This window comes from Paraburkholderia sp. HP33-1 (assembly GCF_021390595.1).
Taxonomy (GTDB): Bacteria; Pseudomonadota; Gammaproteobacteria; order Burkholderiales; family Burkholderiaceae; genus Paraburkholderia.
The window spans coordinates 2908164-3135596 of sequence record NZ_JAJEJR010000001.1 but is presented as its reverse complement, the minus strand read 5'-3'; the positions used below and the strand labels follow the sequence as shown (position 1 = coordinate 3135596).

Below are 227433 nucleotides of genomic sequence, written 5' to 3'. Positions count from 1 at the left end.
GCAAGACCGCGAGCCACCGCATCCAGGCGCTCAAGCTCAAGCACGGCAAGGAATACTTCGTGCCGTCGATGTCGGCGCGCACCGTCGTCTACAAGGGGCTGCTGCTCGCGGGCCAGGTCGGCGTGTATTACCGCGACCTGCAGGACGAGCGCACCATCTCGGCGCTCGCGCTCGTGCACCAGCGCTTCTCGACCAACACGTTCCCGGCATGGGAGCTGGCTCACCCGTACCGCATGATCGCCCACAACGGCGAAATCAACACGGTGAAGGGCAACGTCAACTGGCTGAACGCGCGTACCGGCGCGATCGCCTCGCACGTGCTCGGCGACGATCTGCCGAAGCTGTGGCCGCTGATCTATCCGGGCCAATCGGACACCGCATCGTTCGACAACTGTCTTGAACTGCTGGTGATGGCAGGCTACCCGCTCGTCCACGCAATGATGATGATGATCCCGGAAGCCTGGGAACAGCACACGCTGATGGACGAGAACCGCCGCGCGTTCTACGAATACCACGCCGCCATGATGGAGCCGTGGGACGGCCCCGCCGCGATCGCGTTCACCGACGGTCGCCAGATCGGCGCGACCCTCGACCGTAACGGTCTGCGTCCGGCGCGCTACGTCGTCACCGACGACGACCTCGTCATCATGGCGTCGGAAGCCGGCACGCTGCCGATTCCCGAGTCGAAGATCGTCAAGAAGTGGCGTCTGCAGCCGGGCAAGATGTTCCTGATCGACATGGAGCACGGCCGCATCATCGACGACAAGGAACTGAAGGACAACCTCGCGAACGCCAAGCCGTACAAGAGCTGGATCGACGCTGTGCGCATCAAACTCGACGAGATCGAGGCGAAGGCCGAGGACGTCGTGACGGAGCGCCGCGAAGCCGCCGCCCTGCTGGATCGCCAGCAGGCGTTCGGCTATACGCAGGAAGACCTGAAGTTCCTGATGGCGCCGATGGCGCAAGCGGGCGAGGAAGCCGTCGGCTCGATGGGCAACGACTCGCCGCTCGCGGTCATGTCCAACAAGAACAAGACGCTCTACCACTACTTCAAGCAGCTGTTCGCGCAGGTCACGAACCCGCCGATCGACCCGATCCGTGAAAACATGGTGATGTCGCTCGTGTCGTTCATCGGCCCGAAGCCGAACCTGCTCGACACGAACAACATCAACCCGCCGATGCGTCTCGAAGTGTCGCAGCCGGTGCTCGACTTCAAGGACATCGCGAAGATCCGCGCGATCGATCAGTACACCGGCGGCAAGTTCAGCTCGTACGAACTGAACATCTGCTATCCGGTCGCCTGGGGCAAGGAAGGCATCGAAGCGCGCCTCGCGTCGCTGTGCGCGGAAGCCGTCGATGCGGTCAAGTCCGGCTACAACATGCTGATCGTGTCGGACCGCAAGACCGACCGCGACAACGTCGCGATTCCGGCGCTGCTCGCTACGGCGGCAATCCATACGCACCTCGTGCAGCAGGGTCTGCGCACGAGCACGGGTCTCGTCGTCGAAACTGGTTCGGCGCGTGAAACGCACCACTTCGCGCTGCTCGCGGGCTATGGCGCGGAAGCCGTGCACCCGTACCTCGCGATGGAAACGCTCAGCCAGCTCGCAGCCGGCCTGAAGGGCGACCTGTCGGCGGAGAAGGCGGTCTATAACTTCACGAAGGCAGTCGGCAAGGGCCTGCAGAAGGTCATGTCGAAGATGGGCATTTCGACGTACATGTCGTACACCGGCGCGCAGATTTTCGAAGCGGTCGGTCTTGCCGAGGACCTCGTGTCGAAGTACTTCCACGGCACGTCGTCGAAGGTGGGCGGCATCGGTCTGTTCGACGTCGCGGAAGAAGCGATCCGTCTGCACCGCGACGCGTTCGGCGACAACCCGGTCCTCGCGAACATGCTCGACGCGGGCGGCGAGTACGCGTACCGCGTGCGCGGCGAAGAGCATATGTGGACGCCGGATGCGATCGCCAAGCTGCAGCACTCGGCGCGCAGCAACTCGTACCAGACGTACAAGGAATACGCGCATCTGATCAACGATCAGACCAAGCGCCACATGACCTTCCGCGGCCTGTTCGAGTTCAAGTTCGATCCGACCAAGGCGATCCCGCTCGACGAAGTCGAACCGGCGAAGGAAATCGTCAAGCGTTTCGCGACCGGCGCAATGTCGATGGGCTCGATCAGCACCGAAGCACACGCCACACTCGCCGTCGCGATGAACCGCATCGGCGGCAAGTCGAACACCGGCGAAGGTGGTGAAGACGCGAACCGTTATCGCAACGAGCTGCGCGGCATTCCGATCAGGAACGGCGACTCGATGAAGTCCGTGATCGGCGACGAAGTGGTCGTCGACATTCCGCTCAAGGAAGGCGATTCGCTGCGCTCGCGCATCAAGCAGGTCGCGTCGGGCCGCTTCGGCGTGACGGCGGAGTACCTCGCGTCGGCCGACCAGATCCAGATCAAGATGGCGCAGGGCGCGAAGCCGGGTGAAGGCGGTCAGCTGCCGGGCCACAAGGTGTCGGACTACATCGGCAAGCTGCGTTACTCGGTGCCGGGCGTCGGCCTGATTTCGCCGCCGCCGCACCACGACATCTACTCGATCGAAGACCTGGCGCAGCTGATTCACGATCTGAAGAACGTGAACGCGTCGTCGAGCATCTCGGTGAAGCTCGTGTCGGAGTCGGGCGTCGGTACGGTTGCCGCGGGTGTCGCGAAGGCGAAGGCCGATCACGTCGTGATCGCCGGTCATGACGGCGGCACGGGCGCGTCGCCGCTGTCGTCGATCAAGCACGCGGGCACGCCGTGGGAACTCGGTCTCGCCGAAACGCAGCAGACGCTCGTGCTGAACCGGCTGCGCGGCCGTATCCGCGTGCAGGCCGACGGTCAGATGAAGACCGGCCGCGACGTCGTGATCGGCGCGCTGCTCGGTGCGGACGAGTTCGGCTTCGCGACGGCGCCGCTCGTCGTCGAAGGCTGCATCATGATGCGCAAGTGCCATCTGAACACGTGCCCGGTCGGCGTCGCGACGCAAGACCCGGTCCTGCGTGCGAAGTTCAGCGGCCAGCCGGAACACGTCGTGAACTTCTTCTTCTTCGTCGCGGAAGAAGCGCGCGAAATCATGGCGCAACTCGGTATCCGCAAGTTCGACGACCTGATCGGCCGCGCGGAGTTGCTCGACACGAAGAAGGGCATCGAGCACTGGAAGGCGAAGGGTCTCGACTTCTCGCGCGTGTTCTATCAGCCGCAAGTGCCGGCTGAAGTCGCGCGCAAGCACGTCGACGTGCAGGATCACGGCCTCGACCGCGCGCTCGACCACACGCTGATCGAGAAGGCGAAGGCCGCGATCGATAAGGGCGAGCACGTGTCGTTCATCCAGCCGGTGCGCAACGTGAACCGCACGGTCGGCGCGATGCTGTCGGGCACGATCGCGAAGAAGTACGGCCACGAAGGTCTCGCTGACGACGCGATCCACATCCAGCTGAAGGGCACGGCGGGTCAGAGCTTCGGCGCGTTCCTCGCGAAGGGCATCACGCTGGATCTGGTCGGCGACGGTAACGACTACGTCGGCAAGGGCCTGTCGGGCGGCCGCATCATCATCCGTCCGACCAACGATTTCCGCGGCAAGTCGGAAGAGAACATCATCTGCGGCAACACGGTGATGTACGGCGCGATCGACGGTGAAGCGTTCTTCCGCGGCGTTGCGGGCGAGCGTTTCTGCGTGCGTAACTCGGGCGCGACGGCGGTTGTCGAAGGCACGGGCGATCACGGTTGCGAATACATGACGGGCGGCACGGTGGTCGTGCTCGGCGAGACGGGCCGTAACTTCGCGGCTGGTATGTCGGGCGGCGTCGCGTACGTGTTCGACCCGGACGGTACGTTCGGGAGCAAGTGCAACAAGTCGATGGTCGCGCTCGACCCGGTGCTGCAACAGGCCGAACAGGAGCGCACGGTCGACAAGGGCGTGTGGCATCACGGCACGACCGACGAAGCGCTGCTCAAGGGGCTCATCGAGCGTCACTTCCAGTTCACGGGCTCGCCGCGTGCGAAGGCTCTGCTCGAAAACTGGGACGCGGCCCGCCGTCAGTTCGTGAAGGTGTTCCCGACCGAATACAAGCGCGCGCTCGGCGAACTCGCCGCGAAGAAGGCGAATAGCGAAGTGCTCGCCGCCTGAGCCGCCTTCACGGAAGTCACATTCAGACGTACCCGCCGCGTTCCGATCAATCGAAGCGCGGCGGGTCCAGATTACCCCTAGATACAGATAGAGAAGAGAACCACATGGGCAAGGCAACCGGTTTTCTCGAGTTCGAACGTCGCCACGAGACGTACGAGGCTCCGCTCACGCGTGTGAAGCACTACAAGGAATTCGTCGCGGCACTGAGCGACGACGAAGCGAAGATTCAAGGCGCACGTTGCATGGACTGCGGCATCCCGTTCTGCAACAACGGCTGCCCGGTCAACAACATCATCCCGGACTTCAACGACCTGGTGTTCCGTCAGGACTGGAAGAACGCGATCGAAGTGCTGCATTCGACCAACAACTTCCCCGAGTTCACGGGCCGCATCTGCCCGGCGCCGTGCGAAGCGGCCTGCACGCTCGGCATCAACGACGACCCGGTCGGCATCAAGTCGATCGAGCACGCGATCATCGACAAAGCCTGGACCGAAGGCTGGGTCGCGCCGCAAACGCCGAAGCACAAGACCGGCAAGAAGGTCGCCGTGGTCGGCTCGGGCCCTGCGGGTCTCGCGGCTGCGCAGCAACTCGCGCGCGCCGGTCATGACGTGACCGTGTTCGAGAAGAACGACCGCATCGGCGGCCTGTTGCGTTACGGCATCCCCGACTTCAAGCTGGAGAAGTGGCAGATCGACCGCCGCATGCGCCAGATGGAAGCAGAAGGCGTGACGTTCCGCACCAACGTGTTCATCGGCAAGCCGGACTCGTTGCCCGCGCACATCGGCAACACGGCGAGGGAAACCATCACGCCGGCCGAGCTGAACGAACAGTTCGACGCGGTCGTGATCGCCGGTGGTTCGGAAACGCCGCGCGATCTGCCGGTACCGGGCCGCGAGCTCGAAGGCGTGTACTACGCGATGGAATTCCTGCCGCAGCAGAACAAGGTCAACGCCGGCGACAAGGTGCCGAACCAGCTCGTCGCGAAGGGCAAGCACGTCGTCGTGATCGGCGGTGGCGATACCGGTTCGGACTGCGTGGGCACGTCGAACCGCCATGGCGCGAAAAGCGTCACGCAGTTCGAACTGCTGCCGCAGCCGCCGGAAGAAGAGAACAAGCCGCTCGTGTGGCCGTACTGGCCGATCAAGCTGCGCACGTCGTCGTCGCATGAGGAAGGCTGCGAGCGCGATTGGGCGGTCGCGACCAAGCGCCTCGAAGGCAAGAACGGCAAGGTCGAGAAGCTGATCGCCGCGCGCGTCGAATGGAAGGACGGCAGGATGGTCGAAGTGCCGAACTCCGAATTCGAAATGAAGGCCGACCTCGTGCTGCTCGCGATGGGCTTTACGCAGCCGGTGTCGCCGGTGCTCGAAGCGTTCGGCGTCGACAAGGATGCGCGCGGCAACGTGCGCGCCGCGACCGAGGGTGACAAGGCGTACTACACGTCGGTGGACAAGGTGTTCACGGCGGGCGACATGCGTCGTGGCCAGTCGCTCGTGGTGTGGGCGATCCGCGAAGGACGTCAGTGCGCGCGTTCGGTCGATGCGTTCCTGATGGGGCAATCGGAACTACCGCGTTAAACGTCTTCAGCCGGTGTGCGCGGGTTGTTCCGGACCGTGCGCCGGCCTCGATTTGCAGGAAGACGTGGAGACGACAAGGCGCCCCATGAAGGGCGTCGATAGCGGTAAAGCGATGCAGTGAAAAAAGAAACCGGGCTCGCCTGAAAGGGGGAGCCCGGTTTTCTTTTGCGTGGTCGCGGGACGTTATGTCCGGCTCATTTGCGATAGCGCGCGAGCGTCAACCCATCGAGATCAATCTCCGGCTTGCGTTGCGTGATCAGATCCGCAACCACCCGCCCCGAGCCCATCGACATCGCCCAACCCGTCGAGCCGTGCCCGAGGTTCAGCCATAAGTTGTCGATGTTGCATGGACCGAGCAGCGGCGCGCCATCGGGCGTCATCGGCCGGCGGCCGACCCAGAAGTGCGCGGAAGTCGCATTGGCGGCGTGCGGAAACCAGTCGCGCAGCACCGTCAGCAGCGTTTGCAACGCTTGCTCGCGCAGCGTCGTCTGGCGATTACCGAGCTCCGCCGTCCCCGCGATGCGCAGGTTGTTGCCGAAGCGCGTGATCGCAGTCTTCAGCGACTCGTCCATCAGCGCCGCGCGCGGCGCTTTTTCTTCGTCGATCACGGGCAGCGTCGCGGAATAGCCCTTCACCGGATAGAGCGGCACCTTGACGCCGAGCGGCGCGAGCAGCGCGGCGCTATCGACCCCGAGCGCGACGACCACCGCGTCGGCCGGCAGCGTCTGTGCACCGTGCTCGCTTTGAATACGCACGCCGCGCACGGTCGCATCCTCGACATCGAGCGATTTGACGCGTGTGTCGAAGCGAAAGCTCACACCATTGCGCTCGCAGATCGCGCGCAGCTCGCGAGTGAAGCGCGCACAGTCACCGGCTTCGTCGTCGGGCAGATAGAGGCCGGAAAACGGCGCCTGACGTGCCCAGCGCAGGCCCGGTTCGATCTCCACGCATTGCGCGGCGCTGACTTCGCGATGCGTGATGCCCGCGTCACGCAGCACCGCGAGCGCCGGCTGCGCGAGCTCGACGTCGTACTCGCTGCGAAACAGCTGCAGATAGCCTTGGCTGCGGCCGTAGTCGAACGGATGACGGCCGCGGAATTCATGCAGGCACGCGCGACTGTAGTACGCGATGCGCTGCATCCGCTGCTTGTTCACGCTAAAGCGTTCGAGGTTGCACTCGCGCAGCCAGCGCGCAATCCAGCGCCATTGGGCCGGATCGAGCGTGGGTCGGAAGATCAACGGCGAGGTAGGCTTGAACAGGTACCTGAGGATTTTCGTCGGCATGCCGGGGGCGGCCCACGGCGTCACGTAGCCCGGCGCGATCACGCCGGCGTTCCCGAAACTCGTGGACAAGGCGACGTCGGGTTCGCGCTCGATCACCGTCACGTCGCAGCCTTGCTGTGACAGATAAAAAGCAGTGGCGACGCCGATCACGCCGCCGCCGAGAACGATCGTTTTCATGATTGTGGAACTGCGGTTTCAGACGATCTCACACGGCGCGGCGGCTCGCCGCGAGCGCTTTGCCCTTCGGGTCTCCAGGTTTCTTTTGCCTGCGGGGGCTCGATGGTGGGGTGTCCGTATTCTACGAGGATGCGGCATCATGCGGCGGGTTGGGGGAAAAAATGGCATCGGTACGGTAACAGCCGCTAAGGTAACGCAAACGAATGGAAATCAGTGGCACATGCGCGCGGAGCCAGGAATCACGTGCCTCGCGTGCTCGCGCGCCGTCGCGGCCCCATTAGAGCGGCATGGATGAGGCTGAACCGTACCTCTTTTTTTCTTACTAAGCCCTACGATGTAACGCAAAAGTTATTGGCGACCGTTAAACTGCGCCTGCGGCCCCGGCTGCCCCATCCTCTTACTCCTAGACACCTGGCGCCCCCGATGCACGTTACCGCGAAAAACCGTTCGCCTTTCCGCGCCCTTGCGAGCACGACCGTGCCCGCGGCGCGCGGCATGCTGGGCGAACCGTCGGCGCAGCGGCGGCGCTTTCTGAGGGGCTCGGCGGGTGCGGTGCTGGCAGCAGGTTTCGGCAGCACGCTGCTGTCCGCGTGCGGCGGCAGTCTCGAAGCGGATCAGCCGGAGACGCCGCGCCTCATGTCGGTCAGCAATTTCCGCGATGTCGGCGGCGCGGGCGCCGGCTATCTGACCGTCGACGGCAAGCAGATGCGGCGCGGCGTGTTCTATCGCGCGAACGCGCTGACGCTGAGTGGCAAGGACGCCGCGACCCTCGACAAGCTCGGCATCGTGTCGGTCTACGACCTGCGCACGCCCGCAGAAATCTCGCGCAGCGCCGACGTACTGCCGGCCGGCGCGACATCCTCCACGCTGAACGTGCTCGGCACCAACGACTTCGTCGCACCCCCGTTCGATACACCGGCAGACGCCGTCGCGTTCATGCAGGCGCAGGCGCGCGCGTATGTGACGGGCGCCGCGCAGCGAGCCGCGTATGGCGCGTTGCTCGGCGCGCTCGCCAACGGCACGGGTGCGCAGCTGTTCCATTCGACCGCGGGCAAGGATCGCGCGGGCTGGGTCGCGGCCCTCCTGCTCAGCATCGCCAACGTGCCACTCGACGTGATCATGCAGGACTATCTGCTGAGCAACGTCTATCTCGCGCCATCGATCGCCGCTCAAACCACCGCGCTGCGCGCGCAGGAAGGCGAGGCCATCGCGACGGCCAGGGCGCCGTTGCTCAACGTCGACGAGAATTATCTGCAGGCGGGCTTCAACCAGGTGCAGGCGAGCTACGGCACGATGGCAAGCTACCTGACGCGAGGCCTCGGTCTTGCTACGGCGACGGTCGACGCGCTGCGCGATCGGCTCGTGCATTGATGCGCTTCGCTGTCGCGCTTTGCGGACGTTGCGACAGCGCAAAAAAAAAGTCCGCCACAGGGGGTGGACGGACCGAGAAGGGCGGCATCGAGGTTGCCAAGGGTGACTATAAGGTCGCGGCCCGCGAAGTAGTCGGTGCGGTAAGGGCCGGAAAGTGCCCCGGTCCGCGGACCATCGGCTGCGCGCATCCTCACGACAGCGCCGGGTCCGCCGGCAATTCGATCCGTACTTCGAGCCCGCCCCCCGTGTGATTGCGCACGAGGCAGCGTCCGCCGCGATGTTGCGCGAGCCGCGCGACGATCGCGAGACCGAGCCCGCAATGGCCTTCGCCACCGCGCGCGGCGTCGAGCCGCACGAACGGCTTCATCGCCGCGGCGATGCGGTCGTCGGGAATGCCGGGGCCGTGGTCGCGCACGCTGATCGTCCAGTGACCGTCGTTGCGCGCGGTTGAAATTTCCACTGGCGGCATGCCGTGTTCGAGCGCGTTGTCGACCAGGTTCGTCACGAGCCGGTCGAGCAGCGTGCGCGGCAGTGTGAACGAGGGGCCGGCGCTCAGATCGAGCGCGAAGAGCGGGGTTTCAGCGGCTTCGGCGGCTTCGGGGAATTCCGCAACTTCAGCGGCTTGCGCGTCATCGCCCGAGAAAAATTGCTCGCGCAAAAACTCATCGACTTCGACGGGCGGTCCGGCGTCCGCCGATTGGCCCGCGAATTCGAGGAACTGCTGGACGATGTTGGTCAGGGAGTCGACGTCGCGGATCAGGCCTGCGCGCTCGTTTTCGTCGACCAGCACGCTTGCACGCAGTTTCAGGCGCGTGAGCGGTGCCTTCAGATCGTGCGCGACACCGGCAAGCATCACCGCCTGGTCGTCGCCGGCTTCGTTCAGGCGCCGCATCATGTCGTTGAACGAGCCGATCAGATCGCGCAGCTCGCGCGGGCCCTGCACCGGCACGGGCTCGGGCCGGCCGCCCGCGCCGAACGCGCGCGAGGCGTCGGCGACACGCGACAGCGGTCGTTGCATCTGCCACACCGCGAACAACGACAGGATCAGCCCGGCGACCAGCATCGAGACCGATTCGGTCAGGAAGCGCGGCGTCGGCGGTACGTCGACCGGCACGACGACCCAGTTCGATCTGCCCGGAAACAGCACCCACAGCTGCGGCGGATGCAGATCGTCGACGGCGATCTGCGTGCCGGCCGGCAGGTTCTCGCGCAGATGCCGGCTCAGCTCGACCACCATCCGCTCCTGCGGCTCGCGCAGATGCACGCTGGTCGGCATGTTCCAGGTGGGCACCAGATGCACGCGCATCGCGGGCGGGATCGCGGCGCCCTTGAACGGCTCACCGTTGATCGCTTGCAGCACGAGCAGAATGCCGCGCGCGAAGCCGTCGGCTTCATGGCGCGGCGGCTGCATCGTCACCAGCACGAACCAGCTCGCCTGAATCGCGAACAGCACCGCCGCCGACAGCAACGCCATTCTGCCGAATAGCGTGTTCAGCGGATTTTTCATGCGCTCGGGGCGGCCTCTTCCTCGAAGGCCGTGCCGCTGGCGTCGGGTACGAACACGTAGCCTTTGCCGCGCACCGTTTGCACGTAGCACGGATTGGACGGGTCGTCCTCGATCACGCGGCGCAGGCGCCAGATTGGCACGTCGAGGCTACGGTCGCGGAATGCGAGGTTGTCGCGATGCACGAGATCGTGAATCAGCACGCGCGACAGCACCTTGTACGGGTTGTTGACGAAGATCTTCAGCAGCGCGAATTCGCTGTCGCGTAGCGGCAGCTTGGCGTCGTCGCGGGTCAGCGAGCGCGTGGCGAAGTCGAGTTCGAACGGACCGAAGCGATAGCGCTTGCGTGCTTCGGGCGCGCTTGTGGTGGACGGCCCGCGCCGGCGCAGCACGGTCTGGATGCGCACGAGCAGCTCGCGTGGATCGAACGGCTTGGTCAGGTAGTCGTCCGCGCCGAGCGACAGACCGACGATGCGGTCAGCCACCGTGCCGCGCGCGGTCACGAAGATCACCGGGATGTCGTCGCCGGCGGCGCGCAACGCAGTGAGCGCGCGCAGGCCGTCGGTGTTCGGCATCATGATGTCGAGCACGACGACCGACGGCCGTTCGCGCTCGAGGCGACGCTGCAAATGGGTGCCGTCGTGCAGCACGGACGCATCGAAGCCGTTCGACTGCAGAAACTTGCAAAGCAGATCGCGTACGACCGGATCGTCGTCGACGATGAGGACCTGTGGATTCATGGCGAAATTCTAGACTGGCGCGCCCGACGCGCGACCGGGCATTTCCTTACCAACGCTTACTGTGTGCCGTGCGCCGCTGGCGGGCTCGCGTCGGGGGGCAGATCGACGAAAGTTTAGCGCTTACTTTAGCACTGCCTGGCCTCGCTATCTGCAACAACCGGCACGCGATGGCAATAGTTGGCAAGCGCAGGAAAGCACTTGCAAGCGCGCGGAACGATTCGTAACAACTGCGCGAAAGCGTGCTTTGCTTCGCCCATCGTCGGCAATTGCGCGGCGCGATGATTCAACCCGCAGCACGTCGCGCCGCACGCCGAATGAGGCCCGCAGCCTCGGGCGACGGCGCGTAGCGTTCAACCGATTCCGGTGCGCAAAGCGCGCCTTCGCGAGGCCCATCATGACGATCCGCAATACGCTCAGTTCCACGCCTGTCTCCACGCTGGCGAATACGCCGGCCACGGAGAAGGCCTCCAGTTCAGGCTCCTTCGGCGCCGCGGTGAAATCGCTGCAGAGCGCCGCGCTCGCGCAACCGACGCAGCCAGCGGCGGGGACGGGACTCGTCGGCCATCTGGTCAACACCACGGCGTGAGCCGACGAGGTCCGCGTGCCGTTATCAAGAACTCCTGAGCATGCGCGGCGCGCCGTGGCGTGGCTCGTTTTCGGCGCGCTGCTGTTGTCGCTCGGTGGCTGCGGCGCCGCGGCGCTGCCGTGCCGGGTCACAGCGGCGACCCTGAAAGTTTTGCCGGTCGTCGGCCATGCGGCGGCGACGCCTTTCGACATGTGCGCTTCCGCGATCGATTGAATCATGACGCTCACCCGGACGGTATGTGCATTGATGCTGCTCGGCAGTGTGCTGTCGGGCGCCGCGCACGCCCAGCCCATCGCGCGCAATGCGACGGCGGCCGGCGTGGCATCGAATAGCGTTGTCACCGACACGCGCCGGCACGCGCCGGACGCGCCGTTTTCCTTTCGCGGCATCGCGCTCGGCATCACGATCGATGAATTCCGCGCGGGCGCGACGGTGCGCGCGACGCCGGTCGGCAGCGTGCCGATCTGTGAGACGGACGTGCAGGCCGGTACGCTCGGCATGCGGCTGAAGTCGCACGATAGCCTGAGCGTCGCGTGCCGCTGGGCGCATCGCGATGACGAGCGCTGGGCAGTGTCGCAGGCGGTGGTCGATGGCACTCCGGCGCTCGATCATGTGTTGCGCTTCACGCGCATCGACGGGCAGGGCGCGTTGCGTCTCTATGAGATGTCGTTCGTGATCGACGAGCTGACCGCCGAGGATCTGCGCGACATGCTCGAGGACCGTTACGGGCCGCCGCGTCTCGCGACACGCAACGCCGCCGCGCCGGGCGCGATGCCGATGTACGTCTGGGAGAACGCGGTGAGTTCGATCACGCTGTGCTTTTTGCCGGGTACCCGCAACGGCACGCTCACGTATCTGCTGAAGGGCTCGGATGCCTGGATGAAAGCGGTCGTGCGGCAATGGCAGGCGAGCGGCGCCGACGCGGGTTGACGATTGATTGGCATGTCTCGCTATCTGTGCAATCCCAACGGCGAAACCAGGTGGTGTCTGGCAAGCGCCGCCGCGCTTCAACTCCATTTCAACTTTCTCGCCACGGAGCCCGCATGACTGCGCTACGTTTCACCCTCGCGCTCGGCGCCGCGAGTTGTCTCGCGGCCTGTTCGAGCACGCAGACCAAGTCGATCGTCGAAACGCCGATGGCGCCGCCGCTCGTGTCCGCGCCGTTGAACGTCAACACGCAAGGCGCGATCTATCAGGCCGGCGCGCCGCTGTTGCTGTATGAGACGCCGCGCGCACAGCATATCGGCGACGTGCTGACGATCCGGTTGTCGGAATCGTACAGCGGCAACAACAGCGCGAATGCATCGGCGAGCCGCGCGAGCAGCATCACCGCGACCGCCGCGGACCAGTCGACCAGTGCCGCCGCGCGGCTCGCGAAACTGTTCAACATCGGCACGGCCAGCACCGACTACAAGGGGCAGGGCAATCTGAGCGACAACAGCGACATGACCGGCACGCTCGCCGTGACCGTGATCGGCACGGTGTCGGGCGGCAATCTCGTGGTGTCGGGCGAGAAGGTGATCTCGATGAGCGGTAACCGCGACCGTCTGCGGCTGTCGGGTATCGTCAATCCTAAGGATATCGAAGCAGGCAACTACGTCTCATCGAGCAAGGTCGCGAACGCGCGCATCGAACAGGCGGGCATCGGCATGGTGAACGATGCGACGACGATGGGCTGGCTGCAGAGGATGTTTCTGAGCGTGCTGACGTTTTGACCGTCGGTTGCGCCAGCGCGGTGCGCACAACGGCGCGCTGCGCGTCATGTGCGACGCGTAGGTTGCGTCGACTGGCCTCGGTCGATCCGCGCCGCTAGCCGAGCGACGGCGCAAGCCCGCGCTCGGCCGCGCCGATCTCGCCGTCCGGCACGAACACATAACCGCGTCCCCACACCGTCTGCACGTAACGCGGTTCCGACGGGTCCACTTCGATCAGCCGGCGCAAACGCCAGATCGACACGTCGAGGCTGCGATTGCGGTGCGCTTCGCTATTGCCGTGCAGCTTTTCGAGCAGCTGCGCGCGTGTGAGCACGGTCATCGCGTGCGTGACGAATATCTTCAGCATCGCGAATTCGCTTGAACGCAACGTGATGCGCTCGCCGTCGCGGCGCAGCTCGCGCGCGGGGAAGTTCACTTCGAAGCGGCCGAAATGATAGGGCGCGCGCTGCTCGGGCGCGCCCGGCGCAATCGAGCCGCGACGGCGCAGCACGGTGCGAATCCGCGCGACGAGTTCGCTCGGTTCGAACGGCTTGCCGAGATAATCATCGGCGCCGAGTTCGAGGCCGATCACGCGATCGATCGTATCGGCGCGCGCGGTCAGCAGGATGACAGGAATGTCGTCGCCGGCAACACGCAAGGCGCGCAGCGCGCTGATGCCGTCAAGCTCCGGCATCATGATGTCGAGCACGACGAGCGCAGGACGCTCCTGCTGCAATCTGCGCTGCAACGCCAAGCCATTGTCGAGCGTGGCGACCTTGAAGCCGCGCCCGTGCAGATATCCGCTGACGAGGTCGCGTACGACGGGATCGTCATCGACGATGAGGATGGTCTGGTTCATTCAGGTCATCTTAATGATGCGCGCGGGCCGCGCAAAGCGCATGCCGCTTTCCAATCCTTTCCCGTGTAAGGCAGCGCAAGCAAAACCCAGGCTGCGGGTACTCAGTTGGTCGGCGGGAAGGCCTGTGAGGTTTGCAGCGTCTGCGGCGGATGCCGCGCAAAATCGGTCCGATCGACGACCATCCGCTCGATCAGGCCGCCGAGCTTTACCGCGGCCGATGAGAAGCGGTCGGTGTTCAGGCCGCCGGTCTGATAGCGCGCGGTAACGAGAATGCGGCCGCTCTGGATCAGCGTCAGATCGATGATCGACAGGTACTGGATCGTTTCGTCGCTGAACGAGCGGCGACCGTAGTCGATCGCGGCGTTGTAGACGAGCCGTGCCTCGCAGCCGGCGGGCGAGGTGCCCGGATTGTAGACGTCCGAACGAATGCCGCGCCGGTCGAGCGCCAGCTGCAACGCCGGCACGAAATCGCCGACCGACACCGTCGGGTTCACCTCGATGCATACCTGCTGCACATTCGCGGGCCGGCCGTTCACGAAGGTCGGCGACGAGTAGTTCGACGCGATCGCGTAGCCCGCCTGGATCACCGAGCCGGTGGCGTCGGCGGCCTGGATCAGCGTCCATGCGCAGCCGTCGAGCGCGAGCGTCAGCGTTGCGGCGAGCGTGACGAGGGCGGCGCGCGCGCAACGACGCCGCGATATCAGTGCGGCGATCGGGCCGAGGCGCGATCGCCTGGTTGCCGCCGGCGCGCTGCCCGCGACGCTCGTGGACTGTGAGGTATGGGCAACGCACGAAGCATCCGAGGCCCGAAAAGCCCGCGAATCAGCGGACACACGAACGGTCGGCGACGAGGTCATGAGGCAGGGCCCGATGGCGGTCACAAAGAACGATGGGTCATCAACAGCAACGACGGCCGCGCGCTCAGCGCGTGACGCGCAGTCGCAATTCGTTCTGACCTTGCACGCTTGCGGTGACGTTCACGCGCCGCGCGTCGGTGGTCACGATGAAATGCTGGCGCACCGGTGTGTTGACGTCGTGCACGACGCGCGGAAAGCAGGCGGCGATGTCGGCGCCGAGTTCTTCGAGCGGATCGTTGACGACGCCGTCGGCTTGCCAGTGCGCGCGCCAGTGGCAGTCGTACGCGTGCGGGCTGACGCGGCAATCGTCGGCCTGGGAGACGCCCGGCAGTTGCGCGGCAGTCTCACCCGGCAGTTGCCGGAAATCGCTTGCATCGACGATGTGGGTGAGCGCGGCGCAGATGTCGGCGGGCTGGTTGGTCTCGGCCGTTTGCGCGGCATCGACGGCGTTCGTGAGCAGCAGCGCCGCGCCGCAGGCGAGCGCGATGCGCGGGAGCGAAGACGGGAGCGAAGGTAAAAAACGGCGAGCGAATGACATGGGCGAGGAGTCCGAAGAGCGGTTGCGATGAAAGACGTGACTGACATCAACGAAGGCCGGCGCATGGCGCGGCCCGTACGACTATCGTCGCTGCCCGCAGGCTTTTTCAAAGCGCGGAACAGCTTGCCCGCTTCGCAAATGCTTTCAAACTCTTCTCGTGTCTTTCCGGATGTTGCGCCGAGTGGTTGTCGGCGCACTGCAGATGCTCAACCGAGCGGCGTCGCGTCGGCGCCGCTCGCGTCGCTTATGCCGCTACCGCTTCGGCCGAGCGCTCGACGTCCAGCGTTTCGTCATGGAACGCCGCGAGAGATTCGCGATGCGCTACGCTGACGATCGCCGCCTTGGGCAGCCGCTCCGTGAACAGGCGATAGAGCCGCGCCTCGTTTTCCGCATCGAGCGCGCTGGTCGCTTCGTCGAGGAACAGGTAGTCGGGCTTGTGCAGCAGCACGCGTGCGGCGGCGAAACGCTGCTGCTCGCCCGGCGACAGCACGCGGGTCCAGTGCGCCGATTCCCGCAGACGATCCGCGTATTCCGACAGATGGCAGATGACGAGCGCGTCGCGGCATTCGTCGTCGCTATAGGTGTCTGCCGCCGACGGGTACGCGAGCGCCGCCTTCAGTGTGCCGATCGGCATGTAGCTGACCTGCGGGATGAACATCATGCGCGCGTTGACCGGCGCGTCGATCGAGCCATCGCCAAACGGCCACAGGCCCGCGAGCGCGCGCATCAGCGTGCTCTTGCCGGCGCCCGACGGACCGCGCACGAGCCAGCGCGAGCCCGGCCGGATCGCGATATCGCGGATGCGCGACAGCGGATTGCCGTTCGGCAGCGCGAGCTTGAGGCTATCGGTCGTGAGCGTGTTCGAGTCGACGAAGTGCAGGTTGATGCCACCATGTTCGGTGGCCGGCGACACCGATTCCTTCAGACGCGGCGAATGCACGACGCGCTTGAATTCACGCAACCGGTTCACGGTCGCGCGCCATTCGACGAGGCTCGTATAACTATTGATGAACCATGAGAACGAATCGCTGACGGTGCCGAATGCGCTCGAAATCTGCATCAGCACACCGAACGTGAACGCGCCCGCGAAGTAGCGCGGTGCGGCGACGACGATCGGGAAAATGATCGCGATCTGGCCGTAGAAGCTCAGCACGAAGGTCAGGCGCTTCGTGTACTTCATCACTTGCCACCAGTTGTCGCGGATGCGGCCGAACAGCGTGCGCGCGTTCGTCTTCTCGGTGTCCATGCCGTTGTAGAACGCGATCTGCTCGGCGTTCTCACGCAGCCGGATCAGGCCGAAACGGAAATCCGCCTCGACCTTCTGCGCCTGATAGTTGATCGACACGAGCGGATGACCGACCTTCTGCGTGACGAGCGAGCCAACCACCGCATACAGCGCTGCAGCCCACACCATGTAGCCGGGGATGTGCAGCGGCATGCCGCCGAGCGAAATGCTCAGCGCGCCCGCGAGCGACCACAGGATCGTGATGAACGACACGAGCGTGACCACGGTGGACAGCAGATCGAGCGTCAGCGACAGCGTGGTGGTCGCGAACGACTGCAGGTCGTCGCTGATCCGCTGGTCGGGGTTGTCGGCGAGGCGGTCTCGCTCGATGCGGTAAAACGCGCTGTCGTTGAGCCAGTCGTTCAGGTAGCGCGTGGTCAACCACTGACGCCAGCGGAAGCCGAGCATCTGACGGAGATATCGCCCATACACCGCGAGGATGATGAAACCGAACGCGAGCCCGGTGAAAATCATCAGCAGGTGCGGGAAGTCGTGGACGTTCTTCGCCTGCAGCGCGTTGTAGAAATCCGCGCTCCAGCGATTCAGGCGTACGTTGATCCAGACGACGAGCAGGTTCATCACGATGATCGCGACGAGCAGCGTCCACGCGATGCCTCGTTCCTCGGATACCCAGTAAGGCTTGATCAGGCTCCAGGCGGAGACCTTTTCGTCGGGCGGCAGCGCGGGGCTGGCAGAAGTATGTGGTGTCATGAGCGTCTGGATGAAGTGCTGGCCCGAACTGCCGCGGCGGCGTGCGGGTCCGATCTGGTTGACCCATGTCGGGCGATCCCGCGAACAGCCGCCCCCTTTGCGGGGCCGCCGCTGGGGCGGGTCTGCGATACCTGGCCGGACATCGCGCCATCGCGCTCGATGAACGCGAGTCCGGACGGGCGCCCGATTCTGGCGTGACGCCCTTAAGCGAAAATTAATTTTCGCGGTCGAGGTCCGCTCAGGTGCCGCCGCCACGCATGCGGCCAGGAGCGCCGCGCGCGCCGCGTTTTTGCGGCACCGGTCACGGCATTGTGCCAGAGCGCCGGCCCGCATCGCACAGGCTTCACGATGGACCGTGCCAGATCAAAATCGCGGCAGCGACGCCGGAGCGCTGGTTTGCGGGTGCCGCGCCTTTTATGGTCTAATGACCTGCGACGAAACAGGGGTGCTTCGCCCACAGCCGGCATGACTTTCACGCCGGGGCGGCGAGGCTGAGAGAGACCCTTTGCACCCGATCCGGGTAATACCGGCGCGGGAAGTTTCCGGAAGCAGCCGTCTTCCATTCCCCGCCGGGCGGCAAGCGCATCTGACATGCGCGCGCAGTGCCCGGCCGGCTTCACCCGCCGGTTTCGTCCTGGGTACGTGCGTTTTTGGCCGTACGGAAAGGACTCGATGACCGCCTATTCTTCAGATATGTATTTTCCCCGTCGTCACGCCGTCCCGGACGTGCCGTGCCGTTTTGGCATGGCCTACCGCAGTCGAACGGAGCGCGCGCGATGAACCGTCCGGCCCGACCCGATTTCGCCGTGCTCGGCGGCGGCCTGTGCGGCCGGCTGGTCGCGTGGCGCCTGGCTGGCGACGGGCATCGCGTGGCGCTCTACGAGCGCGGCGATGCCGCTGGTTCGCAGGCCGCCGCGTGGGTTGCCGCGGCGATGCTCGCGCCGCTCGCCGAAGCCGCGAGCGCCGAGCTGCTGATCACGCGGCTCGGCGCGAGTTCGCTCGAAAGCTGGCCGCGCGTGCTCGCCGAACTGCCGGAGCCGGTGTTTTTCCAGCGCAACGGCACGCTCGTCGTTTGGCATCACGCGGATCGCACTGAGGCTCCGCTGTTCGAGCGCCGCGTGCGCGCGAACGCACCGGCCGAACTGCTCGACGGCGGCTTCGTCGCGCTTTCGGGCGCGCAGCTAGGCGCCACCGAGCCCGCGTTGGCCGGCCGCTTCAACCAGGGCTGGCTGCTGCCGCGCGAAGGCCAGCTCGACAACCGCCAGGTGCTGTCCGCGCTGGCGGCGGGGCTGGCCGAGCGCGGCGTCGACACGCACTGGAACACGCCGATCGACGACGCGTCGCTGCCCGACGCCGGCATCACGATCGATTGCCGCGGGCTCGGCGCGAAGCCCGTGCTGCCGACCCTGCGCGGCATCCGCGGCGAAGTCGCGCGCGTGCATGCGCCTCATCTGCAGTTGATGCGTCCGGTGCGGCTGCTGCATCCGCGCTACCCGCTGTATATCGCGCCGAAGCAGAACGGCCTCTATGTGATCGGCGCGACCGAGGTCGAGGGCGAGGACATGTCACCAGTCAGCGTGCGCTCGGCGCTCGAGCTGCTAAGTGCCGCGTTTTCGGTGCATCCGGGCTTCGGCGAGGCGCGCATCCTCGAGCTCAATTCGCAGTGCCGGCCGACCTTGCCTGACCACCGCCCCGCGCTATTGTGGGACGGCGCGCGCACGCTGCGCGTGAACGGCCTGTACCGGCACGGCTATATGATCGCGCCCGAAGTGGCCGACGAAGCCGTGCGCTTCGCGAGCGCGCTGCTCGACGGCCGCGTCGGCGACGCCGACGCGTTCGCCGGCTGGCGGCGCGAGGCGCGCTGGAGCGAGCTGTTCCAGCAGGATTTCGCGCGGGAGCCGGCCTGAGCGTAGCGGCCTTCGTGCCGCGCACGCTGCCGCTTCCGCCATCGATTGAACCGTATTCGAACACCATGGACATTCATATCAATCAGAAGCCGCTGTCGCTACCCGAGGGTGCGACTGTCGCCGATGCACTCGCCGCCTTTGGCGCGCGTCCGCCGTTCGCGGTCGCGCTCAACGGCGATTTCGTCGCGCGTGCGCAGCATGCGGCGCGCGCGTTGCAAACGGGCGACCGGCTAGACGTGGTGCAGCCGGTTGCGGGCGGCTGAGCGCGCTCGCGCCAGCCTGTGGCCCACCGAACACCAACCACCGTCGCCGAAAACCCATTGCCGCAACACCGTCGGTGCCCTGCCGCGGCGGCAAACCAGGATGATGCAAATGACTTCTCACGAGACCGCCGACGCGCTGACGCTATACGGTCAAACCTTCGCGAGCCGCGTGCTGCTCGGCACGTCGCGCTACCCGTCGCTGCAGTCGCTGTCCGATTCGATCGACGCCGCGCGCCCCGGCATGGTGACCGTCGCGCTGCGCCGTCAGATGAACGAGGGCAACGCCGAAGCCGGCTTCTTCGATCTGCTCAAGCGCCACGGCGTGCCGCTCCTGCCGAACACGGCGGGCTGTCTCACCGTCGGTGAAGCGGTGACGACGGCGCACATGGCGCGCGAAATCTTCGAGACCGACTGGATCAAGCTCGAACTGATCGGCGACGACTACACGCTGCAGCCCGACCCGGTCGGTCTGATCGAGGCCGCCGCGCGGCTCGTCAAGGACGGCTTCAAGGTGCTGCCGTACTGCACTGAAGATCTGGTGATCGGCCGCCGTCTGCTCGATGCAGGCTGCGAGGCGCTGATGCCGTGGGGTGCGCCGATCGGCACCGGCAAGGGCGTGATCAATCCGTACGGGCTGCGCGTGCTGCGCGAACGGCTTCCGGACGTGCCGCTGATCGTCGACGCCGGGCTCGGCGTGCCGTCGCATGCGGCGCAGGTGATGGAGTGGGGCTTCGACGGCGTGCTGCTGAACACGGCGGTGTCGCAGGCGACGCATCCCGACGCGATGGCCCGTGCGTTCGCGCTGGGCGTGGAAGCGGGCCGGCAAGCGTATCTCGCGGGTCCGATGGCCGAGCGCGAGAGTGCGCACGCGAGCACGCCGGTGGTCGGCATGCCGTTCTGGCATCAGGATGGAGGCGCCGCATGACGCAGTTGTTGACCCTGAAGGACCGCGATCTGTTCTGGCCGACGGCCGACGAACTCATCGAAGCCGCGGAGCGTATTCGCGCCCGTCTCGGCGACTGGCCATCGACGCACGCGCCGTGGCGCATCTGCCTGACCGTGCCCGATGAGCCGAACGGTGGCGATCTGATCGTGATCGCCGACGCGCAGCCGCACGGCGAGCAGGTGGCGCGCTGGCTGACGCGAGGCGCGGGCGTGATCGTCGCCACGGAAAACCGCGCGACGCTGCATCTGGGCGGCGAGAAGTACGGCCTCGAAGGCCATCTGGCGGAAGACTGGATCCCCGCGCTCGCCGCGTTTCTCGACTGCGGCTTCGATCCGCACGACGCGCTGGTGCTCGCGCTCGCGTGGCGCGACGGCGACGAAACCCGCGCTGGCGACGCGTTCCCGTCCGACCTCGCCCGCTTTCCGCGCCTTACCGGCCTGCCGGCCGCGCCCGCCCTGGCATTTCCGCGCTGCCCGGAAAGGCTCGGTCTGTACCCGGTACTGCCGACTGCGGACTGGGTCGAACGGGTGGTCGGATTCGGCGTAAAAACGGTGCAGTTGCGCCGCAAGTCGGCCGAACCCGCTGACGAGCTGAAGCGCGAAATCGCCCGCTGCGTGGCGGCTGGTCGCGCGCACGACGCGCAGGTGTTCATCAACGACCACTGGCAGGCGGCGCTCGAGGCGGGCGCGTACGGTGTGCACCTGGGCCAGGAAGACGTGCATACCGCGGATCTGTCCGCGCTGTCCGGCGCGGGCGTCCGGCTCGGTCTATCGACGCACGGTTTCTACGAGATGCTGAAGGCGCTGCATTTCCGTCCGAGCTACATCGCTTTGGGCGCCGTGTTCCCGACCACGACCAAGTTGATGCCGACCGCGCCGCAAGGCTTGCGGCGCCTCGCACGCTACGTGCGGCTGCTCGACGGGGTGGTGCCGCTCGTCGCGATCGGCGGGATCGATCTGCAGGTGCTGCCGGACGTGCTCGCCACGGGCGTCGGCTGCGCGGCCGTGGTGCGCGCGGTGACGGAAGCGGCCGACCCGGCCGCCGCCGTTTCCGCGCTGCAACACACGTTTACGCAATAATCGTTAGGCATAGTCAAGGAACGGGGCACCTCACGGCAGCTTTTGCATGATGGCCCTATAATTCGGCCTTCCCTGTAAAAGGACTGTCAGTTTGGTGCCTTCCTCCCCCGAGACCTTACTCGAGCTGCGCGACGTCGACTTCGGTTACGGCGACCGGCTCGTCCTGTCGAATCTGAATCTGCGCTTTCGTCGCGGTCAGGTCGTCGCAGTCATGGGCGGCTCGGGTTGCGGCAAGACCACGGTGCTGCGGCTGATCGGCGGCTTGGTGCGCGCGCAGCGCGGCCAGGTGCTGTTCCACGGCCAGGACATCGGCGAGCAGACGCGCGAAGGCCTTTACGCGCTGCGTCGCAAGATGGGCATGCTGTTCCAGTTCGGCGCGCTGTTTACCGACATGTCGGTGTTCGAAAACGTCGCCTTCTCGCTGCGCGAGCACACCGATCTCCCTGAAGAACTGCTGCGCGACCTCGTGCTGATGAAGCTCAACGCAGTCGGCCTGCGCGGCGCGCGCGACCTGCTGCCGTCGGAAATTTCGGGTGGCATGGCGCGGCGCGTGGCGCTCGCCCGCGCGATCGCGCTCGACCCCGAATTGATGATGTACGACGAGCCGTTCGCCGGCCTCGACCCCATTTCGCTCGGCATCACCGCGAATCTGATCCGCACGCTGAACCAGGCGCTCGGCGCGACGTCGATTCTCGTCACGCACGACGTGCCGGAATCGTTCGCGATCGCGGACTACGTGTACTTCCTGTCCAACGGCGGCGTGCTCGCCGAAGGCACGCCGGACGAGCTGCGCGCGTCGACCGATCCGACCGTGCGTCAATTCATCGACGGCGCGCCGGACGGCCCGTTCAGATTCCACTATCCTGCGAAGGCGCCGCTCGCGGCGGACTTCGGCATCGGCGGAGGCCAGTCATGATCAGCACGATTGGTCGCGCGGTGCTCAGCGGACTCGGCACGGCCGGCTACGCGACGCGCTTTTTCCTGCGCCTCCTGCTCGAATTTTTCCCGCTGCTGCGCCGCCCGCGCCTTGTCACGAAGCAGATCCACTTCGTAGGTAATTATTCGCTCGTGATCATCGCGGTGTCGGGGTTGTTCGTCGGCTTCGTGCTCGGTCTGCAGGGCTATTACACGCTGAACCGCTACGGCTCCGAGCAGGCGCTCGGGTTGCTGGTCGCGCTGTCGCTCGTGCGCGAGCTCGGGCCGGTCGTGACGGCGCTGCTGTTCGCCGGCCGCGCGGGCACGTCGCTTACCGCCGAGATCGGCCTGATGAAGGCGGGCGAGCAACTCACCGCGATGGAAATGATGGCCGTCGATCCGGTCAAAGTCGTCATCGCGCCGCGCCTGTGGGCCGGCATTATCTCGATGCCGGTCCTCGCCGCGATCTTCAGCGCGGTTGGCGTTCTGGGTGGTTACGTGGTGGGTGTGCTGCTGATCGGCGTCGATGCCGGCGCGTTCTGGTCGCAGATGCAAGGCGGCGTCGACGTGTGGCGCGATGTCGGGGCCGGGGTCGTCAAGAGCGTGGTGTTCGGCCTCGCGGTGACCTTCGTCGCGCTGTTTCAGGGCTACGAGGCGAAGCCGACGCCGGAAGGCGTGTCGCGCGCGACGACCCGCACGGTCGTGTATGCCTCGCTCGCGGTGCTCGGGCTCGATTTCCTGCTGACCGCACTGATGTTCAGTTAAGACCGCGCAGCGCGCCGGCTGTCGGCGGCTCATGATGCGCCGTGCACAGTGGGAAGTGGCGGCGGCGCGGCGGATTCACTTTGGGATGACGATGAAAAAGAATGCTCTCGACTTCTGGGTCGGCCTGTTTGTGGTGCTGGGTTTCGTGGCGTTGCTGTTTCTTGCGCTGAAGGCCGGCAACATGAGCTCGTTGTCGTTCCAGGCAACGTACCCGGTCAAGCTCAAGTTCGACAACATCGGCGGGCTGAAGGCGCGCGCGCCGGTGAAGAGCGCGGGCGTGACGGTCGGCCGGGTCGCGTCGATCGACTTTGATAGCAACACCTACCAGGCGCTCGTCACGATCGATATCGACAAGCAGTACCAGTTTCCGCGGGATACGTCGGCGAAGATCCTGACCTCGGGTCTGCTCGGCGAGCAGTACATCGGGCTCGAGCCGGGTGGCGACTCGGAAATGCTCAAGGCTGGCGATACGATCTCGATGACGCAATCGGCGATCGTGCTGGAAAATCTGATCGGCCAGTTCCTGTATAGCAAGGCCGCGGATTCCGGCGCGGCGAAGCCCGCTGCATCGGTCCCTGCACCGGCGCCTGGCGCGCCGGCCTCCGGCGCTGCCGGCCAGTAAGGCCAACAAGGAGAACTACGATGCAGACGACACTGCAGACCGGGCGCAGCGGCGCGCGCGTCCTACAGTTCGGCAAGGTCGCGGTGGCGGCTGCGCTGCTAGCCGGTTGCACGACCGTGCAGACACCCACCAAGGGCGATCCGTTCGAAGGGCTGAACCGCACGATCTTCACCGTCAACGACAAGATCGACCAGTACGCGCTGAAACCGGTCGCGAAGGGCTACGTTTGGGCCACGCCGCAGCCGGTGCGCGACAGCGTAACGAACTTCTTCTCGAACATCGGCGACGTCTATATCGCGGCGAACAACCTGCTGCAACTGCGCATCGCCGACGGCGTGTCGGACATCATGCGGATCGTGATCAACACGGTGTTCGGCGTCGGCGGCCTGTTCGACGTCGCGACGCTCGCGAAGCTGCCCAAGCACGAGAATGACCTCGGTCTGACGCTCGGCCACTATGGCGTGCCGCCGGGTCCGTACCTGGTGCTGCCGCTGTTCGGGCCGAGCACGGTGCGCGATGCGGTCGGCTCGATCGGCAACTACTACGTGAACCCGATCAGCTACATCGATCCGCCGGGCCTGAGCTGGGCGCTGTATGGCCTGAACATCGTCAACACGCGTGCGAACCTGCTCGGCGCGGGCGAGGTGCTGGAAGGCGCCGCGCTCGACAAATACTCGTTCGTGCGCAACGCTTATCTGCAGCGCCGTCAGTATCTGCTGTCTGCTGGTGGTCGGCGCCAGCAGGAACTGCCGAACTATGACGAGGAAGCGCCGCTGCCGAAGTACGACGAAGGCGAGACGGGCGCGCAGGGTGCTGCTGGCAATGCGGCTCCGGCATCCGGCGCGGCCGTGCCGCCGCCGCAGGGCGCGTCAGCGCCCGAGCCCGCATCGGGCACCGAAACACCGCCGCTCGACATGAACGGCGGCCCCGAAACCACGCAGATTCCGGCCGGTCAGTTGGTGCCACCCACGCACTTCAACTTCCCGTCCTTCAGATTGCATTGAACGTGCAGCCGTAACAGATCGATACGACTCTCGCAGTTTGCGCATGGATTGCCGTCGAACTCGCGTGATAAGGTCGCTTCAAACCGTTGCACTATTTTTGAGGCAAAGCTCGATATGAAAAAATTCTTCCTGATTCCGTTGTTTGCCGCGTTGTTTTCGTTCGTCAGCGTGGGCGCATCGGCGCAAACCGTGGACACCAACTCGCCTGAAGCGCTGATCAAGACCGTCACCCAGCAGGTGATGGACGCGATTCGCAACGACAAGTCGATCCAGCAGGGCGACATCACGCGCATCACGGCTCTCGTCAACGAAAAGATCCTGCCGTACACCGACTTCCGCCGCACCACGCAGCTCGCGATGGGCCGCAATTGGCGCACCGCGACGCCCGAGCAACAGAACCAGGTGGTCGAGCAGTTCAAGATGCTGCTGATCCGCACCTATTCGGGCGCGCTCGCGCAGGTGCGCGACCAGCAGATCCAGTACAAGCCGTTCCGCATGAACCCGGACGACACCGACACGGTGGTGCGCTCGGTCGTCATGAACAACGGCCAGCCGATCGAACTCGACTACCGCCTGTACAAGACGCAGCAAGGCTGGCGCGTGTATGACATCAACGTGCTCGGCGCGTGGTTGATCCAGGCGTATCAGCAGCAGTTCAACGAGCAGATCCAGCAGAAGGGCGTGGACGGACTGATCCAGTTCCTCACGCAGCGTAATCAGCAACTCGCCGCGGGCAAGCAGTCGTGAGCGACGTGCTGAACCCGGTCGCGAACCGCTTCGACAGTGGTGCGACGCTGACCCACGAGAGCGCGAAGGCCGCGCTCGCGGCGGGTCTGCAACGTATCGCGGCGGGCGCGCGCGGCGTCGATTGCGCGCCGCTCAAGCAATTCGATTCGTCGGCGCTCGCCGTGCTGCTCGCGTGGGTGCGGGTCGCGGCGGCGCGCGGCGGCAAGTTTGAAATCATCAATCTGCCGGCTGGTCTCGCCAGTCTCGCGCAAGCCTACGGCGTCGATACTCTCCTGACTCCTGCCGCATCCAGCATGGTTGCGTCAGCGCGACATTGACGCTCCTCTAGCGTCGTCTCCCTCCTTCCGGCCAGGCCGGGGGCATCAGTTTTTGCCCTATAATCAAACGTTTTTTTGGGGCGTTGAACTGGCCCCTAATCGGCCCCGGTTCCGTTTCTTCCAGCATTTGCTCGTCCCCAGGCTCCATCGGGGCTACTTCGGGCGCCGCGACGCACGCGGCCCATAGTCATGTCAGCCATAGAAATTCGTAACGTCAAGAAGCGCTACAAGGACTTGCAGGCGCTCAAGGGCGTCAGCCTCACGGTCGAAGAAGGCGAGTTCTTCGGACTGCTTGGTCCGAACGGCGCGGGCAAGACGACGCTCATCAGCATTCTCGCGGGTCTCGCGCGCGCCGATGAAGGCAGCATCGCGGTGCGCGGTCACGACGTCGTCGGCGACTTCCGCAACGCGCGCCGCGCGCTGGGCGTGGTGCCGCAGGAACTCGTGTTCGATCCGTTCTTCACGGTGCGCGAAACCTTGCGCATCCAGTCGGGCTACTACGGGCTGCGCAACAACGACGCCTGGATCGACGAGATCATGGCCAATCTCGATCTCACCGAGAAAGCCGACGCGAATATGCGCGCGCTGTCGGGTGGCATGAAGCGCCGCGTGCTGGTCGCGCAGGCGCTGGTGCATCGTCCGCCGGTGATCGTGCTCGACGAGCCGACCGCGGGTGTCGACGTCGAGCTGCGTCAGACGCTGTGGAAGTTCATCTCGCGCCTGAATCGCGAAGGCCACACCATCGTGCTGACCACGCATTACCTCGAAGAAGCCGAATCGCTGTGCGACCGCATCGCGATGCTGCGCCGTGGCGAGGTCGTCGCGCTCGATCGCACCAGCACGCTGTTGCAGCGTTTCGCCGGCATGCAGTTGTTCGTGCGTTTCGCGCAGGGCGTGCTGCCCGCCGAGCTGCGTCCGCTCGAGGCGGAAGGCGGCGCGGCCAACGGCAACGGCCGGCAGCATCTGCTGCGCCTGACGAGCTATGACGACGTCGAGCGCATCCTCGCGCAATGCCGCGCGGCCGGTTGTACATTCGACGAAATCGAGGTCCGCAAGGCCGACCTCGAAGACGTATTCGTTCAGGTGATGAACGGTCCGGAAGTGATCGAGGGGCTTGCATGAGCGGCTACAGTGGATTTAGCACGCTGTTTTACAAAGAACTGCTGCGTTTCTGGAAGGTATCGTTCCAGACCGTGCTCGCGCCGGTCATCACCGCGCTGCTGTACCTGACCATCTTCGGCCACGCGCTGCGCGGCCACGTGCAGGTCTATCCGGGCGTCGAATATACGAGCTTCCTGGTTCCGGGACTCGTGATGATGAGCGTGCTGCAGAACGCGTTCGCGAATAGTTCTTCTTCGCTGATCCAGTCGAAGATCACGGGCAACCTCGTGTTCATGTTGCTGCCGCCGCTGTCGCACTACGAGATATTCGCGGCCTACGTGCTCGCGGCCGTCGCTCGCGGCTTGTGTGTCGGCTTCGGTGTGTTCATCGTGACGATCTGGTTCGTGCCGCTCGCCTTTACCGCACCGCTCTACATCATCGTGTTCGCGATGTTCGGCGCGGCGATCCTCGGCACGCTGGGTCTGATCGCCGGCATCTGGGCCGAGAAGTTCGACCAGCTCGCCGCGTTCCAGAACTTTCTGATCATGCCGCTCACGTTCCTGTCGGGCGTGTTCTACTCGACGCATACGCTGCCGCCCGTGTGGCGCGAAGTATCGCGGCTCAATCCGTTTTTCTACATGATCGACGGCTTTCGCTATGGCTTTTTCGGCGTGTCGGATATCGACCCGCTCGTGAGCCTCGCGATCGTCGCCGGTTTCTTCGTGGTGCTGGCCGTCGTGGCGATGCGCATGCTCGCCTCCGGCTACAAGCTGCGCCACTGACGAGGAGCTTCTCTCATGTTGCCGACCCCGGAACAGGTCAAACAGTACATTGCGGCTGGACTCGCGTGCGAGCACCTCGAAGTCGAAGGCGACGGTCAGCATTTCTTTGCGACGATCGTCTCGCCGAACTTCGAAGGCAAGCGCCTGATCCAGCGCCATCAACTCGTGTATGCGGCGCTCGGCGACCGCATGCGCGAAGAAATCCACGCGCTCAGCATGAAGACGCTGACGCCCGCCGAATGGCAGAACGCGTAATCTGGAAATTTAGTGCGAATTACTCAGGAAGGGCGCGACGCCGCTAGCGGCGCGCCGAACACACTCAAGGCAGGTCCGGGCGCGAACCGGGCCGATCAGGAACCGACAGGCATGGATAAACTCATCATTGAAGGTGGCTACCCGCTCTCCGGTGAAGTTGTCGTCTCGGGTGCGAAGAACGCGGCATTGCCGATCCTGTGCGCGGGTCTGCTCAGCGCCGATCCGGTGCATCTGGACAACGTGCCCGATCTGCAGGACGTGCGCACGATGCTCAAGCTGCTTGGCCAGATGGGCGTGCGTATCGAAGCCGGCGAAGGTCGCGTCGCGCTCGACGCGTCGAAGGTCGACAACCTCGTCGCGCCGTACGAGATGGTGAAGACGATGCGCGCGTCGATCCTCGTGCTCGGTCCGCTCGTCGCGCGCTTCGGTCACGCGCGCGTGTCGCTGCCGGGTGGCTGCGCGATCGGCGCGCGTCCGGTCGATCAGCACATCAAAGGTCTGCAGGCGATGGGCGCCGAGATCACGATCGAGCACGGCTTCATCGAGGCGCGCGCGAAGCGTCTGAAGGGCGCGCGTATCGTCACCGACATGATCACCGTGACCGGCACCGAGAACCTGCTGATGGCAGCGGTGCTCGCCGAAGGCGAGACGATCATCGAGAACGCCGCGCGCGAACCCGAAGTGGTCGACCTCGCGCATCTACTCGTCGCGATGGGCGCGAAGATCGACGGCATCGGCACCGACCGCCTCGTGATCCAGGGCGTCGACAAGCTGCACGGCGCGAAGCACACGGTGATTCCGGATCGCATCGAAGCGGGCACGTTCCTGTGCGCAGTCGCGGCAGCCGGCGGCAACGTCACGCTGCGCAAGATGCGCCCGCTGCTGCTCGAAGCCGTCACCGAAAAGCTGCGCGAAGCGGGCGTTTCGATCGAGGAAGGCGACGAATGGATGCGCGTACGCATGGACAAGCGTCCGAACGCGGTGACGTTCCGCACCTCCGAATACCCGGCGTTCCCGACTGACATGCAGGCGCAGTTCATGGCGCTCAACACGATCGCGGAAGGCACGTCGCAGGTCGTCGAAACGATCTTCGAAAACCGCTTCATGCACGTGCAGGAGCTGAACCGCCTCGGCGCGAGCATCACGATCGACGGCAACACCGCTCTCGTGAACGGCGTCGAGAAACTCTCCGGCGCGAAGGTAATGGCCACTGACCTGCGCGCGTCCGCGAGTCTCGTGATCGCCGCGCTGCGCGCCGAGGGCGAGACGCTGATCGACCGCATCTATCACCTCGATCGCGGCTACGACCGCATGGAAGCGAAGCTCAACGCAATTGGCGCGAAGGTGCGCCGCGTGTCCGGGAGCCAGGCATGAGTTCGATGCCGCAAACGTCGTCGTCGCCGGCGGTGAGCGCGCCGCTCACGCTCGCGTTGTCGAAAGGGCGTATCTTCGAGGAAACGCTGCCGTTGCTCGCGGCGGCCGGCATCGAAGTCGCGGAAGATCCGGAAACGTCGCGCAAGCTGATCCTGCCGACCACCGACCCGAACCTGCGCGTGATCATCGTGCGCGCGACCGACGTGCCCACCTATGTCGAGTACGGCGCGGCCGACTTCGGCGTGGCCGGCAAGGACGTGCTGCTCGAACACGGCGGCAGCGGCCTGTATCAGCCGGTCGATCTGGACATCGCGCGTTGCCGCATGTCGGTCGCGGTCGCAGCGGGTTTCGATTACGCGAACGCGGTGCGTCAGGGCGCGCGTCTGCGTGTCGCGACCAAGTACGTTGAAACGGCGCGCGAGCATTTTGCCGCCAAGGGCGTTCACGTCGATCTGATCAAGCTGTATGGTTCGATGGAACTCGCGCCGCTGGTCGGTCTCGCCGACGCGATCGTCGACCTGGTCAGCTCGGGCAATACGCTGCGCGCGAACAATCTTGTCGAGGTGGAGGAGATCATGCAGATTTCATCGCGCCTCGTCGTGAACCAGGCGGCGCTCAAGCTTAAACGCGCTGCGTTGCGACCGATTCTCGACGCGTTTGCCAATGCGTCGTCGAAAGCCGGCGCCCCGGCGGCCTGACTGACGATGGCACTCTGATCTCGCTGCGACTGAGCGCCTTACCGAAACGGATACCTGTATGTCTATCAAGATTCGCAAACTCGATTCCACCGCTAGCGACTTCCACAAGTCGTTGCACGCGGTGCTCGCGTTCGAGGCGAGCGAAGACGAAGCCATCGAGCGCTCGGTCGCGCAGATTCTGAACGACGTGAAGGCGCGCGGCGACGAGGCAGTGCTCGAGTACACGAAACGCTTCGATCGCATCGATGCGAAAGCCGTGGCCGAGCTTGAGCTGCCGATGTCGGAGCTCGAAGCGGCGCTCGAAAGTCTCGAGCCGAAGCGGCGTGCGGCGCTCGAAGCGGCGGCGGCGCGTGTGCGCGGCTATCACGAGAAGCAGAAGATCGAGTGCGGCAGCCATAGCTGGCAGTACACGGAAGCGGACGGCACCGTGCTTGGCCAGAAGGTCACGCCGCTCGATCGCGCGGGAATCTATGTGCCGGGTGGCAAGGCGGCGTATCCGTCATCGGTGCTGATGAACGCGATTCCGGCGCGGGTGGCCGGCGTGCGCGAAATCGTGATGGTCGTGCCGACGCCCGACGGCGTAAAGAATCCGCTCGTGCTCGCGGCGGCACTGCTGGGCGGCGTCGATCGCGTGTTTACGATCGGCGGCGCGCAGGCGGTGGGCGCGCTCGCGTACGGCACGCGGACCGTGCCTGCGGTCGACAAGATCTGCGGCCCCGGCAATGCCTATGTCGCGTCGGCGAAACGGCGCGTGTTTGGCACGGTCGGCATCGACATGATCGCCGGGCCGTCGGAAATCCTCGTGCTGTGCGACGGCACGACCGATCCGCGCTGGGTCGCGATGGACCTGTTCTCTCAGGCTGAGCACGACGAGCTCGCGCAGTCGATCCTGCTGTGCCCGGATGACGCGTTCATCGCGCGCGTGAAGGAAGCGATCGACGAACTGCTGCCCACCATGCCGCGCCACGAAGTGATCCGCACGTCGCTCGAAAACCGCGGCGCGCTGATCAAGGTACGCGACATGGCAGAGGCTTGCGCGATCGCCAACGACATCGCGCCGGAGCACCTCGAAATCTCGGCGCTGGAGCCGCATCAGTGGGCGCAGCAGATCCGCCACGCGGGCGCGATCTTCCTTGGCCGCTACACGAGCGAGAGCCTCGGCGACTACTGTGCGGGTCCGAATCACGTGCTGCCGACGTCGCGCACCGCACGGTTCTCGTCGCCGCTCGGCGTCTATGATTTCTTCAAGCGTTCGAGCCTGATCGAGGTCAGCGCGGAAGGTGCGCAGACGCTCGGCGAGATCGCCGCCGAACTCGCCTATGGCGAAGGTCTGCCGGCGCACGCGCGCAGCGCCGAATACCGGATGCGGCAGAACAGCAACGAACGCGGCTGAGGCGGATCACCTATAGCGACGGATCGCGCCCATCCGGCCGTTCAATAACTACGATAGAGACCAACCCGAGCGGCCCTGCGCCGACGACGCCCGCTCCGGCGTTCTGCGCACGGGCCGGCCACCGAAGCTATGACGACACCTCAAGACATCATCCGCAGCGACGTGCTCGCAATGACGAGCTATCCGGTTCCGGACGCCACCGGCTTCATCAAGCTCGACGCGATGGAAAACCCGTTTCCGCTGCCGCCGGAACTCGCCGCGCATCTCGGCGAGCGTCTGGCCGGCGTCGCGCTGAATCGTTATCCGGCAGCGCGCCCCGAGCAGCTGATCGAGCGCATCCGTCACGTGATGCGCGTGCCGGCGGGTTGCGACGTGCTGCTCGGCAACGGCTCGGATGAAATCATCAGCATCATGTCGGTCGCATGCTCGAAGCCGGGTGCGACGGTGCTCGCACCGGTGCCGGGGTTCGTCATGTATCAGGTGTCGGCGAAGCTGGCGAATCTCGAATTCGTCGGCGTACCGCTGAAACCCGACTTCACGCTCGACACCGACGCGATGCTGGCGGCGATCACCGAGCACGAACCCGCGATCATCTATCTCGCGTATCCGAATAACCCCACCGGCACGCTGTTCGACGACGCCGCCATCGAGCGCATCATCGTCGCGGCGGGCAAGAGCCTCGTGGTGATCGACGAGGCGTATCAGCCGTTCGCGCAGAAGAGCTGGCTGCCGCGCGCCGACCAGTTCGACAACGTCGTCGTAATGCGCACGGTGTCGAAGCTGGGCCTCGCCGGGATCCGCCTTGGTTACCTCGTCGGCAAGCCCGCCTGGCTGAACGAGTTAGACAAGGTGCGTCCGCCGTACAACACCAACGTGCTGACGCAGGCCACGGCCGATTTTTTGCTCGACCACATCGGCGTGCTCGACGCGCAGGCCGCGCAACTGCGTGACGAGCGCGAGAAGCTCGCGCGGGCGGTGGCCGCGCTGCCGGGCGCCGAAGTGTTCCCGAGCGCGGGCAACTTTCTGCTCGTGCGGGTGCCGGATGCGTCGGTACTGTTCGAAACTCTGCTAACGGCACGGGTTTTGATCAAAAACGTGAGTAAAATGCATCCATTGCTGGCTAATTGTGTGCGTTTGACCGTCGGTTCGCCTGACGAGAACACCCAGTTGCTCGCCGGTCTGAAGCTCGTGTTGCGGTAATCCGCCGCACTGAGCGGCTGCACCGAGCAGCCCGCCATTTTCTCCACCCCACATTACTAGCGCTTTTAAGCCAGATTCGAGGAATTGCCATGCGCCTTGCGGAAGTCGTTCGCAACACCAGCGAAACGCAGATCCGTGTGAAGATCAACCTGGACGGCACCGGCCAGCAGAAGCTGGCCACCGGTGTGCCGTTCCTGGACCACATGCTCGACCAGATCGCCCGCCATGGGCTATTCGACCTCGAGATCGAAGCGCATGGCGACCTGCATATCGACGACCACCATACGGTCGAAGACACCGGCATCACGCTCGGCCAGGCGGTTGCAAAGGCGATCGGCGATCGCAAGGGCATTCGCCGCTACGGTCATTCGTACGTGCCGCTCGACGAAGCGCTGTCGCGCGTCGTGATCGATTTTTCCGGCCGTCCGGGCCTCGAATTCCACGTGCCGTTCACGCGCGCGCGCATCGGCACGTTCGACGTCGATCTGTCGATTGAATTCTTCCGCGGCTTCGTGAACCACGCCGGCGTGACCCTGCATATCGACAACCTGCGCGGCATCAATGCGCACCATCAGCTCGAAACGGTGTTCAAGGCATTCGGGCGCGCGCTGCGTATGGCGGTCGAACTCGACGAGCGCGCGGCCGGGCAGATTCCGTCGACCAAGGGCAGCCTTTAACCGGTTTCATCGCCACCAACGTCTTTAGGCCACTCACCTTCGAGCGATTTCCGTCAGGCAATTCATCGAGCAGGTCCGCGCGAGCCGGCGCGTCGTTCGACGTCGCGCAGCCGCGTCGATCGGTTGAAGGCAGAGCGGCCAAACTTGAAATGAAAACTTCGATAGCGATTGTGGATTACGGAATGGGCAACCTGCGCTCGGTTGCCCAGGCATTGCGCAAGGCCGCGCCGGAAGCGGACGTGGCGATCGTCGATCGTCCCGAAGCGATCCGCGCGGCCGACCGCGTGGTGCTCCCCGGCCAGGGCGCGATGCCCGACTGCATGCGCAGTCTCGCCGAGTCCGGCTTGCAGGAAGCGGTCGTCGAGGCGTCGCGCAGCAAGCCGCTGATGGGCGTGTGCGTCGGCGAACAGATGCTGTTCGACTGGAGCGCCGAGGGCGATACGTCGGGTCTGGGTCTGTTGCCCGGCAAGGTAGTGCGCTTCGAGCTCGAAGGCCAGGTGCAGGACGACGGCTCGCGCTTCAAGGTCCCGCAGATGGGCTGGAACCGCGTGCGCCAGGCGCAGCCGCATCCGCTATGGGACGGCGTCGCCGACAACGCGTTCTTCTACTTCGTGCACAGCTACTACGTGGTGCCGGACAACCCGGCGCATACGTCGGGCGAGACGGTCTATGGCGTGCCCTTTACCTCGGCGGTAGCGCGGGATAACATTTTCGCCACCCAATTCCACCCTGAAAAGAGCGCTGAGGCGGGTCTGCGCGTGTATCGCAACTTCGTGCACTGGAACCCGTGAACGCCTTTCTTTATCCCGTTGCCGCGCGCACGTCGCGCGGCGCCGCGGTCCCGCATCCGATCGGCGCCCCGCTGGAGCGCCGAAAGAGTTGTACTAAACTAGCGGGACGGCGTTGCGGCGGGCTAACTCGCCAGCCGCTGCCGCCGACCTTCAACCCATTCCCAGATAACACCCGATTGCTATGCTGCTGATTCCCGCCATCGACCTGAAAGATGGTCAGTGTGTACGCCTCAAACAAGGCGATATGGACCAGGCGACGATTTTCTCCGAGGAACCGGCGGCAATGGCCCGACATTGGGTCAACCGCGGCGCGCGCCGTCTGCATCTGGTCGATCTGAACGGTGCGTTCGCCGGCAAGCCGAAGAACGGCGATGCGATCCGGGCGATCATCGATGAAGTGGGCGGCGAGATTCCGGTCCAGCTGGGCGGTGGTATCCGCGACCTGAACACGATCGAGCGCTATCTGGACGACGGTTTGTCGTACGTGATCATCGGCACGGCCGCGGTGAAGAACCCCGGCTTTCTGCAGGACGCGTGCACCGCGTTCGGCGGCCACATCATCGTGGGTCTCGACGCGAAAGACGGCAAGGTCGCGACCGACGGCTGGAGCAAGCTGACCGGTCACGAAGTGGCCGACCTCGCGCGCAAGTTCGAGGACTACGGCTGCGAGTCGATCATCTATACCGACATCGGCCGCGACGGCATGCTGCAAGGCATCAACATCGAAGCGACGGTGCGCCTCGCGCGCGCGGTCAAGATTCCGGTGATCGCGAGCGGCGGGCTGTCGAACCTCACGGACATCGAATCGCTGTGCGAAGTCGAAGGCGAGGGCATCGAAGGCGTGATCTGTGGCCGCGCGATCTATTCGGGCGACCTCGACTTCGCAGCCGCGCAAACGCTCGCGGACCGGCTGCGCGAAGCGGACGACGCTTAAGCACGGCTTCGGCTTGCGACGCTCGCTCGAGCGACGGCTTGCCGGTAGCGCGCGTCGCACGATCACGTACCCGGAATCGCTCCAGCTTCCGGCGGGCACCCACTCGCGGCGCGATGCAACCGCTCGCGCCGGCACCGTGCCGCTTGCCTGCAAGCGAGCGGCCTCATCAGCGGTATTGGCAGATTTGCACGATCATGGCTCTAGCTAAACGCATCATCCCCTGTCTCGACGTCACCGCGGGCCGCGTGGTCAAGGGCGTCAACTTCGTCGAACTGCGCGACGCGGGCGACCCGGTCGAGATCGCGCGCCGTTACGACGATCAGGGCGCCGACGAACTCACGTTCCTCGATATCACCGCGACCTCGGATCAGCGCGACCTGATCCTGCCGATCATCGAGGCGGTCGCCTCGCAGGTGTTCATTCCGCTGACGGTCGGCGGCGGCGTGCGTGCGGTCGAAGACGTGCGGCGCCTCCTGAACGCGGGGGCGGACAAGATCAGCATGAACTCGTCGGCGGTCGCGAACCCGCAGCTCGTGAAGGACGCGACCGACAAATACGGCTCGCAATGCATCGTCGTCGCGATCGACGCGAAGCGCGTGTCGGCCGATGGCGAGACGCCGCGCTGGGAAGTGTTCACGCACGGCGGCCGCAAGGCGACCGGCCTCGATGCGGTCGAATGGGCGCGCAAGATGGCCGAGCTCGGCGCCGGCGAAATCCTGCTGACCAGTATGGATCGCGATGGCACCAAGAGCGGCTTCGACCTTGCGCTCACGCGCGCGGTCTCGGACGCGGTGCCGGTGTCGGTGATCGCCTCGGGCGGCGTCGGCAATCTGCAGCATCTCGCCGACGGCATCAAGAGCGGTCACGCGGACGCCGTGCTCGCCGCGAGCATCTTCCACTATGGCGAACACACGGTCGGCGAGGCCAAGCGCTTCATGGCCGACCAGGGCATTTCGGTGAGGTTGTGACGTGACGAACCCCTCGGCAGTGAACTGGCTCGACAAGATCAAGTGGGACGCGAACGGCCTCGTGCCCGTGATCGCGCAGGAAGCGTCGACGAACGACGTGCTGATGTTCGCGTGGATGAACCGCGAGGCTCTCGCGAAGACCGTCGAGACCGGCCGCGCGGTGTATTTTTCGCGCTCGCGCCAGCGCCTGTGGTTCAAGGGCGAGGAGTCGGGCCACGTGCAGAATGTGCATGAAGTGCGGCTCGATTGCGACGAAGACGTCGTGCTGCTGAAAGTCGAACAGGTGTCGGGCATTGCGTGCCACACCGGCCGCCACTCGTGCTTTTTCCAGAAATTCGAAGGCTCAGTGGACGACGGCGACTGGCAGGCCGTCGAACCTGTGCTGAAAGACCCCGAACACATTTACAAATGACGCAATCCACGCAAAACCCGTCGTCCGCCGAGGCTTCCACGCTCGACACGCTGCTGCGCCTCGCGGCGGTGATCGATAGCCGCAAGGGCGGCGATCCGGACATCTCGTACGTTTCGCGCCTGTTCCACAAGGGCGACGACGCGGTGCTGAAGAAGATCGGCGAAGAAGCCACCGAAGTCGTGCTGGCCGCGAAGGACGCGCGCCACGGCGGCGCGCCGAAGGCGCTGGTCGGCGAGGTCGCGGACCTATGGTTCCACTGCCTCGTGATGCTGTCGCATTTCGATCTGAGCCCCGCCGACGTGGTCGCCGAACTCGAGCGGCGCGAAGGCCTGTCGGGCATCGAGGAAAAGGCGCTGCGCAAGAGCCGCGAGCGCGAGGAGAACGGCGACTGAGCAACCGAAGCGGAAATCTGGCGTTTCCGCTTGAAGTCGCGCATGCCGACGCCTATATAGCGGTAACTGCACGTTCGGGAGGACGCAAGCATGGAACAGCCGCAAGGAAATTACCCTCCGCCGGTCTACCGCCACGCGATGGAGCCTGAACGCGAGCGCAGCCTGCGCACGCTCACGCACGTGCTGTACGCGCTCTACGCGGTCCACTGGCTGACCGGCGGGCTCACCATTCTGATCGCGATCATCATCAACTACATCAAGCGGCCAGACGTAGCCGGCACGCCGTACGAAGCGCACTTCGAATGGCAGATCCGCACGTTCTGGCTGGGCCTTGTCGGTTACGCGATCGGCGCGTTGCTGCTGCTCGTCGTGATCGGCATTCCGGTGCTGTGGGCCGTCAGCATATGGATGTTGTACCGTATTATCAAAGGCTGGTTGTACCTGTACGATAACAAGCCGTTCGCGAATCCGGCCGGCTGGGTCTGAACGCTAGCCGGTCCGTATGGGCGGGCCGGCTTTCGGGTCGAACCTGGTCGCGTGCGGCTTCGCTCGCTTAAGTCATATCGCGTCAGGAATACGATGAGTCACGATCCGAACTGTCTTTTCTGCAAGATCGCCGCCGGCGAAATCCCGTCGACCAAGGTCCACGAAGACGACGAGTTCGTCGCCTTTCGCGACATCCGTCCGGCGGCCGAAACGCACGTGCTGGTGATTCCTCGCAAGCACATCGCGACGCTGTCGAATTGCACCGAAAACGACGCGCCTCTGCTTGGTAGAATGCTTGTCCTGACTGCGCGTCTGGCCGAGCAATTGGGGGTCGCTTACTCCGGTGGCGCAACGGGCTTTCGCACGGTAATCAATACTGGTCCGGGTGGTGGTCAGGAGGTGTATCACCTGCACGCGCACATTCTCGCGGGACCGCGCCCCTGGCAACGCATGGGCTGAGCGCAGGTTCGCGTGTCGTGCGTGCCGGGTGAAAGGCAATGCCGCCGCGAGTTTTGGTCGAGGACAATAGTGCTGACGTTGTTTCTACCGCTGTGTAATAACGTCGACGCGATCGTCTGACCAGAATGACAACGGTGGTGACGGCGGCGTCGCGAGCGAGCCGGGGCGGCCTGCGGTAACTTAGAGATACATGGAGACGAAGCGTCCGCGCTTCAGGTTATGCAAATCTGCCGCATCGAGATGCGGTATCGGGGTTAAGGAGAGCAGTCATGGGTTCGCTGAGTATTTGGCATTGGTTGATCGTTCTGTTGATCGTCGCGCTCGTGTTCGGCACGAAGAAGCTGCGCAACATCGGCAGCGATCTGGGCGGCGCAGTGAAAGGTTTCAAGGAAGGCATGAAGGAAGCCGAATCGCCGTCGGCCGACACGCAACAGCAGCAGCGCGAGCTGCCGCGCAACGGCGCGGTGGACGTCGAAGCGAAGGAAAAGGCGCCGCATTCGGGCGACTACCGCTAAGCTGCGGCGTTCGCGCCGTTCCCGCGTTTCTGACGGACATTCCAATTCATGCTGGACCTCGGTCTAACCAAGATGGCGCTGATCGGCGTCGTCGCGCTGGTCGTCCTCGGGCCTGAGCGCCTGCCGCGTGTGGCTCGCACGGCGGGTGCGCTGTTCGGCCGCGCGCAGCGGTACATCAACGACGTGAAGGCCGAGGTCACGCGCGAAATCGAACTCGACGAATTGCGGCGCATGAAGACTGAGTTCGAGAAGGCCGCGACCAATGTCGAAACGGCGGTCCAGGACAATCTGCGCAAGCATGAGAGTGAGCTGAACGAAGCGTGGAATAGCGGTACGTCGGTGTCGCCGAGTATCGCCGGCGGCGCGCTCGAAGACGCTGCCACCGGTAGCACCGGTGCCACCTCGTGGCCGGTCAGCACGCCGGCCGCCACGCCCAAACGCAAGAACTGGCGCGTCCAGCAGAGCGCCACGCCCACCTGGTACAAGCGTGCGAGCCTGCGCCGTACGCGCGTGCAGTCGGGCGCCGCGCGCGTGGCGCGGCATACGCCTGTCAACCTGCGTCGTCCGACGCGGTTTTTCTGATGTTCAGATCGACAATCTCTAACCGAGGGCCGGTGTGAGCGACCCCCAGCAATCCCAGAACGAAGGCACTGAAGAGACCTTCATTTCCCACCTCGTCGAACTGCGTGACCGCATCATCCGTGCGGGACTCGCCGTCATCGTTGTGTTTATCGGGCTCGTGTACTGGGCGCCGGACATCTTCAAACTGCTCGCGCGGCCGCTGATGATGAATCTACCGAAGGACGGCAAGATGATCGTCACCGACGTCACCGGCTCATTCTTCGTGCCGATGAAAGTGACGATGCTGGTCGCCTTCGTGATCGCGCTGCCGGTCGTGCTGTACCAGATCTGGGCGTTCGTCGCGCCGGGACTCTATCAGCACGAGAAGAAGCTGGTCGGGCCGCTCGTCGCGAGCAGCTATACGCTGTTCCTGTGCGGTATGGCGTTCGCGTACTTCGTCGTGTTTCCGACCATCTTCCGCGTAATGGCGCACTACAACGCGCCGCTCGGCGCGGAGATGACGACCGATATCGACAATTACCTGAGCTTCGTGCTAACCATGTTCATCGCGTTCGGCGTCACGTTCGAGGTGCCGATCGTCGTCGTGCTGCTGGTGCGCATGAACGTGCTGACGCTGAAAAAGCTCAAGGAAATCCGGCCGTATGTGATCGTCGGAGCATTCGTCGTGTCGGCCGTCGTGACGCCGCCGGACGTGTTTTCGCAACTGATCCTCGCGATTCCGCTGATTCTGCTCTACGAAGCGGGCATCATCGCGGCGCGGCTGATCGTCGGCAAGCAGCCGGCAGTCGTCGAGGATGCGAGTCCGCCGTCGAGTTGAGGTGTGGCAAGTCGAAATGAAAAGGGCAGTCCAACGCGGACTGCCCTTTTTCGTTGCACGGAGCCTTAGTCACCCTCAACCGCCGTCGTCATCGGGCTGATCGCCGCCGCTATCGTCCGGCGCCTGCTTCGGCGGCGGCGGGCGTTTGCCGATCATCACGTCGATATCGATCTGATGGCCCTTGCGCACCAGATGCACCTTCGCCGACGTGCCCGGCTTGATCTGCGCGATCACGTTCAACAGACGCGTGGTATCGGTGATCTCCTGGCCATTCACGTTCGTCAGGATGTCGCCGGGTTTGATGCCCGCGCGGTCGGCCGGTCCGCTCTTCAGCACGCCCGCGACGATCGCGCCCGACTTCTGATCGAGCCCGAACGACTCCGCGATTTCCGGCGTCACGTCCTGCGGTTCGACGCCGATCCAGCCGCGCGTGACCGTGCCGGTCGTGATGATGCTCTCGAGCACGCTGCGCGCGGTCGACACCGGAATCGCGAAGCCGATTCCGAGCGAGCCGCCCGAGCGCGAGTAGATCGCGGTATTGATGCCGAGCAGGTTGCCGTTCACGTCGACGAGCGCACCGCCCGAGTTGCCGGGATTGATCGGCGCGTCGGTCTGGATAAAGTTTTCGAACGTGTTGATGCCGAGGTGGTTGCGGCCCAGCGCGCTGACGATACCCATCGTCACGGTCTGCCCGACGCCGAACGGATTGCCGATCGCGAGCACGACGTCGCCGACGCGGGTCTGTTCTATCCGGCCGAGCGTGATGGTGGGCAGGTTGGTCATGTTGACCTTGAGCACGGCCAGATCGGTTTCGGGGTCGATGCCGATGACCTTCGCGCTGGCGGTGCGGCCGTCGGCGAGCGCGACCTCGATCTGATCGGCGCCGTCGACCACGTGCTGGTTCGTTAGAATGTAACCTTCCGAACTCACTATCACGCCTGAGCCGAGATTCGAGGCAGGCTGCTCCTGCTGCTTGCGATTGTTCCTGTCGCCGAAGAAGTAGCGGAACAGCGGATCTTTGGCGCGCGGGTCGGGAGGCAGTGAGCCATCCTTGCTGGAGAACACGTTGACGACCGCGGGCATGGCCTTTTGCGCCGCTTCGGCATAGGACGCTTCGGCGTGGCCATGGCTCATGCCCGGCGACACTTCCCGCAGCGCGACGATCGGTTCGGCGAGTTGTCTGCCGAACTGCCCTTGACGCTGAAGCCACTGCGGTTTGAGGGTCGCTATGATGAACATCAGCGCCAACAGCACCGTCACCGCCTGGGCGAATAACAGCCAGAAGCGTCTAAGCATCTGAAGACTAGAGGTCTATATGGATCGGATTGAACTTGAATTGTACTTGAACAATCTCCTTGAAACCGCGCGCTTCAAGGACTATTGCCCGAACGGATTGCAGGTCGAAGGGCGCCGCCGGATCAACAAACTCGCGACCGGCGTGACCGCATCGGTGGCCTTTCTGGAGGCCGCGATCGACTGGGGCGCAGACGCCGTGCTGGTCCATCACGGCTACTTCTGGCGCAGTGAGGCGCCGCAGATCACCGGCCGCAAACATGCGCGCCTGAAGCTGCTGCTCACGAACGATCTGAACCTGTTCGCCTACCATCTGCCGCTCGACGATCACCCCGAATTTGGCAACAACGCGCAGATCGGCGCGAAGATGGGCTGGATCAGCGACGCGCGCTTTGGCGAGAACGATCTAGGCTGGCTTGCCACGTTGCCGATGCCGATCACGCTGTCGCACCTGAGCGCCGAAATCGAGCAGACGCTCGGCCGTACGCCGCTCGTGTTCGGCGATCCGGATCTCGAACTGCGCCGCGTCGGCTGGTGCACGGGCGCCGCGCAAGGCATGTTCGACGCGGCGATCAACGCGGGCGTCGACGTCTACGTGACCGGCGAGGTATCGGAGTCGGTGATGCACACGGCGGCGGAAAGCGGCGTCGCGTTTCTCGCGGCCGGTCATCACGCGACCGAACGCTTCGGCGTGCAGGCGGTGGGCAAGCATCTGTCCGAATCGTTCGATATCGAACACCTGTTTATCGATATCCCTAATCCAGTTTGAATTGCGAATTGCATTCACGAAGAAAAAGGCATGAATACCGCAGAAGGCACTTAAAAGGAGGTGTGAAAAAGTCTGCGATCGGTACGGATAAACCCTGAGTTATCAAGGGCTTCGCACGGTTTTTGGAGATCGGCCCTTGTAAATGGCGACTCCATTCGAGCAAACTAGCGGCGGTAGAAGCGACGTGAAGGAAAAATCCAACTCAGAAGTGGGGCGTGTAATGCGAGACAAAGAAGATGAACGCGTCGATGGCAGCCGCCGTAACTGGCTGGTAGCGACGACCGTAGCAGGCGGCATAGGAGGTGTTGCCGTTGTCGTACCCTTTGTTGGTTCGTTTGCACCATCCGAAAAGGCCAAGGCCGCAGGCGCCCCGGTCGAAGTCGATATCAGCGGTCTGAAGCCCGGCGACATGATGACGGTCGCCTGGCGCGGCAAGCCGGTGTGGATCATCAACCGCACGGACCGCATGCTCGCCGATGTCCAGAAGGCCGATAGCCAGGTGGCGGATCCCCACTCGCTGAATCCGTTCTCGATGCCGCTGCCGGACTACTGCAACAACGAATACCGTTCACGCGCCGAGAACAAGCATCTGCTGGTCGCCGTCGCCGTTTGCACGCATCTGGGCTGCACGCCGACACCACGCTTCCAAGAAGGCGCGCAGCCCAACCTCCCCGACGACTGGCCCGGCGGCTTCCTGTGCCCGTGCCACGGCTCGACCTACGACATGGACGGCCGCGTCTTCAAGAACAAACCGGCTCCGCAGAACCTCGACATCCCGCGCTTCATGTTCACGTCGGCGACGACCCTTGTGATCGGGAAGGACGAAAAAGGAGAAGCGTAATGGCGAGCGAACACGAAGTAGAGACGACCGGGCTGGCTGGTTGGATCGACCAGCGCTTCCCGATGACTGCCGCGTGGAAGAAGCACGCTTCCGAGTACTACGCGCCGAAGAACTTCAACTTCTGGTACTTCTTTGGTTCGCTTGCGTTGCTGGTGCTGGTCAACCAGATCGTCACCGGCATTTTCCTGACGATGAACTACAAGCCCGATGCGACGCTCGCGTTCTCGTCGGTCGAGTACATCATGCGCGAGGTGCCGTGGGGCTGGCTGATCCGCTACATGCACTCCACAGGCGCGTCGATGTTCTTTGTCGTCGTGTATCTGCACATGTTCCGCGGGCTCCTGTACGGCTCGTACCGCAAGCCGCGCGAACTCGTGTGGATTTTCGGCTGCCTGATTTTCCTGAGTCTGATGGCCGAGGCGTTTTTCGGCTATCTGCTGCCGTGGGGCCAGATGTCGTTCTGGGGTGCGCAGGTGATCGTGAACCTGTTCTCGGCGATTCCGTTCATCGGACCGGATCTGTCGCTGTGGATTCGCGGCGACTACGTGGTCTCCGACGTCACGCTGAACCGGTTCTTCGCGTTTCACGTGATCGCGATTCCGCTGGTGCTGGTCGGCCTCGTGATCGCGCACCTGGTGGCGCTGCACGAAGTCGGGTCGAACAATCCCGACGGCATCGAGATCAAGGCGAAGAAGGGCCCGGATGGCGTGCCGCTCGACGGCGTTCCGTTCCACCCGTACTACTCGGTGCACGACTTCATGGGTGTGACGATCTTCCTGCTGATTTTCGCGGCGATCATCTTCTTCGCGCCGGAAATGGGCGGGTACTTCCTTGAGGCGAACAACTTCATCCCCGCGAATCCGCTACAAACGCCGCCGGAAATTGCGCCCGTGTGGTACTTCACCGCTTTTTATGCGATGCTGCGCGCCACCACCGATCCATTCAAGATCGTGCTAATGATCGTCATCGCGCTGCTCGGGCTGCTCGCGCTCGTGCGTGCCCGCGGCACGTGGAAGCTCGGCCTGCCGGTGCTCGCGGTGCTGGTGATCGTCGCGATGGTGTTCACCGAATCGAAGTTCTGGGGCGTCGTGGTCATGGGCAGCGCGGTGATTTCGCTGTTCTTCCTGCCGTGGCTGGACCGGTCGCCCGTCAAGTCGATCCGCTACCGGCCGTTTTTCCACAAGGTTTTCTTCGGAATTTTCGTGATCGCGTTTCTGACGCTCGGCTTCCTCGGTACGCGCCCGCCATCGCCGGCTTCGACGCTGATCGCCCAGATCTGCGCACTGATCTACTTCGCGTTTTTCCTCGGCATGCCCTTCTGGACGCGGCTTGGCAAGTTCAAGCAGCCGCCGGAACGGGTGCGGTTCAAGCCTCACTAATCGCGAGCCAGGAGAATACGAAGATGAAAAAACTGCTTTCGATGTGCGCGCTGGTCGGCGCGACCGTGCTCGCCCTGTTGGCCGCTCCGGTCCACGCGGACGAGAATTTCCCGCTTGATCGCGCGCCGGATAACACAAACAATTTCGCTTCTTTGCAGCGCGGCGCGCAATTGTTTGTAAACTACTGCCTGAATTGCCACAGCGCGAACCTGATGCGCTACAACCGGCTGACCGATCTCGGCATTACGCCGAATGAAATCCAGGCGAACCTGCTGTTCACCACCGACAAGGTCGGCAACACGATGACCGTGGCGATGCGCCCGGAAGACGCGAAAGCGTGGTTCGGTGCGACGCCGCCGGATTTGTCGGTGGAGGCGCGGGCGCGCGGCGCGGACTGGCTGTACACGTATCTACGCAGCTTTTACCGCGACGATACGCGGCCGACCGGCTGGAACAATCTGGTGTACGAAAACGTGAGCATGCCTCACGTGCTGTGGCAGCTTCAGGGGCAGCGTGCGGCGAAATTCGGCGATGAAACCGACGAAAAAACCGGCGAAACGGTACACAAATTCCGTGGCTTCCAGCAACTGACTCCGGGGACGATGTCGCCGGTAGATTATGATTCTGCTGTGGCCGACCTCGTGTCGTACCTGTCATGGATGTCCGAGCCGACGCAGCAAACTCGCAAGCAACTTGGCGTGTGGGTGCTGCTGTTCCTCGGTATCCTGAGCTTTTTCGCCTGGCGACTGAACGCCGCGTACTGGAAACATATCAAATAATCACGCCGTTACACGGTGTGGGGCCGGCGCCAGGAAAGACCTGCTGAACGGTTTTTCCGCGTGCTGGCCCTTCAGCTTTTTGAGGAAACGCAAACATGATGGTTCTGTATTCCGGCACTACTTGCCCGTTCTCCCAGCGTTGCCGGCTGGTGTTGTTCGAAAAGGGCATGGACTTCGAGATCCGCGACGTCGATCTGTTCAACAAGCCGGAAGACATCGCCGTGATGAATCCGTACGGTCAGGTGCCGATTCTCGTCGAACGGGACCTGATTCTGTACGAATCGAACATCATCAACGAGTACATCGACGAGCGCTTCCCGCACCCGCAGCTGATGCCGGCCGATCCGGTGCAGCGCGCACGCGCGCGCCTGTTCCTGCTCAACTTCGAGAAAGAGCTGTTCGTCCACGTCGGCACGCTCGAAAACGAAAAGGGCAAGGCGGCAGAAAAGAATCACGAGAAGGCGCGCCTCGCGATCCGCGATCGCCTGACGCAGCTCGCGCCGATCTTCCTGAAGAACAAGTACATGCTCGGCGAAGAGTTCTCGATGCTCGACGTGGCGATCGCGCCGCTCCTGTGGCGTCTGGACCACTACGGCATCGAGCTGTCGAAGAACGCTGCGCCGCTGATGAAGTACGCCGAGCGCATTTTCAGCCGCCCGGCTTATATCGAAGCGCTGACGCCGTCGGAAAAGGTGATGCGTCGTTGAGTTTGGCTTTGGAGCGCGGGCGCCGCATCGCTTTGATGCGCGCCTGCGCCCGCAAGAGGACTGTTGATGCAAGAGATTTCCACGAAGCCTTATCTGCTGCGCGCGCTCTACGAGTGGTGCACGGATAACGGCTACACACCGCACATCGCGGTCCGGGTCGACAATCAGACGCGCGTTCCGCGTCAGTTTGTACGCGACAACGAGATCGTGTTGAACATCAGCTTCGAGGCGACCAGCCAGTTGCAGATGGGCAATGAGTGGATCGAGTTCAACGCGCGCTTCTCCGGCAAGTCGCACAAGATCGAGGTGCCGGTCGCCAATATTCTTGCAATCTACGCGCGCGAAAACGGCCAGGGCATGGCGTTCCCGGTCGAATCGGCGGGCGGCGAGGCGCAGGATTCGGGCGCGGATGCCGCGGATGAAGCCGACGCACCGGCGCCGCGCGCAGTCGAAACTTCGCCGGCCGACCCAGCCTCGGACGCCAACGCGGACGACAAACCGGAGCCCGACGACGACGGCTCGAAAGGCAGCGGAAGGGCTCGCCTTAAGATCGTGAAATGAAGTAGAATCACGGCCTCATGCCGGCTTAGCTCATCAGGTAGAGCGCTTGACTTGTAATCATGAGGTGGCGGGTTCGAGTCCTGCAGCCGGCACCAAATTGCGTTAGTAGCAGTAACTGGAAATACCGGAAAACCCCGTCGAAGCAGAGGCTTCGGCGGGGTTTTTCTTTTTTCGGCATTCAAATCACCCAGCAAGACGCCGGAGTTCGGCACCAACCGAGACCCCGTAAAGCCAATGGCTTTACGGGGTTTTTTCGTTGTGCGACGCGAGTCCTCGGCGAGCTGAGCCCGGCAGCGACCCAGTCGGGTCGACTTGCTTACGGAAATTTGCCTTGAAAGTTATCATATGTCTAACATCAAGCGGAAGCCGAGGGAAAATCCGTATACCCTGATTTTCGCGGCAGAATCGAAAATTTCTTCGAAAAACGAGCTTGTTTCGCGGCCTTTGCTGCTAAGGTAAACGCCGTTTATTTGTACGTCGTCTTACAAGATGGCGATAAGAATATCCACGCCCGCCATCGCTGCGTGCGCGTCCACACCACATAGAGCGACAGGAGACAAAGGTTTTATGACCAAAAAAGTGGAAGATTTTCTGAACGACGCACAGCAGGCGCGTCCGCAATCGCCGGCTCGCCGCAGCTTTCTGGCGTTCGCCGGCGCGACGGCTGGCGCTGGACTGCTCGCCGGTCTGCCCGGCTGTAGCGGCTCGACTGACACGCCCGCCGCTAGCGGCGGCACGTCGGCCACCACGACGCCTGGAGCCGCGGATGCCGATCCGATCTGGGGTACGAACGGCGAAGCCACCGCGATCATCAACAAGCTCGCCGGCATCACGACTTCGATGTTCCCGTCGGTCGATTTCCAGGTCACGACGTACGGCGCGCAACAGCTGCCCGCGGCTGCGCTGATTCAGTCGACGGCGTGGCCTGGCGGCCTGATTCCCTGGGTCACGGGCGGCAGCGAACAGACCTTATATCCGAGCAACGACCAGCAAAGCCCCGGTTCGAACATCATGGTCCCGTGCGACTACACGGACACCGCATACGACGCATGCTCGGCGTTCAACGCCGCGATCCGCGCCGCGAATCAGGCGGGCGGCGGTCGTGTGGTCGTGCCGGCCGGCAACTGGTATTGCGGCGGCCCGATCGTGATGCTGAGCAACGTGAATTTCCACTTGACCTCGGGCTGCACGATCTACTTCAGCCCGAACCCCGCCGACTACGCGAAGAATGGTCCGTACCCGACGGCAAACGGCAACCTCTACTGGACCCGCTGGCAGGCCAACGACTGCCTGAACTTCGGCTCGCCGATCTACGCGTATCAGCAGAAGAACATCGCCTTGACCGCCGACGACAACACCTGCGTGCTGAATGGTCAGGCAATGACGCCGATGCAGCTGAGCACCCAGACGCCGACCTCGTGCTGGTGGACCTTCAAGGGCACGGCTAACGAGTACGGTTGCACGAGTAAAACGACGACGCCGTCGCAGGGCTACTCGAACCCTCTCAACACCAACAACCCACTGACGACGCTGCCCGCGTCGCAGATCACGAATCCGAAGGCCAACGTGTCGTTCACGAACCAGGACGGCGTGACCACGACGTTGATGACGTTGCTCAGCACGACTTCCGGTTGGGATCAGGATCAGAACTACTTGCCGGCTCTGTCCGAACTCGGCGTGCCGGTTCTGAACCGTGTGTTCGGCAACGGACACTATCTGCGTCCGTGCATGGTCGAGTTCATCGGGTGCACCAATGTGCTGCTGCAGAACTATCACACGCAGAACACGCCGTTCTGGCAGCACCATCCGACCGCCTGCTCGAACGTGGTGATCGACGGTGTGTTCGCCGATAGCGTCGGCCCGAACAATGACGGCTTCGACCCGGATGCGTGCAACACGGTGCTCGTACAGAATGTCCAGTTCAACACCGGAGACGACTGTATCGCGATCAAGTCGGGCAAGTGCCTCGACACCGAATATGGTCCGATGCAGAACATCGTCGTCCAGAACTGCACGATGCAAAGCGGCCACGGCGGCCTGACGATCGGCAGCGAAATGAGCGCGGGTGTCCAAAACGTCTACGCTCGTAATCTGACGATGCAGAACGAGAACTGGGCAAGCAACCCGTTGAACATCGCGCTGCGCTTCAAGACAAACATGAACCGCGGCGGCTTTATCAACAATGTGTGGATCAACGGCGTGACGCTGCCCCACGGTGTCAATCTCGCGCCCAGCAACTACAGCAGCCCGCTAGCGGTTTCGAGCGCGCCGGGTGCGGTGCCGGGCACGGGCACGAACGGACTGGTGAGCAATCCGGCGACGGGCCAGGGCGGCCTGATCACATTTGACTGCGACTACAGCCCGGCCAGCGATGCGGTGCGCTGGAATCCAGCGACGATCAACAACGTCAACATCTCGAACGTCAACGCTACCGACGTTTCAGGCAGCGTCAAGTACACGATGCCTACCGGCTTTACCGCTGGGGCGAATTCGTGCTTCCAGGCGATCGTCGCACAGGGCCCCGTGGCAGCGGACTACAACGGTCCGCTGCCGGTGCCGACGGTCCCGCCAATCACCGGCGTGACGATCTCGAACTGCGACCTGGGTACCCCGGTTTGCGTGGGCCCGGCTTCGTCGACCGTGCCGGGACCGATATTCGTGGTCAACACGAACGGCATCACGCTGAACAACGTGGTGGTCGCGGGTACCACGTACAACTCGGTGCTGACCGGCTGATCGGGCATCGGCGCCGACGGAACGTGGCTCCGTCGGTGCAGGTGTCTGCGCTTTTTGCGGCAGCAAACACGCCTCAATGTGAGCGCCGTCGGATTCGACGGCGCTTTTTTGTCTTTGGCTCGTGCGGGCGAGAGGCAAGAGTGGCGTGAGGTGAGCCGCTCGATGGCTTAAAAATCACGATATCTCTTTCACCTTGTCGATTGTGGACTTTTTGGTCTACAACTGGCGCGTCTAAACTCACCTCATCACCGTCACCGATGCATGTCGCTCTGTGAATCCGCGTGGCGGCGGTACGGTACTATTCGGGCGTCGCCCGGGATGGCAGTCAGCCGTCGGACATGTCGATCCGCTACCGCGGTCCACGTCGCCGGCGACGCCACATCGACTCCATTGCACCATGACTAGCCCCGCAACTCTCACCTGGCCCGAAGCCGACGGCCCGCGCACCGCGCGCTGGCGTTCCGAAGCGGCCGTGCCGCCGCCGAAGCGCGTTGTCGTCGCCGACGACCGCACCACCGCCGATTCGGCCTACCGTCTCGCCTCCGAAGGCACCGCACTGCTGTGGCACGGCGACTTCCAGAACGCGCGCCAACTGCTGCAGGCAGTCACTCGCCGGCTCGAACGCAAGCCGCGCAAGCCGGGAGCGACACCGCTCGACGCGTTCAATCTGCACCGGCAGGCGCAGTCGCAACGAGCGCGCACGCTCGGCATGATCCTGATTCCGCTCGATGCCGACTACGGCATTGCGCTGCGCCGCGCCCCCGACGTGCGGCAGGCCTGCATCGAAGCTTATGGCCCGGCGACCGGCGAGAAGTCGGTGGTGTCGTTGCGCGAGTTGCTCGGCTTGATCGGCGCGCACGAATGGCGCAAGAAAGGCGTCGAGATTGCGGCTCTCGGCGAGCGCATCCATCCGCATTACGGCGTGTTCTCACCGGTGCGCGGCGAGTACGTCGATCTGGTCGCGCGCACGCCGCTGCCGTCACACGACCTCGCGTTCGATATCGGCACCGGCACCGGCGTGCTCGCCGCGCTGCTGGCCAAACGCGGGGTGCGCAAGATCGTCGCGACGGATCAGGATGCGCGCGCGCTGGCGTGTGCTCGTGAAAATCTCGCGCGTCTTGGCTACGGCGAGCAGGTCGAGATCGTGCAGGCGGATCTGTTTCCGGACGGGCGCGCGCCGCTCGTCGTCTGCAATCCGCCGTGGGTGCCGGCGCGGCCCGCGTCGCCGCTCGAATACGCGGTGTACGATCCGGACAGCCGCATGCTGCTCGGCTTCCTGAACGGCCTTGCCGATCATCTGACGCCGGACGGCGAGGGCTGGCTGATCATTTCGGATTTCGCCGAGCACCTGGGGCTGCGCACGCGCGAGTGGCTGCTGGCGGCGATCGATCACGCAGGGCTCAGTGTCGCGGGGCGGGAGGACATTCGTCCCCGGCATCCGAAGGCGAGCGATCAGAACGACCCGCTGTATGTTGCGCGCGCCGCCGAGGTCACGTCGCTGTGGCGGCTCAAGGCGCGGTGACAGCGATTACGCGCGTCACGCCAACGTGCCGCGCGCTTCCAGATACGCGTATGCTCCCTGGCCGGCCACCAGCCCGCTGGCAAAACAGGCGGTCAGCAGATAACCGCCGGTCGGCGCTTCCCAATCGAGCATCTCACCCGCGCAGAAAGCGCCGGGCATGCGCTCGATCATCAGATGCGGGTCCAGCGCCTCGAACGGGATTCCTCCCGCCGAGCTGATCGCTTCCCCGATCGGTCTCGCGCGCAGCAGCCGGACCGGCAGCGCCTTGATCGCATGGGCGAGGCCGCCCGCGTCGGCGAACGCTTCTTTCGACAGAACCTCGTGCAATAACGCCAGCTTGACCCCGCCGATGCCGATCCGCCCATGCAGATGACTCGCGATCGAGCGTGAGCCGCGCGGCCGCGTCACTTCCTCGACGACCCGCTCGAGCGGCAGGCCTGGCGCGAGATCCAGCGCGATCGTGACCTCGCCGTCGGCCAGAATCCGCTCGCGGATCGGCGCCGACAATGCATAAATCAGACTCCCTTCGAGGCCCGTTTCGGTCAGAAGTATTTCACCTTGTCGATTGTGGACTTTTTTGTCTACATCGGTGAGCGAGATCGCGACCGGCTTGATCGGCTGACCGGCGAAACGCTCGCGCAGATAAGGGCTCCAGTCCGCGTCGAAGCCGCAGTTCGCGGGACGCAGCGGCGTCACCTGCACGTCGCGCGACGTCATCAATGGCACCCACGCGGCGTCGGAGCCGAGACGCGGCCAGCTGGCGCCGCCGAGCGCGAAGACCACTGCGTCGCATGCGACTGTGTGCGCGCCATCTGGTGTGTCGAAGCGCAGGCGGTGCGTGGTTTCGGTGTCGCAAGCAGACGACCAGCCGCTCCACTTGTGACGCATATGGAACTGCACGCCCGCTTCGCGCAGCCGATGCAGCCACGCGCGGAGCATCGGCGCAGCCTTCATGTCGGACGGAAACACGCGGCCCGAACTCCCGACGAACGTCTCGACGCCCAGCTCGCGCAGCCACGCGCGAAGTGCGTCGGGCCCGAACGCATCGAGCAACGGCGCGATGTGCTCGCGGCGCGCGCCGTAGCGGTCGAGAAACGGCTCGAGCGGTTCCGAATGCGTGATGTTCATGCCGCCTTTGCCCGCCATCAGGAATTTGCGGCCGACCGACGGCATCGCGTCGTACACATGGACTTGCACGCCGCCCCGGGCAAGCGTCTCGGCGGCCATTAGGCCGGCGGGGCCGCCGCCGATCACGGCGACGCGGACGGAATCGAGCGAGGATGGCATGCGGTTCAGCGGATCAGCGGGGAAAAAAGACGGTGCGCCGTAGAGACCGGGCGCACGGGCGGCGCGAAGGGCGCTATTGTCACACCGCGCGCGGTGCGCGGCAAACGGCGCCGAACGAACGCTGTCCTGCGCAGGCAGACCGGCGGGAATCCGGCCACGCGGCGGGCCTGAGCGTTCCAGGCCGGAGAATACTGGATTCAGTCTTTCTTCCGACCGCTGTGCATCGCGTTCACCGCTTGGCTCGCGCGGCACGCGACCTATACTTTTCAAACACCTTCCATCAGGCGCCGTTCGCGTCGTTCTCCGCGTCAAGCTCCAATCATGTCACTGCCGACGCAGCCGCTGCGGCGCGCCTCACTGCCGCGCGCCGGCAGCCGACGCGCATCGCGTCTTAAATCGGTGGAAGGGTCGATCGTCAGAATCAAGGAGGTTGCCATGGCCCGCAAATATATCGACTGTCGCGAGTTTCCGAGCGAAATGAACTGCACTGTCGCGCTGTCCGCCGACAGCGAGGGCGAACTGCTCGAAGCCGCGGTCCAGCATGCCGTCAGCGTTCACAAGCATGCGGATTCGCCGGAGCTGCGCGCGCAGCTGAAGACGCTATTTCATGAGGGAACGCCGCCCGTCGAGGCGCCGCGCGCGTGAGACAACCGTGGAGGGGGAGTATGGAAGCCTGCGTCGCGAGCGGCATCGAGCCGCCCGCGCGCAGTCGTGTTGCAGCAGTCTTGCCGTGCACGAGAGACGCTATACCTGGCCATCCTAACCAACGTGGCGACGCGCTAACCCGGATAGGCCTCATCGACCTTCAGCCCGGCGAGCTTGAAGATCACCCGCAGCGTCTGCGGCTTGATGTCGCGTCGCGACGCGAGCGTCGTCATGACGAAGTCGAGCACTTTGGCGTACTTGAGCATCGTCAGGCAGGTTTCGAGGTCGACGCTGCCGTCGCGCATGACCTCGGCGAGCCGCAGCATTTCCGTGGAGATGTCGCGCGCCATCTCCAGCTCGAGTTGCTGCTTCTCCGACCACGCCGGCGCGGCGGTGAGCTTCGCCAGCATTTCCTGGAACTTCTGTTCGACATTTCCGTTGGGTACCGTATCCATTGCCGCCTCTTCTCTGATCGTCCGAGCGCGCGACCGGTTGTCGAGCCGGCGCTGCTGGTTACGTAATGTTCGGCCCGTGTTCCGGGGCCGCTCTCCCCCCAATCCATCCGGTTCGCGTGCCCGGCACCAGGGCCGGGCAGCCTCCTGTTTTCAGCGTCGCGGCTCGCACCCGCAGGCTGAGCCGGCGCTAAAGCTATTTTTGGCCTTCCCCGAGACGCTTCTGCACATCGTCGTTCGCGCAGGAAATGTTTCAGTTGAGCGCATGTCTCACGTGATCCGCGCGGCGTCCTCGCTGGGACTGCTGCACTTTGGGTAAACTGGCAGCATCTTTTCTCCTTTTCCGTCATCTGTCGCACGTTCGCGCGGCAATTGATGGCGGCCTACACGATGTCCGGCAAAACCCACGAAATCCGCCCCAACCAGTCTGTCGAACTGCTGAAGGAACTCCACATCCTCACGCGTGACGGCAAGATGAATCAGGACAGCCGTCGCAAGCTGAAGCAGGTCTACCATCTGTTCCAGTTCATCGAGCCGCTGCTCAAGGACCTGAAGGACCAGCAGGGATCGCTCACGCTCGTCGATCATGGCGCCGGCAAGTCATACCTCGGTTTTATTCTGTATGACCTGTTTTTCAAGGAGTTTCAGGACGCCGCTGGTGGGGCTTCCCACATTTTCGGCATTGAAACGCGCGAAGAGCTGGTGACGAAGTCCGAAGAGCTGGCAGCGCGGCTCGGCTTCAAGGGGATGTCGTTTCTGAATCTGTCGGTGGCCGAGTCGATCACGTCGACGCGCCTGCCCGCCGAAATCGACATCGTGACCGCGTTGCACGCGTGCAATACCGCGACCGACGACGCGATCCGCTTCGCGCTCGAAAAGCACGCGAAGTACATCGTCGTCGTACCCTGCTGTCAGGCCGAGGTGGCCGGCGTGCTGCGGCAGAACAAAGGCAGGTCGCTGAAGAACGCGCTGACGGAAATCTGGCGGCATCCGCTGCATACGCGCGAATTCGGCAGCCAGATCACCAACGTGTTGCGCTGCCTGCAACTCGAAGCGCATGGCTATCAGGTCAGCGTGACCGAGCTGGTCGGCTGGGAACACTCGATGAAAAACGAGCTGATCATCGCGCAATACAAGGATCTGCCGCGGCGCCGGCCGGCCGAGCGGCTCGGCGAAGTGCTGGAAACGCTCGGGCTCGATGCGCTGAAAGAGCGGTTTTTCGTGCCGGCCTGAGGCGCGGTCTAGCGCTTCATCAGCGCATCCCAGCCCGCGAGGCCGATGCGCCGCAGCGTTTCCTGATTGCGCTCGTAAATCTCTTCCGCATCGGGGAAGGCCTGCACGGCCCGCTCGATGCTGTCCTCGCGCAGCAGATGCAGGATCGGATAGGGCGCCCGGTTCGTGTAGTTTTCGATATCGTCGGGCGCGCTGCCTTCGAACTGGTAATGCGGATGAAAGCTCGCGATCTGAATGACGCCTTCAAGCTTCAGCTGCTGGATCAGCCGGTCGGCGAAGAACAGGCAGTCATTGAAGTCGAGAAAGTCGCTGAACGCGCGCGGCAGGATCAGCAGCGTCGTGTCGATGTCGGCGGGGTCGGCCGCGACGAGCGTCTGCAGCTCGGCTTCCAGATCGGTTAGGACCGCTTCGAGACTGTCCGCTTCGCTGACCGCGTAGCGAATCTGACCCTTCACATGCACGGCCTTCGCGAACGGGCACAGGTTCAGGCCGATCACGGCCTCCGTCAGCCAGTGACGGGTCGCGGCGATGACGGCATCGTGGGATTCTGCGGGCAACGGCATGGCGGATGGACGCGGCGGAAAAAAACGTAATTTTAATGGACCCGGCTGACGGACTGGCTCAGCGAGCCCGAGTCTCCCCGCAAGCGGCTGCAATCAACTGAGCGGCGACCTTCGGCGCGGCGAGGATCGGCCCGCAGCCCGGCCCGTAAGTCTGGCTCGCCGCATATACGCCCTCGATGAGCAGACCGAGCCCGTCGGAGAGCGCTTGCGGATCGTCGGCGCCGGCCGCTGTCGTGAGTTCGAGCAGGCGTGCCATCAGGTGCCGCTTGTTGCGAAACACGAACTGTCGCGCTGGGTGCGCGGTATCCGAAAACTCCACCGACACGTTCATGAACGCGCAGCCGCGGTAATCGTCGACCGAGGCGCGCACCGCGAGGTCGTCGAAATACTGCTGAAGTTGCTTCGCCGGCTCGCCTGGATGCTTCGCGAGACTCTTCTCGACGTAGCCGAAGAACTGCTCGTCCTTCTGCTCCAGGTACGCCATGACCAGTTCGTCCTTCGACGAAAACTGCCGGTACAGGCTCATCTTGTTCACGCCCGCGCGCTCGACCACCGCGTCGACGCCGACGCAGCGCACGCCTTCGCTGTAAAACAGCTCGCTAGCCGCGCGCAGTAGATGTTGCTGCGCCTGCGGCCCGGCGGTTTGCACGCCGCGCGCGCGCCGGGCACGAGCGGGCTTGAGAGTTTCGCTGCCGGACATGGAAAGTCACCCGAATGGAATTGACGCCTTGACATGTTACCGATCGGTAACTAAGATCGCAACACCATTGTGACCGATCAGTCACAAGTCCTTTACCGAAGCCGTAACAAAGCGAACGACGCCGCCACCCTCGCCGCGTCGATGGGAGAACCGATGAACTGGGCTGCGCGACTGATAGGCGGACGTTTCCACTACGGCTGGTTGACCGTTGCCGTCGTGTTCCTGGTGCTACTCGCGGCGGCGGGTACGCGGGCGACGCCGAGCGTGATGATGGTGCCGCTCGAGCACCAATTCGGCTGGAGCCGCGCGACCATTTCGCTCGCGATCTCCGTGAACATTGCGCTGTACGGGTTGATGGGGCCGTTCGCGGCTGCCGCGATGCAGCGCTTCGGTGTACGTCCGACGCTGCTCACCGCGCTCGGCACGATGGCCGCGGGCGTCGCGCTGTCGTCGCTGATGACGCATCCGTGGCAGATGGTGCTGATCTGGGGCGTGATGGTCGGCGGCTCGACCGGGGTCGCGGCGCTGTCGTTGTCGGCGACCGTCGTCACGCGCTGGTTCACGACGCGCCGCGGTCTCGTGATGGGCATCCTGACCGCCAGTTCGGCGACCGGTCAGCTGGTGTTCCTGCCGCTGCTCGCGGCCATCGCCGAGCATTACGGCTGGCGCCAGGTCGTGTGGGTCGTCGCGCTCGCGGCCGCCGTGGTGATTCCGCTCGTCGCGTTCCTGCTGCCGGAGCATCCGGCCAGCATGCGGTTGCGCCCGTACGGCGAACCGCATGACGCGCCCATCACCACGACCGTGACGAAGCAGAATCCGTTGGCAATCGCGTTCGGCACGCTTGCGTCGGCGAGCAAAACGCGCGACTTCTGGCTGCTGTTCTTTAGCTTCTTTATCTGCGGTGCGAGCACCAATGGCTATGTCGGCACCCATCTGATCGCGATGTGCGGCGACTACGGGATGACCGAAGTGCAGGGCGCCTCGCTGCTCGCGGCGATGGGCGTGTTCGACCTGTTCGGCACGACGCTGTCGGGCTGGCTGTCGGACCGCTTCAATAGCCGCGTGCTGCTGTTCTGGTACTACGGGCTGCGCGGACTGTCGCTGATGTATTTGCCGCACGCGTTCGGCATCGACTTCTTCGGGCTACCGCTGTTCGCGGTGTTCTACGGTCTCGACTGGATCGCCACCGTGCCGCCGACTGTGCGGCTTGCTACCGACGTCTACGGCAAGGAATCCGCGCCGGTCGTGTTCGGCTGGGTGGTGGCGGGCCACCAGCTCGGCGCGGCGTTTGCGGCGCTCGGCGCGGGCATGCTGCGCGCGAGCCTTGGCACTTACACGGTGGCGTCGATGATTTCCGGCGGCTTGTGCCTCATCGCGGCGGTGATCGTGCTGCGCATCAACCGCCCGGCCAAGGCGCCGATGCCACAGGCAATCTGAAGCGCCCTCACGATCCGCGCAGATTCGCCATCGCCGAAGCGACGACGCACGGCCCCACAACGGGGCCGTGTGGTTTTTCGTAGTCAGCGCGCGTAGCGTCGCGCTGCGAGTTGGAGCGCGCGCCGAAAGCCCGTTATCCTATGTGGCCCCGGGCAGCCGCCCGGCGATCATGAATTTCTACCGAGAGAAGCGCATGGCCAACAAACCCGCCTCAACTGAAGTTGCCATTCACGAGCTGATCGCAGGCCGCTGGAGCCCCCGCGCGTATTCGACCGAGCCGGTGAGCCGCGACCAGTTGCGCGCCGTGCTCGAAGCGGCTCGCTGGGCGCCGTCTTCGTATAACGCGCAACCCTGGCGTTTTGTGGTGTTCGATCGCAACGTCGACGAACCCGCGTTCAAAAAGGCTTTCGCCACACTGGTGCCGTTCAACCAGGGCTGGAATGCGCCCGCGCAGGTGCTGATCGCGGTGACCGCGCACACCCTGACCAACAAGGGCGACGTGAACCGCTGCGCGTTTTACGACGCGGGCGCGGCGGCGATGTCGCTGGTGCTGCAGGCGCACGCGCTTGGCCTCGCCGCGCATCAGATGAGCGGCTTCGACGTGAACGCGTTCCGCGCCACCTTCGAATTGCCGAAGGACGTCGAGCCGATCGCGATGATCTCGCTCGGCCACTACGGTGATGTCGATAAACTGGACCCGGTTCTGCGTGAGCGCGAGAAGGCGCCGCGTCAGCGCGCGGCGCTCGCGGACATCGCGTACGGCGGCGGCTGGAAGAAGGCGTTCTGAGCGGCGGATTCGCGGCGCTTGCCGCCTGATTTGGCGCAAAGCGAACCAGGCAGTCAACGGGCAACAAAGCAGTCAGGCACGCGCGGCACGGTCCGCGCGTTTTTCATGGTGCGCCGTCAACGCCGTTCCCCCCGTCCGCGACGCTCGACAGCGGCGTCGCCACATGTTCGAGCGATTTGCGCTCCGCGTCGACACCCCAGATCGCCGCGACGAGCGCCGCCGCGAGCATCAACGCCGACCCGACCAGATAGCCCGAAAACACCTCGCTGCGTTGATGCGTGTCGATCAGCCGGCCGAAAAACGCCGGCCCGATGATGCCGCCGAGCGCGGTGCCGAACGCATAGAAAACCGCGATCGCGAGTGCGCGGATTTCGAGCGGAAACGATTCGCTCACGGTCAGATAGGCGGAGCTCGCGGCTGCCGACGCGAAGAAGAAAATCACCATCCAGGCGACCGTCTGCATGACGACGGTGAGCAGTTGCTGCTCGAACAGATAGCCGGACAGCGTCAGCAGGATCGCCGACATCGCGTAGGTCGAGGCGATCATCTTGCGTCGACCGATCACGTCGAACAGCCGGCCGAGCACGAGCGGTCCGAGGAAATTGCCGAGCGCGAAAGGCAGCAGGTACCAGCCGATGTCGTCGCCCGGCACGTGATAAAAGTCGGTCAGGACGAGCGCGTAGGTGAAAAAGATCGCGTTGTAGAAAAACGCCTGCGCGGTCATCAGCGTCAGGCCGACCAGCGCGCGGCGCCGGTGCACGTCGAACAGCACATGGAACACCTCGCGCAACGGCGTATGGTCGCGCGCGCGCAGGCGCAGGCGCGTGAGGGCGTCGTCGGCGAGCGAGTGACCGTCGTGGCGAAAACGTGTCTCGATCCTCTCGACGATCGTGCGCGCGTCGCGCTCGTCGCCGTGCGTAAGTAGCCAGCGGGGGCTTTCGGGCACCCACATGCGCATCGGCAGAATCGCGAGCGCGAGCACCGCGCCGATGAAAAAGCACGCGCGCCAGCCCCAGTCGGCCGGTAGCAGATGCGGATCGAGCAGCACCAGCGAGCCCGCGGCGCCGAGCCCCGCGCCGATCCAGAACGTGCCGTTGATGCCAAGGTCGGTCCAGCCGCGTACGCGCGCCGGCGTAAATTCCTGGATCGTCGAGTTGATCGCCGTGTATTCACCGCCAATACCCGCGCCGGTCAGGAAGCGAAACACCATGAAGCTCATCAGACTCCACGACAGCGCGGTCGCGGCAGTTGCGGCCAGATAGACGGCCAGCGTGATGAAAAACAGCTTGCGGCGGCCGAGACGGTCGGTCAGCCAGCCGAAACCGAGCGCGCCGAGCACCGCGCCGGCAATGTATGCGCTGCCCGCGAGACCGACGTCGGCATTCGAGAAGCGCAGCGCCGGGCTCGTTTTCAGCGCGCTTGCGACCGCGCCGGCCAGCGTCACTTCGAGCCCATCGAGCAGCCACGTCACGCCGAGCGCGACCACGATCAGCGTATGGAAGCGGCCCCAAGGCAGGCGGTCCAGCCGCGAAGGCAGATCAGTTTCGATCAGCGTGGCGTGGCGGTTATCGATGGCGGCGGCGGGCGGCAGGCTCATGACGCGGAGTCTCCTCGACGGCGAAAATGGGGCGGCATATCCGGATCAACTCAGCAATATCCGTACCGCGCCATGATTTTCAAACGATGTCGCGGCCATCCCGACAGCTTCAGTTGATGCCGCCGGAGTTTTCGTGATACAAAGCCGCTCCCCTTTCTGTGCGCGCCAGCCGTGAGCGGCGATTCCTGCCATGAACTATTGCGCGATTGACTTCGGTACTTCCAATTCGGCTGTCGCGGTCCCGGACGGTGCGCAGCTGAAGCTGGCGCCGGTCGAGGGCACGTACACGACGCTGCCCACCGCGGTATTCTTCAATACCGACGAAAACACCAGCGAATTCGGGCGAGCGGCGCTCGCGGCCTACATCGACGGCTTCGACGGCCGGCTGATGCGCTCGATGAAAAGCATTCTCGGCTCACCGCTTGCCGAGAATACGACCGATCTCGGCGACGGCAGTGCGATCAAGTACACCGACGTAATCGCGACGTTCCTGACTCACCTGAAGCGCTCGGCCGAGGCGGCTGCGGGCGGCGCGATCGACCGCGCGGTGCTGGGCCGCCCAGTGTTTTTCGTCGACGAGGACCCGCGCGCCGACCAGATGGCGCAGCAACAGCTCGAAGCCGCCGCGCGCGCGGTCGGCTTGCGCGACATCCACTTTCAGTATGAACCGATCGCGGCCGCGTTCGACTACGAATCGCATCTGAGCGCCGAGGGGCTCGTGCTCGTCGCCGACATCGGCGGCGGCACGTCGGACTTCTCGCTTGTGCGCGTGGGGCCGGAACGGATGAAGCGCGTCGAGCGCAAGGACGATGTGCTCGCGCATCATGGCGTGCACGTCGCCGGCACGGACTTCGACCGCCGCGTCGAACTGGTGACGATCCTTCGCGAGCTCGGCTATCAGTCGCTCGATCCGCAGGGGCGTGAAATTCCGAACCGGATTTATTTCGATCTCGCGACCTGGCACCTGATCAACACTGTCTACACGCCGAAGCGCGTCAGCGAACTCGCGCTGATGCGGCACCTTTTCACGGAGACCCGGCACCACGACCGGCTGATGCGCGTAGTCGAGCAGCGGTTCGGGCACGCGCTGGCCGCGCATGCGGAAGAGGCGAAGATCGGGGTAGCGGCGGGCGGCGAGACCGTCATCGATCTCGACGAAGTGGAAGAGGATCTGCGCCTCGCGTTCGACGAAGCGCAACTCGTCAAGGCCGGCGAGGAAGAAACGCGACGTATTGTCCAGGCGGCGCGCGACACGGTGCAGGCGGCGGGTGTCGCGCCGCGCGACGTGGACGCGATCTATTTCACGGGCGGCTCGACGGGCCTCGCGTTTCTTTCGGGCGCGCTGGCCGCGGCGTTTCCGGACGCGCAGGCGGTGTTCGGCGATCGTCTCGCGAGCGTGGCGACCGGTCTCGGTATTCACGCCCGGCGCGTGTTCGGATAATCGCGATTAATCAGCAAATAATCCGCCGCGAATTGCGAAGTCATGCGAATTTAATCGGTGGATTATGGAATTGCCGCCGATAATAAAAAACCCCGCCGAGGCGGGGTTTTTTTGCGTCCAGAAGGAAGCGCGGAGCTTACACCGGCTTGATGTTAGCCGCTTGCTTGCCCTTCGGGCCCGTCTTCACTTCAAACGTGACCTTCTGGTTTTCTTGCAGCGTCTTGAAGCCGTCGACGCGAATTTCCGAGAAATGCGCGAACAGATCTTCACCGCCGCCGTCCGGAGTGATGAAGCCAAAGCCCTTAGCGTCGTTGAACCACTTGACGGTACCGGTTTCCATATTACTTTTTCCTAAAAATGGTGAATAAGGCCGAAGCCCGGGGGTGCATGAAAATCAAGGAAGGGGTAATGGGACCAACCGGAGTACCGTTGATGGGCGACCTACGAAAGAACCACTTCACTCGCCGCTTGAAATCCTGCTCGGACGTTATACGGCGAAATCGGACGAACGTCAACTGTCCGCACGAAACTTTGCCCGACGGACACGAAGATTTCTTACAAAGCTTGCGCATTTGGCAAACTTTATGCCAGGGAGAACCCTTGGTTGGGCGGCGGTTTCACTGCAGTAACACGGTGCAACCGTTAAACTACGCGCCGCGCGTCGGTTGCACCTATTGAGCACACTGGACGCGCTTTCATGCGCGTCACCCGTTCCCACCGCCACAAGCGATGTCACGCGGTGCCGACATGGTTCTGATTTAGGAGAAGACGTGAAAAGTTCTATACAACGGAACATCGGGCCGTTCGCGCTGTTGCTGACTGGCCTCGGCTCGATCATCGGATCGGGCTGGCTGTTCGGGGCGTGGAAGGCCGCAAAGATTGCCGGGCCGGCCGCGATTTGCGCATGGATCATCGGCGCGGTCGTGATTCTTGCGATTGCGCTGACCTACGCTGAACTCGGCGCGATGTTTCCGGAATCCGGCGGGATGGTGCGCTATGCGCGCTACTCGCACGGCGCACTGGTTGGTTTTATCAGCGCGTGGGCCAACTGGATCGCGATCGTGTCGGTGATTCCGATCGAGGCCGAAGCATCGATCCAATACATGAGTACGTGGCCCTATCCCTGGGCGCATGCGCTCTTCGTCGACGGGTCATTGACTACCAACGGCCTGCTGTTGTCCGCAGGGCTCGTGATCATTTACTTCCTGCTCAACTACTGGGGCGTCAAGGTGTTCGCGCGCGCCAACTCGGCGATCACGATCTTCAAGTTCCTGATCCCTGGCGCCACGATCGTCGGCCTGATGATGACCGGCGTCCATACCGAGAACTTTGGTCAGACGACCACGTTCGCGCCGTACGGCTGGTCGTCGGTGCTGACCGCGGTCGCGACAAGCGGCATCGTATTCGCGTTCAACGGTTTCCAGAGCCCGATCAACCTTGCCGGTGAAGCACGCAATCCGGCCAAGAGCGTGCCGTTCGCGGTGATCGGATCGATCCTGCTCGCGCTCGTGATCTACGTGCTGCTACAGATCGCGTATATCGGCGCGGTGAACCCGGCCGACGTGATGAAGGGCTGGAGCCACTTCAGCTTCGCTTCGCCGTTCGCGGAGCTGGCGATCGCGCTGAACCTGAACTGGCTGGCGATCCTGCTGTACGTCGACGCGTTCGTGAGCCCGAGCGGCACCGGAACGACCTATATGGCGACCACGACGCGGATGATCTACGCAATGGAGCGCAACAACACGATGCCGAAGATGTTCGGCCAGGTACATCCGTTCTACGGCGTGCCGCGTCCGGCGATGTGGTTCAACCTGTTCGTGTCGTTCGTCTTTCTGTTCTTTTTCCGAGGCTGGAGCGCGCTCGCGGCGGTGATCTCGGTCGCGACGGTGATCTCGTATCTGACCGGCCCGATCAGCCTGATGGCACTGCGCCGCGCGGCAACCGATCTCGAGCGCCCGCTGCACATCGCCGGCATGAAGGTGATCGCGCCGTTCGCGTTCGTCTGCGCGTCGTTGATCCTGTACTGGGCGAAGTGGCCTCTGACCGGCGAAATCATCCTGCTGATGGTTGTCGCGCTGCCGGTGTACTTCTACTTCCAGGCCAAGCAGGGCTTCGAGGGCTGGGGACGCGATCTGAAGGCAGCGTGGTGGCTGGTCGCGTATTTGCCGATCATGGCGCTCCTGTCGCTGATCGGCAGTAAGGAGTTCGGCGGCCTCGGCATCCTGCCGTACGGCTGGGACATGCTCGTCGTGATCGCCTTCTCGCTGATGTTCTACTACTGGGGCGTCAACAGCGGCTATCGTTCTGAGTATCTCGACGAGCGACTCGTGCATGACGAAGTGCTCGAAGGCATCGGCGCGCACTGAGCGCCGTGCGAGTCTGACGGATCCGCTAAAGGCGGATCCACGTCAAATAAAAAGCCCGCCTGAAGTGATCAGGCGGGCTTTTTTCTTTGGCTTTCTGGCAGGTTCAGGGCTGGATCAAGGGGTACCGAACACATAGTTCGTCATCGCGAGCGAGCGCTGGTAGGTGCCGAGCGACTGAATCGCGAGCGAGTAGTCGTCGTCGGCGGCGCCGAGCGCGGCGAACACCGGCAACAGATGCTCGTCGGTCGGATGCATCAGCACCGCGTGCGGCGCCTGGCGGCGATAATCGAGCAGCGCGTCGATATCGCGCGCGACGAGCTTCTCCTCGAACCAGTTGGTGAATTCGCTCACGCGCGGATCGGCATCTTCGGGGCGCGCGGAGAAATCGGCGGCGCGCAGATTGTGTGTGATCTGGCCGGAGCCGATCACCATCACGCCTTCGTCTTTCAGCGCGCGCAGTGCGCGGCCGACGCGGAAATGATGTGCGGCGTCCTTGTGCGGCTGGATCGACAGTTGCGCGATCGGCACGTCTGCCTGCGGGAACATCAGCAGCATCGGCACCCACGCGCCGTGGTCGAGTCCGTGCGGCTGCACGTCGGCGACGATACCGCTCGCACCGAGCAACGCGGCGGCGCTGCGCGCGACGTCGGGCGCGCCCGGTGCCGGGTATTGGATTTCGTAGAGCTGCCGCGGAAAACCGTAGAAATCGTGGATGGTTTCAGGCGCCGTCGCGATGCTCGCGAGCGGCTGCGCGGTGCCCCAGTGCGCCGACAACATCAGGATGGCCTCAGGGCGCGGCAATTGCGTGCTCAGTGCGCCGAACTCGGCGGACGGCATCGACGGATCGATCGGCAGCGTGGGTGCGCCGTGGGACAGGAAAAGCGACGGTAAGCGGTTCATGACAGCGATGCGGCCGGGCGAACACGGCACGGGAAATTGGGTTACTACCAATATAGGTCCGCACGCCGGTTTGATAAATGGGTCCGGTCGGAATTGATTGTGTCGCGACTGTTGTTAATGGGCGGTGTGGCGTTTATTCCTGCGCGCCGCGCAACCCTTCCCACGCGGGCGACAGCGCCGGCCCCAGCGCAAATAGATCGAGCACGCGCGCGACCGTGTGGTCGACCATCTCGTCGATCGAACCAGGCTGGTTATAAAACGCAGGCAGGGGCGGGAAGATCACGCCGCCCATTTCGGTGACGGCCGTCATATTGCGCAGATGCGCGAGATTGAACGGCGTTTCGCGCACCAGCAGCACGAGGCGGCGACGCTCCTTCAGCGTTACGTCGGCGGCGCGGGTGATCAGGTTATCGGCAAAACCGTGCGCGATGCTCGCGAGCGTTTTCATCGAGCAAGGCGCGACGATCATGCCGTCGGTCGCGAACGACCCGGACGCGATGCTCGCGCCGACGTCGCGCACCGAATGAACGACATCCGCGAGCCGATGCACATCGTCCTTGCCCAACTGGAGTTCGTGCTGGATGTTGAGCCAGCCTGCGCTCGAAATCAGCAGATGGCTCTCGACGCCGCCCAGCCGGCGCAACGTCTCGAGTAGCCGGATGCCGTAGATGGCGCCGGTGGCGCCGGTGATCGCGACGATCAGCCGGCGGGGCGCCGCAGCGTGGGTTTGCAGCATGGCTCGCGGCGCCTGATGAAGCGAACGAAGCGAAGAACGCTCAGGCTGCGGCGAACAGCTGCTGCAGCTCGCCCGATTCGTACATCTCCATCATGATGTCCGAGCCGCCGATGAATTCGCCCTTTACGTACAACTGCGGAATAGTCGGCCAATTCGAGAACACCTTGATGCCCTGACGGATTTCGTCGTCTTCGAGCACGTTCACGGTCTTGATTTCACCGACGCCGCACGCCTTCAGGATCTGGATGGCGCGGCCGGAAAAACCGCACATCGGGAACTGGGCCGTGCCTTTCATGAAGAGAACGACGTTGTTGTCGTCGACGATTTGCTTGATGCGTTGTTGCGTATCCATGACTGACCTTGCGGTTCCGATAGAGGAAGGGAATAGGCTGAAATGATAGCGGATTTCGCTGCGGGCGGCCGCAGCCGCGTCGCGGCAAGGGTTTTAGCCGCGGCGACGGCGCTTATGCCGAGGCGCCACGCAACACGCCTCCGCTGATCCGCTCGATGCCGGCGAGATCGCGTTCCGAGCGGACCTCGGCAAAACCCCGCGCGCTGAGTAACGCACGCACCGCTTCGGCCTGGTCGTAGCCGTGTTCGATCCACAACGCACCGTCGGCGGCAAGTCGCTCGGGCGCGCCGGCGACGATTGCGCGGATCGCGCTCAGGCCGTCGGCTTCGTCGGTGAGCGCGCCGCGTGGCTCGAAGCGCAGATCGCCTTCGCGCAGATGCGGGTCGCCGCTCGCGATATACGGCGGATTGCTGACGATCGCGTCGAAGCGCAGCGCCGCGTCGAGCGAGCCGTACCAGTCGCTGTGCAGGAACGCGACGGTGCCGCCCGGGCGCTTCGCGTCGAGCAGGCGAGCGCCGTTGCGAGCGGCGACCGCGAGAGCGTCGGCCGAGCGGTCGAGCGCCCAGACCTGCGCGTCGGTCCGCATCGACGCGATCGCCACCGCGATTGCGCCGGTTCCGGTGCCGAGATCGAGCACACGCGGACGCGGCCGATGTTCGATCGCCGCAAGCGCGGTCTCGACCAGCAGCTCGGTTTCGGGACGCGGAATCAGCACATGCGGCGTGACCTCGAACTCGAGCCCGAAAAACTCGCGCGCACCGACGAGCTGCGCGACCGGCTCGCCGGCGAGGCGCCGCGCTTCGAGCGCGCGATAACGCTCGATGCGGTCGCGCTCGAGCGGCTCCTCGCCGCGCGTGATTAGCTGCGTGCGCCGCCAGCCGAGCACGTGCGTGAGCAGAATCCGCGCTTCGAGCGGCGGCAGTGGCGACGCGCGCAACAGCGCATCGGCCGTGGTGGGCGAAGCGGAGGGATCGAGCGGGGCTGGGGAGGCGTCGATCATTGCCGGAGCGTCAGTCCGCGTCACCGAGCGAGGCCAGCAGTTCGGCCTGATGCTCGCTGACGAGCGCCGCGATAAGTTCATCGAGATCGCCGTCCATGATCGCGTCGAGGCGATACAGCGTCAGGTTGATGCGGTGATCGGTGAGGCGCCCTTGTGGGAAGTTGTATGTGCGAATGCGCTCCGAGCGGTCGCCCGAGCCGATCAGGTTCTTGCGCGTCGCCGCTTCCTTCGCCTGCTGTTCGTGCGCCTGCTTGTCCTTGATGCGCGCGGCGAGCACCTTCAGCGCGCGGTCCTTGTTCTTGTGCTGCGAGCGGTCGTCCTGACATTCGACGACGATGCCGGTCGGCAAGTGCGTGACGCGCACCGCCGAGTCGGTCTTGTTGATGTGCTGACCGCCCGCGCCCGATGCGCGGAACGTGTCGATCCGCAGATCGGCCGGATTGATCTCGACTTCGCCGATCTCATCCGCTTCCGGCATCACTGCGACCGTGCACGCCGACGTATGGATGCGGCCCTGCGTTTCGGTGGCCGGCACGCGCTGGACACGATGTCCGCCCGACTCGAACTTCAGCTTCGAATACGCGGCGTCGCCGGCGATCCGCACGATCACTTCCCGGTAGCCGCCAAGATCCGATTCGCTCGCCGACATCATCTCGACCTGCCAGCGGTTGCGCTCGGCATAGCGCAGATACATGCGCAGCAGATCGCCCGCGAACAGCGCGGATTCATCGCCGCCGGTGCCCGCGCGGATTTCGAGGAAGATGTTGCGCTCGTCGTTCGGGTCTTTTGGAAGCAGCATTTTCTGCAGCTCGACGCCGAGCGTTTCCATGCGATCACGCGCCGCACGGATTTCCTCTTCGGCGAAATCGCGCATCGATGCGTCGGTGAGGAGCTCCTGCGCGGTGGCCGCGTCGTTCTGCGCCTGGCGCCAAAGCCCGTACTGCTCGACGACCGGGTCGAGCTCCGCGTGTTCGCGAGTGAGCTTGCGGTATTGGTCGAGGTTGGCTGTGATGTCCTCGCGGCTCAACAGGTCGTTCAGTTCGGCCAGCCGGATGGTCAGCTGGTCGAGCTTGCGTTGCATGCTCGTTTTCATCGGGCGGGTAGCGGAGCGGACTCCGGAAAGGATGCGGCCAGGGGAACGGGCTGACGCCCGGGGCGGAAGCACTTCGCGAGCCACAGCGGTGACGCGCGGGGTGCGGCGAGCACTGCGCCGCTAACGCTCGGAGGAGCCGGAGTGTTTATAGAAGCCGCTCATCAGCTCGATCAGCTTGTCGCGGTTGTCGCTGCCCGCGCGATTCAGCGCGTGCGTGGGACCGTGGATCAGCTTGTTGGTGAGCGATTGCGACAGTGCTTCGAGCACCGCGGCCGGGTCGTCGCCGCGCGCGAGCATTTTCTGCGCGCGTTCGACTTCCGAGCGGCGCAGCGCGTCGGCTTGCGTGTGCATGTGGCGGATCACCGGCACGATGCTGCGGGCGTCGAGCCACTGCATGAAGGTCTGCACGCGCGTTTCGATGATCGCTTCGGCCTGCGCGACCGCGGCCTGGCGCGACGCATTGCCTTCCCGGACGATCGTGCCGAGGTCGTCGACGGTGTACAGGAATACGTCTTCGAGCTGGCCGGCTTCAGGTTCAATGTCGCGCGGCACCGCGAGGTCGACCATGAAAATAGGCCGGTGACGGCGCGCCTTCACCGCGCGCTCGACGGCGCCCAGACCGATGATTGGCAACGTGGACGCCGTGCATGACACGATGATGTCGAATTCGTGCATCCGCGCTGGCAACTCGGAGAGCGGAATAGCGTGGCCGTTGAAGCGCTCGGCGAGCCGCGTGCCGCGCTCGGCGGTGCGATTCGCGACGACGAGCTCACGCGGATGCTGTGCGGCGAAATGGGTGGCGCACAGTTCGATCATTTCGCCAGCACCGATGAACAGCACCCGCTGGTTCGCTATCTTGTCGAAAATGCGTTGCGCGAGGCGAACCGCGGCAGCCGCCATCGATACCGACTGCGTGCCGATTTCGGTCGTGCTGCGCACTTCCTTCGCGACGGCGAAGGTGCGCTGGAACAGCTGGTTCAGATAGGTGCCGAGCGCGCCGGCCTCGGACGCGGTACGCACCGCATCCTTCATTTGACCTACGATCTGTGTTTCACCGAGCACCATCGAGTCGAGCCCCGACGCGACGCGGAACGCATGCCGCACCGCTTCGGACTGCGGCAGCGCGTAGAGGTGCGGCGCGAGTTCGTCGATGGGTAAGTGGTGATACCTGGACAGCCACTGGATCGCGGCTTCGCGCGCGGCGAGGTCGTCGGTCGCGCAGTAGAGTTCGGTGCGGTTGCAGGTGGACAGAATTGCCGCTTCGGGCGCATTGGGGGCCATGCGGCCCAGCCAGATGCCTTTGAAGGTGTCCAGTGCGGGCTTGATCTGTTCGAGCGGAAACGCCACGCGTTCGCGCAAGGCGACAGGCGCAGTGTGATGGTTGATTCCGATCGTTAGAAGCTGCATTTGGGGGAGCTATCGTTCAGCCCTATATTATAGCGTTTCCACGATTCTCACATCCTGCACGCCGTATTCCCCGCATGCGTTAGCTCGGGCCTGTCAGGCTCTCCAGCGGAATCGCGTCCAGCTGATAACCGTAACCATAGACTGGCGTCAGCACGTAGCCAAGCTCCGGCCGCAGTTGCAGCTTGCTGCGCACGCGCGACGCGTGGGTGTCGATGGTGCGCGACTTTACGTCGCGGCGGCGCGACCACACGGTTTCGAGAATATGCGCGCGCGACACCGGCCGTGCCAGATTGTTGAACAGCAGCAGCGCAAGGTGGAATTCCTTCGGCGTCAGGGTGACGGTCAGCTCGCGGAAGGTCACGGCGAAATTCGCTGCGTCGAACGTGTAACCGCCGATCACGTCGCGCCGCCGGTTGGCGGGTCGCCGCACTCCCGCGCGGCGCTGCAGCGCCTCGACGCGCGCGAGCATTTCTGGCCCGCGCACCGGCTTGCTCAGGCAATCGTCGGCGCCTGCATGCAGCGCGGCGACAATCTGGCTTTCGCGCGGTGCCGTCATCAGCATCATGACGGGCAGGCCAGGCAAAATGGAGCGGGCACGCGGGATCACGTCTTCGGCGCAATGGTCGCCGGCCCAGCTTTCGGTGATCAGCAAGTCGAAAAATTCGTCGGCGGCGCGCTGCAAGAAGGTGGCGCTGGTGGTGAAGTGCAGACATACATGGCCGCCGGCAAAAATGAGCCGGTCGACCAGTTTGGCGTGTTGCACGTCCGGTTCGATAAGGGCGATGCGCATGGCGCGGCGTCAGCCTGGCAACGGGCGGAGTACAGGCGTTCTCATCAGACTTACAACTTGCCTAAGCACACCCCGACCCCTAAACTCAACCGCTATGCGGAAAGCGCCGTGCTGAACTTCTATAGTTAAGGAGGCAAAAATGCTAGCCTTGGCTGCTTCTTCCGCCTATGAGACGAATCTGAATTTGATTTTGCCGTGTCTCAGATCCCAGTCTGGAGCCCACGCCTGATGGGTTGGCCAGGCATTCTCGCGCTCGGCGTCATGATCGGCCTCGCGGGCTGGTGGTTGCACCCGCTGCGCCGTGCGAGCCGCGCCCGCTGGTGGGCCGCGCTGTTGGCCGGCGTGCTTGGCGCCAGTGTCACGCGCATGGCCGGCAATGTGACAGGTCTCTTCCATGACGGCGACATGCTCGAATGGCCGCTATGTACTGCCGTTGCGCTCGTCGCCGTCGGCGTGACGGTCGGCCTCTTTTCGCGCCGATCAATCCGTCGATGAATCCTTGCAGGTAACTCCATGAACGCCCGACTTCCCGAAACCTCCTCCATTCCCGAGCGCCTCGCGAGCTTGCGCGCCGCGATGGCGCGCGAAGGCATCGCCGCTTACCTCGTGCCGTCGGCGGACCCGCACCTGTCCGAGTATCTGCCCGGGCGCTGGCAAGGTCGCCAGTGGCTGTCTGGCTTCACCGGCTCGGCCGGCACGCTGATCGTCACCGCCGATTTCGCCGGCGTCTGGACCGACAGCCGCTACTGGGAGCAGGCGAGCGCGCAGCTCGCCGGCACCGGAGTCGAGTTGATGAAGATGACCGGCGGTCAGCTGACCACGCCGCATTTCGAATGGCTCGCGCGGAACGTCGCGAGCGGCGGTACGGTCGGTGTGGACGGCGCGGTGCTCGGTGTCGCGGCGGCGCGTGCCTTGAGCGCGGCGCTGAACGCGCGCGGCGTGCAGCTGCGCACCGACGTCGACCTGTTCGACGCGATCTGGGCGCAGCGCCCAACGCTGCCCGCCGACGCCGTCTTCGAGCACGCCGCGCCGCAAGCGGGCGTCGCGCGCGCGGAAAAGCTCGCGCAGGTGCGCCGCGCGATGGCCGACCGAGGCGCGCAGTGGCATTTCATTTCGACGCTCGACGATCTCGCGTGGCTGCTGAACCTGCGCGGCGCCGATGTCAGCTACAACCCGGTGTTCGTCGCGCATGCGCTGATCGGGGTGGATCGCGTGTCGCTCTTTGTCGCAGACGGCAAGGTGTCGCCGGCGCTCGCCGACGTGCTCGCGCGTGACGGCGTCAGCATCGAGCCGTACGCGAAAGCCGCCGACGCGCTCGCCGCGCTGCCGGCCGGCAGCACGCTGCTGATCGATCCGCGCCGCATCACGTACGGCTCGCTGCAGGCGGTGCCGTCGTCGGTCAAGGTGGTTGAGGCGGTCAATCCGTCCACTTTCCTCAAGTCGCGCAAGACCGCCGCCGACGCCGCGCACGTGCGCGAGACGATGGAGCAGGACGGCGCCGCGCTCGCCGAATTTTTCGCGTGGTTCGAAAGCGCGCTGGGCCGCGAGCGCATCACCGAGCTGACGATCGACGAACATCTGACGGCCGCCCGCGCGCGCCGTCCGGGGTTCGTGTCGCTGAGCTTCGCGACGATCGCGGGCTTCAACGCGAACGGCGCGATGCCGCACTATCGCGCGACCGAGGAGTCGCATGCGGTGATCGAGGGCAATGGCTTGCTGCTGATCGATTCGGGTGGCCAGTACCTGAGCGGCACGACCGATATCACGCGCGTCGTCCCGGTCGGCACGCCGAGCGATGAACAGCGGCGCGATTTCACCGTCGTGCTGAAGGGCATGATCGCGCTGTCACGCGCGCAATTCCCGCGCGGCATCCGCTCGCCGATGCTCGACGCGATCGCGCGCGCGCCGATCTGGCAGGCCGGCGCCGACTATGGCCACGGCACCGGTCACGGCGTCGGCTACTTCCTGAACGTGCACGAAGGCCCGCAGGTGATCTCGCACTATGCGCCGGCCGAACCGTGGACCGCAATGGAAGAGGGCATGATCACGTCGAACGAGCCGGGTCTGTATCGGCCGGGCAAGTGGGGCGTGCGCATCGAAAACCTCGTGCTGAACGTGGCCGCGGAAAAAACCGAATTCGGCGATTTTCTGAAGTTCGAAACGCTGACACTGTGCCCGATCGACACGCGCTGCATCGAGCTGTCGCTGCTGCGCGACGACGAGCGCGCGTGGCTCAACGCGTATCACGAGACGGTGCGCACGCGGCTCGCGTCGCATGTGTCGGGCGACGCGAAGGCGTGGCTCGAGCTGCGCACGCAACCGATCTGAGCGCAGCGACGACCTTCCAAACGGAGCGGGCATGGCAATCAAGGCAGTGGTGTTCGATTTCGGCGGCGTGCTGATCGACTGGAGTCCCGAGTACCTGTACCGCGAGCTGATTCCCGACGAAGCCGAGCGCCGCTGGTTCCTCACGCACGTGTGCTCGATGGACTGGGTGATCCGCCAGGACGGCGGCCAGCCGATCGTCGAAGCCACCGACGAGCTGATCGCGCGGTTTCCCGATCACGAACCGCTGATCCGGGCGTTCTACGATCGTTGGCACGAGATGGTGGCGGGCGTGCTCGATGACGGCGTCGCGCTGATGGAAAAGCTCGAAGCGGCCGACGTGCCGCTCTTCGGGCTCACCAACTGGTCGGCCGAGACTTTCCCGTACGCGTGGGAGCACTATCCCGTGCTGCGGCGGTTTCGCGACATCGTCGTGTCGGGGCGCGTCAAGCTCGTGAAGCCCGATCCGGCGATCTTCGCGGAAATGCGCCGGCGCGTCGAATTGCAAATGCCCGGCGTTGAGCCGGCCGAACTCGTCTTCATCGACGACAACGCGAAGAACGCCGAAGCCGCGACGGCGCTCGGCTGGCACGGCGTGCATCATACGAGCGCCGCGCAAACGGCAGCGAAGCTGCGCGAGTTGGGCTTGCCGGTTTGAGCTGACCGCTACTGTCCCAACAGATTCTTCAACGCGTTGCCGAGACCCTTGACGGTCTCGCCCGCGCCCTTCGCGACGCCTTCGACGCTAACCCCCAACGCCTTTGCAAACCCCTCGCCGATGCGCGCGAGAATCCCTTCGCGCACTGAGAACTTCGGATCGCGCAGATCGCCATCCAGAACGAAATGCAGCGCAATGTCGCCGTTATGTGTCTTCAGCGCGGCGACGGCGGCGCGGGTCGGAATCGACATAAACGTTTCGAGTGGATTGTCCGTTTCGGCGAGCTGGAGATCGTGGACCATCACGGTGCCGGGCGCATGCAGGTGATAGTCGCGCACCGTCGATTCGATGCTCAGATCGACGGTGCCCCCCGTCACCTGCGCTCGCGTGCCGGCCTTCTTCAGCAGATAGGGATCGAGTATCGCGACATCCACGCCTTGCAGCGTGGTCGTCGTCTGTGAATCGAGGCTGGCGATTTTGATCCAGCCGTCGAATGTGATCGTGCCCGTATGCGCCGGCCCCTTCAGCGAGCCGCGGGCGCTGATGTTGGTCCGCTCGGTGAGCGACGGAAGATGCAGATTGTCGACCGTCGCGTTGACGTTACTCACCGTCACCTTGAACGGCGGCGGCCCGACGGTCATGTCGTAGAAGTGGAAGTTGCCCTGCTCGAAGCGGATATGGTCGACCTGTTCTTCGCGCGGGGTCGGCGCCGCCGTGCCGGCGCCACCCTGCTGATCGCCGCGGTTCATCGTTTCGCGCAGGTTCGGCAGCAGATTCAGCGAGCCGTCCTTCGTGCGCAGCACGGCCATGTCGAAGCCGCGCACGACGACTTCGCGGATATGCAAGCGCCGCGCGATCAGATCGCGCACGTCGGGGGTGATCGTGATTTCGTCGGCGCGTAGCGGTTCGCCCGCCGGCCAGCCGGGCGGCGCTTTCAGCAGAACGTGGGTGAGGTGAACCGAGGTGAGGCCGACGTCGATGCTGTCGGCGCTGCCGAGCGGGCCGAGCACCGCGTTCACGCGATTCTTGACTTCCTGTTGTGCGAATTGCATCGCGCCGATCGCGATCAGAATCAGCGCCAATAGCGTTGCGCCCACGACGGCGATCCAGCGCCTGCCCCTCGACATCGCCATGCTTGTCTCCTGTCGACCCGAGTTGGCGCTTCAGCGCTTACTCGGGTCCCATGCAAGGCCGTCACCGCTTCGTGCGGCGTTGTGTTGACCGTCGGTCGCGTGCGCGGGATTTTCACGCGCCGGCCCACCATGTGATGGCTAGCAACGCGCGTGCCCCGCGACCCGTCCGGCATTGCACCAGACGGGCCGTTGTTCCCCGCTTCTTAACGCGAGATCGGCTTGTAGCGCAGACGCTTCGGCCGCGCACCTTCCTCGCCGAGGCGAGCGCGCTTGTCTGCTTCGTATTCCTGGTAGTTGCCGTCGAAGAACGTGACCTGCGAGTCACCCTCGAACGCGAGGATGTGCGTCGCGATACGGTCGAGGAACCAGCGATCGTGCGAGATCACCATCACCGAGCCCGCGAATTCGAGCAGCGCGTCTTCGAGCGCGCGCAGCGTTTCGACGTCGAGGTCGTTCGACGGTTCGTCGAGCAGCAGCACATTGCCGCCCGCGATCAGCGTCTTCGCCAGATGCAGACGACCGCGCTCGCCGCCGGACAGATTGCCGACGATCTTCTGCTGGTCGCCGCCCTTGAAGTTGAAGCGGCCGATATACGCGCGCGACGGCGTTTCGTACTTGCCGACCGTCAGCACGTCCGCGCCACCCGAGATTTCCTCGAACACGGTCTTCGTGCCTGCAAGCGCTTCGCGGCTCTGGTCCACGTAAGCGAGCTTGACGGTCGGGCCCTTCACGATTTCGCCCGAATCGGGTTGCTCGCGGTCGGTCAGCATGCGGAACAGCGTGGACTTGCCGGCGCCGTTCGGACCGATGATGCCGACGATCGCGCCCGCCGGAATCTTGAAGCTGACGTTATCGAGCAGCAGACGATCGCCGTACGACTTGCTGACGTTCTTGAACTCGATCACTTCATTGCCGAGGCGGTCACCGACCGGAATGAAGATTTCCTGCGTTTCGTTGCGCTTCTGGTAGTCCTGGCTGTTCAGCTCCTCGAAGCGGGCGATACGCGCCTTCGACTTCGCCTGGCGGCCCTTCGGGTTCTGGCGCACCCACTCGAGTTCCTTCTTGATCGCCTTCTGGCGCGCCGATTCCGACGCTTCTTCCTGCTTCAGGCGCTCTTCCTTCTGATCGAGCCAGCTGCTGTAGTTGCCCTTCCACGGAATGCCGTGCCCGCGGTCGAGTTCGAGAATCCACTCGGCGGCGTTATCGAGGAAGTAGCGATCGTGCGTGACGGCGACCACGGTGCCCGGGAAGCGCGTCAGGAACTGTTCGAGCCATTCGACCGATTCCGCGTCGAGGTGGTTGGTCGGCTCATCGAGCAATAGCATGTCGGGCTTTTGCAGCAGCAGCTTGCACAGCGCCACGCGGCGCTTTTCGCCGCCAGACAGATGCTCGATCTTCGCGTCCCACGCCGGCAGACGCAGCGCGTCGGCGGCGATTTCGATCTGCTGCTCGGCGCTGCCGTCGGTCGTCGCGAGGATCGCTTCGTACTTCGCCTGCTCGGCGGCGAGAGCGTCGAAGTCGGCGTCCGGCTCGGCGTAGGCCGCGTAGATTTCGTCGAGCTTCTTCTGTGCGTTGAACACGTCGCCGAGGCCTTCCTCGACCGCTTCACGCACGGTCTTCTGCGGGTCGAGCTGCGGCTCCTGCGGCAGATAGCCGATGTTCAGGTTCGGCATCGGCGTGGCTTCGCCTTCGATTTCCGTGTCCACACCAGCCATGATGCGGATCAGCGTCGACTTGCCCGAGCCGTTCAAGCCGAGCAGGCCGATCTTCGCGCCGGGGAAGAACGACAGCGAGATGTCTTTCAGGATCTGGCGCTTGGGCGGCACGATCTTGCCGACCCGGTTCATGGTGAAAACGTATTGGGCCATTTGCTTGCAATAGACGTTGACGACGCCGGCCGCATGCGGGCGGGCAGTCGAGGGTGAATGGGTAATCGGTGTGAGGGCCGGGCGGAACACCCGGCGCCGGCCGGCGCTGCGTCGGACTCAGACGATGCTGCCGCGCGCGGCGTTTGGTTCAGGTGGCATTGTACTTCGCGGCGAGGGCCGGGCGGCGGGGGAGTTCCGGCGGCGGGGCGGGTGGCGGGCAGGCCGCGGCGCCCCGCTGGCGTCTCAGTTGGCGCGACGCCCCGTCGCCGGATCGAAGAAGTGCAGATGCTGCGCGGGCAGCGCGACCTGCAGCGCTTCGCCCGCCGCAGGACGATGCGCGTGCGGCAGACGCGTTGTCACGTCGTGTTTGCCCCAGCGGCCGTGCGCGAGGTTGTCCGCGCCGAGCAGTTCGCAGGAATCGACGGTCAGCGTCGCGGACGGAGCGTTGGCCGCGCCCGGGCTCATATGCTCGGGGCGGATGCCGAGCGTCCATTCGCGGCCTGTCGCGACTTCGCGGCCGATCGACGGTACGCCCGCGAGCGGCAGCTTCGGGCCATTGCCGGCGACGTCGAACGTCGAGCCGTCGTCGGCGACGCGGCCTTCGAGCAGGTTCATCCCCGGCGAGCCGATAAAGCTCGCGACGAACACCGTGGCCGGCCGTTCGTAGACCTCGGTCGGCGCGCCGATCTGCTCGGCGTGGCCCTTGTTCATCACGATCACGCGTTGCGCCAGCGTCATCGCTTCGATCTGATCGTGCGTCACGTACAGGCTCGTGGTCTTCAGGCGCGCATGCAGACGCTGGATTTCGAGGCGCATCTGCACGCGCAGACGCGCGTCGAGATTCGATAGCGGCTCGTCGAATAGAAACACGGCCGGCTCGCGCACGATCGCGCGGCCCATCGCGACACGCTGTCGCTGCCCGCCCGACAGCTCGCGCGGCTTGCGTTGCAACAGCGCGCCGAGTTCGAGAATCTGCGCGGCGGCTTCCACGCGCTTCGCGATCTGCGCACGGTCGACGCCCCCGATCTTCAACGCGTAGCCCATGTTCTCGGCCACGCTCATATGCGGATACAGCGCGTAGTTCTGGAACACCATCGCGATGTTGCGATCCTTCGGCTCCAGCTCGTTGACGACCTTGCCGGCGATCGAAATGCTGCCGTCGGAGATGCGTTCGAGCCCGGCGACCATTCGCAGCAACGTCGATTTGCCGCAGCCGGACGGACCGACCATCACGACGAATTCGCCGTCGGCGATGTCGACGTCGATGCCGTGCAACACGAACTGTTTGCCGTCGTAGGTTTTCTTAACGCTTTGCAGAGTCAGTGCAGCCATACCGTTCTAGCCTTGTCTTTTGAGTGCTTGTTGCAGTTCGCCATGCCCGGTCATTTTTCCGAATCGACGAGGCCGCGCACGAACCAGCGCTGCATCGTCAGCACGACCACCAGCGGCGGCAGCATCGCGAGCAGCGTGGCCGTCATCACCAGATGCCATTCGGTCGCGGTGTCGCCCGAGGCGATCATCCCCTTGATGCCGATCACCGCAGTGGTCAGCGACTGCTGGCTCGTGATCAGGATCGGCCACAGATACTGGTTCCAGCCGTAGATGAACGTGATCACGAAGAGCGCCGCCATGGTGGTGCGCGACAGCGGCAGCACGACGTCCCAGAAGAAGCGCACTGCGCCCGCGCCGTCGATGCGCGCGGCCTCCATCAGTTCGTCCGGCAGCGTCTTGAAGAACTGGCGGAACAGGAACGTCGCGGTGGCCGACGCGATCAGCGGCAGCGTCAAACCGGTGTACGTATTGCTCAGATGCATCGACGACACCACTTGCACGGTCGGGAAAATGCGCACTTCGACCGGCAGCATCAGCGTGACGAAAATCAGCCAGAACGCGAACGTGCGAAACGGAAAGCGGAAGTAGACGATCGCGTACGCGGAGATCATCGACACGGCGATCTTGCCGATCGCGATCACGAGCGCCATCACGAGGCTGTTGAACAGCATGCGATTGAACGGCGCCGCCGCGTTGCCGGTGCCGTGCGTCCAGATCGTGGCGATGTTCTCGAACAGATGCGTGCTCGGCACGAGCGACAGCGGCACCGTGAACACTTCGTGCTCGCTCATCGTAGCCGCGCAGAACGCGACGTACACCGGAAACACCACCAGCGCGACGCCGACGATCAGCACCGCGTGACAGAAGAGGTCGAAACCGCGTCGGTTCTCGATCATGAGTATTGAACCCTGCGTTCGATGAAGCGGAATTGCACGACGGTCAGCACCACGACGATGATCATCAGCACGACCGACTGCGCGCCCGAGCTGCCGATGTCGAGCCCCTGGAAGCCTTCGGCGAAGATCTTGTAAATCAGTGTGCGGGTGGCCTGACCGGGGCCGCCGCCGGTCGCCGCATCGATCACCGGGAAGGTGTCGAAGAACGCGTAGGTGATGTTGATCACCAGCAGAAAGAACGTTGTCGGCGACAGCAGCGGCAGGGCGATGCCGAAGAAGCGGCGCACCGGACCGGCACCGTCGATCGCCGCCGCTTCGATCAGCGAGCGCGGAATCGCTTGCAGGCCCGCGTAGAAGAACAGAAAGTTATAGCTGACCTGCTGCCAGACGGACGCAAGCACGACGAGGAACATCGCCTGACCGGGATTCAGCGCGTGATTCCAGACGATGCCGTATTTCGCGAGCGCATACGTGACGAGCCCGATGCTCGGGTTGAACAGGAACGACCACAGCACCGCGGCGATCGCGGGCGCGACCGCGTACGGCCAGATCAGCAGCGTTTGATAGGCCTTCTTGCCGCGCGTCACGCGATCCGTGCAGACCGCGAGGAGCAGCGAGATCACGAGGCCCGAGACGGTGACGAGCGCGCAGAACACGATCGTCGTGTTGAACGACGCCAGATAGAGCGGGTCGGCGAAGAGCTGTTTGAAGTTCGCCAGTCCGACGAACTGGCTCGACGTGCCGAACGCGTCCTGGCTTTGCGTCGATTGCCAGAGCGCTTCTCCGGCCGGCCACAGGAAGAAGACCAGCGTGATGAGCAACTGCGGCGCGACGAGCAGGTAGGGCAGCGCGCTGGTGCCGAAGTAAGAGCGCTTTTCCATCGGGATTCTCGGGGGTGTGTTGCAACGACATCGGGTTCCGGCGCAAGAGCGCCGGAACCCCGCCAGCGGACGATGCTTAGTTACCGGCTTTTTCGAAGCGGCGCAGCAGATCGTCGCCGCGCGCGACGGCCGAGTCGAGCGCCTGTTGCGGCGTCTTCTTGTCCGCCCACACCTGCTCGAGTTCTTCGTCGATCACGGTGCGGATCTGCGGCATGTTGCCCAGACGCAGGCCCTTCGTGAACGGCAGCGGCGGCTTGTTCATCATCTGGCGGATCGCGGTGTCGCTGCCTGGGTTCTTTTCGTAGAAGCCTTGTTGGCGCGTCAGATCATACGCGGCGGTCGTGATCGGCAGATAGCCGGTGTCCTGATGCCACTTCGCGGCGACCGGAGGCGTGGCCAGATACGCGAGGAACTTCGCGACGCCCTTGTAGACGGCCGGGTCCTTGCCCGACAACACCCACAGGCTCGCCCCGCCGATGATTGCGTTTTGCGGCGCGCCCTTCACGCTGTCGTCGTACGGCATCATGCCGGTGCCGAAGTTGAACTTCGCGTATTTCTTGATCGTCGCGAGCGAGCCCGACGAGTTCGTGATGATGCCGCAGTCGCCGCTATAGAACTTCGAGATCGGTTCGTCCTTGCGGCCGACATAGGTGAACGTGCCGTCCTTCGCCATGCTCTGCAGGAACTGGATGTGCGCGACCTGCACCGGCTTGTTGAATTCGAGCTGTGCGTCCATGCCGTCGAAGCCGTTGTTACGCGACGCGAACGGCACGGCATGCCACGCGCTGAAGTTTTCGAGCTGAATCCAGCTCTGCCAGCCCGACGAGTAGCCGCACGACATGCCCGAGGCCTTCAGCTTCTGCGCGTCGGCGTGCAGTTCGGCCCAGGTCTTCGGCGGCTGATTCGGATCGAGGCCAGCCTTCTTGAACGCATCCTTGTTGTAGTACAGCACCGGCGTCGAGCTGTTGAACGGCATCGAGATCAGTTCACCGGTTTTCGAGTCGCTGTAGTAGCTCGCGATGGTCGGCACGAAGGCCTTCTGATCGAGCGGCACGCCCGCGTCCTTGAAGACCTGCGTGACCGGGACGATAGCTTTCTTCGCCTGCATCATCGTCGCGGTGCCGACTTCATAGACCTGCAGGATGGCCGGCGCGTTGCCGCTGCGATAGGCGGCGATGCCGGCGGCGAGGGTCTGGTCGTAGGTGCCTTTGAAGACCGGCACGATCTTGTAGTCGCTTTGCGATTTGTTGAAGTCGTTCGCAATGTCGTTCAGACGTTCACCCAGTGCGGCTTCCATTGCATGCCAGAACTGGATTTCGGTCGCGGCGTGAGCCGCCTGGCTGACGCCGATGCTCAATACAGCGGCGACGGATAGTGAACGGAACAGCGGCTTGAAATTCATCGATTTGTCTCCGGTTCGGAAGAGTGCGGACGCGAAACGCGCGATTCTATTTGTGTTCGATGACATTCCGGCGTCGGTGGCAGGGCGGCGCGGACCATGGGTGGCGGCGCGCCGGAAGCCGCAATTTAGCATCGGCTGTCGGGGAAAGGAAATAAACGGGGGGCGGTTCGGGGAGATCGTCAGCGATGCAGATCGGGGTGCATGCCGTTTATTGACGAGCTGCCGAAAGACGACAAGACCAAAGCATTGCGCGCTGTTTCGGCAGTCACGACTGCAAATCCGCACATCAAGGCTCGTTGTCTCGATGCGTTGCGTAAGTCGTAGCGTGCAAATGAAAAAAGCCCGCAACGCCTGAGCGTTCGCGGGCCTTACTCGCGCAGCGCAATTGCAGCTGCTTCGCGCTTAGACGTTAAACAGGAAGTTCATCACGTCGCCATCGTGCACAACGTATTCCTTGCCTTCCGCGCGCATCTTGCCGGCTTCCTTCGCACCTTGCTCGCCCTTGTAGGTGATGTAGTCGTCGAAGCTGATCGTCTGCGCGCGGATGAAGCCGCGCTCGAAGTCGGTGTGGATCGCGCCAGCTGCCTTCGGCGCCGTATCGCCGATGTGGATCGTCCACGCGCGCACTTCCTTCACGCCGGCCGTGAAGTAGGTCTGTAGGCCGAGCAGCTTGAAGCCCGCGCGGATCACGCGGTTCAGGCCCGGCTCATGCATGCCCATGTCCTCGAGGAACACTTCCATGTCGGCTTCGTCGAGGTCGGCGATTTCCGCTTCGATCGCCGCGCACACGGCCACGACCGGCGCGCCTTCCGCGGCCGCGAACTTCGTGACCGCGTCGAGGTGCGGGTTGTTCTCGAAGCCGTTTTCCTTCACGTTGGCGACGTACATGGTCGGCTTCGCGGTGATCAGGCAGAACGGCTTGAGCGTGGCCTTCTCTTCATCGGTCAGTTCGAGCGCGCGGACCGGTTTCGCCTGGTCGAGTTGTGCGCGGACCTTCTCCAGCACCGCCACATTCTTCACGGCTTCCTTGTCGTTGCCCGACTTGGCCGCCTTCGAATAGCGCGCGAGCGCCTTCTCGACGGTGCTGAGGTCGGCAAGCGCGAGCTCAGTGTTGATCACCTCGATGTCCGACAGCGGATCGATCTTGTTCGCGACGTGAATCACGTTGTCGTCCTCGAAGCAGCGCACGACGTGCGTGATCGCATCGGTTTCGCGGATGTTCGCGAGGAACTGGTTGCCGAGGCCTTCTCCCTTGCTCGCGCCGGCCACCAGACCCGCGATGTCGACGAACTCGACCACGGCCGGCAGGATGCGCTCAGGCTTGACGATTTCGGCGAGCGCCTTCAGGCGCGCGTCCGGCACCTCGACGATGCCGACGTTCGGCTCGATCGTGCAGAACGGATAGTTTTCGGCGGCGATGCCCGCCTTGGTCAGCGCGTTGAACAGGGTGGACTTGCCGACGTTAGGCAGGCCGACGATGCCGCATTGGAGGCTCATGGAAATCCTTCAGTGAATCAGTAGGTTGGGTGATGCGCTCGACGCTGCGCGCGGATTCGGAAAGCCGTCGCGTAGGGCGTGGTGTAGCAGGTTCAGCGGAGCGGACAAGTCACCGGATCGGGGCGCTGGCTCGACGATTGAGTGCGAGTTTTCACGGAAAGCGCAATTGTAACCCGTTCGCCCGGGCGGACTGGCCGGCGCATTTGCGTCAAGCCACTGTAGAATCGTCCGTTCAGAGCCGACAGAGCTCAATTTCCGGGGGAACAGCGTGCGAATCATGAGATGGGTCGGAATCGGCGTCGTCGTTGCGATCGTGGCGGGCGTGGTCGTGACGTGGGTTGCGCCGGATTTCGACGAAGCACAGGCCACCACGGACCGTCAGACGATCGACTGCCTGACGACCCGCCTCACGCGCGAAGATCGGGCCGACATCGCGCGGTTCGCCGACAGGAACGACAACGACTCGTTGTGGCGCGTGTATGACCGCGTGTTCCCCGACTGCGCGGTGCGTGGCGATCAGCGTGATCGCAAAGGGCAGCTCGAGGCGTCCGCGTGGCGGATCCTGTCGTCCGATCCCGATTTCATGCGCATGCGCGAGGCGAATGCGGCGCTGGCGGCGCGCGCCGCGGGGCATTAGCGCGGCGCGCGAGGCCTTATCCACCAGGCCCAAATGCCGCGCCGGTCGATCCGTCCCCAGCACCCCCCGCGGCTATAATGCGCGCATGAACGCACACCACCAGACCTTTGATGCCGTCGTGATCGGCGGCGGGCTCGTCGGCAAGACCGCGGCGCTCGCGCTCACGCAAGGCGGACTGCGCGTCGCACTGCTCGCGCAGCGTTACGCGGCGCTGCCTGCCGGTGCCGTCTTCGACTCGCGCGTCTATGCGCTGTCGTCGAGCTCGCAGGCCTTGCTCGAACGGCTGCGGGTCTGGCAAGCGCTCGATCACACCCGGCTCGGTCCCGTCTACGACATGCGTGTCTACGGCGATGCGCACGCCGAGCTGCATTTCTCCGCGTTTCAGGCATCGGTGCCGCAGCTTGCATGGATCGTCGAGTCGTCGGTAATCGAGCGCGCGCTCGATGCCGCGCTGGGCTTCCAGTCGAATCTCACGTGGATCGATACGCGCGCCCAGGCGCTCGATTTTTCCGCCGACAGCGCGAGCGTCGGCCTCTCGAACGGCAGCGTGCTCGAAGCGGACCTGGTGGTCGGCGCGGACGGCGCGCATTCGTGGGTGCGCGCGCAGATCGGCTCGAAGATGGTGCGGCGCGACTACAGGCAGACAGGTGTGGTGGCCAATTTCAAGGCGGCGAAGCCGCACGGCGAAACCGCGTATCAATGGTTCCGCGACGGCGAGATCATCGCGTTGCTGCCGATGCCGGACGGCCATGTGTCGCTGGTCTGGTCGGCGCGCACCGAGCACGCCGAGCAGTTGCTTGCGCTCGACCCTGAGCGGCTCGCCGCCGAAGTCGAGCACGTGAGCGGCGGCCAGTTCGGCGCGCTCGACTGCGTCACGCCCGCGCAGGGCTTCCCGCTCGCGCTACAGACCGTGGATCGGCTCGTCGCGCCGCGCGTCGCGCTGATCGGCGATGCAGCTCATCTGATTCACCCGCTTGCAGGGCAGGGCATGAACCTCGGCTTGCGCGACGTCGCCGCGCTCGCGAGCACGATCGGCGGCAAGGAGTCGTTTCGCGATCTCGGCGACATGGTGCTGCTGCGTCGCTACGAACGCGCGCGCCGCGAAGACATCCGCGCACTGATGATCGCCACCGACGGCCTGCAGAAACTGTTCTCGGTGCCCGGTCCGCTCACGCGCGCCGTACGCAATACCGGCATGGCTTTCGTCGGCGCGCAGCCGTTCATCAAGCGCTGGCTCGTATCGGCCGCGCTGGGGTAAACGGCAATGGGGCGTCGCGCGGATAGCTGATGGCAGGTCGCGGGTGCCCGGGACAGGTATCATGAGCGGATCGACGGGCTGCGCTCCGACCCCGACAGGCGGACGAAACGCGCGGCCGGCACGTGAAAAAATGCGCACGATGCGCGACTGAACTCAGGACTCCAGCATGAAAAAGACTTTCCGCATCGCCGCCGCCGCGCTTGTGATCGCCGCCGCTACGCTCGGCTCCTCGGCGCAGGCCGACCAGACCACCGACAAGCTCAAAGCCACTCTGCAAACGCGTCTTGCCGACGTGACGGTCAAGAGCGTGTCGAAGACGCCGATCGCGGGCCTGTATGAAGTGAACCTCGGCACGCAGATCATCTATAGCGATGCGAACGGCGACTACCTGATGCTCGGTGACCTGGTCGACGCGAAGACCCGCAAGAATCTGACCGAGGCACGCCTGTCGGAAACCAACCGCATCGACTTCGCCAGCCTGCCGTTCGGCAACGCGGTGAAGGTCGTGCGCGGCAACGGCTCGCGCAAGATCGCGGTGTTCTCCGACCCGAACTGTCCGTACTGCAAGCAGCTCGAAAAGACGTTGCTGTCGATCGACAACGTGACGGTCTACACGTTCCTGTACCCGGTGCTGTCGCCGGATTCGACGGCCAAGTCGAAGTCGATCTGGTGCTCGGCCGATCGCGCGAAGGCGTGGGAATCGTGGATGCAGGATCATCAGGCGCCGACCGCCGCCGCCACCTGCGACACCGCCGCGATCGACAAGAATCTCGCGCTCGGCCATTCGATGAACGTCGAGGGCACGCCCACGGTGTTCCTCGCCGATGGCCGCCGTCTGCCCGGCGCGGTGCCGGCCGACCGGCTCGACAAGGAACTGTCGGCAGTGCACTGAACAGCGCGCCGCACCTGGCGCGATGCACGCCACCGGGCGCGCAACCGATGCAACACGTAGAGGAAAGGAGGCGCACGCAGCGCCTCCTTTCGCATCGAGCCCCGAACTTCTCCGCCTCACTCTCCTGACACTCCCAAGCGCCGCCGATGAAGCCGATCCGCTACACCATCGTTCCGAGTAACCCCGCCGCCCACCTGTTCGAAGTCACCGTGACCGTCGCCGATCCCGATCCGGCCGGCCAGCGTTTCATGCTGCCGGTGTGGATTCCGGGCAGCTACATGGTGCGCGAGTTCGCGCGCAACATCGTCACGCTGCGCGCGCTCAACGAGGCGGGCCGCAAGGTACGCGTCGAGAAGATCGACAAGCACACCTGGCAGGCTGCGCCGGTCAAGGGAGCTTTGACGCTGCGCTATGAGGTCTACGCATGGGACCTGTCGGTGCGTGCCGCGCATCTGGACGACACGATCGGCTTTTTCAACGGCACGAGTGTGTTCCTGTCGCCGCTCGGCCATGAAGACGCGCAGTGCGTGGTCGATATCCAGAAGCCGCAGGGCGCCGCGTATCGCGGCTGGCGCGTCGCGACCGCGCTGCCGGAAGCGCGCGGCACGAAGCGCTACGGCTTCGGCGAGTACCGCGCGCAGAACTACGACGAGCTGATCGACCATCCCGTGACGCTCGGCGAATTCGCGCTCGCGACGTTCAAGGCGCATGGCGTGCCGCACGACGTCGTGATCGGCGGTCGCGTGATCGGGCTCGACCTGGAGCGGCTGTGCAAGGACCTGAAGCGCATCTGCGAGGCGCAGATCGCACTGTTCGAGCCGAACTCGAAGAAGGCACCGTTCGAGCGCTACGTGTTCATGACGCAGGCTGTCACCGACGGCTACGGCGGCCTCGAACATCGCGCATCGACCGCGCTGATCTGCAATCGCACCGATCTGCCGGTGCAGGGTCGCGAGGCGATGAGCGAGGGTTATCGGACCTATCTCGGTCTGTGCAGTCACGAGTATTTCCACACGTGGAATGTGAAGCGCATCAAGCCGGCCGTATTCGCGCCGTACGACCTCGGCGTCGAAAACTATACGTCGCTGCTGTGGCTGTTCGAGGGCTTCACGTCGTATTACGACGACCTGATCCTCGTGCGCAGCGGCGTGATCACGCCGGACGACTATTTCGGCCTGCTCGGCAAGGTTATCGGCGGCGTCAAGCGCGGCAGCGGGCGCCTGAAGCAGAGCGTCGCCGAAAGCTCCTTCGACGCGTGGGTCAAGTACTACCGGCAAGACGAGAACGCGCCGAACGCGATCGTCAGCTATTACACGAAGGGCTCGCTGATCGCGCTCGCATTCGATCTGACGATCCGCGCGCAGACCGGCAACCGCAAGTCGCTCGACGACGTGATGCGTCTGCTGTGGCAGCGCTTCGGCCGTGACTTTTATCGCGGCAAGCCGGTCGGCGTAGCCGAAAGCGAGATCGAGGCGATCTTCGCGGAAGCGAGCGGCGCACAACTGGCCGAGCTGTTCGCCGAGGACGTGCGCGGCACCCGCGATTTGCCGCTCGACGCGCTGCTGGCGCCGTTCGGCGTAACTCTTGCGCCGGACTTCGACAAAAACGGCAAGCCGTCGCTCGGCGTGCGGCTGCGCGGCGGCGCGGACTGCACGCTCGCGACGGTGCACGAAGGCAGCGCCGCGCAGAAGGCGGGCCTGTCCGCCGGCGACGTGCTGATCGCGCTCGATGGCCTGCGCGTGACCGGCGGGAATATCGATGCTTTGCTGTCGCGCTATCAGCCGGGCGCGAAAGTCGACGTGCACGCGTTCCGCCGCGACGAGCTGCGCGTCACGCAGGTCAAGCTCGACGGCCCCGAAGTGGCGCGCTACAAGCTCTCCGTCAGCGATAACCGGTCCGCCGCGCGCAAGGCTCGCGAGCGCTGGCTGGCGAAGTGATTGGTGAGGTGGTGGGCCGCACCGGACGGCCCACCGATCGTCGCCCGTTCCGTCGTCAATCGGCGGACGAGGGCGGCGGATTGTTCTACCCATGCAACAATCCGTCGCCGCCGGATGGCTTTTTCGGCGGCCGATAAAAAAACACAATGGCTCCACTCGCGCAACACTGCGCGCCCCCTACTGGAGTCAACCATGACCACGATCCTGCAAATCAACTCGGCAGCCCGTTCGCAAGGCGCGAACTCGACGCTGCTCGTCAACGAGCTGACCGCAAAGCTGCAACAGTCGAATCCGGGCGCGCAAGTCGTCGTCCGTAACCTGCAAGCCGAACCCCTGCCGCACCTCGACGACGCCGTGCTCGGCGCGTTCTTCACGCCGGCCGAGCAGCGCACCCCGGAACAAGCCGAGATCGCCGCGCGCAGCGAAGCGTTGATCGCCGAACTGCAAGCCGCTGACGTCATCGTGATCGGCGCGCCGATGTACAACTTTGGCATCTCGTCGCAATTGAAGACGTACTTCGACTTCATCGCACGTGCAGGCATCACGTTCCGCTACACCGCGAACGGCCCGGAAGGCCTCGTGACGGGCAAGAAGGTCCACGTCGTGTCGGCGCGCGGCGGCAAGTATCTCGGTACGCCGAACGATAGCCAGACGCCGTACCTGAAGAGCTTCCTCGGCTTCCTCGGCATGACCGACGTTAGCTTCATCTACGCCGAAGGCCTGAACATGGGCCCGGACGCCGCGAACGCCGCGCTGAGCGCAGCGCGCGAAGCGATCGCCGCGGTTTAAGCGGGTTCGTTGTCCCACATTGCGCTGCTTCGATGCGGCGCAAGCGGTGAAATGAAATACGCCACGGAAGGGTTCCCCCTCCGTGGCGTATTCGCTTTGCAGCTCAATCTTCCGACGCCGCTGTCACGCGAGCATTTGAGCATCGTCCGGCAGGCGCCAGTCGATCGGCTCCCGGCCGTGCTGCTCCAGAAATTCGTTCGCCTTCGCGAAATGCCCGCAACCGAGAAAGCCGCGATGCGCGGACAGCGGCGACGGATGCGGCGCCTCCAGCACGCAGTGCGACTTGCCGCCGAGCAGCGCGCGCTTCGCCTGCGCATGCGCGCCCCACAGCATGAACACGAGGTTCTGATGCCGCGTCGCGAGTTCGTGGATCAGCGTGTCCGTGCATTTCTCCCAGCCGCGTTTCGCGTGGCTCGCGGCGCTGTCGCGCTCGACGGTCAGCACCGTGTTCAAGAGCAACACGCCCTGTTTGGCCCAGCTGTCCAGACAGCCGTGCTGCGGCGTTTCGTGACCGAGACTCGCGGCGATTTCCTTGAAGATGTTGCGCAGCGACGGCGGCGGGCGCACGTGCGGCGCGACCGAAAACGCGAGGCCATGCGCCTGCGGCGTGCCGCGGTCTTCGCCGTGGTACGGGTCCTGGCCGAGGATCACGACTTTCACTTCGTCGGGGCTCGTCAGGCGCAGCGCGCGGAACACGTCGGCCGGATAAATGGTTTTGCCGGCCGCGCGTTCGCCGTCGACGAAGCGGCACAGCGGCGCGTAGGTGTCGCTGTCGATGAATGGTTTCAGATGCGCGCGCCATGCCGCGGGCAGCGCGGCGAACTGGGCTTCGAGGGTGGGCGGCGCGGCGGTCGTGTCGGCCGGGGTCTCGGCGGAGACTGGCACGGCATCGTCGAACAACGATGCTTGCGGCGAAGTGGGGCGGGTACGGGAAGCGGAGGTCATGGCGGGGAAGTGTCGCAGCAAACGCTGGCTAGCTCAACCCGCGCGCAACCGATACCCGCGCTGCGCCTTGCTGATGTCATCCGGCGCAAGGCCGGAGATTCGCTCGCCGAGCTCGGCGGCGAGCCCACGAAGCGCCGCTTCGTCGCCTGACTTCAACTCGAGCTCGATCTCCGAGATCGGCGCGCGGCGCGCTTCGCCGTCGACTTCAGCAAGCACGTCGCCCTGATCGATCGCCGCTTCGATCTGCGCGCCCTCGGTGTCGAGTTGCCATAGAGTGCGTGTGAAATTCGTGCGGAACAGCGCGATCAGCGATGGCGCGGCCAGTTTCAAAGCGTCTGCGGCGGCCGGTTCGTCGCAAGCGCGCAGCATTGCTTCGATTTCGAGCTTCGCGCCCGCGACCGGCATTTCCCATTCGTGCCGGCTATGCAAACCGTTCGTCGCGGTGCCGACCGTCTTGAACGTCTGCAGCCAGCCGTCCGGCGTCTGCCGCAGACGCAGCGCGCTCTTCGACGACGCCAGCGTCAACTGTGGCGTGTCGAAATAAACGTTCACGAGCTTGATCGCATGTCCGCTCGTGCCGGCGCGCGCGACGAACCATTGCGTCGCTGCCTGCACCTGCGACGCCGGCAGCGCCAGCTTGATTTCGCGTTCAATGCCCAAAATGCGATTCCTTGTTGCGGGTGTTTATCTGCGTCGATACGCCGAGGCGGTGATCAGAAAAACATCCGCGCAAGTTCCACGCCGGGCTCGTCCGCCCGCATGAACGCCTCGCCGACGAGAAACGTATGCACGTTGCGCGCGCGCATGCGATCGACGTCGTCGCGCGACAGAATGCCTGACTCGGTCACGACGATGCGATCGTCGGGAATTGCGTCGAGCATGCCGAGCGTCGTGTCGAGCGAGGTTTCGAACGTGCGCAGATTGCGGTTGTTGATGCCGATCAGCGGCGTCTGCAGCGTCAGCGCTTCCTTGAGTTCGTCGCTGTCGTGCACTTCGACGAGCACCGCGAGACCGAGCGAATGCGCGAGCGCTTCGAGGTCCTGCATCTCCGAAGTTTCGAGCACGGCGGCGATCAGCAGGATCGCGTCGGCGCCCATCGCGCGTGCTTCGACGATCTGGTACGGATCGACGATGAAGTCCTTGCGCAGCACCGGCAACTGGCACGCGGCGCGCGCTTGCTGCAGATACGCGACGCTGCCCTGGAAGAACTGCACGTCGGTCAGGACGGACAGACATGCGGCGCCGTGCTTTTCGTACGAACGCGCGATGTCGGCCGGCACGAAGTGTTCGCGCAGCACGCCCTTCGACGGGCTCGCCTTCTTCACCTCGGAGATCACCGCGGCAAGACCCGCCGCGTGCCTGGCGCGCAACGCGCCGACGAAGTCGCGGATATCGCGCGACGACGCTTCGAGCCGCAGTTCCTCGAGCGGCACGCTTTGTTCGGCCGCCCGGACTTCTTCGCGTTTGACCGCGACGATGCGGTTGAGGATGTCGCTCATAAATGTCTCGTTACGTGATTACTGCTTGAATTGCTGGGTGAAGCGCACCAGTTCGTCGACCTTCGCGCGCGCCTTGCCGCTCGCGATCGCTTCGCGCGCGAGCTCGATGCCGTCCGCGATCGTGGCCGCGACGTTCGCCGAATAGAGTGCCGTGCCCGCGTTCAGCGTAACGATTTCGCGCGCGACGCCGGGCTTGTTGTCGAGCGCGTCGAGCAGCATGACCTTCGACTCGCCCGCGTTGGCGACTTTGAGCGTGCGATTCGACACCATCTGCATGCCAAAGTCTTCCGGATGGATCTCGTACTCGCGGATCTCGCCGTCGCGCAACTCGCCCACCAGCGTAGCGCCGCCGAGCGACACTTCGTCCATGCCGTCCATACCGTACACCACGAGCACGTGTTTCGCGCCGAGACGCTGCATCACGCGCACCTGAATACCGACGAGGTCGGGGTGGAACACACCCATCAGCTGATTCGGCGCGCCGGCCGGATTGGTCAGCGGCCCGAGGATGTTGAAGATCGTGCGCACGCCGAGTTCACGGCGCACCGGCGCAACGTTTTTCATGGCCGGATGATGATTCGGCGCAAACATGAAGCCCATGCCCGTTTCCGCGATCGATGCCGCAACCTGCTCCGGTTGCAGATCGATGTTGACGCCGAGCGCTTCGAGCACGTCCGCGCTGCCCGACTTGCTCGACACGCTGCGATTGCCGTGCTTCGCGACCTTCGCGCCCGCCGCGGCCGACACGAACATCGTCGCGGTGGAAATGTTGAACGTGTGCGCGCCGTCGCCGCCGGTGCCGACGATATCGACGAAGTTCGAGTTGTCCTGCACATCGACGTGCCGGGCAAATTCACGCATCACCGTGGCGGCTGCGGTGATTTCGCCGATGGTCTCTTTTTTGACACGCAGCCCGGTGATGATCGCCGCCGACATCACGGGCGAGAGTTCGCCGCGCATGATGAGGCGCATCAGGTGCAGCATTTCGTCGTGGAAAATCTCGCGGTGCTCGATGGTCCGCTGCAAGGCTTCCTGGGGCGTAATGGACATGATTTCGTCTCTCATCGGGTCAGGAATTGCGAGGCGCCGCGTGATTCGAGGCCTTGCCGGCGACGGCGAGCTTCGATTGCTTGACGAAGTTTTCGAGCAGCGCGTGGCCGTGTTCGGACAGGATCGATTCCGGGTGGAACTGCACGCCTTCCACTGCGAGCTCCTTGTGGCGCACGCCCATGATTTCGCCGTCTTCGGTCCATGCCGATATTTCGAGGCAGTCGGGCAGCGATTCGCGTTCGATCGCGAGCGAGTGGTAGCGCGTCACGGTGAAATGCTTCGGCAGGTCCGCGAACACGCCCTTGCAGTCGGTTTCGATCGTGCTCACCTTGCCATGCATGATGGTCTGCGCGCGCACGACGCGGCCGCCGAACGCCTCGCCAATCGCCTGATGGCCGAGGCACACGCCGAGAATCGGCGTCTTGCCGGCGAATTCGCGCAATACGTCGAGCGTGATGCCCGCGTGCTGCGGGTTGCTCGGCCCCGGCGACAGGCAGATGCGCTCGGGATTCAGCTTCGCGATTTCATCCAACGTGATTTCGTCGTTGCGGTAGGTGCGCACGTCTTCGCCGAGTTCGCCGAAGTACTGCACCAGGTTGTAGGTGAACGAATCGTAGTTGTCGATCATGAGCAGCATGGTGTGTCTCCGGTCAGAAGTCGCTATCGAGGCCGTCCTGGACCTGCTCGGCCGCGCGCAACACCGCGCGCGCCTTGTTCTCGGTCTCCTGCCATTCGGATTCCGGCACCGAATCGGCGACCACGCCCGCGGCCGCCTGCACATACAGATTGCCGTTCGCGATCACGCCGGTGCGGATCGTGATGGCCAGATCCATCTCGCCGGTGAACGACAGATAGCCGACCGCCCCGCCGTACAGCCCGCGCTTGACGGGCTCGAGCTCGTCGATCAGCTCCATCGCGCGGACCTTCGGCGCACCTGACAGCGTGCCGGCCGGAAAGGTGGCGCGCAGCACGTCGAAATTGGTCATGTCGGGCTTCAGCTTGCCTTCGACCGAGCTGACGATGTGCTGCACGTGCGAGTACTTCTCGATCACCATCTTGTCGGTCACGACGACCGAGCCGATCTGCGCGATGCGGCCGACGTCGTTGCGCGCGAGGTCGATCAGCATCACGTGCTCGGCGATTTCCTTCGGGTCGTTCAGCAGCTCGGTCGCGAGCGCGGCGTCGCGCTCGGGCGTGTTGCCGCGCGGTCGCGTGCCGGCGAGCGGGCGGATCGTGACGAGGCGGTCCTCGCCGCGTTTTTCCTGACGCACCAGAATTTCCGGCGACGCGCCGACCACGTGGAAGTCGCCGAAGTTGTAGTAGTACATGTACGGCGACGGATTCAGCGAGCGCAGCGCGCGATACAGCGACAGCGGATTGTCGCGATACGGCTTGGTCAGGCGCTGGCCGACCTGCACCTGCATCAGCTCGCCGGCGGCGATGTATTCCTTCGCCTTGCGCACGGCGGTCAGGTAATCGTCTTTCGCGAATTCGCGGTAGATCTCGGTGCGTACGCTGGCCGACACGACGGGCGGCTCGACGGTGGCGTGCAGCCGCTGGCGCAGTTCGCGCAGACGTTGCTTCGCTTTCGTGTAGGCCTCGGCCTGGGTCGGGTCCGCGTAGACCACCAGATAGAGCTTGCCCGCCAGGTTGTCGATGACGGCGACTTCCTCGGTCAGCAGCAGCTGGATGTCGGGCAGGTTCAGATCGTCCTTCGGCGCGCTGTACGCAAGCTTCTTCTCGATGTAGCGCACCGCGTCATAGCCGAAGTAGCCGGCGAGACCGCCCGTGAAGCGCGGCAGTCCCGGGCGTTGCGCGACCTTGAAGCGCGCCTGGAACTGCTGGATGAACGCGAGCGGATCGCCGTCGTGCGTTTCGACGACCTTGCCGTCGCGCACCACTTCCGACACGCCGTTGCGCGTGCGCACGAGAGTCCGCGCCGGCAGGCCGATGAACGAATAACGCCCGAAGCGTTCGCCGCCCACCACCGACTCCAGCAGGAACGAGTTCGCGCCGTTGCGCTCGCTCTGCGCGAGCTTCAGGTACAGCGACAGCGGCGTTTCGAGGTCGGCGAGTGCTTCGGCGATCAGCGGGATGCGATTGAAACCCTCGTTGGCGAGGGACTGGAATTCGAGTTCGGTCATGTTCCGATCCTGTACGGTGGTCCGGCGGCTGCAAGCGTTGGGCAAAGCGGGGCTAGGCGCCTCCGGTCAGGGCGTGAGTCGACGTTCGCGACATGATGATACCGACCGGCGCGGGTCTTCCATCGGCGCGTGCGAGCGGTGCGGGTGCGCAGCGGTACTTTGCAGGTACGCGCAGGCCCAATCAGCCGATGCAGCAGCGCAACAACAGAACGATGGAAAAAGCGCGTGAGCGCAGCGAAGTAAAAAACGATTGCCGAAGACGAGCTTCAGCGTACCTCAGGCGAGGTTAGCGCGACCAGCGACGCCAGGGCCAGGCTCCCCGGTCGATGCTAATCAGACTCCGTTTTTTATTCAGAAACATGAGGATGAAGGACTGTTCAAGTCGTGGATTGGTGCGCTGCGATCGCCTTGGCGGCGTCGAGCAGCGAGGCAACTATACCATCGGATTTTATCGTTTGTATAGCTTGGCCGTGGTTGTAGCCGTAGGGTACCGTCAGGGTCGCCATGCCGGCCGCGCGGCCCGCCAGCGCGTCGTTTTCCGAGTCGCCTATCGCGACCGTGGCGCTCGGCTCGACGCCGAGTTGCGCGGCGGCGGTCAGCATCGGCAGCGGGTCCGGCTTCTTCTTCGCGAGACTGTCGCCGCCGAGCACGACGCTGAAATACGGCGCAAGCCGGTACTGCTGCAGCAGCTCGAGCGCGAAGCGGTGCGGCTTGTTGGTCACGCAGGCGAGCTTCAGGCCCGCGTCGCGCAGCGCGCGCAGACCGGCTTCGACGTCCGGATAAAGCCGCGTGTGCAGACCGTTGATCTTCGCGTACTCGGCCTGATAGATCGCGAGCGCTTCATCGAAGCGCTCTTGCGCATGCTCGGCTTCGAAGCGCGGTGCGAGCACGCTGCGGATCAGATGCTCCGAACCCTTGCCGACATAGCCGACCACTTCCTCGCGCGTGGTTTCTTCCGCGTCGAGCTGAGCGAGCATGCCGTTCAGGCCGGCGGTGAAGTCATCGGCGGTGTCGATCATCGTGCCGTCCAGGTCGATGATCGCGGCTTCGAGGCGCGGGCCGGTGAAGGTCGGGGGCGGATATGGAGCGGTCATGAGGCGCGGGTTTTAGCGCTGGACGGAGGCGAGGGCGGTGCGCATCTTGTCGATCACGACCTTGTGATCGGGTTGGCCGAAGATTGCCGAGCCGGCCACGAACGTGTCCGCGCCGGCCGCCGCGATTTCCGCGATGTTGTCGACCTTCACGCCGCCGTCTACTTCGAGATGGATGTCGCGGCCGGTGCGCTCGTTGTAGGCGTCGATGCGCTTACGCGCTTCGCGCAGCTTGTTGAGCGCCTCGGGGATGAACGACTGGCCGCCGAAGCCCGGGTTCACCGACATGATCAGCACGAGGTCGACCTTGTCCATCACGTGATCGAGATAGCTCAGCGACGTCGCCGGATTGAACACGAGGCCGGCCTTGCAGCCGTGGTCGCGGATCAGCGACAGCGTGCGGTCGATGTGATCCGAGGCTTCCGGGTGAAAGCTGATCACATTCGCGCCGGCTTTCGCAAAGTCCGGCACGATGCGGTCGACGGGACGCACCATCAGGTGCACGTCGATCGGCACGTTCACGTGCGGGCGGATCGCTTCGCAGACGAGCGGGCCGATGGTCAGGTTCGGCACGTAGTGGTTGTCCATCACGTCGAAGTGGATCCAGTCGGCGCCGGCGGCGACGACGTTGCGGACCTCTTCGCCCAGACGGGCGAAATCGGCGGAGAGAATGCTGGGGGCGATGCGAAATTGCGTCATGACAGGGGCTGGCTGCAAGCGGGAAAGCGTCATTTTACCGTTTTTGCGCGCGCTGACCGGGGCGCGGGCGGCGGCTGGCGTGGCGAAATCGCGCGATGAACCGGTGCAAAAAGCAGGCGCAAAGAGCCGGCGCAAAATACGGCGTAGTGAAGCGGCGCGGCAAAGCAGCCATGTCCCAACATCCTGGACGCTCCTGGCCGAAAGACGTGTCTGGTTGCGGCCATGCCGCGCATCAAGCAGAATGCCATTCGATGAGCGCCGCATCGCCGCTGCACCCGCAGACCATTGGCGTTTGGGCCTTCCACGATTTTTCACACCCGTTTGATCAGACCGGAATCACGATGAGCCAGTACGAATTCAGCGTCTCGGCGCAGGTGCAATACCTGCCTGAAGAATCGGACCCGGAGCGTCGCCAGTACGCCTTTGCCTATACGTTGACGATCCGTAACACTGGCCAGGTGCCTGCGCAGTTGATCGCGCGTCACTGGATCATCACCGACAGTGACAACACCGTGCAGGAAGTCAAAGGCCTGGGCGTGGTCGGTCATCAGCCGCTGCTCAAACCGGGCGAGCATTTCGAATACACGAGTTGGGCAATGATTGCGACGCCGGTCGGCACGATGCGCGGCGATTACTTCTGCGTGGCGGAGGATGGCGAGCGCTTCGAGGCGGCGGTGCCGGAGTTCGTGTTGCGCATGCCGCGGACGTTGCATTGAACCGGCGCTGCGCTGTTCGGTCTTTATTGACTTTGTATGGGCGTGTGGCGCAGCGAGCGGATGAGCAGTGCGGTGAGCAGTTCGCCGGTTACGGTCACTGCGGCTTTTGCGATTGGGACTCTTTCACCGACTTGGCACGCGCCGCTTTTTTCTTTCCGGACGACGTCCATACAACGATAAAGACGAGCAGGAAGAGCGCAAGCAGCGATTCCAGCGCGAAGATGAGCATCGGGTATTCGTCGAACAGATCAGACATGGCGGTTTCCATCAAGAACGAACATTGTATGCGTTTTGTCCGCCGGGCCGGTGCCTGGCTCGGTGCACTGTCGGTTGCGGTGTTGCTTGCGTCCTGCGGTGGCGGCGGCGCGATCCGGCCTTCACCGCCGACCGGCGCGGCGGTCATCCCTGGCCAGATCGCTTCGGCGCGCCTGACCGCGGTTGCGTGGCAGCAGGTGCCGGGCTGGCAGGACGACTCGCTGATCGGCGCGACGGCCGCGTTGCGGCAAAACTGCTTGAGGCTCGCGCGTCAGCCGAACTGGTCGCGTGCATGCGCAGCGGCCGCGCAGATCGACGATCTCGACGTCACCGGCGCGCGCGCTTTCTTTGAAGCCTATTTCACGCCGTTCCAGCTCGCGAATAGCGACGGCACGCTCGACGGTCTGGTCACCGGTTACTACGAGCCCCTGCTGCGGGGCTCGCGCACGCAGCACGGCGTGTATCAGACCGCGCTATACCGTTGGCCCGGCGGCTATCGCGCGGGGGCGCCGTTGCCGGCGCGCGCGCAGCTCGAGCGCTCGGGCGCGCTGAGCGGCAACGAACTCGTCTGGGTCGACGATCCGATCGAAGCGTTCTTCCTGCAGGTGCAGGGCTCGGGGCGGATCGTGATGGAAGACGGCAGCGTGATGCGCGTTGGCTTTGGCGGTACCAACAATCAGCCGTACAAGTCGATTGGGCGCTGGCTGCTCGATCACGGCGAGATCACGCCCGCGCAAGCGACGATGCAAGGCATCAAGGCATGGGCGCGCGCGAATCCGACGCGTGTGGATGGCCTGCTCGACACCAATCCGCGCTTCGTGTTTTTCCGCGAGATGCCGTCGGCCGAAAGCGTACCTGGCGGCGGCGCGGACGGTCCGATCGGCGCGCTCGGCGTACCGTTGACGCCGGAGCGCTCGATTGCGGTCGACCCAAGTGCCATCCCGCTAGGCACGCCGGTGTTCCTGCAGACTACGCGGCCGCTGACGAACTCGCCGATGAACCGCCTGGTGTTCGCCCAGGACACGGGCACCGCGATCAAGGGTGGCGTGCGCGCCGACTACTTCTGGGGTCTCGGCGACGATGCCGGCGATCTGGCCGGCAAGATGAAGCAAGGCGGCCGGATGTGGCTGCTGTTGCCGAATTCGTGAGGCGGCGGGGCCGCGTCACGTCGGAACAGGATCCGTGCGTGACGCCGTTTTTGGCTGGGTTGTTACGTTGCCCGCCGCCCACCGCCCGTCGCTCGAATCAGAGCCCCGACCTGCGCTTGTCCACCACGCGCCGCGCCTTGCCCACGGAGCGCTCGATTCCATTCACCGCCAGCACGTTCACCACCGCGCTCACGCCGATCAGGGCCTTGATGTCGTAAGCCAGCGCGTTTTTCGCGGCGATGAGCGCGGACGTGTCGGGCGCGCTTTCGGGGCACGGTTCGACGTTCAGCGTCAACACGTCGAGCGGCCCTTCCTTCGTCAGCACGATCTGATAGTGCGGTGCGAGCGCGTGCTGCTTGAGCAGCAGTTCTTCGATCTGCGTCGGGAACACGTTGACGCCGCGCACGATCATCATGTCGTCCGAGCGGCCGGTGATCTTTTCCATGCGCCGCATCGTGCGGGCGCTGCCCGGCAGCAGGCGCGTGAGATCGCGCGTGCGGTAGCGGATGATCGGCAGCGCTTCTTTCGTCAGCGACGTGAACACGAGTTCGCCGAGTTCGCCATCGGGCAGCACCTCGCCCGTTTCGGGGTCGATGATCTCGGGATAGAAATGGTCTTCCCAGATCGTCGGGCCGTCTTTGGTTTCGACGCACTCCGAGGCGACGCCTGGGCCCATCACTTCGGAGAGACCGTAGATGTCGACCGCGTCGATGCCCATGCGTTTTTCGATCGCCTCGCGCATATCGTTAGTCCACGGCTCAGCACCGAAGATGCCGATGCGCAATGAGCAGCTGGCCGGGTCGATACCCTGGCGTTCGAGTTCGTCGGCGATCGACAGCATGTAGCTCGGCGTCACCATGATGATGTCCGGCCGGAAATCCTGGATCAGCTGCACCTGCTTTTCTGTCTGACCGCCGCCGAACGGGATCACGGTGAGCCCCGCGCGCTCGGCACCGTAGTGCGCGCCGAGGCCGCCCGTGAAGAGGCCGTAGCCGTAGCTCACGTGCACCTTGTCGCCGCGCTTCGCGCCGGCGGCGCGTATCGAACGGGCGACGAGGTTCGCCCACGTGTCGATGTCGCGCGCCGTATAACCGACGACGGTCGGCTTGCCGGTCGTCCCGGACGACGCATGGATTCGCGAAATCTGCTCCTGCGGCACGGCGAACATCCCGAACGGATAGTTGTCGCGCAGATCCTTTTTCGTCGTGAACGGAAAGCGTGCGAGGTCCGCGAGCGACTTGACATCGCCCGGATGAACGCCGGCTTCGTCGAACTTGCGCCGATACACCGGCGAATTTTCGTACGCATGGTTGAGCGACCATTTGAGCCGCTCAAGTTGGAGGGCGGCGAGCTCGTCGCGGCTGGCGGTCTCGATCGGATCGAGCGGAAGGGCGGTGCTCATCGAATGTCTCCTTGCTGCATCAGTATCTGAGTCTGATATGCGGCGCGTTGGCGCCAGAAAACCAGGCGGACGCTTGTCCGTGAGGGCGGCTCCGGTTGGCCGCCGCTAACTGTTAGTCGTCGGCGGAAATCAGGTTGCCCTTGATTTGCGCCGATTTGCCGCGAAACATCGCGACGGTTTCACCGGCGCGATTCGTTACGCGGATATCGTAGATGCCGGTGCGCCCGTTCAATGTCTGCTCGAGCGCTTCGGCACTGAGTACGTCGCCGCCGCGGACCGGCCGCAGAAACTCGATCGAGCAGCCGGCCGCGACCGTATTGATGTTGTAGGTGTTGCAGGCGAATGCGAAGGTCGAATCGGCGAGCGTGAAGATCAGGCCGCCGTGGCAGATTTGATGGCCGTTCAGGAAGTCATCGCGTATCGCCATGCGCAGCCGCGCATAGCCGGGGCGCACTTCGAGAATCTCGAGCCCGAGCGCGCGACTGCAGGCATCGTTTTCGTACATTGCGGCGGCCGTCGCGCGGGCGAGTTCGTCGGGCGTCATCTGGTCGGGGCGGGTGGTTTGCGTGGACATCTCAACGCCCCTCGAAGCGCGGCGCGCGCTTTTCGATAAATGCCTGCACACCTTCCGCGTAATCGTCTGAGGCGCCGAGTTTGCGCTGCAGATCACGCTCGAGATCGAGTTGCTGGTCGAGCGTTTGCGTCGCGCCCGCGCGCATCGCCTGCTTGATCGCGGCGATCGCGCGCGTCGGTTGCTGGGCAAGTTGGGTCGCGAGTTTCGCCGCAGCCGGAGCGAGTTCCGCGTCGTCAAACACTTGCCAGATCAAGCCCCAGCTTTCGGCTTTGTCGGCACTGAGCTTGTCGCCGGTGATCGCGAGCCCGAGCGCGCGTGCCATGCCGACGCGTTGAGGCAGGAACCACGTGCCGCCCGAATCCGGCACGAGACCGATCTTCACGAACGCCTGGATGAAGTTCGCGGAGCGTGCCGCGAGCACGAGGTCGCAGGCCAACGCAAGATTGGCGCCCGCTCCGGCGGCCGTGCCGTTGACCGCTGCGATCACCGGAAGGGGCAGCGCCTGCAGACGACGGATTAGCGGATTGAAGTATTGGTCGATCAGGCCGCCGAGGTCGGTCATGGCGCCCGGCGTGAAATCGAGGTCGGCGAGGTCCTGGCCGGCGCAGAAGCCACGGCCCGCGCCGGTCAACACGAGCGCACGCGCGCCAGACGTTTCGACCCGATCGAGCGCGGCGCAGAGTTCCTGATGCATCGCGCGCGTGAAGCTGTTGAGCTTGTCCGGGCGATTAAGCGTGATCGTGGCGACGTGGCTCGATGAGTCGATGTCCAGCCGGATCGCTTCATATGACATGGGGTGTCTCCTCAGAGTCTCGTTGACCGATGGGCACGGTTGCACGACTACGTCGGCGCGTGATGCCGATCCGATGTTCGATGTTAGTGAGAGCGCACGATCTGGTCCATCTGCCGAAAGGCATAGGACGAAATCGTGCGCTGTACTGACGCTGTGTCTTATGCCATTCAGCCAGCTACCGCCGGCGCCGTTTTCGGTTCAACATGAACGCGGCTTTGAACGACACGGAAGCGATTGGCGACGAAAGCGGCATCGGCCAGCGCGGCATTGGCGGCCGGGTTGGCGCCGGTGCCGTGAAAGTCCGAGAACGCCGCGGACTGGTTGACGAACACACCACCGGTCAGATTGATCGACAACGCGACGCCGCCGCGAATCGACGCTTCGTGCGCGGCGTCGAGCACCCCGTCGTCCGTGCTGTAGACCGACAGGGTCAGTGCTCCGTGCTCGGCGGCAATTTCGCCCGCGAGGTCGAGCGACTGCGCGGTCGAGTCCGTCGCGATGACGAACGAAATCGGCCCGAACCATTCTCTCGTGAACTGGGCACGGTCGGTCGCGGCGTCGAGTTGCAATACGAGCGGCGTGCGAACGCGAGCGCCCGGAAAGGATGAATGCTCGAGCGTCTGGCTCGCGACGAGAACGCGGCCGAGCTTGGCGGCTTCGTCGACGCGTTGCACGACGCTTTCATTCTGGATCGCGCCGAGCAGTTCGACGACGCGGGCCGGATCGGCGACGAGCTTTTGCACCGCACCGGCAAGCGCCTGGGCGACATCGTCGAAGCTGAACGTGCCGTCCGCGGTGCCAATGCCGTCGCGCGGCACGTAGATGTTTTGCGGCGCGGTGCACATCTGGCCCGAATACAGCGCCAGCGAGAACGCGATGTTGCGCGCGGCCGCCTTGATGTCCTCGACCGAGTCGATCACGATCTGGTTGACGCCGGCCTTCTCCGTGTAGACCTGCGCCTGATGCGCGTTGCGTTCGAGCCAGGTGCCGTTCTGGGTGCTGCCCGTGAAGTCGATTAGCTTGATCTCGGGGCGCAGGGCCAGTTGCTGGACGAGGGCGCCGTCGTTCGGGTCGGTGGCGAGCAGCATGACGACGTTCGGATCGAAGCCCGCTTCGCGCAACACCTCACGCGCGATGCGCACCGTCAGCGCGAGCGGCAGGATCGCGCCCGGATGTGGCTTGACGATGACCGTGTTGCCGGTTGCGAGATCGGCGAACAGGCCCGGATAGCCGTTCCACGTCGGGAATGTGCAGCAGCCAAGTACGAGGCCGGTGCCGCGCGGCACGACGGTGTAGCGCTTGTGCATCGCGAGGGACGGATTCTTGCCTTGCGGCTTTTCCCAATGCGCGTTGGCTGGAATGCGGCGCAGCTGGTCCCAGGCGTACGCAACCGCTTCGAGTGCGCGATCTTGTGCGTGTGGGCCGCCGGCCTGGAAGGCCATCATGAACGCCTGGCCGGTTGTGTGCATCACGCTGTAGCCGATCTCGAAGCTGGCGCGATTCAGACGCGCGAGGATTTCGAGGCTCACGCCGATCCATGCCTGCGGGCCGGCCGCGCGCCAATCGCGTTGCGCCTCGGTGGACGCGGCGATGAGCGCGTTCGGGTCGGCTTTCGGGTAACGCACACCGAGCGGAAAGCCAAACGGCGAGACTTCCGCGCCGACGGTTTCTCCAGTCGACGGTTGGTCCAGGTCGAACGTCTTGTTGAGAAGCGCATTGAACGCGGCTTCGCCGTCCGCGTTGGCTGTTTCCCCGTACACTTTCGGACTAGGCATCTCGACGAACGGGCTCCAGTAGCCGCGCGTTTCGAGCGCGGCGAGCGCTTTGTGCAGCGTGTCTTCGTGCTTGGTGAATAGCGGATGTGTCATGGCAAAGAAGGGCTCGACTGTGCGTTGGGGAAAACCTGTCGAATAATTGACCGACCGGTTGGTTGGCGAATGGTAGCATCACTATGAACGATGCGCGAAGCGTTTTTGGCGTGCGATTAACCCTTACGGAGGCGGCATGGCTTATGAAAACATTCTGGTTGAAACGCGGGGGCGGGTTGGACTGATCACGCTGAATCGTCCGAAGGCTCTGAATGCGCTGAACGACGCACTGATGGACGAACTGGGCGCCGCGCTGCGTGGGTTCGACGCCGACGAGGCGATTGGCGCAATCGTCGTGACGGGCAGCGAGAAAGCGTTCGCGGCCGGCGCGGACATCGGCATGATGGCGTCGTACACCTATATGGATGTATACAAGGGTGACTACATCACGCGCAATTGGGAAACGGTTCGCTCTATCCGTAAGCCGATCATTGCCGCAGTGGCGGGCTTTGCGCTCGGTGGCGGCTGCGAACTGGCGATGATGTGCGACATCATTTTCGCTGCCGACACTGCGAAGTTCGGTCAACCGGAGATCAAGCTCGGCATCATGCCGGGCGCTGGCGGCACGCAGCGGTTGCCGCGCGCGGTGTCAAAAACAAAGGCGATGGACCTTTGTTTGACAGCCCGCTTCATGGATGCCGCCGAAGCGGAGCGCGCTGGACTGGTTTCGCGCGTGATCCCGGCGGCATCGCTGCTTGACGAAGCGGTCGCCGCGGCCACGACCATTGCGGAGTTCCCACTGCCGGCAGTGATGATGATCAAGGAGTCGGTCAACCGCGCCTATGAAACGACGCTTGCGGAGGGTGTGCATTTCGAACGCCGTTTGTTCCATTCGCTCTTCGCTACCGAAGACCAGAAAGAGGGCATGGCGGCGTTCGTCGAGAAGCGCAAAGCGGTTTTCAAGCACCGTTAATACGCTTGTCAAAATATCGCTTGCAAGTCCCGGTGACGGCGACTAGAATCCCGCTCTTTCGTGCACCGGATGCCGGGCACGGGGGAAGCGGGAAGCCTTGGATGGCGGGGACTTCAGCGGCGTGGGCAGGTCAGGCGAGTGATAAAAACCTGTTGACGATCTGGCGGAAGTTGTTCATAATTCCGTTTCTCTGCTGCAGACGCAGCGACGCAAACGAAGCGGTGCCGGGTAGTTCAGGTGCGGCGGGTGGTGCGGACCGATCTTTAAAAACTAACAGCCGATAAGTGTGGGCGCTTGATGCGGAGTGCGGCGGCGGATTCTGAGGAATCTGCTGCATGGCAAAAGTATCAGAAGCCTCACACAGTAATGAAAGGAAGGTCTGGTCATCGGAAGATGGCTGGACACTTCGTCAGTACGTTGAGTGAGCGACCGGGTTCGAGAGAGCCCGAAAACAGTAACAGGTTTGAACTGAAGAGTTTGATCCTGGCTCAGATTGAACGCTGGCGGCATGCCTTACACATGCAAGTCGAACGGCAGCACGGACTTCGGTCTGGTGGCGAGTGGCGAACGGGTGAGTAATACATCGGAACGTGTCCTGGAGTGGGGGATAGCCCGGCGAAAGCCGGATTAATACCGCATACGCTCTGAGGAGGAAAGCGGGGGATCGCAAGACCTCGCGCTGCAGGGGCGGCCGATGGCAGATTAGGTAGTTGGTGGGGTAAAGGCCTACCAAGCCGACGATCTGTAGCTGGTCTGAGAGGACGACCAGCCACACTGGGACTGAGACACGGCCCAGACTCCTACGGGAGGCAGCAGTGGGGAATTTTGGACAATGGGCGCAAGCCTGATCCAGCAATGCCGCGTGTGTGAAGAAGGCCTTCGGGTTGTAAAGCACTTTTGTCCGGGAAGAAATCCCTGGTCCTAATATGGCCGGGGGATGACGGTACCGGAAGAATAAGCACCGGCTAACTACGTGCCAGCAGCCGCGGTAATACGTAGGGTGCGAGCGTTAATCGGAATTACTGGGCGTAAAGCGTGCGCAGGCGGTGATGTAAGACCGATGTGAAATCCCCGGGCTTAACCTGGGAACTGCATTGGTGACTGCATCGCTGGAGTATGGCAGAGGGGGGTAGAATTCCACGTGTAGCAGTGAAATGCGTAGAGATGTGGAGGAATACCGATGGCGAAGGCAGCCCCCTGGGTCAATACTGACGCTCATGCACGAAAGCGTGGGGAGCAAACAGGATTAGATACCCTGGTAGTCCACGCCCTAAACGATGTCAACTGGTTGTCGGGCCTTCATTGGCTTGGTAACGTAGCTAACGCGTGAAGTTGACCGCCTGGGGAGTACGGTCGCAAGATTAAAACTCAAAGGAATTGACGGGGACCCGCACAAGCGGTGGATGATGTGGATTAATTCGATGCAACGCGAAAAACCTTACCTACCCTTGACATGTATGGAACCCTGCCGAGAGGTGGGGGTGCCCGAAAGGGAGCCATAACACAGGTGCTGCATGGCTGTCGTCAGCTCGTGTCGTGAGATGTTGGGTTAAGTCCCGCAACGAGCGCAACCCTTGTCCCTAGTTGCTACGCAAGAGCACTCCAGGGAGACTGCCGGTGACAAACCGGAGGAAGGTGGGGATGACGTCAAGTCCTCATGGCCCTTATGGGTAGGGCTTCACACGTCATACAATGGTCGGAACAGAGGGTTGCCAAGCCGCGAGGTGGAGCCAATCCCAGAAAACCGATCGTAGTCCGGATCGCACTCTGCAACTCGAGTGCGTGAAGCTGGAATCGCTAGTAATCGCGGATCAGCATGCCGCGGTGAATACGTTCCCGGGTCTTGTACACACCGCCCGTCACACCATGGGAGTGGGTTTTACCAGAAGTGGCTAGTCTAACCGCAAGGAGGACGGTCACCACGGTAGGATTCATGACTGGGGTGAAGTCGTAACAAGGTAGCCGTATCGGAAGGTGCGGCTGGATCACCTCCTTTCCAGAGCTACGCATTGCTGCGCAAGTGCTCACGCTTATCGGCTGTGGTTAGAAGAAGAAACGCAGACAGACTCAGGGGTCTGTAGCTCAGTCGGTTAGAGCACCGTCTTGATAAGGCGGGGGTCGATGGTTCGAATCCATCCAGACCCACCACTGTCTTGTCTGTGGTGCTGACTGGTCCACCCCGGAGTGACAGGTAACTATCTGTGTATGACTGGGGGATTAGCTCAGCTGGGAGAGCACCTGCTTTGCAAGCAGGGGGTCGTCGGTTCGATCCCGTCATCCTCCACCAATCTTCAATGCCAAGGGTTCAGCAGGAAGTGCTGCTGAGTACTTGGCATTGGCGATTGAGCCAGTCAGAGCGGTACGGGGCAACCCGCTATCGGCTGTCGTTCTTTAACAATCAGGAAGAAGTAGTAAAGAGATTCACGAAAGCGTGCTTAGAGATGGGCGCGTGAGTAGGTGAATCAGGGTTGTGATTGTATCGATGTATTTTTAAGTGATCGAGAGATCGCTTTGGAATACGGCGCAACACGAATACTCAACCTGTAACGCAGTGCGTTTCGAGAGAGACTCACCCGTTATAGGGTCAAGCGAACAAGTGCATGTGGTGGATGCCTTGGCGATCACAGGCGATGAAGGACGCGGTAGCCTGCGAAAAGCGACGGGGAGCTGGCAAACGAGCTTTGATCCGTCGATGTCCGAATGGGGAAACCCACTCCTAATGGAGTATCCGTAGCTGAATCCATAGGCTACGCGAAGCGAACGCGGTGAACTGAAACATCTAAGTAACCGCAGGAAAAGAAATCAACCGAGATTCCCAGAGTAGTGGCGAGCGAAATGGGACCAGCCTGTACTCTTTATTTGTAGTGTTAGCCGAACGCTCTGGAAAGTGCGGCCATAGCGGGTGATAGCCCCGTAGGCGAAAACATTATGAAAGAACTGGGTGTACGACAAGTAGGGCGGGACACGTGAAATCCTGTCTGAAGATGGGGGGACCATCCTCCAAGGCTAAATACTCGTGATCGACCGATAGTGAACCAGTACCGTGAGGGAAAGGCGAAAAGAACCCCGGGAGGGGAGTGAAACAGATCCTGAAACCGCATGCATACAAACAGTCGGAGCCTCGCAAGGGGTGACGGCGTACCTTTTGTATAATGGGTCAGCGACTTACATTCAGTGGCGAGCTTAACCGATTAGGGCAGGCGTAGCGAAAGCGAGTCCGAACAGGGCGTCCAGTCGCTGGGTGTAGACCCGAAACCAGGTGATCTATCCATGGCCAGGTTGAAGGCACGGTAACACGTGCTGGAGGACCGAACCCACTAACGTTGAAAAGTTAGGGGATGAGCTGTGGATAGGGGTGAAAGGCTAAACAAACCTGGAAATAGCTGGTTCTCTCCGAAAACTATTTAGGTAGTGCCTCGTGTATCACCTTCGGGGGTAGAGCACTGTCATGGTTGTGGGGTCCATTGCGGATTACTACGCCATAGCAAACTCCGAATACCGAAGAGTGCAATCACGGGAGACAGACATCGGGTGCTAACGTCCGGTGTCAAGAGGGAAACAACCCAGACCGCCAGCTAAGGTCCCCAAATATGGCTAAGTGGGAAACGAAGTGGGAAGGCTAAAACAGTCAGGAGGTTGGCTTAGAAGCAGCCACCCTTTAAAGAAAGCGTAATAGCTCACTGATCGAGTCGTCCTGCGCGGAAGATGTAACGGGGCTAAGCCATATACCGAAGCTGCGGATGCGTGCTTTGCACGCATGGTAGGAGAGCGTTCCGTAAGCCTGCGAAGGTGCACTGGAAAGTGTGCTGGAGGTATCGGAAGTGCGAATGCTGACATGAGTAGCGATAAAGGGGGTGAAAGGCCCCCTCGCCGTAAGCCCAAGGTTTCCTACGCAACGTTCATCGGCGTAGGGTGAGTCGGCCCCTAAGGCGAGGCAGAAATGCGTAGCTGATGGGAAGCAGATTAATATTTCTGCACCATTGTGAAATGCGATGGGGGGACGGATCGCGGAAGGTTGTCCGGGTGTTGGAAGTCCCGGTCGCTGCATTGAAGAGGGTGCTTTGGCAAATCCGGGCACAGGACTCAAGGGTGTGGCGCGAGCTTCTTCGGAAGCGAAGCAACTGGAAGGGGTTCCAGGAAAAGCCTCTAAGCTTCAGTTTCACAGTGACCGTACCGCAAACCGACACAGGTGGGCGAGATGAGTATTCTAAGGCGCTTGAGAGAACTCGGGAGAAGGAACTCGGCAAATTGGTACCGTAACTTCGGGATAAGGTACGCCCTGGTAGCTTGATGCGCCTGCGCGCAGAGGGTGAAGGGGTTGCAATAAACTGGTGGCTGCGACTGTTTAATAAAAACACAGCACTCTGCAAACACGAAAGTGGACGTATAGGGTGTGACGCCTGCCCGGTGCCGGAAGATTAAATGATGGGGTGCAAGCTCCTGATTGAAGTCCCGGTAAACGGCGGCCGTAACTATAACGGTCCTAAGGTAGCGAAATTCCTTGTCGGGTAAGTTCCGACCTGCACGAATGGCGTAACGATGGCCACACTGTCTCCTCCCGAGACTCAGCGAAGTTGAAGTGTTTGTGATGATGCAATCTCCCCGCGGCTAGACGGAAAGACCCCATGAACCTTTACTGTAGCTTTGCATTGGACTTTGAACCGGTCTGTGTAGGATAGGTGGGAGGCTATGAAGCGTGGACGCCAGTCTGCGTGGAGCCGTCCTTGAAATACCACCCTGATCTGTTTGAGGTTCTAACCTTGGCCCGTGATCCGGGTCGGGGACAGTGCATGGTAGGCAGTTTGACTGGGGCGGTCTCCTCCCAAAGTGTAACGGAGGAGTACGAAGGTACGCTAGGTACGGTCGGAAATCGTGCTGATAGTGCAATGGCATAAGCGTGCTTGACTGTGAGACTGACAAGTCGAACAGGTGCGAAAGCAGGTCATAGTGATCCGGTGGTTCTGTATGGAAGGGCCATCGCTCAACGGATAAAAGGTACTCTGGGGATAACAGGCTGATACCGCCCAAGAGTTCATATCGACGGCGGTGTTTGGCACCTCGATGTCGGCTCATCTCATCCTGGGGCTGTAGCCGGTCCCAAGGGTATGGCTGTTCGCCATTTAAAGAGGTACGTGAGCTGGGTTTAAAACGTCGTGAGACAGTTTGGTCCCTATCTGCCGTGGGCGCTGGATATTTGAAGGGGGCTGCTCCTAGTACGAGAGGACCGGAGTGGACGAACCTCTGGTGTACCGGTTGTCACGCCAGTGGCATCGCCGGGTAGCTATGTTCGGAAGAGATAACCGCTGAAAGCATCTAAGCGGGAAACTCGCCTTAAGATGAGATATCCCCGGGGCTTCGAGCCCCTTGAAGGGTCGTTCAAGACCAGGACGTTGATAGGTCAGGTGTGCACGTACAGTAATGTACTGAGCTAACTGATACTAATTGCCCGTAAGGCTTGATCCTATAACCGGTGGGTTTCACCGGTTGAGATCCATGTTGTGCCAGAAACAGCACAACCCCCACACACGAATCCTTTACGCTTCTTCCCGATTGGCTGTGGCGCTCACCCGTAGCGACGCAGCAACCCGTCATGCCTGATGACCATAGCGAGTCGGTCCCACCCCTTCCCATCCCGAACAGGACCGTGAAACGACTCCACGCCGATGATAGTGCGGATTGCCCGTGTGAAAGTAGGTAATCGTCAGGCTCCCTACCCAGTCAGAAACCCCACCCCTCGCGGTGGGGTTTCTGCGTTTACGCGGCCGTCATCGAAGCAGATGACGTGTTCGACTGAACACGAACGAAAAGCGTGGCCCTGCAGTTCGAGTGCGCGATACAAAAAGCATCGAAGCGAGCAACGCATCCGCCCGCCTCAATGCTTCATTATCTCTCTACTTCTTTTGCGCGAGAAACCTCTGTGCCAGTCGAACCCAATACGTCGACCCCACCGGCAATAGCTCGTCGTTGAAGTCATAACTCGCGTTGTGCAGCATGCAAGGGCCCGCGCCGTGACCGGCTTCGCGGTGGCCGCCATCGCCGTTGCCTAGGAACGCATAGCAACCCGGTTTCTCCAGGAGCATGAACGAAAAATCCTCGGCGCCCATGGTCGGTTCCACTGCGTCATCGACGTTTTCCGCGCCCACGATCTCCTTCATGACCGACGCGGCAAAATGCGCTTCCTCGCTGCTGTTGATCGTCGGCGGATAGTTCCGGTGGAAGTGGACCTGGACGGAGCAATCGTATGCCTCGGCCGTGCACTGCGCGATCTTGCGCATGCGCGACTCGATCAGGTCGAGCGTTTCGGTGGTGAAGGTCCGCACGGTCCCTCCGATCCATGCGTCGTTCGGCACGACATTGACCGCATCGCCGGCGTGGATCTGCGTAATCGACAACACGGCGGTATCGAGCGGCTTTTTGTTTCGCGTGATGATGCTTTGCAGCCCGCTAGCGATTTGCACCGCCGTAAAGACCGGATCGCGGCCATTATGCGGCAGCGCCGCATGCGAGCCAACGCCCTTGATTTCGACGCGAAATTCGTTACTCGACGCCATGATCGGGCCTTCCGTCACGCCGAAGTGGCCCGCCGGCATGCCTGGCCAGTTGTGAATGCCGAACACCGCGTCCACGGGGAAGTTGGTGAACAAGCCATCGTCGATCATTGCCTTCGCGCCGGCACCGCCTTCTTCGGCCGGCTGGAAAATGAACACGATCGTGCCGTCGAAATCACCGTGTTTGGCCAGATAGTGCGCGGCGCCGAGCAGCATCGCCGTGTGTCCGTCATGCCCGCACGCGTGCATCTTGCCGTCGTTTGTCGAGCGATGATCGAAGGTGTTGAGCTCCTGGATCGGCAGTGCATCCATATCGGCGCGCAGACCAATCGCACGTGAGCCGTTGCCGCGTTTCAACACGCCGACCACGCCCGTCTTACCCAGACCACGGTGAGTCTCGATGCCCCAGGACTCGAGCGAACGCGCGACGAGATCGGCGGTCGCCGTCTCTTCGTAGCGCAGTTCCGGGTGGGCATGGATGGTTCGCCGAAGGGTCTGGATTTCGCCGTGAGCGGCTTGAATTTCGGGAATGAGTTTCATGATGGGGTGAGGATGCGTTTGTGCGTGACTAGCACGAGATCGCTACGGACCAGGTCGGCCCAGGCACTTCGGATAATTCATTCTACGCCGAAGGCGTTTTTGGCGGCACCGCCAAGGTCGGCGGCCTATTGACGTAATAAAATTCCACTTTGCCCGACCGCTCACTGCTAGCCAGGACAGATTGCCCATGAACGCCCCGATCGAATTCGCGCGCGCCGTGTGCCCGCACGATTGCCCCGACACCTGCGCGATGCGCGTGACCGTCGACAACGGACGGGCGATCAAGGTCGTCGGCGATCCCGACCATCCGCCGACACAAGGCGTGCTCTGCACGAAGGTCAGCCGCTACGCGGAGCGTGTGTACCATCCGAACCGACTGACGACGCCGATGAAGCGCGTCGGCCGCAAGGGCGAGGGCCGCTTCGAGCCGATCAGCTGGGACGAAGCCTTCGACCTTGCCGCAATCCGCCTCGGTGAAATCGCGCGTCGTGCACCGGAAGCGATTCTCCCCTACAGCTACGCGGGCACGATGGGCCTGGTGCAGGGCGACAGCATCGCGCAACGCTTCTTCCACACGCTTGGCGCATCGCAGCTGGATCGCACGATTTGCGCGGCCGCCGGCGCCGCTGGCCTCAAATACACGTACGGCGCCGGCATCGGCATGCATACCGAGTTTTTCGCCGAGAGCGAGGTGATCCTGATCTGGGGGTCCAACCCGATCGCATCGAATCTGCATTTCTGGACGCGCGCGCAGGAAGCCAAGCGTCGCGGCGCGCGGCTGATCGCAATCGATCCATATCGCTCGCTGACCGCGGAGAAATGCCATCAGCACATCGCGCTGAAGCCAGGTACAGACGCCGCTCTCGCGCTCGGCATCATGAACGTCCTGATCACCGATGATCTGCTCGACCATGAATACATCGCCGCGCATACGCTGGGCTTCGCCGACTTGAAGGGGCGCGCGCTCACCTATCCGCTGTCGCGTGTTAGTGAAATTTGTGGGATTGCAGAGCAGGAGATCACCGATCTTGCGCGACTTTACGGCGGCACGAAGAAAACCGCGATCCGCCTGAACTACGGTCTGCAGAGAGTGCGGGGCGGAGGCAATGCGGTGCGCGCGATCGCGTGTCTGCCGTCGCTGACGGGCGCATGGCGCGAGCGTGCCGGTGGGGCGCTGTTGTCGTCGAGCGGCTGGGCGCCGGTCGACTCGCACGCGTTGCAGCGTCCTGACCTGATGCCCGGCTGGCCGTCGAAGCCCAGCCGTGTGATCAATATGAACGCGATCGGCGACGCGTTGCTCCATCCGGGCGACGCCACGTTCGGCCCCAAGGTCGAGGCGATCGTCGTCTACAACTCGAATCCGGTCGCGGTCGCGCCCGACTCCGAACGCGTCGCGGTCGGCTTTGCGCGCGAGGATCTGTTCACGGTCGTGCTCGAGCATTTCCAGACCGACACGGCGGATTATGCCGACCTGCTGCTGCCCGCCACGACACAGCTCGAGCATCTCGACGTGCACAAGTCATACGGGCACACGCACGTGATGGTCAACCTGCCTGCCATCGCGCCGCTCGGCGACGCGCGCCCGAATACCGACATCTTCCGTGGCCTTGCGCGCCGCATGGGCTTGACGGAACCGGCACTCTTCGACAGCGACGAAGCCGTCGCGCAAGCCGCATTTCGCTGGGACGACAAGACGCTGGAAGGTGTCGACTGGCCGACCCTGAAGCAAGCCGGCTGGGCCCAGCTCAATCTGCCCGACGCGCCGTTCGCCGACGGCGGCTTCCGCACGCCATCCGGCAAGTGCGAGTTCTACAGCGAGCGTCTTGCCCAACAGGGCCTCGACCCGTTGCCGGACTACCTGCCACCCTACGAATCGGCCGACGGCGCGCCCGAACTGGCCGCCCGCTATCCGCTCGCGATGATTTCACCGCCGGCGCGCAACTTCCTGAACAGCACCTTCGTGAACATCGAGAGTCTGCGCGCCACGGAAGGTGAGCCGCATCTGGACATCCACCCGGCCGACGCGCACGCACGCGACATCGGCGACGGCGATCAGGTGCGTATCTTCAATGACCGCGGCTCGATGCAGGCGCGCGCCCGCGTGACCGACCGGGCGCGCGAAGGGTTGGTCGTCGGATTGTCGATCTGGTGGAAGAAGCTCGCGCCGGACGGCCGCAACGCCAACCAGTTGACGAGCCAGGCGCTCACCGATCTCGGCGGGTCCGCGACGTTTTATGACTGTCTCGTCGAAGTCGAGCGGGCCTGAGCACATTGATGCGGACGGGGGCCTCGCAAGTTCGAGGCTGCCGTCTAACCTCGTCGCCTTAGTCATTGGCCACAATATCCGCATGCTACGATGCGTTTTAGCACGACCATTCGAAAATAAATAAGGAGACGCTGCATGGAGAAAATCTGGCTGAAATCTTATCCGCCCGGCGTTCCCGCAGAGATCGACCCGACGCGCTATGCGTCGGTGGCCGAGTTGCTCGAGGAGGCCTTTCGCGAACACCGCGCGAAACCGGCGTTCGTTTGTATGGGCAAAGAGATCAGCTACGGCGAACTCGACGAGCTTTCGCGCAATCTCGCGGCGTGGCTGCAATCGCAGGGTCTCGCCCGTGGCGCGCGCGTCGCGATCATGATGCCGAACGTGCTGCAATATCCGGTCGCGATCGCCGCGATCCTGCGCGCGGGCTATGTGGTGGTGAACGTGAATCCGCTCTACACGCCGCGCGAACTCGAACATCAACTCAAGGACAGCGGCACTGAGGCGATCATCCTGCTCGAGAATTTCGCGGGCACCTTGCAGGCAATCGTGCGCAATACGGCGGTCAAGCATGTGGTCGTCGCGGCGATGGGCGATCTGCTGGGCATCAAAGGTCCGCTCGTCAACTTCGTCGTGCGCAAGGTGAAGAAGATGGTGCCGGCGTGGAGCCTGCCTGGGCACGTCAAGTTCAACGACGTGGTCGCGCAGGGCGCGCGCCTGACGTTCAAGCCAGTCCAGCAGGGGCCTGACGATGTCGCGTTCCTGCAGTACACAGGCGGCACCACCGGCGTGGCCAAGGGTGCGACGCTGCTGCATCGGAACCTGATCGCGAACGTGCTGCAGTCGGAGGTCTGGCTCAATCCGGTGCGCGCGAACCGCACGGATATCGATCAGTTCATTACCGTCGTCGCGTTGCCGCTGTATCACGTGTTCGCGCTGACCGTGTGCGGGCTGCTGACGATTCGCACCGGTGGTCTCGGCGTGCTGATTCCGAATCCGCGCGATATCCCCGGCATGATCAAGTCGCTCGAGGGATATGCAATCACGACGATTCCCGCCGTCAATACGCTCTACAACGCGATGTTGAACAGCCCCGACTTCCACAAACTGGACTTCTCGAAGCTGTTGACCGCGAACGGCGGCGGCATGGCGGTGCAGGAGGCGGTCGCGAAGCGGTGGTTCGAGCTCACGGGCACGCCGATTGTCGAAGGCTACGGGCTGTCGGAAACGTCGCCGTGCGTGACGTGCAATCCCGTCACCGCCACAGAGTACAACGGCACGATCGGCCTGCCGCTGCCGTCGACCGAAGTCTCCATCCGCGACGACGAAGGCAACGAAGTACCGCCCGGCCAGCCCGGCGAGATCTGCATCCGCGGCCCGCAGGTGATGGCGGGATACTGGAACCGCCCCGACGAGACCGCCAAGGTGATGACGGCGGACGGCTTTTTCAAATCGGGCGACGTCGGCGTCATGGGTGCGGACGGCTTCGTGAAGATCGTCGATCGCAAGAAGGACATGATTCTGGTGTCCGGCTTCAACGTGTATCCGAACGAAGTCGAGGACGTCGTCGCCAAGCTGCCGGGTGTGTTCGAAGTCGCGGCGGTCGGCGTGCCCGATCAGCATTCGGGCGAGGCGGTGAAGCTGTTCGTCGTGAAGAAGGATCCGTCGCTGACTGACGAACAGATCTTCGCGTATTGCAAGACGCAATTGACCGGCTACAAGCGGCCCAAGGTCGTTGAATTCCGCACCGAGCTACCGAAGAGCAATGTCGGCAAGATCTTGCGCCGCGAGTTGCGCGACGGAAGGGCTTAAGCGAGCAAGGAGAAGAGCCCGGCGCACGAAAGTGCGCCGGGCTTTTTATTGCGCACGCAAAACCCGCGCGCAAAAAAAGGCGCCCGAAGGCGCCTTTGAGACGAACTGCGTTTTTACGACTTATTAGAACTTGTGGCGGATACCGACGCGGGCCGCGAACTGGTTGTTGGTCGTCGAACCGGTCAGGTTGTTGATGGCTGCCGTTGCTGCGACCACCTCACCCGCTGCGTTGACGGTGTCGCCCAGAGCGTGCTGGTACACGCCGATCAGGTAGACGTCGGTACGCTTGGACAGGAAGTAGTCCACGCCCAGCGCGCCCTGATGGTACTGAGCGCGCGAGTTACCTTCGATCTGCTCGCCGCGCGTGTAGTCATACGCTGCGCCGACCAGCAGTGCCGGGGTCAACTGATACTTGAAGTTGATTTCGGCGTTGTTGAACGTTGCCTTCTGGCCCGTGAACGGCGACGCGAACGTCTTGCCGAGATTGCCGAACTGGATGTTCGAATATGTCAGGCCGATGGTTGCCGCGCCGAACGTGTACGCACCGCCCGCGCCGATGACCTGGTACGTGTTAGCCGACGAGAAGCCGACGTACACCGGGCTCGTCACGGCGAAGTTAGCCGCAGCGGTCGCGGTGGCCAGCGTGTTCGTCGCGATTGTGCCGCCGTTGTTGAAGATACCGCCCGATGCTGCCGGAGTACGCGCGTTCAGGTAACCAACGCCCAATTGCAACGGACCGTTGGCGTAGCCAGCACCCAACGACCAGATCTGGTTGTGCGTAAAGTCGCCAGCGGTGCCGCCGAAGCTATACGTGCCGCCGAACGTCAGGCCGTTGTAGTTGTTGCTCGTGTACTTGATCGTGTTGTTGGTGCGATATGCGTTGTTGAAGTTGTCGATATCGCCCGGGTGAGCGGCGATGTAGCCGCCCCACTGATCACCCACTTCGAACGGGCCCACGTAGTCTACGACGGAGTCGTACTGACGACCCAACGTGACCGTGCCGAAGTCGCTCTGCAGACCGACGTATGCCTGACGGCCGAACATCAGGCCGCCTTGACCGAGCTTGCCGTTGGTCAAGTCAAAGCCGTTTTCCAGGACGAACAGGGCCTTCAGACCGCCGCCCAGATCTTCCGTGCCGCGCAGGCCGAAACGCGAGCCTTGCAGGACGCCGCTGGACATGTTGTACAGATGGCTGCCGCCCGAGTTGGTGTTCATGTTGATACCAACGTCAACGATGCCGTACAGGGTCACACTGCTCTGCGCATGTGCGACGCCTGCGAACGCGCCCAATGCCGCGAGAGCGAGAAGCGACTTTTTCATCGAATAATCTCCAAGGATTACGAATCTTTTTGCAAGCCGAAATATTTTGTTGGTGCCGACGGCCTTGCTTATCCAACTTCGCGAGAAGTTGGCACGTAATGTAGCAAAAGGCATACATGGGACAAAGCAAAAGGAGACCCTCCGGAAGGCCGCTGTTTCGTTTACGCAACATGGTCTAGAATCTCAAATTAACCGCCAATTTCATGCGGATTCCTACTTGTCGGGCAGCGGGTTTCGTCACCCCAAGCCCTGTCGCGCGGACCTTCCGGATCGATGCGGCGGTTCTCGAATCAGGGAGCGTTTTATGTTGCTGGATGAGTTGATTGGTGAGTTTGATCGGGGTTTACGCTCGCTGACAGGAGTGTCGCGGATGAGCCGTCCGCTACCGCTTCCGCAGGCCTCCGCGGCGACGGCCGGGGCGCCCGAACTCTCCCCCGCCGAGCGCGCGCACGCGGCTGGTTTGATGCGTGTGAACCACGTCGGCGAGGTGTGCGCGCAGGCGCTTTACCAGGCCCAGAAACTCGCCACCCGCTCCCCCTCGTTGCGAGCCATGTTCGATCACGCTGCGTCGGAAGAAGAAGATCATCTCGCGTGGACCGCCAAACGCCTCGAAGCGCTCGACTCCCGTCCGAGTCTGCTCAATCCGCTGTGGTACACCGGCGCGCTCACGATCGGTCTGGCCGCGGGACGTCTCGGCGATCGCGTGAGTCTCGGCTTCATGGCCGAAACGGAGCGCCAGGTCGAACAGCATCTCGACAGTCATCTCGATCAGCTGCCCGCCGCGGACCATGAATCGCGAGCGATCGTCGAGCAGATGCGCATCGATGAAGCGCAGCACGGCAAGGCCGCGATGGACGCGGGCGGCATCGAATTGCCGTTTCCAGCGCGTGCGTTGATGCGGGCGATGTCGAAGGTGATGACGCGCACCGCTTATTACATTTGAGTCTTTCAGGCGATTCATATCGCCGACCGGAGTACTGCAGGTATCGTCGCAACGCTCGCTCAATGCATTTGTCATAAGTGGGACGGCGCCATGCGCGCCGCTCGTCATCCGTCTGCGCAGCACTGGTTTTTTCCTTCCAGCCGCCTTAACGATCTCTTTCAATCCGCGCGGTTTCCCCGCACTTTTCACGTATTACCTTCACAAGTTGCACTAGCCCATTAATTTATAACGGTTTTCCGTTTTATACGGGACGTGAAGGAGTCGCGCTAAGTCCTTGTTCTAGCAAACAAAATCCGCTCGAAAAGCGAGTCGCTCCCTTGACCCGTGTTTAGCGTTCCTCTAAAGTGGGAGACAGTGTGAGAAAGTGTATTTTTGTGTGTTGTCGAGATCACTTTCGGGTAGATTTTCACGTACCGGGCGAGCGGCGCAAAACGGCGTCGCAACAGGGGAGAGCAAAGTGTTCCAAGGGGCGTCGGCGCTGACGCTCGATGCGAAAGGGCGGATGTCGATTCCCTCTCGTTATCGGGATGCGCTGCAAACACAGGCAGAGGGCCGGGTGACGATCACCAAGCACCCGGACGGCTGCCTGTTGCTCTTTCCGCGCCCCGAATGGGAACTCTTCCGCGACAAGGTCGACAAGCTCCCAATGAACGCGGCCTGGTGGAAGCGCATTTTTCTCGGCAATGCAATGGATGTGGATATGGACGGCGCAGGCCGGGTGCTCGTGTCGCCGGAGTTGCGCGCGGCTGGTTCGCTGGAGAAAGAAGTGACCTTGCTGGGCATGGGGCGTCACTTCGAGTTGTGGGATGCACAGATCTACGCCGCGAAGGAACAGGCGGCGATCGCCGAGGGCATGCCCGACGCGTTGAAAGACTTCACGTTCTGATCGCGGCTAACTGATATGGCACCTGCGATGGGAAACGAATTGCAGCATCGCACGGTGCTGCTTAACGAAGCGGTCGATGCGCTGGTCACGCGCGCCGACGGCACGTATGTGGACGGCACGTTTGGCCGTGGCGGCCATAGCCGCCTCGTGCTGGAGCGGCTCGGTGAAGCAGGGCGGCTGATCGCGTTCGACAAGGATCCGCTTGCGATCGCGACGGCGCAGAAGATCGCCGATCCGCGCTTTGCCATCGTGCACGAGAGTTTTGCTTCACTGCGCGCCGCGATGGCGGAGCGCGGGGTAGGGCGTGTGTCGGGCGTGTTGCTGGATCTTGGCGTGTCGTCGCCGCAAGTCGACGATCCGGAGCGGGGCTTCAGCTTTCGCGCCGACGGCCCGCTCGATATGCGGATGGACCCGACGCGCGGCGAGTCCGCGGCTGACTGGCTCGCGCGGGCCACGGTGCAGGAACTGACGGAGGTGATACGAGATTATGGGGAAGAACGGTTTGCTTTTCAGATTGCAAAGGCGCTTGTTGCTCGCCGGGCAGAGTCCGACCGTCTTGGGCCTCTCGTCAGCACGGGCGAGCTTGCCCAAATCGTGGCTAACGTCGTCAAAACCCGTGAGAAGGGCAAGGACCCGGCAACCCGCACCTTTCAGGCTATACGGATTCACGTCAATCAAGAGCTTGCGGAGCTGCAAGTCGTTCTAGAAGCAGCGTTGTCGTTGTTGGAGCAAGGGGGGCGGCTGGTGGTCATCAGCTTTCATTCGCTCGAGGACCGTATCGTCAAGCGATTCATGCAGGCGCACGCAAGCACGCCGGCGGTCGACCGCCGTCTGCCGATCCGCGCGGTCGACCTGCCGAGCCCTCCGCTCAAGATCATCGGCCGTGTATTCGCCAGCGACGCTGAAGTCGCCGACAACCCGCGCGCCCGTTCTGCCGTGATGCGCGTGGCGGAGCGGATCGCGCCATGAACCGCCTCAATATCTTCCTGCTGATCATCGTGATGGGCTGTGCCTTGTCCGTCGTCAACGCGACCAATCAGCAGCGTCAGAACTTTATCCAGCTGCAGCGCGCACAGTCGCAGGAGCGTCAGCTGCAGCAGGACTATTCGCAGCTTCAATATCAGCAGAGCGCGCTGTCCAAAACATCGCGCATCGAGCAGTCCGCCACCGCCTCGCTGAAGATGCAATCGGTCACCACGGGCCGCACCCAGTACCTGACGCTCGACCCGGGTGCCGCGACGGCGATCGACGCCCCCATCCCGACTTCCGCTCCGGCCCCGGCGCCGCTCGCGACCCGTCGCGGAGGCACGCGATGAAAAAATCGTCGGCGCGCAAGAGCGTCGCGTTTTCGGCCAACCCGATCCTGTCGGTGCGCCTGCCGATGTGGCGCTCGAAGCTCGTGGTGTTTTTGCTGTTCATGGCGTTCGTCGCGCTCGCCGCGCGCGCGTTCTGGATTCAGGGCCCGGGCAACGCGTTCTATCTGAAGCAGGGTGAAATCCGCTATCAGCGCCGCATCGACATGCCGGCCACGCGCGGCAAGATTCTCGACCGCAACGGCCTCGTGCTCGCCACGAGTCTGCCGGTGCGCGCGATCTGGGCGATTCCCGAATCGGTGCCGGACGACCTCGGCGCCGACAAGCTCGACGCGCTCGGCAAGCTGCTCGGCATGACCACCAAGGAGCTGCGTGCGAAGCTGTCGGAGGACAAGACCTTCGTCTACGTGAAGCGCCAGGTGCCGGTGGACGTCGCCGACAAAGTCGTCGCGCTCGACATCCCCGGCATTTACTCGCGCGATGAGTACAAGCGCTTCTATCCGGAAGGCGAGATCACCGCTCACCTGATCGGCTTCACCAACGTCGAGGACGAGGGCCAGGAAGGCGTCGAGCTTGGCGACCAGAAGCTGCTCGCGGGCATGTCGGGCAGCCGTCGCGTGATCAAGGACCGGATCGGCCACATCATCGAGGACGTGGACGAGCAGGTCGTGCCGCACAACGGGCAGGATGTCGATCTGTCGATCGACAGCAAGATCCAGTACATCGCCTATACGAACCTGAAAGCCGCCGTCGAGAAATTCAAGGCGAAGGCCGGCGCGGCGATGGTGATCGACGTGCGCACCGGCGAAGTGCTCGCGCTCGTCAATTACCCGACCTACAACCCGAACGACCGCTCGCACCTGACCGGCGACCAGCTGCGCAACCGCATCCTGACCGACACGTTCGAGCCGGGCTCGATCATGAAGCCGTTCACGGTGTCGCTCGCGCTCGATCTGCACCGCGTGACGCCGACTACACTGGTGGATACGGGCAACGGTCATTTCGTACTCGACGGCGCGCCGATCACCGACGACAGCGGCTTCGGCGTGCTGACGGTCGGCGGCGTGATCCAGAAGTCGAGCAACATCGGCGCGACCAAGATCGCGATGCAGCTGCGGCCCGAAGAGATGTGGAACATGTACACCAGTATCGGTCTCGGCCAGGCGCCGAAGGTCGGTTTTCCGGGCGCGGCGGCGGGCCGTCTGCGTCCGTGGAAGAGCTGGCGCCGCATCGAGCAGGCGACGATGTCGTACGGCTACGGCTTGTCGGTATCGCTATTCCAGCTCGGCCGCGCGTACACGTCGATCGCGCACGACGGCGAAATCATGCCGGTGACGATTTTCCATACGCCGGGCAACCAGCCGGCCACCGGTCCGCAGATCTTTTCGCCGACCACCGCGCGTGAAGTGCGCGCGATGCTCGAAACCGTCGTGTCGCCGCAAGGCACGTCGCCGGACGCGGCGGTGCCCGGCTATCGCGTCGGCGGCAAGAGCGGTACCGCGTACAAGCACGGGCCGCACGGCTACGACCACTCCAAATATCGCGCGTCGTTCGTGGGCATGGCGCCGATGCCGAATCCGCGCATCGTCGTCGCGGTGTCAGTCGACGAACCGACCGCCGGCAGCCACTTCGGCGGCCAGGTGTCGGGCCCGGTGTTCTCGGGCATCGTCGGCGATACGCTGCGCGCGCTGAACGTGCCGCCTGACATGCCAGTCAAGCAGACGGTCGTGTCCGACGATTCGACGCCGCCCGCGCCCAGCGCGCCGGCCACGCAGTCCGACGCGAACAAGCTGTCAACGAGTCCCGGCGTGAAGAAAATGACCATTTCCGCCAACCCGAAAAATCATCCAGGAGTCGAGCGATGAGCGCGCTGCGCGAGCAACATCCAGCGCACCGGCAGATTGCCGACGCCCTCGCCTGGCTGCATGCGCACGTGCAGCCGGGCGCGCATTTGCACGCCGACACGCGCTCACTCGCGGCCGGCGACGCGTTTCTCGCGTACGCGGTCGAAGGCGCGGACAACCGCGCGTTCATCGACGCCGCGATCGAGCGCGGCGCGGCCGCCGTGCTCGTGCAACCCGAAGGCTTCGGCGGCACGCTCGATGCGTCCGTCGCGCACGCGGTGCCGGCGTTGAACGAACTCGCCGGCACGATCGCGAGCGCGTGGTATCGCGATCCGAGCGACGCGATGCTCGCGGTCGGCATCACCGGCACGAACGGCAAGACTTCGTGCAGCCAGTGGATCGCCGCGGCGCTGTCCGCGCTCGGCACGCGCTGCGCGATCGTCGGCACGCTTGGCACCGGCCTCGTTGGCCAGCTCGTGCACACCGGCTTCACGACGCCCGACGCACCGCAATTGCAACGGAGCCTCGCGCAGTTGCGCGACGCGGGCGCGCAGGCGGTGGCAATGGAAGTGTCGTCGCATGCGCTGCATCAAGGGCGCGTGAACGGCACCGCGTTCGACGTCGCGGTGTTCACGAACCTGACGCAGGACCATCTCGACTATCACGGCACGTTCGAGGCCTATGAGACCGCCAAGACGCGCCTGTTCGCATGGCCCGGGTTACGCGCAGCCGTGATCAATCGCGACGACGCCGCCGGCCGGCGTTTGCTCGCGAGCACGCGTGGTCACGCGCGCACGATCGCCTATGGCATCGAGTCCGGGCAAGGCAACGCTCACGCGAAAGACACACCGCAAGCCGACGCGTGGCTCACCGCATCGAACGTGCGCGCCACCGCAGCCGGCACCGCGTTTCATCTGAACACGTCGGACTGGGGCAATGCCGAAGTCGAAGTGCAAACGCTCGGCCTCTTCAACGTCAGCAATCTGCTCGCGGTGCTCGGCGTGCTGCTCGCCGCCGACGTGCGGTTCGACGTGGCGCTCGCCGAACTCGCGAAGCTCGAATCGGTGAACGGCCGTATGCAGCGTTTGGGCGGCCGCCTGCAGAACGATGAACCACTCGTCGTGATCGATTACGCGCACACGCCCGATGCGCTCGAAAAAACGCTCGAAGCGCTGCGTCCGATCGCGGCCGCGCGCGGCGGCGAACTCGTCTGCATGTTCGGCTGCGGCGGCGACCGCGATGCGACCAAGCGTCCGCTGATGGGTGCGATCGCCGAGCGGCTCGCGGACAACGTCGTCGTGACGAGCGACAACCCGCGCAGTGAAGATCCGCTCGCGATCATCGAGCAGATCGCCACGGGCATGCAGGACGCCTCGAAGGCACGCCGCATCGAGGACCGCGCGAGCGCGATCCTGCAGGCGATCCGCGGCGCCGCGCGTGAAGACGTGATCGTGCTGGCCGGCAAGGGGCACGAAGCGACACAGGAAATCATGGGCAAGAAACGCGCTTTCTCCGATCAGGACCATGCCCGCCTCGCGCTCGCCGCACGGGCGACACAAACTCGCGGAGGTGGCGAATGACGATGTTCTCGCTACGCGCAGCCGCCGCGCAGATTCCTGGCGCAACCGTCACCGGCGACGACAGCGTGCGCTTCGAACGCGTGTCGACCGACAGCCGCAGCGCCGGCCCCGGCGATCTGTTCATTGCGATCAAGGGCGATCGTTTCGACGCGCACGACTTCCTGTCGCAAGTCGCTGAGCGCAACGTCGCTGCCGTGCTCGTCGCGCGTACGCCGGAGAACTGGAGCGTGCCCGCGATCCGCGTCGCCGACACGCGCGAAGCGCTCGGCGCGCTCGCGCGCGGCTGGCGTCGTCAGTTCGATATGCCGCTCGTCGCGGTCACGGGCAGCAACGGCAAGACCACCGTCAAGGAAATGATCGCGTCGATCTTCGCGGCCGCGGTCGGCACCGATGCGCGTCTCGCCACCGCAGGCAATTTCAACAACGACATCGGCCTGCCGCTCACGCTGTTCCGTCTGCATGCCGCGCATCGGCTCGCGGTGGTCGAGCTCGGCATGAACCATCCGGGCGAAACCGAACTGCTCGCGAAGCTCGCCGAACCGACGGTCGCGGTCGTGAACAACGCGCAGCGCGAGCACCAGGAATTCATGGCGACCGTCGAGGCGGTCGCGCTCGAACACGCCAGCGTGATTCACGCGCTGTCGCCGCAAGGCACGGCCGTGTTCCCCGCCGACGACGCGTACGCGAGCATCTGGCGCGTCGCCGCCACCGGCAATCGCATCATCGATTTCGCGTTGAACAGCGCGGAGCGCACGACCGAAGCCGCGGTGAAGGGCACGTTCGACGGCAAGCGCCTTTCAATCGACACGCCGCAAGGCCACGTCGACGTCACGTTGCAGGTGCTCGGCAATCACAACGCGCACAACGCGCTCGCGGCGACCGCGGCTGCACTCGCCGCGGGTGTGTCGCTCGACGCGATCCAGCGCGGCCTCGAATCGTTCGGCGCGGTGAAGGGCCGCCTGCAGGTCAAGCAGGCCGCGCTCGGCACGCTCGCGGGTGCAACCGTGATCGACGACACCTACAACGCGAATCCCGACTCGATGCGCGCCGCGATCGATGTGCTCGCGTCGCGCGCGTCGCCGCGTGTGCTCGTGATGGGCGACATGGGCGAAGTCGGCGACAACGGCCCGGCGTTTCATCGCGAAATCGGCGCGTATGCGAAAGAGCGCGGTATCGACGCGCTGTATGCGATGGGCGACGCCTCGCGCGACGCCTGCACCGCGTACGGCGCGGGCGCGCACCACGTCGCCGATGTCGGCGCTCTGGTCGCGCAACTGCAGCAGGCCGGCTTCGGCGCTGCTGCAACGCTTCTCGTGAAAGGCTCGCGCTTCATGCAGATGGAGCGCGTGGTGGACGCCGTTACGAGTCCACAACCCAACGCCGCGGGCACGACGCCTGCCGCACATTGAAATAGAAGGATCCAGGCATGCTACTGGCGCTGGCGCAATGGCTGCAGAATGACGCAAGCTTCTTGCGCGTGTTCAGTTATCTGACGTTTCGCGCGGTGATGGCGACCATCACCGCGTTGTCGATCGGGCTCGTCTGTGGCCCGGCGGTGATTCGCAAGCTGACCGCGATGAAGGTCGGCCAGGCCGTCCGCAAAGATGGCCCGCAAACTCACCTCGTCAAATCCGGCACGCCGACGATGGGCGGCGTGCTGATCCTGCTCGGCATCGGCGTGGCCACGCTGCTGTGGGCCGATCTGACCAACCGCTTCATCTGGATCGTGATGCTCGTCACGTTCGGCTTCGGCGTGATCGGCTGGGTCGACGATTACCGCAAGGTCGTCTACAAGGACCCGCGCGGCATGTCGTCTCGCGAGAAGTATTTCTGGCAGTCGGTGATCGGCCTGTTCGCGGCGGTCTATCTCGCGTTCAGCGTGTCAGAGGCGAGCAACGTGCGCGTGTTCGACCTGTTCATGGCGTGGGTGCGCAGCGGTCTGTCGATGGGGCTGCCCGCGCGCGCCGACCTGCTGCTGCCGTTCGTCAAGTCGATCAGCTATCCGCTCGGCGTGTGGGGCTTCATCGTGCTCACGTATCTGGTGATCGTCGGCGCGAGCAACGCGGTGAATCTGACCGACGGCCTCGACGGCCTCGTGATCATGCCGGTCGTGCTGGTCGGCGGGTCGCTCGGTGTGTTCGCGTACGTGATGGGCAGCTCGGTCTACTCGAAGTACCTGCTGTTTCCGCACATTCCCGGCGCCGGTGAATTGCTGATTTTCTGTTCGGCGATGGGCGGTGCGGGTCTCGCGTTCCTGTGGTTCAACACGCACCCGGCGCAGATGTTCATGGGCGACGTCGGCGCGCTCGCGCTGGGCGGCGCGCTCGGCACGGTTGCGGTGATCGTGCGTCAGGAAATCGTGCTGTTCATCATGGGCGGCATTTTCGTTGCGGAAACGCTGTCGGTGATGCTGCAGGTCACGTGGTTCAAATACACCAAACGCCGGTTCGGCGAGGGGCGGCGCTTCTTCAAGATGGCGCCGCTGCATCACCATTTCGAATTGTCGGGCTGGAAGGAAACGCAGGTGGTCGTGCGTTTCTGGATCATCACGTTGATGTTGTGCCTATTCGGTTTGTCCACGCTCAAATTGCGTTAAGCAGCAGTATTTAAGGAAGCAGGCGATGTTCGGCGAGAAGTTTCGGGATCGGCAAAAGCCGATGGTGCTCGTGCTGGGACTGGGTGAATCCGGTCTCGCGATGGCGCGCTGGTGCGCCAGGCACGGCTGTCGGCTGCGCGTGGCCGATACGCGTGAAGTGCCGCCGAACCTGTCCGCGCTCGAAGCGCATGCTGTCGATGCCGATTTCGTCGGCGGCGCGTTTTCGCCGGCGCTGCTCGACGGCATCGAGCTGGTCGCGATCAGCCCGGGTCTGTCGCCGCTTGCCGCCGATCTGCTGCCGCTGATCACGGCGGCTCGTGAGCAGGGCATCCCGGTGTGGGGCGAGCTCGAACTGTTCTCGCAGGCGCTGCGCACGCTCGGCGAGTCCGGCTACGCGCCGAAGGTGATCGCGATCACCGGCACGAACGGCAAGACCACGACGACGAGCCTGACCGGCTTGCTGTGCGAACGCGCGGGCAAGAAGGTCGCGGTGGCGGGCAACATCAGCCCGTCGCTGCTCGACAAGCTGTCCGAGGCGATCGACCAGACCGCGCTGCCCGACGTGTGGGTGCTCGAACTGTCGAGCTTCCAGCTGGAGACTTCGCATACGTTTACGCCGGACGCGGCGGTCGTGCTGAACATCACGCAGGATCACCTGGACTGGCACGGCGGACTCGAGGCGTACGCTGCCGCGAAGGGCCGCATCTTTGGTACACAGACGGTGCGCGTACTGAACCGCGACGATGCGCGCGTGATGGCGCTCGCGCCTGCAGGCGGCGACGCGGAGATCGTCACGTTCGGCGTGACCGAGCCGAAGAACGACGGCGACTACGGCCTTTTGCGCGAGAACGGCATGGTGTGGCTCGTCGAGGCGCAAGATCGCGACGCGAGCGACGAGCCCACCACGAAGCGCCGTCGCAAGAACGAAGCAGCCGCAACGCCTGACATCGCGCTGAAGCGCCTGATGCCCGCCGACGCGTTGCGCATCCGCGGCTTGCACAACGCCGCGAACGCGTTGGCCGCGTATGCGCTCGCACGCGCGATCGGCCTGCCCGGTGCGCCGCTCCTGCACGGCCTGCGCGAATATCGCGGTGAGCCGCATCGCGTGGAACTGATCGCGTCGATCGACGGCATCGACTATGTGGACGACAGCAAGGGCACCAATGTCGGCGCGACGGTCGCCGCGCTCGACGGTCTCGCGCAACGCGTCGTGCTGATCGCCGGCGGCGATGGCAAGGGGCAGGCATTCGAGCCGCTCGCCGCGCCGGTGATGCGCTGGTGTCGCGCGGTGATGCTGATCGGCCGCGACGCGCCGCAGATTCGCGCGGCGCTCGAACATAGCGGCGTCGCGATTACCGATTACGCGACGCTCGAAGACGCGACGCGCGCGGCCACCGCGCTCGCTCAGCCCGGCGACGCGGTGCTGCTGTCGCCTGCGTGCGCGAGCTTCGACATGTTCAAGGGTTACGCACACCGCGCGGCGGTATTCCGCAGCACGGTCGAAGAGATCGCGGCCGAACGGGGGACGATGATATGAGCTGGTCGGAACGCTTCGGTGCGCGCGAACCAGCCGGCCGCAACGGCGCCGCGGCGCGCAGGTCCACCCGCACGGGCGGCAGCGGTCTCGCGAGCGCGGTCAACGGCGTGCGGCCTCTGCGCTCGCGCATGCTCGACTACGATCACTCGCTGCTGTGGGTCGTCGTCGCGCTGCTCGGGCTCGGCATCGTGATGGTGTACTCGGCGTCGATCGCCATGCCCGATTCGCCGAAGTACGCGTCGTACCGCGATTGGGCGTTCCTCGTGCGCCAGATCATCTTCGTGCTGATGGGCTCGGCGATCGGCGTCGCGTCGTTCCGCATTCCGATTTCGACGTGGGACAAGTACGCGCCGAAGCTCTTCCTGATCTCGCTCGTCGCGCTCGTGATCGTGCTGATTCCGCACATCGGCAAGGGCGTGAACGGTGCGCGCCGCTGGATTCCGCTCGGCATCACGAACATGCAGCCGTCGGAAATCATGAAGCTCGCGGTGACGATCTACGCGGCGAACTATACGGTGCGCAAGCAGGAATACATGCACAGCCTCGCGAAAGGCTTCCTGCCGATGGCGGTCGCGGTCGGTCTCGTCGGCATGCTGCTGCTGCTCGAACCGGACATGGGCGCGTTCATGGTGATCGCGGCGATCGCGATGGGCGTGCTGTTCCTCGGCGGCGTGAACGGCAAGCTGTTCGGCGGCCTCGTCGCGACCGCGGTGGGCACGTTCACGTTGCTGGTGTGGGCGTCGCCGTGGCGTCGTGAGCGGATCTTCGCGTACCTTGATCCGTGGGACGACCGTTACGCGCAGGGCAAGGCGTATCAGCTCACGCACTCGCTGATCGCGTTCGGGCGCGGCGAATGGTTTGGCGTGGGGCTCGGCGGCAGCGTCGAGAAGCTCAACTATCTGCCGGAGGCGCATACCGACTTCATTCTCGCGGTGATCGGCGAGGAGCTGGGTTTCGTCGGCGTGCTGGTCGTGATCCTGATGTTCTACTGGATCGTGCGCCGCTCGTTCGAGATCGGCCGTCAGGCGCTCGCGCTCGATCGCACGTTCGCGGGTCTCGTCGCGAAGGGCGTCGGTATCTGGTTCGGCGCGCAGACCTTCATCAACATGGGTGTGAACCTCGGTCTTTTGCCCACCAAGGGTCTCACGTTGCCGCTCGTCAGCTACGGCGGTTCGGGCATTTTGCTGAACTGCGTGGCGATCGCGGTATTGATGCGGGTGGACTACGAAAATCGTGTGCTGATGCGCGGGGGCAAAGTATGACGGCCCTGCCACAACGCACGCTGATGGTGATGGCCGGCGGCACCGGGGGACACGTGTTCCCGGGGCTCGCGGTCGCGCATCTGATGCAGGCGTGGGGCTGGAAAGTCGTGTGGCTCGGCAACCCCGCGGGCATGGAAGCGACGCTCGTCCCGAAGCACGGCATTGCGATGGAATACGTGCGCTTCGGCGGCGTGCGCGGCAAGGGGCTGAGGACCAAGCTGATGCTGCCGGTGAACCTGCTGCGCGCGTGCACGCAGAGCTTGAGCGTGCTGCGTCGCGTGAAGCCCGACGTCGTGCTCGGCATGGGCGGCTACATCACGTTCCCGGCCGGTCTGATGGCCGCGCTGAGTGGCCGGCCGCTCGTGCTGCACGAACAGAATTCGATCGCGGGTCTCGCGAACAAGGTGCTCGCAAAGCTCGCGAAGCGCGTGCTGGTCGCATTTCCGAATGCGTTGCCGCACAGCGAATGGACCGGCAATCCGATTCGCGAGGAACTTGCGCGCGCGAATGCACCCAAAGCACGCTACGCGCAGCGTAATGGTCCGCTGAACGTGCTCGTCGTGGGCGGCAGTCTCGGCGCCGCCGCGTTGAACGAAGTCGTGCCGCGCGCGGTCGCTTTGCTCGCGCCGAACGAGCGGCCGCGCATCGTGCATCAGGCGGGCGCCAAGCATATCGACGCGCTGCGCGAGAACTACGCGGCGGCGGGTCTGCAGGCAGGGGCGGACGTCTCGCTCGTGCCGTTCATCGACGACATGACGAGTGCCTACGCCCAGGCCGATCTGGTGATCTGCCGCTCGGGTGCGATGACGGTATCGGAAATTTCGGCGGTCGGCGTCGCGGCGCTGTTCGTGCCGTTCCCGTACGCGGTCGACGATCACCAGACCACTAATGCAGCGTTCCTCGCCGACAACGGCGCGGCGCTGGTCGTGCAACAACGCGATCTGTCGGCGGAAAAGCTCGCCGACTGGTTGCGCAGCCAGACGCGGGAAAGTCTCGCGGAAATGGCGGAGCGTTCGCGCTCGCTCGCGAAACCGGATGCCACCGAACAGGTCGCGCAGATCTGCGCGACGGTGGCGGGTGCGGGTTCGATGGCGGGCGTGAGCCCAGAAGGAAAGCAATGAAACACATCGTCAAACACATTCATTTCGTCGGCATCGGCGGCGTCGGCATGAGCGGCATCGCCGAAGTGCTCGTCAATCTCGGCTATCAGGTGAGCGGCTCGGACCTGTCGGGCAACGCGGTCACCGAGCGCCTCGCCGCGCTCGGCGCGCGCATTTCGATCGGCCACGCCGCGGAGAACATCGAAGGCGCGAACGCGGTGGTGGTGTCGACCGCGGTGCGCAGCGACAACCCGGAAGTGCTGGCCGCGCGTCATCGCCGCATTCCGATCGTGCCGCGCGCGGTGATGCTCGCGGAACTGATGCGCCTGAAGCAGGGCATCGCGATTGCCGGCACGCACGGCAAAACGACGACCACGTCGCTCGTCGCGAGCGTCCTCGCCGCGGGCGGGCTCGACCCGACCTTCGTGATCGGCGGGCGGCTGATCAGCGCGGGCGCGAATGCGCGTCTGGGCACCGGCGACTTCATCGTCGCGGAGGCGGACGAATCGGATGCGTCGTTCCTGAACCTGTTCCCGGTGATCGAAGTCATCACGAACATCGACGCCGATCATATGGACACTTATGGTCACGACTTCGCGCGTCTGAAGCAGGCATTCATCGAATTCACGCACCGTCTGCCGTTCTACGGCATCGCGGTGCTGTGCGTCGACGATCCGAACGTGAAGGAGATCCTGCCGTTCGTGTCGAAGCCGATCATTCGTTACGGTTTCGCGGCCGAAGCGCAGGTGCGCGCGGTCAACGTCGAAGCGCGTGAAGGCCGCATGCACTTCACCGCGATGCGCGAAGACGCGCCGTCGCTCGACATCACGTTGAACCTGCCAGGCGAGCACAACGTGCAGAACGCGTTGGCCGCAATTGCAATTGCGACTGAACTTGAGGTGAAAGATGCCGATATCCAGCGAGCGCTCGCGGATTTCAACGGCGTCGGCCGACGCTTCCAGCGTTATGGCGAAGTGCCGGTCACAAGCGACGGCCAGGCCGCGGGCTCCTACACGCTGGTGGACGACTACGGTCACCACCCGGTCGAAATGGCCGCCACGGTGGCGGCGGCGCGCGGCGCGTTTCCGGGCCGCCGTCTGGTGCTGGCGTTCCAGCCGCACCGCTTCACGCGCACGCGTGATTGCTTCGAGGATTTCGTGAAGGTGCTGTCGACCGTCGACGCGCTCGTGCTGACCGAAGTCTATGCGGCCGGAGAAGCGCCGATCGTCGCCGCCGACGGCCGCGCGTTGGCGCGCGCGCTGCGCGTCGCCGGCAAGGTCGAGCCCGTGTTTGTCGATACGGTCGATGAAGTGCCGGACGCGCTGTCCACGGTAGTGCGCGACGGTGATGTGGTGATTACGATGGGCGCGGGTTCGATCGGCGGTGTGCCGGTTCGCCTCGCTCAGCAACAGAAGGTGTGACATGAGCAGTATCGACCCTAAACAATTCGGCAAGGTGGCAGTGCTGCTCGGCGGTAACTCCGCCGAGCGCGAGGTGTCGCTCAATTCCGGGCGCCTCGTGTTGCAAGGCCTGCGTGACGCGGGCGTCGACGCGTATCCGTTCGATCCGGCCGAGCGTCCCCTGTCCGCGTTGAAAGACGAAGGCTTCGTGCGCGCGTTCAACGCGCTGCATGGCGGCTACGGCGAGAACGGCCAGATTCAGGGCGCGCTGGATTTTTATGGCATCCGCTACACCGGCAGCGGCGTGCTGGGCTCGGCGCTCGGTCTCGACAAGTTCCGCACCAAGCTCGTGTGGCAGCAGCTTGGCATTCCGACGCCGCCGTTCGAAGCGGTGCTGCGCGGTGACGACTACGAAGCGCGCGCGAAAGAGATCGTCGCGAAGCTCGGTCTGCCGCTGTTCGTGAAGCCGGCGAGCGAGGGTTCGAGCGTCGCCGTGATCAAGGTGAAGAGTGCGGACGCGTTGCCCGCCGCGTTGATCGAAGCGGTGAAGTACGACCGCATCGTCGTGGTCGAGAAGAGCATCGAAGGCGGCGGCGAGTACACCGCGTGCATCGCGGGCAATCTGGACCTGCCGGTGATCCGTATCGTGCCGGCCGGCGAGTTCTACGACTACCACGCGAAGTACATCGCCAACGATACGCAGTATCTGATTCCGTGCGGTCTCGGCGCCGAGGAAGAAGCGCACCTGAAGGTGCTCGCGCGTCGCGCGTTCGACGTGCTCGGCTGCACCGATTGGGGCCGTGCGGACTTCATGCTCGATGGCGAAGGCAAACCGTATTTCCTCGAAGTGAACACGGCGCCTGGCATGACCGATCACTCGCTGCCGCCGAAAGCGGCGCGCGCGGTCGGTATCAGCTATCAGGAACTGGTCGTCGGCGTGTTGGCGCTGACGTTGCAGGATTAACCAAGGCAAGCGCAAGCAACACCATGTGGAACAACGTTCGCCAGCTCAATCTCGCCACCAACGCGCTGCATGCGTTGCTGGTGCTCGTGCTGCTGGCGGCGGGCGGTTACTGGCTGATCCAGCGCCCGAATTTCACGCTGCGCGAAATCCAGATCGACGGCGACACCGAGCACATCAATTCGCCGACGGTGCGCGCAGGCGTAGTGGGGCGACTGAAGGGCAACTTCTTCACGGTCGATCTTGACGTCGCGCGGCAGGCGTTCGAGCAGATGCCGTGGGTGCGTCACGCGAGCGTGCGGCGCGTGTGGCCGAATGCACTGGCTGTCACGCTCGAGGAGTACAAGCCGCTTGGGACGTGGGGCAGCGATCAGCTTGTGAGCGTCGACGGCGAGCTGTTCACCGCGAACCAGGGCGAACTCGACGGAGACCTGCCTGCGTTCGACGGGCCGGACGGTACGGCGAAGGAAGTCGTCGCGCGTTATCACGACTTCCAGAAGTGGTTCGCGGCGATCAACGCGGCGCCCGAGGAAGTGACGCTGTCGCCGCGCTACGCGTGGACGGTGAAGCTGTCGAACGGCACGCAGGTGGAGTTGGGGCGCGAACGCAATCAGGACACGCTGGCCGATCGCAGCAAGCGCCTGACTGCGGCATGGAGCGCGGTGACGCAACGTTGGGGAAAGGATATCGAGTATGCGGACTTGCGCTATCCGAACGGTTTCGCGATTCGTGCCGCTGGCATGCGCTTCATCAGCGAACCCGACAAGGGCAAGAAGTAAACGGACATCACACGCACTGAGCACGCTATGAGTAAAGACTATAAGGATCTGCTGGTCGCCCTCGACATCGGAACGTCGAAGGTGGTGGCCATCGTCGCCGAGTTGAAGGGCGAGGGTCACTACGAGGTGATCGGTCTCGGCCAGAGCGAATCGAAGGGGCTCAAGAAGGGCGTGGTGGTGAATATCGAAGCCACCGTGCAGTCGATTCAGCGCGCGCTCGAGGAAGCCGAGCTGATGGCCGACTGCAAGATCACCAATGTGTTCACCGGCATCGCCGGCAGCCATATCCGCAGCTTCAATTCGAGCGGCATGGTCGCGATCAAGGAGAAGGAAGTCACGCAGGCGGACGTCGCGCGTGTGATCGAAACGGCGAAGGCGATCAACATCCCGACCGATCAGCAGGTGCTGCATATCCTCACGCAGGAATTCATCATCGACGGTCAGGAAGATGTGCGCGAGCCGATCGGCATGAGCGGCATCCGCCTCGAAGTGAAGGTGCATATCGTCACCGGCGCGGTCAGCGCGGCGCAGAACATCGTCAAGTGTGTGCGCCGCTGCGGGCTCGAAGTGAACGACCTGATTCTGCAGCCGCTCGCGTCGTCGCTCGCGGTGCTGACGGAAGACGAAAAGGAACTGGGCGTGGTGCTGGTCGATATCGGCGGCGGCACGACGGACATCGCGATCTTCAGCGAAGGCGCGATCCGCCACACGGCAGTGATTCCGATCGCCGGCGACCAGATCACGAGCGACATCGCGATGGCGCTGCGCACGCCGACGCCGGATGCCGAAGACATCAAGGTCGACTACGGCATCGCCAAGCAGGCGCTCGCCGATCCGGACGAGATGATTGAAGTGCCGGGGCTCGGCGAGCGCGGTCCGCGCACGCTGTCGCGCCAGGCGCTCGCAGCCGTGATCGAGCCGCGCGTCGAAGAACTGTTTTCGCTCGTGCAGCAGGTGGTGCGCGAGTCGGGTTACGAGGAGCTGCTGAGCTCGGGCGTCGTGCTGACGGGCGGGGCGTCGATGATGATCGGCATGGTCGAGCTCGGTGAGGACATTTTCCTGAAGCCGGTGCGGATTGGCGTGCCGGAGTACGCGGGCGGTCTCGCCGACGTCGTGCGCAATCCGCGCTATTCGACGGCGATGGGCCTGCTCGTCGAAGGACGCTCGCAGCGCATGCGCGGGCGCAAGGTTGCGGTGCAGTCGGGGTCGATGGGACAGGTGTTCTCGCGCATGAAGGACTGGTTCCTCGGCAACTTCTGATGACAGGTTTCGAGTAATTCGCGCTGGTGCCGGCGGCTGGTGCGCGACAGGAGGTTGCCCGATCTCCTGCCGGATAACGCCGAGTGGCGGTAACTTTTTATCTTGACGGAGGCAACATGGAATTCCAGATGCTGGAAACCGAAACGAACGGCACCATCATCAAGGTGGTCGGAGTAGGTGGCGCTGGCGGCAATGCCGTTCAGCACATGATCAACAAAGGCGTGCAAGGCGTCGACTTCATCGTGATGAACACGGACGCGCAGGCTCTGTCGCGTTCGCGCGCCACCGCGGTGATCCAGCTCGGCAACACGGGTCTGGGTGCTGGCGCCAAGCCGGAAATGGGGCGCGCTGCCGCTGAGGAAGCACGCGAGCGTATCGCCGATGCACTGCGCGGCGCGCACATGGTGTTCATCACCGCCGGTATGGGTGGCGGGACGGGCACCGGCGCGGCACCGGTCGTCGCGCAGATCGCGAAGGAAATGGGTATTCTGACCGTTGGCGTCGTCAGCAAGCCGTTCGAATTCGAAGGCGGCAAGCGTATGCGCGTGGCGGAAGCCGGTTCGCAGCAACTGGAGGATCACGTCGACTCGCTGATCGTCGTCCTGAACGACAAGCTGTTCGAGGTGATGGGCGATGACGCCGAGATGGACAAGTGCTTCCAGTGCGCTGACGACGTTCTGAACAACGCGGTCGCGGGCATTGCGGAAATCATCAACGTCGACGGTCTCGTCAACGTCGACTTCGAAGACGTGAAGACCGTGATGGGCGAGCAGGGCAAGGCGATGATGGGCACGGCGACGGTCGCCGGCGTCGATCGTGCGCGTCTGGCTGCCGAACAGGCTGTCGCGAGCCCGCTGCTCGAAGGCGTCGATCTGTCGGGCGCGCGTGGCGTGCTGGTCAACATCACCTCGAGCCGTTCGCTGCGTCTGTCGGAAACGCGCGAAGTCATGAACACGATCAAGAGCTATGCGGCGGAAGATGCCACGGTGATCTTCGGCGCGGTGTACGACGATGCGATGGGCGACGCGCTGCGCGTGACGGTCGTGGCAACGGGCCTTGGCCGCGCGGCGAAGAAGCAGCAGTCGGCACCGATGACGCTTCTGCGCACCGGCACCGACAACCAGCCGATCGGCGCGATGGCGCATGCGGCGTACGCACCGGCAGCAGGCCACGCCAGCACGGCCGACTACGGCGCGCTCGACACGCCGGCGGTGTGGCGCACGTCGCGCGACACGGCGGCTTCGCACGTGCAGGCGCTGCAGGAAAAGGGCGTCGATACGTACGACATTCCGGCATTCCTGCGCAAGCAGGCGGACTGAGCGCACGGGCAGGCTTCGTTGCCGCGCTGTGAGGTTGTGTCGTAGTGCAGTGCTGGCGGACGAATGCACGAGCGTGGCGGGTGAACGGCAAGCAGGTCGCGTATCGTCTGATTCGCGGCAGGGGTAACTGCCCTCTGCTGATTCGCGAAGCGGACGGAGTGACTGCCGCCTGACGGCGGAGCCTATAGTTGGGCTCACGTTGGTCTTCACCGTGACACGAGGACGTGCGAGCGTGCTTCGCATCGATGCAAAGGACTGAGCATGATCAAGGAAGGTGACAAGCTTCCCGACGCGACGCTCTTCGAGTATGTCGAAGACGACCGGGCGGGCTGCACGATCGGACCGAACAGTTTCGACGTGCGCGAGCAGACGGCGGGCAAACGCGTGGTGATCTTCGGATTGCCCGGCGCGTTCACGCCGACCTGTTCGGCCAAACATGTACCGGGCTATGTCGGGCACGTCGAGCAGTTGCGCGCTGCCGGCATCGACGAAATCTGGTGCGTGTCCGTCAACGACGCGTTTGTCATGGGCGCGTGGGGACGCGATCAGCACACCTCGGGCAAGGTGCGCATGATGGCGGACGGTAGTGCGGCTTTCACACAGGCGCTTGGTCTGGAGCAGGATCTGTCGGCGCGCGGCATGGGACTCCGTTCCCAGCGCTACGCGATGGTGGTCGACGACGGCGTGGTCAAGACGCTGAACGTCGAAGCTGCCGGCAAATTCGAAGTCAGCGATGCGGCGAGTATTCTCGCTACGTTGCGCTAGTAGCTCTGGCGTCGCACCTTCGGCGCGGACCTGCGCGCTTACGCCGCGTGGCGCTTCGGCAACGGTGATTGCGACGCTTTTGTGACAGGCCGTTACGCGGGCCGATGACCGGAAACGCCTCCGTTCCGGGGCATCGGCCCGTCACGATTTCCGTCGCTGAGCCCTGCGGGTAATGCGGCGAAACAGATTGATACGTTCCCTGCAAAGACGCTTGTATGGGGATTGGAGTATAATTCCCGCTATGGAATAAAAAGTCCTGATTAGGATTTTCAATCGAATAGAAGACCACCATGTTGAAGCAGCGCACAATCAAATCGATCGTCAAGACTGTCGGCATCGGGTTGCACTCCGGCCGTAAAGTCAATCTGACGCTCCGTCCGGCGGCGCCGGGCACTGGCATCGTGTTTTCGCGCGTGGATTTGCCCACGCCGGTGGACATTCCTGCGTCGGCGATGGCGATTGGCGATACGCGTCTGGCTTCCGTGTTGCAGAAAGACGGCGTACGCGTGTCGACCGTCGAGCATCTGATGTCTGCCTGCGCCGGTCTTGGCATCGACAACCTTTATGTCGATGTCACCGCCGAGGAAATCCCGATCATGGACGGCAGCGCGGGTTCGTTCGTGTTCCTGATCCAGTCGGCGGGAATAGAAGAGCAAAACGCGCCGAAGAAATTCATCAAGGTCACGAAGCCGGTCGAAATCCGCGACGGCGACAAGTTCGCGCGCCTCGATCCGTACTTCGGCTTCAAGCTCAAATTCACGATCGACTTTCGTCACCCGGCCGTGGACAAAACCGGCCAGGCGCTGGAAGTGGATTTCGCCAACACGTCGTATGTGCGCGAAATCGCGCGCGCCCGCACGTTCGGCTTCGCGCATGAAGTGGAAATGATGCGCGAGCTCGGCCTCGCACGCGGCGGCAGCATGGACAACGCGATCGTGCTCGACGAGTACCGTATCCTGAACAACGACGGTCTGCGTTACGACGACGAGTTCGTCAAGCACAAGATGCTCGACGCGATCGGCGACCTGTACGTGGTCGGTCATCCGCTGCTCGCTTCGTACACCGCGTACAAGTCGGGCCACGGGCTGAACAACGCGCTGCTGCGCGAGTTGCTTGCACACGAAGACTCGTACGAAATCGTCACCTTCGACGACTCGCAGAAGGCCCCGCGCGGCTTCGCTTACGAAACGCAAACGGCGTTCGCATAACGCCGGTGTTGCAGGCAAGTAGATGAAAAAACGGCCCATTCGGGCCGTTTTTTTTCGTTCAGCGCTTAGCGATTGCGCCGATGCCGCGCGGCCATGCGCGCGAGCGCTTCCTGTAGCGGCGACGGCGCGAGCGACTCGCTCAACGCCTGGAGCGCGTCGGCGCCGGCCGGCGTCATGCGCGCCTGTTTGACAGGCGGCGGTTCCTTCAGCGGCTGCGGCCGCACGCGAATCTTCAATGCATGCACGGGCCAGCCGCGCTGCTGCAAATCCGCCAGCAGCCGCGGCTCCAGATGCCGCAGACGCGCCGCGAGCGCGTTATGCGCGGCGAACAGGGCCAGCACGCCTTCCTTGATGAAGCCGGGTTCAATGCTAGTCGCCAGATAATCGGGCAGCAGCTCGCGCAGGTCCTTCTCGAGCGCGGCGATCTGCTCGACGCCAGCGCGCAGCGCCGCGAACGCGTCCGTGCGGCCGAGAACCTCGGCGAGCGGTTGCGGGCGGCGCAGATCGAACTGCTTCGGCGGCCTTGAAAAGGACGAAAAACGGCTCATGTTCAGCGATGACGAAGTGAGGGCGCACCATGCGCGCTCACGTCGCGATTGTACCGCGGGGGCAGCTTGCGAAGCCGGTCCGCGGCGCGCCGGAGGTTTGCCGGGCGGGGCTGGCAGAGCCCGGCGCCGTCACGCCTTCGACACGAGCGCAGCCGGAGGCGCGTGCTAAAATGCCCGATTCGAATTCACTCTTGGACTAAGCCGCCGAGGACTTTCCGACCCAGGCGCGGTATGCGCAATGCGCACACCGCGAGCCAGCCGAAGCCGCGACGCAGACACCGATCCGATGACCACCGGTTTTCTTCAGAAGATTTTTGGCAGCCGTAATCAGCGGCTAGTCAAGCAATATCAAAAGACCGTCGCGGCGATCAATGCGCTCGAACCGCAGATCGAGCAATTGACGGATGACCAACTGCGCGCCAAAACGGGTGAATTCCGCCAGCGCGTCGCGAGCGGCGAATCGCTCGACAAAATCCTGCCTGAAGCGTTCGCGGTCTGCCGCGAGGCCAGCAAGCGGGTGCTGAAGATGCGCCACTTCGACGTGCAGCTGATCGGCGGCATGGCGCTGCACTACGGCAAGATCAGCGAGATGCGCACGGGCGAAGGCAAGACGCTCGTCGCGACTCTGCCGGTCTACCTGAACGCGCTGTCGGGCCGCGGTGTCCACGTGGTCACGGTCAACGACTACCTCGCGCAGCGCGACGCCGAATGGATGGCGCGCCTGTACAACTTCCTCGGTCTGTCGGTCGGTATCAACCTGTCTCAGATGGAGCACACGGCGAAGCAGGAAGCCTACGCCGCGGACATCACCTACGGCACCAACAACGAATTCGGCTTCGACTACCTGCGCGACAACATGGTCTATGAGACCGACGCGCGCGTGCAACGTAGCCTGAATTTCGCGGTCGTCGACGAGGTCGACTCGATCCTGATCGACGAGGCGCGTACGCCACTGATCATCTCTGGCCAGGCCGAAGATCACACCGAACTCTACGTGCGCATGAACGCGCTGCCGCCACTGCTCGAGCGCCAGATCGGCGAAGAGAAGGCTGACGGCACCGGCGTCGAGAAGCCGGGCGACTACACGCTGGACGAAAAAGGCCGCCAGGTATTCCTGACCGAGTCGGGCCACGAGAAGGCCGAACGCCTGCTCTCCGAGTGGGGCCTGATCGGCGAGGGCGAAAGTTTGTATGCGCCGCAGAACATCACGCTGATGCACCACGTGTACGCAGCGCTGCGCGCGCACACGCTGTTCTTCAAGGATCAGCACTACGTCGTGCAGAACGGCGAAGTGATCATCGTCGACGAATTCACCGGCCGTCTGATGGCGGGCCGCCGCTGGTCGGACGGTCTGCACCAGGCGGTCGAGGCGAAGGAGCACGTGAAGATCCAGAGCGAGAACCAGACGCTCGCGTCGATCACGTTCCAGAACTACTTCCGCATGTACGCGAAGCTCGCCGGCATGACCGGCACGGCCGACACCGAAGCGTACGAATTCAACGAGATCTACGGTCTCGAAACGATCGTGATCCCGACCAACCGACCGCCCAAGCGGATCGACAGGCAGGATCAGATCTACAAGACCGCGAAGGAACGCTACGACGCGGTGATCCGCGACATCCGCGAGTGCTTCGAGCGCAGTCAGCCGGTGCTGGTCGGCACGACGTCGATCGAGAATTCGGAGCTGCTGTCGCATCTGCTGAAGCAGGCCGGTCTGCCGCACGAAGTGCTGAACGCGAAGCAGCACGCACGTGAAGCGGCGATCGTCGCGGAAGCGGGCCGTCCGCAACGCGTCACGATCGCGACCAACATGGCCGGCCGAGGCACGGACATCGTGCTCGGCGGCAACGCGGAGAAGCAGGCGTCGTTCATCGAGCAGGACGAAACGCTCGCCGACGACGAAAAGCAGCGCCGCATCCAGAAGCTGTACGACGAATGGCAGGCGCTGCACGATCAGGTGAAGGCCGCGGGCGGTCTGCACATCATCGGCACCGAGCGTCACGAGTCGCGCCGGATCGATAACCAGTTGCGCGGCCGTGCGGGCCGTCAGGGCGATCCGGGTTCGTCGCGCTTCTATCTGTCGCTGGAAGATCCGCTGCTGCGCATCTTCGCGGGCGACCGCGTGCGCGCGATCATGGACCGTCTGAAGATGCCCGAAGGCGAGGCGATCGAAGCGGGCATCGTGTCGCGCTCGATCGAATCGGCGCAACGCAAGGTCGAGGCGCGCAACTTCGATATTCGTAAGCAGTTGCTCGAATACGACGATGTCTCGAACGATCAGCGCAAGGTGATCTACCAGCAGCGTAACGAACTGCTCGAAGCGAACGACATCACCGAGACCATCACCGCGATGCGTCATGGCGTGATCAGCGACATCGTGCATCAGTTCGTGCCGGTGGGCAGCATCGAGGAGCAGTGGGACGTGCCCGAGCTCGAGGAAGTGCTGCGCAACGAATGGCAGCTCGACCTCGCGATCCAGGAAATGATCAACGAGTCGAACTCGATCAGCTCGGACGAGATTCTCGAAGCGGTCGAGGCCGCCGCGGACGAGGCGTACGAGGCGAAGGTCCAGCTTGTCGGCCGCGAATCGTTCAGCGCGTTCGAGCGCTCGATCATGTTGCAGACGCTCGACCGCGCATGGCGCGAGCATTTGGCGGCGCTCGACCATCTGCGGCAGGGCATCCATCTGCGCGGCTATGCGCAGAAGAACCCGAAGCAGGAATACAAGCGCGAGGCGTTCGAACTGTTCGCCGCGATGCTTGACGCCGTGAAGCTCGAAGTCACGCGCATCGTGATGAACGTGCAGATCCAGTCGCCGGAGCAGCTCGAAGCGGCCGCGGAGCAGATGGAAGAGCAGGGCGGTCATCTGGAGAACGTGGAGTTCCGTCATGCCGAGTTCGCGGAAGCCGGTGCCGCCGCGCCCGTCGCAGCCGAAGCAGCTACGGCCGCGATGATCGGCGACGCGATGAGCCGCGGCCACGGCCATGGCCAGGGCGCGGCGCCGCAGGCAACCGTGAACCTGAATACCGACAACGTGCCGAAGGTCGGCCGCAATGACCCGTGCCCGTGCGGCAGCGGTAAGAAGTACAAGCAGTGCCACGGCAAGATCGCTTGATGCCGACACGGCGCGCTTCCGGGCGCGCCGCGTCGTTTTTGAGCACCGCTCGGCCGTTTTGATTTCGCGGATGACCCGGCAACACGCCCGGGTCATCAGTTCCGTTTCCCCGATGCCGGCGTCCGCCGGCATTTTCTTCGACAGGTCGCGACCATGGCTGTCAACTTTCCATCGATCGATCCCGCTCAACTCCACCCCGTCACCGGCGTCACGCTCGGCTGGGCGGAAGCGAATATCCGCAAGCCGAACCGCAAGGACTTACTCGTCATTTCCGTCGACGAAAGCGCGACGGTAGGCGGCGTGTTTACGCAGAACCGCTTCTGCGCGGCGCCCGTGACGGTCTGCCGGGAAAACCTGCAGCGCGTGCGCGCGGGCGGCAAACCGATTCGCGCGCTGGTGATCAACACCGGCAACGCGAACGCGGGCACTGGTGAGCCGGGCCTCGCGGCGACGCGCGAAACCTGCGCGGAACTCGCGCGTCTCGCCGACATCGCGCCCGAGCAGGTGCTGCCGTTCTCGACGGGCGTGATTCTCGAGCCGTTGCCGGTCGATCGGCTGAAGGCCGGCTTGCCGGCCGCGCTCGCGAACCGCAAGGAAGCGAACTGGTACGACGCGGCGCAGTCGATCATGACGACCGACACGCTGCCGAAAGCGGTATCGCGCAAGGTCACGATTGACGGTCACACGGTCACGTTCACCGGCATCAGTAAGGGTGCCGGCATGATCAAGCCGAACATGGCGACCATGCTCGGCTTCCTCGCGTTCGACGCGGCCGTCGCGCAGCCCGTGCTCGACGAGCTCGTGAAACACGTTGCGGATCGCTCGTTCAACTGCATCACGATCGATGGCGATACGTCGACCAACGATTCGTTCATCCTGATCGCCTCGGGCAAATCGAGCCTGCCCGCGATCACGTCCACCGATTCGCCCGCTTACTCGGCGTTGCGCGACGCGGTGACCGACGTCGCACAGACCCTCGCGCAACTGATCGTGCGCGACGGCGAAGGCGCGACCAAATTCATGACAGTGCATGTGGAAGGCGGCTCGAGCGTCGGCGAGTGCCGCCAGATCGCCTACGCGATCGGCCACTCGCCACTCGTGAAGACGGCCTTCTATGCATCGGACCCGAACCTCGGCCGCATTCTCGCGGCCATCGGCTATGCCGGCGTGGATGATCTCGACGTCGGCAAGATCGATCTGTATCTCGACGACGTGCTGGTCGCGACTGCCGGCGGCCGCAACCCGGCCTACCGCGAAGAAGACGGCCAGCGCGTCATGAAAAAGAGCGAGATCGGCATTCGCGTCGTGCTCGGACGCGGCAATGCGCAAGCCACGATCTGGACCTGCGATCTGTCGCACGACTACGTGAGCATCAACGCCGACTACCGCTCGTAATCAGGTTCAATGCGCGGCCGTGGACCGCGCCTACTCATCATGGACAAACTCGAAAAGTTTCTGACCCGGGCCGAAGCCGTGCTCGGCCGCCTGGAAGCGATGCTTCCGCCCGCCGCGCCGGAGATCGACTGGTCGGCCGCGGTCGCGTTCCGCTGGCGCAAGCGCCAGGGGCGCGGTTATCTGCAACCGGTGCCCGCCATTTCGTCGATTACGCTCGACGATCTGCAGAACATCGATCGCCAGAAAGGGCTGATCGAACAGAACACGCGCCAATTCGTGCGCCAACAGCCGGCCAACAACGTGCTGCTGACGGGCGCGCGCGGCACCGGCAAATCGTCACTGATCAAGGCGTGTCTGAACGCGTACTCGAAGGACGGTCTGCGCCTGATCGAAGTGGACAAGGACGATCTGCACGATCTCGGCGACATCGTCGATCTGATCGCGACGCGCCCTGAGCGTTTCGTCGTGTTCTGCGACGACCTGTCGTTCGAAGAGGGCGAGTCGGGCTACAAGGCGCTGAAGGTCGCGCTCGACGGTTCGGTCGCCGCGCAGTCGGACAACGTGCTGATCTACGCGACGTCGAACCGCCGCCATCTGCTGCCCGAGTACATGAGCGACAACGAGACCTACAAGCACATGCCGGACGGAGAGATTCATCCGGGCGAACTGGTGGAAGAGAAGATTTCGTTGTCCGAGCGTTTCGGGCTGTGGGTCAGCTTCTATCCGTTCAAGCAGGACGATTACCTGACGATCATCGCGCACTGGCTGCGTCACTTCGGTTGCGACGACGCAGAGATCGAGACGGCGCGCGGCGATGCGCTGGTGTGGGCGCTCGAGCGCGGCTCGCGCTCGGGACGGGTCGCGTGGCAGTTCGCGCGTGACTGGTCCGGCCGTAAGACGTCGGCATGAACGAAGCAAGCGAAAACGCCCGCAAAGCAGCCGGCGAAATCGGCGCGGGCCGTCCGGTCACTGAAGTCGCGGTCGGCGTGCTGGTACAGCCGGATGGGCGCTATCTGCTCGCGCAGCGTCCGGTGGGCAAGCCGTACGAGGGCTACTGGGAGTTTCCGGGCGGCAAGCTTGAAGCGGGCGAATCGGTCGAGGCCGCGCTTGCGCGCGAGCTGCACGAGGAGCTGGGAATCGAGGTCGAGGCGAGCCACCTGTGGCATACGCTCGAACACGATTATCCGCATGCGTATGTGCGCCTCTTCTTCTGCAAGGTGACGCAGTGGTCGGGCGAGCCACACGGGCGTGAAGGTCAGGCTTTCGTGTGGCAAAGCTTGCCTGCGGATGTCTCGCCGTTGCTGCCGGCAACGATTCCGGTGTTGGAGTGGCTCGCGGCCGAGAAGAAGTGATTGACTGAAGAGCGTGACTGAAAAGGCCACGCGATAGCGGGCGCTGTCTCGGCAGCGCCGGCCCGCGTGGCTTTTTTACTGGTGCGCTCAGTGCGGGTTGTAGTCGCCGCGCGGTGTTTCCTCTTCGGACGAAGACCCTTCCTGTTCATTGCCGCCAATCTTGTATTTTTCGGCGGCCCATGCGCCGAGGTCGATCTGCTTGCAGCGCTCGGAGCAGAAAGGACGGAAGCGGCTCTCAGGGGTCCAGAGGACATCTTTACCGCAGGTAGGACATTTGACGACGGTAGGCATACGGTCGGACGGTCAATCGCAAACGGAACAAGTAACGAATATAGGGCTATTTCGCGCCGCTTCAAAGGCGCGCTCGGTCAGATCCGGAGTGGCCTGTTGGATGGTGTGGCGGTCTACAGGCTGTTACAGGCTGCAGAGCGTAAGCTGAAACGGCACGTCGACGTCGACCGCGCGCGGCCGCAGATCGCCGTCCTGCACCGTGAAGCGCACCCACAGCATGTACTTGTTGGCACTCGCTTCGGGAATCACGCGCAATTCGGGAGCCACGCGAACCTGCATCAATTGATACGAGCGGCCCGACAGCATTTGCTGATAGCTGCCTTGCATCGCCATCACCTTTGACGCCTGGCCCGACTCGCGCGCGAGTCGCAGCACGATCGTGGCCGCGTCACGCAGTGGCAAAAGCGGTGTCACCCACTTGGCGATGTCCTGGCGACGCTGATCGGGATGTAACTGTTGCCACGCGTAATACGAGGGCAGATCGAATTTGCAGGTGCCACCGGGGATGATTGCGCGGCTGCGAATGCTCGCGAGCCACTCGTTGTCTGCAAGATGCTGGCCGGTCTTGCCTTGCATCTGCGTGAGCCCCGCGAGGGTCTGTTCGATTTCGCCAAGCACCGCTTCGAGCGCGTTCTGCTCGATGCCCGGATTGCCGCGAAATGGCGCGAGCGTTTGCCGCTGCCGCTCGAGCTCTTTCATCAGATCCGACTTCAGATCCGCGCGACCCGCCACTTCGGAGATTTCGAACAGCGTTGTCAGTGCGACGTGATGTTCCCGCGCGTCTTCCTGAGTCAGAAAGAACGTGAAGCGCTCGAACAGGTCTTCGAGCCGCAACAGCGTCCGGATTCGCTCATTGAAGGGGTACTCGTAAAGGATCAAGCGGGCTCGCCTCGGGCGTGGTCGGTGACAGGAATGCAAAACATTCTAATGCCGTGAGACTACCCAAGCAATCACGCACTCTTTCCACGCGCTTTCGCAACTTTTTTCGCGAGTTCACGATGTACTAGGCGCTTCGGTTCCTGCACGCGCTAGGACTCGGCGTGACCCTGCGCAAGCGACAGATACGCGCGATGGTGAGCGTCGACCTGCGCCTCGAGTTCTTCGAGCGGCGCGTTGTCGTTGACGATCACGTCGTCGGCGGCGGCGAGGCGTGCTTCGCGCGTGGCCTGGCGCGCGATGATCGAAAGCACCTGCTCGCGGCTGAAGCCGTTACGGCTCATCACGCGCGCGATCTGCGTGTCGACGCTGCAATCGACGGTGAGCACGCGATTCACGCGAGTCTTCCATGTTCCGGACTCGACCAGCAAGGGCACCACGACGATCACATACGGCCCTTGCGCTTCGCGCTCCTCGCGCTCGGTTTCCGCGCGAATCAGCGGATGCGTAATCCCTTCGAGACGTTTGCGTGCGGTCTCGTCGCTGAACACGAGCGTGCGCATGCGGGCGCGATCGAGCGAGCCATCGGCGGCGACGAACTCGGTGCCAAATTCGGCGGCGATGTGCGGCATCGCCAGGCCACGCGGCGCGGTGATGCGATGCGCGATCACGTCCGTGTCGACGAGCGGCACACCCCGCGCAGCGAACAGATTGGCCACCGTCGATTTACCGCTACCGATGCCGCCGGTGAGTCCCACAACGAACATGCTTCAGCCTCCCAGAGCCAGATAAAGCGGCGTGCCGACAAACAGCGTGAGCGCACCGCCCGCGGCGAGAAACGGCCCGAACGGCAGCGGCTCCTCGAAGCGCATGCGGCCGCGCCACGTTGCCGCGAGGCCGATCACGGCGCCGGCCACCGCGGCGATCAGCACGATCTGCGGAAGCGCGGGCCAGCCTAGCCACGCGCCGAGCGCGGCGAGCAGCTTGAAGTCGCCATAGCCCATGCCTTCGACGCCGCGCACGAGCTTGAACACCCAATGCACAGCCCACAAAACCAGATATCCGAAGATAGCGCCGAGCACCGCATCATGCAGGTTCGCGAACATGCCGTTGAAATTGACGATCAGGCCGGCCCACAACAGCGGTAGCGTCAAGGAATCGGGCAGCAGGTGTGTGTCGATGTCGATCGCGCTCATCGCGAGCAGCGTTGCACACAGGCCGAACGCGGCGAATGCCATCAGGCTCGGGCCGAACGCGATCAATGCGCCTGCCGCGAAAGCGGCGCTCGCGATTTCGAGCAACGGGTAACGCGGGCTGATATGCGTGCCGCAAGCGGAACAACGGCCGCGCAATAGAACGTAGCTCAGAACCGGCAGGTTTTCCCACGCGCTCAGCACGTGGCCGCAATGCGGGCACGCGCTACGCGGCACCCACAGGTTGTAGCGCGCCGGCAATCCGTCGTCGGGCTGCGGCTCGTCGCTGGCCTCGCTGATTTCGACGCGCCACGCGCGCTCGAGCATGATCGGCAGCCGATGCACGACGACGTTCAGGAAGCTGCCGATCACGAGGCCGAGCACGATTGCGAACGCGATCTGCACGCCGGTGGGCAGGCTGGCGAACCCGAGACCGATATCGCTTGCAATGCGGCCTGGCAGTATGCCCGCGAGCAGGTTGGAGGAAGTTTGTGACACGAGTGGAAGAGGTGCCTGCATGGTGAAGGAGTGGATTCGGCTGCGATGCTACACCACGTTGCCGAGTTGAATAATGGGGAGATACATCGCGATCACGAGGCCGCCGACCAGCGTGCCGAGCACGACGATGACGAGCGGCTCGCACAGACTCGATAGCGTGCCGATCCTGTCGTCAACCTGGCGATCCGCAAGCGACGCGACATCGAGCAGCATGCTGTCGAGCGCGCCGGACTCCTCGGCGACGGCAACCGGCTGCACGACCTCGCGAGGAAAACAGTGCGCCGCACGCATCGCCGCGGCGAGCCGTTCGCCGCGCCGCAGCCTCACGGCGATGCTTGCCGTCGCGCGATCGAAGAAGGCATTGCCGGTCGCCTGCGTGAGCGAATCGAACGCGTCGGCGAGCGGCGTGCCGGCCGACAGCAACGTGCCGAGCGCGCGGCTCCAGCGCGCCGCGCACAACGTGCGCAGCAGCGGGCCGGCCACGGGCAGGTTGAGCGCCGTGCGCGCGAAGCGGATGCGCGCGCTCGCGGAGCGGCGCAGGACAAACGTGATCGCGGAGCTCAGTGCGACCATCAGCACGAACAGCGGTACGCTCCAGCGCGCGGCGCCCGCCGATAGCGCCAGTACGAACTGAGTCGGCGCGGGCAGCTGCGCGCCGAAGCCGTCGAAGATCTGCTTGAACGTGGGTACGACCCACACCAGCAACGCCGCGGTGATCGCGATGGCGAGCAGCAGGATCGCGACCGGATAGGTCAGCGCCGCGCGCACTTTCGCGCGCTGCGCGGCGGCGCGTTCGCGATCGTCGGCGAGGCGGGCGAGCACGGTGACGAGCGCGCCCGCCGCCTCGCCGACCTCGACGAGCTGGCAGTACAGCGCATTGAACTGCGCCGGGTGCCGCTGCAAGGCCGCCGAAAAGCGCAGGCCTGCGGTGATGTCGCGCGCGATAGTGCCGACGATGCGCGGCATTCCTTGCCGCTGGCCCGACGTCGGCGACTGCGCGAGTAGTTCGAGCGCGGGTGCGAGCGGCAAACCGGCACGCAGCAGACTGGACAGTTGTCGCGTGAACAGCGTGACATCGGCCGCGCTAGTCTTCGGGCGTGGCGCCGGCCCTTGTGTTGAGAGTTCGACGACAAAGAGGTTGTCGCGCTTGAGCATCGTGCGCGCGGCGCTCGCGTCGGGTGCGATCAGCGTACCGCTCTGGCGTGTGCCATCCGCGTCGACGCCGCGCCATCTGAAGCGTAGGTCGGCTGCGCCGGGCAGCGGCGGTGACAGTGTGGCGATACTCATGCGACCTCCGTGGCGGCGAGTGCTTCGGCGAGACTCGTGGTGCCGTCGCGCACACGCGCAAGCGCCGCGTCGCGTAACGTCGCGACCCGTTCGGTGTGGGCGAGGTGGGCCAGCTCGTGCACGCCTGCACTTGCGACGATCAGCTCGCGCATCGCGTCGGAGACGGGCATCACCTGATGGATGCCGACGCGCCCCCGATAGCCGATGCCGTGGCAAACCGCGCAGCCGGTCGCCGCATACGGTTGCCAGCCGTCGAGTTCATGCTCGCCGAAGCCTGCGGTCTTAAGTGCTGCCGTCGAATGCGGCGCGGGCGTGCGGCACGCGACGCACAGTCGTCGCACGAGCCGCTGCGCGGTCACGATGCGCAGCGCGGCGGCCAGGTTGTATGGCTCGACACCGATATCGATGAGTCGCGCGATGGCCGCGGGCGCGTCGTTCGTATGCAGCGTGGACAGCACGAGGTGACCGGTTTGCGCGGCCTTCACGGCGACGTCGGCGGTTTCGTTGTCGCGGATCTCGCCGACCATGATCACGTCCGGATCCTGACGCAGGAACGCCCGCAGCGCGACCGCGAAGGTCAGCCCGGCTTTTTCGCGCACGCTGACCTGGTTGATGCCGGCGAGCTGGATCTCCGCCGGGTCTTCGACCGAGCAGAGGTTGCGCGCCTCGCCATTCAGCAAATTCAGGAAGCAGTACAGCGACAGCGTTTTGCCGCTACCCGTCGGTCCGGTGACGAGCATCAGGCCATGCGGCGCGCGGATCGCGGCGTCGACGGTTTCGCGCTGTGCCGGATCGAGGCCGAGCGAATCGAGCGACAGATCCGCGGGCAGCGCATCGAGCCGGCGTAGCACGAGCTTTTCGCCGAACAGCGTCGGCAGCGAATTGACGCGGTAGTCCTCGATCCGTCCTGGCGATGTCGCGAGGCGCAGCCGGCCGTCTTGCGGCACGCGTCGCTCGGCGATGTCCATGCGCGCGAGCACCTTGATGCGCGTGACGAATGCGTCGCGCAGGTGCGCTGGCGGCCGCGGGATTTCATGCAGAACGCCGTCGATGCGCAGACGCACACGCCAGCCATGCTCGGCCGGCTCGACGTGGATGTCAGACGCATTGCGCCGCGTCGCTTCGTGCAACGTGTCGGTCAACAGACGCACGGCTGGAGCGTTGTCGGGATCGTTCAGACTCGTTGCGCTGGTTTCGCCGTCGGCAGCGAGTGGACGCGGCAATGCCGCGGCGGGGGCAAAGGGAGTTTGCATGAGAGACCGGTGATGAGCCGCCTGTAGAACATGACGGCTTTATCTTCCGGTTGTGGGCGTCCGAATGCCACTCGGCCATTCGGCTAATGGCGCGCGTTGGGAGCCTGTGCGATGCTGACCGTGAATCAGCGAGCAACGGTGCAAAGCTCAGCCGGACCGTGTTCTACCAGCCTTCGTGCGCGACGGCGGTTTGAACAGCTTGACGGTGCGGATCGCCTGATCGTCGCTGCGCATCACTTCGAGCTTGATGTCGCCAATGCGCACGCAAACGTCGCCGTCGGGGATGTCTTCGAGGATTTCGAGGATCAGGCCGTTGAGCGTTTTGGGGCCGTCGGTCGGCAGCGCGAGTTGCAGCCAGCGGTTCAGCTCTCGCAACGGCATGCTGCCCGCGACGATGCATTCGCCCGCCTCGTTCCAGCCGCCGCGCGAACTGGCGCCACGCGGAATCGACGTGGTGAATTCGCCGATCAGCTCTTCGATGATGTCTTCGGGCGTCAGAAGACCCTGCAGTTCGCCGTATTCGTCGACGACGAGCGCGATGCGCTGCCGGCTTTCCTGAAAGTATTGCAGCTGCTGGAATACCGGCGTGCCGCTCGGCACGAAGTATGGCTCGGCGAGCAGATCGTGCAAGGTGTCGCGTTCGAGCTCCTGATTGTGCAGCGCCGACAGCGTCTTGCGCACATGCAGCACACCGAGTACGCGGTCGATGTCGCCCTGGTAGACGACCAGCTTGTTGTGATAGCAGGTCTCCAGTTGATGCAGGATCTGCTCGAATGGTGCATCGAAGTCGAGCGCCTCGATGCGGCGGCGCGGGATCATCACGTCGTCGACGGAGATGTTTTCGAGGTCGAACAGGTTCAGCAGGATGCTGCGGTGCTTGGTCGGCATGAAGCTGCCGGACTCGAGCACGATGGTGCGCAGTTCTTCGGTGGACAGCCGCTGGTCGCGCGCGCCCTTCGTATTGATGTGCAGCACGCGCAGGATGCCGGTCGCGAACAGGTTGACGAACCAGATCAGCGGTCTCGCGACTCGCATCAGCGGTGCGATCAGGAGGCTCGCGGGCAGCGCGATCTTTTCGGGAAACGTCGCGCCGACGATCTTCGGCGTGATTTCCGCGAACACGATGATCAGGAACGCGACGATACCAGTCGCGATCGACAGCACGAGGCTATTGCGGCCGAACGTATGCAAAGCGACCGACGTGGTGAGTACCGGAATGATTGTGTTGAACAGGTTGTTGCCGATCAGGATCACGCTCAGCAACTGATCGGTTTTTGCAAGCAGGCCCTGGGTCGTTTTCGCGCCGAGCGTGTTCTTGCTGGCGAGATGTTTGAGGCGATGACGGTTGAGCGCCATCATCGCTGTCTCGGAAATGGAAAAAAAGGCGGAGCAGACGAGCAGCAGAAGGACGGCGCCTATCTGCGCCCATAAGGGAAGTTGTTCCACGCGTCGTGAAAAATAGGGGGGAAGGATGGAGAGAATATAGCAGAGGGGGCTGCGCGTTCCGCCCTGGACGGTAGCGGCCGCGAGAACGACAACGCGGCAACATACGGGCTGCAGGACTACCCGGACGGGAAAGACTGCAGCGAAGCACGAGGGCAGCTAAAAATCACCGCACAAAACAAAAAAACCGCCCAGCAACGCTGCGGCGGTTATTGAACCTTGATCTAACAAGGAAAATTCTGGTCGGGGTGAGAGGATTCGAACCTCCGGCCTCTACGTCCCGAACGTAGCGCTCTACCAGGCTAAGCTACACCCCGATTTGGTACTGCTGACTCGATTCAGACTAATTCGGCGTTTAAGTCTTGTTCAAGACTGTCTTGCCGTCGAGTAAGAACATAATTCTAGCAGGCTCTCTTTGAAAATGGAATGGGGAAATGAAGAAATTGCCGCTGCGGCTGCCTGAGCCTCCTGTTTCGCGCACTCGAGCGTGTGATCGAGCGCGCCAGAGCGCGTGATAGCCTCGAAAATCGTATCGAAACGGTCGGTGCCGCCTTGCTCGATCGCTTCGCGCGCAAGCGCGGACTGCTCGGGCGTGCCGCGTTCGATCAGATAGATGAGCGGCAGCGTCGGTTTGCCTTCGCGCAGATCGTCGCCGGCGTTCTTGCCCATCGACTCGGCCGTACCCGTGTAGTCGAGCCAGTCGTCCATGATCTGGAACGCGGTGCCAATTCGGCGGCCGTATTCGGCGGCGGCGGCTTCGGTTTTCGCGTCCGCGCCGGCCAGCACTGCGCCGAGCTGGGCGGCTGCCTCGAACAGCTTGGCGGTCTTGTAGCGGATCACCTGCATGTAGCGGGCTTCGTCGACGTCCGCATCGTGCATGTTCAGCAACTGCAGCACTTCACCTTCGGAGATGATGTTGGTCGCCTCCGACAGAATCTCCATCACGCGCATTTTGCCCACGCCGACCATCATCTGGAACGAGCGCGAGTAAAGGAAATCGCCGACCAGCACGCTCGCGGCGTTGCCGAACAGGGCGTTGGCCGTTTGGCGGCCGCGCCGCAGGTCCGACTCGTCGACCACGTCGTCATGCAGCAGCGTGGCCGTGTGGATGAATTCGACGACCGCGGCCAACTCGTGCCGATGTCCCGTCGTATCGCCCAGCGCGCCCGCTACGAGCAAAAGCAGCGCGGGCCGCAGCCGCTTGCCGCCAGCGCTGATGATGTACTCGGAAATCTGGTTGATCAGCATCACGTCCGACGCAAGACGTTGCCGGATGACGCGATTGACCTGCTGCATGTCTTCGGCGATCGGAGCAAGCAGGCTGGCGACGTTGGGGGAGGGGGTGGCAGTCGACGACATGATGGCTGAATTGGGTAGTGCCGCGAATTATAAGGCGATCGGGGCGCTTCCGGGTCGTCGGCTGCGGCACGGATGCGTTTCCGCATGGTGTTAGGGCCGCGCCAAGTCAGTGCGCGAAGCAGCGTGAAAGAGGAGGAAGCCGGGCAGCAGGTGGTTTGGCAAGCAGGTTTTGACCGAGCAGCTAACTCTATGTATAATCGACAGTTTCCGCGCGCGGTGCGTGGAAAAAATGAATACAGAGTGAGGTTCTCAATGTACGCGGTCATAAAAACCGGTGGCAAGCAGTACAAGGTTGCCGTCGGCGAAAAACTTAAAGTAGAACAGATACCGGCAGACATTGACGCTGAAATCACGCTCGACCAGGTTCTCGCAGTGGGCGAAGGCGAATCGATTAAGTTCGGTACGCCGCTGGTCAGTGGGGCTTCCGTCAAGGCTACCGTCGTGTCGCAAGGTCGTCACGCAAAAGTGACCATCTTCAAGATGCGTCGCCGGAAGCACTACCAGAAGCATGGCGGCCACCGCCAGAACTATACCGAACTGCGCATCGACGCGATCAACGCGTAAGCGCACCGGTTAAGGAGCAAATCAAATGGCACACAAAAAGGCAGGCGGATCGTCCCGGAACGGCCGCGACTCGGAATCGAAGCGTCTCGGCGTTAAGGTTTACGGCGGCCAGGCTATCAACGCTGGTGGCATCATCGTGCGTCAGCGCGGTACGCGCATGCACGCTGGCGAGAACGTCGGCATGGGCAAGGATCACACCCTGTTCGCGCTGAAGGACGGCCACGTCCAGTTCTCGACGAAGGGCGCGGCGAAGAAGCACACCGTTTCCGTCGTCCCGGCGGCCTGAGTTTAATCAGGCACGGGCTTCAGGACCGGAAAAAGGCCCCGCGAAGTTCGCGGGGCCTTTTTTATTGCGGCGCCTCTTTAGCTTGGCGTCGAAGCCGCGCAGCCGATCGCTTCTAATCGGCGACTATGCCGTTCGGTCGATTGATCAACGCGCGGCGCGCGCGGCAAAATAGCAGAATCCAATCAGTATCAACACCTGCATCGAATCGGGCAGTACACCACGGGACGGAGTAACGCATGAAGTTCATTGACGAAGCGAGGATTGAAGTCATCGCCGGCGACGGAGGGGATGGCAGCGCGTCGATGCGCCGCGAGAAATTCGTTCCGTTCGGCGGCCCCGATGGCGGCGACGGCGGCCGGGGTGGCAGTGTGATTGCGGTCGCAGACCGCAACATCAACACGCTGATCGACTACCGCTACGCGAAAAAACATCTGGCGCGCAACGGCGAAAACGGCCGCGGATCGGATTGCTACGGCAAGGGCGGTGACGACATCACGCTGCGCATGCCGGTCGGCACCACCATCACGGACATGGAAACCGGCGAGCTGATCGCCGATCTGACCGAGCACAACCAGAGCGTGCAAATCGCGCAAGGTGGCGCCGGCGGTCTCGGCAACCTGCATTTCAAGTCCAGCACGAACCGCGCTCCGCGTCAGAAGACCGACGGGAAGCCGGGCGAGCGCCGCATGGTGCGCCTCGAGCTGAAAGTGCTGGCCGACGTAGGTCTGCTCGGCATGCCGAATGCGGGCAAGTCGACGTTTATCTCGTCGGTGTCGAACGCGAGGCCGAAAATCGCTGACTACCCGTTCACGACGCTCGCGCCGAATCTTGGCGTCGTGCGCGTCGGGCCGAGCCGCAGTTTCGTAATCGCTGACATTCCGGGGCTGATCGAAGGCGCGGCGGAAGGCGCCGGCCTCGGCCATCAGTTCCTGCGTCACCTGCAGCGCACCGGCCTGCTGCTGCACATCGTCGACATTGCACCGTTCGACGAATCGATCGATCCGGTCGTGGAAGCGAAGGCCATCGTCAACGAGCTGCGCAAGTACGACGAAGAGCTTTATCAGAAGCCGCGCTGGCTCGTGTTGAACAAGTTGGACATGGTGCCCGAGGACGATCGCGAAGCGCGCGTGGCGGCGTTCCTCGAAGGTTTCGGCTGGGACGGTCCGGTGTTCGAGATCTCGGCGCTGACCGGCCAGGGCTGTGAAAATCTTTGCTACGCGGTGTTCGACTACCTCGCCGAGCACTCCGAGGCGCAGCGCGCGGCCGAAGCCGAAGACCTCGCGTCCGACGTGCGTTTTCGCGAGGGTACGCAAGCATCGGCCGCGACCGGCGGAGCCAGCACCGATCCGCAGGAATAACAACTCGAGCACCGGCGCCAGCGGCGGGTGCCGGCATGCATCACGCGTCATCTTGGGAGTCAGCGCACAATGCGTTCCGTCATCGCAGATTCACGGCGATTGGTCGTCAAAGTCGGCTCGAGCCTCGTCACGAACGACGGGCGCGGCCTCGATCATGCGGCGATCGGCCGCTGGGCCGCGCAGATTGCCGCGCTGCGCGCGCAAGGCAAGGAAGTGGTCCTGGTCAGCTCGGGCGCGATCGCCGAGGGCATGCAGCGACTCGGCTGGACGAAGCGCCCGCGCGAAATCGATGAATTGCAGGCCGCCGCGGCGGTCGGTCAGATGGGCCTCGCGCAGGTGTACGAAAGCCGCTTCGCCGAGCATTCGATCCAGACCGCGCAGATCCTGCTTACGCACGCCGACCTCGCCGACCGTGAGCGCTATCTGAACGCGCGCTCCACGATGCTCACGCTGCTGCGGCTCGGTGTCGTGCCGATCATCAACGAGAACGACACAGTCGTCACCGACGAAATCAAGTTCGGCGACAACGACACGCTCGGCGCGCTCGTCGCGAATCTGATCGAGGGCGACGCGCTGATCATTCTGACCGATCAGCAAGGCCTCTTTACCGCCGATCCGCGCAAGGACCTGACCGCGACGCTCGTTCAGCAGGCCGACGCCGGCGCGCCGGAACTCGAGGCGATGGCGGGCGGCGCGGGCTCGAGCCTCGGACGCGGCGGCATGCTGACGAAGATTCTCGCCGCGAAGCGGGCGGCTCATAGCGGCGCCAATACAGTGATCGCGAGCGGGCGCGAGGCGGACGTGCTGCTGCGACTCGCGTCGGGCGAGGCGATTGGCACGCAACTGATCGCGCGCACCGCGCGCATGGCGGCGCGCAAGCAGTGGATGGCCGATCATCTGCAGGTGCGCGGCCACGTCGTGATCGACGACGGCGCGGTCGAAAAGCTGACCGCCGGCGGCAAGAGCCTGCTGCCAATCGGCGTCGTCGGCGTGCAGGGTGCGTTTGCGCGCGGCGAGGTGATCACCTGCCTGAGCACGTCGGGGCGTGAGGTCGCACGTGGTTTGACCAACTACAGCAGCGCGGAGACCAAGCTGATCCAGCGCCGTCCGAGCGGCGAGATCGAATCGGTACTTGGCTATATGCTCGAGCCCGAGTTGATTCATCGCGACAATCTCGTGCTGCTTTGATCTACCAGGTGGCGCGCGCATCGCGCTCATAAAAAGCCAACAAAAACGCCGTTCCAGCGCGGGCTGGAACGGCGTTTTATCGTCATGCGCAAGCAACACGCCTGAACCAGGCGCGCGCTACGTGAACGGCTTCAGTGAATCTGCGACGTCTGAGTGCGCTTGTAGCGGATGTTCTCGACGATGTGCTGCGCGCTGCCGGTAGGAATCTTGTTCGCACACATATAGTCCTGATACAACGCGGCCTGATACGCGTTCAGCGCGCCGTCTTCGATGCGCGAAAACTGGTTGGCGACCGTCGTGTCCCACCCGTCGTGATCGGCGTTCAGGCCCGCGTACTGACGCCATTCATACGTGTCGCAGCGAATGCCCTCGTAATTAACGTTGCGCGCGCCGCCCGGGCTCGTGACAACTACCGTGTAACGCACGACGCCGTCGTCGCCGACGCTGACCGACTTCGGGTCGATTGCGAATTGCAGCGGCGTATTGCCGGAGACCTCGAACGGCAGAAGGTTCGCATCGGTGGGCAGCGGCGGCAGCGTTTCGACCTTGTTCTCAACCCAGTTGCTCTTGCGATCCAGCAGATACACGAACGCGCTGTCGTCCTTGTTGGTCGGTTTGCCGGCGCTCGAACAGCCTGCCAGCAGGGCGCCGGTGGCGACGCATGCCACGGCGAGTGCAAATGCTTTCAATATGATTCCCTCGAAAGACGGACGCGGCCCGAAGGCCGCGCCAGAGAGAGGCGGCGTGAGCCGCCGCCTGGAATGGTTAATCGCCCATGCTTCGTTGGACTAACGGGGCGACGGTCTCGTCGGTTTCGGCCGTTTCGCGCTCGTGTTCAGGTTGCATGTTCGCATCCAGTGAGCCGGGACCGCAATCCGGCACGACCAGCACGCGCGTCGATGTTTCGACGCTGACCGAAGTCACGGTAGTAACGGTAGTAATCACCGTGCTTACCGTGGAATCCGGCGGGTTTTGCATCGATGACGCTATCCGGGGATAACGCGACCCATGATGCCCGCCAGGTTTATCCGTACGCGGCGCAGGCCGGCGCATGAAACGGGACAACTCCGTCAGCGCCAACTGATACACATCCCGCTTGAACTCGATCACACAGTCGAGCGGCACCCAGTACTCGTTCCAACGCCACGCATCGAACTCAGGGTGGTCGGTGGCGCGCAAACAGATGTCGCAGTCGCGTCCTACCATCCGGAGCAAAAACCAGATTTGCTTCTGGCCGCGGTAGTGACCGCGTACTTCGCGCTTGATGAACTTGTCAGGCACCTCATAACGCAACCAGTCGCGCGTGCGACCGATCACCTTGACGTGCTCAGGAAGCAGCCCGGTCTCTTCGTGTAACTCCCGATACATCGCTTGCACGGGGGTCTCACCATATTTGATGCCCCCTTGCGGAAACTGCCAGGAATGTTCACGGAGCCGTTTGCCCCAAAACACCTCGTTGTGCGCGTTCAAGAGGATGATGCCGACGTTCGGGCGAAAGCCTTCACGATCCAGCATACAACCACCTTCGAATCCTTTAAAATTGCTTTGATTATAAACAGATAACGGACCCTACGCACCGAATCGCATAAGAATGGAGCGATTCGCCGCAACAGGCCCGTGTTTGCGGTAGCCTGTCGGTTTTCCGTGCCCTATCCCTTGCGAGAGAGGCTTTGCGCGGCGGTTTCGGCGCCGCGCAGGGGTTGCGTGCCGCCAATCGGGTGAACCGTGCCGGCTTCGCGGCGGATCTGTGTCGATTTTCCCAATGTTTTCACCTTTTCTGGCGGTCCTACCGGAAGCCGCCGCTTTTGGACACCTTGAATGAAAGCCTCCCGTTTCTTTATCGGCACCCTCAAAGAAGCGCCCGCCGACGCCGAAATCATCAGCCACAAGCTCATGGTGCGCGCGGGCATGATCCGTCGCGTCGCGGGCGGTATCTATAACTACCTGCCGGTCGGCCTGCGTTCGATCCGCAAGGTGGAAGCGATCGTGCGCGAGGAAATGAACCGGGCAGGCGGGATCGAACTGCTGATGCCGGCCGTGCAGCCGGCCGAGCTGTGGCAGGAATCGGGCCGCTGGGAGAAGTACGGTCCTGAGCTGCTGCGCTTCAAGGACCGCAAGCAGGCCGACTTCGTGATGGGGCCGACGCACGAGGAAGTCGTCACCGACATCGCGCGCAACCAGATCAAGAGCTATCGCCAGCTGCCGGTCAACTTCTATCAGATCCAGACGAAGTTCCGCGACGAGATCCGTCCGCGTTTCGGCGTGATGCGCGGCCGCGAATTCATCATGAAAGACGCGTACTCGTTCGACAAGGACGCGGAGGGTCTGCGCGAGTCGTATCGCAAGATGTACGACGCTTACGTGCGCATCTTCACGCGCCTCGGCCTCGAGTTTCGCGCGGTGGCAGCGGACAACGGTTCGATCGGCGGCAGCGGCTCGCACGAATTCCACGTGATCGCCGACACCGGCGAAGACGCGATCGCCTATTGCCCGACTTCCGATTTCGCCGCGAACGTCGAGGCCGCTGACGCATTGCCGCTGATCGCGCAACGCGCCGCGGCCGCCGAGGACATGAAGAAGACTGCGACCCCGGGCAAGGCGAAGTGCGAGGCCGTCGCCGAACTGCTGAACATTCCGCTCGAGCGCACAATCAAGTCGGTCGTTCTCGCCACCGAAAACGAAGGCGCCGAACCGACCATCTGGCTGCTGATGCTGCGCGGCGACCACGATCTGAACGAGATCAAGGTCGGCAAGCTGCCGGGTCTCGCCGACTTCCGCATGGCGACCGAAGCCGAGATCATCGAGACTTTCGGCACGCCGCCGGGCTATCTCGGTCCGATCAACACGAAGAAGCCGGTCAAGGTGATCGCGGACAGCACGGTCGCGAACATGAGCGACTTCGTGGTCGGCGCGAACGAGGTCGACTATCACATCACCGGCGTGAACTGGGGCCGCGACCTGCCCGAGCCGGTCGTCGCCGACATCCGCAATGTGAAGAAGGGCGATCCGTCGCCGGACGGCAAGGGCGTGCTCGACATCTGCCGCGGCATCGAAGTGGGCCACGTGTTCCAGCTCGGCACGAAGTACTCCGAAGCGATGAACGCGACCTGCCTCGACGAAATCGGCAAGCCGCGGCCGATGGAAATGGGCTGCTACGGCATCGGCGTCACGCGTATTCTCGGCGCGGCGATCGAACAGAATTTTGACGACAAGGGCATCATCTGGCCGGAGTCGATCGCGCCGTTCGAAGTTGTGCTGTGCCCGATGGGCTACGACCGCAGCGACGCGGTGCGTGAGCAGGCCGACAAGCTGTACGCGGAACTCGTCGCGGCCGGCATCGACGTGATCCTCGACGATCGCGGCGAGCGTCCGGGCGTGATGTTTGCCGACTGGGAACTGATCGGCGTGCCGCATCGGCTGGTGATCGGCGAGCGCGGTCTCAAGGACGGCAAGATCGAGTATCAGGGCCGTCGCGACGCCGAAGCGACGCTGCTGCCGGTCGAGGACGCAGCGCAGACCGTGATCGACAAAGTGCGCGCGGCACTCGCGAACTAAGCGGAGCGGGCAGTGGAGTACACCTTCCTGTCCGCGACCGTGCTGCTGATCCTCATTACCGATCCGCTCGGCAACATCCCGATCTTCATCAGCTGTCTGCGGGGTGTCGCGCCGGAGCGTCGCACGGTCGTGATCCTGCGCGAGGTCGCGATCGCATTTGCGATCCTGCTGGTGTTCATGGTGCTCGGGCAGGGCTTTCTGCGCATGATGAGCCTGAGTGACCAGTCGTTGCGGATCGGCGGCGGCATCGTGCTGTTTCTGATCGCGCTGCGCATGGTGTTTCCGCATCCGGACGGTCCGTTCGGCGGCGATGCGCGCGGCGGCGAGCCGTTGATCGTGCCGCTCGCGATTCCGGCGCTGGCGGGTCCGTCGGCGTTGGCGACGGTCATGCTGCTGACGTCGCAGGCGCCGGGCAAGATGTACGAGTGGGTTGGCGCGCTGACCGTCACGATGATCATCTGCGCGATCGTGCTGATGCTCGCCGAGCGCATTCAGGGGTGGCTCGGCGAACGGGTGATGGCGGCGTTCGAGCGGTTGATGGGGCTCGTACTCGTCGCGATTTCAGTCGAGATGATCCTCGGCGGCATTCGCTCGTTCGTGCACAAGCTGTGAAGCGGGAGTCTGCGTGCGAATTGCCACCGTCGCAACCATAAAAAAAGCAGCCATTCAGGCTGCTTTTTTTTCGCCGGTATGCGGATGCCCCGTTCACGCCCCCTCGGTCAACGCCCGAATGGTCGGCAGGTTGCGCCAGTACCCCTTCGCGTCCATCCCGCAGCCGAACACATAGCGGTCCGGCACTTCGAAGCCGCAGTAATCGGGGTGCAGCGGCTTTGCCTTCGGAATGATCTTCTCGCACAGCACCGCGGACAAAAAGCGCTTCGCGCCCATCGCGAGGATGCGGTCGCGGATCGCGGCCATCGTCTCGCCTTCGTCGAGGATGTCGTCGAGCACGAGCACCACGCGATCCTTCACCGACTCGGCAGGGGCGACGCGCCATTGCATCTCGTTGCTGCCCTTGGTTGTATTGCGGTAGCGCGTCAGGTGGATGTAGTCGAACTCGAGCGGGAAATCGAGGTGCGGCAGCAGCATGCCGGTGAACACCGCCGCGCCGCCCATCACCGACAGCACAAGCGGGAAGTCCTCGCTCATCTCATCGCGGATGGCGGCCGCCATGCGGACGATCGACGCCTTGACGTCCGAGGCCGAAACGATCTCTTCGGAGTGTTGAAAAATATGGAGGGCTTCTTCGCGGTTCATGACGTCTGACGGACGATAACTGTATACATAGTGTGGGTGGGAACATCCCGAGGGACGTTCCTGCGAGGGACGACGCGATGCGCTACAGAATAAACCCGTACGATGCCGAAGTCAGTCGCGCCGCGCATCGGCGCGAGCGCGCGCCGTCCCCATCAAGCTTAGCGCATGCCGGGCATCATGCCCTTCATGCCGCGCATCATCTTCTGCAGGTTGCCGCCCTTGAGCTTCTTCATCATCGTGCGCATCTGTTCGTACTGGTTCAGCATGCGGTTGACTTCCTGCACCTGCACGCCCGCGCCCGCGGCGATGCGGCGCTTGCGGGTCGCCTTGATCAGTTCGGGCTTGGCGCGCTCGGCCGGCGTCATCGAGTTGATGATGCCTTCCATGCGGCGCATCTGCTTCTCGGCCTGGCTCATGTCGGCGCCGGCCGCGGCTTGCTGGAACTGCGCGGGCAGCTTGTCCATCAGCGACGACAGGCCGCCCATGCCCTTCATCTGCGTGAGCTGCGCGCGGAAATCGTTGAGGTCGAAGTCGCCGCCTTTCTTGACCTTGTCGGCGAGCTTTTGCGCGGCCTGCACGTCGACGCCGCGCTGCGCTTCCTCGACAAGCGCGAGAATGTCGCCCATGCCGAGAATCCGGCTCGCCATGCGGTCCGGGTGGAACACTTCGAGGCCGTCGAGCTTTTCGGCGACACCAACGAACTTGACCGGCTTGCCGGTCACGTGACGCACCGACAGCGCCGCGCCACCGCGCGAATCACCGTCGAGCTTGGTGAGCACGACGCCGGTGAGCGGCAGCGCGTCGCTGAACGCCTTCGCGGTATTGACCGCGTCCTGGCCCAGCATCGCGTCGACGACGAACAGCGTTTCCGCGGGCTTCAGCTCGGCGTGCAGCGCGGCGATTTCCTGCATCATCGCTTCGTCGATACCGAGGCGGCCGGCCGTGTCGACGAGCAGCACGTCATGGTAATGACGCTTGGCCCAGTCGAGCGCGGCGCGCGCGATGTCGACCGGCTTCTGGTTCGGCTCGGACGGGAAGAAGTCCGCGCCGACCTGCTCCGTCACCGTTTTCAACTGCGCGATTGCGGCGGGACGATAGACGTCGCACGAAACGGTCAGCACCTTCTTCTTGTACTTCTCGCGCAGCAGCTTCGCGAGCTTGCCGACCGTGGTCGTCTTACCGGCGCCTTGCAGACCCGCCATCAGGATGATCGCGGGCGGCGTGACGGCGAGATTGAGTTCGGAGGCCTTGCCTTCGTAATCGCCGCCGATCACCGCGGTCAGCTCGCGCTGCACGACGCCGACGAGCGCCTGGCCCGGCGACAGGCTGGAGATCACTTCTTCGCCGAGCGCCTTCTCCTTGACCTTGGCGATGAACTCGCGCACGACGGGCAGCGCCACGTCAGCCTCGAGCAGTGCGAGACGCACCTCGCGCAGCATTTCCTGGGTGTTCGCCTCGGTGAGCCGGGCTTCGCCGCGCAGCGTCTTGACGACGCGCGCCATCCGTTGAGTCAGATTGTCGAGCATGGGGAGCGATGAACGGTGGGGCCCGCGCAGCGCACGAAGCGCAAGACGTCGCGGAGTAGGGGCCTAGTGTAAACTTCGAATATGGATATTGTACTGTATGCCCTCACCGCGCTTCTCTATGGCGGCCTCGCCGTGGCCGGCTGGCGCTCGCATCGGCACGCGGCCGTGCGCCCGCTGCTCGAGAGCGTGCCGCCGCTGCCCGATCATGCCGTGAGCGCATCGGTGGCCACCGGCATGAGCGCGCCCGGGCGCGCGCTGCTGTTTGTCGCGCTGCTCGCGCACGGCGTGCTGTTGCATACCACGATCTTCCCGCAGAACGCGATGGTGTTCGGCTTTGCGTTCGCGCTGTCGGCGATGTTCTGGCTCGGCGCCGGCATCTACTGGATCGAGAGTTTCTTTTTCCCGCTCGACGGCTTGCGGCTGCTGGTGTTGCCGCTCGCGTGCATCGCGTCGCTGCTGCCGCTCGCGTTCGGCGGCGTGCGCGTGCTGCCGTATGCAGCCGCGCCGATGTTCAAGCTGCACTTCCTGATTGCGAACATCGCGTACGGTCTGTTCGCGATCGCGGCACTGCACGCGGTGCTGATGCTGGCTGTCGAGCGGCGTCTGCATGCAATGCGTGGCAGTCTCGCGCAGCGGCACGCGGCGGCCGCGAGCAACGGCTGGTGGTCGAGCTGGCTCGACACGCTGCCGCCGCTGCTCACGCTCGAAACGCTGCTGTTCCGCCTGATCGGCGCCGGCTTCGTGCTGCTCACGCTGACGCTTGTGTCGGGCATCCTGTTCAGCGAGCAGCTGATCGACCGCGCGTTGCGGCTCGATCACAAGACCGTGTTCGCGATTCTTTCCTGGGTGATGTTCGGCGCGCTGCTGACCGCGCGCAAGGTGTCCGGCTGGCGCGGCCGCGCGGCATTGCGCTGGGTGCTGGCCTCGTTCGTCGCGCTATTGCTCGCGTACGTCGGCAGCCGTTTTGTTTTCGAGGTGCTGTTGCACCGACCTGTAGTGTGAGCGTGTCTCCATGCGACAAATCTTTTTGCTGATTCTGCTGTTCATCGTCGGGCAATGGGTCGTGAAGGCGCTGCGTCGCCACGACGCGCAACGCACCGCTGCCCATGGCGCCAAGGGTACCGGCACCGCGAATGGCGGCGCGCGCTCCTCGGAGGGACAGCCGCAGCTTGCCGAGCCGATGATCCGCTGCGTCGAGTGCGGCGTGCATGCGCCGAAGAGCGACTCGGTGAGCGTTGCGGGGCAGACGTTCTGCTGCGCCGCGCACGCGCAGCGCCATGGCGCGCGTCCGAGCGGCCGCGACGCGCGATGAGCGGCGCGTACACCGTCGATGCCGACGGTTGGGTTCCCGCCGCACGTAAGCTTCCCTCGCCGAATTTCGAAGCGCGGCCGCAGGGCGCGGTGCCGACGCTGATCGTCGTTCACAACATCAGCTTGCCGCCGAACGAGTTCGGCGGCACTGCGATTGCCGAGCTGTTCCAGAACACGCTCGACTGCGACGCTCACCCTTACTACGACACGCATCTACGCGGCGTGCGCGTGTCCGCGCATTTCGTGATTCATCGCGACGGCGCGCTCGAGCAGTTCGTGTCGTGCAACGAGCGAGCGTGGCACGCGGGGCCGTCGAATTTTTTCGGCCGCGAGCGCTGCAATGATTTCTCTATCGGCATCGAGCTCGAAGGCAGCGACACCATCGCCTTTGAAGATGCGCAATACCGCACGCTCTCCGCGCTCGTGAGCGCACTGAAGGCGCGCTATCCGGTCGACGCGCTCGCCGGTCACGCCGACATCGCCCCCGGTCGCAAGACCGATCCTGGCCCACATTTCGAGTGGCGGCGGCTGCAACGCGACACGTCACTCGACGGTCGGTATTTCCCCTATCTCAAGTTTTCCAAAACGCGGTAATCCCCCCTCGCACAACCTTGCGTGATTTGCAGAGAACAAGGCGCAGCCTGCTTCTCCGGGAAGCTTCTGCGCGCCGCGCTAGCCAAAAGTCAAGACTCCCGCGGCAAATAAAACGATTTGACCTGTCTTGATTCTCCACTATACTTGGTGCCGAAAGCTGAGTTATGCACTATATGTTGTGTCGAGCTGTGAATAACCATGTGCATAACCGAGTGAATAAGTTTGCGGCGCCCCGCTCCCCGAGCACGGCGCCGCAAGCATTCCAGGCAGCGAAAAAATTCCTGGGGCAGGGCCGGTAGGGGGATCTCCGGCCGCATCCAGAAGCATTCAGGAAAGGACCAGCCAGTGATCGCGACCGACCCGATGAAGACCGACGTCAATTCGAACCAGGCTTCCTCGCAGTTGCATCCCGCCAGCCGGCGTTGCCGGCCTTCCTGCACCTCATCGCCCGCGCACGCGGCGGCGCGGCGTTCGTTTTAATCCGCGGCACTCGCCGCCATTTCCAAGAGCAGGAGCTTTGCATATGCAAACCACCGACAACGTGACGACCCGGTACGAGGGCTCTCCGACTGGCCAGGCTTTCGGCCAGACTCAAGGCGCTCAGGCGCTCGCGCCGCAAGCGAACTACGCCGACTACAAGGTGATCCGCCGCAACGGTAGCGTGGTGTCGTTCGAGCCGTCGAAAATCGCGATCGCCGTGACGAAGGCGTTCCTCGCCGTCAACGGTGGTCAGGGCGCGGCGTCGGCGCGTGTGCGCGAACTGGTCGAGCAACTCACGCAGAACGTGGTGCGCGCGCTGGTGCGCAGCCGTCCGAACGGCGGCACGTTCCATATCGAAGACATTCAGGATCAGGTCGAGCTCGCGCTGATGCGCGGCGGCGAACACAACGTCGCGCGTGCGTACGTGCTGTACCGCGAGAAGCGCAATCAGGCGCGCGCGCATGACGACCATGCGGAAGCGGCCAGCACGCCGGGCCTGAACGTGACCGACAACGGCGTCACGCGTCCGCTGGATATGGCCGCGCTGCGCGGCATCATCGAGTCCGCGTGCGCGAACCTCGGCGACGCGGTGAGCGCCGAGCCGATCGTCGCGGAAACGGTGAAGAATCTGTACGACGGCGTGCCGATGAGCCAGGTCTACGACTCGGCCATCCTCGCTGCCCGCACGATGATCGAAAAGGACCCGGCCTACAGCCAGGTCACCTCGCGCATCCTGCTGCACACGATCCGCCGCGAGATCCTCGAAGAAGAAGTCACGCAAGCCGAAATGGGCGAGCGCTACGCGGAGTACTTCCCGCAGTTCATCAAGCGCGGCATCGGCGCCGGCCTGCTCGACGACAAGCTCCAGCAGTTCGACCTGAAGCGTCTCGGCGCCGCGCTCGACGCGAACCGCGACCTGCAGTTCGGCTACCTTGGTCTGCAGACGCTGTATGACCGCTACTTCCTGCATCACGACGGTGTGCGCATCGAAATGCCGCAGGCATTCTTTATGCGTGTCGCGATGGGCCTGTCGCTGAACGAGATCGACCGCGAAGCGCGCGCGATCGAGTTCTACAACATCCTGTCGAGCTTCGACTTCATGTCGTCCACGCCGACGCTGTTCAACTCGGGCACGCATCGCTCGCAGCTGTCGTCGTGCTACCTGACCACGGTCGATGACGACCTCGACGGCATCTACGAGGCGCTGAAGGAAAACGCGCTGCTGTCGAAGTTCGCCGGCGGCCTCGGCAACGACTGGACGCGCGTGCGCGCGCTCGGCTCGCACATCAAGGGCACCAACGGCAAGTCGCAGGGCGTGGTTCCGTTCCTGAAGGTCGTCAACGACACGGCGGTCGCAGTGAACCAGGGCGGCAAGCGCAAGGGCGCGGTGTGCGCGTACCTCGAATCGTGGCACCTCGACATCGAGGAATTCCTCGAGCTGCGCAAGAACACCGGCGACGACCGTCGGCGCACGCACGACATGAACACGGCGAACTGGATTCCCGACCTGTTCATGAAGCGCGTGATGGAAGGCGGCGACTGGACGCTGTTCTCGCCGTCCACCTGCCCGGATCTGCACGACAAGTTCGGCGCCGAGTTCGAAGCGGCTTACACGGCTTACGAAGACAAGGTCGCGCGTGGCGAGATCAAGCTGTTCAAGAAGATTCCGGCGGCGCAGCTGTGGCGCAAGATGCTGGGCATGCTGTTTGAAACCGGCCATCCGTGGATCACGTTCAAGGATCCGTGCAACGTGCGCTCGCCGCAGCAACACGTCGGCGTCGTCCACTCGTCGAACCTGTGCACGGAAATCACGCTGAACACGAGCGACGCCGAGATCGCCGTCTGTAACCTCGGCTCGGTCAACCTCGTCGCGCACCTGAAAGAGCAGGCCGACGGCACGGTCGTGCTCGACCACGACAAGCTGAAGCGCACGATCAGCGTCGCGATGCGCATGCTCGACAACGTGATCGACATCAACTACTACGCGGTCGCCAAGGCGCGTAACTCGAACCTCAAGCACCGTCCGGTGGGCCTCGGCATCATGGGCTTCCAGGACTGCCTGCACGTGCTGCGCACGCCGTACGCGTCGCAGGAAGCGGTCGAGTTCGCCGATCGCTCGATGGAAGCGGTTTGCTACTACGCGTACTACGCGTCGACCGAGCTCGCCGAAGAGCGCGGCCGTTACTCGAGCTACCGCGGCTCGCTGTGGGATCGCGGCATCCTCCCGCAGGATTCGGTGGCGCTGCTCGCCGAAGCGCGCGGCGGTTATGTCGAGGTCGATTCGAGCGAGTCGATGGATTGGCCCGCGCTGCGCTCGCGCATCGCGACCTACGGCATGCGCAACTCGAACTGCGTCGCGATCGCGCCGACTGCGACGATCTCGAACATCATCGGCGTGTCGGCGTGTATCGAGCCGACCTATCAGAACCTCTACGTGAAGTCGAACCTGTCGGGCGAATTCACGGTGGTCAACGACTACCTGGTGCGCGACCTGAAGGCGCGCGGCCTGTGGGACGAAGTAATGGTCGCCGACCTGAAGTACTTCGACGGCACGCTGTCGCGCATCGACCGCATCCCGGCCGACCTGCGCGCGATTTACGCGACCGCGTTCGAAGTCGATCCGACGTGGCTCGTCGAAGCGGCGTCGCGTCGTCAGAAGTGGATCGACCAGGCGCAGTCGCTGAACATCTACATGGCGGGCGCATCGGGCAAGAAGCTCGACGAGATCTACAAGCTCGCATGGCTGCGCGGTCTGAAGACCACCTACTACCTGCGCACGATGGCGGCGACGCACGTCGAGAAGTCGACGGTCGCGCACGGCGCGCTAAATGCGGTGAGCTCGGGTCATGACGGCTCGGGTGGCGCAGGCGGCGCGGCAGGCGGCTTCGGCGTGGGCGGTGGTGCGGCGGGTGGTCTGGGCGGCGGCTTGCAGGCTGCGGCAGCGGTCGCAGCGACTGCCGCGGTCGCGGTCGAAGCGGCCCCCGAAGCGGATGGTCCGGTGTGCATGATGCGTCCGGGCGATCCTGGCTTCGACGAGTGCGAGGCTTGCCAGTAAGCAGAGGCAGGCAGCGGGAGCGTTGCTTGCTAACTGCACGCGAGGCAGTCGCAGGTGACGACCCGCAGACGGCGAGCAACGCGCCGCGTATATGAAGTAGAGAAGTAGAAGCAGGTCGATGAGCGGTGGGCAGTTTTGAAGTCTCACCGCTCGTCGACGCAGCGAAGCAGTACAGCAGTCGGCAACACCCGACGAAGCGCGCGGCTCGATCAGGATCAACAGCCGCATGCATCGCCCGACATGACATCGCACTTCACTCGTCGACGCCGACTCTCGCGTCGATCGGCTCGCGCGGCATCGATCAGTCAACGGATGCCGCGAACGCACTGCGCAATACATATAGATAGAGCAACGAAACGACGTGTCGAAACGTTGCTCTTCGAGTTCGCGAAGCACCTCGACAACACCTGTTCAACACGCGTTCATCGCGTGTCACTCGACGCATCACACACAGCACGTCGAACAAAGTGTTGTATGAACGTAGCAACGTGAATCGAAAACAGGAATTTTCGCGAGCGAACTCTTTTATCGCTCGTGAAAAGATGGTACAAACCGTTCTAAATTGATGGTGACATTTATGCTCAACTGGGATGACGAGATCACTGCCGTAACTCCCTCGAGCGCGACGCAACCGGAAGTGTTGCGCAACGCTGCGGGGTCGGCTGTAGGTTCGCAAATCGGAACGCGTTCCGCTCCTCATGCTCCCTCCGCTCAAGAAGTCTTCGCGAACGACATCGCTGTCGCTCCCGTCGCTCATGCCGGCAACGCGGCGGCTGCTTCCGAAGCGCGCGTCAATGTCGCCGACAAGCGCATCATCAACGGCCAGACTGACGTCAATCAGCTGGTGCCGTTCAAGTACAAGTGGGCCTGGGAAAAGTATCTGGCGGGTTGTGCCAACCACTGGATGCCGCAGGAAGTGAACATGTCGCGCGACATCGCCCTGTGGAAAGACCCGAACGGGCTGACCGAAGACGAGCGTCGCGTCGTCAAGCGCAACTTGGGCTTCTTCGTGACGGCCGACTCGCTTGCCGCCAACAACATCGTGCTGGGCACCTACCGCCACATCACGGCGCCCGAATGCCGCCAGTTCCTGCTGCGCCAGGCGTTCGAAGAGGCGATCCACACGCACGCTTACCAGTACATCGTCGAGTCGCTCGGTCTCGACGAGGGCGAAATCTTCAACGCGTATCACGAGGTTCCCTCGATCCGCGCGAAAGACGAATTCCTGATTCCGTACATCCACGTGCTGACCGACCCGGCCTTCAAGACCGGTACGCTTGAGGCAGACCAGACGCTGCTGCGCTCGCTGATCGTGTTCGCCTGTGTGATGGAGGGCCTGTTCTTCTACGTCGGCTTTACACAAATCCTGGCGCTCGGCCGCCAGAACAAGATGACCGGCGCGGCGGAGCAGTACCAGTACATCCTGCGCGACGAGTCGATGCACTGCAACTTCGGCATCGACCTGATCAACCAGATCAAACTCGAAAACCCGCACCTGTGGACGGCTGAGTTCCGCGCCGAAATTCGCGCGATCTTCCAGCAGGCGGTCGAGCTCGAATATCGCTACGCCGAAGACACGATGCCGCGCGGGGTGCTCGGCCTCAACGCGTCGATGTTCAAGAGCTATCTGCGCTTCATCTGCAACCGCCGTTGCCAGCAGATCGGTCTCGATCCGCTGTACCCGAACGAGGAAAACCCGTTCCCGTGGATGAGCGAGATGATCGACCTGAAGAAGGAACGCAATTTCTTCGAGACGCGAGTGATCGAATATCAGACTGGCGGTGCGCTGTCCTGGGAGTAAGCCGGGATTCGCGTCGCGGATGTATTCATTGATGGGGATGCCGCCGCCTGTGGCCGCGGCGCCCCGGGTTAGGAGCAGAACGGCCTGATGCAAAGCGTGCCCGGTGCCTTGACGGCCCACAAACATGACAGGCACTTTGCGGACCCTTCAGTGGGATGGGCAAACTTCCCCCCGGAAAAAGCCGCTGGCGTCGTTGCCGGCGGCCCGATCAAGCCATTGCCGGCGTCGCCTTGCGACGCCGACCAGATCTGGCGCGCGGTGCCTTCGGGCACGGCGCGCCTTACCGCATTCATTAGCGTAAGCGCGTTGCACCAGCGTACGCCGATGAATAGCCCGCTTCGTAGCGCGCGCCCTGAGAAGCGTCCGCGGGAAGCGGGTTTTGACGAAGGGTGTAGTTTGAACTGACCTCATCTCAAAACCTGAAGGAGAAAATGATGGCAACTGCAAAGAAAGCCGCGGCCAAGAAGCCCGCAGCGAAGAAGACCGCAGCCAAGAAGGCTGCTCCGGCTAAGAAAGCCGCACCGGCCAAGAAGGTCGCCGCGAAGAAGGTCGCAGTGAAGAAGGTCGCAGCGAAGAAGGTTGCAGCCAAGAAGGTCGCGGCGAAGAAGGCAGCACCGGCGAAGAAAGCCGCAGTGAAGAAGGTTGCAGCGAAGAAGGTTGCAACCAAGAAGGTCGCGGCGAAGAAGGCAGCACCGGCGAAGAAGGCCGCAGTGAAGAAGGTCGCAGCGAAGAAGGTCGCAGCGAAGAAGGCCGCACCGGCGAAGAAAGCCGCAGTGAAGAAGGTCGCAGCGAAGAAGGCAGCTCCGGCGAAGAAGGCCGCTGCCAAGAAGGCGGCTGCGCCTGCGAAAAAGGCTGCGGCCAAGAAAGCTGCACCTGCCAAGAAGGCTGCGCCTGCGAAGAAGGCCGCTGCTCCTGCGAAAAAGGCAGCTCCTGCGAAGAAGGCTGTCGCCAAGAAGGCTGCGCCTGCTCCCGCTGCGCCTGCTGTCTCGAGCGCACCGGCGGCGACGGTGAAGACCGCGCTGAACCCGGCAGCGGCATGGCCGTTCCCGACGGGCAGCCGTCCGTAAGCCGTAGCAGTAAGTCGGCACATCGCGTGATGTGTCGGATGACCGGGTCGTACTCGACTTCGTGCGAGTGCCACCCGGTCAGTGTCCCGTTACCGGTGTGCTGGTGGCGGGATTTTTTTTGCCCGGGCCCTGAAAGAAAAACACGCATGAACCCGTGAGGGCGCATGCGTGCGGAGTCGTCGTCGCGGCGCTGAACTGCGTGCGACCGTGCGAGAGGGGAGCTGCGCTTAGTGCGTGACGCGCGTGACGCCGCCGCTCGACAGCAGCCTCACGCGATCGCCGGCGCGGAAGATCTCGCCGGTGGCAGTTTGGGTGATCGCGCGCATGTCGCCGTTGTCGAGTCGCACGGTGATTTCGATACCGTCGCGCATCGCCACGCGGTTTTCGATTGCATTGCCGGCGACCGCACCGCCGATGCCGCCGACGATACCCGTCGCGACGGAGCCGCGTCCGCCGCCGATCGTACTGCCGGCCAGCGCGCCGAGCGCTGCGCCGCCGAGTGCGCCGATGCCGATCGGCTGACCTTCGTTCGTGCTGATCCGCACCGCGCGCACGCTATCCACGGTGCCCATGCGAACAGTCTGTTCACGTTGCGCCTGCGACGCAGTGAAGACGTCGGGAGAACTGCTGTTGACCGCACACCCCGACAAGGCCAGCGATCCAGCGATCAAAGTGGCGGCGACCAGGCGACTCGTTGATCTCATTCCCAAACTCCCATAGCTCGCGATATCAGGGCAGGTCGTATCCGAAGGCTTGCCTGAACCGCTCGTTGATTTCCACCCGGCTGGGCGCGTAGTTTTGCGGGCCTTGCCGCTCGATCTTCAGTGCCCCCATCAGGCTGGCGAGACGGCCGGTCGTGGCCCAGCCGAGTCCCTTCTCGATACCGTGGAGCAAGCCGCCGCGAAACGCGTCGCCGCAACCGGTGGGATCGAGAACCTGCTTCGCCTTGACAGCCGGAATCTCTTCGATGCCGCCGCCGTGATGGATTTGTGCACCCTTCTCGCCGAGCGTGATGATCAACGCGTCGACCTTGCTGGCGATCTGTTCGATCGACCAGCCGGTCTTGTTGCTCACCAGCCTGGCTTCGTAATCGTTGACCGCAACATAAGTGGCAAGTTCAATGATGCGCCGCAGCGTCTCGCCATCGAACAGCGGCAAACCCTGGCCCGGATCGAAGATGAACGGCACGCCCGCGGCGGCAAGCTGTTCGGAGTGCTGAACCATGCCGTCGTAGCCGTCGGGCGCGACGATGCCGAGCGTCACGCCTTTCACTTCGTCAGCGCGGTTGTGATGCGACTGCATCATCGCTCCCGGATGGAACGCGGTGATCTGGTTGTTCTCGAGGTCGGTCGTGATCATCGCCTGCGCCGAGTAGGCGTCCGGCACGACGAGCACGTTTTCTGTCGACAGGCCGAGCGCCGCGAGCCGGTCCAGATAGAGCTGCGCATCGACGGCGCCGATCGCTCCCATGATGCGCGCTTCGCCGCCGAGCAGATTCAGCGCATAGGCGATGTTGCCCGCGCAGCCGCCGAACTCGCGACGCATGGTCGGCACGAGAAAGCTTACGTTCAGGATGTGGACCTGCTCCGGCAGGATGTGCTCCCGAAAGCGGCCTTCGAAGGTCATGATGTTGTCGTATGCGAGCGAGCCGCAGATGAGCGTAGCCAAAGCGAGCGTTCCTGTATGAAAGCGGTGGGAAGAGGCGCGATGCGGCGACAGCGCCGCGCGAGGCGCGGTGCTGTCGTTCGCGCGCAGAAGGCTTACTTCAGCGCGGCGAGTGCTGCGTCGTAGTTCGGCTCGTTCTTGATTTCGCCGACCAGTTCGGCGTGCACGACCTTGTCGTTCTCGTCGATCACGACGACCGCGCGCGCGGTCAGGCCGGTCAGCGGACCGCTCGTGACGTCGACGCCGTACGCTTGCGCGAACTCATGGCCGCGGAACGTCGACGCGGTCACCACGTTCTCGATGCCCTCGGTCGTGCAGAAGCGCGACGCCGCGAACGGCAGGTCGCCCGACACGACGATCACGGCCGTGTTGGTGAGCTTTGCGGCCGCTTCGTTGAACTTGCGGGTCGACGTCGCGCAGGTCGGCGTGTCGAGGCTCGGGACGATGTTGAGCACCTTGCGCTTGCCGGCGAAGTCGGCGAGCGTCAGCGGCTTCAGGTCCTTGCCGACCAGCGAGAACGCGGCGGCCTGCTGGCCGACCGACGGGAACGTGCCGCTTACTTCGATCGGGTTGCCACCCAGCGTGACTTGACTCATGTGTTGTGCTCCAAAAAGTGCGTCAGTGATGACAATGAAGCGCCCGCTCGGAGCGGGCGCGCGAGGGTGCGTTACGGATAAAAAATCTGTACGCGGAAATTGGAGGCGATCGCAGTGCCGGTGTCGAGATGGACGATCATCGTCTGCGTCGCGTGTGCGGGCAGGCCGTTTGCGATCACCGTGCCGGGCGGCACGTAATCCTGCGGCCACAGCACGCGCCGCACGGCGACGTTGTTCTGATCGTCGAGCAGCGTGAGTTCGATCGCGGGGTAGGCGAGCGCGATGTTCAGGCGGTTGTGCAGCGGCATCTTCAGTTCGAGCTTGTGCGGGCCGTCGATCTGCCGCAGGTCGGATGGCTCGACCAGCAATCCTTCGATGTCGTGCGGCGGCGTCAGCTGGCAACCGAGATACGCGCAGGCCCGCGCATACAGAATCTGCGAGCGCGGCAGGTTGACCATCACGGTCTCGCGTTGCCACCACGCGAGTTGCGCGAGCAGCGCAATGACGAGCAGCGCGGAGAGCACCACGCCGCCCACGAGCCAGCCGATGCGCCCGACATCCGCAGGGCGGGTTTCGCGCACCACCCGGAACGGATCGGCGTCGTCGCCGGCGGGCGGGTTGACCGAAAACGGCTCGCCGCTCGATGCGGCGGGCGCAGGGCCGCCGGGCGGGCGCGGGCCGCCAGGGCCGCCGGTGCCGGAAGCGCCTGTGACGCCCGCAGCGCCCAGGCCTGCGGCGGTCCCGAAGCCGGCCGGGCCTGTACCGATCGAGCCGAAGCGCGGCTCGTTGTCCGACATGCCATGCAGCCCCGCTGGTTCGTGCAGCGCGGGTTCATCGAGCGTGGACGGCTCGGGGCGTTCGACCTTGTGCCAGACGCGCGGCGCTTCGTCTTCGAGTGGCGGCGGGGTAACAGGCGCGGCGGGATGCGCCGCGGGCGGGACGACAGCCGGTTCATCGACCGTGTCGTCAGTGGGATAGGCAAACGGCTCGAACGGCGCGTCGGCCAGCGTCGGCTCATGGTCCGCGCGCAGCGGCGCGAGCGGCACGCTGGCGGCGTGATCACGCAAACGGCTGTCGAGCGTACTGCTCGAAGTGCTGGGGGAGACGTGGCCCGAAGCCGGCGCCCGCGGGTCCAACGCGTTGCCGCTGAAGTCCGGGCCTGGTTGCCGCACTCCGGACAGCGCTTCAATCGCCGCCGCGGCGGCAATCGGTTTGGCCGTGGAAAAATCGCCGCCTTCGGAGACGTCGAACAGACTGCTCGACGCGTCGAAGACTTCCTGGCAACGCCCGCACCGCACGAGGCCGCGGCGCTGCGCAAGCTGCGCCGGTTGCAGAAGGAAGACAGTTTCGCAGAAGGGGCAACGCGTCGCCAGGTGCATATCGAGCCGTTGAGCCGGAGGCCGTTGGGTTGACAATACGCCTTATTCTAATGGCTTTCGCGGCGCGTTCCGGCGAGGCACACCCAACCCTCATGCTCGCGCCACACGCTGATATCGATCCAGCGCGCATAGACCTGCGCAACCTCGTCGGCCTGGCGCGCAAGAATGCCCGACAGCGCGATGCGCCCGCCCGGCTTCACCTTCGACGACAGCATCGACGCCATCAGCTTCAGCGGATTGGACAGGATGTTCGCGACCACGACGTCGAACTCGCCGGCCGGACAGGCGTCGGGCAGGCCATAAGTGACCTCGGCGTGATTGCGCTCGCTATTGTGACGCGCCGATTCGACCGCCTGCGGATCGATGTCGATGCCGATCACGGGATCGGCGCCGCACTTCTTCGCGAGAATGGCGAGAATACCCGAGCCGCAGCCGTAGTCGAGCACGGACTGGCCGGCCCTGACCGACTGCTCGATCCACTCCATGCACAGGCGCGTGGTGGGGTGGCTACCGGTGCCGAACGCGAGGCCCGGGTCGAGTTCGAGGACGAGCGCGTCGGGGTCCGGCGCGTCGTGCCACGACGGCACCACCCAGATGCGCTCGCCGATCTGGATCGGATCGAACTGCGACTGCGTGAGCCGAACCCAGTCCTGCTCCTCGACCTCGCGCACGGTATACGCCGGCGCGACATCGAGTCCGATTTCGTTTGCTGCGGCGGTCAGCAGCACGGCCGGATCGTGCTCGGGCGCGAGCAGTGCGATCACGCGCGAATGCTGCCACGCCGTGCGATCCGGCGTGAGACCGGGCTCGCCGAACAGTGGCTGCTCGTCGGGCGTGTCCGCGTCGGCGTCTTCGACCGACACGGACAGAGCGCCCAGCTCGAGCAGCGCGTCGGAGAACTCCTCCGCGTGCTCGCGCGCCAGTTCGGCGACCAGTTCCCGATAGCTCATGACTTACGCTTCTTCCGCGACCTGCTGACGCGCGGCCAGCCGGTTTTCAAGGTAGTGAATGCTGGTGCCGCCTTCGACGAACTTCGCGTCGAGCATCAGCTCGCGGTGCAGCGGGATGTTGGTCTGAATGCCTTCGACCACCATTTCCGACAACGCGATACGCATCCGCATGATCGCCTGTTCGCGCGTAGCGCCGTAAGCGATCAGCTTGCCGATCATCGAATCATAGTTCGGCGGCACGAAATAGCCGTTGTACGCGTGCGAATCGACACGGATGCCGGGGCCGCCCGGCATGTGCCACGAGGTCAGGCGTCCCGGCGACGGCGTGAACTTGAACGGATCTTCGGCGTTGATCCGGCATTCGATCGCATGGCCGCGGAACTGGATGTCGCGCTGACGGAACGTAAGCTTCTCGCCGGCCGCGATGCGGATCTGTTCCTGCACGATGTCCACACCGGTGATCAGTTCGGTCACCGGATGCTCGACCTGCACGCGCGTGTTCATCTCGATGAAGTAGAACTCGCCGTTTTCGTACAGGAACTCGAAGGTGCCCGCGCCGAGATAGCCCATCTTCTTGCACGCATCCGCGCAACGATCGCCGATGCGGTCGATCAGACGACGTGCGATGCCCGGCGCCGGCGCTTCCTCGATCACCTTCTGGTGACGGCGCTGCATCGAGCAGTCGCGCTCGCCGAGCCACACGGCGTTCTTGAACGAGTCGGCCAGCACCTGGATTTCGATGTGGCGCGGGTTCTCGAGGAATTTCTCCATGTAGACCTGCGGGTTGCCGAACGCGCGGCCGGCTTCCTCGCGGGTCATGTTGACCGCGTTCACGAGCGCCGCTTCCGTGTGCACCACGCGCATGCCGCGGCCACCGCCGCCGCCCGCCGCCTTGATGATGACCGGGTAGCCGATCTGGCGGGCGATCTTCACGATCTCCTTCGGATCGTCCGGCAGGGCGCCTTCTGAACCCGGCACGCAAGGCACGCCGGTCTTGATCATGGACTGCTTGGCCGTGACCTTGTCGCCCATCATGCGGATCGTTTCCGGACGCGGGCCGATGAAGGTAAAGCCGGACTGCTCGACGCGCTCGGCAAAGTCGGCGTTCTCCGACAGGAAGCCGTAGCCGGGGTGGATCGCTTCGGCGTCGGTGACTTCGGCCGCGCTGATCAGCGCGGGCATGTTCAGATAGCTCAGATTCGACGGTGCCGGGCCGATGCAGACCGCCTCGTCGGCGAGCTTCACGTACTTGGCTTCCTTGTCGGCTTCCGAATAGACGACGACCGTCTTGACGCCGAGCTCGCGGCAGGCGCGCTGGATACGAAGCGCGATCTCGCCACGATTGGCAATGAGGATTTTTTCAAACATAGCGGTTTTTCGACTCATCAATGGGCGCCGGGTCGGTCACGACGCCGGCTACCGCAGAGGATCGGTCGCGCGCCTAGGGAAGAGCGGCGCGCGGGCGGCGAATTGTGCGTGCCGCGTTAGCCGATCACGAACAGCGGTTGGCCGTACTCGACCGCCTGGCCGTTTTCGACGAGGATCTCCTTGACCACGCCGGACTTGTCCGACTCGATCTCGTTGAGCAGCTTCATCGCTTCGATGATGCAGATGGTCTGGCCTTCCTTGACCGTGTCGCCGACCTGCACGAACGGATCGGCGCCCGGCGACGGTGCGCGGTAGAACGTGCCGACCATCGGCGAGGTCACGACGTGACCCTGCGGCGCGGCGGCGGCCGGCGTGGCCGGAGCGCCCGCGGCGAGTGCCGGTGCTTCGGCAGCGCCGACCGGTGCCGGTTGTGCGAATTGCGGTGCGTACGAGGCGGACGGTTGGACGTAAACCGGCGGCGCATTCTTGACGATGCGGACTTTGCCTTCGCCCTCGGTCACTTCGAGTTCGGAAATACCGGACTCCGAGACGAGGTCGATCAGAGTTTTGAGTTTACGTAGATCCATCAGGGTGCCCCTTTCAATGCGTAGAGTGCCGGCTTGTGCAAGTGTGCAGCAGCCGGCTCAAATTGGACGTGTTTGGATTCAGCCGCGCGACGAGCCGGCCGCGAGCCGGTCGAGCGCGAATTCGAGCGCGTACAGATATCCCTTCCAGCCGAGGCCGCAGATCACACCTTCAGCCTGGTCGGAGAAATACGAGTGATGCCGGAACGGTTCGCGACGATGCACGTTCGACAGATGAATCTCGACGAACGGGATGCCGACCCCCGCCAGTGCGTCCCGAATGGCCACGCTCGTATGCGTGTACGCGGCGGGATTGATCAGGATGAAATCAGTTTTCTCGGTGCGGGCCGCCTGAATACGGTCGACCAGCGCGCCTTCGTGATTGCTCTGGAACGACGCGAGCTCGACGCCTGCGTCAGCTGCGCGGTCCGCCAGCGCCTGATCGATCTGCGGCAGGGTCACGCGACCGTAGACCTCGGGTTCCCGGGTGCCGAGAAGATTGAGGTTGGGTCCGTGCAGTACCAGCAGTCGCGTCATGGTCGCTTCTTTTTCCGTGGAATTGCGCGCACTTTAGCGCTGATTAGAGAAACTTGTCTAGTTTCGCGCGCGTACGCAGCGGCGGGCGGCGCGGGCCGCGGCGCAGCCTTGGGTCCAACTTCACTCAAATTCGGGAATTATCCGCGTATTTTTGCTCGTTCTGCACGGAATCGCATGCCAAAAAACGCAGCGTAAGAAATCGGGAAATTTACAGCGCGTCGAGCGTTTGGCGCAGCACCGCGGGGTCGATCTGGCCCAATTTTGTTGAGCGGATGTTGCCTTTTGCGTCGATCACGACGGTAAACGGCAGGCCACCCGCATTGTTGCCGAACGCGCGCGCGAGGTCGGCGCCGCCGAAGCCGGTCACGTAGATGGGGTACGCGACCTTGACCTTCTGCAGGAAGGTCTGGATGTTCTTTTCCGAGTCCACGCCGAGGCCGATGAACTGGATGCCTTTCTTCGCGTACTCGCGCTGGATTTGCGATAGCGCCGGCATTTCCTCGACACACGGACCGCACCACGACGCCCAGAAGTTGACGACGATCGGGTGGCCCTTGAGCAGGCTCAGCGACTGCGGCTTGCCGTCGACGGTCGTGACCGGCGCGGTCCACAACTGCTGGACGGGGCTTGCGTGAGGATCGGTCTGTGCCCCGGACTGCGACCCGGTCTGCGCCGCGTACGCGACGTTGGTATCGCGATTGAGCCAGTGATTGGCCAGCACCCCGCCGCCCGCGGCGACCAGCGCCACGACCGCGCCCGTCAGCATACGTCTCGTGTTCATCGTGCCCCGTTTTGTCTGTTCAAATGGTGAAGGACGGCACTTTGTCGCCGTCGAGCAGCGCCTGCACCGCCTGCAGATTCGCCCGTGCGGTGCGGCCACGCGCGTCGGCGCGCACCGCGCCGCGCAGGTCGTCGGTTTCGTACAGTGCGAGGTGGATGCCGACCGGCTCGGCGCCGCGCTCGTCCGCGGGGCGCCACAGGAAGCTCAGCGTCTCTACGTAGCCGCGGCCAGCAAAGTGCCGTGTTTCCGACACGTCGTACTGGATGTTCGCATTGAGCAGGTAGATCGCAACTTCCTTCGGGTTGTCGCAGAACACCTGCAGATGCACGTCCGAATGTTCGCCGGCCGTGCCGCCGAGCACCGCGCCCGTCAGATAGGGATTGAACGGCGCGAGCCGCTCCATCCAGTCGACCGCGATCACGCGCAGCCGCCGCAGCAGCGCCGGCTGGCTGTCGCCCTGGAACAGCGACTGATATTCGCGGATTTCTTCTTCGATCTGATCGTTGTCCGGTAGCCATTCACCGGCAACCCGCGTGTCGCCGACGACTTGCCGGGCCGCTTTGCGCTTCGCGCTGGCGTAGTCCAGACCGTCTTCGGCAATCAGGCGTGCAGCCGCGATCGCGATTTCCTCGCGCACGCGTTGCGGATCGAAATGTGATTTGCGGACCATCCTTGCATGATACTCGATCGGGCCTGGCGACGCGGTCCGCACAGGGCGGCGCCGGGCGTGGCCGGCAGGGGCAGCGCGGGCCGCGTCGGTTACAATAGGCGTCCTTTGCAGACGGTCGTTCCGGCTGTCCTGCGGCTCTCCCATCCCTCGCAAGAAACGCCCGCGCGGCACGACAGGCTTATGCACATCCACATCCTCGGCATCTGCGGCACCTTCATGGGCGGACTCGCGGTGCTCGCGCGCAACGCGGGCCACACGGTGACCGGCTGCGACGCCGGCGTCTATCCGCCGATGAGCACGCAGCTCGAGGCGCAAGGCATCGGTCTGATCGAGGGTTACGACGCGGACCAGCTGAACGGCCTGAACGCGGATCTGTTCGTGATCGGCAACGTGGTCTCGCGCGGCAACCCGCTGATGGAAGCGATCCTCGACCGCGGTCTGCCGTACGTATCCGGTCCGCAATGGCTCGGCGAGCACGTGCTGAACGGCAAATGGGTGCTGGCGGTGGCCGGCACGCACGGCAAGACCACCACGAGTTCGATGCTCACCTGGCTGCTCGAAGACGCGGGCCTGAACCCGGGCTTCCTGATCGGCGGTGTGCCGCTGAATTTCGGCGTGTCGGCGCGGCTCACGGATTCGAGCTTCTTCGTGATCGAAGCCGACGAATATGACACCGCATTCTTCGACAAGCGCTCGAAGTTCGTCCATTACCGCCCGAAAACGGCGGTGCTGAACAATCTCGAATTCGATCACGCCGACATCTTCCCCGATCTCGCGGCGATCGAAACACAGTTCCATCATTTGATCCGCACGGTGCCGCGCCTCGGCCGCGTCGTCACGAACGGCCGCGAGGACGCGCTCGAGCGCGTGCTGACGCGCGGCTGCTGGAGCGAGGTCGAGCGCTTCGGCGTGCAGGGCGGCTGGGAGATTCAACCGGCGGAACAAGGCGTGCCCGTCGACGAACGCTTTGCCGTTTATCACAACGGCGAGCGCGTCGGCGTGGTCGACTGGCAGGTGCAGGGCGAGCACAACCGGATGAACGCGCTTGCCGCGATCGCCGCCGCACGCCATGTCGGCGTGCCGCCCGCGCAGGCCGCGAAGTCGCTGTCGGGGTTCCGCAACGTGAAGCGCCGCATGGAAGTGCGCGGCAGCGTCGACGGCGTCACTGTGTACGACGACTTCGCGCATCACCCCACTGCGATCGAAACGACGGTGGCCGGGCTGCGCGCGCGCGTCGGCCGCGACAACACGCGGATTCTCGCGGTGCTCGAACCGCGCTCGAACACGATGAAGCTCGGCGTCATGAAAGCGCAACTGCCGGCGAGCCTCGCCGACGCCGATCTCGTGTTCGGCTACGGCGCGCCGAGCGGGCGCGACGCGCTGGGCTGGAACCTCGGCGAGGCGCTCGCGCCGCTCGATGGCAAGGCGCAGGCGTTCGACAACCTCGACGCGCTCGTCAAGGCGGTGGTTCATGCGGCGCGCCCCGGCGACCAGATTCTGGTCATGAGCAACGGTGGCTTCGGCGGCGTGCATCAGAAGCTGCTCGATGGCCTTTCGACGCGAGGCGCTTCGTGATTCTTTATCTGCACGGTTTCCGTTCGTCGCCGAATTCGTTCAAGGCGCGCCTGCTCGCGGCGCGTCTCGCCGAGCTGGGCCGCGCCGACGAATGGTGCTGCCCGATGCTGCCGGTGTCGCCGTTCGAGACGATCGCGCTCGCCGAATCCCGGGTGGCCGAGGCGCGCGCGAAGGGCGGTGCACGGCAGGTGACGGTGATCGGCAGCTCGCTCGGCGGCTACTTCGCCACGTATCTGGCGGAGAAGCATGGCTGGCCGGCCGTGCTGCTGAATCCGGCGGTCGTGCCGCAACGCGATCTCAGCGCGTATCTCGGCGAGCAGCCGTTGTGGCACGGTGGCGGCAGCATCGTCGTCGAGCCGCATCATCTGGATGAATTGCGCGCGCTCGGCGTCGCGTCGATCACGCGGCCCGAACGCTATTATTTGATGGCAGCCACCGGCGACGAAGTGCTCGATTACCGCGAAATGCTCGCGCACTATCCGGGCGCGCGCACGACGCTGATCGACGGCAGCGACCACGCGATCAGCGAGTTCGCGCAGTACCTCGACGACGTACTGGCTTTTTGCGACGCCGAACACGTCGAGCCGACGACGCCGCGCGCGGAGGCCTGAGCGCGCGTACGCGCGGCGACGCAGCTCTCCGCAAGCACATCAGAAAGACGTACCGACCGCCACCGCCGGTCGCAAGATTCAACCCGCCGGCGCGTGCAGTGCGCGCCGTGGATTCATTATCACGAACAGGTTGCCGTGCCGCGCATGCAGTGATCGATTGCCAAAGGCCGTCGGGCGCGCCGGCAGATGCAAGTCAGAACGAGAGTATTGAGTGAACGTTTTCTTCGAGGAATCGGGCAGTTTCAAGGCCGGCAGTGTGCTGTCGCGCCAGGGCGACGCGTTTCAGGTCGAGTTGCCGGGCGGGCGGCGCGCGAAGGTGCGCGCGAAGGACGTGCTGATCGAGTTCGAGAAGCCCACCGCGGCCGAACTGATGCAGCAGGCCGACGCGCTCGCGCAGGACATCGATCTCGACTTCCTGTGGGAATGTGCGCCGGACGATGAATTTCCGTTTGCGACGCTGGGCGCCGAGTACTTCGGCCAGAGCTTCGGTGCGATCGAACGCGCCGCGCTGGTGCTGCGCATGCACGGCTCGCCGGTGTACTTCCGCCGCAAGGGCCGCGGCATGTACCAGCGCGCGCCGCAAGAGCAACTGAAGATGGCGCTCGCGGGCCTCGAGCGCAAGCGTCAGCAGGCGCTCGTGCAGGCGCAGTACGAGGAAGACCTGAAGGAAGGCCGTCTGCCGGAAGCGTTCGCGGGCGCCAAGGGGCTCGCGCTGCTGACGAAGCCGGACAAGAACACGATCGAGTACAAGGCGCTCGAGGGTGCCGCGGCCGCGCGAGGCATCTCGCAGGCGCGGCTGATGCTCGAATGTGGCGCGATCGCGTCGCCGCGCGCGCTGCATGAGGCGAAGTTCCTGTCCGAGTTCTTCCCGCACGGCACCGGCTTTCCGTCAGTCGCGGCCGCGAACGTGCCAGAAGATCTCCCGCAGGCCGACGTCGAAGCGTTCTCGATCGACGACATCACCACGACCGAAATCGACGATGCGTTCTCGGTCGAGCATCTGGCCGACGGCCGCGTGCGCATCGGCGTGCACATCGCCGCGCCGGCGCTCGGCATCGAACGGGGCGATGACGTCGACGCGATCGCGCGTGCACGTTTGTCGACGGTCTACATGCCCGGCGACAAGATCACGATGCTGCCCGACAGCGTCGTCGAAACCTTCACGCTCGCCGAGGGCGGGTATCGCCCGGCGCTGTCGCTGTACGTGATCGTCAATCGTGAGACGCAGGAAATCGTCGCGAGCGAAACGCGCGCCGAGCGCGTGTTCGTGAAGAACAACCTGCGCCACAACACGCTCGACGAAATCGTCACCGAAGAAGCGCTCGCCGAAGGCAGCGGCGAGTATCCGCACAAGGACGATATCGCGGTGCTGTGGCCGTTCGCCCAGGCGCTGTTCGAAAAGCGCCAGTCCGCGCGCGCCGGCTACGGCCTGCGCCGCGAAGTGCAGCGCAATACCGACTTCAATTTCTACGTCGACGGCGAGCACATCACGATTGCGCCGCGCCGGCGCGGCTCGCCGCTCGACACGATCGTCGCCGAGCTGGCGATTCTCGCGAACTCGTCGTGGGGCGCGTTTCTGCACGACCACGGCGTGCCGGGTATCTACCGCACACAGCGCGCGTTCGGCGCGCCGAGCGGTCCGAAGCGCACGCGCATGCAGACCAACGCCGCGCCGCACGAAGGGCTCGGTGTCACGCAGTATGCGTGGAGCACGTCGCCGCTGCGCCGCTATGTTGACCTCGTGAACCAGTGGCAGCTGATCGCGTGCGTGCAGCACGGCGTGACCGCGAAGCTCGCCGCGCCGTTCAAGCCGAAGGACGCCGATCTGTTCGCGGTCGTGCAGGGCTTCGACGACACCTACACCGCGTACGCCGACTACCAGCGCCGCATGGAGTACTTCTGGTGTTTGCGCTGGCTCACGCAGGAGAATCGCAAGCAGGTGGTCGCGTCGGTCGTGAAGGGTGATCTCGTGCGTCTGGAAGAGATTCCGCTGCTGCTGCACGTGCCGGGTCTCGGCGTGCATGCACGCGGCACGCGTTTGCAGATGGAAGTGATGTCGATCGACGAACTGACGATCGAAGCGTCGGTGCGTCTGTTGCACGTGCTCGATGCGCCGAGCGTGACGAGCGGCGCCGAAGCCGAAGAAGGCGAGGACGAGAGCGACGAAGAACTGCTCGACGCCGCCGATGACAGCGCCGAAAGCGAGGCGGAAGCCGTGGCGGAAGCCGGCACTCCCGAGGGCGACGAATCCGCGGCAAGCGGCGACGGCAACGACACCGCGAACACCGCCGACACCGACCAAAACATCACGGAGCCGGGACGATGAGCGGCAACGAAACGCGCGACCGCTATGCGGTCATTGGCAACCCGGTCGGCCATAGCAAGTCGCCGTTCATCCACGCCCGCTTCGCGGCGCAAACCGGCGAGCCGGTCGACTACGGCCATCTGCTTGCGCCGGTCGACGCGTTCGTGCCGCACGTGCGCGCGTTCATCGAAGCGGGCGGGCGCGGCCTGAACGTAACGGTGCCGTTCAAGCTCGACGCGCATGCGTTCGCGAACACGCTGTCGCCGCGCGCGGCGGCGGCCGGCGCGGTGAACACGCTGCGTGTCGACGCCGACGGCATCTACGGAGACAACACGGATGGCTTCGGCCTCGTGCGCGACATCGAGGTGAATCTCGGCGTGCCGCTGAAGGGCGCGCGCATCCTGCTGCTCGGCGCGGGCGGCGCCGCGCGCGGCGTCGTGCTGCCGATGCTCGACCGCGGGCCGCATACGCTCACGATCGTCAATCGCACGGCGCAAAAGGCCGAAGTGCTGGTCGCGCAGTTCGCGCAGGCCGCGCGCGACGCGCACTGCCGGCTCACCGGCGGCAGCGCCCGCGCGATCGAAGCGGGTCAGTACGACGTGATCGTCAACGCGACCGCGGGCAGCCTCGACGCGTCGCTGCCCGAGTGCGACGACCGCGCGTTCGGCAACGGCACGCTTGCCTACGACATGATGTACGGCGCGCATCCGACGGTCTTCATGCAGCATGCGGCGAAGCTCGGCGCGCGCGGTGCCGACGGCCTCGGCATGCTGGTCGAGCAGGCCGCCGAATCGTTCTACGTGTGGCGCGGCGTGCGCCCCGACGGCGCACCGGTGCTCGCTGAATTGCGCGCGCTGCTGACGGCGCCGTCGCCCGCTTAACGCGAGCGCGGACTGCCCGCACCATGACAGCGAAGCGGCGCGCCAGCGATTCACGCGGCCAGCCCGGTCCGCTGCGCTGGCTCGCTTATCTGATCGCGGTCACGGCGATCGCGTGGCTCGCGACGCAGGCGTTCTACTTCACGCAGATCGCGATCTGGAACGTCGTCAATCCGCGCTCGACCGCGTTCATGCGCTCGGACGCGTGGCGTCTGTCGCAGGATCGGCCCGATCTGTCGATACAGCGCACGTGGGTGCCGTACGATCAGATTTCGCGCAACCTGAAGCGCGCGATCATCGCGTCCGAAGATGCGAACTTCGTCAACAACAAAGGCTACGAAACCGACGCGATCCTGCAGGCGTGGGAGCGCAACAAGACGCAAGGCCGGATCGTGCGCGGCGGTTCGACGATCTCGCAGCAACTCGCGCGCAACCTGTTTCTGTCGCGCGAGAAAAGCTATATCCGCAAGGGCCAGGAGCTGATCATCACCTGGATGCTCGAAACGCTGATGGACAAGCAGCGCATCTTCGAGATCTATCTGAACTCGGTCGAATGGGGCAACGGCGTGTACGGCGCCGAAGCGGCCGCGCAGTACTACTTCAAGACGTCGGCGAGCAAGCTCACGGCCGCGCAGTCGGCGCGGCTCGCGGTGATGTTGCCGCGCCCCAGATATTTCGATGAACACAGGAATTCGGCGTATCTCGCGCAACGCGCGCGCGTGATCGCGCGGCGCATGGGCGCCGCCGAATTGCCGGATTGAAACAGCCCGGTATTGCCCCGGTTTTCTTGCTTCCAGGCCCGCCTCGCGCGGGCTTTTTTGCGTCCTGATGCAGGGGCGCGACGATCCGCTAAACACTCGATCGGCTACTAAAATCTCACTATATGGACTCAACATTCACATATTGGTGATTCTGAAAAGTCGCCCTACAATCCAAGCCAACATGCATCGCCAGTCCGCGCCCAGCGCAGCGACACAGCGAATAGCGAACAGCGACAGAAAAAACCGGAGACGAGGCCCACCATGTCTGGCAGCCAATCACAGGAGCCGAGCGGCGCGTCGAATTCCGCGCCGCACGAGACCTCATCCGTCACCACCCATGTCGCCGCCAGTGCGTCCGGTACCGCGAGAACATCGCGTCCGGTGGCGCGCGCGGCCACCGTCGACGGACTCGGGCTGCCAGTCAACCTATTGGAAATCACGCCGCAGCAGGCCGGCACGCAGACGCTGTTGCGCGGCCTCGCAATTCTCGAGGCGGCCGCGGCCGGCGTGCGCGATCTGCGCAGCTTCGGCGCCGCGCTCGGCACGACCCGCAGCACGACGCACCGGCTCGTCAGCAGCCTCGTGCAGGCGCGCTATCTGCGACAGGTGCAGGGCGGCTATCTGCTCGGACCGAAGCTGATCGAGCTCGGTACGATCGCGCTCGAACAGATGCCACTCACGGCAGTGGCGCGCCCGCACCTGGAGTCGCTTGCCGAGCAGACGCTCGACACGATCCACCTCGGCGTGCGCGACGGCGACGACGTGCTGTATATCGACAAGATCCCGGGCACGCGCGGCCTCGAAATGCGTTCGCGCGTCGGCCATCGGATGCCGCTCGCGTCGACCGGCATCGGCAAGGCGATGATGCTCGACCTCGCGCCGGACGCATGGCGGTCGCTGTTCGATGCGTCGCGCCGCGCGCTCGCGGGCGTGAGCTTCAAGCCCGACAACCGTCCCGACGCGCCGACCTTCCTGCAGCGCATGACCAGCTACGCGGCCGGCGGCTACACGTTCGATCTCGAAGAGAACGAAGCGGCGATCCGCTGCGTCGCGGCGCCGGTGCGCGACGCGTCGGGCGCGATCGTCGCGGCGCTGTCGGTGGCGAGCACGATTCCCTATATGCCGCTCGAACGGATGGACGAACTGATTCCGGTCGTGCAGCGCGAGGCGCGCGCGATTTCGGAAGAACTCGGTTGGCGCGCTCCGCAACCGGCCACGCGCAGGATCAAGCGATGAAACAAGTGGGCACCGCCACGCTGGCGAACCACCAGGCGTCCGCCGAGGGAGCCGCCGTCGCCGATGTCGATTTCGCGCAAGCCGCGCTGATCGCGCTCGACTGGGGCACGACGTCGCTGCGCGCCTATCTGCTCGACGCGCACGGTCGAGTGCTGGCGACGCGCGCATCGACGGCCGGCATCATGAATCTGCCGCGTAGCGCGGCCGAGGGCGGCTTCGACGCCGCCTTCAACGACGCCTGCGGCGCATGGCTCGACCATGCGCGCGGCGTGCCGGTGATCGCGGCGGGGATGGTCGGCAGCGCGCAAGGCTGGCTCGAAGCGCCGTATGTCGAGACGCCCGCGAACGCCGACGCGCTGGTAGCCGGCATCGTCCGCGTGCAGACCGGGTGCGGCGCGACGCTGCATATCGTGCCGGGCGTGCTGCAACGCGGCGAGCTGCCGAACGTGATGCGCGGCGAGGAGACGCAGATTTTCGGCGCGCTCAGCGCGGACGCGAACGGCGGGCAGGACCCGAACGCCATCGACAGCAACGCCCGCTCGCTGATCGGTCTGCCCGGCACGCATGCGAAATGGGCGGTCGTGCAGGCGGAGCGCATCGAGCGGTTTCATACGTTCATGACCGGCGAGGTGTTCGCCGCGCTGCGCGAACACACGATTCTCGGCCGCACGATGGTCACGCCCGATCGTCCGGATATCGAAGCATTTCTGCGCGGCGTGAACATCGCGCGCGAGAAGGGCCAGGCAGGCGTGCTCGCGACCGTGTTCAGCACGCGCACGCTCGGCTTGACCGGCGAGTTGCCGAGCGAGGCGCAGCCCGACTATCTGTCGGGCCTGTTGATCGGACACGAACTGGCCGGCCTAGAAGCGCTACTCGCGCAGCAAGGCAGCTCGCTCGCGCAGCAGAGTCTGCGGCTGATCGGCAACGACGCGCTGTGCGAGCGCTACCGTCTCGCGCTCGCGCAATTCGGCTGTCTGCGCGCGGAGCCGGTCAGGCACGCGACCGAGCGCGGGCTATGGCGCGTCGCCGTCGAAGCGGGGCTCGTCCAGCCGTCCGCTCACGCGGCGCGCGCAGGCTAACCGGCGCTACGTTCGCCCATGACGCTCACGAACCAAGGAACCGACATGCAACCTCACATCAATCTGCCCGCACCGTACATGCCGCACGCGGGTCTGATCACCGCGTTCGAAGCCTGTCCGCTGATCGCGATCCTGCGCGGGGTCACGCCCGCCGACGCCGCCGATCACGGCCAGGCCTTGTACGAAGCGGGTTTTCGCATCGTCGAAGTGCCGCTGAATTCGCCGCAGCCGTTCGACAGCATTGCGGCGATCCGCAAGGTGCTGCCGTCCGACGCGATCGTCGGCGCGGGCACGGTGCTGCATCCGCAGTTCGTCGACGACGTGAAGGCCGCGGGCGGCGAGCTCGTCGTCATGCCGCACAGCGATCCGGATGTCGTCATCGCCGCGAAGACGCGGGGCCTCGCGTGCGCGCCGGGTGTTGCGACGCCGACCGAAGCATTCATCGCGCTGAAGAACGGCGCGGACGTGCTGAAGATGTTCCCCGCCGAGCAGCTCGGCTGCCAGGTCGTCAAGGCATGGCGCGCGGTGATCGCCGCAGAGGTGCCGCTCGTGCCGGTCGGCGGCATCACGCCGGACAACATGGGGCCGTTCCTCAGCGCCGGCGCGAACGGTTTCGGCCTCGGCTCGGCGCTGTACAAGCCGGGACAGAGCGCGGCGGTGACCGCTTCGCATGCGAAGGCGTTCATCAACGGTTTGCGGATCGCCCGCGCGGGCGCGAAGAAATGAACCGGCTCGCCGGCAAAGCCGCTCTCGTGACCGGTGCCGGGCGCGGCATCGGCGCGGCGATCGCGCTCGCGTTCGCGCGCGAGGGCGCGGCGGTCGTGCTGGCGGAACTCGATCTCGACATGGCGCAACGCACGGCCGCACAGATCGAGGCACAGACCGGTGCGCGCGTGCTCGCGGTGCAGACCGACGTGACACAGTCCGCGTCGGTGCAGCAGGCGGTGAGCGAAGGCGAACGCGTCTTCGGCGCGCTCGACATCCTCGTCAACAACGCGGGCATCAATGTGTTCTGCGATCCGCTGACGATGACCGACGCCGACTGGCGGCGCTGTTTCGCGGTCGATCTCGACGGCGTATGGAACGGCTGTCGCGCGGTGCTGCCGGGCATGGTCGAGCGCAGCGCGGGCAGCATCGTGAATATCGCGTCGACGCACGCGTTCAAGATCATTCCGGGCTGCTTTCCGTACCCGGTCGCGAAGCACGGCGTAATTGGCCTCACGCGCGCGCTCGGCATCGAGTACGCACCGCACAACGTGCGCGTGAACGCGATCGCGCCGGGCTACATCGAGACGCAGTTGACGCACGACTGGTGGAACGCGCAGCCCGATCCGGCCGCCGCGAAGCAGGCGACGCTCGATCTGCAGCCGATGAAGCGCATCGGCCGCCCGGAGGAGGTGGCGATGACCGCGGTGTTCCTGGCCTCGGACGAAGCGCCGTTCATCAACGCGAGCTGCATCACCGTCGATGGCGGGCGCTCGGTGCTGTATCACGATTGAATTCGCATCGCGAAGAGACGCTCGCAGACGCGCAAGCACAGACACGCACAGAACACCGGACGACGCGCTGGCCGCGTGTGTCAGACCGGTACTAGAAGACGCGGCCAATACCTTCTCGTTATCAATTAGTCAGGAGACACGCATCATGAAACGCAGAATTTTCCTCACGCTGGTCGCGGCGGCAACGGGTGTGCTCTTCAACGCGCCGGTTGTGCAGGCTGCCGATACCGTCAAGATCGGCTTCCTCGTGAAGCAGCCTGAGGAGCCCTGGTTCCAGGATGAATGGAAATTCGCCGAGATCGCCGCCAAGGACAAGGGCTTTACGCTCGTGAAGATTGGTGCGCCGTCGGGCGAGAAGGTAATGAGCGCCATCGATAACCTCGCCGCGCAGAAGGCGCAGGGCTTCGTGATCTGCACGCCCGACGTCAAGCTCGGGCCGGGCATCGTCGCGAAGGCGAAGGCCGACGGCCTGAAGATGATGACGGTCGACGACCGCCTCGTCGACGGCGCCGGCAAGCCGATCGAGGCGGTGCCGCATATGGGCATCTCGGCGTACAACATCGGCAAGCAGGTTGGCGACGGTATCGCGGCTGAAATCAAGAAGCGCGGCTGGGACATGAAGGACGTCGGCGCGATCGACGTGACCTACGAGCAACTGCCGACCGCCCATGACCGTACCACCGGCGCGACTGACGCGCTGGTCGCCGCGGGCTTCCCGAAAGCGAACGTGATCGCCGCGCCGCAGGCGAAGACCGACACGGAAAACGCGTTCAACGCCGCCAATATCGCGCTGACGAAGAACCCGCAGTTCAAGCACTGGGTCGCTTACGCGCTGAACGACGAAGGCGTGCTCGGCGCGGTGCGCGCGGCGGAAGGCCGGGGCTTCAAGGCCGACAACATGATCGGCATCGGTATCGGCGGTTCGGAATCCGCATTGAACGAGTTCAAGAAGCCGCAACCGACTGGCTTTTTCGGCACCGTGATCATCAGCCCGAAGCGCCACGGCGAGGAAACCTCGGAACTGATGTACGCGTGGATCACGCAAGGCAAGGAGCCGCCGCTGCTCACGCTGACGAGCGGCATGCTCGCGACGCGCGAGAACGTCGGCGAAGTGCGCGAGAAGATGGGCCTCGCGTCGAAGTAAGCGCAAGTCTTGCGGTGGCATGAAGTACACCGCCGGCGCGCCGCTCCGCCCGCATATCGAGGCGGGCGGCGCGCGTACGGTCTACAAGGAGGCGAAGTGTCAGCGACGCTACGTTTTGACAATATTGGCAAGGTTTTTCCAGGCGTGCGCGCGCTCGACGGTGTGTCCTTCGACGTCAACGTCGGCCAGGTGCACGGCCTGATGGGCGAAAACGGCGCGGGAAAATCGACGCTGCTGAAAATTCTCGGCGGCGAGTATCAGCCCGATTCGGGCCGCATGATGATCGACGGCAACGAGGTGCGCTTTCCGAGCGCGGCCGCGTCGATCGGCGCCGGCATCGCGGTGATTCACCAGGAACTGCAGTACGTGCCCGACCTCACGGTCGCGGAGAATCTGCTGCTCGGCCAGCTACCCAATGCGCTCGGCTGGGTCAACAAGCGCGAGGCGAAGCGCTTCGTGCGCGAGCGGCTCGAAGCGATGGGCGTCGCGCTCGATCCGAACGCCAAGCTGCGCAAGCTGTCGATCGCGCAGCGGCAGATGGTCGAAATCTGCAAGGCGCTCATGCGCAACGCGCGCGTGATCGCGCTCGACGAGCCGACCAGCTCGCTGTCGCATCGCGAGACCGAGGTGCTGTTCAAGCTCGTGCGCGATCTGCGCGCCGACAATCGCGCGATGATCTACATCTCGCACCGCATGGACGAGATCTACGAGCTGTGCGACGCGTGCACGATCTTCCGCGACGGCCGCAAGGTCGCGTCGCATCCCACGCTCGAAGGCGTGTCGCGCGACACGATCGTCAGCGAGATGGTCGGGCGGGAGATTTCGGACATCTACAGTTATTCGGCGCGGCCGCTCGGCGAAGTGCGTTTCGCGGCGAAGGCAATCGAAGGTCATCCGCTCGCGCAGCCGGCGAGCTTCGAGGTGCGGCGCGGCGAGATCGTGGGTTTCTTCGGTCTGGTTGGCGCGGGCCGCAGCGAGCTGATGCATCTGGTGTATGGCGCCGAACATCGAAAGGGCGGCGAGCTCGTGCTCGACGGCAAGCCGATCAAGGTGCGCAGCGCGGGCGAGGCGATCAAGCACGGCATCGTGCTGTGTCCCGAGGATCGCAAGGAAGAGGGCATCGTCGCGATGGCGAGCGTCGCTGAGAACATCAACATCAGCTGCCGCCGTCACTTTCTGCGCGCGGGCGTGTTTCTCGATCGCAAGAAAGAAGCGCAGACCGCCGACCGTTTCATCAAGCTGCTGAAGATCAAGACGCCGCATCGCCGGCAGAAGATCCGCTTCCTGTCGGGCGGCAACCAGCAGAAGGCGATTCTGTCGCGCTGGCTCGCCGAGCCCGATCTGAAGGTCGTGATTCTCGACGAACCGACACGCGGCATCGACGTCGGCGCGAAGCACGAGATCTATAACGTGATCTATCAGCTTGCAGAGCGCGGCTGCGCGATCGTGATGATTTCATCCGAACTACCTGAAGTGCTCGGTGTGTCCGACCGGATCGTCGTGATGCGCCAGGGCCGCATTTCCGGCGAGCTTGCGCGCAAGGATGCGACCGAGCAGTCGGTGCTGAGCCTCGCGCTGCCGCAAAGCTCGACCGCGCTGCCGGAGCACGCCAATGCGAACGCCGCCAACCAGAGCGCGTCGCACGCGGCCTGAACCTTATCCGGACGTGAGTCCGCAACCCGTGGGGAACGGGGAGGAGTATTGAACATGCAAGCCAGAGAAAACCTCGCGCAGCAGGCCGCCAAGAGCGCGGCAGACGCGCTGATTCCGCACACCACCGACAAGGCCAAATGGTGGCAGCAGATCACCGAGTACAGCCTGATCGTGATCTTCATCGTGATGTTCCTCACGATGTCGCTGACCGTCGACCATTTCTTCTCGATCGAGAACATGCTCGGCCTCGCGCTGTCGATCTCGCAGATCGGTATGGTCGCGTGCACGATGATGTTCTGCCTCGCGTCGCGCGACTTCGACCTGTCGGTCGGCTCGACCGTCGCGTTCGCCGGTGTGCTGTGCGCGATGGTGCTCAATGCGACGAACAGCACGTTCATCGCGATCGTCGCAGCGGTCGCTGCGGGTGCGGTGATCGGCTTCGTCAACGGCGCGGTGATCGCGTACCTGCGCATCAACGCGCTGATCACGACGCTCGCGACGATGGAAATCGTCCGCGGCCTCGGCTTCATCGTGTCGCATGGGCAGGCGGTCGGCGTGTCGTCGGATACGTTCATCGCGCTCGGCGGCCTGACGTTCTTCGGCGTGTCGCTGCCGATCTGGGTCACGCTGATCTGCTTCATCGTGTTCGGCGTGATGCTGAACCAGACCGTCTATGGCCGCAATACGCTCGCGATCGGCGGCAATCCGGAAGCGTCGCGGCTTGCCGGTATCAACGTCGAGCGCACGCGCGTCTATATCTTCCTGATCCAGGGCGCGGTCACCGCGCTCGCCGGCGTGATTCTCGCTTCGCGTATCACCTCGGGTCAGCCGAACGCCGCCGAAGGCTTCGAGCTGAACGTGATCTCCGCGTGCGTGCTCGGCGGCGTGTCGCTGCTGGGCGGCCGCGCGACGATCTCGGGCGTCGTGATCGGTGTGCTGATCATGGGCACGGTCGAGAACGTGATGAACCTGCTGAATATCGACGCGTTCTACCAGTACCTGGTGCGCGGCGCGATCCTGCTCGCGGCTGTGTTGCTCGACCAGTTGAAGAACCGCGGTTCGCGCGATTGATTCATTTTCACCTCATCCCAAGCTCATAAAGGAATCGAACGATGTCGTCTCCTGCCAATGCAAGCGTCCGCCTCGCGGACACCGCGTACGCGCGCTATCCGAGCCTCGTCGACCGTACGGTGCTGATCACGGGCGGCGCGACCGGCATCGGCGCATCGTTCGTCGAGCACTTCGCGGCGCAGGGCGCTCGCGTCGCGTTCTTCGATATCGACGCGAGCGCGGGCCAGGCACTCGCCGACCAGCTCGGCGACTCGAAGCACAAGCCGCTGTTTCTGAGCTGCGATCTGACCGACGTCGACGCGCTGCAAAAAGCGATCGCCGACGTCAAGGCGGCGCTGGGTCCCATCCAGGTGCTCGTCAACAACGCGGCCAACGATAAACGCCACCAGATCGGCGAGGTGACGCGCGAGTCGTTCGACGCGGGCATCGCGGTCAACATCCGCCATCAGTTCTTCGCGGCGCAGGCCGTAATGGAGGACATGAAGGCCGCGCGCAGCGGCTCGATCATCAACCTCGGCTCGATCAGCTGGATGCTGAAGAACGGCGGCTATCCGGTGTACGTGATGTCGAAATCGGCGGTGCAGGGTCTGACGCGCGGCCTCGCGCGCGACCTTGGCCACTTCAATATCCGCGTCAACACGCTGGTGCCGGGCTGGGTGATGACGGAGAAGCAGTTGCGTCTGTGGCTCGACGACAACGGCCGCCGCCAGATCAAGGAAGGCCAGTGCATCGACGCCGAGCTGATGCCGGCCGACCTCGCGCGCATGGCGCTGTTCCTTGCCGCCGACGACAGCCGCATGATCACCGCGCAGGACATCATCGTCGACGGAGGCTGGGCGTGAGCGTCAACCCGCGCGCGCAGCGGGCCACACTGCTGCTCGACGCGCAATGCGAGCTTGGCGAAGGCGCGACCTGGTGCGCGCAGAGCGGCCGCTTCTACTGGACCGACATCGAAGGCGCGCGGCTGTGGCGCTACGATCCGGCCGACGGCAGCAGCGAATCGTTCGATATGCCCGAGCGGCTCGCGACGTTCGCGCTGTGCGCGAACCCGCGCTTCCTGCTCGTTGGTCTTGCTTCGCATCTGGCGTTTTTCGATCTGGACAGGGGCACCACGCAGCGGATCGTCGACATCGAGCCCGGTCTCAACACGCGCGTGAACGACGGCCGCTGCGATCGGCAAGGGCGCTTCGTGTTCGGGACCAAGGACGAAAGTGGAAAACTGCAGGCGATCGGCGGCTTTTACCGGCTGAATCGCGATCTGTGGCTGGAACGCTTACCGTTGCCGGCGCCGGCGATTTCGAACAGTATCGCGTTCAGTCCCGATGGCGCGACGATGTACTACTGCGATTCGCCGACGCGTGAAATCCGCGCGTGCGACTATCGCGCGGACGGCGGCATTGCGAACGATCGCCTGTTCACTCGCCTGAGCGATCCGAACGGCCTCCCCGACGGCTCGACCGTCGACAGCGACGGCGGCCTGTGGAACGCGCAGTGGGGCGGTGCGCGCGTGGTGCGCTACGGTCCCGATGGCGTGGAAACCGAGCGCATCGACGTGCCGACCACGCAGCCGAGCTGCGTGGCGTTCGGCGGTCCCGCTCTCGGTCGGACTGCGGGCGCCACACAGGTCGATGCGCCGCTCGACACGCTGTACATCACGAGCGCGTACGCCGAGCTCGACGCGACGGCGCGCGCGGCCGACACGCTCGCGGGCGGCGTGTTCGTCGCGTCGCTCGCGCGCCACGGTGTGGCCGAGCCGCTGTTCCAGGGCGCGCCCATCTAGCGCAGAATGACGCAGCCCCGGCCGCGCGCCGGGGCCGCGATCCTGAAGGTGAAGCAGAAGTCGATGTGGCAGTTTCGGTCTGCGAGCGACCCGCCCGCGACCGGCCGGCAACGAATCGGCAGCATGCAGTTCGGACTTGAGGCGACCTGGTCACAAAAAATCGCCCGCAACACCCGTCAACCCCGACGGCAACGTCCCACGCCTCTCGATGGAGCCAGATATGACTGTTGCGAATCTCGTTTCAGCCTCATCCACCACGTCCCAAACCCGACGCTCGCGACTTGCCGCGGCGGCCAACCCCGTGCTGGCGGGCCCGAGCACGTCGGCGGTGGCGGTCGGCGAAAGCAGCGCCGGCGATATCGCTTGCATCACGCTCGCCAACGCGCAACTGCGCCTCGACGTCGCGCCGACGCTCGGCGGCGGCGTGACCCGCTTCGACTGGCGCGACGACGGCGCGCTGACGCCGATCTTCCGGCGTTGCCGCCACGTCGGCGTCGACACGCAACCGAACCAGCTCGCCTGCTATCCGCTGCTGCCGTATTCGAACCGCATCGGCGGCGGTCATTTCAACGTGGCCGGGCGGCGCGTCGAGGTGCCGCGCAACCGCGCCAACGAACCGCTGCCGATTCACGGCGACGGCTGGCTCGCGCAATGGCAGGTGCTCGACGCGGATCGCGAACACGTGCGGCTCGCGCTCGATCACCTCGACGGCAAGCCGTACGCGTTCCGCGCGACGCAAACCTATAGGCTCGAGGGCCCCACGCTCGTCATCGTGCTCGAAATCGAAAACGCTGGCCGCGAGACGCTGCCGTTCGGGCTCGGCGTGCACCCGTTCTTCGTGCGCGACGCGGATACCGAGCTGTCGGCGGCGGCGGGCGGCCTGTGGCTGTCGGGCGACGACTGGCTGCCGGTGCGTCACGTCCCGGCGCCGCCCGCGTGGCAGTTCGGCGTCGCGTATCCGCTGCCGGAGACGATCGTCAATCACGCGTTCACCGGCTGGAGCGGCCAGGCGGCGGTGGTGTGGCCAAAGCGCCGGCTGTCGCTGAACATCGCCGCCGATACCGACTACTACGTGCTGTACACCCCGCCCGGCGAAGACTTCTTCTGCTTCGAGCCGGTCGACCATCCGATCAACGCGATGAACCTCGCCGGCGGCGCGAGCGAAAACGGCATGACGCTGCTCAAGCGCGGCGAGCGCCTGACGCGCACGTTCCGCTTTACGGTCGAGCGCACCGGGCTGCGCTCGATGCCGGGCGGGCGCGGCGCGCGGCGCAAGCCATAGCGAGGCGAGGCGAGGCGGCGCTGCGAGGAGCCGCGCACGAGACGCGGGTAAAATACGCGCCTCCTCCGATTACCGGCTCGCCGCGAGACTCACCATGTCCAATTTCATCCAGACACTCAACGACGCCTGGCAGCGCACGAACTCGCTGCTTTGCGTTGGCCTCGATCCCGAGCCCAGCAAATTCCCGGGCGTGCTCGCGGGCCGCGCCGACGCGATCTTCGAGTTCTGCCGCACGATCGTCGATGCGACCGCGCCGTACGCGTCGTCATTCAAGCCGCAGATCGCCTACTTCGCCGCGCATCGCGCGGAGGACCAGCTCGAGCAGTTGATCGCCCACATCCACGCGAACCATCCGGGCCTGCCGGTGATTCTCGACGCAAAGCGCGGCGATATCGGCAGCACCGCCGAGCAGTACGCGCGCGAGGCATTCGAGCGCTACCAGGCTGACGCGGTGACGGTCAATCCGTACATGGGTTTCGATTCGATCGAGCCGTATCTCGAGCACGAGGGCAAGGGCGTGATCGTGCTGTGCCGCACGTCGAACCCGGGCGGCTCCGATCTGCAGTTCCTCGAAATGGGCGGCCGGCCGCTGTATCAGGTCGTCGCGCAACTGGCCGCGCAGAAGTGGAATGCGAGCGGCCAGCTCGGGCTCGTGGTTGGTGCGACGTTTCCGAAGGAAATTGAAGTGGTGCGCGGGATCGTCGGCGACATGCCGCTGCTGATTCCGGGCATCGGCGCGCAGGGCGGCGACGTGCAGGCCACCGTGAGCGCCGGCCGGACCGCGAATGGCACCGGCATGCTGATCAATTCGTCGCGCGCGATCCTCTATGCGGGCAAGGGCGACGACTTCGCGCAAGCGGCCGCGCAGGCCGCGAAGGACACGCGCGACCGGATCAACGCGTTTCGTTGAACGGACGGGCGGCGCGGCGCGCTAATTCGCCGGTCCGAGCCGCCCAATCAACTCCGCATGCCGCGGATGCCGCGCCTTCAGCGCGTCCACATCCGCGAGTTCGAACTCGCTGAATTCGAAACCCGGCGCGACCGTACAGCCGACCAGCGCGAACGTTGCCGGATCGGCGCACTCGGCCGCGAACCACACGCCTGCCGGCACGACGGCCTGACACACTGTCTCGGGATGCGTAAGCGGATTGCCGAGCCGGTGCGTGACGAGCGTGCCGCTGGCGCCGCTTTCGTCCAGCACATGGACCAGCAGCGGCTCGCCGGCATAGAAATGCCACACCTCGTCGGAGCGGATCCGATGCCATGCCGAATGCGCACCGTCGCACAGCAGGTAATAGATTGCGGTCGACGCCACGCGCGTGTCGTCGGTTTTGCCCGGTTGATCGGCTCGCAGCACGCGCGCGGCCGAACGGTAGGTCTCCGCGAAAAAACCGCCCTCAGGATGCGGCTTCAGTTCGAAGCGGTGGATCAGTTCGTCAGCGATCGAGCGCGAATCCGGCATAGGTCCGTCTCCTCAGCGATGGTCGGATAGCAGGCCGCGCCCCGTTCAATGCTCGCGCTCGTCGAGCAGCGCCAGCAGACCGCGCAGCGCGTGCGCCGCGGCCTGCACGCGGATCTGCTCGCGGTCGCCCTTGAAAATCTTCGTTTCCACCGACGTATGCAGCCGGTTGCTCCAGCCGAACGACACCATGCCGACCGGCTTGGTCTCGGTGCCGCCGCCGGGTCCGGCGACGCCGGTGGTCGACAGCGACACCTGCGCGCGGCTGTTGCGCAGTGCGCCTTCGGCCATCGCGCGCGCGACCGGTTCGCTGACCGCGCCGTGCTTTTCGATCAGGTCGGCCGGCACGCCGATCATTTCGCTTTTCGCCTGGTTCGAATACGTGACGAAGCCGCGCTCGAACCAGCCGCTGCTGCCGGAAATGTCGGTGATCGCGGTCGCGACCATGCCGCCCGTGCAGGACTCGGCGGTCACGAGCATCAGGCGCTCGTCGCGCAGACGGTTGCTCACGCGGATCGCAAGCTGATGAACGACGGAATCGGTAGGCATGGCGTCAGTCAATCCGGAAAACGAAGCCGGCCGTGAGGCGCGGCGAACGGCAAAGGCCGGGCGGCGACCAGAAGAGTCGAACTGCACTCAAACGGTGTTCAGGCAGCGCTCAAACCGACATCCGCCACAGTGCAATCACGAGCAACGAAAAGAATGCGGCGACCAGATCGTCGAACATGATGCCAAAGCCACCTTTCAGCCGGCGGTCGAAGTAGCCGATGGGCGGTGGCTTCACCATGTCGAAGAAGCGGAAGATCACGAACGCCCACACCTGGCCGCCGAGCGAGACAGGCGTGACCATCAGCAGCACGAGCCAGAACGCGACGATTTCGTCCCACACGACCGCCGACGGATCCTCGACGCCGAGCCGCTTCGCGGTGAAGTCGCACAGCGCGATGCCGCCGAGAAAGCCGACGATGATCAGCACGCCCCAATCGATGACCGTCAGATAACGGTTCAGCACCGCGAACGAGGCCCACGCGAACAGCGTGCCGGCCGTACCCGGCGCGACCGGCGACAGACCGCTGCCGAAGCCGAGCGACAGAATGTGGACCGGATGCGACAGCATGAAGCGCGCGCTCGCGCGACGCGGCTGATCGGGTTTCGGCGCGCGCGGTCGGGGTGCCCGGGGCGGCTCGCCGCCGATGATGTCGTCGGCGGGGCCGAGCGAGGGGTCATTCTGCATGGAAGTGATCGAAACCTTGCAACGTCACGGTGAGCGGCGCGCCGGCGGCGTTGTGCCACACGATGGCCGGGCGGTCGGTGTCCGCCGCCAGAGCACTTATTGTACCGATGCGGGTGACAGGCACGGACGCCTTCTGCGCGGCGGCCTCGACCGCGGCGCGCGCAGCGCTGGGCGCAGTGAAGCACAACTCGTAGTCGTCGCCGCCCGCGAGGGTGCAGCGCTGCTGGATGTCGGGCGCGAGGCGGCGCAGCGCGGCCGAGCGCGGCACCGCGTCGACGTCGACGCTCGCGCGCACCGACGAGCGCTCGAGAATATGCAGCAGATCGCCGGCGAGTCCGTCCGACAGGTCGAGCGCCGCGTGCGCGATGCCGCGCAGCGCGAGGCCGAGCGCGATGCGCGGCTCGGGGCGTTCGAGCGCGTGGCGGAACATCGCGGCGTCGTTCGCATGGGCAGTCCATTCGCCGCGCTGCACGCCGAGGCCAGCGCGGGCGTCGCCGAGCGTGCCGGAGATCCAGATGTCGTCGCCGGGTTGCGCGGCATCACGGCGCAATGCCGTTTGTGGCGGCAGGCTACCGAACACCGTGATGCACAGATTGAGCGGGCCGCCCGTCGTATCGCCGCCGATCAGCTCGCAACCGTAACGCTCGGCCAGCGCGAACAGGCCGTCGCTGAACCCGGAGAGCCAGGCCTCGTCCGCTTTGGGCAGCGAAAAGGCCAGCGTGAACGCGAGCGGCTGCGCGCCCATTGCGGCGAGGTCCGACAGATTGACTGCGAGCGCCTTGTGGCCCAGCGCTTCGGGATCGATATCAGCGAAGAAGTGACGGCCTTCAACCAGCATGTCCGTCGATATCGCCAGCATCTCGCCCGCACGCGGCGCCAGCAACGCGCAATCGTCGCCGATGCCGAGCGTGACGCTCTCCGCAGTGGACGACCGGGTAGTGGCGGCGCGGCGGGCGAAGAAGCGGTCGATCAGCGAAAACTCGGAAAGCATGATGGCGGACGATGAACGGAGAGCGGTGGAGAAATAGCGCGGATTGTGATTGTTGGGCGCGGTGTCCCTTCGCACGCGCCAGACCACCCGTATCGCGCACAACTCGCGGCGTAACGCGCTTTCACGCTGTTTCAGTCGCGGCTGTTGTACCCGTATTGAAGGAATTGCGTAGGCGATTGGGGCTACAATGCCGTCGAACGTCTATTCTAATCTGCACTTCGAAGCCCGCCTTATGTCGAATCCCGTCAATACCAAACTCCGCGAAGCCGCTCTCGATTACCACGAGTTCCCGACTCCCGGCAAGATCGCGATCGCCCCGACCAAGCAGATGCTCAACCAGCGCGACCTCGCGCTGGCTTATTCGCCGGGTGTCGCGTTCGCGTGCGAGGAAATCGTCGAAAGCCCGTTGAACGCCGCGCGTTTCACCGCGCGCAGCAACCTCGTCGGCGTCGTCACGAACGGTACCGCGGTATTGGGTCTCGGCAACATCGGGCCGCTCGCGTCGAAGCCGGTCATGGAGGGCAAGGCCGTCCTGTTCAAGAAATTCGCCGGCATCGACGTGTTCGATATCGAGATCAACGAGACCGATCCGCACAAGCTGGTCGAGGTGATCGCCGCGCTCGAGCCGACTTTCGGCGGCATCAACCTCGAAGACATCAAGGCGCCGGACTGCTTCATCGTCGAGCGCGAATGCCGCAAGCGCATGAAGATTCCGGTCTTCCACGACGACCAGCACGGCACCGCGATCGTCGTCGCGGCGGCGGTCACCAACGGCCTGAAGGTCGTCGGTAAGGACATCAAGGAAGTCAAGCTGGTTGCCTCCGGCGCGGGCGCGGCGGCGCTCGCGTGTCTGGACCTGCTCGTCGACATCGGCCTGCCGCTCGAAAACATCATCGTGACGGACCTCGCGGGCGTGGTCTACAAGGGCCGCACCGAGCTCATGGACCCGGTCAAGGAACGCTTCGCGCGTGAAACCAGCGCCCGCTCGCTCGCCGAAGCGATCGGCGGCGCGGACATTTTCCTCGGTCTGTCGGCTGGCGGCGTGCTCAAGCAGGACATGGTCAAGCAGATGGCCGACAGGCCGCTGATCCTCGCGCTCGCGAACCCGACGCCGGAAATCCTGCCGGAACTCGCGCTCGAAGTGCGCCCGGACGCGGTGCTGTGCACGGGCCGTACCGACTACCCGAACCAGGTGAACAACGTGCTCGTGTTCCCGTTCCTGTTCCGCGGCGCGCTCGACGCCGGCGCGACGACGGTCACGCGTGAAATGGAAATCGCCGCGGTCAACGCGATCGCCGAACTGGCGCGCCAGGAGCAGAGCGACATCGTCGCGACGGCGTACGGCATCCAGGATCTGTCGTTCGGGCCCGAGTACCTGATTCCGAAGCCCTTCGATCCGCGTCTGATCGTCAAGGTCGCGCCCGCGGTGGCGAAGGCCGCGATGGAATGCGGCGTCGCCGAGCGTCCGATCGAGGACATGGACGCGTACTGCCAGCATCTGCAGCAATTCGTCTACCACAGCGGCACCACGATGAAGCCGATCTTCCAGCTCGCACGCAGCGTCGAGCCGGAAAAGAAGCGCATTGTGTTCGCGGAAGGCGAAGAAGAACGCGTACTGCGCGCGATGCAGATCATCGTCGACGAAAAGCTCGCCAAGCCGATCCTGATCGGCCGGCCGGCGGTGATCGAACAGCGTATCGCACGCTATGGCCTGCGACTCGTGGCGGGGCAGGACTATACGGTCGTCAACACCGATCATGACGAACGTTATCGCGATTTCTGGCAGGAATACGCGAAGATGATGTCGCGCAAGGGCATCACCACGCAGATGGCCAAGCTCGAAATGCGCCGCCGCACCACGCTGATCGGCTCGATGATGGTCAAGAAGGGCGAGGCGGACGGCATGATCTGCGGCACGGTCAGCACGACCCACCGTCATTTGCACTTCATCGACCAGGTGATCGGCAAGAAGCCGGGGGCGAAGGTCTACGCGGCGATGAACGGGCTGGTGCTGCCGAACCGGCAGATCTTCCTCGTCGATACGCACGTGAATGTCGATCCGACGCCGGAAGAGTTGGCCGAGATCACGATCATGGCAGCCGAGGAAGTGCGCCGTTTCGGTATCGAGCCGAAGGTTGCGCTCGTGTCGCATTCGAACTTCGGTTCGAGCAACGCACCGACCGCGCAGAAGATGCGCGATACGCTCGCGATCCTGCGTGAACGCGCGCCGGAGCTGCAAGTTGACGGCGAAATGCACGGCGATGTCGCGCTCGACGCCAACCTGCGCCGCGAAGTGCTGCCCGATTCGACGCTCGAAGGTGACGCGAACCTGCTGGTGCTGCCGAACATCGATGCGGCCAACATCTCGTACAACCTGCTGAAGACGGCGGCCGGCAACAACATCGCGATTGGCCCGATGCTGCTCGGCGCGGCCAAGCCGGTGCATGTGCTGACGCCGTCGGCGACGGTGCGCCGGATCGTCAACATGGCGGCGCTGCTGGTTGCGGACGTGAGCGCAACTCGCTGATCCGCGCATCGTTACCGGGCCGCGACAGGCCCGGCGCCGGTTCTCCAACCGGCGCGCCCTGAAAAAAAGGCGTGCCCGCAATGGGCACGCCCTCAGGGCAAGCTGGGGATCGCCACCCCGAAAAATGGCAATGACACAGCCTTTCGGCTGGGTAGTTCCAGGCTCTAACAACCGTTATCGACCACCTCGGCCAGCGGCCGCTTGCACCGCTCACACGCTGCGTTCGATCACGGTCAGGCTCAGTTTATCCCGATCGGGCTAAACATTCTGTCAAATGTCGTCAAAGTCTCGACCACTGGCTTTCGCGGGGCGTGCAATGGCTGTCGTTGGGCCGTCGAACGTTGATTCCAAAGGCTATTAGCGATACCCTTACGACTTTCATGGTCGTAAAACTCGTGATCCGACAGCGGGAAACCTGATACATGGCACGCAACTGGTTGCGCATAAAAGGCGTGCTGATCGGTGCCGCCGTGCTCTGCGCATGGTCGACCGCGCCCGACGCGCTGGCGCGAGACTACTCGGCGCCTGCCGGGGCCGAAGCGGAGGTAGGTACCATCGCGCTCGCGCAGTTGCCGCGCGAGGCGGTCAATACGTTGAACCTCATTGCCGCCGGCGGGCCTTACCCGTTTGAGAAGGACGGCATCGTATTCGGTAACTACGAACGGGTGCTGCCCGCTCATCGGCGCGGCTATTACCACGAATACACTGTTCCCACGCCTCACGCGCGTAATCGCGGGGCGCGCCGCATCGTCTGCGGAGGTCCGCTACAGCGAACCGACAATTGTTACTACTCGGACGACCACTACACCAGTTTTAATCGTATTGTTGAATGACATCGGGATGAATGGCATGAGCGACAACATCTACGCGCACGATTCCGGAGTCGCGACGGATCTTTTCGCGGCCGGCGACGGCAATTTGTTCCAACGCGTCATGAAAATGCGCGCCGGCGAACAGGGCCGCGACAATCAAAGTGAGGCTGGCACGGTGGTTTCATCGAACGAGGAGCCAATGAGCCTTTTCAGGACGGTGCGGCCGAATATCGTCCAGTCGATCCGCGCGTTCCGCGTGCAGGATCTTGCCGACGAAGCCAGCCAGCTCGGCCAGCACTTTCTGTATGCGTACTGTGCGAACGCGGCCTCGAAGCAGGAAGTGCTCGAGACGATCGCGACATCGTTCCTGTTTCCCAAGCATTTCGGCAAGAACTACGACGCTCTCTACGATTGCCTGACCGACCTCGTGCACAAGGCGGGCGCGCAGCCCGGCTTCGTGATCGTGCTCGAACAGCTGCCGGTCGCGCAGAAATTCGACAAGGAAGGGCGCGAGACGCTGCTCGACGTGTTCCGTGAAGCGGCCGAATTCTGGGCCGAGCGCAAGGTCGCGTTCCGGGTGTTTTACTCGTTCGTCTGAGGCTCGGCCGATTTTCGCCTGTTCAGGCACAATTGCTCGAATCCGGCAGCGAACGTCGCGGTAAAGACGGCAAAGGCCCGCTAACTGGCGGGCCTTTGCTTTTGGCGCGTTGCTTTGCTGGGCAAATCCGGCTTACCAGCCGCCCCAACGCGCCGCTAGCGCCGCTAGCAACGCAATTCCCGCAGTCTCCGTACGCAGCACGCGCGGCCCCAAGCCCACGGCGGTAAAGCCTTGTGCGACGGCGGCGGCTTCCTCGTCGGCGGAAAGGCCGCCTTCGGGGCCGATCAGCAGCGTCACGCAACCTTGTGGCGGCGCGTCGGGCAGTGCCGCGAAGCCGATGCTCGCGCGCGGCGACAGCAGCAGGCGCAGCTCGTCGGGGGCCGGCTCGCGCGACAGCGTATCCAGCCACGAGTCAAATTCCTGCACCGGCATCACCCTCGGCAGACGATTACGCCCGCACTGTTCGCACGACGCCCGCACCACACCCTGCCAGTGCTGCTGCCGCCGCTGCGCGCGCTCGCCGGTGAGCCGCACGACGCTGCGCGCGGTCGCGAGCGGCACGAAGCCCGTGGCGCCGAGTTCGACCGCCTTCTCGATCAGCCAGTCCATCTTGTCGCCACCGGCGATGCCTTGCGCGAGCGTCAGCCGATACGGCGGCTCGACCTCGAGCGCGCGAAATTCGCCAATCTTCACGTGAGCCGACCGGCGCTCGACCTCGACGAGCCTGGCGCCGTATTCGCCGCCCTCGCCGTTGAACAGCACGAGCGAATCGCCGGGCTGCAGACGCAGCACGCTCACGTGGCGCACGACGTCGTCGGGGAGCGCGATCACGTCATCGGGGTAAAGCGGCGTATCAACAAAAAAACGGGGCATCGACGAAAGACTCTCGAATTCAGGAAAGGTGGCGGGCGAGCGCCCAGCGATAGCCGTCGATATCCTCGACCTGCGCGAAGCGGTCGCCCCAGAACTGGTCCTGCGGCTCGCTCAGCGACTTCGCGCCGGCCGCGAGCGCGCGAGCATACACGGCGTCGACGTCCTCGACATAGACATAGAACGATTGCGGCGCGATCGTGCCCGCGCTTTTCGGGGTTTTCGCGGTCGAGCCGAACGCGCCTTCGGGCGCGAACATCACGATCAACTGGCCTTGATAAGTCATCTCGACGTGCATGACGACGCCGTCGTCCTGCACGCTGTCGCGCACATCGAAGCCGAACGCCGCCGAAAAGAACGCCGTCGACGCGCGCGCGTCGCGCACCGTCAGATAGGGGGTCAGCCAGGGCACACCGGCGGGGCGGGGGGCGGTCATGGAGTTCTCCGGATCTCGTGAGACAGCGAGGCCACTGTTTCGAGTTTCGGTCGGGCGCGGCATGCCGGCATCGCTCGAACCGATTCGCACAAGGTGTCCTCGTTTCAAATGGATGGCTTCGTCAACGGGTTCAGTTTATCGCGCACCGATCGCGCTGCCGAGAATAGCCCCGCGTGCAAGGCTGGTTCGTCATGACGCAGCGAATCGATGCCACGCGCGGCGAGCGCGAAGGGGGCGGGCACGGTTGGAACAACAGGGAGGCGTTCACGGCGGACGGGCTCGATCAGCAGCGTGGCGAAAACAGCGGCTCGAATTGTAAATGGGGTGGCATGGCGGCGTGCGTTGAACCAAGCGGCGAGGCGGCTTTCCGGGCCGGTTACGGGTTAACCTTCTGCTAGAATGTGATGCTTTCAGCCTTGTCCGCTTGCTCTGCCCGTTTCGCGTCTCCTGGCGCCGCATCGTGCGCCGTAGCGAACTGGCCGCCGAGCTCCCGGGCATCAAGCGCGCCCCGCTTTCTGACTCTGTCTCCGGACTCGACATGACGACCCCGTCTCCCGCACCCACCTCCCTGATGGCTAACGCGATCCGCGCGTTGTCCATGGACGCCGTTCAAAAGGCGAACTCCGGCCACCCCGGCATGCCGATGGGCATGGCCGAAATCGGCGTTGCCCTGTGGTCGCGTCATCTGCGCCATAACCCGAAGAACCCGCAATGGGCCGATCGCGACCGCTTCGTGCTGTCGAACGGTCACGGCTCGATGCTGCTGTACTCGCTGCTGCATCTGACCGGCTACGATCTGCCGATGGAAGAGCTGAAGAACTTCCGCCAGCTCCATTCGAAGACGCCGGGTCACCCGGAATACGGCATCACGCCGGGCGTCGAGACGACCACCGGCCCGCTCGGCCAGGGTCTCGCGAACGCGGTCGGCATGGCGCTCGCCGAGTCGCTGCTCGCGACCGAATTCAACAAGCCTGACGCGACCATCGTCGACCACCACACGTACGTGTTCGTCGGCGACGGTTGCCTGATGGAAGGCATCTCCCACGAAGCCTGCTCGCTCGCGGGCGTGCTGAAGCTGAACAAGCTGATCGCGTTTTACGACGACAACGGCATCTCGATCGACGGCGAAGTGGTGCACTGGTTCCACGACGACACGCCGAAGCGCTTCGAAGCGTACGGCTGGAACGTGATCCCGAACGTGGTCGGCCATGACGTCGACGCGGTGGACGCGGCGATCAAACAGGCGAAGCAGTCGGACAAGCCGACGCTGATCTGCTGCAAGACCGTGATCGGTGAAGGCGCGCCGACCAAGGCGGGCTCGCACGATTCGCACGGCGCGCCGCTCGGCGACAAGGAAATCGCGGCGACGCGCGAAGCAATCGGCTGGAAGTGGGAGCCGTTCGTGATTCCGCAGGAAGTCTACGCGGCATGGGATGCGAAGGACGCGGGCGCGCGCCTCGAAGCGGACTGGGACAAGGCATTCGCGGCCTACGCGGCGAAGTACCCGCAGGAAGCGGCCGAGTTCAAGCGCCGCAGCGCGAAGCAGCTGCCGGCCGACTGGAAAGAGAAGGCTAAAGCGATCATCGCCGGCGCGAACGAGCGCGCGGAGACCGTCGCGACGCGTAAGGCCTCGCAGCAGGCCATCGAGGGCCTGTCGGCCGTGCTGCCCGAGCTGCTCGGCGGTTCCGCTGACCTGACCGGCTCGAACCTGACCAACTGGAAGGCCGCGAAGCCCGTGCGCGTGAATGCCGAAGGCCGTGCCGCCGGTAACTACGTGAACTACGGCGTGCGCGAGTTCGGCATGAGCGCCGCGATCAACGGCGTAGCGCTGCATGGCGGCTACAAGGCCTTCGGCGGCACGTTCCTGACGTTCTCCGACTACAGCCGCAACGCGCTGCGCGTCGCCGCGCTGATGAAGTCGCAATCGATCTTCGTGTTCACGCACGACTCGATCGGTCTCGGCGAAGACGGCCCGACCCACCAGTCGATCGAACACGTCGCGAGCCTGCGCCTGATCCCGAATCTGCAAACGTGGCGCCCGGCCGACACGGTCGAAACCGCGGTGGCCTGGACCCATGCGATCGAGCATGAAGGCCCGTCGTGCCTGATCTTCAGCCGCCAGAACCTGCAGTTCAACGAGCGCACCGACGCGCAGATCGCCAACATCGAGAAGGGCGGCTACGTGCTGCGCGACTGGGACGAGGAGATCGTCGCGCGTAAGATCATCCTGATCGCGACGGGCTCGGAAGTCGAACTTGCGATGAAGGCCGTCGAGCCGCTCGCACGCGAAGGCATCGCGGCACGCGTCGTGTCGATTCCGTCCACGACCGTGTTCGACAAGCAGGACGCCGGGTACCGTGAACGCGTGCTGCCGCACGGCGTGCGCCGCGTCGCGATCGAAGCGGGCGTGTCGGATTTCTGGCGCAAGTATGTGGGTCTGGAAGGCGGCGTGGTCGGCATCGACACGTTCGGTGAATCGGCCCCGGCAGGCGTGCTGTTCAAGCATTTCGGTTTCACCGTCGAGCACGTGGTGGCGACGGCCAAGGCCGCGCTGGGCTGATTGTTGGGTCGCGTTGCCGTCGCGCCCCTCGCGGCTGCGCGGCAACGCACACAACCGGATGTCCTTCCCGGCGAACATCAACGGATTTTTTAGCCATCAGGAGATAAATCATGACGATTCGCGTCGCAATCAACGGCTACGGCCGTATTGGCCGCAACACGCTGCGCGCCTTGTATGAAAACGGCAAGAAGCACGATATCGAAATCGTAGCCATCAACGATCTGGGCGATGCGAAAACCAACGCCCACCTGACGCAGTACGACACCGCGCACGGCAAGTTCCCGGGCGACGTGTCGGTGGACGGCGACTACCTCGTCGTGAACGGCGACAGGATCCGCGTGCTGGCGAACCGCAACCCGGCTGAACTGCCGTGGGGCGAGCTGGGCGTCGACGTCGTGATGGAGTGCACCGGCTTTTTCACGACCAAGGAAAAGGCCAGCGCGCACATCAAGGGCGGCGCGAAGAAGGTCATCATTTCGGCGCCGGGCGGTAAGGACGTCGACGCGACGGTCGTCTACGGCGTGAACCACAACGTGCTGAAGGCATCGGACACGGTCATCTCGAACGCATCGTGCACGACCAACTGTCTCGCACCGCTGGTCAAGCCGCTGAACGACAAGATCGGCCTCGTGAACGGCCTGATGACGACGATCCACGCGTACACCAACGACCAGGTTCTGACCGACGTGTACCACGAAGACCTGCGCCGCGCGCGTTCGGCCACGCACAGCCAGATCCCGACCAAGACCGGTGCGGCATCGGCGGTCGGCCTCGTGCTGCCGGAACTGAACGGCAAGCTGGACGGCTACGCGATCCGCGTCCCGACCATCAACGTGTCGGTCGTCGACCTGTCGTTCATCGCCGCGCGCGACACGACGGTCGAGGAAGTCAACGCGATCATGAAGGAAGCGTCGGAAGGCGCGCTGAAGGGCATCCTCGGCTACAACGACGCACCGCTCGTGTCGATCGACTTCAACCACAACCCGGCTTCGTCGACGTTCGACGCGACGCTGACCAAGGTGTCGGGCCGTCTCGTGAAGGTGTCGAGCTGGTACGACAACGAGTGGGGTTTCTCGAACCGCATGCTGGACACGGCTGTGGCGCTCGCGAACGCGAAGTAAGTTTCGAGTTTCGCGCTGCATGAAAAAGCCGCTCTTCGGAGCGGCTTTTTTTCGTTTGCGGTATCGGCGTCTACGGCGTCGGGAAATAGACGCCAGCGCGCTGCGCGGCGTTCGCGATGTGCGTCTCGATTGCCTTGCCCGCGGCGAGCGAATCGCGGGCCTTTAACGCGTCGAGAATCGCGCGATGCTCGGTGTAGGTGGACAGCACCCGCTCGCGCCGGTAGAACGGCATCCGTTGGCTTTCCTTCATGATCTCGGCGCTGCTGCGCAGGATCGACTCAATCGCCGCGTTGCCCGCGACGCTGACGATGCGCATATGGAACGCGTAATCGAGCCGCGCCGCTTCGTCGAGATCCTCACACGCGAGCGCGCTTTGCATCGCGGTGATGTTTTCTTCGAGCCACGCGAGGTCGTCGTTGCTGACCGCGAGGACCGCCATGCGGGCGACGAAGCCTTCGAGTGCGTAGCGCATCTGATAGGTGTCGGGTAGCGACGACTGCTCGGCGAAGCGCCACGTCTGCGCGGTTTTCGCCTGCGCGCTTTCCACATAGACGCCCTTGCCGGGGCGGATCACGAGCAGTCCGAGCGCTTCGAGCGTGGAGAGCGCCTCGCGCAACGACGCACGGCTGATCGACAGTTCATCGGACAGTTGGCGCTGCGCCGGCAGCAGGCTGCCCACCGGGTAGACGCCCGCTTCGATGCGCTCGCGGATGGTCGCGATGGCTGCGTCGGTGACGGTATGCGGGACGTTTTTCATGACGGCTTGCTCGGTAGCGTGGTCTGACCGCAATTCTAATACGTGCTCGAGAGAAGGCGCGCCGTGCGACGCCTGAAATCCCTAATCTGTCCCGAAATCGCCGAAAAAATAACGGGTAAACACCGTTCGACGAGTCCTTGACGTGAGTATATCGGCTTCCTACTATTCGCCATAACAGTTCTGGTCGGACCAGTCTGAACAGAAGTGACCGAGACAACCATCCGCAGGAGGAAGCCGTGTTGAAGTTCTTCAATTCGCTGTTTGGCCGGGTCGTGATCGCGCTCGTGGTCGGCATCGTGCTCGGTGCCGTGTTTCCGCATTTCGCGCAGTCGCTGCGGCCGCTCGGCGACGGCTTTCTGAAGCTGATCAAGATGGTGATCGGGCCGATCGTGTTCTGTGTCGTGGTGAGCGGCATGGCGCACGCGGGCGATCTACGCAAGGTCGGCCGCGTCGGCCTGAAAGCGGTGATCTATTTCGAGGCGATGACGACCATCGCGCTCGTGATCGGCGCGCTGCTCGCTTACGCGACGCGTCCCGGCGCCGGCATGAATGTGAACCTGAATTCGCTCGATGCGGCGTCGCTCGCGAGCTACGCCGAGCACGCGAAGAGCCTGAAGGACACCGCGGGCTTCCTGCTGAAGATCATCCCCGAGACGGCGATCAACGCGTTCGCGACCGGCGATATCCTGCAGATCCTTGTGTTCTCGGTGCTGTTCGGTTCGGCGCTGTCGCTGCTCGGCAAACGCGCGCAGCGCGTGAGCGGGTTGATCGATGAACTGTCGCAGGTGTTTTTCCGCGTGATGGGCTTCATCATCAAGCTCGCACCGCTCGGCGTGCTCGGCGCGATCGCGTTCACGACCGGCACCTACGGCGTCGAGTCGCTCAAGCAGCTCGGCATGCTCGTGCTGGTGTTCTACGCGAGCTGCGTGGTGTTCGTCGTGCTCATGCTCGGCATGGTGATGCGGCTCGCGGGCTTCAGCGTGTTCAAGCTGATCCGCTATCTGCGCGAGGAGCTGTCGATCGTGCTCGGCACCGCGTCGTCCGACGCCGTGCTGCCGCAAATCATGCGCAAGCTCGAATGGATGGGCGTCAAGGATTCGACGGTCGGCCTTGTGATTCCGACCGGCTACTCATTCAACCTCGACGGCTTCTCAATCTATCTGACGCTCGCGGTCATCTTCATCGCGCAGGCGACCAACACGCCGCTGTCGATCCATGACCTGATCGTCGTCGTGCTGGTCTCGCTGGTGACCTCGAAGGGCGCGCACGGCATTCCGGGCTCGGCGATCGTGATTCTCGCGGCGACGCTCTCCGCTATTCCCGCGATTCCGGTGCTCGGCCTCGTGCTGATTCTGCCGGTCGACTGGTTCGTCGGCATTGCCCGCGCACTGACCAACCTGATCGGCAACTGCGTCGCGACGGTGGTGATCGCCGTGTGGGAAAACGATATCGACAAGGCGCGCGCGCATCGTGTGCTGAATGGCGACGCGGCGCTGCGCTACGTGCCCGCCGTCGACGACATGCTCGTCGAACCGGGCGCCGGAGAGCATGCCCCCGCGGTCTGACCACGACGCGTCGGCTCTGGTCTGACTGGACCAACCGGGAGCGTTTTAAACAGCCTTTTGCTCTTTTTTCGCAAGCCGGCGGATGCCGTGGCTCCGCCCGCTGTTCCTGATCTCTTCGACACCGACCGATATCATGGCCAACCCGATCCTCGACCCGAACGCTCCTGCCTTCACGCGCCGCTACATGAACCTCGCCGATCCGCGCCTCGGCGCAAAGGCGCTGTTCGCGAGCGACGAATTCTTCGCGCCGAAAGAGCGCATGCTCGACCCGCAGCCGGCGGTGTTCATCCCCGGCAAATACGACGACCACGGCAAATGGATGGACGGCTGGGAAACGCGTCGCAAGCGCACGACCGGCCACGACTACTGCGTGATCCGCCTCGCGCGGCCGGGCGTCGTGCATGGCGTCGATCTCGATACGAGCCACTTCACCGGCAATTTCCCGCCGGCGGCGTCGCTCGATGCCTGCTATTGCGACGCTGACGTGCCGTCCGATCACGCCGACTGGCAACCGCTCGTGGCGGCCACGACGTTGCAGGGCAACCAGCACCACTACGTCGAGGTGAAGGACGCGCGCCCGGTCACCCATCTGCGCGTGAACCTGTACCCGGACGGCGGGCTCGCGCGACTGCGCGTGTACGGCCAGCCGCAGCGCGACTGGAGCCGCGTCGAGCGCGGCACGCTGCTCGATCTCGCCGCGATCGAAAACGGCGCGTACCTCGTAGCCGCGAACAACCAGCATTTCGGGCCGGCCTCGCAAATGCTGATGCCGGGCCGCGGCGTGAACATGGGTGACGGCTGGGAGACGCGGCGGCGTCGCGAGCCGGGCAACGACTGGGCGATCGTCGCGCTCGCGCGGCCCGGCGTGATCCGCAAGATCGAAGTGGACACCGCGCACTTCAAGGGCAACTTCCCGGACCGCTGCTCGCTGCAGGCGGCGTCGGTGACGGGCGGCACTGACGATTCTCTCGTCACGCAGGCGATGTTCTGGCCGGTGCTGCTCGGCGAACAGAAGCTGCAGATGGACCACGTGCACACGTTCACGGACGACCTCGCCGCGCTCGGGCCGGTCACGCACGTGCGCTTGAACATCTTCCCGGACGGCGGCGTGTCGCGCCTGCGTCTGTGGGGCGAGATCGCTTAACGTCACGTCATGGAGCGGCAAGCATGAAGATCCTGCAGGTGGAGCGCCTCACGCGCGCGGGGTTCGCACCGTTCGGCGACATGATCGAACTCGACGGCGCGCGCCATTTTCCGATCAACGGCGGTACGACCGAGCGTTATCACGACCTCGCGCGCGTCGACGTGGCGGAGCAGGGCGGCCGGCCGCTCGTCAACCTGTTTCGCGCGCAGCCGCGCGCGCTGCCCGTCGAGGTCACGATGATGGAGCGGCATCCGCTCGGCAGCCAGGCTTTCATTCCCTTACGCGCGGGCCGCTATCTGGTGGTGGTCGCGCCGGCCGGCGAGTTCGACGCCGCGCGGATGCGCGCGTTCTGGACCGACGCGTGGCAGGGCGTCAATTACGCGAAAGGGGTCTGGCACCATCCGCTGCTCGCGTTGGATCAGGTCAGCGATTTCATCGTCGTCGATCGCGGTGGCGACGCGGAGAATTGCGACGAATTGCAACTGGCCGAGCCGTGGCGGCTCGCATTCGAGCCGAGCGTGGAACCGATCGGGTAGCGGTGTTTGCAACCGCATGGACAAAAAAAGCCCGGCCGATCCCCATCGGCCGGGCTTTTTTCGACTTGCCGAACCGCATGCTTTCACGCGGCCCGAGGCGCATCAGTGCTTGCGATGCGGGCAATTCTCCTTCGTACACGCCCCATACAGCGCCAGCGCGTGTTCCTGCAGCTTGAAGCCGCGGGCCTTGGCGATGGACTGCTGACGGCTTTCGATCTCGGGGTCGAAAAATTCTTCGACCAGCCCGCAATCGAGGCACACGAGGTGGTCGTGGTGCGTCCCCTCGTTCAGTTCGAACACCGCCTTGCCCGATTCGAAATTGCTGCGCGAGAGCAGGCCGGCCTGCTCGAACTGCGTCAACACGCGATACACGGTGGCGAGACCGATATCGAGTTCCTCGTGCAGGAGGTTGCGGTACACATCTTCGGCGGTCAGGTGACGCACCGGGCTATGCTGGAATATCTCAAGGATTTTGAGGCGCGGAAGGGTCGCCTTGAGCCCGATATTCTTGAGATCGGTTGGATTGGTCATGACAAGGGATCCCTAGAGTACAATGCTGGGCTCTCATAGTAATGTGTTTTTGCCGTTCTGGTCATCTTCGATGCAATGAGCGCGGCCCATAAGCGGGCCCGCACGGTGAGTGAAATGATTTCTAAATCTCAAATGATCTACCGGGGGAGCCGCATGCGGGGTACCTTGATCGCTGTTGCGACTGTCGCGGTTCTTGCCGGATGTTCCACGTACGACAGCCTCACCCAGCGTGTTGCCCAACGCATTACGCCGTATCGGATTACGGTCGTGCAAGGTAACTTTGTGTCGCAGGAAATGGCCGACCAGATGAAAGTCGGCATGACGCGGGCTCAGGTGCGTCAGCTACTCGGCACGCCTCTGTTGACCGACATGTTCCACGCTGATCGCTGGGATTACGTGTTCTATTTCAAGCGCGGCTCGACGGCGGTCGTGCAGCAGCGCGACTTCGTGGTGTTCTTCTCGGGCGACCTCGTGACCCACTGGACGGGCGGCGAGGATCTGCCGACCAATCTCGAGTTGCTGGCCGAAATCGACGGCGACCGCGGTGGCCGTCGCTCGAACGCGACGCCGCCACGCGCGGCGAGCGCAGCCGAGGCCGCCAACGCCGTGGCCGCGAGCGACGCAGCCGCCGCGAGCGCGGCTGCTGCCGCTGCAGCACCCGCGACGGTGGACACGACGCGCTCGCCGTCGGTCGAAGGCGCCGAGCAGGCCGCCGCGCCGTCCATGGACGCCAACGCGGAAGCCGCCCAGGCCGCCAATCGCGCGACGAGCGCGGTGTCGACGCCGAAGGGCACGTCGTCCGCGCGTTCGGCCGTGCCGAGAGCGGGGGCCGGCGGGATTCCGACTCAAGGCCCGACGGCCGGTGGCCAGCCGCAGTTCCAGTTCAAACGTCCGCCGCCGCCGGCTCCGGAGAACGAGAGCAACCCGGTCGGACCGACGGGCTCGCAAAGCAGCGGCAACCCGGCGCAGACTGGTTCACCGTCCACGTCGGGAACGGGCAACTGATTCGCTTGTCGGTGTTGTTGTGAGGCGGGCTGCGCACTCCGTGTGCTGCGCCCGCCGGACGTGCGTTTGTCCGGCGGCAGGTGAGGCCGGAAAGGGTGCTGCTTGGGCCGCCCGAATGTGTTGCGGCAATGGACTGCATCAGTTGCCCAACTGAGCGGGCCACGGCGGTCGGCCACCCGCATTGGCGCCAGCAGCGAACCGGCTGATTTTGCCGCCGGATCTTGCCACCTGCCGCCGCTTGTCCCTATCTCGACCGGGCGCGATCCTGCACACTGGTCGGTGCATTTGCCGGGCCGCGTTTGCCGGGCTTCATCCCGGTTGACTCTTTTCGAATCCTCATCGTCATGAAAATTGCCATTGCTGGCGCATCGGGCCGTATGGGCCGCATGCTGATCGAAACCGTCCTCAATGATGCCGACGCCACGCTGTCCGGGGCACTCTGCCGCGCAGGTTCGGCGCAGCTTGGTCAGGACGCCGGCGCGTTCCTCGGCAAGCAGACCGGTGTGCAGCTGTCCGACGACATCGAGCGCGTGTTCGCCGAATCCGACTACCTGATCGACTTCACGCGCCCCGACGCGACGCTCGCGCATCTCGAAGCCGCGCAGCGCCACAACGTGAAAATGGTGATCGGCACGACCGGTTTCGACAACGGGCAAAAAGCGCTGCTGCGCGCGGCGGCGCAGAAGATCGGCGTCGTGTTCGCGTCGAACATGAGCGTCGGCGTGAACGTCACGCTGAAGCTGCTCGAATACGCGGCGCGGCACTTCTCGACCGGCTACGACATCGAGATCATCGAAGCGCATCATCGCCACAAGGTCGACGCGCCGTCCGGCACCGCGCTGACGATGGGCGAAGTCATCGCCAACGCGCTCGGCCGCAATCTCGACGACTGCGCGGTCTACGGCCGCGAAGGCGTGACCGGCGAGCGCGATCCGTCGACGATCGGCTTCTCGGCGATTCGCGGCGGCGATATCGTCGGCGATCATACGGTGCTGTTCGCGGGCATCGGCGAGCGCATCGAGATCACGCACAAGTCGGCGAGCCGGCTGTCATATGCACAAGGCGCGCTTCGTGCTGTACGCTTCCTCGAAAGCCACGACAACGGCTTCTTCGACATGCAGGACGTGCTCGGCCTGCGTTGAGCGGAGCCTGTTGCGCATAGGCGGGGCCGCGCATCCCGGGCGCGCCTTCCCGAAGTCACTTTCCCACGGCGAGGTCAGATGGCAGACGGCACCGGCATCATCCATTACCTGCAAACGAGCGACGCGCTCACGCATGGCGTCGCCTATGTGCTGCTGGCCATGTCGATTGCGAGCTGGTGCTTCCTGATCGTCAAGAGCTGGATTCTGACGCGCGCGAAACGTCAGGCCGCGCGGGCCATCCCGCGCTTCTGGCAGGCGCCGACGCTCGCCGAAGGCGTCGCCATACTGCGCCGCACCGACCGCGAGCGCGTGTTCACGCCGCTCGCCGAAGCAGCGCTCCATGCGGCCGAGGTCGACATTCCGGGCGCGCTGCTCGCGCGGGTTGAGCGTAGCGAACGGGTGCTGCGCGCGCTGCGCCAGGCGCTCAATGCGTCGCAGCGGCGGCTCGAATTCGGTCAGGTGCTGCTCGCGTCGGTCGGTAGCACCGCGCCGTTCGTTGGTCTGCTCGGCACCGTGTGGGGTATCTATCACGCGCTCGGCAGCATCGCGGCGAGCGGGCAGGCGCAGATCGAGAATGTCGCGGGACCGGTCGGCGAGGCGCTGATCATGACCGCGTTCGGTCTGGTGGTCGCGATTCCGGCGGTGCTCGCGTATAACGTGCTGGGGCGCCTCGTGCGGCAATTGTGCGAGGATCTGGATGGCTTCGCGCACGATCTGCACGCCTACGTGTGCGGGCCGGCCGAGCACGCACCGACGCCGGCGCGCGCGCAGCAGGCGGCGCACGAGGCGCAGCGCTGACGTGCAACGCGGCAGTTGACTGCATACCGCGGCGAACGGCGCACTGCACATCGCACAGGCAAGCTCAAACGCAGGGAGGCGACATGGCATTCGGCGGACTCGAGAAGAAGCAGACGGCCGCGCCGATGGCCGAGATCAACATGACGCCGCTGATCGACGTGATGCTGGTGCTGCTGGTGATTTTCATCATCACCGCGCCGCTGTTCTCGCACGCGATCCGGCTCGATCTGCCGAAGGTCGCGGCGGCGCCCGCGCGTCAGACCCCGCAGACCATTTCCCTTTCCATAGACGCAGCCGGCAAGCTCTACTGGAACGGCAAGGCGATCACGCTCGCGCAGATGCGCGCGCAGTTCGCCGAGGCCGGCAAGCAGGCGGACCAACCGGACATCCAGCTACGCGCGGAGCGCTCGACGCGCTACGAGGTGATCGCACAGGTGATGGGCGCCGCGCAGCAGGCCGGGCTCGAGCGGATCGGCTTCGTGACGGACCCGCCGCCGCCCGCCGCGCCGCACTGAGCGTCGCTGGGCGCGCACCACGTCCACGAATCCGGCATACCCGGCCGCGCACCACGCTGCGCGGCGCACCCGTCCGCGAACGGTATAATCAGCCCTTTCCTCGCCAATGGGGAAACGACGCCACAATATTCTGCAGAGCACCAGGCCGGTGCGAAAGCACCGAACCCAGCGATCCCATCACACCATGCACGAAAAATACGTTCCCTCCGACGTCGAAGCCGCCGCGCAAGGGCAATGGCGCGCCATCGACGCCTACAAGACGACGGAAACCAGCGACAAGCCCAAGTTCTACTGCGTCTCGATGCTGCCGTATCCGTCGGGCAAGCTGCACATGGGGCACGTGCGCAACTACACGATCAACGACGTGATGTACCGCTATCTGCGGATGAACGGCTACAACGTGCTGATGCCGATGGGTTGGGACGCGTTCGGCATGCCGGCGGAAAACGCCGCGATGGCCAACAACGTGCCGCCCGCGCAGTGGACCTACGACAACATCGCTTATATGAAGAAGCAGATGCAGTCGATGGGCCTCGCAATCGACTGGTCGCGCGAAGTCGCGACTTGCAGCCCTGACTATTACAAGTGGAACCAGTGGCTGTTCCTGAAGATGCTGGAAAAGGGCATCGCGTACAAGAAAACCGGCACCGTGAACTGGGACCCGGTCGACCAGACCGTGCTCGCGAACGAGCAGGTGATCGACGGGCGCGGCTGGCGCTCGGGCGCGCTCGTCGAGAAGCGCGAAATCCCGATGTACTACATGCGCATTACGCAGTACGCGGATGAGCTGCTGAACGATCTCGATGGCCTCGGCTGGCCTGAGCGCGTGAAGATCATGCAGCAGAACTGGATCGGCAAGAGCTTCGGGGTGAACTTCGGGTTCCCGTACGAGATCGACGGCGAACAGAAGCTGCTGCGCGTGTTTACGACGCGCGCCGACACGATCATGGGCGTCACGTTTTGCGCGATTGCCGCCGAGCATCCGCTTGCCACGCGCCTCGCGCAAGGCAAGCCGGAGCTGCAGGCGTTCATCGACGAATGCAAGCGCGGCGGCGTCGCCGAAGCCGACGTCGCGACGATGGAAAAGAAGGGCATGGCCACCGGCTTTTACGTCACGCATCCGCTGACGCAGGAGCAGGTCGAGGTGTGGATCGGCAACTACGTGCTGATGACTTACGGCGAAGGCGCTGTGATGGGCGTGCCGGCGCACGACGAGCGCGACTTCGCGTTCGTGAAGAAGTACGGTTTGCCGGTGAAGCAGGTGGTGGCGGTCGAAGGCAAGCAATTCTCGACGCAAGCCTGGGCCGAGTGGTACGGCGAGAAAGCCGGCACGCTGGTGAACAGCGGCAAGTATGACGGTCTCGCGTACGACGAAGCAGTGGACTGCATCGCCGCCGATCTCAAGGAGCTCGGCCTCGGCGACAAGCAGATCACGTGGCGTCTGCGTGACTGGGGCGTGTCGCGCCAGCGTTATTGGGGCACGCCGATTCCGATCATCCACTGCCCGAGCTGCGGCGACGTGCCGGTGCCGGAACAGGATCTGCCCGTCGTGCTGCCGGAAGACCTCGTGCCGGACGGCACGGGCAATCCGCTTGCGAAGTCCGAAGCGTTCCTGAACTGCACGTGTCCGAAGTGCGGCGGCGCGGCGAAGCGCGAAACCGACACGATGGACACCTTCGTCGACTCGTCGTGGTACTTCTACCGCTACGCGTCGCCGGATGCGAAGACGATGGTCGACGAGCGCACCGACTACTGGGCGCCGATGGACCAGTACATCGGCGGCATCGAGCACGCGATCCTGCACCTGCTGTACTCGCGCTTCTGGGCGAAGGTGATGCGCGACCTCGGTCTCGTGAAGTTCGGCGAGCCGGCGAAGAACCTGCTCACGCAGGGCATGGTGCTCAATGAAACCTACTACCGCGAAAACGAAGCGGGCAAGAAGACCTGGTACAACCCGGCCGACGTCACCGTGTCGTTCGACGACAAGGGCCGCCCGGTCGGCGCGCTGCTGAACGCGGACGGCCAGCCGGTCGTGCTTGGCGGCGTCGAGAAGATGTCGAAGTCGAAGAACAACGGCGTCGACCCGCAGATGCTGATCGATCAGCACGGCGCGGACACCGCGCGTCTGTTCGTGATGTTCGCCGCACCGCCCGAGCAGCAGCTCGAGTGGTCGGGTTCGGGCGTCGAAGGCGCGAGCCGCTTCCTGCGTCGCGTGTGGAACTTCGGCTACACGAATGAAGCCGCGCTGCGCGCGGGCGGCCAGTTCGACGCCGCTCAGGCGGGCGAAGCCGACAAGGCGTTGCGTCGCGAGATCTACAGCGTGCTGAAGCAGGCGGACTTCGACTATCAGCGTCTGCAATACAACACGGTGGTGTCGGCCGCGATGAAGATGCTCAACGCGCTCGACGGCGCGAAGGGCGCGCAGACAGCCGTGCTGCGTGAAACCTACGGCGTGATGCTGCGCGTGCTGTACCCCGTCGTTCCGCACCTGACGTTCCGACTGTGGCAGGAGCTTGGCTACGCGGACGAATTCGGCCCGCTGCTCGACGCGCCGTGGCCGAAGGTCGACGAGAAGGCGCTCGAGCAGGCCGAGATCGAACTTGTGCTGCAGGTGAACGGCAAGGTGCGTGGCGCCATCACGGTGGCCAAGGACGCATCGCGCGAAGCCATCGAGCAGCAGGCGGCCGCGCACGAAATGGTCGGGAAGTTCAGCGAAGGCAAGGCGCCGAAGAAGATAATCGTGGTGCCGGGCCGTCTCGTGAACGTGGTCGTTTGACGTTTCCACACCTTCATCCGGCAGATGGAACGCCGCCCGGCGGCGTTCCTCGGCACCGCGAATCCACTGCGAACCGGGAGCGAATGTGACTCGCAGATCGTTTTTGACGCTCGTTTGCAGCGTAATGATGTTGTCGGCCTGCGGCTTCCAGTTGCGCGGCCAGCAGGACTTCGCGTTCAAGCGCCTCTATGTGGCGGGCGGCTCGCCCGCGGCCATCGCGCGCTTCACGCGCATGGTGCAGGGCGGCAGCGACACCGTGGTGGTCAGCACGCCCGCCAATGCCGACGCGATCCTGCAAATCACGCAGAACCGCAGCACCAGCACGCTGACGCTGAATTCGCTGGGCGTCGTCGCCGAGTATCAGCTGAATCTGCATATGACCTACACGCTGACCGGCAAGGACGGCACCGTGCTGATTCCGGGCAGCGTGATCGCGCTGAACCGCGCGATGACCTATAGCGACCAGTTCTCGCAGGCGAAGGCCGCCGAGTCCGACATCCTGTTCGCCGACATGGAGAACGACGCGGTCGATCAGCTGGTCCGCCGTCTCGGCGTGGTGCGCTCGCTGCATCCGACACCGGCAGAAGCCGTGCCGGCCATCGCGCCGCGCGCACCGCTGCCGCCGCCGCCGCTGTGAGCGTCGCTCTGTTCGTGATTCGTCGAATCTCATCCATCCCGTCAACCGCCAGCCATGCAACTGCGACCTGACGCGCTCGAAGCGCATCTCGCCAAGGGCCTCGCCGGACTGTACGTCGTGTACGGCGACGAGCACCTGCTCGCGCAGGAAGCCTGTGACCGCATCCGTGCGGCTGCGCGCGCGGCGGGCTTCACCGACCGCTCGGTGTTCACGGTCGAGCGCGGTTTCGACTGGAGTTCGCTGCTCGGCGCAAGCCAGTCGATGTCGCTGTTCGGCGACCGGCAGCTCGTCGAGTTGCGCATTCCGTCGGGCAAGCCGGGCAAGGAAGGCGCCGATGCGCTGAAGGCGCTCGCGTCGACCGTCAATGACGACGTGCTGACGATGATCACGCTGCCGCGCCTCGACGCCGCCACGCAGAAGTCGGCATGGTTCACCGCGCTCGCCGATGCCGGCGTCGCGCTGAAGATCGATCCGGTCGAGCGCGCGCAACTGCCGAACTGGGTCGGGCAGCGGCTCGCGGCCCAGGGGCAGCGCGTCGCGGCTGGCGAGGAAGGGCGGCGCGCCCTCGCGTTTATCGCCGAGCGCGTCGAGGGCAATCTGCTCGCCGCGCATCAGGAAATCCAGAAGCTCGGGCTGCTGTATCCGAGCGGCTCGTTGAGCTTCGATCAGGTGCAGGATGCGGTGCTCAACGTCGCGCGCTACGACGTGTTCAAGCTCAACGAGGCGATGCTCGCGGGCGACGTCGGCCGTCTCGCGCGCATGCTCGACGGGCTGCGCGGTGAAGGCGAGGCCACGGTGCTCGTGCTGTGGGCCGTCGTCGAGGAAGTGCGCACGCTGCTGCGAATCAAGCGCGGCGTCGCGGCCGGCAAGCCGCTCGCGATGCTCACCCGCGAGAACCGCGTGTGGGGTCCGCGCGAACGGCTGATCGGGCCGGCACTGTCGCGCGTCAGCGAAGCGGCGCTCGAGAAGGCGCTCGCGCTGGCGGCGCGGCTCGACCGGCAGGTGAAGGGTTTGTCGGGCGGCACGCCGCGCAATCATCGCAACGATCCTCCTCCCGATCCGTGGGACGGCCTGTTCGAGCTCGCCATGGCGGTGGCCGCGCCGAAATCGCCGGCAGCGTCGCCAGTGCCGCCGCCGCGACCTCGGGCGTCAACCGCGGAGCCAACGCGGCGGCCAGTCTGACGCGAGCAATCGCGTAGCAACCGCCAGCCGTTCCACCTGCAGACCACCGCGTTTCGCGTGCCGCACGCTCGACGCCACGCATCGGCAAACCCGCGACAGCTCATCGCACCCGCTGCCCGCGCGCGAGCAAAGCCCCAGTACCCGACTTACAATCGTTTGATCTTTCGCTAATCTTGCCCGACCACCGCACGCAAAAGTGCGGGGCATCACGAGAATGACCATGGATATCGACCAGTACATGACCGACCTCGGCCGGCGCGCCCGCCAGGCTTCGCGCGCGATGGCGCGTGCCTCGACCGCCGCGAAGAATGCGGCGCTCGCGGCTGTTGCCGAGGCTATCGAGCGCGATGCCGATCTGCTGAAGGCCGCCAACGCGCGCGACCTCGAACGCGCTCGCGGCAAGGGGCACGACGCTGCGTTCATCGACCGTTTGACGCTGTCGGACAAGGCGCTGAAGACGATGGTCGAAGGCCTGCGCCAGGTCGCGGCGCTGGCCGATCCGATCGGTGAAATCAGCAATCTGAAGTATCGGCCGAGCGGCATTCAGGTCGGCCAGATGCGTGTGCCGCTCGGCGTGATCGGCATCATCTACGAATCGCGCCCGAACGTGACGATCGACGCGGCCGCGTTGTGCCTGAAGTCCGGCAATGCGACCATTCTGCGCGGCGGCTCCGAAGCGCTCGAGTGCAATACCGCGCTCGCGAAGCTGATCGGCGAGGGGCTCGAAGCCGCTGGCTTGCCGCAGGACGCGGTGCAGGTGGTCGCGACGGCGGACCGCGCGGCGGTCGGCAAGCTGATCACGATGACCGGGTACGTCGACGTGATCGTGCCGCGCGGCGGCAAGAGCCTGATCGAGCGTCTGATGAACGAAGCGCGCGTGCCGATGATCAAGCACCTCGACGGCATCTGCCACGTCTATGTCGACGATCGCGCGGACCTGGCGAAGGCGCTCAATGTCTGCGACAACGCGAAGACGCACCGCTACGGCACCTGCAACACGATGGAGACGCTGCTGGTCGCGCGCGGCATCGCGGCTGAAGTGCTGCCGCCGCTCGGCAAGCTGTATCGCGGCAAGGAAGTCGAGCTGCGCGTCGATGCGGCGGCGCGCGCGGTGCTGGCCGATGCGGGCGTCGGTCCGCTCGTCGACGCGACCGAGGAAGACTGGCGCACCGAATATCTCGCGCCCGTACTCGCGATCAAGGTGGTCGACGGCATCGACGCGGCGATCGAGCATATCAACACGTACAGCTCGCAGCACACCGACGCGATCGTCACCGAAGACCACGACCGCGCGATGCGCTTCCTGCGCGAAGTCGATTCGGCAAGCGTGATGGTCAACGCGTCGACGCGTTTCGCGGACGGCTTCGAGTTCGGCCTCGGCGCCGAGATCGGCATCTCCAACGACAAGCTGCACGCGCGTGGTCCGGTCGGCCTCGAAGGGCTGACATCGCTGAAGTACGTCGTGCTGGGTCACGGCGAAGGCCGTCAATAACCACGAATCGAAGCGCCACAACAACAAGGACCCGCCGATGCTCTGGGTAAAGACGTTTCACATCGTATTGATTGCTTCCTGGTTTGCGGGCCTGTTTTATCTGCCGCGCATCTTCGTCAATCTGGCGATGGAAACGGAACCCGCCGCGACGGCGCGTCTTCTGCTGATGGCGCGCAAACTGTTCCGCTTCATGAGCCTCATTGCCGTGCCCGCGATCGCGTGCGGGCTGTGGTTGTGGCTCGTCATCGGCATCGGCAGCGGGGAGGGCTGGATTCACGCGAAGGTCGGCGTGGTCGTGCTGCTCGTCATCTACCACGCGTATTGCGGCGTGCTGCTGCGCAGGTTCGAGCGCGGCGAGAATCGCCGCTCGGACAAGTGGTATCGGATGTTCAACGAATTGCCGGTGCTTGGCATGCTCGTGGCGGTCGCGCTGGTGGTGATCAAGCCGTTCTGAGCGGCTGACGGCGTTCAGCGCCGGGCTGGAACAGACGGAAAGGGCGGTGCGCCGGTTGAACGGCACACCGCCCTTTGTTTTATTTTTCGTCGCGCGTTATCCCCGCGAATCCACCCGCCGCCGATGAATCACTTCCTTCGTCTGCGCGAGCTTCTCCACCAGGTCCGGCCCGCGGCTCAGCGCGACGCCGACCGCCAGAATGTCGCCGATCGCAAGATGCGACACGCGCGAGGTCATCGGCGAAAAGATATCCGTGTCTTCGTCGACGTTTGCAAAGAGGCCCACGGTTGCGAGCCGCGCGAGCGGCGAATTGCCGTGCGTGATCGCGATCACCTTTGCGCCCGCTTTCAGCGCGGCCTTCGCGGCGTCGATGATGTCGCGCGTGCGGCCCGTGTTCGAGATCGCGACCACGACGTCGCCCTCGCCCAGCAGCGCCGCCGACATCAGAAACGTATGCGGGTCCGAATAGGCGACGCTCGGCATGCCGAGCCGAAAGAACTTGTGCTGCACGTCGAGTGCGGCGATGCCCGAGCCGCCCGCGCCGTAGAACTCGATGCGCTTCGCCCGCGCGAGGATGTCGATGGCCGCCGCGACGCTGTCCGACGACAGATTGTTGCGCACCTGGATCAGCGCGCCGATGGTCCGGTCGAGCACCTTCGCGGCGACGCCCGGCGTCGGCTCGTCGGGCCGCACGTCGCGATAGACGGCCGGCACTTCGGCGGCGATGCCCTGCGCGAGGCGGATCTTGAACTCGCGAAACCCGGAAAAGCCGAGCGCGTGACAGAAGCGCGCGATCGTCGGCTGACTCACGCCCGCGCGCGCGGCGACCTCGGTCATCGACAGATCGAGCACCTCGCGCGGCGCCTCGATCACGTAATCGGCCAGCTTGCGCTCGGACGGGCGCAGCTGGTCGCGCATCTCCTCCACCTGGGACAGCATCATCGGAAAACTCGCACTATGCTGAAGAACGTGTGGACTATATCCGATTGACCGATGGCATACAAAAGGGATGTACAAAAACTACATATCGATGAGTAAGTGTATTCCCTGGGTTTTTGCTGTGGAGCGTACAAGCACCGTCAATAGGGCGATGCGGCCATCAGCGCGATGCGGCGTCGCAGCAGAGTTCGTCATTGCGATCATGTAGTTTTTCTACTAACATTGCCTCGTTCGACAACACAACCCCGCGATACCGCCTGGTGTCATGCGCGCGCCTGCCGCCAACGACGAAGGAGCTCCGATGGTTTCCCCGCATTCGCAATTGTTGAAGGTCACCAAACGCGTGATCGAGCGCAGCAAGCCCACCCGTGAAGCGTATCTGGCCCGTATCCAGCATGCGCAGGGGCGCTTCCCGGCGCGCGGCGCGTTGTCGTGCGCGAACCTCGCCCACGGTTTCGCAGGCCTCGAAGGCAACGACAAGCTCGTGATCAAGCAGATCCGCGAGCCGAACATCGGCATCGTTTCCTCGTACAACGAGATGCTGTCGGCGCACGCGCCGTACAAAAACTACCCGGACATCATCAAGCAGGCCGCGCGTGAAAACGGCGGCGTCGCGCAATTCGCGGGCGGCGTGCCGGCGATGTGCGACGGCGTCACGCAGGGCAACGCGGGCATGGAGCTGTCGCTGTTCTCGCGCGAAGTGATCGCGATGAGCACGGCCGTCGCGCTCACGCACAATATGTTCGACGCGGCGCTGTGCCTCGGCATCTGCGACAAGATCGTGCCGGGTCTCCTGATCGGCGCGCTGCAATTCGGCCATCTGCCGACCATCTTCGTGCCGGCGGGGCCGATGGCGAGCGGCCTGTCCAATGACGACAAAGCGAAGACGCGCCAGCAGTTCGCGACCGGCCAGTGCGGCCGCGAGGCGCTGCTCGAAGCGGAAGCGGCCGCCTATCACAGCCACGGCACCTGCACCTTCTACGGCACCGCGAACAGCAACCAGATGCTGATGGAAGTGATGGGCCTGCATCTGCCTGGCTCGGCCTTCGTGCATCCGCACACGTCGCTTCGCGACGCGCTGACCGCGCAGGCCGCGCGCCGCGTGCTCGATCTGACCGTCGAGCGCGGTCACTACATGCCGATCGGCCATGTCGTCGACGAGAAGGCGATCGTCAACGGCATCGTCGCGCTGCTGGCGACCGGTGGCTCGACCAATCACACGCTGCACCTCGTCGCGATTGCGCGTGCGGCAGGCATCGTGATCGACTGGGACGACTTCGACACGCTGTCGCAGGCCGTGCCGCTGCTCGCGAAGATCTATCCGAATGGCAAGGCCGACGTGAACCACTTCCACGCGGCGGGCGGTGTCGCGTTCCTCGTGCGCAATCTGCTCGAAGGCGGTCTGCTGCATGAAGACGTGAACACGGTCGCGGGCAAGGGCCTGAAGCGCTACACCGAGGAGCCGAAGCTGATCGACAGCAAGCTGCAATGGGTGGCGGGCGTCGAGGCCAGCGCGGATACCGCGGTGCTGCGCGGCATCAAGGAGCCGTTCCAGCCGGACGGCGGCCTGCGTCTGATGCAGGGCAAGCTCGGCCGTGGCGTGATCAAGATCTCGGCGGTCGCGGCGCAGCACCGCAAGGTGAAGGCGCCAGCGATCGTGTTCGATTCGCAGGAAGCGGTGCAGGAAGCGTTCGACAATGGTGAGCTCAAGCGCGACTTCATCGCGGTGGTGCGCTTTCAGGGCGCGCAGGCAAACGGCATGCCCGAGCTGCATCGTTTGACGCCGCTGCTCGGTGTGCTGCAGGATCAGGGTTTCCATGTCGCGCTGGTGACCGACGGCCGCATGTCGGGCGCGTCGGGCAAGGTGCCGGCGGTGATTCATCTGTCGCCGGAAGCGTTGCTGCAAGGGCCGATCGGCAAGGTTCGCACCGGCGACATGCTGGTGATCGACGCCGAAGCCGGCGTGCTCGACATCGAAATCGACGCCGCCGAATGGGCCGCGCGTCCGAACGCAGAGCCGCTGCATCAGGCGGACAACGAAGTCGGCTTCGGCCGCGAGCTGTTCGGCGTATTCCGGGCGGCGGCGGCGCCGGCGGAGCAGGGCGCGTCGGTATTCGGCAGGCTGGTCGGCGAGGACGGCCACGGCAGTGACCATAAGCACGGCGACAAGCACGGCCATCAACCCAGCGGCCATCACACGAGCACCGCGCAAGCCGGCGCGGCGCTTCAGAAACAAGGAGTCTGACCATGACGGCGAAAACAGTAAGCGATATCGTGCGCCTCGGCCCGGTGATTCCGGTGCTCGCGTTCGACACGGTCGAACAGGGCGAACACGTGTCGCGCGCATTGCATGCGGGCGGCGTGAAAGTGCTCGAAATCACGCTGCGCACGCCGGCGGGCCTCGGTGCGATCGAGCGTGCGTGCGAACTCGCCGACGACATCGTGGTCGGTGTCGGCACGCTCACGAAGCCCGAGCATTGCGAGCAGGCGAAGAAGGCGGGCGCACAGTTCGGCGTGTCGCCCGGCTTGACCAAAGAGCTGCACCAGGCCGCTCAGGATGCGGGTCTGCCGCTGTTGCCCGGCGTGATGACGCCGTCGGACATCATCCTCGCACTCGAACTCGGATACGAGATCGTCAAGTTCTTCCCCGCGCAGCAGGCGGGCGGCGTGCCGATGCTACAGGCGTTCCACGGTCCGTTCCCGGCGCTGAAGTTCTGCCCGACCGGCGGCATCACGCCGGAAAGCGCACCGCATTTCCTGTCGTTGCCGAACGTGGTTTGCGTCGGCGGATCGTGGCTCACGCCTAAGGCCGCGCTCGCCGCAAAGAACTGGGATGAGGTCACGCGCCTCGCGCGCGCCGCGAGCGAGCTGGCCGCGCCCGCACACTAAACGCCACAAGAGCGCATCGGTTACCTGAACCGTGCCAAGGAGTCTCGTCGATACAGCCGCAACAGGCTGTCGCGCCGAGGCTCTTTTTTTTTGCTAGTTATGCGTGCTGGATTGGCGCGCGCTTTCGGGAAACAAACAGTAAAATTCAGCCACCGCGCGGCTAGCCGGTTTTTCAGGCATCGCGCAGGTTGCCGTGAGACGAAGTGCCGGCCGTGCCCGCACCCAGAAATCAATAACTTAAAGGAGTAGCTTCATGGAAGCTGTCCACGGCAGCATGCTGCTGGTATACGCGCTGATCGCGATCGCGTTGCTGATCTTCATGATCACGCGCTTAAAGATCTATCCGTTTCTCGTCCTGATCATCGTCTCGCTGCTGCTCGGCCTCGTGGCCGGCATGCCGATGCAGACCATCGTCAAATCGTTCGAAACAGGTAACGGCAACACGCTTGGACACATCGCCATCGTGGTCGGCCTCGGCACGATGCTCGGCAAGATGATGGCCGAATCGGGCGGCGCCGAGCGCGTCGCAACCACGCTGATCAACTGGTTCGGCGAGAAGCACATTCACTGGGCGATGATGGTCGTCGCGATCATCGTCGGCTTGCCGGTGTTCTTCGAAGTCGGTTTCGTCCTGCTGATTCCGATTGCATTCAACGTCGCCAAGCGCACCAATAAATCGCTGCTACTGGTCGGCCTGCCGATGGTCGCGGGTCTGTCCGTCGTGCACGGGCTGATTCCGCCGCACCCGGCCGCACTGCTCGCCGTGCAGGCGTATAACGCCGACATTGGCAAGACGATCGCCTACGGTCTGATCGTCGGCGTGCCGTGCGCAATCGTCGCCGGTCCGCTTTTCGCGCTGCTGGTGAGCCGCCATATCCAGTTGCCGAAGGAAAATCCGCTTGCCGCGCAATTTCTCGGCAGCGGTGCGAGTAATGGCAACGGCGCGAAAGCCAACACACCGAAGCGCGAACTGCCGGGCTTCGGCATCACGCTGGTCACGATCCTGTTGCCGGTGGTTCTGATGCTGGTGGGCAGCTGGGCCGACCTGGTCTTCGAGCCGAAGACACTGCCGAACGATCTGCTGCGTTTCTTCGGCAACACCGACGTCGCGCTCCTGACGGCCGTGCTGGTCAGCTTCTGGACCTTCGGCGCGAGCCGCGGCTTCAATCGCGAGCAGATCCAGAAGTTCTGCGGCGAATGCCTGGCGCCGATCGCGGGCATTACGCTGATCGTCGGCGCGGGCGGCGGTTTTGGCCGCGTGCTGATGGATAGCGGCATTTCGAAGGAAATCACCAACGTGGCGACCGCGGTGCATCTGTCGCCGCTGCTGTTCGGCTGGCTCGTCGCGGCGATGATCCGTCTCGCGACCGGTTCGGCCACCGTCGCGATGACGACCGCCTGCGGCATCGTCGCGCCGATCGCGGCGGCGGGCGCGGTGCAGGTGAAGCCGGAACTGATGGTGCTCGCGACCGGCTCAGGCTCGCTGATCTTCTCGCACGTGAACGACGGCGGCTTCTGGCTGATCAAGGAATACTTCGGTATGACGGTGGGGCAGACCTTCAAGACGTGGTCGCTCCTCGAGACCATCATCTCGGTGATGGGGCTGGCCCTGACCTTCGCGCTCGCGGCGGTCCTGTAAGGAGTTTCAAATGATTCTGATCGCAATGGGCGTGTCGGGCGCCGGCAAGACCAGGATTGGCGAAATGCTGGCCGAACGCCTGCAATGCTCGTTCACTGACGGCGACGCGTTCCATAGCGCGGCGAACAAGGAGAAGATGCACCACGGCATCCCGCTCACCGACGAAGACCGCTGGCCGTGGCTGAAGACGATCCGCGCGGCGATCGAGGAAAAGCAGAAGGCGGGCGAGACGGCGGTGTTCACGTGCTCGTCGCTGAAGCGCTCGTATCGCGACATTCTGCGCGCCGGCGACAAGGACGTGTGCTTCGTCTACCTGAAGGGTTCGCGCGAGGTGCTCGCGGAGCGTCTCGGGCATCGCACCGGGCATTTCTTCGATCCTTCGTTGCTGCAAAGCCAGCTCGATACGCTCGAGGAACCGGGTGACGAGGAAGCGATCACAGTCAGCATCGAGATGACACCTGAGCAGATCGTCGACGAGGTGCTCAAGCAGGTCGAAGCGCGCTGAGTCTTCGATTGATCCGCGTTCCAGCTTCGATAGCAGGACGAAAAAAAGCCGCTCCAGGGAGCGGCTTTTTTATGCGCTGAAGTTGGACTAGCCGGTCAGCCGATCCGCTTCGCCAGCTCGACGGCCTTGCCGATGTACGAGCCCGGCGTCATCGCGAGCAGACGGTCTTTCGCGTCTTGCGGAATTGCCAGACCGCCGATAAAGCTCTGCAGCGCCTCGCGCGTGATGCCCTTGCCGCGCGTGAGTTCCTTCAGCTGTTCGTACGGATTCTCGATGCCATAACGGCGCATCACGGTCTGCACCGGCTCGGCCAGCACTTCCCAGCAGTTGTCGAGGTCTTCGTCCAGACGCTGCGCGTTCACTTCGAGCTTGTCGAGACCGCGGATCAGCGAGTCGTACGCGAGCAGCGAGTAGCCGAACGCGACGCCGATGTTGCGCAGCACCGTCGAGTCGGTCAGGTCGCGCTGCCAGCGCGACACCGGCAGCTTGTCGGCGAGGTGACGCAGCGTTGCGTTCGCGAGACCGAGGTTGCCTTCGGAGTTTTCGAAGTCGATCGGGTTGACCTTGTGCGGCATCGTCGACGAGCCGATTTCGCCGGCCTTCGTGCGCTGCTTGAAGTAGCCGACCGAGATGTAGCCCCACACGTCGCGGTCCAGATCCAGCAGGATCGTGTTCGCGCGCGAGATCGCGTCGAACAGCTCGGCCATGTAGTCGTGCGGCTCGATCTGGATCGTATAGGGATTGAACGTGAGCTTCAGGCGGTTCTCGACGACGTCCTTCGAGAACGCTTCCCAGTCGAACTCAGGATACGCGGACAGGTGCGCGTTGAAGTTGCCGACCGCGCCGTTCATCTTGCCGAGCAGTTCGACCTTTGCGATGCGCTCGATCGCACGTGCGAGACGCGCGGCGACGTTGGCGATTTCCTTGCCGAGCGTGGTCGGGCTGGCCGGCTGGCCGTGCGTGCGCGACAGCATCGGCTGGGCGGCGTGCGCGTGCGCGAGCGCGACGAGGCGTTGATGCACCGAACGCAGCGCCGGCAGGATCACGTGTTCGCGCGCGCCGGCAAGCATCAGGCCGTGCGACGTGTTGTTGATGTCTTCCGACGTGCACGCGAAGTGGATGAACTCGCTCGCGCGCTCCAGTTCTTCCTGACCCTTCACCGATTCCTTCAGCCAGTACTCGACCGCTTTCACGTCGTGATTCGTTACGCGCTCGATTTCCTTGATGCGCGCGGCGTCGTGCGCGGTGAAGCGCTCGGCCAGTTGCAGCAGGAACTGCTCGGACGCTTCGGAGAAGCGCGGCACTT

At 64.2% G+C, this 227433-nt stretch carries 212 protein-coding genes, 4 tRNA genes, 3 rRNA genes and 1 riboswitch (2 of these 220 running past the window's edge); of the genes, 141 read left to right on the top strand and 78 right to left on the bottom strand.

The window, feature by feature from the left end; all coding sequences use genetic code 11:
* Nucleotides 1-4166, top strand: partial view of a glutamate synthase-related protein gene (locus L0U81_RS14400; RefSeq protein ID WP_233803700.1) — the 3' portion only. The gene continues 538 nt to the left of window position 1, outside the view; 4166 of the gene's 4704 nt are visible here — the last part of the coding sequence; its start codon lies beyond the left edge, outside the window; it ends in the stop codon at nt 4164-4166.
* Between the two features lie 104 nt (nt 4167-4270).
* Nucleotides 4271-5740, top strand: coding sequence for a glutamate synthase subunit beta (locus L0U81_RS14395; RefSeq protein ID WP_233803698.1), 1470 nt, complete (start codon nt 4271-4273; stop codon nt 5738-5740).
* A 194-nt stretch (nt 5741-5934) separates the two neighbouring features.
* Here L0U81_RS14395 and L0U81_RS14390 read toward each other — a convergent pair whose 3' ends face one another.
* Nucleotides 5935-7200, bottom strand: a complete 1266-nt coding sequence (locus L0U81_RS14390; protein WP_233803696.1) for a D-amino acid dehydrogenase — start codon at nt 7198-7200, stop codon at nt 5935-5937.
* Nucleotides 7201-7623: 423 nt separating this feature from the next.
* On the opposite strand from L0U81_RS14390, the gene L0U81_RS14385 reads away from it, so the two are divergent.
* A complete protein-coding gene (locus L0U81_RS14385; protein WP_442793409.1) occupies nt 7624-8571 on the top strand; it encodes a tyrosine-protein phosphatase in 948 nt (315 codons plus the stop codon).
* A gap of 190 nt (nt 8572-8761) precedes the next feature.
* Here the strand turns inward: L0U81_RS14385 and L0U81_RS14380 are convergent, their stop codons facing one another.
* Together L0U81_RS14380 and L0U81_RS14375 are read right to left on the bottom strand one after the other, a co-directional pair.
* The gene (locus L0U81_RS14380) at nt 8762-10078 is read right to left on the bottom strand and encodes an ATP-binding protein (protein WP_233803694.1); all 1317 of its coding nucleotides are present in this window, start codon (nt 10076-10078) and stop codon (nt 8762-8764) included.
* A complete protein-coding gene (locus L0U81_RS14375) occupies nt 10075-10815 on the bottom strand; it encodes a response regulator (RefSeq protein WP_233803692.1) in 741 nt (246 codons plus the stop codon). Before L0U81_RS14375 ends, L0U81_RS14380 begins: the two co-directional genes overlap by 4 nt.
* Nucleotides 10816-11209: 394 nt before the next feature.
* Here L0U81_RS14375 and L0U81_RS14370 point away from each other — a divergent pair, with 394 nt between their 5' ends.
* The 4 genes from L0U81_RS14370 to L0U81_RS14355 all read left to right on the top strand — a co-directional run bounded on the left by L0U81_RS14370 (nt 11210) and on the right by L0U81_RS14355 (nt 13116).
* Entirely contained in the window at nt 11210-11401 is a 192-nt protein-coding gene (locus tag L0U81_RS14370; RefSeq protein ID WP_233803690.1) for a hypothetical protein, read from the top strand.
* A gap of 15 nt (nt 11402-11416) precedes the next feature.
* Nucleotides 11417-11614, top strand: coding sequence for a DUF6726 family protein (locus tag L0U81_RS14365; RefSeq protein WP_233803688.1), 198 nt, complete (start codon nt 11417-11419; stop codon nt 11612-11614).
* A 3-nt stretch (nt 11615-11617) separates the two neighbouring features.
* Nucleotides 11618-12331 (top strand): hypothetical protein, encoded by a 714-nt coding sequence (locus tag L0U81_RS14360; RefSeq protein WP_233803686.1) that lies wholly within the window; start codon nt 11618-11620, stop codon nt 12329-12331.
* A gap of 113 nt (nt 12332-12444) precedes the next feature.
* On the top strand, nt 12445-13116 hold the full coding sequence (locus L0U81_RS14355) for a flagellar basal body L-ring protein FlgH (RefSeq protein ID WP_233803684.1): 672 nt from the start codon (nt 12445-12447) through the stop codon (nt 13114-13116).
* A gap of 94 nt (nt 13117-13210) precedes the next feature.
* Here the strand turns inward: L0U81_RS14355 and L0U81_RS14350 are convergent, their stop codons facing one another.
* From L0U81_RS14350 to L0U81_RS14335, 4 genes are all read right to left on the bottom strand, one after another.
* A complete protein-coding gene (locus L0U81_RS14350; RefSeq protein ID WP_233803682.1) occupies nt 13211-13954 on the bottom strand; it encodes a response regulator in 744 nt (247 codons plus the stop codon).
* A gap of 101 nt (nt 13955-14055) precedes the next feature.
* Nucleotides 14056-14655 (bottom strand): hypothetical protein, encoded by a 600-nt coding sequence (locus L0U81_RS14345; protein ID WP_233804339.1) that lies wholly within the window; start codon nt 14653-14655, stop codon nt 14056-14058.
* Nucleotides 14656-14875: 220 nt separating this feature from the next.
* A complete protein-coding gene (locus L0U81_RS14340) occupies nt 14876-15349 on the bottom strand; it encodes a hypothetical protein (protein ID WP_233803680.1) in 474 nt (157 codons plus the stop codon).
* A 244-nt stretch (nt 15350-15593) separates the two neighbouring features.
* Entirely contained in the window at nt 15594-17345 is a 1752-nt protein-coding gene (locus tag L0U81_RS14335; protein ID WP_233803678.1) for an ABC transporter ATP-binding protein/permease, read from the bottom strand.
* 431 nt (nt 17346-17776) lie between these two features.
* Nucleotides 17777-17900: riboswitch (TPP riboswitch) on the top strand.
* A gap of 221 nt (nt 17901-18121) precedes the next feature.
* Between L0U81_RS14335 and L0U81_RS14330 the strand changes: the two genes are divergently transcribed.
* From L0U81_RS14330 to tatC, 28 genes are all read left to right on the top strand, one after another.
* Nucleotides 18122-19252 (top strand): FAD-dependent oxidoreductase, encoded by a 1131-nt coding sequence (locus tag L0U81_RS14330; protein ID WP_233803676.1) that lies wholly within the window; start codon nt 18122-18124, stop codon nt 19250-19252.
* Nucleotides 19253-19317: 65 nt separating this feature from the next.
* Nucleotides 19318-19515 carry a sulfur carrier protein ThiS gene (gene thiS, locus L0U81_RS14325; RefSeq protein WP_026225709.1) on the top strand — a complete coding sequence of 66 codons (198 nt, stop codon included), beginning with the start codon at nt 19318-19320 and terminating at the stop codon, nt 19513-19515.
* Nucleotides 19516-19624: 109 nt separating this feature from the next.
* Complete coding sequence (locus tag L0U81_RS14320) at nt 19625-20440, top strand: thiazole synthase (protein ID WP_230563859.1); 816 nt, start codon at nt 19625-19627, stop codon at nt 20438-20440.
* A complete protein-coding gene (gene thiE / locus L0U81_RS14315; RefSeq protein ID WP_233803675.1) occupies nt 20437-21540 on the top strand; it encodes a thiamine phosphate synthase in 1104 nt (367 codons plus the stop codon). Before L0U81_RS14320 ends, thiE begins: the two co-directional genes overlap by 4 nt.
* 94 nt (nt 21541-21634) lie before the next feature.
* Complete coding sequence (locus tag L0U81_RS14310; protein WP_233803673.1) at nt 21635-22456, top strand: ABC transporter ATP-binding protein; 822 nt, start codon at nt 21635-21637, stop codon at nt 22454-22456.
* Nucleotides 22453-23220 (top strand): lipid asymmetry maintenance ABC transporter permease subunit MlaE, encoded by a 768-nt coding sequence (gene mlaE / locus L0U81_RS14305; protein ID WP_233803671.1) that lies wholly within the window; start codon nt 22453-22455, stop codon nt 23218-23220. The genes L0U81_RS14310 and mlaE overlap by 4 nt, the downstream gene beginning before the upstream one ends.
* Nucleotides 23221-23311: 91 nt before the next feature.
* Nucleotides 23312-23842 (top strand): outer membrane lipid asymmetry maintenance protein MlaD, encoded by a 531-nt coding sequence (gene mlaD / locus L0U81_RS14300; RefSeq protein WP_233803669.1) that lies wholly within the window; start codon nt 23312-23314, stop codon nt 23840-23842.
* A gap of 20 nt (nt 23843-23862) precedes the next feature.
* Complete coding sequence (locus L0U81_RS14295) at nt 23863-24846, top strand: MlaA family lipoprotein (RefSeq protein ID WP_233803667.1); 984 nt, start codon at nt 23863-23865, stop codon at nt 24844-24846.
* Nucleotides 24847-24960: 114 nt separating this feature from the next.
* The gene (locus L0U81_RS14290) at nt 24961-25593 is read left to right on the top strand and encodes an MlaC/ttg2D family ABC transporter substrate-binding protein (RefSeq protein ID WP_233803665.1); all 633 of its coding nucleotides are present in this window, start codon (nt 24961-24963) and stop codon (nt 25591-25593) included.
* A complete protein-coding gene (locus tag L0U81_RS14285; protein WP_233803663.1) occupies nt 25590-25910 on the top strand; it encodes an STAS domain-containing protein in 321 nt (106 codons plus the stop codon). Before L0U81_RS14290 ends, L0U81_RS14285 begins: the two co-directional genes overlap by 4 nt.
* Nucleotides 25911-26099: 189 nt before the next feature.
* On the top strand, nt 26100-27032 hold the full coding sequence (locus L0U81_RS14280; RefSeq protein ID WP_233803661.1) for an ABC transporter ATP-binding protein: 933 nt from the start codon (nt 26100-26102) through the stop codon (nt 27030-27032).
* Complete coding sequence (locus tag L0U81_RS14275) at nt 27029-27793, top strand: ABC transporter permease (RefSeq protein ID WP_233803659.1); 765 nt, start codon at nt 27029-27031, stop codon at nt 27791-27793. The genes L0U81_RS14280 and L0U81_RS14275 overlap by 4 nt, the downstream gene beginning before the upstream one ends.
* A 15-nt stretch (nt 27794-27808) precedes the next feature.
* The gene (locus L0U81_RS14270; RefSeq protein WP_008918725.1) at nt 27809-28048 is read left to right on the top strand and encodes a BolA family protein; all 240 of its coding nucleotides are present in this window, start codon (nt 27809-27811) and stop codon (nt 28046-28048) included.
* Nucleotides 28049-28159: 111 nt separating this feature from the next.
* Nucleotides 28160-29422, top strand: coding sequence for a UDP-N-acetylglucosamine 1-carboxyvinyltransferase (gene murA, locus L0U81_RS14265; RefSeq protein ID WP_233803657.1), 1263 nt, complete (start codon nt 28160-28162; stop codon nt 29420-29422).
* The gene (gene hisG, locus L0U81_RS14260) at nt 29419-30120 is read left to right on the top strand and encodes an ATP phosphoribosyltransferase (protein WP_230563848.1); all 702 of its coding nucleotides are present in this window, start codon (nt 29419-29421) and stop codon (nt 30118-30120) included. Before murA ends, hisG begins: the two co-directional genes overlap by 4 nt.
* A gap of 58 nt (nt 30121-30178) precedes the next feature.
* On the top strand, nt 30179-31513 hold the full coding sequence (hisD, locus tag L0U81_RS14255; protein ID WP_233803655.1) for a histidinol dehydrogenase: 1335 nt from the start codon (nt 30179-30181) through the stop codon (nt 31511-31513).
* Nucleotides 31514-31642: 129 nt separating this feature from the next.
* Complete coding sequence (gene hisC / locus L0U81_RS14250; protein WP_233803653.1) at nt 31643-32713, top strand: histidinol-phosphate transaminase; 1071 nt, start codon at nt 31643-31645, stop codon at nt 32711-32713.
* 89 nt (nt 32714-32802) lie between these two features.
* On the top strand, nt 32803-33390 hold the full coding sequence (gene hisB / locus L0U81_RS14245; protein WP_013090696.1) for an imidazoleglycerol-phosphate dehydratase HisB: 588 nt from the start codon (nt 32803-32805) through the stop codon (nt 33388-33390).
* A gap of 149 nt (nt 33391-33539) precedes the next feature.
* Nucleotides 33540-34181 carry an imidazole glycerol phosphate synthase subunit HisH gene (hisH, locus tag L0U81_RS14240; RefSeq protein WP_233803652.1) on the top strand — a complete coding sequence of 214 codons (642 nt, stop codon included), beginning with the start codon at nt 33540-33542 and terminating at the stop codon, nt 34179-34181.
* 181 nt (nt 34182-34362) lie between these two features.
* Nucleotides 34363-35115: a 1-(5-phosphoribosyl)-5-[(5-phosphoribosylamino)methylideneamino]imidazole-4-carboxamide isomerase gene (gene hisA / locus L0U81_RS14235; RefSeq protein WP_233803650.1), complete on the top strand. Its 753-nt coding sequence runs from the start codon at nt 34363-34365 to the stop codon at nt 35113-35115.
* A 194-nt stretch (nt 35116-35309) separates the two neighbouring features.
* Nucleotides 35310-36083, top strand: a complete 774-nt coding sequence (gene hisF, locus L0U81_RS14230; RefSeq protein WP_062128440.1) for an imidazole glycerol phosphate synthase subunit HisF — start codon at nt 35310-35312, stop codon at nt 36081-36083.
* A 1-nt stretch (nt 36084) separates the two neighbouring features.
* On the top strand, nt 36085-36495 hold the full coding sequence (hisI, locus tag L0U81_RS14225; RefSeq protein WP_233803648.1) for a phosphoribosyl-AMP cyclohydrolase: 411 nt from the start codon (nt 36085-36087) through the stop codon (nt 36493-36495).
* A complete protein-coding gene (locus tag L0U81_RS14220; protein WP_062128443.1) occupies nt 36492-36887 on the top strand; it encodes a phosphoribosyl-ATP diphosphatase in 396 nt (131 codons plus the stop codon). The genes hisI and L0U81_RS14220 overlap by 4 nt, the downstream gene beginning before the upstream one ends.
* A 90-nt stretch (nt 36888-36977) precedes the next feature.
* A complete protein-coding gene (locus L0U81_RS14215) occupies nt 36978-37373 on the top strand; it encodes a DUF4870 family protein (protein WP_233803646.1) in 396 nt (131 codons plus the stop codon).
* A gap of 93 nt (nt 37374-37466) precedes the next feature.
* Entirely contained in the window at nt 37467-37832 is a 366-nt protein-coding gene (locus tag L0U81_RS14210) for a histidine triad nucleotide-binding protein (protein ID WP_233803644.1), read from the top strand.
* Between the two features lie 269 nt (nt 37833-38101).
* Nucleotides 38102-38347 carry a Sec-independent protein translocase subunit TatA gene (gene tatA, locus L0U81_RS14205; protein ID WP_233803642.1) on the top strand — a complete coding sequence of 82 codons (246 nt, stop codon included), beginning with the start codon at nt 38102-38104 and terminating at the stop codon, nt 38345-38347.
* A gap of 48 nt (nt 38348-38395) precedes the next feature.
* Nucleotides 38396-38929: a Sec-independent protein translocase protein TatB gene (tatB, locus tag L0U81_RS14200; protein ID WP_233803640.1), complete on the top strand. Its 534-nt coding sequence runs from the start codon at nt 38396-38398 to the stop codon at nt 38927-38929.
* Nucleotides 38930-38963: 34 nt separating this feature from the next.
* Nucleotides 38964-39746 (top strand): twin-arginine translocase subunit TatC, encoded by a 783-nt coding sequence (gene tatC / locus L0U81_RS14195; RefSeq protein ID WP_233803638.1) that lies wholly within the window; start codon nt 38964-38966, stop codon nt 39744-39746.
* A 75-nt stretch (nt 39747-39821) separates the two neighbouring features.
* Here tatC and L0U81_RS14190 read toward each other — a convergent pair whose 3' ends face one another.
* Nucleotides 39822-41042 (bottom strand): Do family serine endopeptidase, encoded by a 1221-nt coding sequence (locus tag L0U81_RS14190; protein ID WP_233803636.1) that lies wholly within the window; start codon nt 41040-41042, stop codon nt 39822-39824.
* A 19-nt stretch (nt 41043-41061) separates the two neighbouring features.
* On the opposite strand from L0U81_RS14190, the gene L0U81_RS14185 reads away from it, so the two are divergent.
* The 9 genes from L0U81_RS14185 (at nt 41062) to L0U81_RS14145 (ending at nt 50333) form a co-directional block, all read left to right on the top strand.
* Entirely contained in the window at nt 41062-41808 is a 747-nt protein-coding gene (locus L0U81_RS14185; protein ID WP_233803634.1) for a Nif3-like dinuclear metal center hexameric protein, read from the top strand.
* Between the two features lie 220 nt (nt 41809-42028).
* On the top strand, nt 42029-42649 hold the full coding sequence (petA, locus tag L0U81_RS14180) for a ubiquinol-cytochrome c reductase iron-sulfur subunit (RefSeq protein WP_233804337.1): 621 nt from the start codon (nt 42029-42031) through the stop codon (nt 42647-42649).
* A complete protein-coding gene (locus L0U81_RS14175; protein WP_233803632.1) occupies nt 42649-44028 on the top strand; it encodes a cytochrome b in 1380 nt (459 codons plus the stop codon). Before petA ends, L0U81_RS14175 begins: the two co-directional genes overlap by 1 nt.
* Before the next feature lie 23 nt (nt 44029-44051).
* Nucleotides 44052-44807 (top strand): cytochrome c1, encoded by a 756-nt coding sequence (locus tag L0U81_RS14170; RefSeq protein ID WP_233803630.1) that lies wholly within the window; start codon nt 44052-44054, stop codon nt 44805-44807.
* Between the two features lie 95 nt (nt 44808-44902).
* The gene (locus L0U81_RS14165) at nt 44903-45514 is read left to right on the top strand and encodes a glutathione S-transferase N-terminal domain-containing protein (protein WP_006052302.1); all 612 of its coding nucleotides are present in this window, start codon (nt 44903-44905) and stop codon (nt 45512-45514) included.
* Between the two features lie 66 nt (nt 45515-45580).
* Entirely contained in the window at nt 45581-46075 is a 495-nt protein-coding gene (locus tag L0U81_RS14160) for a ClpXP protease specificity-enhancing factor (RefSeq protein ID WP_233803628.1), read from the top strand.
* A 19-nt stretch (nt 46076-46094) separates the two neighbouring features.
* Nucleotides 46095-46170, top strand: a tRNA-Thr gene (locus tag L0U81_RS14155).
* A gap of 472 nt (nt 46171-46642) precedes the next feature.
* The gene (locus L0U81_RS14150; protein WP_233803626.1) at nt 46643-48811 is read left to right on the top strand and encodes a glycoside hydrolase family 28 protein; all 2169 of its coding nucleotides are present in this window, start codon (nt 46643-46645) and stop codon (nt 48809-48811) included.
* Between the two features lie 397 nt (nt 48812-49208).
* Nucleotides 49209-50333, top strand: coding sequence for a methyltransferase (locus L0U81_RS14145; RefSeq protein ID WP_233803624.1), 1125 nt, complete (start codon nt 49209-49211; stop codon nt 50331-50333).
* Between the two features lie 15 nt (nt 50334-50348).
* Here the strand turns inward: L0U81_RS14145 and L0U81_RS14140 are convergent, their stop codons facing one another.
* On the bottom strand, nt 50349-51620 hold the full coding sequence (locus tag L0U81_RS14140; protein WP_233803622.1) for a TIGR03862 family flavoprotein: 1272 nt from the start codon (nt 51618-51620) through the stop codon (nt 50349-50351).
* Between the two features lie 435 nt (nt 51621-52055).
* Here L0U81_RS14140 and L0U81_RS14135 point away from each other — a divergent pair, with 435 nt between their 5' ends.
* Entirely contained in the window at nt 52056-52265 is a 210-nt protein-coding gene (locus L0U81_RS14135) for a DUF1059 domain-containing protein (RefSeq protein ID WP_233803620.1), read from the top strand.
* 134 nt (nt 52266-52399) lie between these two features.
* Here L0U81_RS14135 and L0U81_RS14130 read toward each other — a convergent pair whose 3' ends face one another.
* Nucleotides 52400-52720, bottom strand: coding sequence for a hypothetical protein (locus tag L0U81_RS14130; RefSeq protein WP_008918698.1), 321 nt, complete (start codon nt 52718-52720; stop codon nt 52400-52402).
* A 387-nt stretch (nt 52721-53107) separates the two neighbouring features.
* Here L0U81_RS14130 and L0U81_RS14125 point away from each other — a divergent pair, with 387 nt between their 5' ends.
* Nucleotides 53108-53950, top strand: coding sequence for a class I SAM-dependent methyltransferase (locus L0U81_RS14125; RefSeq protein WP_233803618.1), 843 nt, complete (start codon nt 53108-53110; stop codon nt 53948-53950).
* 8 nt (nt 53951-53958) lie between these two features.
* Here the strand turns inward: L0U81_RS14125 and L0U81_RS14120 are convergent, their stop codons facing one another.
* Together L0U81_RS14120 and L0U81_RS14115 are read right to left on the bottom strand one after the other, a co-directional pair.
* On the bottom strand, nt 53959-54513 hold the full coding sequence (locus tag L0U81_RS14120) for a DUF1415 domain-containing protein (protein ID WP_233803616.1): 555 nt from the start codon (nt 54511-54513) through the stop codon (nt 53959-53961).
* A gap of 58 nt (nt 54514-54571) precedes the next feature.
* A complete protein-coding gene (locus tag L0U81_RS14115) occupies nt 54572-55213 on the bottom strand; it encodes a TetR/AcrR family transcriptional regulator (RefSeq protein ID WP_233803614.1) in 642 nt (213 codons plus the stop codon).
* 153 nt (nt 55214-55366) lie between these two features.
* Between L0U81_RS14115 and L0U81_RS14110 the strand changes: the two genes are divergently transcribed.
* Nucleotides 55367-56650, top strand: coding sequence for an MFS transporter (locus tag L0U81_RS14110; RefSeq protein WP_233803613.1), 1284 nt, complete (start codon nt 55367-55369; stop codon nt 56648-56650).
* A gap of 193 nt (nt 56651-56843) precedes the next feature.
* On the top strand, nt 56844-57437 hold the full coding sequence (locus tag L0U81_RS14105) for a nitroreductase family protein (protein ID WP_233803612.1): 594 nt from the start codon (nt 56844-56846) through the stop codon (nt 57435-57437).
* A 103-nt stretch (nt 57438-57540) separates the two neighbouring features.
* Here the strand turns inward: L0U81_RS14105 and L0U81_RS14100 are convergent, their stop codons facing one another.
* On the bottom strand, nt 57541-59034 hold the full coding sequence (locus L0U81_RS14100; protein ID WP_233803610.1) for an MFS transporter: 1494 nt from the start codon (nt 59032-59034) through the stop codon (nt 57541-57543).
* 190 nt (nt 59035-59224) lie between these two features.
* Here L0U81_RS14100 and L0U81_RS14095 point away from each other — a divergent pair, with 190 nt between their 5' ends.
* On the top strand, nt 59225-60475 hold the full coding sequence (locus tag L0U81_RS14095; RefSeq protein WP_233803608.1) for an Hsp70 family protein: 1251 nt from the start codon (nt 59225-59227) through the stop codon (nt 60473-60475).
* 136 nt (nt 60476-60611) lie between these two features.
* Here the strand turns inward: L0U81_RS14095 and L0U81_RS14090 are convergent, their stop codons facing one another.
* Nucleotides 60612-60815: a cold-shock protein gene (locus L0U81_RS14090; RefSeq protein ID WP_013090665.1), complete on the bottom strand. Its 204-nt coding sequence runs from the start codon at nt 60813-60815 to the stop codon at nt 60612-60614.
* A 430-nt stretch (nt 60816-61245) separates the two neighbouring features.
* Between L0U81_RS14090 and L0U81_RS14085 the strand changes: the two genes are divergently transcribed.
* On the top strand, nt 61246-62841 hold the full coding sequence (locus L0U81_RS14085) for an APC family permease (protein ID WP_233803605.1): 1596 nt from the start codon (nt 61246-61248) through the stop codon (nt 62839-62841).
* 114 nt (nt 62842-62955) lie between these two features.
* Here L0U81_RS14085 and L0U81_RS14080 read toward each other — a convergent pair whose 3' ends face one another.
* From L0U81_RS14080 to L0U81_RS14050, 7 genes are all read right to left on the bottom strand, one after another.
* Entirely contained in the window at nt 62956-63741 is a 786-nt protein-coding gene (locus tag L0U81_RS14080) for a DODA-type extradiol aromatic ring-opening family dioxygenase (RefSeq protein WP_233803603.1), read from the bottom strand.
* Nucleotides 63742-63874: 133 nt separating this feature from the next.
* Nucleotides 63875-64474 (bottom strand): UbiX family flavin prenyltransferase, encoded by a 600-nt coding sequence (locus L0U81_RS14075; RefSeq protein ID WP_326489830.1) that lies wholly within the window; start codon nt 64472-64474, stop codon nt 63875-63877.
* Between the two features lie 43 nt (nt 64475-64517).
* Nucleotides 64518-64829, bottom strand: coding sequence for a Grx4 family monothiol glutaredoxin (grxD, locus tag L0U81_RS14070; protein ID WP_085489140.1), 312 nt, complete (start codon nt 64827-64829; stop codon nt 64518-64520).
* Nucleotides 64830-64941: 112 nt separating this feature from the next.
* Entirely contained in the window at nt 64942-65829 is an 888-nt protein-coding gene (gene prmC / locus L0U81_RS14065) for a peptide chain release factor N(5)-glutamine methyltransferase (RefSeq protein WP_233803598.1), read from the bottom strand.
* 10 nt (nt 65830-65839) lie between these two features.
* Nucleotides 65840-66922, bottom strand: a complete 1083-nt coding sequence (gene prfA / locus L0U81_RS14060; RefSeq protein ID WP_233803596.1) for a peptide chain release factor 1 — start codon at nt 66920-66922, stop codon at nt 65840-65842.
* Between the two features lie 120 nt (nt 66923-67042).
* On the bottom strand, nt 67043-68329 hold the full coding sequence (hemA, locus tag L0U81_RS14055; protein ID WP_233803594.1) for a glutamyl-tRNA reductase: 1287 nt from the start codon (nt 68327-68329) through the stop codon (nt 67043-67045).
* 79 nt (nt 68330-68408) lie between these two features.
* Nucleotides 68409-69119: a response regulator transcription factor gene (locus tag L0U81_RS14050; RefSeq protein WP_233803592.1), complete on the bottom strand. Its 711-nt coding sequence runs from the start codon at nt 69117-69119 to the stop codon at nt 68409-68411.
* A gap of 228 nt (nt 69120-69347) precedes the next feature.
* On the opposite strand from L0U81_RS14050, the gene L0U81_RS14045 reads away from it, so the two are divergent.
* The 3 genes from L0U81_RS14045 to L0U81_RS14035 are packed head-to-tail and all read left to right on the top strand — an operon-like array spanning nt 69348 to nt 72102.
* The gene (locus tag L0U81_RS14045) at nt 69348-69614 is read left to right on the top strand and encodes a hypothetical protein (protein WP_233804335.1); all 267 of its coding nucleotides are present in this window, start codon (nt 69348-69350) and stop codon (nt 69612-69614) included.
* An 18-nt stretch (nt 69615-69632) separates the two neighbouring features.
* On the top strand, nt 69633-71447 hold the full coding sequence (locus tag L0U81_RS14040) for an aminopeptidase P family protein (RefSeq protein ID WP_233803590.1): 1815 nt from the start codon (nt 69633-69635) through the stop codon (nt 71445-71447).
* Between the two features lie 31 nt (nt 71448-71478).
* Complete coding sequence (locus tag L0U81_RS14035; RefSeq protein ID WP_233803589.1) at nt 71479-72102, top strand: HAD family hydrolase; 624 nt, start codon at nt 71479-71481, stop codon at nt 72100-72102.
* 8 nt (nt 72103-72110) lie between these two features.
* Here L0U81_RS14035 and L0U81_RS14030 read toward each other — a convergent pair whose 3' ends face one another.
* From L0U81_RS14030 to ychF, 7 genes are all read right to left on the bottom strand, one after another.
* Complete coding sequence (locus L0U81_RS14030) at nt 72111-73235, bottom strand: DUF748 domain-containing protein (RefSeq protein WP_233803587.1); 1125 nt, start codon at nt 73233-73235, stop codon at nt 72111-72113.
* A gap of 203 nt (nt 73236-73438) precedes the next feature.
* Entirely contained in the window at nt 73439-75103 is a 1665-nt protein-coding gene (gene ettA / locus L0U81_RS14025) for an energy-dependent translational throttle protein EttA (RefSeq protein WP_233803585.1), read from the bottom strand.
* Between the two features lie 243 nt (nt 75104-75346).
* On the bottom strand, nt 75347-76435 hold the full coding sequence (locus L0U81_RS14020; RefSeq protein ID WP_233803583.1) for a sn-glycerol-3-phosphate import ATP-binding protein UgpC: 1089 nt from the start codon (nt 76433-76435) through the stop codon (nt 75347-75349).
* A 50-nt stretch (nt 76436-76485) separates the two neighbouring features.
* Entirely contained in the window at nt 76486-77331 is an 846-nt protein-coding gene (gene ugpE, locus L0U81_RS14015) for a sn-glycerol-3-phosphate ABC transporter permease UgpE (protein WP_233803581.1), read from the bottom strand.
* On the bottom strand, nt 77328-78212 hold the full coding sequence (gene ugpA / locus L0U81_RS14010; protein WP_233803579.1) for a sn-glycerol-3-phosphate ABC transporter permease UgpA: 885 nt from the start codon (nt 78210-78212) through the stop codon (nt 77328-77330). The genes ugpE and ugpA overlap by 4 nt, the downstream gene beginning before the upstream one ends.
* Before the next feature lie 76 nt (nt 78213-78288).
* Nucleotides 78289-79614, bottom strand: a complete 1326-nt coding sequence (gene ugpB / locus L0U81_RS14005) for a sn-glycerol-3-phosphate ABC transporter substrate-binding protein UgpB (RefSeq protein ID WP_233803577.1) — start codon at nt 79612-79614, stop codon at nt 78289-78291.
* Between the two features lie 402 nt (nt 79615-80016).
* Nucleotides 80017-81111: a redox-regulated ATPase YchF gene (gene ychF, locus L0U81_RS14000; RefSeq protein ID WP_233803575.1), complete on the bottom strand. Its 1095-nt coding sequence runs from the start codon at nt 81109-81111 to the stop codon at nt 80017-80019.
* Nucleotides 81112-81388: 277 nt separating this feature from the next.
* Between ychF and L0U81_RS13995 the strand changes: the two genes are divergently transcribed.
* From L0U81_RS13995 to L0U81_RS13975, 5 genes are all read left to right on the top strand, one after another.
* Complete coding sequence (locus tag L0U81_RS13995) at nt 81389-81748, top strand: hypothetical protein (protein WP_233803573.1); 360 nt, start codon at nt 81389-81391, stop codon at nt 81746-81748.
* An 85-nt stretch (nt 81749-81833) separates the two neighbouring features.
* A complete protein-coding gene (locus L0U81_RS13990; protein WP_233803571.1) occupies nt 81834-83006 on the top strand; it encodes a UbiH/UbiF family hydroxylase in 1173 nt (390 codons plus the stop codon).
* 166 nt (nt 83007-83172) lie between these two features.
* Nucleotides 83173-83898 (top strand): DsbC family protein, encoded by a 726-nt coding sequence (locus L0U81_RS13985; RefSeq protein WP_233803569.1) that lies wholly within the window; start codon nt 83173-83175, stop codon nt 83896-83898.
* A gap of 146 nt (nt 83899-84044) precedes the next feature.
* Nucleotides 84045-85835 (top strand): M61 family metallopeptidase, encoded by a 1791-nt coding sequence (locus tag L0U81_RS13980; RefSeq protein ID WP_233803567.1) that lies wholly within the window; start codon nt 84045-84047, stop codon nt 85833-85835.
* A gap of 192 nt (nt 85836-86027) precedes the next feature.
* Nucleotides 86028-86624, top strand: coding sequence for an FMN-dependent NADH-azoreductase (locus L0U81_RS13975; protein WP_233803565.1), 597 nt, complete (start codon nt 86028-86030; stop codon nt 86622-86624).
* A 123-nt stretch (nt 86625-86747) separates the two neighbouring features.
* Here the strand turns inward: L0U81_RS13975 and L0U81_RS13970 are convergent, their stop codons facing one another.
* The 8 genes from L0U81_RS13970 to rpe all read right to left on the bottom strand — a co-directional run bounded on the left by L0U81_RS13970 (nt 86748) and on the right by rpe (nt 94052).
* On the bottom strand, nt 86748-87569 hold the full coding sequence (locus tag L0U81_RS13970; protein WP_233803563.1) for a uracil-DNA glycosylase: 822 nt from the start codon (nt 87567-87569) through the stop codon (nt 86748-86750).
* A gap of 33 nt (nt 87570-87602) precedes the next feature.
* On the bottom strand, nt 87603-88229 hold the full coding sequence (locus L0U81_RS13965) for a CYTH domain-containing protein (RefSeq protein ID WP_233803561.1): 627 nt from the start codon (nt 88227-88229) through the stop codon (nt 87603-87605).
* Nucleotides 88230-88282: 53 nt separating this feature from the next.
* On the bottom strand, nt 88283-89068 hold the full coding sequence (gene trpC / locus L0U81_RS13960) for an indole-3-glycerol phosphate synthase TrpC (RefSeq protein WP_233803559.1): 786 nt from the start codon (nt 89066-89068) through the stop codon (nt 88283-88285).
* An 18-nt stretch (nt 89069-89086) separates the two neighbouring features.
* The gene (gene trpD, locus L0U81_RS13955) at nt 89087-90118 is read right to left on the bottom strand and encodes an anthranilate phosphoribosyltransferase (RefSeq protein ID WP_233803557.1); all 1032 of its coding nucleotides are present in this window, start codon (nt 90116-90118) and stop codon (nt 89087-89089) included.
* 19 nt (nt 90119-90137) lie between these two features.
* On the bottom strand, nt 90138-90755 hold the full coding sequence (locus tag L0U81_RS13950) for an aminodeoxychorismate/anthranilate synthase component II (RefSeq protein ID WP_233803555.1): 618 nt from the start codon (nt 90753-90755) through the stop codon (nt 90138-90140).
* A gap of 13 nt (nt 90756-90768) precedes the next feature.
* Nucleotides 90769-92262 carry an anthranilate synthase component I gene (trpE, locus tag L0U81_RS13945; RefSeq protein WP_233803553.1) on the bottom strand — a complete coding sequence of 498 codons (1494 nt, stop codon included), beginning with the start codon at nt 92260-92262 and terminating at the stop codon, nt 90769-90771.
* A 377-nt stretch (nt 92263-92639) separates the two neighbouring features.
* On the bottom strand, nt 92640-93356 hold the full coding sequence (locus L0U81_RS13940; RefSeq protein WP_233803551.1) for a phosphoglycolate phosphatase: 717 nt from the start codon (nt 93354-93356) through the stop codon (nt 92640-92642).
* 12 nt (nt 93357-93368) lie between these two features.
* Complete coding sequence (gene rpe, locus L0U81_RS13935) at nt 93369-94052, bottom strand: ribulose-phosphate 3-epimerase (protein ID WP_233803548.1); 684 nt, start codon at nt 94050-94052, stop codon at nt 93369-93371.
* Between the two features lie 341 nt (nt 94053-94393).
* On the opposite strand from rpe, the gene apaG reads away from it, so the two are divergent.
* Entirely contained in the window at nt 94394-94768 is a 375-nt protein-coding gene (gene apaG / locus L0U81_RS13930; protein ID WP_233804333.1) for a Co2+/Mg2+ efflux protein ApaG, read from the top strand.
* A gap of 94 nt (nt 94769-94862) precedes the next feature.
* On the opposite strand, the gene L0U81_RS13925 is transcribed toward apaG, so the two are convergent.
* Nucleotides 94863-95024 carry a hypothetical protein gene (locus L0U81_RS13925; protein ID WP_233803546.1) on the bottom strand — a complete coding sequence of 54 codons (162 nt, stop codon included), beginning with the start codon at nt 95022-95024 and terminating at the stop codon, nt 94863-94865.
* A 28-nt stretch (nt 95025-95052) separates the two neighbouring features.
* Here L0U81_RS13925 and mltA point away from each other — a divergent pair, with 28 nt between their 5' ends.
* Nucleotides 95053-96171, top strand: coding sequence for a murein transglycosylase A (gene mltA / locus L0U81_RS13920; RefSeq protein ID WP_233803544.1), 1119 nt, complete (start codon nt 95053-95055; stop codon nt 96169-96171).
* 97 nt (nt 96172-96268) lie between these two features.
* Here mltA and paaK read toward each other — a convergent pair whose 3' ends face one another.
* From paaK to paaN, 4 genes are all read right to left on the bottom strand, one after another.
* On the bottom strand, nt 96269-97573 hold the full coding sequence (paaK, locus tag L0U81_RS13915; RefSeq protein WP_233803542.1) for a phenylacetate--CoA ligase PaaK: 1305 nt from the start codon (nt 97571-97573) through the stop codon (nt 96269-96271).
* A 112-nt stretch (nt 97574-97685) separates the two neighbouring features.
* Complete coding sequence (paaI, locus tag L0U81_RS13910; RefSeq protein WP_233803540.1) at nt 97686-98147, bottom strand: hydroxyphenylacetyl-CoA thioesterase PaaI; 462 nt, start codon at nt 98145-98147, stop codon at nt 97686-97688.
* A gap of 1 nt (nt 98148) precedes the next feature.
* Nucleotides 98149-98940 carry a 2-(1,2-epoxy-1,2-dihydrophenyl)acetyl-CoA isomerase PaaG gene (gene paaG / locus L0U81_RS13905; RefSeq protein ID WP_233803538.1) on the bottom strand — a complete coding sequence of 264 codons (792 nt, stop codon included), beginning with the start codon at nt 98938-98940 and terminating at the stop codon, nt 98149-98151.
* Between the two features lie 167 nt (nt 98941-99107).
* Entirely contained in the window at nt 99108-100808 is a 1701-nt protein-coding gene (paaN, locus tag L0U81_RS13900; protein WP_233803537.1) for a phenylacetic acid degradation protein PaaN, read from the bottom strand.
* Nucleotides 100809-100944: 136 nt separating this feature from the next.
* Between paaN and L0U81_RS13895 the strand changes: the two genes are divergently transcribed.
* Complete coding sequence (locus tag L0U81_RS13895) at nt 100945-101721, top strand: enoyl-CoA hydratase (RefSeq protein ID WP_233803535.1); 777 nt, start codon at nt 100945-100947, stop codon at nt 101719-101721.
* A 130-nt stretch (nt 101722-101851) separates the two neighbouring features.
* Here L0U81_RS13895 and L0U81_RS13890 read toward each other — a convergent pair whose 3' ends face one another.
* A complete protein-coding gene (locus L0U81_RS13890) occupies nt 101852-102058 on the bottom strand; it encodes a hypothetical protein (RefSeq protein WP_233803533.1) in 207 nt (68 codons plus the stop codon).
* A 128-nt stretch (nt 102059-102186) separates the two neighbouring features.
* Between L0U81_RS13890 and L0U81_RS13885 the strand changes: the two genes are divergently transcribed.
* The 5 genes from L0U81_RS13885 to rrf all read left to right on the top strand — a co-directional run bounded on the left by L0U81_RS13885 (nt 102187) and on the right by rrf (nt 107428).
* Nucleotides 102187-103717, top strand: a 16S ribosomal RNA gene (locus tag L0U81_RS13885).
* 75 nt (nt 103718-103792) lie between these two features.
* Nucleotides 103793-103869 (top strand) — tRNA-Ile (locus L0U81_RS13880).
* A 63-nt stretch (nt 103870-103932) separates the two neighbouring features.
* A tRNA-Ala gene (locus L0U81_RS13875) sits at nt 103933-104008 on the top strand.
* A 295-nt stretch (nt 104009-104303) separates the two neighbouring features.
* Nucleotides 104304-107184, top strand: a 23S ribosomal RNA gene (locus tag L0U81_RS13870).
* Nucleotides 107185-107314: 130 nt separating this feature from the next.
* Nucleotides 107315-107428, top strand: a 5S ribosomal RNA gene (gene rrf, locus L0U81_RS13865).
* Together the 16S, 23S and 5S rRNA genes with 2 tRNA genes alongside form the textbook arrangement of a ribosomal RNA operon.
* 184 nt (nt 107429-107612) lie before the next feature.
* Here the strand turns inward: rrf and L0U81_RS13860 are convergent.
* A complete protein-coding gene (locus tag L0U81_RS13860) occupies nt 107613-108809 on the bottom strand; it encodes a M20 aminoacylase family protein (protein ID WP_233803532.1) in 1197 nt (398 codons plus the stop codon).
* 187 nt (nt 108810-108996) lie between these two features.
* Here L0U81_RS13860 and L0U81_RS13855 point away from each other — a divergent pair, with 187 nt between their 5' ends.
* Both L0U81_RS13855 and L0U81_RS13850 read left to right on the top strand, forming a co-directional pair.
* Nucleotides 108997-111075, top strand: a complete 2079-nt coding sequence (locus tag L0U81_RS13855; RefSeq protein WP_233803530.1) for a molybdopterin-containing oxidoreductase family protein — start codon at nt 108997-108999, stop codon at nt 111073-111075.
* Nucleotides 111076-111210: 135 nt separating this feature from the next.
* Nucleotides 111211-112884, top strand: coding sequence for a long-chain fatty acid--CoA ligase (locus tag L0U81_RS13850; RefSeq protein WP_233803528.1), 1674 nt, complete (start codon nt 111211-111213; stop codon nt 112882-112884).
* A gap of 123 nt (nt 112885-113007) precedes the next feature.
* Here L0U81_RS13850 and L0U81_RS13845 read toward each other — a convergent pair whose 3' ends face one another.
* Nucleotides 113008-114204, bottom strand: a complete 1197-nt coding sequence (locus L0U81_RS13845; protein ID WP_233803526.1) for a porin — start codon at nt 114202-114204, stop codon at nt 113008-113010.
* 304 nt (nt 114205-114508) lie between these two features.
* Here L0U81_RS13845 and coq7 point away from each other — a divergent pair, with 304 nt between their 5' ends.
* The 18 genes from coq7 (at nt 114509) to lpxC (ending at nt 134957) form a co-directional block, all read left to right on the top strand.
* The gene (gene coq7, locus L0U81_RS13840; protein ID WP_233803523.1) at nt 114509-115147 is read left to right on the top strand and encodes a 2-polyprenyl-3-methyl-6-methoxy-1,4-benzoquinone monooxygenase; all 639 of its coding nucleotides are present in this window, start codon (nt 114509-114511) and stop codon (nt 115145-115147) included.
* 457 nt (nt 115148-115604) lie between these two features.
* Nucleotides 115605-116033 carry a division/cell wall cluster transcriptional repressor MraZ gene (mraZ, locus tag L0U81_RS13835; RefSeq protein ID WP_233803521.1) on the top strand — a complete coding sequence of 143 codons (429 nt, stop codon included), beginning with the start codon at nt 115605-115607 and terminating at the stop codon, nt 116031-116033.
* Between the two features lie 15 nt (nt 116034-116048).
* Nucleotides 116049-117002: a 16S rRNA (cytosine(1402)-N(4))-methyltransferase RsmH gene (rsmH, locus tag L0U81_RS13830; protein ID WP_062124834.1), complete on the top strand. Its 954-nt coding sequence runs from the start codon at nt 116049-116051 to the stop codon at nt 117000-117002.
* Nucleotides 116999-117349: a cell division protein FtsL gene (ftsL, locus tag L0U81_RS13825; RefSeq protein WP_233803519.1), complete on the top strand. Its 351-nt coding sequence runs from the start codon at nt 116999-117001 to the stop codon at nt 117347-117349. The genes rsmH and ftsL overlap by 4 nt, the downstream gene beginning before the upstream one ends.
* Entirely contained in the window at nt 117346-119211 is a 1866-nt protein-coding gene (locus L0U81_RS13820; RefSeq protein ID WP_233803517.1) for a peptidoglycan D,D-transpeptidase FtsI family protein, read from the top strand. Before ftsL ends, L0U81_RS13820 begins: the two co-directional genes overlap by 4 nt.
* Nucleotides 119208-120770 (top strand): UDP-N-acetylmuramoyl-L-alanyl-D-glutamate--2,6-diaminopimelate ligase, encoded by a 1563-nt coding sequence (locus L0U81_RS13815; RefSeq protein WP_233803515.1) that lies wholly within the window; start codon nt 119208-119210, stop codon nt 120768-120770. Before L0U81_RS13820 ends, L0U81_RS13815 begins: the two co-directional genes overlap by 4 nt.
* Nucleotides 120767-122179 (top strand): UDP-N-acetylmuramoyl-tripeptide--D-alanyl-D-alanine ligase, encoded by a 1413-nt coding sequence (locus L0U81_RS13810; RefSeq protein ID WP_233803513.1) that lies wholly within the window; start codon nt 120767-120769, stop codon nt 122177-122179. The genes L0U81_RS13815 and L0U81_RS13810 overlap by 4 nt, the downstream gene beginning before the upstream one ends.
* Nucleotides 122180-122196: 17 nt before the next feature.
* A complete protein-coding gene (gene mraY, locus L0U81_RS13805; RefSeq protein WP_233803511.1) occupies nt 122197-123366 on the top strand; it encodes a phospho-N-acetylmuramoyl-pentapeptide-transferase in 1170 nt (389 codons plus the stop codon).
* Nucleotides 123367-123391: 25 nt separating this feature from the next.
* Entirely contained in the window at nt 123392-124903 is a 1512-nt protein-coding gene (gene murD / locus L0U81_RS13800) for a UDP-N-acetylmuramoyl-L-alanine--D-glutamate ligase (protein WP_233803509.1), read from the top strand.
* Nucleotides 124900-126165: a putative lipid II flippase FtsW gene (gene ftsW / locus L0U81_RS13795; protein WP_233803507.1), complete on the top strand. Its 1266-nt coding sequence runs from the start codon at nt 124900-124902 to the stop codon at nt 126163-126165. Before murD ends, ftsW begins: the two co-directional genes overlap by 4 nt.
* Entirely contained in the window at nt 126162-127286 is a 1125-nt protein-coding gene (gene murG, locus L0U81_RS13790; protein WP_233803505.1) for an undecaprenyldiphospho-muramoylpentapeptide beta-N-acetylglucosaminyltransferase, read from the top strand. The genes ftsW and murG overlap by 4 nt, the downstream gene beginning before the upstream one ends.
* Complete coding sequence (gene murC / locus L0U81_RS13785; protein ID WP_233803503.1) at nt 127283-128686, top strand: UDP-N-acetylmuramate--L-alanine ligase; 1404 nt, start codon at nt 127283-127285, stop codon at nt 128684-128686. Before murG ends, murC begins: the two co-directional genes overlap by 4 nt.
* A gap of 1 nt (nt 128687) precedes the next feature.
* Nucleotides 128688-129629 (top strand): D-alanine--D-alanine ligase, encoded by a 942-nt coding sequence (locus L0U81_RS13780; protein WP_233803501.1) that lies wholly within the window; start codon nt 128688-128690, stop codon nt 129627-129629.
* A gap of 23 nt (nt 129630-129652) precedes the next feature.
* Nucleotides 129653-130405 (top strand): cell division protein FtsQ/DivIB, encoded by a 753-nt coding sequence (locus L0U81_RS13775; RefSeq protein ID WP_233803499.1) that lies wholly within the window; start codon nt 129653-129655, stop codon nt 130403-130405.
* 27 nt (nt 130406-130432) lie between these two features.
* Entirely contained in the window at nt 130433-131665 is a 1233-nt protein-coding gene (gene ftsA / locus L0U81_RS13770) for a cell division protein FtsA (RefSeq protein ID WP_008921172.1), read from the top strand.
* Nucleotides 131666-131781: 116 nt separating this feature from the next.
* Nucleotides 131782-132984 (top strand): cell division protein FtsZ, encoded by a 1203-nt coding sequence (gene ftsZ / locus L0U81_RS13765; protein ID WP_008921173.1) that lies wholly within the window; start codon nt 131782-131784, stop codon nt 132982-132984.
* 261 nt (nt 132985-133245) lie between these two features.
* On the top strand, nt 133246-133749 hold the full coding sequence (locus tag L0U81_RS13760) for a peroxiredoxin (protein ID WP_233803497.1): 504 nt from the start codon (nt 133246-133248) through the stop codon (nt 133747-133749).
* Between the two features lie 290 nt (nt 133750-134039).
* On the top strand, nt 134040-134957 hold the full coding sequence (gene lpxC, locus L0U81_RS13755) for a UDP-3-O-acyl-N-acetylglucosamine deacetylase (RefSeq protein ID WP_233803495.1): 918 nt from the start codon (nt 134040-134042) through the stop codon (nt 134955-134957).
* A 65-nt stretch (nt 134958-135022) separates the two neighbouring features.
* Here the strand turns inward: lpxC and L0U81_RS13750 are convergent, their stop codons facing one another.
* Complete coding sequence (locus L0U81_RS13750; RefSeq protein ID WP_233803493.1) at nt 135023-135505, bottom strand: DciA family protein; 483 nt, start codon at nt 135503-135505, stop codon at nt 135023-135025.
* 286 nt (nt 135506-135791) lie between these two features.
* Here L0U81_RS13750 and secA point away from each other — a divergent pair, with 286 nt between their 5' ends.
* From secA to L0U81_RS13730, 4 genes are all read left to right on the top strand, one after another.
* A complete protein-coding gene (gene secA / locus L0U81_RS13745; protein WP_233803491.1) occupies nt 135792-138620 on the top strand; it encodes a preprotein translocase subunit SecA in 2829 nt (942 codons plus the stop codon).
* A 153-nt stretch (nt 138621-138773) separates the two neighbouring features.
* On the top strand, nt 138774-140015 hold the full coding sequence (gene argJ / locus L0U81_RS13740; RefSeq protein ID WP_233803489.1) for a bifunctional glutamate N-acetyltransferase/amino-acid acetyltransferase ArgJ: 1242 nt from the start codon (nt 138774-138776) through the stop codon (nt 140013-140015).
* Between the two features lie 39 nt (nt 140016-140054).
* Nucleotides 140055-140924, top strand: a complete 870-nt coding sequence (locus L0U81_RS13735; protein ID WP_233803487.1) for an ATP-binding protein — start codon at nt 140055-140057, stop codon at nt 140922-140924.
* A complete protein-coding gene (locus L0U81_RS13730) occupies nt 140921-141367 on the top strand; it encodes an NUDIX domain-containing protein (protein WP_233803485.1) in 447 nt (148 codons plus the stop codon). The genes L0U81_RS13735 and L0U81_RS13730 overlap by 4 nt, the downstream gene beginning before the upstream one ends.
* Before the next feature lie 87 nt (nt 141368-141454).
* On the opposite strand, the gene yacG is transcribed toward L0U81_RS13730, so the two are convergent.
* The 9 genes from yacG to L0U81_RS13685 form a co-directional block, all read right to left on the bottom strand.
* Nucleotides 141455-141658 (bottom strand): DNA gyrase inhibitor YacG, encoded by a 204-nt coding sequence (yacG, locus tag L0U81_RS13725; protein ID WP_233803482.1) that lies wholly within the window; start codon nt 141656-141658, stop codon nt 141455-141457.
* A gap of 123 nt (nt 141659-141781) precedes the next feature.
* Nucleotides 141782-142537, bottom strand: coding sequence for a cell division protein ZapD (gene zapD, locus L0U81_RS13720; protein ID WP_008921182.1), 756 nt, complete (start codon nt 142535-142537; stop codon nt 141782-141784).
* Between the two features lie 149 nt (nt 142538-142686).
* Nucleotides 142687-143301 carry a dephospho-CoA kinase gene (gene coaE / locus L0U81_RS13715; protein ID WP_233803481.1) on the bottom strand — a complete coding sequence of 205 codons (615 nt, stop codon included), beginning with the start codon at nt 143299-143301 and terminating at the stop codon, nt 142687-142689.
* Between the two features lie 3 nt (nt 143302-143304).
* The gene (locus tag L0U81_RS13710) at nt 143305-144246 is read right to left on the bottom strand and encodes a prepilin peptidase (RefSeq protein ID WP_233803479.1); all 942 of its coding nucleotides are present in this window, start codon (nt 144244-144246) and stop codon (nt 143305-143307) included.
* Between the two features lie 27 nt (nt 144247-144273).
* Nucleotides 144274-145512 (bottom strand): type II secretion system F family protein, encoded by a 1239-nt coding sequence (locus tag L0U81_RS13705; protein ID WP_233803477.1) that lies wholly within the window; start codon nt 145510-145512, stop codon nt 144274-144276.
* Nucleotides 145509-146765 (bottom strand): GspE/PulE family protein, encoded by a 1257-nt coding sequence (locus L0U81_RS13700; RefSeq protein WP_233803474.1) that lies wholly within the window; start codon nt 146763-146765, stop codon nt 145509-145511. Before L0U81_RS13700 ends, L0U81_RS13705 begins: the two co-directional genes overlap by 4 nt.
* A gap of 147 nt (nt 146766-146912) precedes the next feature.
* A complete protein-coding gene (locus L0U81_RS13695; protein WP_233803472.1) occupies nt 146913-148211 on the bottom strand; it encodes an HlyC/CorC family transporter in 1299 nt (432 codons plus the stop codon).
* Nucleotides 148212-148448: 237 nt separating this feature from the next.
* A tRNA-Pro gene (locus L0U81_RS13690) sits at nt 148449-148525 on the bottom strand.
* A 49-nt stretch (nt 148526-148574) separates the two neighbouring features.
* Nucleotides 148575-149567: a polyprenyl synthetase family protein gene (locus tag L0U81_RS13685; protein WP_233803470.1), complete on the bottom strand. Its 993-nt coding sequence runs from the start codon at nt 149565-149567 to the stop codon at nt 148575-148577.
* Nucleotides 149568-149819: 252 nt separating this feature from the next.
* On the opposite strand from L0U81_RS13685, the gene rplU reads away from it, so the two are divergent.
* The 4 genes from rplU (at nt 149820) to proB (ending at nt 152963) form a co-directional block, all read left to right on the top strand.
* Nucleotides 149820-150131, top strand: coding sequence for a 50S ribosomal protein L21 (gene rplU / locus L0U81_RS13680; RefSeq protein ID WP_007180329.1), 312 nt, complete (start codon nt 149820-149822; stop codon nt 150129-150131).
* 25 nt (nt 150132-150156) lie between these two features.
* On the top strand, nt 150157-150417 hold the full coding sequence (gene rpmA / locus L0U81_RS13675; RefSeq protein WP_008923994.1) for a 50S ribosomal protein L27: 261 nt from the start codon (nt 150157-150159) through the stop codon (nt 150415-150417).
* A 236-nt stretch (nt 150418-150653) separates the two neighbouring features.
* Complete coding sequence (gene cgtA, locus L0U81_RS13670) at nt 150654-151775, top strand: Obg family GTPase CgtA (protein ID WP_233803468.1); 1122 nt, start codon at nt 150654-150656, stop codon at nt 151773-151775.
* 69 nt (nt 151776-151844) lie between these two features.
* Nucleotides 151845-152963, top strand: a complete 1119-nt coding sequence (gene proB / locus L0U81_RS13665) for a glutamate 5-kinase (protein WP_233803467.1) — start codon at nt 151845-151847, stop codon at nt 152961-152963.
* Nucleotides 152964-153094: 131 nt separating this feature from the next.
* On the opposite strand, the gene L0U81_RS13660 is transcribed toward proB, so the two are convergent.
* Entirely contained in the window at nt 153095-153652 is a 558-nt protein-coding gene (locus L0U81_RS13660; protein WP_233803465.1) for a CNP1-like family protein, read from the bottom strand.
* A 76-nt stretch (nt 153653-153728) separates the two neighbouring features.
* Nucleotides 153729-154478 (bottom strand): RNA pyrophosphohydrolase, encoded by a 750-nt coding sequence (locus tag L0U81_RS13655; protein ID WP_233803463.1) that lies wholly within the window; start codon nt 154476-154478, stop codon nt 153729-153731.
* 303 nt (nt 154479-154781) lie between these two features.
* Here L0U81_RS13655 and L0U81_RS13650 point away from each other — a divergent pair, with 303 nt between their 5' ends.
* Entirely contained in the window at nt 154782-156518 is a 1737-nt protein-coding gene (locus tag L0U81_RS13650; RefSeq protein ID WP_233803461.1) for a proline--tRNA ligase, read from the top strand.
* Nucleotides 156519-156530: 12 nt separating this feature from the next.
* Nucleotides 156531-157130 carry a MarC family protein gene (locus L0U81_RS13645; RefSeq protein ID WP_233803458.1) on the top strand — a complete coding sequence of 200 codons (600 nt, stop codon included), beginning with the start codon at nt 156531-156533 and terminating at the stop codon, nt 157128-157130.
* Nucleotides 157131-157223: 93 nt separating this feature from the next.
* Here the strand turns inward: L0U81_RS13645 and L0U81_RS13640 are convergent, their stop codons facing one another.
* Both L0U81_RS13640 and ffh read right to left on the bottom strand, forming a co-directional pair.
* Nucleotides 157224-157775 carry a hypoxanthine-guanine phosphoribosyltransferase gene (locus L0U81_RS13640; RefSeq protein ID WP_230562287.1) on the bottom strand — a complete coding sequence of 184 codons (552 nt, stop codon included), beginning with the start codon at nt 157773-157775 and terminating at the stop codon, nt 157224-157226.
* Between the two features lie 158 nt (nt 157776-157933).
* Nucleotides 157934-159301 (bottom strand): signal recognition particle protein, encoded by a 1368-nt coding sequence (gene ffh, locus L0U81_RS13635; protein WP_233803456.1) that lies wholly within the window; start codon nt 159299-159301, stop codon nt 157934-157936.
* A gap of 81 nt (nt 159302-159382) precedes the next feature.
* On the opposite strand from ffh, the gene L0U81_RS13630 reads away from it, so the two are divergent.
* The 7 genes from L0U81_RS13630 (at nt 159383) to L0U81_RS13600 (ending at nt 167609) form a co-directional block, all read left to right on the top strand.
* Entirely contained in the window at nt 159383-160303 is a 921-nt protein-coding gene (locus tag L0U81_RS13630) for a cytochrome C assembly family protein (protein ID WP_233803454.1), read from the top strand.
* 10 nt (nt 160304-160313) lie between these two features.
* Nucleotides 160314-160613 carry a PP0621 family protein gene (locus tag L0U81_RS13625; protein ID WP_233803452.1) on the top strand — a complete coding sequence of 100 codons (300 nt, stop codon included), beginning with the start codon at nt 160314-160316 and terminating at the stop codon, nt 160611-160613.
* Nucleotides 160610-161206 (top strand): 1,6-anhydro-N-acetylmuramyl-L-alanine amidase AmpD, encoded by a 597-nt coding sequence (gene ampD / locus L0U81_RS13620; RefSeq protein WP_233803450.1) that lies wholly within the window; start codon nt 160610-160612, stop codon nt 161204-161206. The genes L0U81_RS13625 and ampD overlap by 4 nt, the downstream gene beginning before the upstream one ends.
* Before the next feature lie 523 nt (nt 161207-161729).
* Nucleotides 161730-164741: a ribonucleoside-diphosphate reductase subunit alpha gene (locus L0U81_RS13615; RefSeq protein WP_233803448.1), complete on the top strand. Its 3012-nt coding sequence runs from the start codon at nt 161730-161732 to the stop codon at nt 164739-164741.
* 577 nt (nt 164742-165318) lie between these two features.
* Nucleotides 165319-166542 (top strand): ribonucleotide-diphosphate reductase subunit beta, encoded by a 1224-nt coding sequence (locus L0U81_RS13610; protein WP_233803446.1) that lies wholly within the window; start codon nt 165319-165321, stop codon nt 166540-166542.
* Nucleotides 166543-166629: 87 nt separating this feature from the next.
* Nucleotides 166630-166947, top strand: coding sequence for a hypothetical protein (locus L0U81_RS13605; protein WP_233803444.1), 318 nt, complete (start codon nt 166630-166632; stop codon nt 166945-166947).
* 29 nt (nt 166948-166976) lie between these two features.
* On the top strand, nt 166977-167609 hold the full coding sequence (locus tag L0U81_RS13600; protein WP_233804331.1) for a histone H1-like DNA-binding protein: 633 nt from the start codon (nt 166977-166979) through the stop codon (nt 167607-167609).
* A 227-nt stretch (nt 167610-167836) separates the two neighbouring features.
* Here the strand turns inward: L0U81_RS13600 and L0U81_RS13595 are convergent, their stop codons facing one another.
* The 10 genes from L0U81_RS13595 to L0U81_RS13550 all read right to left on the bottom strand — a co-directional run bounded on the left by L0U81_RS13595 (nt 167837) and on the right by L0U81_RS13550 (nt 176139).
* Nucleotides 167837-168313: a glycine zipper 2TM domain-containing protein gene (locus L0U81_RS13595; RefSeq protein ID WP_233803442.1), complete on the bottom strand. Its 477-nt coding sequence runs from the start codon at nt 168311-168313 to the stop codon at nt 167837-167839.
* Between the two features lie 25 nt (nt 168314-168338).
* Entirely contained in the window at nt 168339-169277 is a 939-nt protein-coding gene (locus tag L0U81_RS13590) for a carbohydrate kinase family protein (protein WP_233803440.1), read from the bottom strand.
* A gap of 92 nt (nt 169278-169369) precedes the next feature.
* On the bottom strand, nt 169370-169870 hold the full coding sequence (tpx, locus tag L0U81_RS13585) for a thiol peroxidase (protein WP_008923073.1): 501 nt from the start codon (nt 169868-169870) through the stop codon (nt 169370-169372).
* 71 nt (nt 169871-169941) lie between these two features.
* The gene (locus L0U81_RS13580; protein ID WP_233804329.1) at nt 169942-171249 is read right to left on the bottom strand and encodes a zinc-ribbon and DUF3426 domain-containing protein; all 1308 of its coding nucleotides are present in this window, start codon (nt 171247-171249) and stop codon (nt 169942-169944) included.
* Nucleotides 171250-171296: 47 nt separating this feature from the next.
* Nucleotides 171297-172199: a 50S ribosomal protein L11 methyltransferase gene (prmA, locus tag L0U81_RS13575; RefSeq protein WP_233803438.1), complete on the bottom strand. Its 903-nt coding sequence runs from the start codon at nt 172197-172199 to the stop codon at nt 171297-171299.
* A gap of 3 nt (nt 172200-172202) precedes the next feature.
* Nucleotides 172203-173567, bottom strand: a complete 1365-nt coding sequence (gene accC, locus L0U81_RS13570; protein WP_233803436.1) for an acetyl-CoA carboxylase biotin carboxylase subunit — start codon at nt 173565-173567, stop codon at nt 172203-172205.
* A 116-nt stretch (nt 173568-173683) separates the two neighbouring features.
* Nucleotides 173684-174154: an acetyl-CoA carboxylase biotin carboxyl carrier protein gene (accB, locus tag L0U81_RS13565; RefSeq protein ID WP_233803434.1), complete on the bottom strand. Its 471-nt coding sequence runs from the start codon at nt 174152-174154 to the stop codon at nt 173684-173686.
* A gap of 78 nt (nt 174155-174232) precedes the next feature.
* Entirely contained in the window at nt 174233-174688 is a 456-nt protein-coding gene (aroQ, locus tag L0U81_RS13560) for a type II 3-dehydroquinate dehydratase (protein WP_175149027.1), read from the bottom strand.
* Between the two features lie 208 nt (nt 174689-174896).
* Nucleotides 174897-175469: a TlpA family protein disulfide reductase gene (locus L0U81_RS13555; RefSeq protein WP_233803432.1), complete on the bottom strand. Its 573-nt coding sequence runs from the start codon at nt 175467-175469 to the stop codon at nt 174897-174899.
* Between the two features lie 19 nt (nt 175470-175488).
* Nucleotides 175489-176139, bottom strand: coding sequence for a UDP-N-acetylmuramate--alanine ligase (locus L0U81_RS13550; RefSeq protein ID WP_233803430.1), 651 nt, complete (start codon nt 176137-176139; stop codon nt 175489-175491).
* A 180-nt stretch (nt 176140-176319) separates the two neighbouring features.
* On the opposite strand from L0U81_RS13550, the gene mpl reads away from it, so the two are divergent.
* From mpl to pyrF, 16 genes are all read left to right on the top strand, one after another.
* The gene (gene mpl / locus L0U81_RS13545) at nt 176320-177714 is read left to right on the top strand and encodes a UDP-N-acetylmuramate:L-alanyl-gamma-D-glutamyl-meso-diaminopimelate ligase (RefSeq protein ID WP_233803428.1); all 1395 of its coding nucleotides are present in this window, start codon (nt 176320-176322) and stop codon (nt 177712-177714) included.
* On the top strand, nt 177711-178325 hold the full coding sequence (locus L0U81_RS13540) for a YqiA/YcfP family alpha/beta fold hydrolase (RefSeq protein WP_233803426.1): 615 nt from the start codon (nt 177711-177713) through the stop codon (nt 178323-178325). Before mpl ends, L0U81_RS13540 begins: the two co-directional genes overlap by 4 nt.
* A gap of 211 nt (nt 178326-178536) precedes the next feature.
* Nucleotides 178537-180651 carry a ribonuclease catalytic domain-containing protein gene (locus L0U81_RS13535; RefSeq protein ID WP_233803424.1) on the top strand — a complete coding sequence of 705 codons (2115 nt, stop codon included), beginning with the start codon at nt 178537-178539 and terminating at the stop codon, nt 180649-180651.
* Entirely contained in the window at nt 180648-181511 is an 864-nt protein-coding gene (gene aroE, locus L0U81_RS13530; protein ID WP_233803422.1) for a shikimate dehydrogenase, read from the top strand. Before L0U81_RS13535 ends, aroE begins: the two co-directional genes overlap by 4 nt.
* Before the next feature lie 23 nt (nt 181512-181534).
* Nucleotides 181535-182269 (top strand): monofunctional biosynthetic peptidoglycan transglycosylase, encoded by a 735-nt coding sequence (mtgA, locus tag L0U81_RS13525; protein WP_233803421.1) that lies wholly within the window; start codon nt 181535-181537, stop codon nt 182267-182269.
* A gap of 261 nt (nt 182270-182530) precedes the next feature.
* Entirely contained in the window at nt 182531-183505 is a 975-nt protein-coding gene (locus L0U81_RS13520) for an IclR family transcriptional regulator (RefSeq protein WP_233803419.1), read from the top strand.
* On the top strand, nt 183502-184584 hold the full coding sequence (locus L0U81_RS13515) for a 2-dehydro-3-deoxygalactonokinase (RefSeq protein WP_233803417.1): 1083 nt from the start codon (nt 183502-183504) through the stop codon (nt 184582-184584). The genes L0U81_RS13520 and L0U81_RS13515 overlap by 4 nt, the downstream gene beginning before the upstream one ends.
* Before the next feature lie 45 nt (nt 184585-184629).
* Nucleotides 184630-185310, top strand: coding sequence for a 2-dehydro-3-deoxy-6-phosphogalactonate aldolase (locus tag L0U81_RS13510; RefSeq protein WP_233803415.1), 681 nt, complete (start codon nt 184630-184632; stop codon nt 185308-185310).
* A complete protein-coding gene (locus L0U81_RS13505; RefSeq protein WP_233803413.1) occupies nt 185307-186083 on the top strand; it encodes an SDR family oxidoreductase in 777 nt (258 codons plus the stop codon). Before L0U81_RS13510 ends, L0U81_RS13505 begins: the two co-directional genes overlap by 4 nt.
* Before the next feature lie 145 nt (nt 186084-186228).
* Nucleotides 186229-187227, top strand: a complete 999-nt coding sequence (locus L0U81_RS13500; protein WP_233803411.1) for an arabinose ABC transporter substrate-binding protein — start codon at nt 186229-186231, stop codon at nt 187225-187227.
* A gap of 96 nt (nt 187228-187323) precedes the next feature.
* Nucleotides 187324-188880, top strand: coding sequence for an L-arabinose ABC transporter ATP-binding protein AraG (araG, locus tag L0U81_RS13495; protein ID WP_233803410.1), 1557 nt, complete (start codon nt 187324-187326; stop codon nt 188878-188880).
* A 54-nt stretch (nt 188881-188934) separates the two neighbouring features.
* Complete coding sequence (araH, locus tag L0U81_RS13490; RefSeq protein ID WP_233803408.1) at nt 188935-189951, top strand: L-arabinose ABC transporter permease AraH; 1017 nt, start codon at nt 188935-188937, stop codon at nt 189949-189951.
* A 41-nt stretch (nt 189952-189992) separates the two neighbouring features.
* Nucleotides 189993-190793 (top strand): SDR family NAD(P)-dependent oxidoreductase, encoded by an 801-nt coding sequence (locus tag L0U81_RS13485; RefSeq protein WP_233803406.1) that lies wholly within the window; start codon nt 189993-189995, stop codon nt 190791-190793.
* Entirely contained in the window at nt 190790-191731 is a 942-nt protein-coding gene (locus L0U81_RS13480; RefSeq protein ID WP_233803404.1) for an SMP-30/gluconolactonase/LRE family protein, read from the top strand. Before L0U81_RS13485 ends, L0U81_RS13480 begins: the two co-directional genes overlap by 4 nt.
* A 220-nt stretch (nt 191732-191951) precedes the next feature.
* Nucleotides 191952-193013 carry an aldose 1-epimerase gene (locus L0U81_RS13475; protein ID WP_233803402.1) on the top strand — a complete coding sequence of 354 codons (1062 nt, stop codon included), beginning with the start codon at nt 191952-191954 and terminating at the stop codon, nt 193011-193013.
* 94 nt (nt 193014-193107) lie between these two features.
* The gene (gene pyrF / locus L0U81_RS13470) at nt 193108-193923 is read left to right on the top strand and encodes an orotidine-5'-phosphate decarboxylase (RefSeq protein ID WP_233803400.1); all 816 of its coding nucleotides are present in this window, start codon (nt 193108-193110) and stop codon (nt 193921-193923) included.
* Nucleotides 193924-193944: 21 nt separating this feature from the next.
* Here pyrF and L0U81_RS13465 read toward each other — a convergent pair whose 3' ends face one another.
* The 4 genes from L0U81_RS13465 to thiL all read right to left on the bottom strand — a co-directional run bounded on the left by L0U81_RS13465 (nt 193945) and on the right by thiL (nt 196697).
* Complete coding sequence (locus tag L0U81_RS13465; RefSeq protein WP_233803398.1) at nt 193945-194475, bottom strand: cupin domain-containing protein; 531 nt, start codon at nt 194473-194475, stop codon at nt 193945-193947.
* A 45-nt stretch (nt 194476-194520) separates the two neighbouring features.
* Nucleotides 194521-195021, bottom strand: a complete 501-nt coding sequence (locus L0U81_RS13460; protein ID WP_233803396.1) for a CinA family protein — start codon at nt 195019-195021, stop codon at nt 194521-194523.
* Between the two features lie 109 nt (nt 195022-195130).
* Nucleotides 195131-195706, bottom strand: a complete 576-nt coding sequence (locus L0U81_RS13455) for a phosphatidylglycerophosphatase A family protein (RefSeq protein WP_233803394.1) — start codon at nt 195704-195706, stop codon at nt 195131-195133.
* A complete protein-coding gene (gene thiL / locus L0U81_RS13450) occupies nt 195696-196697 on the bottom strand; it encodes a thiamine-phosphate kinase (protein WP_233803392.1) in 1002 nt (333 codons plus the stop codon). The genes L0U81_RS13455 and thiL overlap by 11 nt, the downstream gene beginning before the upstream one ends.
* A 187-nt stretch (nt 196698-196884) precedes the next feature.
* On the opposite strand from thiL, the gene L0U81_RS13445 reads away from it, so the two are divergent.
* The 3 genes from L0U81_RS13445 to L0U81_RS13435 all read left to right on the top strand — a co-directional run bounded on the left by L0U81_RS13445 (nt 196885) and on the right by L0U81_RS13435 (nt 200634).
* On the top strand, nt 196885-199224 hold the full coding sequence (locus L0U81_RS13445; RefSeq protein ID WP_233803391.1) for an NADP-dependent malic enzyme: 2340 nt from the start codon (nt 196885-196887) through the stop codon (nt 199222-199224).
* 422 nt (nt 199225-199646) lie between these two features.
* On the top strand, nt 199647-200057 hold the full coding sequence (locus L0U81_RS13440; protein ID WP_233803389.1) for a ribonuclease: 411 nt from the start codon (nt 199647-199649) through the stop codon (nt 200055-200057).
* A 16-nt stretch (nt 200058-200073) separates the two neighbouring features.
* Nucleotides 200074-200634, top strand: a complete 561-nt coding sequence (locus tag L0U81_RS13435; RefSeq protein WP_233803387.1) for a barstar family protein — start codon at nt 200074-200076, stop codon at nt 200632-200634.
* A gap of 132 nt (nt 200635-200766) precedes the next feature.
* On the opposite strand, the gene L0U81_RS13430 is transcribed toward L0U81_RS13435, so the two are convergent.
* Together L0U81_RS13430 and L0U81_RS13425 are read right to left on the bottom strand one after the other, a co-directional pair.
* Nucleotides 200767-201507 carry a 16S rRNA (uracil(1498)-N(3))-methyltransferase gene (locus tag L0U81_RS13430; protein WP_233803385.1) on the bottom strand — a complete coding sequence of 247 codons (741 nt, stop codon included), beginning with the start codon at nt 201505-201507 and terminating at the stop codon, nt 200767-200769.
* A gap of 19 nt (nt 201508-201526) precedes the next feature.
* A complete protein-coding gene (locus L0U81_RS13425) occupies nt 201527-201940 on the bottom strand; it encodes a VOC family protein (RefSeq protein ID WP_008923880.1) in 414 nt (137 codons plus the stop codon).
* A gap of 191 nt (nt 201941-202131) precedes the next feature.
* Between L0U81_RS13425 and L0U81_RS13420 the strand changes: the two genes are divergently transcribed.
* From L0U81_RS13420 to gap, 3 genes are all read left to right on the top strand, one after another.
* Nucleotides 202132-202338 (top strand): hypothetical protein, encoded by a 207-nt coding sequence (locus L0U81_RS13420; RefSeq protein WP_233803383.1) that lies wholly within the window; start codon nt 202132-202134, stop codon nt 202336-202338.
* Nucleotides 202339-202478: 140 nt separating this feature from the next.
* Nucleotides 202479-204500 carry a transketolase gene (gene tkt / locus L0U81_RS13415; RefSeq protein WP_233803381.1) on the top strand — a complete coding sequence of 674 codons (2022 nt, stop codon included), beginning with the start codon at nt 202479-202481 and terminating at the stop codon, nt 204498-204500.
* A gap of 110 nt (nt 204501-204610) precedes the next feature.
* Nucleotides 204611-205621 (top strand): type I glyceraldehyde-3-phosphate dehydrogenase, encoded by a 1011-nt coding sequence (gene gap / locus L0U81_RS13410; protein ID WP_233803380.1) that lies wholly within the window; start codon nt 204611-204613, stop codon nt 205619-205621.
* Between the two features lie 70 nt (nt 205622-205691).
* Here the strand turns inward: gap and L0U81_RS13405 are convergent, their stop codons facing one another.
* Entirely contained in the window at nt 205692-206378 is a 687-nt protein-coding gene (locus L0U81_RS13405) for a FadR/GntR family transcriptional regulator (RefSeq protein ID WP_233803378.1), read from the bottom strand.
* A gap of 236 nt (nt 206379-206614) precedes the next feature.
* On the opposite strand from L0U81_RS13405, the gene L0U81_RS13400 reads away from it, so the two are divergent.
* The 3 genes from L0U81_RS13400 to L0U81_RS13390 all read left to right on the top strand — a co-directional run bounded on the left by L0U81_RS13400 (nt 206615) and on the right by L0U81_RS13390 (nt 209623).
* A complete protein-coding gene (locus tag L0U81_RS13400; protein WP_233803376.1) occupies nt 206615-207943 on the top strand; it encodes a C4-dicarboxylate transporter DctA in 1329 nt (442 codons plus the stop codon).
* Nucleotides 207944-208076: 133 nt separating this feature from the next.
* Nucleotides 208077-209087 (top strand): allantoicase, encoded by a 1011-nt coding sequence (gene alc / locus L0U81_RS13395; protein WP_233803374.1) that lies wholly within the window; start codon nt 208077-208079, stop codon nt 209085-209087.
* Between the two features lie 23 nt (nt 209088-209110).
* Nucleotides 209111-209623: an ureidoglycolate lyase gene (locus L0U81_RS13390; RefSeq protein ID WP_233803372.1), complete on the top strand. Its 513-nt coding sequence runs from the start codon at nt 209111-209113 to the stop codon at nt 209621-209623.
* Between the two features lie 102 nt (nt 209624-209725).
* Here the strand turns inward: L0U81_RS13390 and fur are convergent, their stop codons facing one another.
* The gene (gene fur / locus L0U81_RS13385) at nt 209726-210154 is read right to left on the bottom strand and encodes a ferric iron uptake transcriptional regulator (RefSeq protein WP_027198845.1); all 429 of its coding nucleotides are present in this window, start codon (nt 210152-210154) and stop codon (nt 209726-209728) included.
* Between the two features lie 153 nt (nt 210155-210307).
* Here fur and L0U81_RS13380 point away from each other — a divergent pair, with 153 nt between their 5' ends.
* The 9 genes from L0U81_RS13380 (at nt 210308) to L0U81_RS13340 (ending at nt 220155) form a co-directional block, all read left to right on the top strand.
* Entirely contained in the window at nt 210308-211159 is an 852-nt protein-coding gene (locus L0U81_RS13380; protein ID WP_233803370.1) for an outer membrane protein assembly factor BamE, read from the top strand.
* 344 nt (nt 211160-211503) lie between these two features.
* Nucleotides 211504-212301, top strand: a complete 798-nt coding sequence (gene dapB / locus L0U81_RS13375) for a 4-hydroxy-tetrahydrodipicolinate reductase (protein ID WP_233803368.1) — start codon at nt 211504-211506, stop codon at nt 212299-212301.
* 78 nt (nt 212302-212379) lie between these two features.
* Nucleotides 212380-213099, top strand: coding sequence for a MotA/TolQ/ExbB proton channel family protein (locus tag L0U81_RS13370; RefSeq protein WP_233803366.1), 720 nt, complete (start codon nt 212380-212382; stop codon nt 213097-213099).
* A gap of 83 nt (nt 213100-213182) precedes the next feature.
* On the top strand, nt 213183-213614 hold the full coding sequence (locus tag L0U81_RS13365) for an ExbD/TolR family protein (protein WP_233803364.1): 432 nt from the start codon (nt 213183-213185) through the stop codon (nt 213612-213614).
* A 184-nt stretch (nt 213615-213798) separates the two neighbouring features.
* Nucleotides 213799-216390, top strand: a complete 2592-nt coding sequence (gene leuS, locus L0U81_RS13360) for a leucine--tRNA ligase (protein WP_233803362.1) — start codon at nt 213799-213801, stop codon at nt 216388-216390.
* Nucleotides 216391-216475: 85 nt separating this feature from the next.
* Nucleotides 216476-217027, top strand: a complete 552-nt coding sequence (locus L0U81_RS13355) for an LPS-assembly lipoprotein LptE (protein ID WP_233803360.1) — start codon at nt 216476-216478, stop codon at nt 217025-217027.
* A 54-nt stretch (nt 217028-217081) separates the two neighbouring features.
* Entirely contained in the window at nt 217082-218209 is a 1128-nt protein-coding gene (gene holA, locus L0U81_RS13350; protein ID WP_233803358.1) for a DNA polymerase III subunit delta, read from the top strand.
* 220 nt (nt 218210-218429) lie between these two features.
* Nucleotides 218430-219701 (top strand): glutamate-5-semialdehyde dehydrogenase, encoded by a 1272-nt coding sequence (locus L0U81_RS13345; protein WP_233803356.1) that lies wholly within the window; start codon nt 218430-218432, stop codon nt 219699-219701.
* Nucleotides 219702-219738: 37 nt separating this feature from the next.
* Complete coding sequence (locus L0U81_RS13340) at nt 219739-220155, top strand: CopD family protein (protein WP_233803354.1); 417 nt, start codon at nt 219739-219741, stop codon at nt 220153-220155.
* Between the two features lie 96 nt (nt 220156-220251).
* On the opposite strand, the gene L0U81_RS13335 is transcribed toward L0U81_RS13340, so the two are convergent.
* Nucleotides 220252-221097 (bottom strand): MurR/RpiR family transcriptional regulator, encoded by an 846-nt coding sequence (locus tag L0U81_RS13335; RefSeq protein WP_233803352.1) that lies wholly within the window; start codon nt 221095-221097, stop codon nt 220252-220254.
* 298 nt (nt 221098-221395) lie between these two features.
* On the opposite strand from L0U81_RS13335, the gene edd reads away from it, so the two are divergent.
* From edd to L0U81_RS13315, 4 genes are all read left to right on the top strand, one after another.
* Nucleotides 221396-223339: a phosphogluconate dehydratase gene (edd, locus tag L0U81_RS13330; protein WP_233803350.1), complete on the top strand. Its 1944-nt coding sequence runs from the start codon at nt 221396-221398 to the stop codon at nt 223337-223339.
* 2 nt (nt 223340-223341) lie between these two features.
* Nucleotides 223342-223983 (top strand): bifunctional 4-hydroxy-2-oxoglutarate aldolase/2-dehydro-3-deoxy-phosphogluconate aldolase, encoded by a 642-nt coding sequence (gene eda, locus L0U81_RS13325; protein WP_233803348.1) that lies wholly within the window; start codon nt 223342-223344, stop codon nt 223981-223983.
* A gap of 253 nt (nt 223984-224236) precedes the next feature.
* Complete coding sequence (locus L0U81_RS13320) at nt 224237-225622, top strand: GntP family permease (protein WP_233803346.1); 1386 nt, start codon at nt 224237-224239, stop codon at nt 225620-225622.
* A gap of 10 nt (nt 225623-225632) precedes the next feature.
* The gene (locus tag L0U81_RS13315) at nt 225633-226127 is read left to right on the top strand and encodes a gluconokinase (protein ID WP_233803344.1); all 495 of its coding nucleotides are present in this window, start codon (nt 225633-225635) and stop codon (nt 226125-226127) included.
* Between the two features lie 95 nt (nt 226128-226222).
* On the opposite strand, the gene purB is transcribed toward L0U81_RS13315, so the two are convergent.
* Nucleotides 226223-227433, bottom strand: partial view of an adenylosuccinate lyase gene (purB, locus tag L0U81_RS13310; RefSeq protein WP_233803342.1) — the 3' portion only. It continues 178 nt past the right edge of the window; only the last 1211 of its 1389 coding nucleotides appear in the window; its start codon lies beyond the right edge, outside the window; it ends in the stop codon at nt 226223-226225.

What these genes read in the sequence shown, in the direction of transcription:
- L0U81_RS14395 (WP_233803698.1), top strand. Translation starts at nt 4,271, where the DNA reads ATGGGCAAGGCAACCGGTTTTCTCGAGTTCGAACGTCGCCACGAGACG.
- L0U81_RS14390 (WP_233803696.1), bottom strand. Translation starts at nt 7,200, where the DNA reads ATGAAAACGATCGTTCTCGGCGGCGGCGTGATCGGCGTCGCCACTGCT.
- L0U81_RS14385 (WP_442793409.1), top strand. Translation starts at nt 7,624, where the DNA reads ATGCACGTTACCGCGAAAAACCGTTCGCCTTTCCGCGCCCTTGCGAGC.
- L0U81_RS14380 (WP_233803694.1), bottom strand. Translation starts at nt 10,078, where the DNA reads ATGAAAAATCCGCTGAACACGCTATTCGGCAGAATGGCGTTGCTGTCG.
- L0U81_RS14375 (WP_233803692.1), bottom strand. Translation starts at nt 10,815, where the DNA reads ATGAATCCACAGGTCCTCATCGTCGACGACGATCCGGTCGTACGCGAT.
- L0U81_RS14370 (WP_233803690.1), top strand. Translation starts at nt 11,210, where the DNA reads ATGACGATCCGCAATACGCTCAGTTCCACGCCTGTCTCCACGCTGGCG.
- L0U81_RS14360 (WP_233803686.1), top strand. Translation starts at nt 11,618, where the DNA reads ATGACGCTCACCCGGACGGTATGTGCATTGATGCTGCTCGGCAGTGTG.
- L0U81_RS14355 (WP_233803684.1), top strand. Translation starts at nt 12,445, where the DNA reads ATGACTGCGCTACGTTTCACCCTCGCGCTCGGCGCCGCGAGTTGTCTC.
- L0U81_RS14350 (WP_233803682.1), bottom strand. Translation starts at nt 13,954, where the DNA reads ATGAACCAGACCATCCTCATCGTCGATGACGATCCCGTCGTACGCGAC.
- L0U81_RS14340 (WP_233803680.1), bottom strand. Translation starts at nt 15,349, where the DNA reads ATGTCATTCGCTCGCCGTTTTTTACCTTCGCTCCCGTCTTCGCTCCCG.
- L0U81_RS14335 (WP_233803678.1), bottom strand. Translation starts at nt 17,345, where the DNA reads ATGACACCACATACTTCTGCCAGCCCCGCGCTGCCGCCCGACGAAAAG.
- L0U81_RS14330 (WP_233803676.1), top strand. Translation starts at nt 18,122, where the DNA reads ATGAACCGTCCGGCCCGACCCGATTTCGCCGTGCTCGGCGGCGGCCTG.
- thiS (WP_026225709.1), top strand. Translation starts at nt 19,318, where the DNA reads ATGGACATTCATATCAATCAGAAGCCGCTGTCGCTACCCGAGGGTGCG.
- L0U81_RS14320 (WP_230563859.1), top strand. Translation starts at nt 19,625, where the DNA reads ATGACTTCTCACGAGACCGCCGACGCGCTGACGCTATACGGTCAAACC.
- thiE (WP_233803675.1), top strand. Translation starts at nt 20,437, where the DNA reads ATGACGCAGTTGTTGACCCTGAAGGACCGCGATCTGTTCTGGCCGACG.
- mlaE (WP_233803671.1), top strand. Translation starts at nt 22,453, where the DNA reads ATGATCAGCACGATTGGTCGCGCGGTGCTCAGCGGACTCGGCACGGCC.
- mlaD (WP_233803669.1), top strand. Translation starts at nt 23,312, where the DNA reads ATGAAAAAGAATGCTCTCGACTTCTGGGTCGGCCTGTTTGTGGTGCTG.
- L0U81_RS14295 (WP_233803667.1), top strand. Translation starts at nt 23,863, where the DNA reads ATGCAGACGACACTGCAGACCGGGCGCAGCGGCGCGCGCGTCCTACAG.
- L0U81_RS14290 (WP_233803665.1), top strand. Translation starts at nt 24,961, where the DNA reads ATGAAAAAATTCTTCCTGATTCCGTTGTTTGCCGCGTTGTTTTCGTTC.
- L0U81_RS14280 (WP_233803661.1), top strand. Translation starts at nt 26,100, where the DNA reads ATGTCAGCCATAGAAATTCGTAACGTCAAGAAGCGCTACAAGGACTTG.
- L0U81_RS14275 (WP_233803659.1), top strand. Translation starts at nt 27,029, where the DNA reads ATGAGCGGCTACAGTGGATTTAGCACGCTGTTTTACAAAGAACTGCTG.
- L0U81_RS14270 (WP_008918725.1), top strand. Translation starts at nt 27,809, where the DNA reads ATGTTGCCGACCCCGGAACAGGTCAAACAGTACATTGCGGCTGGACTC.
- murA (WP_233803657.1), top strand. Translation starts at nt 28,160, where the DNA reads ATGGATAAACTCATCATTGAAGGTGGCTACCCGCTCTCCGGTGAAGTT.
- hisG (WP_230563848.1), top strand. Translation starts at nt 29,419, where the DNA reads ATGAGTTCGATGCCGCAAACGTCGTCGTCGCCGGCGGTGAGCGCGCCG.
- hisD (WP_233803655.1), top strand. Translation starts at nt 30,179, where the DNA reads ATGTCTATCAAGATTCGCAAACTCGATTCCACCGCTAGCGACTTCCAC.
- hisC (WP_233803653.1), top strand. Translation starts at nt 31,643, where the DNA reads ATGACGACACCTCAAGACATCATCCGCAGCGACGTGCTCGCAATGACG.
- hisB (WP_013090696.1), top strand. Translation starts at nt 32,803, where the DNA reads ATGCGCCTTGCGGAAGTCGTTCGCAACACCAGCGAAACGCAGATCCGT.
- hisH (WP_233803652.1), top strand. Translation starts at nt 33,540, where the DNA reads ATGAAAACTTCGATAGCGATTGTGGATTACGGAATGGGCAACCTGCGC.
- hisA (WP_233803650.1), top strand. Translation starts at nt 34,363, where the DNA reads ATGCTGCTGATTCCCGCCATCGACCTGAAAGATGGTCAGTGTGTACGC.
- hisF (WP_062128440.1), top strand. Translation starts at nt 35,310, where the DNA reads ATGGCTCTAGCTAAACGCATCATCCCCTGTCTCGACGTCACCGCGGGC.
- L0U81_RS14220 (WP_062128443.1), top strand. Translation starts at nt 36,492, where the DNA reads ATGACGCAATCCACGCAAAACCCGTCGTCCGCCGAGGCTTCCACGCTC.
- L0U81_RS14215 (WP_233803646.1), top strand. Translation starts at nt 36,978, where the DNA reads ATGGAACAGCCGCAAGGAAATTACCCTCCGCCGGTCTACCGCCACGCG.
- L0U81_RS14210 (WP_233803644.1), top strand. Translation starts at nt 37,467, where the DNA reads ATGAGTCACGATCCGAACTGTCTTTTCTGCAAGATCGCCGCCGGCGAA.
- tatA (WP_233803642.1), top strand. Translation starts at nt 38,102, where the DNA reads ATGGGTTCGCTGAGTATTTGGCATTGGTTGATCGTTCTGTTGATCGTC.
- tatB (WP_233803640.1), top strand. Translation starts at nt 38,396, where the DNA reads ATGCTGGACCTCGGTCTAACCAAGATGGCGCTGATCGGCGTCGTCGCG.
- L0U81_RS14190 (WP_233803636.1), bottom strand. Translation starts at nt 41,042, where the DNA reads ATGCTTAGACGCTTCTGGCTGTTATTCGCCCAGGCGGTGACGGTGCTG.
- L0U81_RS14185 (WP_233803634.1), top strand. Translation starts at nt 41,062, where the DNA reads ATGGATCGGATTGAACTTGAATTGTACTTGAACAATCTCCTTGAAACC.
- petA (WP_233804337.1), top strand. Translation starts at nt 42,029, where the DNA reads ATGCGAGACAAAGAAGATGAACGCGTCGATGGCAGCCGCCGTAACTGG.
- L0U81_RS14175 (WP_233803632.1), top strand. Translation starts at nt 42,649, where the DNA reads ATGGCGAGCGAACACGAAGTAGAGACGACCGGGCTGGCTGGTTGGATC.
- L0U81_RS14170 (WP_233803630.1), top strand. Translation starts at nt 44,052, where the DNA reads ATGAAAAAACTGCTTTCGATGTGCGCGCTGGTCGGCGCGACCGTGCTC.
- L0U81_RS14165 (WP_006052302.1), top strand. Translation starts at nt 44,903, where the DNA reads ATGATGGTTCTGTATTCCGGCACTACTTGCCCGTTCTCCCAGCGTTGC.
- L0U81_RS14160 (WP_233803628.1), top strand. Translation starts at nt 45,581, where the DNA reads ATGCAAGAGATTTCCACGAAGCCTTATCTGCTGCGCGCGCTCTACGAG.
- L0U81_RS14150 (WP_233803626.1), top strand. Translation starts at nt 46,643, where the DNA reads ATGACCAAAAAAGTGGAAGATTTTCTGAACGACGCACAGCAGGCGCGT.
- L0U81_RS14145 (WP_233803624.1), top strand. Translation starts at nt 49,209, where the DNA reads ATGACTAGCCCCGCAACTCTCACCTGGCCCGAAGCCGACGGCCCGCGC.
- L0U81_RS14140 (WP_233803622.1), bottom strand. Translation starts at nt 51,620, where the DNA reads ATGCCATCCTCGCTCGATTCCGTCCGCGTCGCCGTGATCGGCGGCGGC.
- L0U81_RS14135 (WP_233803620.1), top strand. Translation starts at nt 52,056, where the DNA reads ATGGCCCGCAAATATATCGACTGTCGCGAGTTTCCGAGCGAAATGAAC.
- L0U81_RS14130 (WP_008918698.1), bottom strand. Translation starts at nt 52,720, where the DNA reads ATGGATACGGTACCCAACGGAAATGTCGAACAGAAGTTCCAGGAAATG.
- L0U81_RS14125 (WP_233803618.1), top strand. Translation starts at nt 53,108, where the DNA reads ATGTCCGGCAAAACCCACGAAATCCGCCCCAACCAGTCTGTCGAACTG.
- L0U81_RS14120 (WP_233803616.1), bottom strand. Translation starts at nt 54,513, where the DNA reads ATGCCGTTGCCCGCAGAATCCCACGATGCCGTCATCGCCGCGACCCGT.
- L0U81_RS14115 (WP_233803614.1), bottom strand. Translation starts at nt 55,213, where the DNA reads ATGTCCGGCAGCGAAACTCTCAAGCCCGCTCGTGCCCGGCGCGCGCGC.
- L0U81_RS14110 (WP_233803613.1), top strand. Translation starts at nt 55,367, where the DNA reads ATGAACTGGGCTGCGCGACTGATAGGCGGACGTTTCCACTACGGCTGG.
- L0U81_RS14105 (WP_233803612.1), top strand. Translation starts at nt 56,844, where the DNA reads ATGGCCAACAAACCCGCCTCAACTGAAGTTGCCATTCACGAGCTGATC.
- L0U81_RS14100 (WP_233803610.1), bottom strand. Translation starts at nt 59,034, where the DNA reads ATGAGCCTGCCGCCCGCCGCCGCCATCGATAACCGCCACGCCACGCTG.
- L0U81_RS14095 (WP_233803608.1), top strand. Translation starts at nt 59,225, where the DNA reads ATGAACTATTGCGCGATTGACTTCGGTACTTCCAATTCGGCTGTCGCG.
- L0U81_RS14090 (WP_013090665.1), bottom strand. Translation starts at nt 60,815, where the DNA reads ATGGAAACCGGTACCGTCAAGTGGTTCAACGACGCTAAGGGCTTTGGC.
- L0U81_RS14080 (WP_233803603.1), bottom strand. Translation starts at nt 63,741, where the DNA reads ATGAACCGCTTACCGTCGCTTTTCCTGTCCCACGGCGCACCCACGCTG.
- grxD (WP_085489140.1), bottom strand. Translation starts at nt 64,829, where the DNA reads ATGGATACGCAACAACGCATCAAGCAAATCGTCGACGACAACAACGTC.
- prmC (WP_233803598.1), bottom strand. Translation starts at nt 65,829, where the DNA reads ATGATCGACGCCTCCCCAGCCCCGCTCGATCCCTCCGCTTCGCCCACC.
- prfA (WP_233803596.1), bottom strand. Translation starts at nt 66,922, where the DNA reads ATGAAAACGAGCATGCAACGCAAGCTCGACCAGCTGACCATCCGGCTG.
- hemA (WP_233803594.1), bottom strand. Translation starts at nt 68,329, where the DNA reads ATGCAGCTTCTAACGATCGGAATCAACCATCACACTGCGCCTGTCGCC.
- L0U81_RS14050 (WP_233803592.1), bottom strand. Translation starts at nt 69,119, where the DNA reads ATGCGCATCGCCCTTATCGAACCGGACGTGCAACACGCCAAACTGGTC.
- L0U81_RS14045 (WP_233804335.1), top strand. Translation starts at nt 69,348, where the DNA reads ATGGGTTGGCCAGGCATTCTCGCGCTCGGCGTCATGATCGGCCTCGCG.
- L0U81_RS14040 (WP_233803590.1), top strand. Translation starts at nt 69,633, where the DNA reads ATGAACGCCCGACTTCCCGAAACCTCCTCCATTCCCGAGCGCCTCGCG.
- L0U81_RS14035 (WP_233803589.1), top strand. Translation starts at nt 71,479, where the DNA reads ATGGCAATCAAGGCAGTGGTGTTCGATTTCGGCGGCGTGCTGATCGAC.
- L0U81_RS14030 (WP_233803587.1), bottom strand. Translation starts at nt 73,235, where the DNA reads ATGGCGATGTCGAGGGGCAGGCGCTGGATCGCCGTCGTGGGCGCAACG.
- ettA (WP_233803585.1), bottom strand. Translation starts at nt 75,103, where the DNA reads ATGGCCCAATACGTTTTCACCATGAACCGGGTCGGCAAGATCGTGCCG.
- L0U81_RS14020 (WP_233803583.1), bottom strand. Translation starts at nt 76,435, where the DNA reads ATGGCTGCACTGACTCTGCAAAGCGTTAAGAAAACCTACGACGGCAAA.
- ugpE (WP_233803581.1), bottom strand. Translation starts at nt 77,331, where the DNA reads ATGATCGAGAACCGACGCGGTTTCGACCTCTTCTGTCACGCGGTGCTG.
- ugpA (WP_233803579.1), bottom strand. Translation starts at nt 78,212, where the DNA reads ATGGAAAAGCGCTCTTACTTCGGCACCAGCGCGCTGCCCTACCTGCTC.
- ugpB (WP_233803577.1), bottom strand. Translation starts at nt 79,614, where the DNA reads ATGAATTTCAAGCCGCTGTTCCGTTCACTATCCGTCGCCGCTGTATTG.
- ychF (WP_233803575.1), bottom strand. Translation starts at nt 81,111, where the DNA reads ATGAGCCTCCAATGCGGCATCGTCGGCCTGCCTAACGTCGGCAAGTCC.
- L0U81_RS13995 (WP_233803573.1), top strand. Translation starts at nt 81,389, where the DNA reads ATGAGATGGGTCGGAATCGGCGTCGTCGTTGCGATCGTGGCGGGCGTG.
- L0U81_RS13990 (WP_233803571.1), top strand. Translation starts at nt 81,834, where the DNA reads ATGAACGCACACCACCAGACCTTTGATGCCGTCGTGATCGGCGGCGGG.
- L0U81_RS13985 (WP_233803569.1), top strand. Translation starts at nt 83,173, where the DNA reads ATGAAAAAGACTTTCCGCATCGCCGCCGCCGCGCTTGTGATCGCCGCC.
- L0U81_RS13980 (WP_233803567.1), top strand. Translation starts at nt 84,045, where the DNA reads ATGAAGCCGATCCGCTACACCATCGTTCCGAGTAACCCCGCCGCCCAC.
- L0U81_RS13975 (WP_233803565.1), top strand. Translation starts at nt 86,028, where the DNA reads ATGACCACGATCCTGCAAATCAACTCGGCAGCCCGTTCGCAAGGCGCG.
- L0U81_RS13970 (WP_233803563.1), bottom strand. Translation starts at nt 87,569, where the DNA reads ATGACCTCCGCTTCCCGTACCCGCCCCACTTCGCCGCAAGCATCGTTG.
- trpC (WP_233803559.1), bottom strand. Translation starts at nt 89,068, where the DNA reads ATGAGCGACATCCTCAACCGCATCGTCGCGGTCAAACGCGAAGAAGTC.
- trpD (WP_233803557.1), bottom strand. Translation starts at nt 90,118, where the DNA reads ATGTCCATTACGCCCCAGGAAGCCTTGCAGCGGACCATCGAGCACCGC.
- L0U81_RS13950 (WP_233803555.1), bottom strand. Translation starts at nt 90,755, where the DNA reads ATGCTGCTCATGATCGACAACTACGATTCGTTCACCTACAACCTGGTG.
- trpE (WP_233803553.1), bottom strand. Translation starts at nt 92,262, where the DNA reads ATGACCGAACTCGAATTCCAGTCCCTCGCCAACGAGGGTTTCAATCGC.
- L0U81_RS13940 (WP_233803551.1), bottom strand. Translation starts at nt 93,356, where the DNA reads ATGACCGCTCCATATCCGCCCCCGACCTTCACCGGCCCGCGCCTCGAA.
- rpe (WP_233803548.1), bottom strand. Translation starts at nt 94,052, where the DNA reads ATGACGCAATTTCGCATCGCCCCCAGCATTCTCTCCGCCGATTTCGCC.
- apaG (WP_233804333.1), top strand. Translation starts at nt 94,394, where the DNA reads ATGAGCCAGTACGAATTCAGCGTCTCGGCGCAGGTGCAATACCTGCCT.
- L0U81_RS13925 (WP_233803546.1), bottom strand. Translation starts at nt 95,024, where the DNA reads ATGTCTGATCTGTTCGACGAATACCCGATGCTCATCTTCGCGCTGGAA.
- mltA (WP_233803544.1), top strand. Translation starts at nt 95,053, where the DNA reads ATGCGTTTTGTCCGCCGGGCCGGTGCCTGGCTCGGTGCACTGTCGGTT.
- paaK (WP_233803542.1), bottom strand. Translation starts at nt 97,573, where the DNA reads ATGAGCACCGCCCTTCCGCTCGATCCGATCGAGACCGCCAGCCGCGAC.
- paaI (WP_233803540.1), bottom strand. Translation starts at nt 98,147, where the DNA reads ATGTCCACGCAAACCACCCGCCCCGACCAGATGACGCCCGACGAACTC.
- paaG (WP_233803538.1), bottom strand. Translation starts at nt 98,940, where the DNA reads ATGTCATATGAAGCGATCCGGCTGGACATCGACTCATCGAGCCACGTC.
- paaN (WP_233803537.1), bottom strand. Translation starts at nt 100,808, where the DNA reads ATGACACATCCGCTATTCACCAAGCACGAAGACACGCTGCACAAAGCG.
- L0U81_RS13895 (WP_233803535.1), top strand. Translation starts at nt 100,945, where the DNA reads ATGGCTTATGAAAACATTCTGGTTGAAACGCGGGGGCGGGTTGGACTG.
- L0U81_RS13890 (WP_233803533.1), bottom strand. Translation starts at nt 102,058, where the DNA reads ATGCAGCAGATTCCTCAGAATCCGCCGCCGCACTCCGCATCAAGCGCC.
- L0U81_RS13860 (WP_233803532.1), bottom strand. Translation starts at nt 108,809, where the DNA reads ATGAAACTCATTCCCGAAATTCAAGCCGCTCACGGCGAAATCCAGACC.
- L0U81_RS13855 (WP_233803530.1), top strand. Translation starts at nt 108,997, where the DNA reads ATGAACGCCCCGATCGAATTCGCGCGCGCCGTGTGCCCGCACGATTGC.
- L0U81_RS13850 (WP_233803528.1), top strand. Translation starts at nt 111,211, where the DNA reads ATGGAGAAAATCTGGCTGAAATCTTATCCGCCCGGCGTTCCCGCAGAG.
- L0U81_RS13845 (WP_233803526.1), bottom strand. Translation starts at nt 114,204, where the DNA reads ATGAAAAAGTCGCTTCTCGCTCTCGCGGCATTGGGCGCGTTCGCAGGC.
- coq7 (WP_233803523.1), top strand. Translation starts at nt 114,509, where the DNA reads ATGTTGCTGGATGAGTTGATTGGTGAGTTTGATCGGGGTTTACGCTCG.
- rsmH (WP_062124834.1), top strand. Translation starts at nt 116,049, where the DNA reads ATGGCACCTGCGATGGGAAACGAATTGCAGCATCGCACGGTGCTGCTT.
- ftsL (WP_233803519.1), top strand. Translation starts at nt 116,999, where the DNA reads ATGAACCGCCTCAATATCTTCCTGCTGATCATCGTGATGGGCTGTGCC.
- L0U81_RS13820 (WP_233803517.1), top strand. Translation starts at nt 117,346, where the DNA reads ATGAAAAAATCGTCGGCGCGCAAGAGCGTCGCGTTTTCGGCCAACCCG.
- L0U81_RS13815 (WP_233803515.1), top strand. Translation starts at nt 119,208, where the DNA reads ATGAGCGCGCTGCGCGAGCAACATCCAGCGCACCGGCAGATTGCCGAC.
- L0U81_RS13810 (WP_233803513.1), top strand. Translation starts at nt 120,767, where the DNA reads ATGACGATGTTCTCGCTACGCGCAGCCGCCGCGCAGATTCCTGGCGCA.
- mraY (WP_233803511.1), top strand. Translation starts at nt 122,197, where the DNA reads ATGCTACTGGCGCTGGCGCAATGGCTGCAGAATGACGCAAGCTTCTTG.
- murD (WP_233803509.1), top strand. Translation starts at nt 123,392, where the DNA reads ATGTTCGGCGAGAAGTTTCGGGATCGGCAAAAGCCGATGGTGCTCGTG.
- ftsW (WP_233803507.1), top strand. Translation starts at nt 124,900, where the DNA reads ATGAGCTGGTCGGAACGCTTCGGTGCGCGCGAACCAGCCGGCCGCAAC.
- murG (WP_233803505.1), top strand. Translation starts at nt 126,162, where the DNA reads ATGACGGCCCTGCCACAACGCACGCTGATGGTGATGGCCGGCGGCACC.
- murC (WP_233803503.1), top strand. Translation starts at nt 127,283, where the DNA reads ATGAAACACATCGTCAAACACATTCATTTCGTCGGCATCGGCGGCGTC.
- L0U81_RS13780 (WP_233803501.1), top strand. Translation starts at nt 128,688, where the DNA reads ATGAGCAGTATCGACCCTAAACAATTCGGCAAGGTGGCAGTGCTGCTC.
- L0U81_RS13775 (WP_233803499.1), top strand. Translation starts at nt 129,653, where the DNA reads ATGTGGAACAACGTTCGCCAGCTCAATCTCGCCACCAACGCGCTGCAT.
- ftsA (WP_008921172.1), top strand. Translation starts at nt 130,433, where the DNA reads ATGAGTAAAGACTATAAGGATCTGCTGGTCGCCCTCGACATCGGAACG.
- ftsZ (WP_008921173.1), top strand. Translation starts at nt 131,782, where the DNA reads ATGGAATTCCAGATGCTGGAAACCGAAACGAACGGCACCATCATCAAG.
- L0U81_RS13760 (WP_233803497.1), top strand. Translation starts at nt 133,246, where the DNA reads ATGATCAAGGAAGGTGACAAGCTTCCCGACGCGACGCTCTTCGAGTAT.
- lpxC (WP_233803495.1), top strand. Translation starts at nt 134,040, where the DNA reads ATGTTGAAGCAGCGCACAATCAAATCGATCGTCAAGACTGTCGGCATC.
- L0U81_RS13750 (WP_233803493.1), bottom strand. Translation starts at nt 135,505, where the DNA reads ATGAGCCGTTTTTCGTCCTTTTCAAGGCCGCCGAAGCAGTTCGATCTG.
- secA (WP_233803491.1), top strand. Translation starts at nt 135,792, where the DNA reads ATGACCACCGGTTTTCTTCAGAAGATTTTTGGCAGCCGTAATCAGCGG.
- argJ (WP_233803489.1), top strand. Translation starts at nt 138,774, where the DNA reads ATGGCTGTCAACTTTCCATCGATCGATCCCGCTCAACTCCACCCCGTC.
- L0U81_RS13735 (WP_233803487.1), top strand. Translation starts at nt 140,055, where the DNA reads ATGGACAAACTCGAAAAGTTTCTGACCCGGGCCGAAGCCGTGCTCGGC.
- L0U81_RS13730 (WP_233803485.1), top strand. Translation starts at nt 140,921, where the DNA reads ATGAACGAAGCAAGCGAAAACGCCCGCAAAGCAGCCGGCGAAATCGGC.
- yacG (WP_233803482.1), bottom strand. Translation starts at nt 141,658, where the DNA reads ATGCCTACCGTCGTCAAATGTCCTACCTGCGGTAAAGATGTCCTCTGG.
- coaE (WP_233803481.1), bottom strand. Translation starts at nt 143,301, where the DNA reads ATGTTCGTTGTGGGACTCACCGGCGGCATCGGTAGCGGTAAATCGACG.
- L0U81_RS13710 (WP_233803479.1), bottom strand. Translation starts at nt 144,246, where the DNA reads ATGCAGGCACCTCTTCCACTCGTGTCACAAACTTCCTCCAACCTGCTC.
- L0U81_RS13705 (WP_233803477.1), bottom strand. Translation starts at nt 145,512, where the DNA reads ATGAGTATCGCCACACTGTCACCGCCGCTGCCCGGCGCAGCCGACCTA.
- L0U81_RS13700 (WP_233803474.1), bottom strand. Translation starts at nt 146,765, where the DNA reads ATGCAAACTCCCTTTGCCCCCGCCGCGGCATTGCCGCGTCCACTCGCT.
- L0U81_RS13685 (WP_233803470.1), bottom strand. Translation starts at nt 149,567, where the DNA reads ATGTCGTCGACTGCCACCCCCTCCCCCAACGTCGCCAGCCTGCTTGCT.
- rplU (WP_007180329.1), top strand. Translation starts at nt 149,820, where the DNA reads ATGTACGCGGTCATAAAAACCGGTGGCAAGCAGTACAAGGTTGCCGTC.
- rpmA (WP_008923994.1), top strand. Translation starts at nt 150,157, where the DNA reads ATGGCACACAAAAAGGCAGGCGGATCGTCCCGGAACGGCCGCGACTCG.
- cgtA (WP_233803468.1), top strand. Translation starts at nt 150,654, where the DNA reads ATGAAGTTCATTGACGAAGCGAGGATTGAAGTCATCGCCGGCGACGGA.
- proB (WP_233803467.1), top strand. Translation starts at nt 151,845, where the DNA reads ATGCGTTCCGTCATCGCAGATTCACGGCGATTGGTCGTCAAAGTCGGC.
- L0U81_RS13655 (WP_233803463.1), bottom strand. Translation starts at nt 154,478, where the DNA reads ATGCTGGATCGTGAAGGCTTTCGCCCGAACGTCGGCATCATCCTCTTG.
- L0U81_RS13650 (WP_233803461.1), top strand. Translation starts at nt 154,782, where the DNA reads ATGAAAGCCTCCCGTTTCTTTATCGGCACCCTCAAAGAAGCGCCCGCC.
- L0U81_RS13640 (WP_230562287.1), bottom strand. Translation starts at nt 157,775, where the DNA reads ATGAACCGCGAAGAAGCCCTCCATATTTTTCAACACTCCGAAGAGATC.
- ffh (WP_233803456.1), bottom strand. Translation starts at nt 159,301, where the DNA reads ATGCTCGACAATCTGACTCAACGGATGGCGCGCGTCGTCAAGACGCTG.
- L0U81_RS13630 (WP_233803454.1), top strand. Translation starts at nt 159,383, where the DNA reads ATGGATATTGTACTGTATGCCCTCACCGCGCTTCTCTATGGCGGCCTC.
- L0U81_RS13625 (WP_233803452.1), top strand. Translation starts at nt 160,314, where the DNA reads ATGCGACAAATCTTTTTGCTGATTCTGCTGTTCATCGTCGGGCAATGG.
- ampD (WP_233803450.1), top strand. Translation starts at nt 160,610, where the DNA reads ATGAGCGGCGCGTACACCGTCGATGCCGACGGTTGGGTTCCCGCCGCA.
- L0U81_RS13615 (WP_233803448.1), top strand. Translation starts at nt 161,730, where the DNA reads ATGCAAACCACCGACAACGTGACGACCCGGTACGAGGGCTCTCCGACT.
- L0U81_RS13610 (WP_233803446.1), top strand. Translation starts at nt 165,319, where the DNA reads ATGCTCAACTGGGATGACGAGATCACTGCCGTAACTCCCTCGAGCGCG.
- L0U81_RS13605 (WP_233803444.1), top strand. Translation starts at nt 166,630, where the DNA reads ATGCAAAGCGTGCCCGGTGCCTTGACGGCCCACAAACATGACAGGCAC.
- L0U81_RS13600 (WP_233804331.1), top strand. Translation starts at nt 166,977, where the DNA reads ATGGCAACTGCAAAGAAAGCCGCGGCCAAGAAGCCCGCAGCGAAGAAG.
- L0U81_RS13595 (WP_233803442.1), bottom strand. Translation starts at nt 168,313, where the DNA reads ATGAGATCAACGAGTCGCCTGGTCGCCGCCACTTTGATCGCTGGATCG.
- tpx (WP_008923073.1), bottom strand. Translation starts at nt 169,870, where the DNA reads ATGAGTCAAGTCACGCTGGGTGGCAACCCGATCGAAGTAAGCGGCACG.
- L0U81_RS13580 (WP_233804329.1), bottom strand. Translation starts at nt 171,249, where the DNA reads ATGCACCTGGCGACGCGTTGCCCCTTCTGCGAAACTGTCTTCCTTCTG.
- prmA (WP_233803438.1), bottom strand. Translation starts at nt 172,199, where the DNA reads ATGAGCTATCGGGAACTGGTCGCCGAACTGGCGCGCGAGCACGCGGAG.
- accC (WP_233803436.1), bottom strand. Translation starts at nt 173,567, where the DNA reads ATGTTTGAAAAAATCCTCATTGCCAATCGTGGCGAGATCGCGCTTCGT.
- accB (WP_233803434.1), bottom strand. Translation starts at nt 174,154, where the DNA reads ATGGATCTACGTAAACTCAAAACTCTGATCGACCTCGTCTCGGAGTCC.
- aroQ (WP_175149027.1), bottom strand. Translation starts at nt 174,688, where the DNA reads ATGACGCGACTGCTGGTACTGCACGGACCCAACCTCAATCTTCTCGGC.
- L0U81_RS13555 (WP_233803432.1), bottom strand. Translation starts at nt 175,469, where the DNA reads ATGAACACGAGACGTATGCTGACGGGCGCGGTCGTGGCGCTGGTCGCC.
- L0U81_RS13550 (WP_233803430.1), bottom strand. Translation starts at nt 176,139, where the DNA reads ATGGTCCGCAAATCACATTTCGATCCGCAACGCGTGCGCGAGGAAATC.
- mpl (WP_233803428.1), top strand. Translation starts at nt 176,320, where the DNA reads ATGCACATCCACATCCTCGGCATCTGCGGCACCTTCATGGGCGGACTC.
- aroE (WP_233803422.1), top strand. Translation starts at nt 180,648, where the DNA reads ATGAGCGGCAACGAAACGCGCGACCGCTATGCGGTCATTGGCAACCCG.
- mtgA (WP_233803421.1), top strand. Translation starts at nt 181,535, where the DNA reads ATGACAGCGAAGCGGCGCGCCAGCGATTCACGCGGCCAGCCCGGTCCG.
- L0U81_RS13520 (WP_233803419.1), top strand. Translation starts at nt 182,531, where the DNA reads ATGTCTGGCAGCCAATCACAGGAGCCGAGCGGCGCGTCGAATTCCGCG.
- L0U81_RS13515 (WP_233803417.1), top strand. Translation starts at nt 183,502, where the DNA reads ATGAAACAAGTGGGCACCGCCACGCTGGCGAACCACCAGGCGTCCGCC.
- L0U81_RS13510 (WP_233803415.1), top strand. Translation starts at nt 184,630, where the DNA reads ATGCAACCTCACATCAATCTGCCCGCACCGTACATGCCGCACGCGGGT.
- L0U81_RS13505 (WP_233803413.1), top strand. Translation starts at nt 185,307, where the DNA reads ATGAACCGGCTCGCCGGCAAAGCCGCTCTCGTGACCGGTGCCGGGCGC.
- L0U81_RS13500 (WP_233803411.1), top strand. Translation starts at nt 186,229, where the DNA reads ATGAAACGCAGAATTTTCCTCACGCTGGTCGCGGCGGCAACGGGTGTG.
- araH (WP_233803408.1), top strand. Translation starts at nt 188,935, where the DNA reads ATGCAAGCCAGAGAAAACCTCGCGCAGCAGGCCGCCAAGAGCGCGGCA.
- L0U81_RS13485 (WP_233803406.1), top strand. Translation starts at nt 189,993, where the DNA reads ATGTCGTCTCCTGCCAATGCAAGCGTCCGCCTCGCGGACACCGCGTAC.
- L0U81_RS13475 (WP_233803402.1), top strand. Translation starts at nt 191,952, where the DNA reads ATGACTGTTGCGAATCTCGTTTCAGCCTCATCCACCACGTCCCAAACC.
- pyrF (WP_233803400.1), top strand. Translation starts at nt 193,108, where the DNA reads ATGTCCAATTTCATCCAGACACTCAACGACGCCTGGCAGCGCACGAAC.
- L0U81_RS13465 (WP_233803398.1), bottom strand. Translation starts at nt 194,475, where the DNA reads ATGCCGGATTCGCGCTCGATCGCTGACGAACTGATCCACCGCTTCGAA.
- L0U81_RS13460 (WP_233803396.1), bottom strand. Translation starts at nt 195,021, where the DNA reads ATGCCTACCGATTCCGTCGTTCATCAGCTTGCGATCCGCGTGAGCAAC.
- L0U81_RS13455 (WP_233803394.1), bottom strand. Translation starts at nt 195,706, where the DNA reads ATGCAGAATGACCCCTCGCTCGGCCCCGCCGACGACATCATCGGCGGC.
- thiL (WP_233803392.1), bottom strand. Translation starts at nt 196,697, where the DNA reads ATGCTTTCCGAGTTTTCGCTGATCGACCGCTTCTTCGCCCGCCGCGCC.
- L0U81_RS13445 (WP_233803391.1), top strand. Translation starts at nt 196,885, where the DNA reads ATGCCGTCGAACGTCTATTCTAATCTGCACTTCGAAGCCCGCCTTATG.
- L0U81_RS13440 (WP_233803389.1), top strand. Translation starts at nt 199,647, where the DNA reads ATGGCACGCAACTGGTTGCGCATAAAAGGCGTGCTGATCGGTGCCGCC.
- L0U81_RS13435 (WP_233803387.1), top strand. Translation starts at nt 200,074, where the DNA reads ATGAGCGACAACATCTACGCGCACGATTCCGGAGTCGCGACGGATCTT.
- L0U81_RS13430 (WP_233803385.1), bottom strand. Translation starts at nt 201,507, where the DNA reads ATGCCCCGTTTTTTTGTTGATACGCCGCTTTACCCCGATGACGTGATC.
- L0U81_RS13425 (WP_008923880.1), bottom strand. Translation starts at nt 201,940, where the DNA reads ATGACCGCCCCCCGCCCCGCCGGTGTGCCCTGGCTGACCCCCTATCTG.
- L0U81_RS13420 (WP_233803383.1), top strand. Translation starts at nt 202,132, where the DNA reads ATGACGCAGCGAATCGATGCCACGCGCGGCGAGCGCGAAGGGGGCGGG.
- tkt (WP_233803381.1), top strand. Translation starts at nt 202,479, where the DNA reads ATGACGACCCCGTCTCCCGCACCCACCTCCCTGATGGCTAACGCGATC.
- gap (WP_233803380.1), top strand. Translation starts at nt 204,611, where the DNA reads ATGACGATTCGCGTCGCAATCAACGGCTACGGCCGTATTGGCCGCAAC.
- L0U81_RS13405 (WP_233803378.1), bottom strand. Translation starts at nt 206,378, where the DNA reads ATGAAAAACGTCCCGCATACCGTCACCGACGCAGCCATCGCGACCATC.
- alc (WP_233803374.1), top strand. Translation starts at nt 208,077, where the DNA reads ATGGCCAACCCGATCCTCGACCCGAACGCTCCTGCCTTCACGCGCCGC.
- L0U81_RS13390 (WP_233803372.1), top strand. Translation starts at nt 209,111, where the DNA reads ATGAAGATCCTGCAGGTGGAGCGCCTCACGCGCGCGGGGTTCGCACCG.
- fur (WP_027198845.1), bottom strand. Translation starts at nt 210,154, where the DNA reads ATGACCAATCCAACCGATCTCAAGAATATCGGGCTCAAGGCGACCCTT.
- L0U81_RS13380 (WP_233803370.1), top strand. Translation starts at nt 210,308, where the DNA reads ATGCGGGGTACCTTGATCGCTGTTGCGACTGTCGCGGTTCTTGCCGGA.
- dapB (WP_233803368.1), top strand. Translation starts at nt 211,504, where the DNA reads ATGAAAATTGCCATTGCTGGCGCATCGGGCCGTATGGGCCGCATGCTG.
- L0U81_RS13370 (WP_233803366.1), top strand. Translation starts at nt 212,380, where the DNA reads ATGGCAGACGGCACCGGCATCATCCATTACCTGCAAACGAGCGACGCG.
- L0U81_RS13365 (WP_233803364.1), top strand. Translation starts at nt 213,183, where the DNA reads ATGGCATTCGGCGGACTCGAGAAGAAGCAGACGGCCGCGCCGATGGCC.
- leuS (WP_233803362.1), top strand. Translation starts at nt 213,799, where the DNA reads ATGCACGAAAAATACGTTCCCTCCGACGTCGAAGCCGCCGCGCAAGGG.
- holA (WP_233803358.1), top strand. Translation starts at nt 217,082, where the DNA reads ATGCAACTGCGACCTGACGCGCTCGAAGCGCATCTCGCCAAGGGCCTC.
- L0U81_RS13345 (WP_233803356.1), top strand. Translation starts at nt 218,430, where the DNA reads ATGGATATCGACCAGTACATGACCGACCTCGGCCGGCGCGCCCGCCAG.
- L0U81_RS13340 (WP_233803354.1), top strand. Translation starts at nt 219,739, where the DNA reads ATGCTCTGGGTAAAGACGTTTCACATCGTATTGATTGCTTCCTGGTTT.
- L0U81_RS13335 (WP_233803352.1), bottom strand. Translation starts at nt 221,097, where the DNA reads ATGATGCTGTCCCAGGTGGAGGAGATGCGCGACCAGCTGCGCCCGTCC.
- edd (WP_233803350.1), top strand. Translation starts at nt 221,396, where the DNA reads ATGGTTTCCCCGCATTCGCAATTGTTGAAGGTCACCAAACGCGTGATC.
- eda (WP_233803348.1), top strand. Translation starts at nt 223,342, where the DNA reads ATGACGGCGAAAACAGTAAGCGATATCGTGCGCCTCGGCCCGGTGATT.
- L0U81_RS13320 (WP_233803346.1), top strand. Translation starts at nt 224,237, where the DNA reads ATGGAAGCTGTCCACGGCAGCATGCTGCTGGTATACGCGCTGATCGCG.
- L0U81_RS13315 (WP_233803344.1), top strand. Translation starts at nt 225,633, where the DNA reads ATGATTCTGATCGCAATGGGCGTGTCGGGCGCCGGCAAGACCAGGATT.